General features: G+C 61.4%; 221 protein-coding genes, 3 tRNA genes, 1 pseudogene and 1 riboswitch (2 of these 226 cut by a window edge). Of the genes and pseudogenes, 132 read left to right on the top strand and 93 right to left on the bottom strand.

Features of this window, described 5'->3' with window-relative positions; genetic code table 11:
• On the bottom strand, positions 1 to 411 hold the 5' portion of the coding sequence (locus ASG68_RS04330; RefSeq protein ID WP_062582827.1) for an SRPBCC family protein. It extends 48 nt beyond the left edge of the window; only the first 411 of its 459 coding nucleotides appear in the window; it begins with the start codon at positions 409 to 411; the stop codon falls past the left edge of the window.
• Positions 412 to 712: 301 nt separating this feature from the next.
• Between ASG68_RS04330 and ASG68_RS04325 the strand changes: the two genes are divergently transcribed.
• The 5 genes from ASG68_RS04325 to ASG68_RS04305 all read left to right on the top strand — a co-directional run bounded on the left by ASG68_RS04325 (position 713) and on the right by ASG68_RS04305 (position 6,364).
• Entirely contained in the window at positions 713 to 1,687 is a 975-nt protein-coding gene (locus ASG68_RS04325) for a class I SAM-dependent methyltransferase (RefSeq protein ID WP_413813987.1), read from the top strand.
• A complete protein-coding gene (locus ASG68_RS04320) occupies positions 1,684 to 2,544 on the top strand; it encodes a TrmH family RNA methyltransferase (RefSeq protein WP_062582831.1) in 861 nt (286 codons plus the stop codon). Before ASG68_RS04325 ends, ASG68_RS04320 begins: the two co-directional genes overlap by 4 nt.
• Positions 2,541 to 3,032: a signal peptidase II gene (lspA, locus tag ASG68_RS04315; protein WP_062582834.1), complete on the top strand. Its 492-nt coding sequence runs from the start codon at positions 2,541 to 2,543 to the stop codon at positions 3,030 to 3,032. Before ASG68_RS04320 ends, lspA begins: the two co-directional genes overlap by 4 nt.
• 56 nt (positions 3,033 to 3,088) lie before the next feature.
• Complete coding sequence (locus ASG68_RS04310) at positions 3,089 to 5,392, top strand: PAS domain-containing hybrid sensor histidine kinase/response regulator (protein WP_062582836.1); 2,304 nt, start codon at positions 3,089 to 3,091, stop codon at positions 5,390 to 5,392.
• 93 nt (positions 5,393 to 5,485) lie between these two features.
• Positions 5,486 to 6,364: a GNAT family N-acetyltransferase gene (locus ASG68_RS04305; RefSeq protein ID WP_062582838.1), complete on the top strand. Its 879-nt coding sequence runs from the start codon at positions 5,486 to 5,488 to the stop codon at positions 6,362 to 6,364.
• 226 nt (positions 6,365 to 6,590) lie between these two features.
• Here the strand turns inward: ASG68_RS04305 and ASG68_RS04300 are convergent, their stop codons facing one another.
• Positions 6,591 to 8,867, bottom strand: a complete 2,277-nt coding sequence (locus tag ASG68_RS04300; protein ID WP_062582840.1) for an NADP-dependent malic enzyme — start codon at positions 8,865 to 8,867, stop codon at positions 6,591 to 6,593.
• Positions 8,868 to 8,969: 102 nt separating this feature from the next.
• Here ASG68_RS04300 and mutS point away from each other — a divergent pair, with 102 nt between their 5' ends.
• The 5 genes from mutS (at position 8,970) to ASG68_RS04275 (ending at position 18,118) form a co-directional block, all read left to right on the top strand.
• Positions 8,970 to 11,723 (top strand): DNA mismatch repair protein MutS, encoded by a 2,754-nt coding sequence (mutS, locus tag ASG68_RS04295; RefSeq protein ID WP_062582842.1) that lies wholly within the window; start codon positions 8,970 to 8,972, stop codon positions 11,721 to 11,723.
• A 127-nt stretch (positions 11,724 to 11,850) separates the two neighbouring features.
• Entirely contained in the window at positions 11,851 to 13,083 is a 1,233-nt protein-coding gene (locus ASG68_RS04290) for an RDD family protein (RefSeq protein WP_062609140.1), read from the top strand.
• A gap of 202 nt (positions 13,084 to 13,285) precedes the next feature.
• Complete coding sequence (locus ASG68_RS04285; RefSeq protein WP_062583659.1) at positions 13,286 to 16,132, top strand: [protein-PII] uridylyltransferase; 2,847 nt, start codon at positions 13,286 to 13,288, stop codon at positions 16,130 to 16,132.
• The gene (murJ, locus tag ASG68_RS04280) at positions 16,129 to 17,718 is read left to right on the top strand and encodes a murein biosynthesis integral membrane protein MurJ (RefSeq protein WP_062582846.1); all 1,590 of its coding nucleotides are present in this window, start codon (positions 16,129 to 16,131) and stop codon (positions 17,716 to 17,718) included. Before ASG68_RS04285 ends, murJ begins: the two co-directional genes overlap by 4 nt.
• 7 nt (positions 17,719 to 17,725) lie before the next feature.
• Positions 17,726 to 18,118 carry a VOC family protein gene (locus ASG68_RS04275; protein WP_062582850.1) on the top strand — a complete coding sequence of 131 codons (393 nt, stop codon included), beginning with the start codon at positions 17,726 to 17,728 and terminating at the stop codon, positions 18,116 to 18,118.
• A 4-nt stretch (positions 18,119 to 18,122) separates the two neighbouring features.
• On the opposite strand, the gene ASG68_RS04270 is transcribed toward ASG68_RS04275, so the two are convergent.
• Positions 18,123 to 18,551, bottom strand: coding sequence for a YcbK family protein (locus tag ASG68_RS04270; RefSeq protein ID WP_062582852.1), 429 nt, complete (start codon positions 18,549 to 18,551; stop codon positions 18,123 to 18,125).
• 414 nt (positions 18,552 to 18,965) lie between these two features.
• On the opposite strand from ASG68_RS04270, the gene trpS reads away from it, so the two are divergent.
• From trpS to trmB, 14 genes are all read left to right on the top strand, one after another.
• Positions 18,966 to 20,033, top strand: coding sequence for a tryptophan--tRNA ligase (trpS, locus tag ASG68_RS04265; protein WP_062583660.1), 1,068 nt, complete (start codon positions 18,966 to 18,968; stop codon positions 20,031 to 20,033).
• A 53-nt stretch (positions 20,034 to 20,086) separates the two neighbouring features.
• The gene (locus ASG68_RS04260) at positions 20,087 to 20,578 is read left to right on the top strand and encodes a universal stress protein (RefSeq protein ID WP_062582854.1); all 492 of its coding nucleotides are present in this window, start codon (positions 20,087 to 20,089) and stop codon (positions 20,576 to 20,578) included.
• A 141-nt stretch (positions 20,579 to 20,719) separates the two neighbouring features.
• A complete protein-coding gene (locus tag ASG68_RS04255) occupies positions 20,720 to 21,286 on the top strand; it encodes a NifU family protein (protein ID WP_062582856.1) in 567 nt (188 codons plus the stop codon).
• 47 nt (positions 21,287 to 21,333) lie between these two features.
• Positions 21,334 to 21,999 carry a tRNA (adenosine(37)-N6)-threonylcarbamoyltransferase complex dimerization subunit type 1 TsaB gene (gene tsaB / locus ASG68_RS04250; RefSeq protein WP_062582858.1) on the top strand — a complete coding sequence of 222 codons (666 nt, stop codon included), beginning with the start codon at positions 21,334 to 21,336 and terminating at the stop codon, positions 21,997 to 21,999.
• A gap of 1 nt (position 22,000) precedes the next feature.
• Complete coding sequence (rimI, locus tag ASG68_RS04245) at positions 22,001 to 22,495, top strand: ribosomal protein S18-alanine N-acetyltransferase (RefSeq protein ID WP_062582861.1); 495 nt, start codon at positions 22,001 to 22,003, stop codon at positions 22,493 to 22,495.
• Positions 22,496 to 22,617: 122 nt separating this feature from the next.
• Positions 22,618 to 23,406, top strand: coding sequence for a lysophospholipid acyltransferase family protein (locus ASG68_RS04240; protein WP_062583661.1), 789 nt, complete (start codon positions 22,618 to 22,620; stop codon positions 23,404 to 23,406).
• 48 nt (positions 23,407 to 23,454) lie between these two features.
• On the top strand, positions 23,455 to 24,855 hold the full coding sequence (miaB, locus tag ASG68_RS04235; protein WP_062582863.1) for a tRNA (N6-isopentenyl adenosine(37)-C2)-methylthiotransferase MiaB: 1,401 nt from the start codon (positions 23,455 to 23,457) through the stop codon (positions 24,853 to 24,855).
• 29 nt (positions 24,856 to 24,884) lie between these two features.
• The gene (locus ASG68_RS04230; protein WP_062582864.1) at positions 24,885 to 25,940 is read left to right on the top strand and encodes a PhoH family protein; all 1,056 of its coding nucleotides are present in this window, start codon (positions 24,885 to 24,887) and stop codon (positions 25,938 to 25,940) included.
• A gap of 20 nt (positions 25,941 to 25,960) precedes the next feature.
• Positions 25,961 to 26,467, top strand: coding sequence for an rRNA maturation RNase YbeY (ybeY, locus tag ASG68_RS04225; protein WP_062582866.1), 507 nt, complete (start codon positions 25,961 to 25,963; stop codon positions 26,465 to 26,467).
• 12 nt (positions 26,468 to 26,479) lie between these two features.
• Positions 26,480 to 27,637: a transporter associated domain-containing protein gene (locus ASG68_RS04220; protein WP_062582868.1), complete on the top strand. Its 1,158-nt coding sequence runs from the start codon at positions 26,480 to 26,482 to the stop codon at positions 27,635 to 27,637.
• A gap of 159 nt (positions 27,638 to 27,796) precedes the next feature.
• Positions 27,797 to 29,392, top strand: coding sequence for an apolipoprotein N-acyltransferase (gene lnt / locus ASG68_RS04215; RefSeq protein WP_062582870.1), 1,596 nt, complete (start codon positions 27,797 to 27,799; stop codon positions 29,390 to 29,392).
• Positions 29,393 to 29,546: 154 nt separating this feature from the next.
• Positions 29,547 to 29,969: a helix-turn-helix domain-containing protein gene (locus ASG68_RS04210; protein WP_062582872.1), complete on the top strand. Its 423-nt coding sequence runs from the start codon at positions 29,547 to 29,549 to the stop codon at positions 29,967 to 29,969.
• A 259-nt stretch (positions 29,970 to 30,228) separates the two neighbouring features.
• Positions 30,229 to 31,494 (top strand): methionine adenosyltransferase, encoded by a 1,266-nt coding sequence (gene metK, locus ASG68_RS04205; protein WP_062582874.1) that lies wholly within the window; start codon positions 30,229 to 30,231, stop codon positions 31,492 to 31,494.
• 118 nt (positions 31,495 to 31,612) lie between these two features.
• The gene (gene trmB / locus ASG68_RS04200; RefSeq protein WP_062582876.1) at positions 31,613 to 32,311 is read left to right on the top strand and encodes a tRNA (guanine(46)-N(7))-methyltransferase TrmB; all 699 of its coding nucleotides are present in this window, start codon (positions 31,613 to 31,615) and stop codon (positions 32,309 to 32,311) included.
• 135 nt (positions 32,312 to 32,446) lie between these two features.
• Here trmB and ASG68_RS04195 read toward each other — a convergent pair whose 3' ends face one another.
• Together ASG68_RS04195 and ASG68_RS04190 are read right to left on the bottom strand one after the other, a co-directional pair.
• Entirely contained in the window at positions 32,447 to 32,704 is a 258-nt protein-coding gene (locus tag ASG68_RS04195; protein WP_062582878.1) for a DUF1150 family protein, read from the bottom strand.
• Between the two features lie 140 nt (positions 32,705 to 32,844).
• On the bottom strand, positions 32,845 to 33,276 hold the full coding sequence (locus tag ASG68_RS04190) for an Hsp20 family protein (RefSeq protein WP_062582880.1): 432 nt from the start codon (positions 33,274 to 33,276) through the stop codon (positions 32,845 to 32,847).
• A gap of 153 nt (positions 33,277 to 33,429) precedes the next feature.
• Between ASG68_RS04190 and ASG68_RS04185 the strand changes: the two genes are divergently transcribed.
• Positions 33,430 to 34,374, top strand: a complete 945-nt coding sequence (locus ASG68_RS04185; protein ID WP_062582882.1) for a nucleoside hydrolase — start codon at positions 33,430 to 33,432, stop codon at positions 34,372 to 34,374.
• A gap of 72 nt (positions 34,375 to 34,446) precedes the next feature.
• Here ASG68_RS04185 and ASG68_RS31815 read toward each other — a convergent pair whose 3' ends face one another.
• The 4 genes from ASG68_RS31815 to ASG68_RS04165 form a co-directional block, all read right to left on the bottom strand.
• Positions 34,447 to 34,743, bottom strand: a complete 297-nt coding sequence (locus tag ASG68_RS31815) for a hypothetical protein (protein ID WP_062582884.1) — start codon at positions 34,741 to 34,743, stop codon at positions 34,447 to 34,449.
• 175 nt (positions 34,744 to 34,918) lie between these two features.
• The gene (locus tag ASG68_RS04175; RefSeq protein WP_062583662.1) at positions 34,919 to 37,288 is read right to left on the bottom strand and encodes a methyl-accepting chemotaxis protein; all 2,370 of its coding nucleotides are present in this window, start codon (positions 37,286 to 37,288) and stop codon (positions 34,919 to 34,921) included.
• A gap of 289 nt (positions 37,289 to 37,577) precedes the next feature.
• Positions 37,578 to 38,477 carry a ribokinase gene (locus ASG68_RS04170; protein ID WP_062582886.1) on the bottom strand — a complete coding sequence of 300 codons (900 nt, stop codon included), beginning with the start codon at positions 38,475 to 38,477 and terminating at the stop codon, positions 37,578 to 37,580.
• A gap of 50 nt (positions 38,478 to 38,527) precedes the next feature.
• Complete coding sequence (locus ASG68_RS04165; RefSeq protein WP_062582888.1) at positions 38,528 to 39,727, bottom strand: DNA recombination protein RmuC; 1,200 nt, start codon at positions 39,725 to 39,727, stop codon at positions 38,528 to 38,530.
• A gap of 144 nt (positions 39,728 to 39,871) precedes the next feature.
• On the opposite strand from ASG68_RS04165, the gene def reads away from it, so the two are divergent.
• From def to truA, 5 genes are all read left to right on the top strand, one after another.
• Positions 39,872 to 40,396: a peptide deformylase gene (gene def / locus ASG68_RS04160; protein ID WP_062582889.1), complete on the top strand. Its 525-nt coding sequence runs from the start codon at positions 39,872 to 39,874 to the stop codon at positions 40,394 to 40,396.
• 65 nt (positions 40,397 to 40,461) lie between these two features.
• Positions 40,462 to 40,722: a FitA-like ribbon-helix-helix domain-containing protein gene (locus tag ASG68_RS04155; protein ID WP_062582891.1), complete on the top strand. Its 261-nt coding sequence runs from the start codon at positions 40,462 to 40,464 to the stop codon at positions 40,720 to 40,722.
• Positions 40,719 to 41,138 (top strand): type II toxin-antitoxin system VapC family toxin, encoded by a 420-nt coding sequence (locus ASG68_RS04150; RefSeq protein WP_062582893.1) that lies wholly within the window; start codon positions 40,719 to 40,721, stop codon positions 41,136 to 41,138. The genes ASG68_RS04155 and ASG68_RS04150 overlap by 4 nt, the downstream gene beginning before the upstream one ends.
• A gap of 23 nt (positions 41,139 to 41,161) precedes the next feature.
• Positions 41,162 to 42,097 carry a methionyl-tRNA formyltransferase gene (fmt, locus tag ASG68_RS04145; protein ID WP_062582894.1) on the top strand — a complete coding sequence of 312 codons (936 nt, stop codon included), beginning with the start codon at positions 41,162 to 41,164 and terminating at the stop codon, positions 42,095 to 42,097.
• Positions 42,097 to 42,840 carry a tRNA pseudouridine(38-40) synthase TruA gene (truA, locus tag ASG68_RS04140; protein WP_062582896.1) on the top strand — a complete coding sequence of 248 codons (744 nt, stop codon included), beginning with the start codon at positions 42,097 to 42,099 and terminating at the stop codon, positions 42,838 to 42,840. Before fmt ends, truA begins: the two co-directional genes overlap by 1 nt.
• Here truA and ASG68_RS04135 read toward each other — a convergent pair.
• On the bottom strand, positions 42,834 to 43,448 hold the full coding sequence (locus tag ASG68_RS04135) for a hypothetical protein (protein ID WP_062582898.1): 615 nt from the start codon (positions 43,446 to 43,448) through the stop codon (positions 42,834 to 42,836). The two genes, truA and ASG68_RS04135, sit on opposite strands and share 7 nt — an antisense overlap.
• Complete coding sequence (dapE, locus tag ASG68_RS04130) at positions 43,435 to 44,628, bottom strand: succinyl-diaminopimelate desuccinylase (protein WP_062582900.1); 1,194 nt, start codon at positions 44,626 to 44,628, stop codon at positions 43,435 to 43,437. Before dapE ends, ASG68_RS04135 begins: the two co-directional genes overlap by 14 nt.
• A 189-nt stretch (positions 44,629 to 44,817) precedes the next feature.
• Between dapE and ASG68_RS04125 the strand changes: the two genes are divergently transcribed.
• Positions 44,818 to 45,807, top strand: a complete 990-nt coding sequence (locus ASG68_RS04125; RefSeq protein ID WP_062582902.1) for a potassium channel beta subunit family protein — start codon at positions 44,818 to 44,820, stop codon at positions 45,805 to 45,807.
• 350 nt (positions 45,808 to 46,157) lie between these two features.
• On the opposite strand, the gene ASG68_RS04120 is transcribed toward ASG68_RS04125, so the two are convergent.
• On the bottom strand, positions 46,158 to 46,895 hold the full coding sequence (locus ASG68_RS04120; RefSeq protein ID WP_062603449.1) for an SDR family oxidoreductase: 738 nt from the start codon (positions 46,893 to 46,895) through the stop codon (positions 46,158 to 46,160).
• A 116-nt stretch (positions 46,896 to 47,011) separates the two neighbouring features.
• Between ASG68_RS04120 and ASG68_RS04115 the strand changes: the two genes are divergently transcribed.
• Entirely contained in the window at positions 47,012 to 47,632 is a 621-nt protein-coding gene (locus ASG68_RS04115; protein ID WP_062603448.1) for a TetR/AcrR family transcriptional regulator, read from the top strand.
• Between the two features lie 84 nt (positions 47,633 to 47,716).
• Here ASG68_RS04115 and ASG68_RS04110 read toward each other — a convergent pair whose 3' ends face one another.
• Positions 47,717 to 48,445 (bottom strand): SDR family NAD(P)-dependent oxidoreductase, encoded by a 729-nt coding sequence (locus tag ASG68_RS04110; RefSeq protein ID WP_062582904.1) that lies wholly within the window; start codon positions 48,443 to 48,445, stop codon positions 47,717 to 47,719.
• A gap of 192 nt (positions 48,446 to 48,637) precedes the next feature.
• On the opposite strand from ASG68_RS04110, the gene ASG68_RS04105 reads away from it, so the two are divergent.
• The 3 genes from ASG68_RS04105 (at position 48,638) to ASG68_RS04095 (ending at position 51,975) form a co-directional block, all read left to right on the top strand.
• Positions 48,638 to 49,546: an AraC family transcriptional regulator gene (locus tag ASG68_RS04105; protein ID WP_062582906.1), complete on the top strand. Its 909-nt coding sequence runs from the start codon at positions 48,638 to 48,640 to the stop codon at positions 49,544 to 49,546.
• A gap of 118 nt (positions 49,547 to 49,664) precedes the next feature.
• Positions 49,665 to 50,711, top strand: coding sequence for an aldo/keto reductase (locus ASG68_RS04100; protein WP_062582909.1), 1,047 nt, complete (start codon positions 49,665 to 49,667; stop codon positions 50,709 to 50,711).
• A gap of 112 nt (positions 50,712 to 50,823) precedes the next feature.
• Positions 50,824 to 51,975: a GAF domain-containing sensor histidine kinase gene (locus tag ASG68_RS04095; protein ID WP_062609139.1), complete on the top strand. Its 1,152-nt coding sequence runs from the start codon at positions 50,824 to 50,826 to the stop codon at positions 51,973 to 51,975.
• A 3-nt stretch (positions 51,976 to 51,978) separates the two neighbouring features.
• Here ASG68_RS04095 and ASG68_RS04090 read toward each other — a convergent pair whose 3' ends face one another.
• Positions 51,979 to 52,344 carry a DUF805 domain-containing protein gene (locus tag ASG68_RS04090; protein ID WP_062582913.1) on the bottom strand — a complete coding sequence of 122 codons (366 nt, stop codon included), beginning with the start codon at positions 52,342 to 52,344 and terminating at the stop codon, positions 51,979 to 51,981.
• Positions 52,345 to 52,346: 2 nt separating this feature from the next.
• Complete coding sequence (gene dapD / locus ASG68_RS04085; RefSeq protein WP_062582915.1) at positions 52,347 to 53,204, bottom strand: 2,3,4,5-tetrahydropyridine-2,6-dicarboxylate N-succinyltransferase; 858 nt, start codon at positions 53,202 to 53,204, stop codon at positions 52,347 to 52,349.
• A gap of 207 nt (positions 53,205 to 53,411) precedes the next feature.
• Here dapD and ASG68_RS04080 point away from each other — a divergent pair, with 207 nt between their 5' ends.
• From ASG68_RS04080 to ASG68_RS04065, 4 genes are all read left to right on the top strand, one after another.
• The gene (locus ASG68_RS04080; protein ID WP_062582917.1) at positions 53,412 to 54,311 is read left to right on the top strand and encodes an LOG family protein; all 900 of its coding nucleotides are present in this window, start codon (positions 53,412 to 53,414) and stop codon (positions 54,309 to 54,311) included.
• Between the two features lie 92 nt (positions 54,312 to 54,403).
• Complete coding sequence (locus ASG68_RS04075; RefSeq protein ID WP_062582919.1) at positions 54,404 to 54,838, top strand: pyridoxamine 5'-phosphate oxidase family protein; 435 nt, start codon at positions 54,404 to 54,406, stop codon at positions 54,836 to 54,838.
• 72 nt (positions 54,839 to 54,910) lie between these two features.
• Positions 54,911 to 55,321: a hypothetical protein gene (locus ASG68_RS04070; RefSeq protein ID WP_210173826.1), complete on the top strand. Its 411-nt coding sequence runs from the start codon at positions 54,911 to 54,913 to the stop codon at positions 55,319 to 55,321.
• 53 nt (positions 55,322 to 55,374) lie between these two features.
• Positions 55,375 to 56,763, top strand: a complete 1,389-nt coding sequence (locus ASG68_RS04065; protein WP_062582923.1) for a PepSY-associated TM helix domain-containing protein — start codon at positions 55,375 to 55,377, stop codon at positions 56,761 to 56,763.
• Between the two features lie 93 nt (positions 56,764 to 56,856).
• On the opposite strand, the gene ASG68_RS32150 is transcribed toward ASG68_RS04065, so the two are convergent.
• A complete protein-coding gene (locus tag ASG68_RS32150; RefSeq protein ID WP_062582925.1) occupies positions 56,857 to 57,042 on the bottom strand; it encodes a hypothetical protein in 186 nt (61 codons plus the stop codon).
• Complete coding sequence (locus ASG68_RS32145; RefSeq protein ID WP_244484085.1) at positions 57,039 to 57,182, bottom strand: hypothetical protein; 144 nt, start codon at positions 57,180 to 57,182, stop codon at positions 57,039 to 57,041. The genes ASG68_RS32150 and ASG68_RS32145 overlap by 4 nt, the downstream gene beginning before the upstream one ends.
• Before the next feature lie 33 nt (positions 57,183 to 57,215).
• Between ASG68_RS32145 and ASG68_RS04055 the strand changes: the two genes are divergently transcribed.
• Positions 57,216 to 58,211: an RtcB family protein gene (locus tag ASG68_RS04055; RefSeq protein ID WP_062582927.1), complete on the top strand. Its 996-nt coding sequence runs from the start codon at positions 57,216 to 57,218 to the stop codon at positions 58,209 to 58,211.
• Between the two features lie 62 nt (positions 58,212 to 58,273).
• Here the strand turns inward: ASG68_RS04055 and ASG68_RS04050 are convergent, their stop codons facing one another.
• A complete protein-coding gene (locus ASG68_RS04050) occupies positions 58,274 to 58,795 on the bottom strand; it encodes an EF-hand domain-containing protein (RefSeq protein WP_062582929.1) in 522 nt (173 codons plus the stop codon).
• Positions 58,796 to 58,933: 138 nt separating this feature from the next.
• On the bottom strand, positions 58,934 to 59,641 hold the full coding sequence (locus ASG68_RS04045) for a pyrimidine 5'-nucleotidase (protein ID WP_082478474.1): 708 nt from the start codon (positions 59,639 to 59,641) through the stop codon (positions 58,934 to 58,936).
• A gap of 144 nt (positions 59,642 to 59,785) precedes the next feature.
• On the opposite strand from ASG68_RS04045, the gene ASG68_RS04040 reads away from it, so the two are divergent.
• Together ASG68_RS04040 and ASG68_RS04035 are read left to right on the top strand one after the other, a co-directional pair.
• The gene (locus ASG68_RS04040; RefSeq protein WP_062582931.1) at positions 59,786 to 60,691 is read left to right on the top strand and encodes a DMT family transporter; all 906 of its coding nucleotides are present in this window, start codon (positions 59,786 to 59,788) and stop codon (positions 60,689 to 60,691) included.
• A gap of 74 nt (positions 60,692 to 60,765) precedes the next feature.
• Positions 60,766 to 61,533: an isocitrate lyase/PEP mutase family protein gene (locus tag ASG68_RS04035; RefSeq protein ID WP_062582933.1), complete on the top strand. Its 768-nt coding sequence runs from the start codon at positions 60,766 to 60,768 to the stop codon at positions 61,531 to 61,533.
• A gap of 214 nt (positions 61,534 to 61,747) precedes the next feature.
• Here the strand turns inward: ASG68_RS04035 and argB are convergent, their stop codons facing one another.
• On the bottom strand, positions 61,748 to 62,635 hold the full coding sequence (gene argB, locus ASG68_RS04030) for an acetylglutamate kinase (RefSeq protein WP_062582936.1): 888 nt from the start codon (positions 62,633 to 62,635) through the stop codon (positions 61,748 to 61,750).
• A gap of 187 nt (positions 62,636 to 62,822) precedes the next feature.
• Between argB and ASG68_RS04025 the strand changes: the two genes are divergently transcribed.
• The 4 genes from ASG68_RS04025 to msrB all read left to right on the top strand — a co-directional run bounded on the left by ASG68_RS04025 (position 62,823) and on the right by msrB (position 65,596).
• Positions 62,823 to 63,362, top strand: coding sequence for a sigma-70 family RNA polymerase sigma factor (locus ASG68_RS04025; protein WP_062582937.1), 540 nt, complete (start codon positions 62,823 to 62,825; stop codon positions 63,360 to 63,362).
• Positions 63,359 to 64,087, top strand: a complete 729-nt coding sequence (locus tag ASG68_RS04020) for an anti-sigma factor domain-containing protein (RefSeq protein WP_062582938.1) — start codon at positions 63,359 to 63,361, stop codon at positions 64,085 to 64,087. The genes ASG68_RS04025 and ASG68_RS04020 overlap by 4 nt, the downstream gene beginning before the upstream one ends.
• A 240-nt stretch (positions 64,088 to 64,327) precedes the next feature.
• A complete protein-coding gene (locus ASG68_RS04015) occupies positions 64,328 to 64,885 on the top strand; it encodes a fasciclin domain-containing protein (RefSeq protein WP_062582939.1) in 558 nt (185 codons plus the stop codon).
• A gap of 219 nt (positions 64,886 to 65,104) precedes the next feature.
• The gene (msrB, locus tag ASG68_RS04010; protein WP_062582941.1) at positions 65,105 to 65,596 is read left to right on the top strand and encodes a peptide-methionine (R)-S-oxide reductase MsrB; all 492 of its coding nucleotides are present in this window, start codon (positions 65,105 to 65,107) and stop codon (positions 65,594 to 65,596) included.
• A gap of 13 nt (positions 65,597 to 65,609) precedes the next feature.
• Here msrB and ASG68_RS04005 read toward each other — a convergent pair whose 3' ends face one another.
• The 5 genes from ASG68_RS04005 to ASG68_RS03985 all read right to left on the bottom strand — a co-directional run bounded on the left by ASG68_RS04005 (position 65,610) and on the right by ASG68_RS03985 (position 69,777).
• A complete protein-coding gene (locus tag ASG68_RS04005; protein ID WP_062582944.1) occupies positions 65,610 to 66,398 on the bottom strand; it encodes a hypothetical protein in 789 nt (262 codons plus the stop codon).
• 83 nt (positions 66,399 to 66,481) lie between these two features.
• Entirely contained in the window at positions 66,482 to 67,021 is a 540-nt protein-coding gene (locus tag ASG68_RS04000) for a DUF1269 domain-containing protein (protein WP_062582945.1), read from the bottom strand.
• 103 nt (positions 67,022 to 67,124) lie between these two features.
• Positions 67,125 to 67,778: a ribosome biogenesis GTP-binding protein YihA/YsxC gene (yihA, locus tag ASG68_RS03995; protein ID WP_062582947.1), complete on the bottom strand. Its 654-nt coding sequence runs from the start codon at positions 67,776 to 67,778 to the stop codon at positions 67,125 to 67,127.
• 83 nt (positions 67,779 to 67,861) lie between these two features.
• Complete coding sequence (locus tag ASG68_RS03990; RefSeq protein ID WP_062582949.1) at positions 67,862 to 68,779, bottom strand: DMT family transporter; 918 nt, start codon at positions 68,777 to 68,779, stop codon at positions 67,862 to 67,864.
• A 128-nt stretch (positions 68,780 to 68,907) separates the two neighbouring features.
• Entirely contained in the window at positions 68,908 to 69,777 is an 870-nt protein-coding gene (locus ASG68_RS03985) for a LysR substrate-binding domain-containing protein (protein WP_062582951.1), read from the bottom strand.
• A 100-nt stretch (positions 69,778 to 69,877) separates the two neighbouring features.
• Between ASG68_RS03985 and ASG68_RS03980 the strand changes: the two genes are divergently transcribed.
• Positions 69,878 to 70,294 (top strand): tautomerase family protein, encoded by a 417-nt coding sequence (locus ASG68_RS03980; RefSeq protein WP_062582953.1) that lies wholly within the window; start codon positions 69,878 to 69,880, stop codon positions 70,292 to 70,294.
• A 69-nt stretch (positions 70,295 to 70,363) separates the two neighbouring features.
• Here the strand turns inward: ASG68_RS03980 and yidC are convergent, their stop codons facing one another.
• From yidC to rpmH, 3 genes are all read right to left on the bottom strand, one after another.
• Entirely contained in the window at positions 70,364 to 72,145 is a 1,782-nt protein-coding gene (gene yidC, locus ASG68_RS03975; RefSeq protein WP_062582955.1) for a membrane protein insertase YidC, read from the bottom strand.
• Positions 72,135 to 72,530, bottom strand: coding sequence for a ribonuclease P protein component (rnpA, locus tag ASG68_RS03970; protein ID WP_062582957.1), 396 nt, complete (start codon positions 72,528 to 72,530; stop codon positions 72,135 to 72,137). Before rnpA ends, yidC begins: the two co-directional genes overlap by 11 nt.
• Before the next feature lie 135 nt (positions 72,531 to 72,665).
• Positions 72,666 to 72,803 (bottom strand): 50S ribosomal protein L34, encoded by a 138-nt coding sequence (gene rpmH / locus ASG68_RS03965; protein ID WP_037104763.1) that lies wholly within the window; start codon positions 72,801 to 72,803, stop codon positions 72,666 to 72,668.
• A gap of 416 nt (positions 72,804 to 73,219) precedes the next feature.
• On the opposite strand from rpmH, the gene ASG68_RS03960 reads away from it, so the two are divergent.
• From ASG68_RS03960 to ASG68_RS03940, 5 genes are all read left to right on the top strand, one after another.
• Positions 73,220 to 75,235 (top strand): methyl-accepting chemotaxis protein, encoded by a 2,016-nt coding sequence (locus ASG68_RS03960; RefSeq protein WP_062582958.1) that lies wholly within the window; start codon positions 73,220 to 73,222, stop codon positions 75,233 to 75,235.
• Between the two features lie 178 nt (positions 75,236 to 75,413).
• A complete protein-coding gene (locus tag ASG68_RS03955; protein WP_082478469.1) occupies positions 75,414 to 76,220 on the top strand; it encodes a TVP38/TMEM64 family protein in 807 nt (268 codons plus the stop codon).
• Positions 76,204 to 77,649, top strand: coding sequence for a dihydrolipoyl dehydrogenase family protein (locus ASG68_RS03950; protein ID WP_062582960.1), 1,446 nt, complete (start codon positions 76,204 to 76,206; stop codon positions 77,647 to 77,649). The genes ASG68_RS03955 and ASG68_RS03950 overlap by 17 nt, the downstream gene beginning before the upstream one ends.
• Before the next feature lie 17 nt (positions 77,650 to 77,666).
• The gene (locus ASG68_RS03945; RefSeq protein WP_062582963.1) at positions 77,667 to 79,160 is read left to right on the top strand and encodes a sensor histidine kinase; all 1,494 of its coding nucleotides are present in this window, start codon (positions 77,667 to 77,669) and stop codon (positions 79,158 to 79,160) included.
• A 198-nt stretch (positions 79,161 to 79,358) separates the two neighbouring features.
• Positions 79,359 to 79,435, top strand: a tRNA-Arg gene (locus ASG68_RS03940).
• Positions 79,436 to 79,514: 79 nt separating this feature from the next.
• Here ASG68_RS03940 and ASG68_RS03935 read toward each other — a convergent pair.
• The gene (locus tag ASG68_RS03935; protein ID WP_062582965.1) at positions 79,515 to 79,934 is read right to left on the bottom strand and encodes a hypothetical protein; all 420 of its coding nucleotides are present in this window, start codon (positions 79,932 to 79,934) and stop codon (positions 79,515 to 79,517) included.
• A gap of 240 nt (positions 79,935 to 80,174) precedes the next feature.
• Between ASG68_RS03935 and ASG68_RS03930 the strand changes: the two genes are divergently transcribed.
• On the top strand, positions 80,175 to 80,687 hold the full coding sequence (locus ASG68_RS03930) for a transglutaminase-like cysteine peptidase (RefSeq protein ID WP_062582968.1): 513 nt from the start codon (positions 80,175 to 80,177) through the stop codon (positions 80,685 to 80,687).
• A 152-nt stretch (positions 80,688 to 80,839) separates the two neighbouring features.
• On the opposite strand, the gene ASG68_RS03925 is transcribed toward ASG68_RS03930, so the two are convergent.
• From ASG68_RS03925 to ASG68_RS03910, 4 genes are all read right to left on the bottom strand, one after another.
• Entirely contained in the window at positions 80,840 to 81,268 is a 429-nt protein-coding gene (locus ASG68_RS03925) for a DUF1810 domain-containing protein (RefSeq protein ID WP_062582970.1), read from the bottom strand.
• 54 nt (positions 81,269 to 81,322) lie between these two features.
• Positions 81,323 to 82,309 carry an aldo/keto reductase gene (locus tag ASG68_RS03920; protein ID WP_062582971.1) on the bottom strand — a complete coding sequence of 329 codons (987 nt, stop codon included), beginning with the start codon at positions 82,307 to 82,309 and terminating at the stop codon, positions 81,323 to 81,325.
• Between the two features lie 80 nt (positions 82,310 to 82,389).
• Positions 82,390 to 82,977 carry an IMPACT family protein gene (locus tag ASG68_RS03915; RefSeq protein ID WP_062582973.1) on the bottom strand — a complete coding sequence of 196 codons (588 nt, stop codon included), beginning with the start codon at positions 82,975 to 82,977 and terminating at the stop codon, positions 82,390 to 82,392.
• Between the two features lie 42 nt (positions 82,978 to 83,019).
• Positions 83,020 to 83,427 (bottom strand): MerR family DNA-binding protein, encoded by a 408-nt coding sequence (locus tag ASG68_RS03910; RefSeq protein ID WP_062582976.1) that lies wholly within the window; start codon positions 83,425 to 83,427, stop codon positions 83,020 to 83,022.
• A gap of 75 nt (positions 83,428 to 83,502) precedes the next feature.
• Here ASG68_RS03910 and ASG68_RS03905 point away from each other — a divergent pair, with 75 nt between their 5' ends.
• Positions 83,503 to 84,270 carry a MauE/DoxX family redox-associated membrane protein gene (locus ASG68_RS03905; protein ID WP_062582977.1) on the top strand — a complete coding sequence of 256 codons (768 nt, stop codon included), beginning with the start codon at positions 83,503 to 83,505 and terminating at the stop codon, positions 84,268 to 84,270.
• A gap of 196 nt (positions 84,271 to 84,466) precedes the next feature.
• On the opposite strand, the gene ASG68_RS03900 is transcribed toward ASG68_RS03905, so the two are convergent.
• Entirely contained in the window at positions 84,467 to 85,297 is an 831-nt protein-coding gene (locus ASG68_RS03900) for an SDR family oxidoreductase (protein ID WP_062609137.1), read from the bottom strand.
• 110 nt (positions 85,298 to 85,407) lie between these two features.
• On the opposite strand from ASG68_RS03900, the gene ASG68_RS03895 reads away from it, so the two are divergent.
• Together ASG68_RS03895 and ASG68_RS03890 are read left to right on the top strand one after the other, a co-directional pair.
• Positions 85,408 to 86,301, top strand: a complete 894-nt coding sequence (locus tag ASG68_RS03895; protein WP_062582981.1) for a LysR family transcriptional regulator — start codon at positions 85,408 to 85,410, stop codon at positions 86,299 to 86,301.
• 21 nt (positions 86,302 to 86,322) lie between these two features.
• Positions 86,323 to 86,877: a DUF6389 family protein gene (locus ASG68_RS03890; RefSeq protein WP_082478468.1), complete on the top strand. Its 555-nt coding sequence runs from the start codon at positions 86,323 to 86,325 to the stop codon at positions 86,875 to 86,877.
• A gap of 117 nt (positions 86,878 to 86,994) precedes the next feature.
• Here the strand turns inward: ASG68_RS03890 and putA are convergent, their stop codons facing one another.
• Both putA and ASG68_RS03880 read right to left on the bottom strand, forming a co-directional pair.
• Positions 86,995 to 90,690 (bottom strand): trifunctional transcriptional regulator/proline dehydrogenase/L-glutamate gamma-semialdehyde dehydrogenase, encoded by a 3,696-nt coding sequence (gene putA, locus ASG68_RS03885; protein WP_062582983.1) that lies wholly within the window; start codon positions 90,688 to 90,690, stop codon positions 86,995 to 86,997.
• A 186-nt stretch (positions 90,691 to 90,876) separates the two neighbouring features.
• A complete protein-coding gene (locus tag ASG68_RS03880; protein WP_062583666.1) occupies positions 90,877 to 91,191 on the bottom strand; it encodes a YkgJ family cysteine cluster protein in 315 nt (104 codons plus the stop codon).
• Between the two features lie 62 nt (positions 91,192 to 91,253).
• Between ASG68_RS03880 and ASG68_RS03875 the strand changes: the two genes are divergently transcribed.
• On the top strand, positions 91,254 to 91,871 hold the full coding sequence (locus ASG68_RS03875) for an MAPEG family protein (RefSeq protein WP_200943307.1): 618 nt from the start codon (positions 91,254 to 91,256) through the stop codon (positions 91,869 to 91,871).
• Positions 91,872 to 91,891: 20 nt separating this feature from the next.
• Here ASG68_RS03875 and ASG68_RS03870 read toward each other — a convergent pair whose 3' ends face one another.
• The 4 genes from ASG68_RS03870 to ASG68_RS03855 all read right to left on the bottom strand — a co-directional run bounded on the left by ASG68_RS03870 (position 91,892) and on the right by ASG68_RS03855 (position 94,438).
• Complete coding sequence (locus ASG68_RS03870; RefSeq protein WP_062582986.1) at positions 91,892 to 92,698, bottom strand: phosphodiesterase; 807 nt, start codon at positions 92,696 to 92,698, stop codon at positions 91,892 to 91,894.
• 96 nt (positions 92,699 to 92,794) lie between these two features.
• Positions 92,795 to 93,187: a hypothetical protein gene (locus ASG68_RS03865; protein WP_062582988.1), complete on the bottom strand. Its 393-nt coding sequence runs from the start codon at positions 93,185 to 93,187 to the stop codon at positions 92,795 to 92,797.
• A gap of 4 nt (positions 93,188 to 93,191) precedes the next feature.
• Positions 93,192 to 93,665 carry an acetyl-CoA carboxylase biotin carboxyl carrier protein gene (accB, locus tag ASG68_RS03860; RefSeq protein ID WP_062582990.1) on the bottom strand — a complete coding sequence of 158 codons (474 nt, stop codon included), beginning with the start codon at positions 93,663 to 93,665 and terminating at the stop codon, positions 93,192 to 93,194.
• On the bottom strand, positions 93,665 to 94,438 hold the full coding sequence (locus ASG68_RS03855; RefSeq protein ID WP_082478467.1) for a LamB/YcsF family protein: 774 nt from the start codon (positions 94,436 to 94,438) through the stop codon (positions 93,665 to 93,667). The genes accB and ASG68_RS03855 overlap by 1 nt, the downstream gene beginning before the upstream one ends.
• A gap of 179 nt (positions 94,439 to 94,617) precedes the next feature.
• Here ASG68_RS03855 and pxpB point away from each other — a divergent pair, with 179 nt between their 5' ends.
• The 3 genes from pxpB to ASG68_RS03840 are packed head-to-tail and all read left to right on the top strand — an operon-like array spanning position 94,618 to position 97,316.
• Complete coding sequence (gene pxpB / locus ASG68_RS03850; RefSeq protein WP_244484084.1) at positions 94,618 to 95,283, top strand: 5-oxoprolinase subunit PxpB; 666 nt, start codon at positions 94,618 to 94,620, stop codon at positions 95,281 to 95,283.
• On the top strand, positions 95,280 to 96,257 hold the full coding sequence (locus ASG68_RS03845) for a biotin-dependent carboxyltransferase family protein (protein WP_062582991.1): 978 nt from the start codon (positions 95,280 to 95,282) through the stop codon (positions 96,255 to 96,257). Before pxpB ends, ASG68_RS03845 begins: the two co-directional genes overlap by 4 nt.
• A gap of 24 nt (positions 96,258 to 96,281) precedes the next feature.
• The gene (locus ASG68_RS03840) at positions 96,282 to 97,316 is read left to right on the top strand and encodes a proline racemase family protein (protein ID WP_062582993.1); all 1,035 of its coding nucleotides are present in this window, start codon (positions 96,282 to 96,284) and stop codon (positions 97,314 to 97,316) included.
• An 874-nt stretch (positions 97,317 to 98,190) separates the two neighbouring features.
• Here ASG68_RS03840 and ASG68_RS32940 read toward each other — a convergent pair.
• Positions 98,191 to 99,081, bottom strand: a complete 891-nt coding sequence (locus ASG68_RS32940) for a tetratricopeptide repeat protein (protein WP_082478466.1) — start codon at positions 99,079 to 99,081, stop codon at positions 98,191 to 98,193.
• 218 nt (positions 99,082 to 99,299) lie between these two features.
• On the opposite strand from ASG68_RS32940, the gene ASG68_RS03830 reads away from it, so the two are divergent.
• Positions 99,300 to 99,923, top strand: coding sequence for a FecR domain-containing protein (locus ASG68_RS03830; RefSeq protein WP_062583669.1), 624 nt, complete (start codon positions 99,300 to 99,302; stop codon positions 99,921 to 99,923).
• A 9-nt stretch (positions 99,924 to 99,932) separates the two neighbouring features.
• On the opposite strand, the gene ASG68_RS03825 is transcribed toward ASG68_RS03830, so the two are convergent.
• Positions 99,933 to 101,789, bottom strand: a complete 1,857-nt coding sequence (locus ASG68_RS03825; protein WP_062582995.1) for a CHASE2 domain-containing protein — start codon at positions 101,787 to 101,789, stop codon at positions 99,933 to 99,935.
• A 4-nt stretch (positions 101,790 to 101,793) separates the two neighbouring features.
• Positions 101,794 to 102,498 carry a Crp/Fnr family transcriptional regulator gene (locus ASG68_RS03820; RefSeq protein WP_062582997.1) on the bottom strand — a complete coding sequence of 235 codons (705 nt, stop codon included), beginning with the start codon at positions 102,496 to 102,498 and terminating at the stop codon, positions 101,794 to 101,796.
• 292 nt (positions 102,499 to 102,790) lie between these two features.
• On the opposite strand from ASG68_RS03820, the gene ASG68_RS03815 reads away from it, so the two are divergent.
• Complete coding sequence (locus tag ASG68_RS03815; protein ID WP_062582999.1) at positions 102,791 to 103,174, top strand: DoxX family protein; 384 nt, start codon at positions 102,791 to 102,793, stop codon at positions 103,172 to 103,174.
• Between the two features lie 72 nt (positions 103,175 to 103,246).
• Here the strand turns inward: ASG68_RS03815 and ASG68_RS03810 are convergent, their stop codons facing one another.
• Positions 103,247 to 103,675, bottom strand: a complete 429-nt coding sequence (locus ASG68_RS03810; protein ID WP_062583001.1) for an RbsD/FucU family protein — start codon at positions 103,673 to 103,675, stop codon at positions 103,247 to 103,249.
• Positions 103,675 to 104,907, bottom strand: a complete 1,233-nt coding sequence (locus ASG68_RS03805; RefSeq protein ID WP_062583002.1) for an ROK family transcriptional regulator — start codon at positions 104,905 to 104,907, stop codon at positions 103,675 to 103,677. The genes ASG68_RS03810 and ASG68_RS03805 overlap by 1 nt, the downstream gene beginning before the upstream one ends.
• A 306-nt stretch (positions 104,908 to 105,213) precedes the next feature.
• On the opposite strand from ASG68_RS03805, the gene ASG68_RS03800 reads away from it, so the two are divergent.
• From ASG68_RS03800 to ASG68_RS03760, 9 genes are all read left to right on the top strand, one after another.
• Positions 105,214 to 106,239, top strand: a complete 1,026-nt coding sequence (locus tag ASG68_RS03800) for a sugar ABC transporter substrate-binding protein (protein ID WP_062583670.1) — start codon at positions 105,214 to 105,216, stop codon at positions 106,237 to 106,239.
• A 116-nt stretch (positions 106,240 to 106,355) separates the two neighbouring features.
• Entirely contained in the window at positions 106,356 to 107,414 is a 1,059-nt protein-coding gene (locus ASG68_RS03795) for an ABC transporter permease (RefSeq protein ID WP_062583004.1), read from the top strand.
• Entirely contained in the window at positions 107,414 to 108,187 is a 774-nt protein-coding gene (locus tag ASG68_RS03790) for an ATP-binding cassette domain-containing protein (RefSeq protein ID WP_062583006.1), read from the top strand. Before ASG68_RS03795 ends, ASG68_RS03790 begins: the two co-directional genes overlap by 1 nt.
• Positions 108,188 to 108,189: 2 nt before the next feature.
• Complete coding sequence (locus ASG68_RS03785; RefSeq protein ID WP_413813986.1) at positions 108,190 to 108,819, top strand: nucleoside triphosphate hydrolase; 630 nt, start codon at positions 108,190 to 108,192, stop codon at positions 108,817 to 108,819.
• A gap of 301 nt (positions 108,820 to 109,120) precedes the next feature.
• Positions 109,121 to 110,173, top strand: a complete 1,053-nt coding sequence (pyrC, locus tag ASG68_RS03780) for a dihydroorotase (RefSeq protein WP_062583010.1) — start codon at positions 109,121 to 109,123, stop codon at positions 110,171 to 110,173.
• Between the two features lie 208 nt (positions 110,174 to 110,381).
• The gene (locus ASG68_RS03775; protein WP_062583012.1) at positions 110,382 to 110,948 is read left to right on the top strand and encodes a glyoxalase superfamily protein; all 567 of its coding nucleotides are present in this window, start codon (positions 110,382 to 110,384) and stop codon (positions 110,946 to 110,948) included.
• A 149-nt stretch (positions 110,949 to 111,097) separates the two neighbouring features.
• Positions 111,098 to 111,796, top strand: a complete 699-nt coding sequence (locus ASG68_RS03770; RefSeq protein ID WP_062583013.1) for an orotate phosphoribosyltransferase — start codon at positions 111,098 to 111,100, stop codon at positions 111,794 to 111,796.
• A 74-nt stretch (positions 111,797 to 111,870) separates the two neighbouring features.
• Positions 111,871 to 112,797 (top strand): carbohydrate kinase family protein, encoded by a 927-nt coding sequence (locus ASG68_RS03765; RefSeq protein WP_062583015.1) that lies wholly within the window; start codon positions 111,871 to 111,873, stop codon positions 112,795 to 112,797.
• Positions 112,798 to 112,920: 123 nt separating this feature from the next.
• Positions 112,921 to 113,385 carry a DUF4304 domain-containing protein gene (locus ASG68_RS03760; RefSeq protein ID WP_062583017.1) on the top strand — a complete coding sequence of 155 codons (465 nt, stop codon included), beginning with the start codon at positions 112,921 to 112,923 and terminating at the stop codon, positions 113,383 to 113,385.
• Between the two features lie 56 nt (positions 113,386 to 113,441).
• On the opposite strand, the gene ASG68_RS03755 is transcribed toward ASG68_RS03760, so the two are convergent.
• The gene (locus ASG68_RS03755) at positions 113,442 to 114,488 is read right to left on the bottom strand and encodes a glycosyltransferase family 4 protein (RefSeq protein WP_062609135.1); all 1,047 of its coding nucleotides are present in this window, start codon (positions 114,486 to 114,488) and stop codon (positions 113,442 to 113,444) included.
• Between the two features lie 318 nt (positions 114,489 to 114,806).
• On the opposite strand from ASG68_RS03755, the gene ASG68_RS32710 reads away from it, so the two are divergent.
• The gene (locus tag ASG68_RS32710; RefSeq protein WP_062583021.1) at positions 114,807 to 116,576 is read left to right on the top strand and encodes a calcium-binding protein; all 1,770 of its coding nucleotides are present in this window, start codon (positions 114,807 to 114,809) and stop codon (positions 116,574 to 116,576) included.
• A 77-nt stretch (positions 116,577 to 116,653) separates the two neighbouring features.
• Here ASG68_RS32710 and ASG68_RS03745 read toward each other — a convergent pair whose 3' ends face one another.
• The 3 genes from ASG68_RS03745 to ASG68_RS03735 all read right to left on the bottom strand — a co-directional run bounded on the left by ASG68_RS03745 (position 116,654) and on the right by ASG68_RS03735 (position 120,813).
• Positions 116,654 to 116,896, bottom strand: a complete 243-nt coding sequence (locus ASG68_RS03745) for a DUF6894 family protein (RefSeq protein WP_062583023.1) — start codon at positions 116,894 to 116,896, stop codon at positions 116,654 to 116,656.
• Positions 116,897 to 117,040: 144 nt separating this feature from the next.
• On the bottom strand, positions 117,041 to 118,666 hold the full coding sequence (pgi, locus tag ASG68_RS03740) for a glucose-6-phosphate isomerase (protein WP_062583024.1): 1,626 nt from the start codon (positions 118,664 to 118,666) through the stop codon (positions 117,041 to 117,043).
• Between the two features lie 446 nt (positions 118,667 to 119,112).
• Positions 119,113 to 120,813, bottom strand: a complete 1,701-nt coding sequence (locus tag ASG68_RS03735; RefSeq protein ID WP_062583026.1) for a long-chain fatty acid--CoA ligase — start codon at positions 120,811 to 120,813, stop codon at positions 119,113 to 119,115.
• Positions 120,814 to 121,220: 407 nt separating this feature from the next.
• Between ASG68_RS03735 and ASG68_RS03730 the strand changes: the two genes are divergently transcribed.
• Entirely contained in the window at positions 121,221 to 122,426 is a 1,206-nt protein-coding gene (locus tag ASG68_RS03730) for an MFS transporter (RefSeq protein WP_062583029.1), read from the top strand.
• A 187-nt stretch (positions 122,427 to 122,613) separates the two neighbouring features.
• Positions 122,614 to 123,768, top strand: coding sequence for an AI-2E family transporter (locus ASG68_RS03725; protein ID WP_062583671.1), 1,155 nt, complete (start codon positions 122,614 to 122,616; stop codon positions 123,766 to 123,768).
• Here the strand turns inward: ASG68_RS03725 and ASG68_RS03720 are convergent.
• On the bottom strand, positions 123,761 to 124,495 hold the full coding sequence (locus ASG68_RS03720; RefSeq protein WP_162243594.1) for an MOSC domain-containing protein: 735 nt from the start codon (positions 124,493 to 124,495) through the stop codon (positions 123,761 to 123,763). The genes ASG68_RS03725 and ASG68_RS03720 overlap by 8 nt on opposite strands.
• 232 nt (positions 124,496 to 124,727) lie before the next feature.
• On the opposite strand from ASG68_RS03720, the gene ASG68_RS03715 reads away from it, so the two are divergent.
• Positions 124,728 to 125,555 carry a bifunctional allantoicase/(S)-ureidoglycine aminohydrolase gene (locus tag ASG68_RS03715; protein ID WP_062583672.1) on the top strand — a complete coding sequence of 276 codons (828 nt, stop codon included), beginning with the start codon at positions 124,728 to 124,730 and terminating at the stop codon, positions 125,553 to 125,555.
• 45 nt (positions 125,556 to 125,600) lie between these two features.
• On the opposite strand, the gene ASG68_RS03710 is transcribed toward ASG68_RS03715, so the two are convergent.
• Both ASG68_RS03710 and ASG68_RS31810 read right to left on the bottom strand, forming a co-directional pair.
• On the bottom strand, positions 125,601 to 125,789 hold the full coding sequence (locus tag ASG68_RS03710) for a hypothetical protein (RefSeq protein WP_062583032.1): 189 nt from the start codon (positions 125,787 to 125,789) through the stop codon (positions 125,601 to 125,603).
• 297 nt (positions 125,790 to 126,086) lie between these two features.
• On the bottom strand, positions 126,087 to 126,248 hold the full coding sequence (locus ASG68_RS31810; RefSeq protein WP_164491911.1) for a hypothetical protein: 162 nt from the start codon (positions 126,246 to 126,248) through the stop codon (positions 126,087 to 126,089).
• A gap of 349 nt (positions 126,249 to 126,597) precedes the next feature.
• On the opposite strand from ASG68_RS31810, the gene ASG68_RS03705 reads away from it, so the two are divergent.
• Positions 126,598 to 127,131: a DUF992 domain-containing protein gene (locus ASG68_RS03705; RefSeq protein ID WP_062583034.1), complete on the top strand. Its 534-nt coding sequence runs from the start codon at positions 126,598 to 126,600 to the stop codon at positions 127,129 to 127,131.
• A gap of 175 nt (positions 127,132 to 127,306) precedes the next feature.
• Positions 127,307 to 127,468: a hypothetical protein gene (locus tag ASG68_RS31090; protein WP_156373885.1), complete on the top strand. Its 162-nt coding sequence runs from the start codon at positions 127,307 to 127,309 to the stop codon at positions 127,466 to 127,468.
• A 122-nt stretch (positions 127,469 to 127,590) separates the two neighbouring features.
• Here the strand turns inward: ASG68_RS31090 and ASG68_RS03700 are convergent.
• Both ASG68_RS03700 and ASG68_RS03695 read right to left on the bottom strand, forming a co-directional pair.
• Positions 127,591 to 127,666, bottom strand: a tRNA-Thr gene (locus ASG68_RS03700).
• A 125-nt stretch (positions 127,667 to 127,791) separates the two neighbouring features.
• Complete coding sequence (locus tag ASG68_RS03695) at positions 127,792 to 128,751, bottom strand: NAD(P)H-dependent flavin oxidoreductase (protein WP_062583037.1); 960 nt, start codon at positions 128,749 to 128,751, stop codon at positions 127,792 to 127,794.
• A gap of 374 nt (positions 128,752 to 129,125) precedes the next feature.
• Between ASG68_RS03695 and ASG68_RS03690 the strand changes: the two genes are divergently transcribed.
• A complete protein-coding gene (locus tag ASG68_RS03690) occupies positions 129,126 to 130,274 on the top strand; it encodes a hypothetical protein (RefSeq protein WP_062583039.1) in 1,149 nt (382 codons plus the stop codon).
• A 27-nt stretch (positions 130,275 to 130,301) separates the two neighbouring features.
• Here the strand turns inward: ASG68_RS03690 and ppk2 are convergent, their stop codons facing one another.
• Positions 130,302 to 131,183 (bottom strand): polyphosphate kinase 2, encoded by an 882-nt coding sequence (gene ppk2, locus ASG68_RS03685; protein WP_062583040.1) that lies wholly within the window; start codon positions 131,181 to 131,183, stop codon positions 130,302 to 130,304.
• A gap of 144 nt (positions 131,184 to 131,327) precedes the next feature.
• Between ppk2 and phoR the strand changes: the two genes are divergently transcribed.
• The 7 genes from phoR (at position 131,328) to phoB (ending at position 139,119) form a co-directional block, all read left to right on the top strand.
• Positions 131,328 to 132,572 (top strand): phosphate regulon sensor histidine kinase PhoR, encoded by a 1,245-nt coding sequence (gene phoR, locus ASG68_RS03680; protein WP_062583042.1) that lies wholly within the window; start codon positions 131,328 to 131,330, stop codon positions 132,570 to 132,572.
• A gap of 194 nt (positions 132,573 to 132,766) precedes the next feature.
• Complete coding sequence (locus ASG68_RS03675; protein WP_062583045.1) at positions 132,767 to 133,801, top strand: substrate-binding domain-containing protein; 1,035 nt, start codon at positions 132,767 to 132,769, stop codon at positions 133,799 to 133,801.
• A gap of 101 nt (positions 133,802 to 133,902) precedes the next feature.
• On the top strand, positions 133,903 to 135,387 hold the full coding sequence (gene pstC / locus ASG68_RS03670; protein WP_062583046.1) for a phosphate ABC transporter permease subunit PstC: 1,485 nt from the start codon (positions 133,903 to 133,905) through the stop codon (positions 135,385 to 135,387).
• On the top strand, positions 135,384 to 136,706 hold the full coding sequence (gene pstA / locus ASG68_RS03665; RefSeq protein ID WP_062583048.1) for a phosphate ABC transporter permease PstA: 1,323 nt from the start codon (positions 135,384 to 135,386) through the stop codon (positions 136,704 to 136,706). The genes pstC and pstA overlap by 4 nt, the downstream gene beginning before the upstream one ends.
• A 12-nt stretch (positions 136,707 to 136,718) precedes the next feature.
• Positions 136,719 to 137,534 (top strand): phosphate ABC transporter ATP-binding protein PstB, encoded by an 816-nt coding sequence (gene pstB / locus ASG68_RS03660; RefSeq protein WP_062583673.1) that lies wholly within the window; start codon positions 136,719 to 136,721, stop codon positions 137,532 to 137,534.
• Positions 137,535 to 137,613: 79 nt separating this feature from the next.
• The gene (gene phoU / locus ASG68_RS03655) at positions 137,614 to 138,324 is read left to right on the top strand and encodes a phosphate signaling complex protein PhoU (RefSeq protein ID WP_413813981.1); all 711 of its coding nucleotides are present in this window, start codon (positions 137,614 to 137,616) and stop codon (positions 138,322 to 138,324) included.
• 111 nt (positions 138,325 to 138,435) lie between these two features.
• Positions 138,436 to 139,119, top strand: a complete 684-nt coding sequence (gene phoB / locus ASG68_RS03650; protein WP_062583052.1) for a phosphate regulon transcriptional regulator PhoB — start codon at positions 138,436 to 138,438, stop codon at positions 139,117 to 139,119.
• Between the two features lie 70 nt (positions 139,120 to 139,189).
• On the opposite strand, the gene ASG68_RS03645 is transcribed toward phoB, so the two are convergent.
• A complete protein-coding gene (locus ASG68_RS03645; protein WP_062583674.1) occupies positions 139,190 to 139,723 on the bottom strand; it encodes a GcrA family cell cycle regulator in 534 nt (177 codons plus the stop codon).
• 432 nt (positions 139,724 to 140,155) lie between these two features.
• Between ASG68_RS03645 and ASG68_RS03640 the strand changes: the two genes are divergently transcribed.
• The 3 genes from ASG68_RS03640 to ASG68_RS03630 all read left to right on the top strand — a co-directional run bounded on the left by ASG68_RS03640 (position 140,156) and on the right by ASG68_RS03630 (position 143,588).
• Complete coding sequence (locus tag ASG68_RS03640) at positions 140,156 to 141,355, top strand: aspartate aminotransferase family protein (RefSeq protein WP_062583054.1); 1,200 nt, start codon at positions 140,156 to 140,158, stop codon at positions 141,353 to 141,355.
• Positions 141,356 to 141,399: 44 nt separating this feature from the next.
• The gene (argF, locus tag ASG68_RS03635) at positions 141,400 to 142,317 is read left to right on the top strand and encodes an ornithine carbamoyltransferase (RefSeq protein WP_062583056.1); all 918 of its coding nucleotides are present in this window, start codon (positions 141,400 to 141,402) and stop codon (positions 142,315 to 142,317) included.
• Positions 142,318 to 142,592: 275 nt separating this feature from the next.
• Positions 142,593 to 143,588, top strand: a complete 996-nt coding sequence (locus ASG68_RS03630) for an Hsp33 family molecular chaperone (protein WP_062583058.1) — start codon at positions 142,593 to 142,595, stop codon at positions 143,586 to 143,588.
• A gap of 40 nt (positions 143,589 to 143,628) precedes the next feature.
• Here ASG68_RS03630 and apaG read toward each other — a convergent pair whose 3' ends face one another.
• A complete protein-coding gene (gene apaG, locus ASG68_RS03625; RefSeq protein ID WP_062583060.1) occupies positions 143,629 to 144,021 on the bottom strand; it encodes a Co2+/Mg2+ efflux protein ApaG in 393 nt (130 codons plus the stop codon).
• A gap of 95 nt (positions 144,022 to 144,116) precedes the next feature.
• Here apaG and ASG68_RS03620 point away from each other — a divergent pair, with 95 nt between their 5' ends.
• Entirely contained in the window at positions 144,117 to 144,737 is a 621-nt protein-coding gene (locus ASG68_RS03620; RefSeq protein WP_062583062.1) for a CDP-alcohol phosphatidyltransferase family protein, read from the top strand.
• 51 nt (positions 144,738 to 144,788) lie between these two features.
• On the opposite strand, the gene ASG68_RS03615 is transcribed toward ASG68_RS03620, so the two are convergent.
• The gene (locus ASG68_RS03615) at positions 144,789 to 145,973 is read right to left on the bottom strand and encodes an O-succinylhomoserine sulfhydrylase (protein WP_062583064.1); all 1,185 of its coding nucleotides are present in this window, start codon (positions 145,971 to 145,973) and stop codon (positions 144,789 to 144,791) included.
• 44 nt (positions 145,974 to 146,017) lie between these two features.
• Positions 146,018 to 146,096, bottom strand: a riboswitch (SAM riboswitch).
• Positions 146,097 to 146,203: 107 nt separating this feature from the next.
• Between ASG68_RS03615 and ASG68_RS03610 the strand changes: the two genes are divergently transcribed.
• The 3 genes from ASG68_RS03610 to ASG68_RS03600 all read left to right on the top strand — a co-directional run bounded on the left by ASG68_RS03610 (position 146,204) and on the right by ASG68_RS03600 (position 147,842).
• On the top strand, positions 146,204 to 147,301 hold the full coding sequence (locus tag ASG68_RS03610) for a 2'-deoxycytidine 5'-triphosphate deaminase (RefSeq protein WP_062583066.1): 1,098 nt from the start codon (positions 146,204 to 146,206) through the stop codon (positions 147,299 to 147,301).
• 85 nt (positions 147,302 to 147,386) lie between these two features.
• Positions 147,387 to 147,460, top strand: a tRNA-Gly gene (locus ASG68_RS03605).
• A 91-nt stretch (positions 147,461 to 147,551) separates the two neighbouring features.
• Positions 147,552 to 147,842, top strand: coding sequence for a hypothetical protein (locus ASG68_RS03600; RefSeq protein ID WP_062583068.1), 291 nt, complete (start codon positions 147,552 to 147,554; stop codon positions 147,840 to 147,842).
• Between the two features lie 8 nt (positions 147,843 to 147,850).
• Here ASG68_RS03600 and ASG68_RS03595 read toward each other — a convergent pair whose 3' ends face one another.
• On the bottom strand, positions 147,851 to 149,752 hold the full coding sequence (locus tag ASG68_RS03595; RefSeq protein WP_244484083.1) for a glycosyltransferase family 2 protein: 1,902 nt from the start codon (positions 149,750 to 149,752) through the stop codon (positions 147,851 to 147,853).
• A gap of 92 nt (positions 149,753 to 149,844) precedes the next feature.
• On the opposite strand from ASG68_RS03595, the gene ASG68_RS03590 reads away from it, so the two are divergent.
• Entirely contained in the window at positions 149,845 to 150,717 is an 873-nt protein-coding gene (locus ASG68_RS03590) for a transporter substrate-binding domain-containing protein (protein WP_062583071.1), read from the top strand.
• Here the strand turns inward: ASG68_RS03590 and ASG68_RS03585 are convergent.
• From ASG68_RS03585 to ASG68_RS03570, 4 genes are all read right to left on the bottom strand, one after another.
• Positions 150,711 to 151,547: a sterol desaturase family protein gene (locus ASG68_RS03585; RefSeq protein WP_062602700.1), complete on the bottom strand. Its 837-nt coding sequence runs from the start codon at positions 151,545 to 151,547 to the stop codon at positions 150,711 to 150,713. The two genes, ASG68_RS03590 and ASG68_RS03585, sit on opposite strands and share 7 nt — an antisense overlap.
• 72 nt (positions 151,548 to 151,619) lie before the next feature.
• Positions 151,620 to 152,030 carry a tellurite resistance TerB family protein gene (locus ASG68_RS03580; RefSeq protein WP_062583073.1) on the bottom strand — a complete coding sequence of 137 codons (411 nt, stop codon included), beginning with the start codon at positions 152,028 to 152,030 and terminating at the stop codon, positions 151,620 to 151,622.
• Positions 152,031 to 152,084: 54 nt separating this feature from the next.
• A complete protein-coding gene (locus ASG68_RS03575) occupies positions 152,085 to 153,062 on the bottom strand; it encodes a hypothetical protein (protein WP_062583075.1) in 978 nt (325 codons plus the stop codon).
• Between the two features lie 13 nt (positions 153,063 to 153,075).
• On the bottom strand, positions 153,076 to 153,744 hold the full coding sequence (locus ASG68_RS03570) for a helix-turn-helix transcriptional regulator (RefSeq protein ID WP_062583077.1): 669 nt from the start codon (positions 153,742 to 153,744) through the stop codon (positions 153,076 to 153,078).
• Between the two features lie 215 nt (positions 153,745 to 153,959).
• Here ASG68_RS03570 and ASG68_RS03565 point away from each other — a divergent pair, with 215 nt between their 5' ends.
• Both ASG68_RS03565 and ASG68_RS03560 read left to right on the top strand, forming a co-directional pair.
• Positions 153,960 to 155,045, top strand: coding sequence for a calcium:proton antiporter (locus ASG68_RS03565; protein ID WP_062583079.1), 1,086 nt, complete (start codon positions 153,960 to 153,962; stop codon positions 155,043 to 155,045).
• Positions 155,046 to 155,189: 144 nt separating this feature from the next.
• Positions 155,190 to 156,068, top strand: coding sequence for a DMT family transporter (locus tag ASG68_RS03560; protein WP_062583081.1), 879 nt, complete (start codon positions 155,190 to 155,192; stop codon positions 156,066 to 156,068).
• Here ASG68_RS03560 and mntR read toward each other — a convergent pair.
• Positions 156,065 to 156,514 (bottom strand): manganese-binding transcriptional regulator MntR, encoded by a 450-nt coding sequence (gene mntR / locus ASG68_RS03555; protein ID WP_062583083.1) that lies wholly within the window; start codon positions 156,512 to 156,514, stop codon positions 156,065 to 156,067. The two genes, ASG68_RS03560 and mntR, sit on opposite strands and share 4 nt — an antisense overlap.
• 204 nt (positions 156,515 to 156,718) lie before the next feature.
• Here mntR and ASG68_RS03550 point away from each other — a divergent pair, with 204 nt between their 5' ends.
• Both ASG68_RS03550 and ASG68_RS03545 read left to right on the top strand, forming a co-directional pair.
• Positions 156,719 to 158,077, top strand: coding sequence for an Nramp family divalent metal transporter (locus ASG68_RS03550; RefSeq protein ID WP_062583084.1), 1,359 nt, complete (start codon positions 156,719 to 156,721; stop codon positions 158,075 to 158,077).
• A 244-nt stretch (positions 158,078 to 158,321) separates the two neighbouring features.
• A complete protein-coding gene (locus ASG68_RS03545) occupies positions 158,322 to 159,368 on the top strand; it encodes a Tim44 domain-containing protein (RefSeq protein WP_062583086.1) in 1,047 nt (348 codons plus the stop codon).
• A gap of 53 nt (positions 159,369 to 159,421) precedes the next feature.
• Here the strand turns inward: ASG68_RS03545 and ASG68_RS03540 are convergent, their stop codons facing one another.
• From ASG68_RS03540 to ASG68_RS03525, 4 genes are all read right to left on the bottom strand, one after another.
• Entirely contained in the window at positions 159,422 to 159,781 is a 360-nt protein-coding gene (locus ASG68_RS03540; protein WP_062583088.1) for a hypothetical protein, read from the bottom strand.
• A gap of 715 nt (positions 159,782 to 160,496) precedes the next feature.
• Positions 160,497 to 160,787, bottom strand: a complete 291-nt coding sequence (locus ASG68_RS03535; protein ID WP_062583090.1) for a GIY-YIG nuclease family protein — start codon at positions 160,785 to 160,787, stop codon at positions 160,497 to 160,499.
• A gap of 273 nt (positions 160,788 to 161,060) precedes the next feature.
• Entirely contained in the window at positions 161,061 to 161,573 is a 513-nt protein-coding gene (locus ASG68_RS03530) for a DUF1801 domain-containing protein (protein ID WP_062583092.1), read from the bottom strand.
• A gap of 377 nt (positions 161,574 to 161,950) precedes the next feature.
• Positions 161,951 to 162,829, bottom strand: a complete 879-nt coding sequence (locus ASG68_RS03525) for an aldo/keto reductase family oxidoreductase (protein WP_062583093.1) — start codon at positions 162,827 to 162,829, stop codon at positions 161,951 to 161,953.
• Here ASG68_RS03525 and ASG68_RS32000 point away from each other — a divergent pair.
• Positions 162,828 to 163,079, top strand: a complete 252-nt coding sequence (locus ASG68_RS32000; protein WP_062583094.1) for a hypothetical protein — start codon at positions 162,828 to 162,830, stop codon at positions 163,077 to 163,079. The two genes, ASG68_RS03525 and ASG68_RS32000, sit on opposite strands and share 2 nt — an antisense overlap.
• A 146-nt stretch (positions 163,080 to 163,225) precedes the next feature.
• Here the strand turns inward: ASG68_RS32000 and ASG68_RS03515 are convergent, their stop codons facing one another.
• The 3 genes from ASG68_RS03515 to ASG68_RS03505 all read right to left on the bottom strand — a co-directional run bounded on the left by ASG68_RS03515 (position 163,226) and on the right by ASG68_RS03505 (position 168,788).
• Complete coding sequence (locus ASG68_RS03515) at positions 163,226 to 165,442, bottom strand: 3-hydroxyacyl-CoA dehydrogenase NAD-binding domain-containing protein (protein WP_062583095.1); 2,217 nt, start codon at positions 165,440 to 165,442, stop codon at positions 163,226 to 163,228.
• Between the two features lie 143 nt (positions 165,443 to 165,585).
• Entirely contained in the window at positions 165,586 to 166,794 is a 1,209-nt protein-coding gene (locus tag ASG68_RS03510) for an acetyl-CoA C-acetyltransferase (protein WP_062583096.1), read from the bottom strand.
• Positions 166,795 to 166,991: 197 nt separating this feature from the next.
• Positions 166,992 to 168,788, bottom strand: a complete 1,797-nt coding sequence (locus tag ASG68_RS03505) for an acyl-CoA dehydrogenase C-terminal domain-containing protein (protein WP_062583097.1) — start codon at positions 168,786 to 168,788, stop codon at positions 166,992 to 166,994.
• 375 nt (positions 168,789 to 169,163) lie between these two features.
• On the opposite strand from ASG68_RS03505, the gene ASG68_RS03500 reads away from it, so the two are divergent.
• The 3 genes from ASG68_RS03500 (at position 169,164) to ASG68_RS03490 (ending at position 175,333) form a co-directional block, all read left to right on the top strand.
• Positions 169,164 to 173,366: a peptidoglycan-binding protein gene (locus ASG68_RS03500; RefSeq protein ID WP_062583099.1), complete on the top strand. Its 4,203-nt coding sequence runs from the start codon at positions 169,164 to 169,166 to the stop codon at positions 173,364 to 173,366.
• Between the two features lie 252 nt (positions 173,367 to 173,618).
• A complete protein-coding gene (locus ASG68_RS03495) occupies positions 173,619 to 174,545 on the top strand; it encodes a sulfite exporter TauE/SafE family protein (RefSeq protein WP_062583100.1) in 927 nt (308 codons plus the stop codon).
• Positions 174,545 to 175,333 (top strand): TIGR02186 family protein, encoded by a 789-nt coding sequence (locus ASG68_RS03490; protein ID WP_062583101.1) that lies wholly within the window; start codon positions 174,545 to 174,547, stop codon positions 175,331 to 175,333. The genes ASG68_RS03495 and ASG68_RS03490 overlap by 1 nt, the downstream gene beginning before the upstream one ends.
• 57 nt (positions 175,334 to 175,390) lie before the next feature.
• Here the strand turns inward: ASG68_RS03490 and ASG68_RS03485 are convergent, their stop codons facing one another.
• Positions 175,391 to 177,223 (bottom strand): ABC transporter ATP-binding protein, encoded by a 1,833-nt coding sequence (locus tag ASG68_RS03485; RefSeq protein WP_062583107.1) that lies wholly within the window; start codon positions 177,221 to 177,223, stop codon positions 175,391 to 175,393.
• A gap of 244 nt (positions 177,224 to 177,467) precedes the next feature.
• On the opposite strand from ASG68_RS03485, the gene ASG68_RS03480 reads away from it, so the two are divergent.
• Positions 177,468 to 177,704 (top strand): Lrp/AsnC ligand binding domain-containing protein, encoded by a 237-nt coding sequence (locus tag ASG68_RS03480; protein ID WP_062583110.1) that lies wholly within the window; start codon positions 177,468 to 177,470, stop codon positions 177,702 to 177,704.
• Here ASG68_RS03480 and ASG68_RS03475 read toward each other — a convergent pair.
• From ASG68_RS03475 to ASG68_RS03460, 4 genes are all read right to left on the bottom strand, one after another.
• Positions 177,701 to 178,267 carry a dihydrofolate reductase family protein gene (locus ASG68_RS03475; RefSeq protein WP_062602589.1) on the bottom strand — a complete coding sequence of 189 codons (567 nt, stop codon included), beginning with the start codon at positions 178,265 to 178,267 and terminating at the stop codon, positions 177,701 to 177,703. The two genes, ASG68_RS03480 and ASG68_RS03475, sit on opposite strands and share 4 nt — an antisense overlap.
• Positions 178,268 to 178,356: 89 nt before the next feature.
• Positions 178,357 to 179,064, bottom strand: coding sequence for a DNA alkylation repair protein (locus ASG68_RS03470; RefSeq protein ID WP_062583113.1), 708 nt, complete (start codon positions 179,062 to 179,064; stop codon positions 178,357 to 178,359).
• 78 nt (positions 179,065 to 179,142) lie between these two features.
• On the bottom strand, positions 179,143 to 179,868 hold the full coding sequence (pdeM, locus tag ASG68_RS03465) for a ligase-associated DNA damage response endonuclease PdeM (RefSeq protein ID WP_062583676.1): 726 nt from the start codon (positions 179,866 to 179,868) through the stop codon (positions 179,143 to 179,145).
• Between the two features lie 17 nt (positions 179,869 to 179,885).
• Complete coding sequence (locus ASG68_RS03460; protein WP_062583677.1) at positions 179,886 to 182,387, bottom strand: ligase-associated DNA damage response DEXH box helicase; 2,502 nt, start codon at positions 182,385 to 182,387, stop codon at positions 179,886 to 179,888.
• A 212-nt stretch (positions 182,388 to 182,599) separates the two neighbouring features.
• Between ASG68_RS03460 and ASG68_RS03455 the strand changes: the two genes are divergently transcribed.
• On the top strand, positions 182,600 to 182,803 hold the full coding sequence (locus ASG68_RS03455) for a hypothetical protein (RefSeq protein WP_062583678.1): 204 nt from the start codon (positions 182,600 to 182,602) through the stop codon (positions 182,801 to 182,803).
• 18 nt (positions 182,804 to 182,821) lie between these two features.
• On the opposite strand, the gene ASG68_RS03450 is transcribed toward ASG68_RS03455, so the two are convergent.
• On the bottom strand, positions 182,822 to 183,271 hold the full coding sequence (locus ASG68_RS03450) for a VOC family protein (protein WP_062583115.1): 450 nt from the start codon (positions 183,269 to 183,271) through the stop codon (positions 182,822 to 182,824).
• Between the two features lie 70 nt (positions 183,272 to 183,341).
• Here ASG68_RS03450 and ASG68_RS03445 point away from each other — a divergent pair, with 70 nt between their 5' ends.
• Positions 183,342 to 183,917, top strand: coding sequence for a TetR-like C-terminal domain-containing protein (locus tag ASG68_RS03445; RefSeq protein WP_413813980.1), 576 nt, complete (start codon positions 183,342 to 183,344; stop codon positions 183,915 to 183,917).
• A 46-nt stretch (positions 183,918 to 183,963) separates the two neighbouring features.
• Here ASG68_RS03445 and ASG68_RS03440 read toward each other — a convergent pair whose 3' ends face one another.
• A complete protein-coding gene (locus ASG68_RS03440; RefSeq protein WP_062583680.1) occupies positions 183,964 to 184,182 on the bottom strand; it encodes a tautomerase family protein in 219 nt (72 codons plus the stop codon).
• A gap of 93 nt (positions 184,183 to 184,275) precedes the next feature.
• Here ASG68_RS03440 and ASG68_RS03435 point away from each other — a divergent pair, with 93 nt between their 5' ends.
• Positions 184,276 to 185,208, top strand: coding sequence for a LysR family transcriptional regulator (locus ASG68_RS03435; protein WP_062609134.1), 933 nt, complete (start codon positions 184,276 to 184,278; stop codon positions 185,206 to 185,208).
• Here ASG68_RS03435 and ASG68_RS03430 read toward each other — a convergent pair.
• Positions 185,193 to 185,834: a YitT family protein gene (locus tag ASG68_RS03430; RefSeq protein ID WP_062583681.1), complete on the bottom strand. Its 642-nt coding sequence runs from the start codon at positions 185,832 to 185,834 to the stop codon at positions 185,193 to 185,195. The two genes, ASG68_RS03435 and ASG68_RS03430, sit on opposite strands and share 16 nt — an antisense overlap.
• Positions 185,835 to 185,975: 141 nt before the next feature.
• Here ASG68_RS03430 and ASG68_RS03425 point away from each other — a divergent pair, with 141 nt between their 5' ends.
• Positions 185,976 to 186,479 (top strand): RrF2 family transcriptional regulator, encoded by a 504-nt coding sequence (locus tag ASG68_RS03425; protein ID WP_062609132.1) that lies wholly within the window; start codon positions 185,976 to 185,978, stop codon positions 186,477 to 186,479.
• A gap of 22 nt (positions 186,480 to 186,501) precedes the next feature.
• The gene (locus ASG68_RS03420; protein WP_062583121.1) at positions 186,502 to 186,963 is read left to right on the top strand and encodes a carboxymuconolactone decarboxylase family protein; all 462 of its coding nucleotides are present in this window, start codon (positions 186,502 to 186,504) and stop codon (positions 186,961 to 186,963) included.
• 201 nt (positions 186,964 to 187,164) lie between these two features.
• Here ASG68_RS03420 and ASG68_RS03415 read toward each other — a convergent pair whose 3' ends face one another.
• Positions 187,165 to 187,797: a YitT family protein gene (locus tag ASG68_RS03415; RefSeq protein WP_062583123.1), complete on the bottom strand. Its 633-nt coding sequence runs from the start codon at positions 187,795 to 187,797 to the stop codon at positions 187,165 to 187,167.
• 218 nt (positions 187,798 to 188,015) lie between these two features.
• Positions 188,016 to 188,954: a tetratricopeptide repeat protein gene (locus tag ASG68_RS03410; RefSeq protein ID WP_062583682.1), complete on the bottom strand. Its 939-nt coding sequence runs from the start codon at positions 188,952 to 188,954 to the stop codon at positions 188,016 to 188,018.
• A 172-nt stretch (positions 188,955 to 189,126) separates the two neighbouring features.
• Here ASG68_RS03410 and ASG68_RS03405 point away from each other — a divergent pair, with 172 nt between their 5' ends.
• From ASG68_RS03405 to ASG68_RS03395, 3 genes are read left to right on the top strand one after another with little or no spacing between them, the layout of a single operon-like run.
• Positions 189,127 to 189,393: a DUF6460 domain-containing protein gene (locus ASG68_RS03405; protein ID WP_062583125.1), complete on the top strand. Its 267-nt coding sequence runs from the start codon at positions 189,127 to 189,129 to the stop codon at positions 189,391 to 189,393.
• A gap of 1 nt (position 189,394) precedes the next feature.
• Positions 189,395 to 189,901: a CAP domain-containing protein gene (locus ASG68_RS03400; RefSeq protein WP_062583126.1), complete on the top strand. Its 507-nt coding sequence runs from the start codon at positions 189,395 to 189,397 to the stop codon at positions 189,899 to 189,901.
• A 36-nt stretch (positions 189,902 to 189,937) separates the two neighbouring features.
• Positions 189,938 to 191,305: an MATE family efflux transporter gene (locus ASG68_RS03395; protein ID WP_062583128.1), complete on the top strand. Its 1,368-nt coding sequence runs from the start codon at positions 189,938 to 189,940 to the stop codon at positions 191,303 to 191,305.
• Here the strand turns inward: ASG68_RS03395 and ASG68_RS03390 are convergent.
• Complete coding sequence (locus ASG68_RS03390) at positions 191,281 to 192,369, bottom strand: quinone-dependent dihydroorotate dehydrogenase (protein ID WP_062609130.1); 1,089 nt, start codon at positions 192,367 to 192,369, stop codon at positions 191,281 to 191,283. The two genes, ASG68_RS03395 and ASG68_RS03390, sit on opposite strands and share 25 nt — an antisense overlap.
• Positions 192,366 to 192,713 (bottom strand): DUF952 domain-containing protein, encoded by a 348-nt coding sequence (locus tag ASG68_RS03385; RefSeq protein WP_062583132.1) that lies wholly within the window; start codon positions 192,711 to 192,713, stop codon positions 192,366 to 192,368. Before ASG68_RS03385 ends, ASG68_RS03390 begins: the two co-directional genes overlap by 4 nt.
• A 114-nt stretch (positions 192,714 to 192,827) precedes the next feature.
• On the opposite strand from ASG68_RS03385, the gene ASG68_RS03380 reads away from it, so the two are divergent.
• Together ASG68_RS03380 and ASG68_RS03375 are read left to right on the top strand one after the other, a co-directional pair.
• Positions 192,828 to 193,265, top strand: a complete 438-nt coding sequence (locus ASG68_RS03380) for a hypothetical protein (protein ID WP_062583133.1) — start codon at positions 192,828 to 192,830, stop codon at positions 193,263 to 193,265.
• Between the two features lie 68 nt (positions 193,266 to 193,333).
• A complete protein-coding gene (locus ASG68_RS03375; RefSeq protein ID WP_062583136.1) occupies positions 193,334 to 193,981 on the top strand; it encodes a response regulator transcription factor in 648 nt (215 codons plus the stop codon).
• Positions 193,982 to 194,070: 89 nt separating this feature from the next.
• Here the strand turns inward: ASG68_RS03375 and ASG68_RS03370 are convergent.
• Positions 194,071 to 197,552, bottom strand: a pseudogene (locus tag ASG68_RS03370) (NahK/ErcS family hybrid sensor histidine kinase/response regulator).
• A 241-nt stretch (positions 197,553 to 197,793) separates the two neighbouring features.
• On the opposite strand from ASG68_RS03370, the gene mscL reads away from it, so the two are divergent.
• The 8 genes from mscL (at position 197,794) to ASG68_RS03335 (ending at position 204,653) form a co-directional block, all read left to right on the top strand.
• Positions 197,794 to 198,222, top strand: a complete 429-nt coding sequence (mscL, locus tag ASG68_RS03365) for a large conductance mechanosensitive channel protein MscL (RefSeq protein WP_062583137.1) — start codon at positions 197,794 to 197,796, stop codon at positions 198,220 to 198,222.
• Between the two features lie 157 nt (positions 198,223 to 198,379).
• Positions 198,380 to 199,546, top strand: coding sequence for a pyridoxal phosphate-dependent aminotransferase (locus tag ASG68_RS03360; RefSeq protein WP_062583139.1), 1,167 nt, complete (start codon positions 198,380 to 198,382; stop codon positions 199,544 to 199,546).
• 163 nt (positions 199,547 to 199,709) lie between these two features.
• A complete protein-coding gene (gene galE / locus ASG68_RS03355) occupies positions 199,710 to 200,744 on the top strand; it encodes a UDP-glucose 4-epimerase GalE (protein WP_062583140.1) in 1,035 nt (344 codons plus the stop codon).
• Positions 200,745 to 200,837: 93 nt separating this feature from the next.
• A complete protein-coding gene (locus ASG68_RS31085; protein ID WP_156373765.1) occupies positions 200,838 to 200,999 on the top strand; it encodes a hypothetical protein in 162 nt (53 codons plus the stop codon).
• Between the two features lie 12 nt (positions 201,000 to 201,011).
• On the top strand, positions 201,012 to 201,782 hold the full coding sequence (gene rfbF, locus ASG68_RS03350; RefSeq protein WP_062583142.1) for a glucose-1-phosphate cytidylyltransferase: 771 nt from the start codon (positions 201,012 to 201,014) through the stop codon (positions 201,780 to 201,782).
• Positions 201,782 to 202,867, top strand: coding sequence for a CDP-glucose 4,6-dehydratase (gene rfbG / locus ASG68_RS03345; protein ID WP_062583143.1), 1,086 nt, complete (start codon positions 201,782 to 201,784; stop codon positions 202,865 to 202,867). Before rfbF ends, rfbG begins: the two co-directional genes overlap by 1 nt.
• Positions 202,864 to 203,427, top strand: coding sequence for a dTDP-4-dehydrorhamnose 3,5-epimerase family protein (locus tag ASG68_RS03340; protein ID WP_062583146.1), 564 nt, complete (start codon positions 202,864 to 202,866; stop codon positions 203,425 to 203,427). Before rfbG ends, ASG68_RS03340 begins: the two co-directional genes overlap by 4 nt.
• A complete protein-coding gene (locus ASG68_RS03335) occupies positions 203,424 to 204,653 on the top strand; it encodes a class I SAM-dependent methyltransferase (RefSeq protein WP_062583148.1) in 1,230 nt (409 codons plus the stop codon). The genes ASG68_RS03340 and ASG68_RS03335 overlap by 4 nt, the downstream gene beginning before the upstream one ends.
• Before the next feature lie 83 nt (positions 204,654 to 204,736).
• On the opposite strand, the gene ASG68_RS03330 is transcribed toward ASG68_RS03335, so the two are convergent.
• Positions 204,737 to 205,042 carry a chorismate mutase family protein gene (locus ASG68_RS03330; protein ID WP_062583150.1) on the bottom strand — a complete coding sequence of 102 codons (306 nt, stop codon included), beginning with the start codon at positions 205,040 to 205,042 and terminating at the stop codon, positions 204,737 to 204,739.
• A gap of 111 nt (positions 205,043 to 205,153) precedes the next feature.
• On the opposite strand from ASG68_RS03330, the gene ASG68_RS03325 reads away from it, so the two are divergent.
• The 8 genes from ASG68_RS03325 to ASG68_RS03290 all read left to right on the top strand — a co-directional run bounded on the left by ASG68_RS03325 (position 205,154) and on the right by ASG68_RS03290 (position 212,667).
• Positions 205,154 to 206,434: a glycosyltransferase gene (locus ASG68_RS03325; protein ID WP_082478224.1), complete on the top strand. Its 1,281-nt coding sequence runs from the start codon at positions 205,154 to 205,156 to the stop codon at positions 206,432 to 206,434.
• Positions 206,435 to 206,550: 116 nt separating this feature from the next.
• Complete coding sequence (locus ASG68_RS03320; protein ID WP_062602703.1) at positions 206,551 to 207,411, top strand: phytanoyl-CoA dioxygenase family protein; 861 nt, start codon at positions 206,551 to 206,553, stop codon at positions 207,409 to 207,411.
• Entirely contained in the window at positions 207,408 to 208,571 is a 1,164-nt protein-coding gene (locus ASG68_RS03315; RefSeq protein WP_062583153.1) for a class I SAM-dependent methyltransferase, read from the top strand. The genes ASG68_RS03320 and ASG68_RS03315 overlap by 4 nt, the downstream gene beginning before the upstream one ends.
• A 110-nt stretch (positions 208,572 to 208,681) precedes the next feature.
• A complete protein-coding gene (locus ASG68_RS03310) occupies positions 208,682 to 209,395 on the top strand; it encodes a WbqC family protein (RefSeq protein ID WP_062583155.1) in 714 nt (237 codons plus the stop codon).
• Positions 209,392 to 210,117: a class I SAM-dependent methyltransferase gene (locus tag ASG68_RS03305; RefSeq protein WP_062583157.1), complete on the top strand. Its 726-nt coding sequence runs from the start codon at positions 209,392 to 209,394 to the stop codon at positions 210,115 to 210,117. Before ASG68_RS03310 ends, ASG68_RS03305 begins: the two co-directional genes overlap by 4 nt.
• Positions 210,114 to 210,989, top strand: a complete 876-nt coding sequence (locus ASG68_RS03300) for an NAD-dependent epimerase/dehydratase family protein (protein WP_062583159.1) — start codon at positions 210,114 to 210,116, stop codon at positions 210,987 to 210,989. Before ASG68_RS03305 ends, ASG68_RS03300 begins: the two co-directional genes overlap by 4 nt.
• Positions 210,986 to 211,981, top strand: a complete 996-nt coding sequence (locus tag ASG68_RS03295) for an ATP-grasp domain-containing protein (RefSeq protein ID WP_062583161.1) — start codon at positions 210,986 to 210,988, stop codon at positions 211,979 to 211,981. The genes ASG68_RS03300 and ASG68_RS03295 overlap by 4 nt, the downstream gene beginning before the upstream one ends.
• Positions 211,978 to 212,667: a metallophosphoesterase family protein gene (locus tag ASG68_RS03290; protein ID WP_062583163.1), complete on the top strand. Its 690-nt coding sequence runs from the start codon at positions 211,978 to 211,980 to the stop codon at positions 212,665 to 212,667. Before ASG68_RS03295 ends, ASG68_RS03290 begins: the two co-directional genes overlap by 4 nt.
• A gap of 260 nt (positions 212,668 to 212,927) precedes the next feature.
• Here ASG68_RS03290 and ASG68_RS03285 read toward each other — a convergent pair whose 3' ends face one another.
• Genes ASG68_RS03285 through ASG68_RS03275 form a run of 3 tightly spaced genes read right to left on the bottom strand, consistent with a single transcriptional unit; the run spans position 212,928 to position 216,002 of the window.
• Positions 212,928 to 213,692, bottom strand: a complete 765-nt coding sequence (locus ASG68_RS03285; RefSeq protein WP_062602591.1) for a cephalosporin hydroxylase family protein — start codon at positions 213,690 to 213,692, stop codon at positions 212,928 to 212,930.
• A gap of 19 nt (positions 213,693 to 213,711) precedes the next feature.
• Positions 213,712 to 214,878, bottom strand: a complete 1,167-nt coding sequence (locus tag ASG68_RS03280; RefSeq protein ID WP_062583167.1) for a DegT/DnrJ/EryC1/StrS family aminotransferase — start codon at positions 214,876 to 214,878, stop codon at positions 213,712 to 213,714.
• Positions 214,875 to 216,002, bottom strand: coding sequence for a hypothetical protein (locus ASG68_RS03275; RefSeq protein ID WP_062583170.1), 1,128 nt, complete (start codon positions 216,000 to 216,002; stop codon positions 214,875 to 214,877). The genes ASG68_RS03280 and ASG68_RS03275 overlap by 4 nt, the downstream gene beginning before the upstream one ends.
• A 467-nt stretch (positions 216,003 to 216,469) precedes the next feature.
• Here ASG68_RS03275 and ASG68_RS03270 point away from each other — a divergent pair, with 467 nt between their 5' ends.
• Positions 216,470 to 217,036 (top strand): transglutaminase-like cysteine peptidase, encoded by a 567-nt coding sequence (locus ASG68_RS03270; protein WP_062583172.1) that lies wholly within the window; start codon positions 216,470 to 216,472, stop codon positions 217,034 to 217,036.
• A gap of 115 nt (positions 217,037 to 217,151) precedes the next feature.
• Here the strand turns inward: ASG68_RS03270 and ASG68_RS03265 are convergent, their stop codons facing one another.
• The 5 genes from ASG68_RS03265 to ASG68_RS03245 form a co-directional block, all read right to left on the bottom strand.
• A complete protein-coding gene (locus ASG68_RS03265; protein ID WP_062583174.1) occupies positions 217,152 to 218,321 on the bottom strand; it encodes a M20 aminoacylase family protein in 1,170 nt (389 codons plus the stop codon).
• A 1-nt stretch (position 218,322) separates the two neighbouring features.
• Positions 218,323 to 219,123, bottom strand: a complete 801-nt coding sequence (locus ASG68_RS03260; protein ID WP_062583684.1) for an ABC transporter permease — start codon at positions 219,121 to 219,123, stop codon at positions 218,323 to 218,325.
• 50 nt (positions 219,124 to 219,173) lie between these two features.
• A complete protein-coding gene (locus ASG68_RS03255) occupies positions 219,174 to 219,902 on the bottom strand; it encodes an ABC transporter permease (protein WP_062583176.1) in 729 nt (242 codons plus the stop codon).
• Between the two features lie 165 nt (positions 219,903 to 220,067).
• A complete protein-coding gene (locus ASG68_RS03250; protein ID WP_062583178.1) occupies positions 220,068 to 220,850 on the bottom strand; it encodes a transporter substrate-binding domain-containing protein in 783 nt (260 codons plus the stop codon).
• A 36-nt stretch (positions 220,851 to 220,886) separates the two neighbouring features.
• Entirely contained in the window at positions 220,887 to 221,660 is a 774-nt protein-coding gene (locus tag ASG68_RS03245; RefSeq protein WP_062583685.1) for an ABC transporter ATP-binding protein, read from the bottom strand.
• A 211-nt stretch (positions 221,661 to 221,871) separates the two neighbouring features.
• Here ASG68_RS03245 and ASG68_RS03240 point away from each other — a divergent pair, with 211 nt between their 5' ends.
• The 3 genes in view from ASG68_RS03240 to ASG68_RS03230 are tightly spaced (at most 14 nt apart) and all read left to right on the top strand, a layout consistent with a single transcriptional unit that may run on beyond the window.
• Positions 221,872 to 222,750, top strand: a complete 879-nt coding sequence (locus ASG68_RS03240) for a dimethylarginine dimethylaminohydrolase family protein (protein ID WP_062583180.1) — start codon at positions 221,872 to 221,874, stop codon at positions 222,748 to 222,750.
• On the top strand, positions 222,747 to 223,406 hold the full coding sequence (locus ASG68_RS03235) for a TetR family transcriptional regulator C-terminal domain-containing protein (RefSeq protein WP_062583182.1): 660 nt from the start codon (positions 222,747 to 222,749) through the stop codon (positions 223,404 to 223,406). Before ASG68_RS03240 ends, ASG68_RS03235 begins: the two co-directional genes overlap by 4 nt.
• Positions 223,407 to 223,420: 14 nt before the next feature.
• Positions 223,421 to 223,577, top strand: partial view of a pyridoxal phosphate-dependent aminotransferase gene (locus tag ASG68_RS03230; RefSeq protein ID WP_062609128.1) — the 5' portion only. It continues 1,034 nt past the right edge of the window; only the first 157 of its 1,191 coding nucleotides appear in the window; its start codon is at positions 223,421 to 223,423; its stop codon lies beyond the right edge, outside the window.

Raw genomic sequence — 223,577 nt, 5'->3', positions numbered from 1 at the left:
GAAGAATTGCTGCGCCAGCTTCTTGGCGCTTGAACCGACCAGCCGTGAACCGAGCTGCGCCAGCTTGCCCCCGATCTCGGCCTTGGCTTCATAGGTGAGGATCGTTTCCGCACCATCCTCCTTCAGGACGACATCGGCGCCACCCTTGGCGAAGCCGGCAATGCCGCCCTTGCCTTCGCCGGTAATGGTGTAGCTCTCCGGAGCGTTGATGTTGGACAGGGTGACATTGCCGGAGAAGGACGCGGAAACCGGACCGATCTTGAGCTTGACGCTGGCGGTAAGCTCGGTCGGCGACGTCATCTCCAGCGACTGACAGCCGGGAATGCATTGCCTGAGAATGTCCGGGTCGTTCAGCGCTGCCCAGACGATCTCGCGAGGGGCCGCGATGCGTTCTTCGCCACTCATATCCATGATGATCCTCCCTGATCACACCGTCCCAAATGTATCGCAGATCGGAAACAGCTTTGCCAAGAGAAAGAGCGGTGCTATTTGCAGCCTTTAAAGACACGAAAATGACGGACAAAACGGCGTGAAAGACAAAGATCGACGGCCCAAGGGCAAAGCCGGACCGGCCGCATCATCACGCGGCGGGCAGGGACGCGCCGCCCAGCCGGCAAAATCGCGACCGCCGCAGGCAAAGCCGCAGTTCACCCGCAACAATGAGGGCCGCGCCGCACCCAAGCCTGCGCCGCAGAAGGTCGTGTCTGAAAAGATCGTTCTGGAAAAGGCCGATGCCATCGCGCCGCGCGCCGAGGTCCGTATCCGCACGGGTGCCAAGCCTGACGAACGCGTGCCGATCATTCTCGAAACGAAGGGTGCGCGCGACTATCACCTGATCGATAGCGGCGATGGGCTGAAGCTCGAACAATACGGCCCCTACCGGATCGTTCGCCCGGAAGCGCAAGCGCTCTGGCCGAAGACATTGCCGGCGCATGTCTGGGACAATGCGGACTCGGTCTTCACCGGCGATACCGACGAAGACGGCATGGGCCGCTGGCGCTTTCCGCGCCAGGCGCTCGGCGAAACCTGGCCGATGCAGATTCTCGATGCGGAGTTCTACGGCCGTTTCACCGCCTTTCGCCATGTCGGCGTGTTCCCCGAGCAGCTAGCGCATTGGAGCTGGATGAAGGATCAGATCGAGACGGCCGGGCGTCCGCTGAAAGTCCTGAACCTGTTCGGCTATACCGGCGTCGCCTCGCTGATCGCGGCCAAGGCCGGTGCCGAGGTCACCCATGTCGACGCCTCCAAGAAGGCGATCGGCTGGGCGCGGGAAAACCAGGCGCTCGGTCGGGCGGAACAGTTGCCGATCCGCTGGATCTGCGAAGATGCGATGAAGTTCATCCAGCGCGAGGAGCGCCGCAGCAGCCGCTACGACATCATCCTCACCGATCCGCCGAAATTTGGTCGCGGTCCCAATGGTGAGGTCTGGCAGCTGTTCGACCATCTCGCCCTGATGCTCGACATCTGCCGCGAGATCCTGTCGCCGGAGGCCCGGGGGCTGGTGCTGACCGCCTATTCGATCCGTGCCAGCTTCTATTCGATCCACGAATTGATGCGAGAGACCATGCGCGGACGCGGCGGCGCGGTCGAATCCGGCGAACTCATCTTGCGCGAAGGCGGCCTTGACGGCAACGAGCCGGGCCGCGCGCTTTCCACTTCTCTCTTCAGCCGTTGGGTGCCGAAATGAGCGACGATTACAGGGATCACGGCCCGCGCCGTGTCGGGCAGGTGAAGGAAGTCACCAGCCTGTCCAATCCGATCATCAAGGACATCAAGGCGCTGTCGAACAAGAAGGATCGCGACGAAAGCCGCTCCTTCATCGCCGAAGGCCTGAAACTGGTCATCGATGCGCTGGAACTCGGCTGGACGATCAAGACGCTGGTCTATGCCAAGGCCGCCAAGGGCAAGCCGCAGGTCGAGCAGGTCGCGCTGAAAACGGTCGCGGCCGGGGGGCTCGTGCTCGAAGTCAGCGAAAAGGTGCTGTCGAGCATCACCCGCCGCGACAATCCCCAGATGGTCGTCGGCGTCTTCGAACAGCGTTACCGCAATCTGCGTGATATCAAGCCGGCTGTCGGCGAGACCTATGTGGCGCTCGACCGCGTCCGCGATCCCGGCAACCTCGGCACGATTATCCGCACGGCCGATGCCTCCGGGGCATCCGGTGTCATCCTGATCGGTGAAACCACCGATCCCTTCTCGCTGGAAACCGTGCGCGCAACCATGGGCTCCGTCTTCGCCATGCCGGTGATCCGCGCGACCGTTGCAGATTTCATCAAATGGCAGAAGGCGGCGGGCGTTCAGGTCGTCGCCACACATCTGGCCGGCGCCGTCGATTATCGCATGATCGATTACCGCAAGAAGCCCGTCGTTCTGCTGATGGGCAACGAACAGGCCGGCCTGCCGGAGGAGCTTGCGAAGGAGGCGACCGCGCTTGCCCGCATTCCGCAACAGGGACGCGCGGATTCACTTAATCTTGCGATCGCCACAGGGATCATGCTGTTCGAAGTCCGCCGCCATCTGCTGACACTGGACGACAGGGCATGAGTGAAAAGACGGCACTATTTTCGCGGCCCGTGCCCATTGCCGTGTTCATCATTATTGCCATCCTGCTGGATCAGGCGATCAAGGTCGCCGTCGAACTGTGGCTGCCGATGGAGCAGGCGGTATCGGTCATGCCGATGCTGGCGCTGTACCGCACCTATAATTATGGCGTCGCCTTTTCCATGCTCTCGGGCATGGAAGGCTGGTTCATCGTCAGCATGCGGCTGGTCGTCGTCGCCTTCGTGCTCTGGCTCTGGCGCCGCACGCCGAAGGATCGCTTCTTCGCGCATCTCGGCTATGCGATGATCATCGCCGGCGCGCTCGGCAACCTCATTGACCGTCTGATTTTCGGATATGTCATCGACTATATCCTGTTTCACACGGCGACCTGGTCGTTTGCCGTCTTCAACCTCGCCGACAGTTTCATCACGGTCGGTGCCGGCTCGATCGTTCTGGACGAGCTTCTGCAGATGAAAAAGCGGGATCGCTAAAATTTTACGGACCGGCTGAAGCCATTCAAAACCCTTGCCGTGCTAGGGCTTGCGGCATGAGCGAGCTGTCAAACCTTCGAGAACGGATTGCATCCGAGTTCAACGCGCCCAAGCGTACGCTGAACGATCGGCGTATTGCGGAATCACAGTCGGCTGACGATCCGCATTCGCTGGAGCCGGAAGAAGGCTTCGAGGTGCCGAAAGAGCGATATCCGGCCCTGAAACCGGCTCTGGCCGGGGCGGGGCTTCTTTGCTCGGCCGCAATCCTAGGCACCGGTATCGATGCGGGTTTCTACCTCCTGTCTGGAGGACTGGCTGCTGCCGGTGTTGCTGGCGCTGGCCTGCTTCTCCGCGACTGGTATCGGTCGAATGTGAAGCCCGCCACCGCGCATGGCCATATCCACGAGGAACGGCTCAGCGACAGCCGTTGGGAGCGCAGCGAGACATCCCAGCTTCTCTCGACTGTCCATGACGCGCTCGGCGATATCGCCATCATCCGTGAACCCGGCGGCAAGATCGTCCAGGCCAATGCAGTCTTCTGCCGTCTCACCGGCTGGCTGAAGCCGGAAGGCATGAACTGCGAAGCGCTCGGTATCGAATTCGAGCCGACCGGCAATGCCAACCACTATAAGGTGCGAATTGCGACCGAGGCGGGCGCGAAAATCTTCGACTGGCATGACGTCATCGCCCGCGAGCCGGCAAGCGGCATCTTCATGCTGCACAGCATTGCCCGCGATATCACCGAGGAAAGCCGGATCGCTCGCGAAAGCGAGGAGGCGCGCCGCCGGGCCGAGCAGGCGAGCCAGGCAAAGTCGCGGCTTCTGGCGACGGTCAGTCACGATATCCGCACGCCCTTGTCCGGCATTCTTGGCATGAGCCATCTGATCAGCCAGACGCGGCTGACCAGCGAGCAGAAGAACTATCTCGCCGGCATGCGCCAGTCCGGCCACGCGCTGGTGCAGCTGGTCGATGACCTCCTTGATTTTTCGTCGATCGAAGCCGGCCGCTTCCAGTTGCGCCCGGCGCCCGAACCGTTGCGGGAAACCATCGAGAGCGTCGTCGAGATGCTGTCGCACCGCGCCCACGAGAAGGGTATCGAGATCGGTGCCACCGTGACGGCGGACGTTCCCGGCCTGATGGATTTCGACGCCGCCCGTTTGCGCCAGGTCCTGTTCAATGTGATCGGCAATGCCGTCAAGTTCACCCATGTCGGTGGCGTGCTGGTCAGAGCATGCGTCGAGCGGCAGGAGATTGTCGTTCGCGTCGAGGATACCGGCCCGGGCATGAATGCACAGGAGCAGGGCCGCGTCTTTGATGAATTCGAGCAGGCCGGTGGCAACGCCCAGCGCAATGGCGGTTCAGGTCTCGGCCTGGCGATCTCGCGGCGCATCATGGAGGAGGGCAACGGCTCGCTGACCGTTTCCAGCGTTCCCGGCAAGGGCAGTACATTCGAGATCCGTTTCCCGGCACAGGGGTGCGATCTCGCGGCTGCGGTGCGTGCCCGCAGCGGTGTTCTCGCCGGTTCCCGGGTGCTCGTCATGGCGCCCGCCGGCCCCGCTTCCAAGGCGCTGGCAGCGACGATCCACACGCTTGGCGGTGACTGCGAATGCGTCGAGACACTGGAAGATGCGCAGACAGCCGCTATCCGGGCCATGTCGACGGCAGCTCCGCTGACCGATATCGTCGTCGATCATCGCCATGCCGCACAATTTCGCCGGCTGCTCTCCCAGATGCCGAGCCTGGAAAATCGCAGGCTGCGTAAGACCTACCTTGTCAATCCGGAGGAGCGCAACGGCCGCCAGATCAACCAGATGGACGGTTACCATGCCTGGTTGATCCGTCCGCTGCGTGAAAAGTCGCTGGTCGAGGTTCTGCAGGGCCGCATGAAGGGAATGGAAGTGCGCGACGCCATCAATGACAACAGGCCGATGCTGCGCGAGGTGCCGGCCGTGCGCGAAAAACCGCAGCCGGGTGGCGTGCTTCTGGCAGAGGACGATCCGATCAATGCCTTCATGGTACGCTCGGTTCTGGAAAAGGCCGGCCATTCGGTTCGCGTCGTCGGCGACTTTACGGCACTTGGTGTCGCTCTGTTCGATGCGCCTGCTGAGGTACGCATTTCTCCCGAACTGATCGTCAGCGATCTCAACATGCCGGGCGGCGATGGGGTATCGATGCTGAAGCGTCTGCGTGAGGACGAGCGTCAGGCGGGAGGAAAACCCGTTCCCGTCATCGTTCTGACCTCCGATACGCAGGGGGAAACCCGTCTGCGACTGCTGGCGGCCGGAGCGAATGCCGTGCTGGCGAAACCGGCCGATCCGAAGGCGTTGACGGCCGAGATCGATCGCCTGCTGGAACGTTGACTACGGTGGTTTTCTTGTAGCCCCAATGTCACTATCCTGTCGCAGAAACATGGTTTAAGCCGCGGCAGGATCAAGCGACTAGGATGACGCGCGATGACAATCGAACCTTTGGATCTGGTCGTGGTGGCTGAGCAGCCGCAGACCCGCGTCCGGAGCGTCAATGCCCCGACGCATGACATACTCGGCCGTATCGGCAATCTGGAAACGCGCCTTGCCCGGACAGCGTCCGAGATCGACGCCGCGCAGGCCGTCCGCTACAAGGTCTTCGTCGAGGAAATGAAGGCGCAGATCCCGCAGGATGCCGAGCGGCGCAAGCGCGATACGGATGCCTGGGATCTCGTCTGCGACCACCTGCTAGTCCTCGACACGGCCATCGAAGGTGACCCGGAAGACCAGATCGTCGGAACCTATCGTCTGCTGCGCCAGGACGTTGCCGTGCGCACCGGCGGTTTCTATTCGGCATCCGAATTTTCGGTCGGCTCGCTGCTGGAGCGCCATCCGGACAAGAAATTCATGGAACTCGGCCGTTCCTGCGTCCTGCCGGAATATCGTACCAAGCGCACGGTTGAACTCCTGTGGCAGGGCAACTGGGCCTATGCACTGAAATATGGCGTCGATGCCATGTTCGGCTGTGGCTCCTTCCCGGGCGTCATTCCGGAAGAGCATGCGCTGGCGCTCTCCTTCCTGCATCACAACATGGTCGTTCGCGACGAATGGGATGTCTCGGCTCGTCCGGAGCTGTTTCGCACAATGGACCTGATGCCGTCGGAAGCAATCAACATGCGCAAGGCGCTCGCCGCCCTGCCGCCGCTGATCAAGGGCTATATGCGTCTCGGTGCGATGGTGGGCAAGGGTGCAGTCGTGGATTACGCTTTCCGCACCACCGACGTTCTGATCGTACTGCCGATCACCAACATTTCCGGCCGTTATCTCAACTATTACGGTGCGGACGCCGGCCGATTCGCCAGTTAATCGTTAAAAAAGCGTTATTGCGTCGCAAAATTTAATTGACGCAGTGCAGCATTTTTGGATACAATTTTGTTGTGAATGGAAATTTTTTGATCAGGCCTTTGTATTGCGTAAGAAGTATTCATTCTGAGTATATTTGATCAAGATCGACATATCGCATGAAAAAGCCCGCTCCGGTCCTCCCGGGCGGGCTTTTTTCGTTGTCGCTTGTGCGAAGCGAAAGGGTTTCTCAATTGTTCGCATTATGCGCGGCAAGTGCGGCCATGTTGACGATATCGGAATCCTTGGCGGACATCGAAACGATCTGCACCGGCTTGTCGAGGCCGACCAGAAGCGGGCCGATCACTGTCGATCCGCCGAGTTCCTGCAACATCTTCGTCGAGATCGAGGCCGAGTGAAACGCCGGCATGACGAGGACATTGGCGGTCCCGGACAGGCGGCAGAACGGATATTGCTCCATCACCTTCGGATTGAGGGCTACATCGGCGGCCATTTCGCCATCATACTCGAAATCGACGCGGCGCTTGTCGAGGATGTTGACTGCCTCGCGCACCCGCTCCGATCGCTCGCCGGAGGGATGGCCGAAGGTGGAATAGGCGAGCATCGCCACGCGAGGAACATAGCCGAGGCGGCGGGCGAGCCCGGCCGCCTCCTCTGCGATATCGGCGAGTTCATCGGCCGACGGCATGTCGTGGACGGCGGTATCGGCCACCAGAACGGTGCGGCCACGGCACAAGGCGAGCGAGACTCCGATCACCCGGTGGCCGGGTTTCGCATCGATGCAGCGGCGCACGTCTTCGAGCGCGGTCGAATAGTTGCGGGTGATGCCGGTCACCATGCCGTCCGCATCGCCCATCGCCACCATGCAGGCGGCGAAATGGTTGCGGTCATTGTTGATCAGGCGCTGGGCGTCACGGAAGAGGTAGCCATCCCGCTGCAGTCGCGCATAGAGGTAATCGGTATAGGCGCCCGTGCGCTTGGAAATGCGGGCATTGACCAGCTGGATACCGGGACGGTCGAGGTCGATGCCCTCGCGCTCCGCCGTTTCACGCATACGGTCCTCGCGGCCGAGCAGGAGCGCGGTGCCGAGCTCCTGGTTGGCATAGGCGACGGCAGAGCGCATCATCTGCACCTCTTCGCCCTCGGCAAAGACGATCCGCTTCGGCTGGCGGCGGACGCGTTCATAGATGCGCTGCAGCGTCGAGGCGATCGGATCTCGCCGAGCCGACAGCTGGCGACCGTAGACGGCGAGATCCGGGATCTGCTTGCGCGCAACGCCGCTTTCCATGGCGGCCTTGGCGACAGCGACCGGGATGGCCGAGATCAGGCGCGGGTCGAACGGCACCGGGATGATGTATTGCGGTCCGAAGCGCGGCCTGTTGCCCTGGTAGGCGGCGGCGACATCATCCGGCACGTCTTCCTTGGCGAGGCTTGCAAGCGCTTGTGCGGCTGCGATCTTCATTTCCTCGTTGATCGTCGTCGCATGCACGTCGAGCGCGCCGCGGAAGATATAGGGGAAGCCGAGAACGTTGTTGACCTGGTTCGGGTAGTCCGAGCGCCCGGTTGCCATGATCGCGTCGTCACGGATGCGGGCGACTTCTTCGGGTACGATTTCCGGATCGGGGTTCGCCATCGCGAAAATGATCGGCCGGTCCGCCATCGATCGGATCATGTCCTCGGTGAAGGCGCCCTTCTGAGACAGGCCGAACACCACGTCGGCGCCATTCATGGCTTCCGCCAGCGTCCGCCGGTCGGTCTTGACCGCATGGGCCGATTTCCACTGGTTCATGCCTTCGGTGCGGCCCTGGTAGATGACGCCCTTGGTATCGCACAGGATGACGTTGGCCGGGTTGAAGCCCATCGACTTGATGAGCTCGACGCAGGCGATGGCGGCAGCGCCCGCGCCATTGCAGACAAGTCTGGTCGTCTTGAAGTCGCGGCCGGTGAGCGCCAGCGCGTTGATCAGGCCGGCAGCGGCGATAATGGCGGTGCCGTGCTGGTCGTCATGGAAGACAGGGATGTCCATGATCTCGCGCAGCTTCTGCTCGATGATGAAACATTCCGGCGCCTTGATATCTTCCAGGTTGATGCCGCCGAAGGACGGGCCGAGGAAACGCACGCAGTTGATGAATTCATCGACATTCTCGGTATCGACTTCGAGGTCGATGGAATCGACATCGGCGAAGCGCTTGAACAGGACGGATTTGCCTTCCATCACCGGCTTGGAGGCCAGCGCGCCGAGATTGCCGAGGCCAAGAATGGCCGTGCCGTTGGAGATGACGGCCACCATGTTGCCGCGCGTCGTATAGTCATAAGCATTGGAGGGATCAGCGGCGATGGCCTTGACCGGTACGGCGACACCCGGCGAATAGGCCAACGACAGGTCGCGCTGCGTCGCCATTGGCTTGGTCGGGGAGATTTCCAGTTTTCCAGGGCGTCCCTGTGAATGGAAGTCCAGTGCTTCCTGATCCGTCACGCTGCGACTGGTCTTTTCATTTCCGGCCATGGAACCTCCAACCTTTTGTGGGCGACGGCTCTCCTCAGCCGCTTTGTTGTTGTCTTCTATAAACGCGCATGGATAGTGTGGCACCACTTTTCTGGGACCAGCATGACTTTTGTAACCGAGCCGCTCATCCGCAACTCCGAGGTTCTGTCCGCCGATCAACTGGCGTCGGAGGAGAGCCGCGCGACCGCGACGCCGATGATGGAGCAGTTCATCGAGATCAAGGCGAACAATCCGGATTCGCTCCTGTTCTACCGGATGGGCGATTTTTACGAACTGTTCTTCCAGGATGCGGTGGAAGCCTCGCGGGCGCTGGGCATCACGCTGACCCGGCGTGGCCAGCATCTCGGGCAGGACATCCCGATGTGCGGCGTGCCGGTCCATGCCGCCGACGATTATCTGCAGAAGCTGATCGGTCTCGGTTTTCGCGTGGCCGTTTGTGAGCAGGTCGAGGATCCGGCGGAGGCCAAGAAACGCGGCTCAAAGTCGGTCGTCAAGCGCGACGTTGTCCGGCTGGTGACGCCCGGCACGATCACCGAAGACAAGCTTCTCTCGCCGTCGGAATCCAATTATCTGATGGCGCTCGCCCGCATTCGCGGCGGCAGCGAACCGGCGATCGCGCTTGCCTGGATCGACATTTCCACCGGCGTCTTCCGGCTCGCGGAAACCACCGAAACGCGATTGCTGTCCGATATCCTGCGCATCGAGCCGCGCGAATTGATCCTCGCCGATACGGTGTTCCACGATCCGGACATGCGACCGGTCATTGACGTGCTCGGTCGTGTCGCCGTGCCGCAGCCGGCTGTTCTGTTCGATAGCGCGACGGCGGAAAATCGCGTCACCCGCTACTACGGCGTCAAGACGCTGGACGGTTTCGGCAGCTTTTCGCGGGCGGAACTGGCGGCCGCGTCGGCGGCCATTTCCTATGTCGAAAAGACCCAGCTGGCAGAGCGCCCGCCGCTTGGGGCGCCGGAGCGCGAAAGTGCCGCCTCGACCCTGTTCATCGATCCCGCCACACGCACCAATCTCGAACTGGTGAAGACGCAATCCGGCGATCGCAACGGCACGCTGCTGAAGGCGCTGGACCGCACGGTGACCGGCGGTGGTGCGCGGCTTCTGGCTGAGCGCCTGATGTCGCCGCTGACGGATCCCGAGCGCATCACCGCCCGCCTCGATTCTATCACTGCGCTTGCCGACCAGCCGGCCTTCTGCAGCGATCTGCGCTCGGCGCTGAAACATGTGCCCGACATGCCGCGCGCTCTTTCGCGCCTGTCGCTCGGACGCGGCGGCCCGCGCGATCTCGGCAGCATTCTGTTCGGCTGCCAAGCGGCGATCCAAGTCGCCGGTCTTCTTGGGAGCGGCAATCTTTCGGAGGAGCTTGGAGAGGCGTTGCAGTCCGTCCAAGCATTGCCGCAGGACATGGTGCGGCAGCTTGGCGAACTTCTGGGTGACGACCTGCCATTGCTCAAGCGCGACGGCGGTTTCCTGCGCGATGGCGCCAGCGCCGAACTCGATGAAATGCGGGCTCTGCGCGACCAGTCGCGCCGTGTCATTGCCGGCCTGCAGCTGAACTATGCCGAGGAAACCGGCATCAAGTCGCTGAAGATCAAGTACAACAACGTGCTTGGCTATTTCATTGAAGTGACGCAGGGCAATGCCGGTCCGATGACCGACAGTGCCGAAGCAAAGGCCCGCTTCATCCATCGCCAGACCATGGCGAACGCGATGCGCTTCACGACGACGGAACTCTCCGATCTCGAAACCAAGATCGCCAATGCCGCCGACCGGGCGCTAACGATTGAATTGGAAGCCTTCGATCGCCTATCCGCCATGGTGGTCGCCGAGGCCGAGGCAATCAAGTCGGCTGCGCTCGCGCTGGCCGTCGTCGATGTCTCGGCCGGTCTGGCAACGCTTGCCGAGGAGCAGGCCTATTGCCGGCCCCTGGTCGACCAGTCGAAGATGTTCGCCATCGATGGCGGCCGCCATCCCGTCGTCGAGCAGGCATTGCGCCGTCAGTCTGGCACGGCATTTGTCGCCAATGCCTGCGATCTCTCGCCCCATGACGGCGAGGGCGCCAGAGAAGGAGATGGGGCGATCTGGCTGCTCACCGGTCCCAACATGGGCGGTAAATCGACCTTTCTGCGCCAGAATGCGCTGATCGCGATCATGGCGCAGATGGGCTCGTTCGTGCCCGCCGCAACCGCCCATATCGGCATTGTCGACCGGCTGTTTTCCCGTGTCGGCGCCTCCGACGATCTGGCGCGCGGTCGCTCCACCTTCATGGTCGAGATGGTCGAGACCGCCGCGATTCTCAATCAGGCAACCGACCGGTCGCTGGTCATCCTCGACGAAATCGGCCGCGGCACCGCCACGTTCGACGGCTTGTCGATCGCCTGGGCTGCCGTCGAGCACCTGCACGAGGGCAATCGCTGCCGCGGCCTTTTCGCCACCCATTTCCACGAACTGACGGTGCTTTCGGAAAAGCTCGGTCGCCTGTCCAACGCCACGATGCGGGTGAAGGAATGGGACGGCGATGTCATCTTCCTGCATGAAGTCGGTCCGGGTGCTGCCGATCGTTCCTACGGCATCCAGGTCGCCCGTCTCGCCGGCCTGCCGGCCTCCGTCGTCGCCCGCGCCAAGGATGTGCTGGCCAAGCTGGAGGACGCCGACCGCAAGAACCCGGCCAGCCAGCTGATCGACGACCTGCCGCTGTTCCAGGTGGCGATCCGCCGCGAGGAACGCTTCAAGGCGGGTCCGTCGAAGGTCGAGGAAGCGTTGAAAAGCCTCAATCCCGACGACATGACGCCTCGCCAGGCAATGGATGCGCTGTACGCGCTGAAGAAGCAGCTGGCGGGTTGATGGTTGTCGTCGGAGACGGTGTTTTTCTCTTCGAAAACAATATGTTTTCGAGAGGCAGTGCGCTAATTCCCGGTTGAATATTTAGGGTTTGCTCCTGTAGGTTCTCATTGGGGATCTGGGGGCATGAATGATTGGCTGGTATTATAAACTAGGGAAGCAGCAGGCCGGGCCGGTTTCTTCCGAAGAGCTTGTCGAGTTGGCGAAAGCGGGGGCAGTGACGCAGGAGACCAAGCTGTGGCACGCCGGCATGACCAGTTGGACAAGAGCCGCCAGCGTCTCGAAATTGCAGTTGTCTTTTCCTGAAGCGCCAACGGATCAGCAACGAAACGTTCTCGATCCATCGCTTGCTGGGCCGTGGCCGCGGCTCTGGGCCAGATTGCTGGATGTCTATATTCTCACTGTTGTCATCGGCGGCGCCGTCGTCGTCCTTGCTGAATTTTATCTGCCGTCTCTGTTCTTCAAGCTTGTGAGTCTACCCTCTGTCGCTCTCGACGTCCTGTTTTTGCCGCTGGCCAGTGTCGCCACGGCATTGATGATGCGCGTGACTGGAACGACGATCGGCAAGGCACTTGTTGGCATCAAGGTTCAGAACCTTTCCGGTGCTAACACGTTGTTTTTTCTGCTGAGGCGTGAATTTAAGGTCTGGATATTCGGCCTGGGCTTCGGGATACCGTTGATCAATCTCCTCACAATGATCAACCAACATCAGCAGATGTCAAAGAAGGGATCGGCCGATTACGATCAAGGTGTCGCACGGGTAACCGGGGGTAGCTCGCAGACACGCAGCACGGTTGCAGCCATTGCCTTCGCAGCCGTTTTTGCTTCCGTGTGGTATCTTGGCACAGTGGAAGAGAGCGCGCAGCGCGATGTCAAAATCACGCAGGATTGGATCAATCCGGCTACGGGCGACAATACTTTCATCTCCAAAGCCTGGGTTTTCAAAGACTTGGAATCCGAGTTCGGTAGCGCCTTCTATTTTTCGTCGGATCAGCTGCTGGCTGAGATGGTACTGGGCTATGAGCCCTTGGATCAGGATGGGATTGATCCGTTGGCCTATGGAGAAGCGCTTCAGGAAGCGATCTCGGACGAGTTACGCGTGACCTCGGAATGGAAACCGGTCGAAGTCGCGGGCGTCAAGGCGATGCGAGCCGCGGCGGTTCACAAGACAGCGACGGACGTCAATGTCGAGATTACGGTGTCTATCATGGGCAAGAGCGCGTGGCGTCTTTTGGTGTATGTCAGCGGCCGGCCAACAGACAAATTCATCGAAGGTAAGGCGGCTGCACAGTCGTTGTTTTCGACGATCAAGGACATCAACGTCCCGACCGATCTACCCTGCGAGGGCGGCCGTTGCGTCTGACATGATCGTCCAGCCGCTGGATTGAGCCTGCTGCCCTCTTTAAATGATGGAACGCTTCTTCGACAGCCGCCTTGTGCGCTGCAGAAACCACTTGGCAATTGTTGATCGCTACAGTCTTGTCCATCCTCGGACAAAAGGTCTATAGCGCATGAACAGGAAGCGGCTCGCAGAGCACGCCGGACAGGAAGACGATCGGCATTTGATGGTCAGACACGAAACGTCATTTCCCGATATCCTCAATGTCGATGCGCTGAGAGCCAAGTGCAGTTTCATCGCTTCGGCCCATGCCGAACAGCGCGATCTGATGCGCCAAGCGCTGCTGGCGGCCTTCAAGCAGGCCAATCTCGCCGGCCGCGAAAAAGCCCGTGAACTGCTGATCGAAGATGGCGGCGGTCTGAAATGCGCGCAGCGAATTTCCTGGCTGCAGGACGAGTTGATCACCGTCCTGCATGATTTTGTCCTCAACGAGGTCTTCGACGCCGCCAATGCGCAACCCTGGACCCGGATCGCCGTGACGGCCGTCGGCGGTTATGGGCGCGGTACGCTGGCGCCGGGGTCGGATATCGATCTTCTGTTCCTGCTGCCGGTCAAGAAGGCAGTCTGGGCGGAGCCCGCCGTAGAGTTCATGCTCTATATCCTCTGGGATCTCGGCTTCAAGGTCGGCCATGCCACGCGCACGATCGAGGAATGCATCCGCCTGTCCCGCGAGGACATGACCATTCGCACGGCCATCCTCGAAACGCGGTTCATCTGCGGATCGCGGGATCTGGCGAATGAACTGGAAACACGGTTCGACAACGAGATCGTCAAGAATACCGGCCCGGATTTTATCGCCGCAAAGCTCGCCGAGCGTGACGAGCGCCACCGCAAGGCCGGCGACACGCGCTATCTGGTCGAGCCGAATGTCAAGGAAGGCAAGGGCGGCCTGCGCGACATCCACACGCTGTTCTGGATCGCCAAATACTATTACCGGGTCAAGGATTCCGCCGATCTGATCAAGCTCGGCGTTCTCTCGCGCCAGGAATATACGCTGTTCCAGAAGGCGGACGACTTTCTCTGGGCCGTGCGCTGCCACTTGCATTTCCTCACCGGCAAGGCGGAGGAACGGTTATCCTTCGACATCCAGCGCGAGATCGCGGAAGCGCTGGGCTATCACGATCACCCCGGCATGACCGCCGTCGAGCGCTTCATGAAGCACTATTTCCTGGTGGCGAAGAATGTCGGCGATCTGACCCGCATCTTCTGCGCGGCGCTGGAGGATCAGCAGGCCAAGAGCCTGCCGGGTTTCACCGCCGCCATCAGCCGCTTTACCCATCGCGTCCGCAAGATCGCCGGGACGCTGGAATTCGTCGATGACGGCGGCCGCATTGCGCTCGCAAGCCCGGATATCTTCAAGCGCGATCCGGTCAATCTCATCCGCATCTTCCATGTCGCCGATATCAACAAGCTGGAATTCCATCCGGCGGCACTGAAACAGGTGACGCGGTCCTTGAACCTGATCACGCCGTCTCTGCGCGACAACGAGGAGGCCAACCGTCTCTTCGTCTCGATTCTCACCTCGCGCCGCGATCCCGAACTGATCCTTCGCCGCATGAATGAGGCCGGCGTACTCGGCCGGTTCATTCCGGAATTCGGCAAGATCGTCTCGCTGATGCAGTTCAACATGTATCACCATTATACGGTGGACGAGCATCTGCTGCGCGCTGTCGACGTGCTCTCCCGCATCGATCAGGGCAAGGACGAGGAACTGCATCCGCTCGCCTTCAAGGTGATGCCGACCATCGATGACCGCACGGCCCTGTTCGTCGCCGTCTTCCTGCATGACGTCGCCAAGGGCCGTCCGGAGGATCATTCGACCGCCGGCGCCAAGGTGGCGCGCAAGCTCTGCCCGCGCTTCGGGCTGACGCCGAAGCAGACGGAAACGGTCGCCTGGCTGATCGAGGAGCATCTGACCATGTCGATGGTCGCGCAGACGCGCGATCTCAACGACCGCAAGACGATCATCGATTTCGCCGAGAAGGTGCAGTCGCTTGACCGGCTGAAGATGCTGCTGGTGCTCACGATCGCCGATATTCGCGCCGTTGGTCCCGGCGTGTGGAATGGCTGGAAGGGCCAGCTGTTGCGAACGCTCTACTACGAAACCGAACTGCTCCTGTCCGGTGGCTTCTCCGAAATGCCGCGCAAGGAGCGCGCCACCCACGCGGCCGACGTTCTGTTCCATGCGCTCGACGACTGGAGCCAGAAGGATCGCAAGACCTATACCAAGCTGCACTACCAGCCCTACCTGCTGTCCGTGCCGCTCGAGGATCAACTGCGCCATGCCCGCTTCATCCGCGAGGCCGACAAGACGGGCCGGGCGCTGGCAACCATGGTGCGCACGCATCAGTTCCATGCGATCACCGAAATTACTGTTCTGTCGCCCGACCATCCGCGCCTGCTGGCCGTCATCGCCGGTGCGTGTGCGGCGGCCGGCGCGAATATTGTCGATGCGCAGATCTTCACGACGTCCGATGGCCGGGCGCTCGATACGATCCTGATCAACCGCGAGTTCTCCGTCGATGACGACGAGATGCGCCGGGCGGCCAATATCGGCAAGATGATCGAGAACGTGCTGTCGGGCTCCAAGCGTCTGCCGGAAGTGATTGCCAGCCGCACCAAGCACCGCAAGCGCAACAAGGCATTCACAGTGCCGCCGGCTGTCAGCATCAACAACAACCTGTCGAACAAGTTCACTGTCATAGAGATCGAATGCCTCGATCGGACAGGTCTTTTGTCCGAAGTGACCGCCGTCCTCTCCGACCTGTCGCTCGACATTGCCTCGGCGCACATCACCACCTTCGGCGAAAAGGTCATCGACACATTCTATGTGACGGACCTCGTCGGCCAGAAGATCACCAACGAGGCGCGGCACGGCAACATCGTGGCGCGGCTGAAGGCTGTCATGTCGGACGAGGCGGATGAAATGCGCGACCGCATGCCGTCCGGCATGATCGCCCCGCAGCATACACGGTCGGTGACCGGCGCCCGGAAAACCAAGGCAGAATCATGAGCCTCGTCAGGAAATTCATGACCGTCGGCGGCGCCACGCTCGGCAGCCGCATCTTCGGTTTCGCCCGTGAAACGCTGATGGCGGCGGCACTTGGTACCGGCCCGATGGCCGACGTCTTCTATGCCGCCTTCCGTTTCCCGAACCTGTTTCGCCGGCTGTTTGCCGAAGGCGCCTTCAATGCCGCCTTCGTGCCGCTGTTTTCCAAGGAGATCGAGGCGAACGGCATCAATGGCGCCAAGCGGTTTTCCGAGGAAGTGTTCGGTGTCCTCTTCACCGTCCTGCTGCTGATCACCATAGCCATGGAACTGTCCATGCCGCTTCTGGTGCGGTTCGTCATCGCGCCGGGTTTTGCGGATGATGTCGACAAGTCCGCCCTGACGGTGAAGATGGCGATGGTCATGTTCCCCTATCTCATGTGCATGTCGCTGACGGCAATGATGAGCGGCATGCTCAATTCGCTGCATCATTTCTTCGCGGCCGCTGTGGCGCCGATCTTCCTCAATGTCGTGATGATCGGGGCGTTGCTTTATGCGCTCTACAACGGCGCCGATCCGCTGACGACAGCCTGGTATCTGTCCTGGGGCGTGCTGGTCGCCGGTATCCTGCAACTCGCCGTCGTCTATTTCGGCGTTCTGCACGCCGGCATGAGCATAGGGCTGAAATTCCCGCGCTTCACGCCCAACGTCAAACGGTTGCTGATCCTCGCCGTACCCGCCGCCATTACCGGCGGCATCACCCAGATCAACCAGCTGATCGGCCAGGCCATCGCCTCGGCGCAGGATGGCGCCATCTCCGCCCTGCAATATGCCGACCGCATCTACCAGTTGCCGCTCGGCGTGGTCGGCATCGCCGTCGGCGTCGTGCTGCTGCCGGAATTGTCGCGGGCACTGAAGGGCGGCAATCTGCGTGAGGCGGGCAATCTGCAGAACCATTCGATCGAATTCGTGCTGTTCCTGACGATCCCCGCCGCCTTCGCGCTCTGGATCCTGTCCGACGAGATCATCCGCGTGCTCTATGAGCGCGGTGCTTTCCATGCGCAGAATACCGTTGTTGTCGGCTCGATCCTGGCTATCTACGGCATCGGCCTGCCGGCCTTCGTGCTGATCAAGGCCCTGCAGCCAGGCTTCTACGCCCGCGAGGACACCAAGACACCGATGCGTTTTTCGGCGGTGTCGGTCGCCGCGAATTGTGCCCTGGCGATCACCCTGTTTCCCGTGCTCGGTGCGCCGGGCATCGCGGTCGCGGAGGCGACGGCCGGATGGATCAGCACTATCCTTCTGTTTGTAACGCTGCTGCGACGCGGGCATCTGGTGTGGGAATGGGCGCTGTTGCGCCGCACGGCCTTGCTCATTGTCGCGGCAGCGGTGATGGGCGGCGTGCTGCTTTATCTACGGGACGTCTTTGCGGCCTCGCTTGCCTCCGGTTCGCCGCTGCTGACGAAGCTCGGCGCGCTCAGCCTGCTGATTGCGGTGGCGATGGTCGTCTATTTCGCGGTTGCCTTCCTGATCGGCGGTGCCGATCTCGGCATGATCCGGCGCAACATGAAGCGCAAGGGACCGCCGACGCCTCCGCCCGTCGATCCTTGAGGGACACATGAAGCAGATCATTGCCCGCATCGCCCTTGTCGTTCCCGACTATGACGCTGCCATTGCCTTCTATCGCGATGTGCTGGGCTTCGACCTGCTCGAGGATACCGATCTGGGCGATGGCAAGCGCTGGGTGCTCGTCCGGCCCAAAGGGGCGACGGAAACGGCCCTGTTGCTGGCCAAGGCGGAAGGCGAAAGCCAGATCGCCGCGATCGGCAACCAGACCGGCGGACGCGTCGGCTTCTTCCTGTTCACTGACGATTTCGATCGGGATCATGCGGCCATGTCGGCCAGCGGCGTCCGCTTTCTCGAAGCGCCACGCCGGGAGGTCTATGGCACCGTCGCCGTCTTTGCCGATCCCTTCGGCAATACATGGGATCTGCTCCAGCCCGCGGGCTGATACCTCAGCAATCCACCCAGCGCCGTTTCGGGCCGATATCGACATGGATGATGCCGTTGCAATAGCGGCCGATACCGCCGATGCCGGGCGCCGAGAGTGCGGCGGCGAGGATCTTCCTTTCCGGTACGCCTGGCACGCGGATATCGGCAGCCTTGCAATAGCGATGCTGCGACCTGGCACGGCCGGAGCGGGGGCGATGGCCGGAGGTCACCACCGGCCGCTGACCGGTCTTGGCGGCGATATGGGCGAGGACGCCCTGCAGTTTCGGAGAAAAGCAGCCAGTCGAGACGGACACTGTCTGCACGGAATAGGCCGTGGTCCTCGAGTGGACCGGCAGCTTGACCTTGCGCTGAAAGGGATTCTTGGCGTCGGCGACAGACAGGGGCGAGAGGCTGACCAGGCAGGCCAGGAGCACACAGAGAAAATTACGCATTACAAGTCCTCGTCATGCAGCGCAGGTGGCGCATACATGCAAACGTCGTTGGCCCGACACGCGAGAGGGCCATGGCTTGATCGGGAGAGGTGCGGCGACAGGGCGGCGCCTCGTGATGATGGGTAAATTCATTCCAAATGAAGCGAGATTATGAAATTATTTGGCGCATATCGAGGTAATTCGTCCCGCAGTTTCGCCATCTTTATTAATTCACCCGATAATTTAGAGCATAAATTTCCGGATAGGTTGTGGCGCTGGTTTGCAGCCGGGTGTTGCCGTGTTTCCTCGGACGTCATCGTTTTCAGGGCGGGGAAGGCTATGGCGACGCTGCCCCTTGATCCCGACATCGGCTGCGTGCATAAGCCCGCAAACATCAATCAAACTGGGCCTTCCACAAGCCCGATCGAGGACAGAATGTCAGAATTCAAGCCGCTCGTTTTCTCCGGTGTCCAGCCGACGGGAAATCTGCATCTGGGCAATTATCTCGGCGCGATCCGCAAGTTCGTGGCGCTGCAGGACAACAACGACTGCATCTATTGCGTCGTCGATCTGCACGCGATCACCGCGCAGCTGGTGCATGAGGACATGCCCGGCCAGATCCGCTCGATCGCCGCCGCCTTCATCGCCTCGGGCATCGATCCGACGAAGCACATCGTCTTCAATCAGTCGGCCGTGCCGCAGCATGCCGAGCTTGCCTGGATCTTCAATTGCGTCGCCCGCATCGGCTGGATGGAACGCATGACCCAGTTCAAGGACAAGTCCGGCGGCAAGAATGCCGAGCAGATGTCGCTTGGCCTGCTCGCCTACCCGAGCCTGATGGCAGCCGACATTCTGGTCTACCGCGCCACGCATGTTCCTGTCGGAGACGACCAGAAGCAGCATCTGGAACTGGCCCGCGACATCGCCCAGAAGTTCAACATCGATTTCGGCGATCACATCCGCAAGACGGATTATGGCGTCGACATCAAGGTCGGCGAGGAGCCGGTGCATGCCTATTTTCCGATGGTCGAGCCGCTGATCGGCGGGGCCGCGCCCCGCGTCATGTCGCTGCGCGACGGCACCAAGAAGATGTCGAAGTCGGATGCCTCCGATCTCTCGCGCATCAATCTGATGGACGATGCCGAAACGATCGCCAAGAAAGTGCGCAAGGCCAAGACCGATCCGGATGCGCTACCGAGTGAAGTCGATGGCCTGAAGGGCCGGCCGGAAGCCGACAATCTCGTCGGCATCTATGCCGCTCTCTCGGACAAGACCAAGCAGGACGTTCTCAACGAGTTTGGCGGCCAGCAGTTCTCGGTCTTCAAGCCGGCGCTGGTCGACCTGTCGGTCAACGTTCTCGCGCCGATTTCCGGTGAAATGCGCCGCCTGATGGACGACACGACGCATATCGACGCGATCCTGCGGGATGGTGGCGAGCGTGCCCGGGCACGGGCGGAAGTGACGATGAAGCAGGTCCGGGACATCGTCGGCTTCCTGCAATAAATTGCCGCAAAAGAAACCTTGCAGCCAAAAATATCGGGTGTAAGAGTCCCGCCATGGTTTCAACACGACTCTCGAGAATGGAAGGTCACCGCCGTAAATTCATGGCGGTGATCGACGATACCCCGGAATGCAGCCGCGCCGTACACTATGCCGGAATGCGGGCCAAGAATTCCAGCGGCGGCCTGGTTCTGCTCTATGTTATCGCGGACGCCGACTTCCAGCAATGGCTGGGCGTCGAGGGCATCATGCGCGCGGAAGCCCGCGCCGAGGCTGAGGCGACGCTGGCGAAGATCGCCCAGACGGTGCGCGAAACCATCGGCATCGAGCCGGAAATGGTGATCCGCGAAGGCAGCGCCACCGAGCAGATCTACGGCCTGATCGAGGAAGACCGCGATATCGCCATCCTGGTTCTGGCCGCCGGTTCGGCCAAGGATGGGCCGGGGCCGCTGGTCTCATCGATCGCCGGCAAGACGGCGGCGTTTCCGATTCCGGTCACGGTTATTCCGGATCTGCTGACCGACGAGGAAATCGACGCGCTGAGCTGATGGCAGCGTCAATCGAATTCATCGTCGTTTGATGCAAACGGCCGTACGCTATCTTGAAGCGCCCCTTCAAACGGCTTATATTCTTTTGAATAATTCTAAACAGGCTGGTTGAGCGCGATCCCGGCCGACGCGGAGAAAGACATGTTCATCCAGACCGAAGCCACACCGAACCCCGCCACGCTGAAGTTCCTGCCGGGCAAGGTGGTGATGGAAAATGGCACGGCGGAATTCCGCGACGAGGAAGAAGCTGCTGCCGGTTCCGCTCTCGCATCGCGCCTGTTCGCCATACCCGGCGTGACCGGCGTCTATTTCGGCTATGATTTCATCACCGTGACCAAGGAAGCACAGGAGTGGCAGCACCTGAAGCCAGCGATCCTGGGCTCTATCATGGAGCATTTCATGTCCGGCCAGCCGGTCATGGCGGTGCAGACCCGCGCCGAGGAAAGCGATCAGGACGGCGAATTCTTTGAGGCCGGTGACGAGACCATCGTCGCCACGATCAAGGAATTGCTTGAAAGCCGCGTTCGCCCCGCTGTGGCACAGGATGGTGGCGACATCACCTTCAAGGGCTTCCGTGACGGCACGGTGTTCCTCAACATGAAGGGCGCATGCTCCGGCTGCCCGTCTTCGACCGCAACGCTGAAGCACGGCGTGCAGAACCTGCTGCACCATTTCATTCCCGAAGTGCAGGCGGTCGAGGCCGTCTGAGCGAGCGATCCAATCGTGCCTCGACTATCCCTTCAGATTGAAAATCCATGATCGTCCTGGCTATCGATACGGCCGGGACGGGTTGTTTCGCTGGTGTCTATGACGCCGGTGAGGATCGCCTGCTGGCATCGGCAGGCGCCGACATCGGCCGCGGCCATGCCGAACAACTGATGGCCTTCATCGATCAGGCGCTGGCGGACAGCGACCGCGCGCTTGCGGATGTCGATCGTATCGCCGTCACCATCGGCCCAGGCTCGTTTACCGGCATTCGCGTCGGTGTGGCTGCTGCGCGCGGCTTTGCGCTGGCGTTGGGTGTGCCGGCTGTCGGCGTTTCCGTGCTTGCGGCTCTCGCAGCTTCCGCCTGTCAGGTGCGTCCGGAACAGGCCGTGCTTGCCGCCATGGATGCCAAGCGGGACGAACTCTATTGCCAGGTCTTCGAGGCCGACGGTACGCCGCGCACAGACGCGCAGATCGTCGAGCTTGCGGATGCGCAGATCAGGTTTGCCGGGTTCGACGGGATCGTCTGCGGCTCGGCAACACGACACCTGATCGCAAAGCCGACGCCCGGCGTTTCACAAGCAGACGCCTGCGATATCGGTATCGTCGCCCGTCTCGGCGCGGCTGCCGATCCTGCACAGGGCAAGCCCAGCCCGCTCTATCTGCGCGGGCCGGATGTCAAATCCCAGGCCGGTTTCGCGGTGGCGCGAGCGTAAGATGTCGCTGACCGATTATTTCGTTCGCAAACCGGAATTCGACATTTTCCCCCTTGAGGCCGCCGATCTGCCACGGGCTGCGGCAATCCACAAATTGCGCTTCACGCACGCCTGGAGCGACGGCGAGTTGCATGCACTCCTCGTCCAGGATACGGTCTTCGGTTTCGTCGCCAGCCAGAGCAATGCCGCACGCCGGATCGTTGCTGGCTTCGTGCTGGCACGTGTCGCGGCCGGCGAGGCGGAAATCCTGACGATCGGTATCGATCCGAAATTTGCCCGGCTTGGCCTCGGTTGGCGGCTGATGCGGGCGGCGATCAGGCAGGCGCGGGATCAGGCGGCCGAAGCAGTTTTCCTGGAGGTCGATGAGACCAATCTCGCCGCCGTCGCGCTCTACCGGAAGCTTGGTTTCGCCAAGGTCGGCGAAAGACGCGCCTATTATCAGGACGTTAACGGCAAGAAAACCGGCGCCCTTGTCATGCGGCTTGATCTTGGTTAGGCCGTAGCGCCTGAACGAGGAAAGCTCTTGCTGCTCCAAGCCGACGAAATACGCATGGATGACGACCGTCGCGAGACGGCCTGCCACCCGTCGCTGCCGTGCCGGGCGAGGGGATTGGCCGCGTGATCAACTGGCTGCGCGTCACGCTCTGCATGATTGCCCTGATCGCCGCTACGCTCGTGCTGGCACCGATCCAGATCGTCCTGCTCTGGCTGGATGTCGCGCCCCGGCGCCGGCTGCCGCGTGTTTGGCATAGCATCGCCTGCCGTCTGGTCGGCATCCGGGTCCATGTCCACGGCAAGCCCGACCCACAGCGTCCGCTGATGCTCGTCTCCAACCATGCCAGCTGGAAGGACATTCTTGTCCTCGGCTCGATTGCCGATGTGGCCTTTGTCGCCAAGTCCGACGTGAAGGCCTGGCCGGTCTTCGGTCTGCTGGCGCGGCTGCAGAAGACGATCTTCATCGATCGCGATCACAAGCGCACCACCGGCAATCAGGTCAACGAGATCGGCCAGCGGCTGGCCGATGGCGAGATCGTCGTGCTGTTTCCCGAAGGCACGACCTCGGATGGCAATCGCTTGCTAGAGGTCAAGACCTCGCTGTTCGGCGCGGCTGCCGCTGCCGTGCCCTTGTCGCCGACCGGCGCCGTTCACGTCCAGCCGGTCGCCATCGCCTATACCGGCATTCACGGCATGCCGATGGGACGCTATCACCGGCCGGTCGCCGCCTGGCCCGGCGATATTCCGCTTGCCCCGCATCTCCTCGGTATCCTCTATGAGGGCGCTGTCGATGTCGATGTGATCTTCGGTGAGCAGATCACCTATACGGCGGAGAGCAACCGCAAGGTTGTCAGCCGTCAGGTGGAAAAGAGCATCCGCTCCATGCTGTCGCTGAAGCTGCGCGGGCGCTGACCCCTTGGGGGCTTCAATTTCGGGCCTCTTTGCTCTATGGAACGCGGCATGACACAGGAAACATCCGTTTTGACCGCCAAGCCAGACATGGCTCCCGACGTCGCGCCCATCCGCAAGGTTTTCGTGAAGACCTACGGCTGTCAGATGAACGTCTATGATTCCGACCGGATGACGGACGCGCTGGCAAAGGATGGGTATGTCTCGACCGACGTCATGGAAGATGCCGACCTGGTCCTGTTGAACACCTGTCATATCCGCGAAAAGGCGGCGGAAAAGGTCTATTCCGCGCTCGGCCGCCTGCGCGACCTGAAAAAGAAGAAGGCCGGCGAAGGCCGTGAGATGATGATCGGCGTCGCTGGCTGCGTCGCCCAGGCCGAAGGCGACGAAATCCTGCGCCGCGCGCCGGCCGTCGATCTCGTCATCGGCCCGCAGACATACCACCGGCTGCCGGAGGCGCTGAAGCGCGTCAAGCGCGGTGAACGCGTGCTGGAAACCGACTACGCCATCGAGGATAAGTTCGAGCACCTGCCGGCGCCCGACAAGGCAAAGACCAAGGCACGCGGCGTTACAGCTTTTCTGACGGTTCAGGAAGGCTGCGACAAGTTCTGCACCTTCTGTGTCGTGCCCTATACGCGCGGCTCCGAAGTCTCCCGCCCGGTCGCCCAGATCGTCGCCGAGGCGCAGAAGCTGGTCGACGGCGGTGTGCGCGAAATCACGCTGCTCGGCCAGAACGTCAATGCCTGGCACGGCACGGGTCCGGATGGTGCGAAGTGGGGGCTCGGCGAATTGCTGCACCGCCTGACCGCGATTGAGGGGCTTGCCCGCCTACGTTACACGACCAGCCATCCGCGCGACATGGATGACAGCCTGATCGAGGCGCATCGCGACCTGCCGCAACTGATGCCCTATCTGCATCTGCCGATCCAGTCTGGCTCCAACCGCATCCTGAAGGCGATGAACCGGCGCCATACCACGGCCGAATACATCGCGCTGATCGCCCTCATCAAGGCTGCCCGGCCGGATCTCGCGCTGTCGGGCGATTTCATCGTCGGCTTTCCCGGCGAGACCGACGAGGACTTCGAGGACACCCTGCGCCTCGTCGAGACCGTCGGTTATGCACAGGCATTTTCCTTCAAATATTCGACACGACCGGGAACGCCCGGCGCCGATCTGGAGGACCAGGTGCCGGAAGACGTCAAGGCCAAGCGCTTGGAAAGATTGCAGACTTTGCTGCTCAAGCAGCAGAACGAGTTCGCTCAAGCGTGCATCGGGAAGACGATCGACCTGCTTCTGGAAAAACCCGGCCGTATGCCTGGACAGCTGATCGGCCGCTCGCCCTGGCTGCAATCTGTGAATGTTGATGCAATGTCATCGCAAATCGGTGACATTATAAGGGTACGAATCACTGGTGCGGGCCCTAACAGTCTGTTTGCCGAGGTGGTAAGCTAGGGGACCGCCAGCTCAAGGAGCCTTACCGCTTGAACGGACACGAATTGGTTTCATCTTCGCCGCGCCAGTCGAAAACATCCGCGACAGACGTCAATCACTTCGTGCTTACTTTCGAGAATAATCGCTTCGCCAGCGAGCTTTTCGGCCAATTCGACCAGAACCTCAAATTGCTGGAACAGCGGTTGAAGATCGAAGCGCGTCCGCGCGGCAATTCCGTTGCGATCTCCGGTGACCTTCTGGCAACCAATCAGGCCCGCCGGGCACTCGATTTCCTCTACGGCCGCCTGCAGAACGGCGGCAGCGTCGAGGCATCGGATGTCGAGGGCGCCATTCGCATGGCCATGGCTGCCGATGACCAGCTGCAGTTGCCGACTATGGAAAAGAAAGCCAAACTGAACCTCGCCCAGATTTCAACCCGCAAGAAGACCATCTCCGCGCGCACACCGACGCAGGATGCCTACATGCGGGCACTGGAGCGCTCCGAGCTCGTCTTCGGCGTGGGCCCTGCCGGTACGGGCAAGACCTATCTGGCGGTTGCCCACGCAGCCCAGTTGCTTGAGCGCGGCGCCGTTGACCGCATTGTCCTGTCGCGTCCGGCCGTGGAAGCCGGCGAACGCCTCGGCTTCCTGCCCGGCGATATGAAGGACAAGGTCGATCCCTATCTGCGGCCGCTTTATGATGCGCTCTACGACATGATGCCCGGCGACAAGGTGGAGCGGGCGATCACGGCCGGCGTCATCGAAATCGCGCCGCTTGCCTTCATGCGTGGCCGCACGCTGGCCAATGCCGCTGTCATCTTGGACGAAGCACAGAACACCACCGCGATGCAGATGAAGATGTTCTTGACGCGTCTCGGCGAAAATGGCCGCATGATCGTCACCGGCGATCCGAGTCAGGTGGACTTGCCGCGTGGGGTCAAGTCGGGTCTCGTCGAAGCCCTGCAGATACTCAGGGGCGTCGAGGGCGTTTCCGTGGTCCGCTTCAAGGATGCCGATGTCGTGCGCCATCCGATGGTGGCCCGCATCGTCCGGGCCTATGAGGCCACGACCGCAGTCCATGACGAAAGCGAGCAGGGCGACCGCTGAGGCGGCCGCAAGCCCATCCGATGACCATGCTTGATATCCAGATCAGTATCGAGGGAGGCCCTTGGCCTTCCGAGGAGGACCTTCAGTCCCTGAGCGAACGCGTGCTCGGGTCGGCGGCCGATTTCCTGAAGCGCGAGGAAAAGCAACCGTTTCCGAAGGAAGCGCCTGAGGTCTCACTGGTCTTTACCGACGATGCCTCGATCCGGGCGATCAACGCCGAATGGCGCGCGCAGGACAAGCCGACCAACGTCCTGTCCTTTCCAGCCTTTCCGCTGACGCCGGGCAAGAAACCCGGACCGATGCTGGGCGATATCATTCTTGCGCATGAGACGCTGGTGCGCGAGGCTAAAGACCTCGGCAAGCCCTTCGACGAGCATCTCACCCATCTGCTGGTCCATGGATTTCTGCATCTTTTCGGGTATGATCACCTGGAAGACGACGAAGCGGAAAGAATGGAGAGCCTTGAGACTCGTATTTTAGCCGGTCTTGGGTTATCTGATCCCTATGGGGACAGCGATCCCGTTTGATAGTTTGGAACAATGAGCGATTTTAGAGCACAGCCGGCCGCGGTTGTTAGAGATGAGGCGGAAGCCTCCAGTCAGGACGAACCGGGCAGTAGTAGCGCCGGGCAGAAACCTGAAAGCGGTAAATCGGGCTCCTCCTTCTGGAGTCGCGCGGCCCGGATATGGCGCGCCAGCAGCGGTACGAGCCTGCGCGAGGATCTTGCAGATGCGCTGATGACAAGCGGAGCAGAGGCCGATACCGCCTTCACGCCCGCCGAGCGCGCTATGCTCAACAACATCCTCCGCTTCCGCGAAGTCCGCGTCGAGGACGTGATGGTACCGCGCGCCGATATCGAGGCGGTGGACATGAGCATCACCGTCGGCGAATTGATGGTGATCTTCGAGGAATCCGGCCGCTCCCGCATGCCGGTCTACAGCGAAAGCCTCGATGATCCCCGCGGCATGGTGCATATCCGCGATCTGCTTTCCTACGTTACAAAACAGGCACGCAACAAGCGTCGCAGCGGGAGCCGCACTCCTGCCGCCGCAACATCCGTTGAAAAAGCAGAAAAGCCGGCGCGGCAGCCGAAGGCTGTCTTCGATCTTGCCCGCATCGATCTCAACAAGACCGTGGAAGAGGCCGGCATCATCCGCCAGGTGCTTTTCGTGCCGCCGTCGATGCACGCATCCGATCTGATGCAGCGCATGCAGGCCGCCCGCATCCAGATGGCGCTCGTCATCGACGAATATGGTGGAACCGACGGTCTCGCCTCGCTGGAGGATATCGTCGAGATGGTCGTCGGCGATATCGAGGATGAGCATGACGATGAAGAGGTCATGTTCGCCAAGACATCGGAAGATGTGTTCGTCGCCGATGCGCGCGTGGAACTCGAAGAGATCGCGGCTGCGATCGGCCCGGATTTCGACGTGCGCCAGCAGTTGGAGGATGTCGATACGCTCGGCGGTCTCGTCTTCGCTTCGCTTGGCCGTATCCCTGCCCGGGGCGAAGTGGTGCAGGCCATTCCGGGTTTCGAGTTCCAGGTTCTCGACGCGGATCCGCGCCGCGTGAAGCGTGTCCGCATCGTCCGCAAGCGCCCGCCCGCGCGTCGCCGTCCGGTCAAGGGCGAAGAAGATCTGCCGGCCGAGGCCGCACAGCCCGGCACGTCTGAGCAAACCATGCGCGAAACTGGCTGACAGCCGATCGCCGGGCTCATCAAGCCGTTTCAAGGCACGACAAGCTGCCGCTTTTTTGGAAGACTGCCCACGCGTTGATTCGGATGGGTGGTCTTCGCGCTTTGGTGCTTGTCCGGCTTGCGGCTGGGCGGAAGACCCACGTTGAAATGGGGGAAGTGAATGGAGCGGCTTGCGGGCAGGATCATGCTGTTGTCGGGAGCCCGCCGGGCACTTGTCGCCTTCGTCGCCGGATTGGTCGCCGTTCTGGCCCTCCCGCCCTTCGGTATCTTCGCCGCGCCGTTCCTGTCTTTTCCGGTTCTGGTCTGGTTGATCGATGGCGCATCCGGCGATCCTGATCACGGTGCGATCCGGCGCAGCTTTCCGGCCTTTGCCATCGGCTGGTTCTTCGGCTTCGGCTATTTCCTCGGGGGGCTTTGGTGGCTTGGCAATGCGCTGCTGGTCGAGGCGGACGAGTTCGCCTGGGCCTTACCGCTTGCGGTGGTCGGCGTACCGGCCTTTCTTGCCTTCTTTCACGCCTTCGCCGTCCTTCTTGCACGCCTGCTCTGGTCGAACGGCCTCGGCCGGATCGCTGCCCTTGCCTTCGCGTTCGGCCTGTTCGAATGGCTGCGCGGCTTCGTCCTGACCGGGTTTCCGTGGAACGCGATCGGATATGCAGCCATGCCGATGCCGCTGATGATGCAGTCCGCCGCGGTCATCGGCCTTGCTGGCGTCACGGTGCTCTCAGTCTTCGTGTTCGCGGCCCCGGCCCTGATCGGGACGCGCAAGGGCATGGGACTGGGCCTGTCGGTCACCGTTCTGTTGATCGGCGCGCATTTTGGCTACGGCTTCTATCGCCTGTCGCAGGCCCCGCCACCGCCGGCCGATCCGGCCGTCACTGTTCGGCTCGTGCAGCCGATGATCGACCAGTCGAAGAAACTGGATGACGACGAGCGGGCTTCCGTTTTCGAGGAACACCTGAAGCTGACTCAAGAACCGGCGCTGGATGGTGCCAAGCGTCCCGATATCGTTGTCTGGCCGGAAACTGCCGTGCCGTTCATCATCACGGAAAATCCGGATGCTCTGCTGAGAATCGCTGACGTCTTGCAGGACGGACAGGTGCTGATCGCTGGTGCAGTGCGGGCCGAGGATGCGGGCGCTGGACAGCCGCCGCGCTATTACAATTCGATCTATGTCATCGATGACAAGGGCCAGATCATCAGTGCTTCGGACAAGGTGCACCTCGTTCCATTCGGTGAATACATGCCGATGGAAAACCTGCTGTATTCGGCAGGCCTGAACGCCATCGCCGCCTCCATGCCGGGCGGCTTTTCGGCGGCCGCGACGCGTTCGCTGCTGACTCTGCCGGGCGGTGCCGCGCTTTATCCGCTGATCTGCTACGAGGCGATATTTCCCAATGAAATCAGCGATGACGTGCAACGGACCAGCGCGCTGCTCAACCTGACAAACGACGCCTGGTTCGGAAATACGCCCGGTCCTTATCAGCATTTCCAGCAGGCGCGATTGCGGGCCGTCGAAAACGGATTGCCGCTGATCCGCGACGCCAATACCGGCATTTCCGCGATCGTTGATGCTCGCGGCGAAGTGGTCACCGGCTTTCCATTCGGGGCCAAGGGTTTTGTGGACACAATTTTGCCGGGAAAGCTCGCTTTGCCTATGAGCCCGGCGGAGCAGCAGCGCAACGGCATGCTGATCGCCGGTTTCCTGCTGGCGCTCGCGATTATTTCCCGCGTTAGTTTTATTTTGCGAGAGAATTGACCAAAAACCCCTAAAATTGCATAGTGGCTATCACCATAGATCTTCAACTATGTTCAGAGGGTTTCCGCCCGGCTACACAACGTGGCGTGTAGTCTGCTCTCGGCAAGTGTCCAGGTTATGGAAAAACTGCAACTTTGCTTATTAGGAAACCGTCATGACAGAAAACAAGAAGAAGCCGAACCCGATCGACATCCACGTCGGTAGCCGGATTCGTCTTCGCCGCACCATGCTGGGCATGAGCCAGGAAAAGCTCGGTGAGAGCCTCGGGATCACGTTCCAGCAGATCCAGAAATACGAGAAGGGTACAAACCGGGTTGGCGCGAGCCGCCTTCAGAACATTTCAGGCATCCTGAACGTTCCAGTCTCCTTCTTCTTCGAAGACGCGCCGGGCGATTCGGCATCCTCCGGCCCGACGGGCATGGCGGAAGCGTCGAGCTCGAACTACGTGGTCGATTTCCTGTCGTCCTCGGAAGGTCTTCAGCTCAACCGCGCATTCGTCAAGATTGGCGATCCCAAGGTGCGCCGCAAGCTCGTCGATCTCGTCAAGGCTCTCGCTGCGGAGGCTGAAGCCGAATAAGGCTGGCGCAAGCAGAAACTGAAAAAAAGCGGCCGGATAGTGCCGCTTTTTTTGTGCGCGAATGTGACGATTTTGTGAATGTGTCGTGGCGCCGACGGGGGGCTGTCTGTCGCGAAATACCGAAAAATGCATCAAAAAGCAGGAAAAACGTTCCTCTAACGCGGATATAAAGATATATTTATGTCCTTGTGTGCTTGTTTTTTGATGGCAATATCACTAACACGTTCCAAGCAGTTTTTTCTTTGAGGGGACTTCCCGCATGCGCACAAACTACCTGTTTACGAGTGAATCCGTAGCAGAAGGCCATCCCGACAAGGTCTGTGACCGAATCTCGGATGAAATCGTCGATCTTGTGTATCGTGAAGCTGCGAAAACGGGTGTCGACCCCTGGGGTGTTCGCATCGCTTGCGAAACGCTGGCGACCACCAACCGCGTCGTCATCGCCGGCGAGGTTCGCGTTCCCGACACGCTGCTGAAAAAGGACAAGGACGGCAACGTCGTCAAGGATGCGGCCGGCCATCCGGTTATCAACCCCGCCAAGTTCAAGTCGGCCGCCCGCAAGGCGATCCGCGAAATCGGCTACGAGCAGGCTGGCTTCCACTGGAAGACCGCGAAGATCGACGTGCTGCTGCATCCGCAGTCGGCCGACATCGCGCAGGGCGTCGATAATGCCGCAGACAAGCAGGGCGACGAAGGCGCAGGCGACCAGGGCATCATGTTCGGCTACGCCTGCCGCGAAACCGCCGACCTCATGCCGGCACCGATCTATTACTCGCACCGCATCCTCGCGCTGCTGGCGACCGCCCGCAAGACGGGAGAGGGCGACGCAGGACGGCTCGGCCCAGATGCCAAGAGCCAGGTGACCGTTCGTTACGTCGACGGCAAGCCGGCCGAGGTGACCTCCATCGTGCTGTCGACGCAGCATCTGGAAGAAAGCTGGGATTCGGCCAAGGTTCGCGCCGTGGTAGAGCCCTATATCCGCGAAGCGCTGCACGACATCGAGATCGCCAACGACTGCAACTGGTACATCAACCCGACCGGCAAGTTCGTCATTGGCGGCCCGGATGGTGATGCTGGCCTGACCGGCCGCAAGATCATTGTCGACACCTATGGTGGGGCTGCCCCGCACGGTGGCGGTGCATTCTCCGGCAAGGACACGACCAAGGTCGACCGTTCCGCCGCCTATGCTGCCCGTTATCTGGCCAAGAACGTGGTCGCGGCCGGGCTGTCCGACCGTTGCACGATCCAAATCTCCTACGCGATCGGCGTTGCCCAGCCGCTGTCGATCTATGTCGACCTGCATGGCACCGGCAAGGTCACCGAAGATCAGGTCGAAGGCGCGATCCGCAAGACCATGGACCTGTCACCATCAGGCATCCGTCGTCATCTGGATCTGAACAAGCCGATTTACGCCAAGACTTCGGCTTACGGCCATTTCGGCCGCAAGGCAGGCCGTGACGGCTCCTTCTCGTGGGAAAAACTTGATCTCGTCAAGCCGCTCAAGGATGCGCTGAAGGCCGCCTGAGCCTCCGGACGGCCAGAACATCTGGACGGCCAAAGCCTCTGGACGGACTGTTCGATAAGACTGTAAAGCGGATGTCTCCGGAAGGAGACGTCCGCTTTCATCGTGAAAGACCACTGCCATGACAGATCAGCACCGTAACCGCTCGACCGAAGCCTTCTTCGGACGCCGCAAGGGCAAGCCCTTGCGCACCCTGCAGGCCACCCATCTGGAGACGGTGCTGCCGGTGCTGCGATTGCCGCTCGGTTCGCCGGCGCCTTCGGATATCAAAGCGCTGTTCAGCCATCCCGTCGATCGCGTTCGGCTGGAAATCGGCTTCGGTGGCGGCGAGCATCTGATCCACCGCGCGGTCGAAAGTCCCACGACGGGCTTTATCGGCGTCGAGCCCTTCGTCAATTCCATGGCAAAGCTGGTTGGGCATATCGAGGAGAAGGGTGCTGAAAACATCCGCCTGCACGATGACGATGCGACGCAGGTGCTCGACTGGTTGCCGGACGCCTCGATCGACCAGATCGATCTGCTCTATCCGGATCCCTGGCCGAAGCGAAAGCACTGGAAACGCCGCTTCGTGTCGAAGGTCAATCTCGATCGTTTTGCCCGCGTGCTGAAGCCCGGCGGGACCTTCTGCTTTGCCTCGGATATCGACAGCTATGTGAACTGGACATTGTCGTTCTGCCGCGATCACGCCGCCTTCGAATGGACGGCGGAAAACGCGAGCGACTGGCTGACACCCTATCCCGGCTGGCCGAGCACGCGCTACGAGGCCAAGGCTCGACGGGAAGGGCGCAAATCCGCCTATCTGACGTTCCGGCGGCTCTGAACAAAAGCCGGAACGTTACGGTCAATTCGGGTTACAGCATGTCTCCTGAAAGTGGTCGCCGGTTTCAGGACAAAGACATGCGTTAAAACAAAGAACTAAAGCGCATTGAGCGAATCTGAAAGATCGCGACGCGCTTTAGTGCAGGCTGACGGTCCGCAGGTCGTCTTCGGCGGCTTTGAAGAAGGTGCTCGAACGGTTGTCGGTCAGTAGGATCGGCGTGCCATCGGCGCCGAAAAGGGCCCAGAGGTCGAGGCCGGGATCCATGTCGGGCGCTTCCGGGAAAACGCGCGACACCTCGTCGGAACGCATCTTGCGGATATAGCCAACTTCACCGGCGCCGAGATGGGCCAGGTCGTTTTTCGACAGATGCGAGCTGACGTGTTTCAATCCCATGAGTGTAACTCCGTGGCTTTACATAATCACCCGCCAGCGATGGCGCATGAAAATGTAACTCATTGATTTTTTTGCACGAAGTTTGAGCCTTGCGGACAAAGCCGACGCCTGATGCAGCCGGCATTGCTTTGCCGGTTATCCTACTCTGGGACCAAAATATTAATTTTCTTTACCATGCGGACAGGTTCGGGGCGGATGAGGTCGACGGAAAGCAATCCGTTCTTCAATTCGGCCTTTGAGACCTGCATTCCCTCAGCGAGAACGAACATGCGCTGGAACTGACGGGCCGCTATCCCACGGTGCAGATAGTCGCGTTCGCCCGTTTCGGCCTGCCGTCCGCGGATGATGAGCTGGTTTTCCTCTGTCGTGACATCGAGATCCTCCTCGCCGAAGCCGGCGACGGCGAGTGTGATTCGCAACCGCTCAGGCTCGCCCGATTTTTCGTCGCGGCGAATGCGTTCGATATTGTAGGGAGGATAGCCATCATTGCCCTTGGCGATCCGCTCAAGGGTCTTTTCCATGGCATCGAAACCGAGCAGCAACGGGCTCGTAAAGGGCGTAATCCGGGTCATCGTTAGTCCTTGGCTGTCAAGCGACCGTCGCACGGGCCCGCGAGGCAGCGTCCGCACGCCTCAATATGGTAGCTGTGCGTAGCGAGCGCAAGGCGCTTGCGCCGGAAGGGGAGGCAAATCATAGTCCGCTCGCTGATTTGCAAGGAGACCCGCATGGCTGCGCCGAAAAAGATTATCATCGACACCGATCCGGGGCAGGACGACGCCGCAGCGATCATGCTGGCGCTCGGCAGCCCGGACGAACTCGAGGTGCTCGGGATCACGGCGGTCGCCGGCAATGTCCCCGTTGCGCAGACATCGCGCAATATCCGTGTCGTCTGCGAACTCTCCAACCGTCGCGACGTCAAGGTCTATGCCGGTGCCGACCGGCCGCTGAAGCGTCAGCTGGTCACGGCCGAACACGTCCACGGCAAGACCGGCCTTGATGGTCCTGTGGTTGAGGAACCGACCATGCCGCTGCAGCCGCAGCACGCCGTTGATTTCATCATCGAGACACTGCTGGCGGAAGAACCAGGCACCGTGACGCTGTGCACGCTCGGCGCGCTCACCAATATCGCGCTGGCGCTCAACAAGGCGCCGGAGATCGCACCGCGCGTGCGGGAACTGGTGATGATGGGCGGCGGGTTCTTCGAAGGTGGTAACATCACGCCGGCTGCCGAATTCAACATCTATGTCGATCCCGACGCCGCCGAGATCGTCTTCAAGTCCGGCATCCCGATCGTGATGATGCCGCTTGACGTCACTCACCGGGTGCTCACCTACAAGGCACGCGTCGAGAAGATCAAGGCGATCGGTTCGCCTGCCGCCGTCGCCATGGCCGAGATGCTGGAATTCTTCGAGCGTTTCGATGTCGAGAAATACGGTACGGATGGCGGCCCGCTGCATGACCCCACCGTCATCGCTTACCTTCTGCGCCCCGAACTCTTCAAGGGCCGCGACTGCAATGTCGAGATCGAGACACAGTCGGAACTCACCGTCGGTATGACCGTCGTTGACTGGTGGCAGGTCACCAAGCGCAAGCACAATGCCAAGGTCATGCGCGAGATCGATGATCAGGGCTTCTTCGACCTTTTGACGGAACGTATCGGGCGTCTTTGAAACTAGACATGACAACGGCGCCACTGGGGCGCCGTTGCTTTATTCTCCTGGCCAAGTCCCCAATCCGTTTGGTTACGGGGTCGTGGTCTTGGTCGCGTCGGTGCTGGTTGCCGGCGTTTCGGTCGCTGGCTTGGTTTCTATGGTCGCTGGCTTGGTTTCTGTGGTTGCAGGCTTGGCGTCGGTTGACGGGGTTTCGACGGCCGGCACATTGACATTGACGTCAGTACCGCCGCCACTGCCACCGATGTTGATGACGCCTGTAAACATCAGCAAGCCGCCGATAACGACGACGGCCAGAATGACGGCAACCGCCCATCCGGTATTGCTGCTGCGGCCTGTGTTGATAACTGTGGGTCCACGATCAGTCATCTCGGGTTCCTCCGGGTTGATAACTAAACATGAAACGCAGACCAATGGGGGAAGTTCCGTGAAGAACCCAAATCGCTTCATCGAAGCCTGCGATTTTCCGCTGCCTTGATCGCGAACGCGAAACGGCGCCACAGGGGCGCCGTTTGCATCTTGATCAGTCCAAGGTGCTGAAACCTCAGAATTCTTCCCAGTTGTCCTGGGCCAGTGCCGTGTTGCCGGAGACCTGCGGTGCGGCCTTCTGCGCCGGGGGAACGTAGCGGGTCGGAGCGGCCTTTGCTGGCGCACTGTAGCTGGTCGCAGGGGCCTTGGCAGGCGCCCGCATGCTGGCCGCGGTGCTGCGCAACATGTCGACGGATGAGTGACCCTGGCGGGCGACCTGGAAGCGCGACACCAGCGTGCTCAGTGAGCGGGCTTCTTCGTTCAGCGCCATGCTGGCGGCGGTGGTTTCTTCCACCATCGCAGCATTCTGCTGGGTCACCTGGTCCATCTGGTTGACGGCGGTGTTGATCTCCTTCAGGCCGACTGCCTGCTCGGAGGCCGAGCTGGAAATCTGACGGATCAGGCCGTTGATCTGGACAACCTGGTCGGCGATCTTCTGCAGGGCACCACCGGCCCGGCCGACAAGATCGACGCCATCACGGACCTGGCCGGCCGAGGTGTTGATCAGGGTCTTGATCTCCTTGGCGGCGTTTGCCGAACGCTGGGCAAGTTCGCGGACTTCCTGGGCGACGACAGCGAAGCCCTTGCCGGCTTCTCCGGCGCGAGCAGCTTCGACGCCGGCGTTGAGAGCCAGCAGGTTGGTCTGGAAGGCGATTTCGTCGATGACGCCGATGATGCGGCTGACTTCACCGGACGACTGTTCGATGCCCTTCATCGCGGCGATCGCCTTCTGGACGACTTCGCCGGACTGTTCGGCATCGGTGCTCGCCGTCTCGACGGACTTTGCCGCGATCTTGGCGTTGTCGGCGCTGGCGTTGACCTGCGAGGTCAGTTCATCGAGGGCTGCCGCGGTTTCTTCCAGGCTTGCGGCCTGCTGTTCCGTGCGGTGCGACAGATCGTTGGCGGCGTTGCTGATTTCGCTGGTGCCGGTGCCGATGTTGACGACGGAGGTGTTCACCGTCTGGATGGTCTCTTCAAGACTTTCCATCGCCGAGTTGAAGTCGCTCTTCAGCTGCGCGTATTCGCCGGGGAAATTATCGGAGATGCGATAGGCAAGATCACCGGAAGAGAGATGCGACAGGCCCTTGGCGAGCTTGGCGACGATCTCACGCTGGGTGGCGTTCGACTGGGCGCGTTCGGCTTCCGATTCACTCCGCTGCTGTTCGGACTGATGACGCTCGTGGCGTGCTTCTGCTTCCAGGCGCTTGGTATCGGCGAGCTGGTGACGGAAGCCTTCCAGCGCCTTGGCAACGGAGCCGGTTTCGTCGGCGCGATCCTGACCGGCAACCGCCGTCGTGTAGACGCCGTTGCTCAGGTTGGCGACGTCGCTGACGAGGCCTGCAAGCGGTTTCTGGACGAAGCTGCGGACGGCGAGATAGAGGCCGAGCAGAACGGCGCCAAGCACAATCAGACCGCCGATGATCATCATGTAGGTCTGGTCGAGAACCGGAGCATTGATGGCACTCTGCGGCACATCGACGAGAACGACCCAGGTGGTGTTCACATCCGGCAGGGAGAACGGAAACACGACGCGTTCGAAGGTTTCGTTTCCATCATAGGTCAGGTCGTGGATCATGCCGGGCTGCGCGCTGGACAGCGCGTTCTTGACCACGTCGGCACCGATGCCGTCGTAATCCTTCATCAAAAGGTCCGGGATCGGGGCGACGAGCCATTTGCCTGTCTGGGACAGGAGCGTCACACGGCCGGTGCCGAAAGGGTGCATGTCCTTGACCTTGTTGGCGAGCGACGTCAGCGAGACGTCAACACCGCTGACACCGATCAGTTTGCCGTTAGAAATGACCGGATAGGCGATCGAGGACATGGAGTTGTTGTCACCGGTCGTGGTTTCCGCATAAGGCGATGACATGGCGCCCTTCAGGCTCTTCACTGCGAGCGAATACCATTCGGCCGGATAATCGGAATCGAAGGTCGAGAAGTCGATGCCCGTCTTGCCCTTGGTCCAGTAAGGGTTCAGCGTTCCGTCCTTGCTGGCGCCGAACTCCTTCTTGCCGGCATAGTCGGCGGACTTGCCGTCAAATGCGTTCGGTTCCTCCGCAAACCAGCTGCCGAACGCGAAAGCGTTCTTCTCGACATTGGCCTTCAGCATGTCAACGATGCCCTTGCGGTCGAGATAGCTGCCCTCGTGACCACGACCGATGACGCCGGCCGTCGAGCGCGCTGCGCCAGCCAGTTCGGCAATGTTGCTGGCGATGTCGGACGCAATCGCTCTTGCTTCCGTGCGGGCCTGATCCAGCACCAGCGTCTGCACGCGGTCCTGAGTCTGCGAGATCAATACGAAGTTGGACGCCAGCAAGACAAGTGCGATAGTGCCGCCGGTCACCGCTATAAGTTTGGTCGCCAAGGACTTGGCCTGGAACTTGAACATGAATGTCCCCGCATGAAAGAGGCCGCGGGTTTCGATGCCGCGGAATGACGCGATCTGTTGGTGGGAATGCTCCGTCATGGAGCGCCAGATGCCGACCGGCATCGAGAGGCCGCCTCTGATCCTGGGCAAGCAAGCCTGTGTAGCTGTTTGATACAGCGATATTTATTAAAATTAGACCAACGTCACAGACCGAATTCCGGCCTTTTCCGTGAAGGACTTACACGGAATGCAGCATTGACGACGCATCCTGTCTCAATTGCGCAAAGGCCGGTCAGGATGCCGTCATGGCTCAGATTTTGGCATCGACCTCAACGGCGAGCGGAATGGCCGGCTGGGCGCCGGGCTTGAGGCAGGCAAGCGAGCCGGCGACAGCGGCACGGCGCAGCGCCGCGTCGAAATCGAGGCCGGCATCAAGGCTGGCGGCAAGATAGCCGCAGAACGTATCGCCAGCGCCGACCGTGTCCACTGGTTCGATCTTCAGTCCCTTGGCACGGTGGAATGCACCGTTACGGATGGCGATGACGCCTTCCGCGCCCAACGTGACGATGATCGTCTGCTTCGTCTCGTCATGGAGCCGCTTCATCGCCTCCTGACGTTCATCGGCCGACAGGCCGTCCTGTCCGGCCAGAAGTTCGAATTCGGTTTCGTTGGCGACGACGATATCGGCCATGCGTCCGAGGCGGGCGGCATCGGCCGTCAGCGGCGCGATGTTCATGACCGAGGTGATGCCCTTCTGCCGGGCGGAAACCAGCGCCTGTTCCACGGCAGAGGCAGGGATCTCAAGCTGCAGCATCAGCGTATCGCCGGCAGCCATCGCATCGACTGCGGCCACCGCATCCTGCGCATTCACCGTGCCGTTGGCGCTGGCTACGACGACAATGACGTTCTCACCATCACCACCCACGAGGATATGCGCGGTGCCGGTCGGCTCGTCGGCAATCTTGGTGGCCGAAAGATCTGTGCCTGCTTCTTTCATGAGCGCCAAAGCGCCTTCAGCAAAACTATCGGAGCCGACGGCACCGGCCATGCGGACGGACGCGCCGGCCCGGGTCGCCGCAAGCGCCTGATTGGCGCCCTTGCCGCCGGCGGCCGTGGAGAAACCGGTGCCGGTAACGGTTTCGCCGGGTTTCGGCAGGCGCTCCGTGGTGGCGATCAGGTCCATGTTGATGGAACCAAAAACTGTGATCATTGGACGCGTCTCCCCGGCAGTCGATTTTTGCCGGACACTGCCCGAGACCGTCAGTCCTCGTCAACCACCCGAAGCTTCAATTGTCCCATGCGATTGTCGAAAGTCTTGGATTCCTGTGGTGGAGGCTGCGTGTTGCCGGCGGCCTCCAAGTCCAGCGCCTCGATCCTGCCGCCGCGCTTCTTTAATTTGTCGGACGAGATGAGGATGTCGTCGACATCCTTCTGCGTCGTGAGGAAATGACCGTGCAACTTGCGCACGCGATCGTCGAGGCGGGTGAGATCCTCCATCAGCCGGATGACCTCACCCTGGATCAGGTGGGCTTGCTCGCGCATGCGGGCATCGCGCAGGATTGCCTGAATGACTTGGATCGACAGCATCAGCAGGGAGGGGGAGACGATGACTATGCGCGACTTGTGCGCGCGCTGGACAATGCCTTCGAAATTCTCGTGAATCTCGGCAAAGATCGATTCGGAGGGTACGAAGAGGAAAGCCGTCTCCTGCGTCTCGCCGGGGATCAGGTATTTACCGGCAATATCACGGATATGCACTTCCATGTCCCGCCGGAACTGCTGGGCGGCCTGGCGTGCGGCTTCCGGATGCTCGGCGGCACGAATGGCATTCCAGCCTTCAAGCGGAAATTTCGCGTCGATCACCAGCGCCGGCTGCCCGTTCGGCATACGCACTGTACAATCCGGCCGCGCGCCGTTGGACAACGTTGTCTGGAAAGCATAGGCCCCCATCGGCAGGCCATCGGCGATGATCGTTTCCATGCGCGACTGCCCGAATGCACCGCGCGTCTGCTTGTTCGAGAGGATGTTCTGCAACCCGGCCATATCCTTCGCCAGCGACTGGATATTGGTCTGCGCGGTATCGATGACCGCCAGCCGTTCCTGCAGCCTGCGCAGGTTCTCGTGCGTCGCTTTCGTCTGTTCGGTGATCGAGGCGCCGATCCGATGGGTCATGCCGTCAATGCGCTGGTTGATCGACTGGTTCAACTCCGACTGGCGGGCGCCGAACACATCCGCCATCGCCGCAATGCGCCCCTGCATCTCTGTCTGCGCCGCCAGAAGCGCGTTCATTCTTTGCTCGGCATCAACAGCGGCCTCGCGTGCCCGGCGCCGGGCGAGCATTGCGGGGATACCGGCCAGAAGAAGGATGGCGACGGCAACGAACAGCATCATGCCCAGTGTCACGGGATAGCTGCCAAGAACGATGAGGGGCTGGTCGAAGGTGAGAATTGTCGGTTCCATCGACACAGACTAGGTGTTTTCATGTCTTTTGGCCAGATCAAAACAAGAACATTTCCGGGGTTGACGGTGTGAGTGCCTGCTTTTATTGCAAAAATCTTGGCGGAGAGAATTCCATCGGCCCGAAAGATCGGTTATGGGAGCCAGATGACCATCAAGCCGCTCATCATCCTTCCCGACCCCGTTCTGCGCCAGCTGTCGAAGCCGGTCGAGACCATCGACGCCGATGTCCGCCGCCTCGCCGACGACATGCTGGAAACCATGTACGATGCGCCGGGCATTGGCCTCGCCGCCATCCAGATCGGCGTTCCCCGCCAGATGCTGGTGATTGATGTCTCGAAGGAAGGCGAAGACAAGCAGCCGTTAGTCTTTATCAACCCGAAGATACTGGCTTCGTCGGATGAACGCTCTGTCTATGAGGAAGGCTGCCTGTCGATCCCCGACTATTATGCCGAGGTGGAACGGCCGGCGGAGATCACCGTCGAATATGTCGATCTTGATGGCAAGCAGTTGACGGCCAAGGCCGACGGCCTGCTCGCGACCTGCCTGCAACACGAGATCGATCACCTGAACGGCGTCCTGTTCATCGACCACATTTCCAAGCTGAAGCGCGAAATGGTGATCCGCAAGTTCGCTAAGGCCGCCAAGGTGCGCGGCTCCAAGGCGATCTGACGCTTCCGTTGAAAATTGGATGGCTCGGGACTATGATATCAGTGATATCATAGTGGAGGTTGCGCATGGGCGATCTGCTTCTTCGTGGCATCGACGATGCTTTGAAGGTTGAATTACAGGAAAGCGCGCGCCGCAATGGGCGTAGTCTCTCGGATGAGGCGATTGTTCAAATACGGTCGGCTCTTGAGAGAGAGCGGCATCGTGGTCAGACCGCCGGTCAGAGACTTCGCTCTATCGTGAATGAGCAGAGGTTCGAAGAAGACGAGTTGCGCGCCATTGATGAGTTTCGGAAGCAGCCTGATCGAGCACCTCCGGATTTCAAATGATCGTGTTGGATACGAACATTATATCCGAGTTGCAGGGAAGGCTGCATAGCGAGCGCATCCTTCGATGGTTGGATGCATACGATAGTGAAGTTGTTTTTCTGACTGCAATTGCGATGGCGGAAATCCATTATGGTATTGCCTTGTTAGATCGAGGGCACAGGCAAGACAGCCTTCGCAGAACGTTCTTACAAATCGAGAGCGAGTTTTCCGGAAGGATATTGAGCTTCTCGCAAACTGCAGCGGCACGCTACGGTACAATTTCCGCTTATCGACAGAAGGCGGGAAGGGCGATGGAAACCAAGGACGCCATGATCGCCGCGATCTGCTTGTCGCACGATGCGACACTGGCGACGCGGAATGTAAAAGACTTCGAGGGGCTTGATTTGAAGCTCGTAAACCCGTTTGAAGAGGCCTGATCAGGAACGGGAGGCCGAGCACCGTGTCGCTTCGCATCATTTTCATGGGAACGCCCGAATTTTCGGTGCCGACGCTGGCGGCGCTGGCGCAGGCCGGCCACAAGGTGGTTGCGGTCTATACCCAGCCGCCGCGGCCGGGCGGACGCCGTGGCCTCGACTTGCAGAAGTCGCCTGTGCACCAGGCGGCCGAACTGCTGGGCATTCCCGTTCTGACACCCGTCAACTTCAAGGATGCCGCCGACCGGCAGACCTTCCGCGATTTCGATGCCGATGTCGCCGTCGTCGTCGCCTATGGCCTGTTGCTGCCGGAGGAGATTCTCAACGGCACGCGGCTCGGCTGCTACAACGGTCATGCCTCTCTTCTGCCGCGCTGGCGGGGTGCCGCGCCGATCCAGCGGGCGATCATGGCCGGTGATCACGAGACCGGCATGATGGTGATGAAGATGGACAAGGGGCTCGATACCGGCGACGTCGCGTTGACCAAGGTTGTCGCCATCGGCCCAGACATGACGGCGGCCGAACTGCACGACCGGCTCATGCTCGTCGGTGCAGGGCTGATGAAGGAAGCGATGGACAAGCTCGATGGCGGCGATCTGCCGCTGACACCGCAGTCCGAGCAGGGCGTGATCTACGCCGCCAAGATCAGCAAGGCCGAGACGCGGATCGATTTTTCGAAGACCGCTGTCGAAGTCCACAATCACATTCGCGGCCTGTCGCCCTTTCCGGGCGCCTGGTTTGAACTGGAGATCGCCGGCAAGCCCGAGCGTGTCAAGGTCCTGTCCTCCAAGGTCGAGACTTCCGGTGGGGAAACCGGAACGGCGCTGTTCGGCGACCTGACGATTGCCTGCGGCGATGGTTCTGTGCGCCTGACACGGCTGCAGAAGGCCGGCGGCAAGGTGCTGGGTGCAGACGAATTCCGCCGGGGCACGCCCGTCCCTGCCGGCACAAGGCTCGCCTGATGCCGCGCTTTCGTATGACCATCGAATATGACGGCTCGAACTATGTCGGCTGGCAGCGGCAGGACAATGGGCCATCCGTCCAGGGCGCGGTCGAGAAGGCAATTCTGTCACTGATGCAGGAGCGTGTGGTGATCCGTGGTGCGGGACGCACCGATTCCGGCGTCCATGCCTGCGGGCAGGTGGCGCATGCGGATTTTTCCCGGCAGTGGAAGCCGGATACACTGCGCAACGCGCTGAACGCGCATCTGGGACAGGCGGGCGAGCAGGTGGCAATCCTCGAGACGGCGGAGGTGCCCGATGATTTCGACGCCCGCTTCTCCGCGCTCCGGCGGCATTATCTCTACCGCATCATTTCACGGCCCGCACCGCTGGCGCTGGAGGCACGACGCGCCTGGTGGGTGCCGAAGCCGATCGATCATGACGCGATGCACGCGGCGGCGCAGGTTCTGGTCGGGCGCCATGATTTCACGACCTTCCGCTCGACCCATTGCCAGGCCAACAGCCCAGTGCGCACGCTCGACCGGTTGGACGTCACCCGCAATGGCGATGTGATCGAGATGCGGGCGACGGCGCAGAGTTTCCTGCACAACCAGATCCGCTCCTTTGCCGGTACGCTGAAGCTGGTCGGTGACGGACGCTGGACGCCGGAGGATGTACGCAAGGCCTTGGAGGCACGGGACCGCAAGGCCTGTGGCCCGGTCGCGCCCCCGGACGGGCTTTATTTCATGCAGGTCGATTACTGAAGCGACGCTGCGTAGATCGGCATCAGCCCGAAAAACGACGGCAACGCCTCGCTCAGCATCAGCGATGGCAGGATCAGCAGTGCCGAGATCGCCGACGCCAGCAGCAACTGTTCACCGGTGATGGTTTTGATCAGCCGGAAGATCGCCGTGAAATTGGCGATCAGCAGCAGGAAGGACAGGAGATAGGCCAGCCCTTCGCTGCCTGGAATAACCAGCCTGATCGTCAGGGGCACGGCCATGGCATAGACGGTCGGGACTGACAGCCAGTTGGTGGTGATGATGATCGATGCCAGCAGGTCGGCATAGCCCAGTGGCTTGGCCAGGATCGCGATCAGGACAAGCGGCACGATCCAGATCGTGACATCGACGAGGAACAGCTTGACGATGAACGGCAATCCCGTTGCCGTGCCCTGTGGCATCTGCTCCAGATAGAACAAGCGCCACGCCGCCCAGCCGACGGCCATGGCGGGCAGGCACCAGAGGAAGGCTGCGAAGGAGCGCCAGACGCCGGAGGCGGAGATGTCGAGCCAGTCGAAGCCGCTCCGGTCGCCGAGGATCAGGAGCCAGAGGCCCTTGATGTAATATCCGATTTCCTCAATCTGCGGCATGACCGAACCAGCGGCTGATGAAGGTCTCGTAGATGTTGGTCAGCGTCTCCAGATCGGCGACGGCGACGCGCTCATCGACCATATGCATCGTCTGGCCGACCAGGCCGAACTCGACGACCGGGCAGTAATCCTTGATGAAGCGCGCATCGGAGGTGCCGCCGGTGGTCGAGAGCTTCGGCTCACGGCCCGTAACGGCCTCGACGGCGCCGGAGAGCGATGCGATCAGGGCATTGTTGCGGGTCAGGAAGACATGGCTCGGACGCTCGCTCCAGACGATATCGTATTTGACCGGCGCGCGGCCGGGGCGCAGCACGCCATCCGCCGCAGCGCTGTCGAGCCGCGCGATGATTTCCGCCTTCAAGCTATCGGCCTCCCAGGTATCGTTGAAGCGGATGTTGAAGCTGGCCGATGCCCTGGCGGGGATGACATTGACGGCCTTGTTGCCGACATCGATCGTCGTCACTTCGAGATTGGATGGCTGGAAACTTTCCGTGCCGCTATCGAAAGGCGGGTCCATCAGCGCCTGGGTCAGCGCCAGAATGCCGCGCACGGGGCTGTCGGCGAGATGTGGATAGGCCGCATGGCCCTGAACACCGTGCACGGTGACGGTGCCGGACAGCGAACCGCGACGGCCGATCTTGATCATGTCGCCGAGCGTGTCCGGATTGGTCGGTTCGCCAACCAGGCATGCGTCCCAGCGCTCGCCCTTTGCCGCTGCCCATTCCAGCAGCTTGATGGTGCCGTTGATGGCCGGGCCTTCCTCGTCGCCGGTGATGAGGAAGGAGATCGAGCCCCTGGGTGGGCCGTTCTTTTCGATATAGCGGGCGACGGCGGCGGCAAAGCAGGCGATGCCGCCCTTCATATCGACGGCGCCGCGCCCGTACATTTCGCCGCCGGCAATATCGGCCGAGAAGGGGCCGTGCGTCCAGGCGGCCTCGTCGCCCACCGGCACGACATCGGTATGGCCGGCAAACATCAGGTGCGGCCCGTCGGTGCCGATGCGGGCATAGAGGTTCTCGATATCCGGCGTGCCGTCCTCGGTCGCCATCACTCTTTGCGTGGCAAAGCCCAGCGGCTTCAGCATCGCCTCCAGCGCCGTCAAGGCACCGCCTTCGGCGGGGGTAACGGACGGGCAGCGAATGAGGGTGGAGAGATTGGCGACGGGATCGGTAGCGGTCATCAAACAAGGCCTGTTGTTGTGCGGGCTTGGTTTAGCCGATCCATGCCGGACTGTCACGGGGTGAGGTGGGTGGTGTTTGGGCGCGCGCGCATGCGGGAGCTTAGTCGCAGCCATCCTCCCCGACATTTGCAGCTGCGGTGTTCTTTCGATAATGAAACATCCAGCCATTAGCGGACCGGAGGAACAGTCATGGAATATCGTCGCCTTGGAAAATCGGGCCTGAAAGTCAGCGAATTTTCCTTCGGATCCTGGGTGACATTCGGCAAGCAGGTCGATGGCGGCGATGCCGTGAGCCTGATGGCGCACGCCTATGACAACGGCATCAATTTCTTCGACAATGCCGAAGGCTACGAGAGCGGCAATTCCGAAATCGTGATGGGGCAGGCGCTGAAAACCCTGGCCTGGAGCCGCGACAGTTTCATCGTCTCCAGCAAGGTGTTCTGGGGCGGCGAAAAGCCGACGCAGCGAGGCCTTTCCCGCAAGCATGTGACCGATGCGGCTCATGCCGCTCTGAAGCGTCTGCAGGTGGACTATCTCGATCTCTATTTCTGCCATCGTCCGGATATCGACACGCCGATCGAGGAAACGGTGCGCGCCATGCACGACCTCGTCGCCCAGGGCAAGGTTCTTTACTGGGGAACGTCGGAATGGTCGGCCCAGCAGCTGACCGAGGCCTATGCCGTGGCGCGCGATCTCCGGATCACGCCGCCGACGATGGAGCAGCCGCAATACAATCTCTTCGAGCGCCAGAAGGTCGAGGCCGATTATCTTCCGCTTTACGATCTGATGGGGCTGGGCACGACAATCTGGTCGCCACTGGCCTCGGGTATCCTCACCGGCAAATACAACAGGGATATGCCGAACGACAGCCGGCTGAACCTTCCCGGCTACGAATGGCTCAAGGAAAAATGGTCGAGTGAAGCAGGTCGTGCGCAGCTGGAAAAGGTCAGGGAACTGACGGCGCTGGCCGACGAGGTGGGCCTTTCAACGACCCATCTCGCCCTGCTCTGGTGCCTTTCGAACCGGAACGTATCGACCGTCATTCTCGGCGCTTCCCGCAAATCGCAGCTGGAAGACAATCTGGCGGCGCTCGATCACAAGGATAAACTGACGCCGGACGTTCTGGCACGCATCGAAAAGATCGTTGGCAACAAGCCTGCGGCTCCGCAGCGATTCTGACGAAACCTGCCTTGTGCCCGGATGGAGGGGCCGGGCAATTGCGCGGTCTCATACTGCCGACAAACCCGGAAGCCGTTTATTTGACGACAGCCAATTCCCACTCTCCGTCGTACTCGCCCTTGTGGCGGGTATCCAGCGACCCGACGTCCGTCGGGTCAAAAGACTCTATTCAGCTCAATGACTTGAGCTGACTGGATTCCTGTGACGAGCACGGGAATGACGGGGAGGATGTTCGCCGCTGAATGTCCCAAGCAGCCCCTCAAAGTCGTCAGAGATAGACTTTGTCGGCAATCTCACATCGGGGCAATTTACATGACCTCGCGATAGGCGAGAGAAGGGCAGAACAGATGTCAATTCCGCCCCCCATTCGCCTTGATGACCTGTCCGTTCACCCAGCCGCTATCCGGGCTTGCGAGGAATGACACGACCTCTGCGATATCCTCTGGCTGTCCCAGCCGGCCAAGCGGGATGTCGTTGGTGAGGCGCTGCAGCACCTCCGCCGAGCGTCCGGCCAGCAGGAGTTCGGTGGCGACCGGGCCGGGGGCGACGGCGTTGACGGTGATGGCGCGGCTGCCGAGTTCCTTGGCGAGTGTATGGGTCATGGCTTCGACGGCCGCCTTGGTCGCGGCGTAGAGACCGTTACCGGGGGAGTAATGGCCGATGATGCTGGTCGACAGGTTGATGATCCGGCCGCCATCGCGAATACGCCGGGCGCCTTCACGCATGCCGTTGAAGGTGCCGGTGAGATTGACCGCGATCAACCGCTGGAAATCCTCGTCGGAGAACTCAGCAAGCAGGCCGAACCTGCTGATTCCGGCATTGTTGACAAGCACATCGACCGGCCCGAGTTCCGCTTCGGTGCGCTCGAACAGGGAGGCGACGTCCTTCGCGTCGGAGACATCGGCGCGAACGGCGATCGCCCGGCCGCCTGCGGATTCGATGTCGGCGACGACCTTTTCCGCCTCACCGGCGTTCGAGGCATAGTTGACGACTGCCCGAAAGCCGTCGGCAGCAAGTTGGCGGGCAATGGCGGCGCCTATGCCTCTCGATGCGCCGGTGACGATTGCGGTTCTGGTGTTGTTGGGCATGTCATGGTCTCCATTGATTGATGGGACAGGTCGCCAGCCGCTGGCTCCCCTTGCATCCTGATCGATGCAGCGCAATATGAGCGATTATTCGCTTTTTGCTACTCGCGTTCCCGGCCATGATCGACAACCCCACGAAACCCCGCTCAATCCCGAGAAAAGCGCCGAAACAGGCGCGTTCGCAGGCAACGGTCGATGCGATCGTGGAGGCTGCGGCTCGCATTCTGGAGGAGCGTGGCCATGAGGGATTTTCCACCAATGCGGTGGCGGAGAAGGCAGGGGTCAGCGTCGGCTCGCTCTACCAGTATTTTCCGCGCAAGGATGCGTTGATCGGGGCGCTGATCCTGCGGGAGACCCGGGCACTGGTCGAAAGCGCGGAGGGCTCAGTCGGTGAGCCGACCGGCGAGGCGGCCGTGTCGGCGTTGATCAGTCCCTGTGTCGAGCAGCAATTGCGCCGGCCGGCGCTCGCACGCCTGCTGGATTTCGAGGAGGCGCGCCTGCCGCTCGATGCCGATACCGAGTTGGTCAAGGAACGGTTTTTCGAGCTGACGCGTCACATGCTGTTGCGCCCGGACCTGCCGCCGCAGGCGGATATCGAAACTGCCGCGCGCGACGTGGTGGCGATCATCAAGGGCATGGTCGATGCCGCGGGCGAACATGGCGACGGGGACCGGGCCGCGTTGTCGCTGCGGGTGAAGCGGGCCGTGCTTGGTTATCTCGGCACCGCGCCCCAGGCGTAAGACAAGAAAAATGCCGGAGGAGGGTTGTCCAAACCGGCATACGATCATCCATGTTCGACGGAGGCTGAAGACAGCCTCCGTCGGTTACCAGCCGCGCCAGCCGGTCGAGGCGACCAACTCGTTGCGGATGAAGGCGACATCGCCGGAGCGCGAGATGGCGCGGCTTCCCGGCAGACGGGCGCGATGGTGGAGCAGGCCCGACAGGTGACGTGCCGACGGCGCGGGGAGATCGTCATCGGAGAGATCCAGCATGTCGAACCGGGCCGGATCGATCGAGACGACGCGGATACCCTGATCAACGAAATCCTTGGCGAGGCCGAGCGTCAGCATGTCGATCGCGCCCTTGATGGTGGATTGCGTCTCTTCGTCCGGTGTCGCGGCGCAATGCTCGGGCGAGCTCATGTTGATGATGATGCCGCCCCGGCCGTTGAACTGGCGCGCCGCTTCCTGACACATCAGGAAGGTGCCGAAGACATTTACCGCAAAGGCACGGCCGGCATCATCCGAAGCGTCGACCGGCTCGGCTCTGAAAATGCCGGCATTGTTGACGACGATGTCGGGCGTGCCGAAAATCTCGACCGTGGCCCGGAAGATGCGGCGCACGTCCTGCGCCTTCGAGACGTCTCCCTGCACGGCGATGGCACGGCCACCCCGCCGGACGATGCCGGCGGCAACGCGCACTGCGCCCTCGCTGTCGGTGGCGTCGTTGAGCACGACGGCGGCACCTTCCGCCGCGAGGCGGGCAGCGATGCGGGCCGTCGGTCCATTGGCGGCGCCGCTGACGATAGCGATTTTTCCGGTCAATCTTGTCATGGGATCATCCTTGATTCTTCGGACTTCAGCCGTCCGATATCCCAAGCATGCGGCAGACAAGGCCCCATGCGTTACAGCGATCCTGCGAGATTTATATGTGATCCTGCAAATGTTGGGGTGGAGACATTTCACCCGGCGGCTTTCGATACTAGCTTGTCTTCAACGGAACACACAGCGATCCAGGGCAGAAACATGCAGACACAGACAGGCAATATTGAGAAAATCGCCGATCTCATTTCGCGCCACGTCGTGGGCGAAGGATCGCAGCAGACGATCATCGACAACCTGTTCATCGGCCGCCAGACATCGCCGACAGTAATGACCCATTCGGCCTATCGCCCGGTCTTCGCGCTGGTCGTCGGTGGCGAAAAGAGTATCAAACTCGGGCATGAAGTCTACAATTACGGGGCTGGCGACTGTCTTGTCGTGTCGGTCGACCTGCCTGTCAGCTCCAAAACGGTGGTCGCGAGCCCCGACAAGCCGCATCTCGGCCTTGCCATGGTGATCGACCCCGACAGGGTCCGCGAGGTGCTGCAGCGGATCGCGGTGCCGACAGTGGCGGCAACAGCCAATGGTACAAGGGGCTTGGCGGTCACCAAGGCGCCGCCGTCCCTTGTCGATGCGACGCTGCGCTATATCCAGCTCCTTGATACTCCAGACGACATTCCGGGCGTCGCGCCGCTGATCGAGCAGGAAATCCTCTATCGTCTGCTGACCGGCGTGCACGCACCGCGTCTGATCCAGATTGCTACGGCCGATACGCCCGGTAACCGCATCGCGAAAGCGATCGCCTGGCTGCGCGAAAACTATGCCCGAGCACTGCGGATCGAGGACCTCGCAGACCATGTCGGCATGAGCGTTTCCTCGCTGCACCATCATTTCAAGGGCGTCACCGCCATGACGCCGATGCAATACCAGAAGCAGCTCCGGCTCAACGAAGCGCGCCGGTTGTTGCTGGTCGAAAATCTCGATGTCGGCACGGCCGGGCATCGGGTCGGCTACCAAAGCCCCTCCCAGTTCGGGCTCGAATATACCCGGCTTTACGGTCTGTCTCCGTTGCGCGACCTCGCCGCGCTCAGAACGCAGGCGGCGGCCGAATAGAGCGCAGCACAGTTTACCCCGGGGACGCTGGCGAGACAGCGCTGGCGCCCCATATCACCGACCACCCAGCCCGCTTTGCCGGGCTTCCCGCCACACCTATGGATAAATGGAGCACACCATGCGTTACAATCAGCTTGGCAAGACTGGCCTGTTCGTTTCGGAAATCTGCCTCGGCACCATGACCTTCGGGCCGGCGAGCGAGGGCATGTGGGGTTCGATCGCCGACGTCGATCAGGACGCCGCCGACCGGATCGTCCGGCATTCGCTTGATGCTGGCGTCAATTTCATCGACACGGCCGATGTCTATTCCAACGGCATTTCCGAGGAGCTGCTCGGCCAGTCGCTGATCAATCTCGGCGTCGACCGCAAGGATGTCGTCATTGCCACCAAGGTCTATGGCCAGATGGGCGACGGGCCGAACGATCGCGGCGCCTCGCGCGGGCATATCATGGATTCGGTCGAGGCGAGCCTCGATCGCCTGCAGATGGATCATATCGACCTCTACCAGATCCACGCGACCGACCCAATCACGCCGATCGACGAGACGCTCCGGGCGCTTGACGATCTCGTCACCGGCGGGCTGGTTCGTTATATCGGCATCTCCAACTGGCAGGCCTGGCGCATCGCCAAGGCGCTGGGCATTTCCGAGCGCAAGGGCTTTGCCCAGTTCGACAGCCTGCAGGCCTATTACTCGATCGCCGGCCGTGATCTCGAGCGCGAGATCGTGCCGCTGCTGACCGAGGAGAAGATGGGCCTGATGGTCTGGTCGCCGCTCGCCGGCGGTCTCTTGTCGGGCAAGTACGGTCCGGGCGCGCCGGGCAATGGCGAGGGCCGCCGTGCCGCCTTCGACTTCCCGCCCGTCAATACCGATCGGGCCTGGGATTGCGTTGCCGCCATGCGTGAGGTTGCCGCCAAGCATGGTGCCAGCGTTGCCGAGGTGGCGCTCGCCTTTATCCTCGCCAAACCGTTCGTCACCAGCGTCATCGTCGGTGCCAAACGGGTTGAGCAGTTGGAGGAAAACCTGAAGGCGGTGGATCTGAAGCTGGATGCGGAGGATCTGGACAAGCTCAACGCTGTCAGTGCGCTGCCGGCGGAATATCCCGGCTGGATGCTGGAGCGTCAGGGCGCAGCCCGGCGGCCGAAGCCGTTCGTGCCTAAGGCGTAACACGGTAAATCGGCGGTCTTTCGACATCGTTGCGGGGAGCAGGCTTGCATGTTTGCCGCATTGCGCAGACAAGGAATAGTCTGCTCCCTCTTCGTCAGTCGAAAGTAACGCGTTGAACGACAATCCCCTTGCCGCCGTCGATGTCATTGCGCAGATCAGCGCCGTGCCGACGATCCTCGACGTTGTCTGTAAAACGACGGGCATGCGCTTTGCGGCCGTGGCGCGCGTGACGCAGGACCGGTGGATTTGCTGTGGCGTGCAGGACAATCTGTCGTTCGGGCTGGAGCCCGGCGGCGAGTTGAAGATCGAATCGACGATCTGCAACGAAATTCGCGATCACCGGCAGGCAGTCATCATCGACAATGTTGCCGAGGATCCGCATTACGCCACGCATCATACGCCGCAGATTTATGGGCTGCAAAGCTATATCTCGGTGCCGATCACGCTGGATGACGGCTCTTTCTTCGGCACGCTCTGCGCCATCGACACCGTGCCGCGCACGCTGAATACGCCGGAGATCGCCGGCATGTTCACGCTGTTCGCAAAGCTTATTGCCTTTCATCTCGAAGCTCATGATCGGACCGATCAGGAGCGGCAGGCAAGCGAATTGCGCGAGCAGTTCATCGCCGTCTTGGGCCACGACCTGCGCAATCCTCTGGCGTCGATCGATGCGGGAACACGGATGCTGCAGCGGACGGTTACCGACGACAAGGGCAAGTCTGTCATCGGCCTGATGCAGAAAAGTATTTCCCGTATGTCCGGCCTGATCGACAACGTGCTCGATTTCGCCCGCGGGCGGCTGGGCGGCGGGATACCGATCGAGCAGGCGGATGAAGTGCCGCTGCGGCCGGTGCTTGAACAGGTGGTCGCCGAATTGCGGATGGCCAATCCGGAGCGGCGGATCGACAGCGAACTGACGGACACGGTGGTGCGCTGCGACGAGGGCCGGATCGGCCAGCTTCTCTCCAATCTTCTTGCCAATGCGCTCACGCATGGCGATCCCGAAGGGCCGATTCAGGTTGTATCTTCGGTCGTCGAAGACCGGTTCGAACTGTCGGTGGCCAATGGCGGCGAGCCCATTCCTGAGCAGGTTGTCAAGGATATGTTCAAGCCATTCGTGCGGGCAGCTCATTCGTCCAGTGCGCAGGGGCTGGGTCTCGGGCTCTATATCTCGTCTGAAATCGCCAAGGCGCACAAGGGCAAACTGCAGGTGGTCTCGCCGCCAGAGGAAACGCGCTTCACCTTTTCTATGCCGCTGCGGTGAAGGTTACCGGCTGCGGCCGAGGGCATCCTCATCGGGAAGGCCGGGCCACAGGCACAACACGACGAACATCACGAAGCTGAGCACCGGGATGAACAGGCAGATGGCATACATGCCGGGATAGCCGACATCATGCAGCCGCTTGATCGTGAGCATGACGATCGACACGGTCGAGACGAGCCCGGCGGCGACGAGGGCCAGCGTCCAGAGCGCCAGCGAGATATCGTTGTCCTGGACCGCCAATATCCTGGCGCAGAAGAAACAGCCGACGACGATCCAGAACAGCCAGCCGAGAAAATAGGGCAGACGGCCAATGCGGCCGGAGGGGCTGAAGAACAGCCAGGATATGGTCTGTTGCCCCTCCGTCGCCATGATCAGTCTCGCAGCAGTTCGTTGATGCCGGTCTTGGAGCGGGTCTTTTCATCGACGCGCTTGACGATGACAGCGCAGTATAGGTTCGGAGCGACGATGCCGTTCGGCATGATCGCGCCGGAGCCCATCGAGCCGGCAACGACGACGGAATAGGGCGGCACTTCGCCATAGGTCACTTCGCCGGTGGCGCGATCGACGATCTTGGTCGACTTGCCGATGAACACGCCCATGCCGAGCACCGAGCCTTCGCGCACGATGCAGCCTTCGACGACTTCCGAGCGGGCGCCGATGAAGCAATTGTCCTCGATGATCGTCGGGCCGGCCTGCATCGGCTCCAGCACGCCGCCGATGCCGACGCCGCCGGAGAGGTGCACATGCTTGCCGATCTGGGCGCAGGAACCGACGGTTGCCCAGGTATCGACCATCGTGCCTTCACCGACATAGGCGCCGAGATTGACGAAGGACGGCATCAGGATGGCATTCGGGGCGATATAGGCGGAGCGACGAACGACGGCGTTCGGCACGGCACGGAAGCCGGCGTCGCGGAACTGGTTTTCACCCCAGCCTTCGAACTTCGATGGCACCTTGTCCCACCAGGTCGACTGGCCGGGACCGTTCTTGACGACTTCCATGTCGTTGAGGCGGAATGACAGGAGAACGGCCTTCTTCAGCCACTGATTGACCGTCCAGTTGCCGTCGGAGCCACGCTCGGCGACGCGCACCTTGCCGGCATCCAGAAGGTTCAGCGCGGCTTCCACCGCATCGCGGATCTCGCCTTTGGTCGAAAGGGTCACGGTGTCGCGATTGTCGAAAGCGGCGTCGATGGTCTTCGACAGGGCGGCGAGATCATGGGTCGTCATCGGAATTCCTTAAACTTCGGCGGATATCGTCAAATGCTCTAGTGCATGATCCCGAAAAATTGAAGTGGTTTTCGGTTGCGGTCTGCGGCGGATGAAGGTGTATGGCACGGAATGGCTGCGGGGTGATTTGATCCGTAGCGCCCGATGCATCGGAAGGAGCATCCGGCAGCGATGATTTGCTGCCGGTTTGCGGCAGGAAAGTGTGACATGGCAAGAATGAAGAAACGCAATCTGCGGCGCAAGGATGGGGTCTGGGACCCGCTGGTCGACAGCGAACAGGCAAAACACCGTGCGGCCGGCGTACCGCAAACGCCGCAATCGATGTCTCCCGCTTACCGTCTGGCCTATGCCGATGACGATTTCCTGGCGCGCGAGGAACTGCGCCCGGTGCGGCTGCAGCTCGAGCTCCTGAAGACGGAAATGATGCTGGCCGAGCGCGGCATCAAGTCGACGGTGGTGATGTTCGGTGGCGCCCGCATCCCCGAGCCGGGCGGGGACGCCTGGGCGGCGAAGAACGACATCCAGCGCAAGAACCTGACAGCAGCCTCGATCTATTACGAGGAGGCGCGGAAATTCGCCAAGCTCTGCTCGCTGCATTCGGCCCAGACGGGATACAAGGAATACGTGGTTACCACCGGCGGTGGGCCGGGCGTCATGGAAGCCGGCAATCGCGGTGCCGACGAGGTCGGGGCGCCGTCGATCGGGCTCAATATCGTGCTGCCGCACGAGCAGGCGCCGAACCGTTACGTGACGCCCGACCTGTCGTTCAACTTCCACTATTTCGCCATCCGCAAGATGCATTTCCTGCTGCGCGCCAAGGCCGTCACGGTTTTCCCGGGCGGGTTCGGCACGCTGGATGAATTGTTCGAGACGATCACGCTGATGCAGACCGGCCGCATGGCGCTTGTGCCGCTGATTCTGTTCGGCGAGAAATTCTGGCGCACCGTTGTGAATTTTGATGCACTCGCTGAGTTCGGGACGATCGCGCCCAACGATGTCGACCTGATCCAGTTCGTCGAAACGGCCGACGAGGCCTGGGAGATCATCTCGAAATTCTACGAGACGGTTGACCCGGCATCGGTGCCGATGGCATCTGGAAAAAGGTAAGCTACAGCTTACCTGAAGATTGCTGAAGCCGCGCCCGAACCAAACAGCGTCGGGCGCGTTCTCCTGTTCATTCGCCAACACGGGAGAAAATCATGTCGCAGAGAAGCCTTTCCGAAGTTGCCAAGAAGATGCGCGATATCGATATTGCCATGCTGTCAACCCATACCGATGGTGGCGCCATCGCCGCACGGCCGATGAGCAACAATGGCGACGTCGAGTATGACGGCGATTCCTATTACTTCACCTGGGAAAAGTCGCGCATGGTCGATGACATCAGGAAAAATTCGAAGGTGGGCCTGTCCTTCCAGGGCAAAAAGGCCTTTTCGGTCGCCGTCGAAGGCGAAGCTGACGTGATCAAGGACAAGGAAGCCTTCAAGGAACACTGGACGCCGGATCTCGACGACTGGTTCAAGGACGGCATCGACACCAAGGGCGTGGTGATGATCAAGGTCAGCGCCGTGCGAGCCCATTATTGGGACGGCGAGGACGAAGGTGAGGTCAAGCTGCCGTCCGGCAAGCGCCACTGACACCGCCAGCGAAGGTGTCTATTGGCTATCCGTCGCAGTGACAGGCGGTCCTGTCTGTGGCAATGAGCCGGAATGAGAACCCTGCGGCTTGTCCTGAATGATAGAATGTCGGCTGGCGCCATTGCGGCGCTGGTCGGTTTTCTGCTGTTGGCGCAGGGTCTGTTCGGCGGCCTTGCGCAGGGAACGATGGCGAGTGCTGCTGTCGATCCGTTTAACATTCTCTGCATCGCGCATGAGACGGATGCCGCACAGAAACAGGGTCCCGGTGATCCGGTTCACGGCGTGCACGATCTCTGCGCGACGCTCTGCCAGTTCGCGGCGAGCGTCACGCCCGTCTTGCCCAGCCATGTGGCGGGCATCCTTTCTCCCGTCCAGCAGGCGGGCAAGCCGCAACCGGCCCGAGAGATCCTCCCCGCAGCCGTCCCGCGTGGCAATTTTGCCGAAGCGCGGGCGCCCCCCATTCTTCTCCGCATGACACCTTGAAGTCCTGTCGCGCATCCGTCGCGGCTGCCTCTTTTGCTTATCTGGAGAAAACCATGTCCGATTTCACGATCGGTCGCGCGAACGCTGCCGTACCGGCGCGTTCCTCGATCGACCTCTACCGCGCCGTCTGGCGCTGGCATTTCTATGCGGGACTGCTGGTCCTGCCCTTCCTTATCTCGCTGGCGGTAACCGGCGCGCTGTATCTCTTCCGCGACGAACTGGACGCGATCATCCATTCCTACCTGAAACAGGTTGAGATCCGCGACGATGCGGCGAGAGTGGCGCCGTCGGCGATGGTGGCTGCGGCGCTGGCCGCCTATCCCGGCACCGTCGCCAAATATACCGATGCGGCAACAGCGGATAGTTCGGCCGAGATCACCGTCAGCACGGAAACATCCGGCAAGCTCGCCGTCTATGTGAACCCCTACGACGGCAAGGTGCTGGGCGCGCTGCCCGATCGCGGAACGGTCATGTGGACGATTCGTTACCTGCACAGCCTGAAATATTTCGGCTCCTACGCCCGCGCATTGATCGAGATCGCCGCCGGCTGGTCGATCCTTTTGGTCGCCACCGGCATCTATCTCTGGTGGCCACGCAGCCAGACCGGCGGCGTGATCAGCATTCGCGGTACGCCGAAACGGCGGGTGTTCTGGCGCGATACGCATGCGGTCAGTGGCATCTTCGTTGGTTTCTTCATCGTTTTCCTCGCCGTGACCGGCATGCCTTGGTCGGGCGTCTGGGGCGAAAAGGTCAATGAGTGGGCGAACGGCAACAATTTCGGTTATCCCGCCGGCGTTTATGTCGGCGTGCCGATGTCGCAGCAACGGCTGGATACGATCGCCAAGACGTCATGGTCGCTCGAGCAGGCGCAGGTGCCGCAATCATCGACAGGTGGTGACGGCAAGGCCATGAGCCTCGATGCGGCGGTGGCAACGTTGGAAACGCTGGGCCTGGCGCGCGGTTTCGCGGTCAACATCCCCGCGACGCCGGATGGCGTCTATACTGGTTCCGTCTATCCCGATGACGTGTCGCAGCAGCGGGTCGTGCATCTCGACCAGTATACCGGCAAGCCGCTGATCGACATGCACTATGCGGATTACGGTCCCATGGGCAAGGCGCTGGAATGGGGTATCAGCGTGCATATGGGTCAGGAATTCGGGCTGGCGAACCAGCTGGTGCTGATGGCGGTCTGCCTCGCCATCGTCCTGCTCGCGGTCTCGGCCGGCATCATGTGGTGGAAGCGGCGGCCCAAGGACTCGCTCGGCGTGCCGCCCATGCCGTCGGACCGGCGGGTGTTTCGCGGCCTGATCGTGCCCTTGGCCATTGGCGGCGTGGTCTTTCCGCTCGTCGGCCTGTCCTTCGTCGTGATGCTGACGCTGGACTGGCTCTATCCGCTGTTCCGCCGCGCCATCCGCTTCGCGCCACCAGCGGCGGGTGCGTGATGGAAGACGGTGCCTGACGACGCCTGGCGTTCGGGTGGGTGAAATTGATTGGTTTTTGTGCTACGGTGCTCAAGCCTCACAACCGTGAGGACATCATCCGCGACCGTGCCGGCATGGCAGTATCGGGATTTCTTGCCAGCATTGGAACCGCACATGAGCCGCCCGACCGTCAGCCAGCTTGCTCCGCACGCTGCCAGTGAACCTCCGCTCCGCACCAATAAACTGCCGTTCGGCCAGTTCATCGAGGCGGAAAGCGATGATGAGATCGTCAACGTTCATGCGGTGATCCAGCATATGGACGTGCTGTTGCGCGTCCCGACCATTGTCACGGCTGCGGTCATGCCCGATGCCTGTCCCTCCGGATCAACCCCGGGTACGATCCCTGTCGCGGTGTTGTCGCCGCCAGGGACGCCATCCATCCCGGCTTCCATTCGGCCGACATCTGCTGCTCGATGGCCGTCACCTTCTTCAAGCGCAACGATCCGGTTTCCGACATGCTTGATGACGCGATGGCATCGACGCATTTCGGCCCGGGGACGCGGTCGGCCAGCGAAGTCGGGAAGAACAAGGAGCTTGCGACACTGATCGGCAAGTTCGCGAGGAACTATTTCCTGAAGGGGCTGGAAAAGCACGCCGAGCAACATTTCCTGACGCAGGGCGACGGAAATCACTTCCTCTATATCGGGGAAACCGAATCGGACCACTGGCGCGCCCTCGTTACCCATCACGGTTCGCGCGGTCTTGGCGCCCAGGTCTACAAGAGAGGGCTGGCCGCCGCTCAGAAGCACACGGCGATTCACGCGCCGAAGGTGCCGATGCACAATGCCTGGATCGATGCCAACAGCGACATTGGTGCGCAGTATTGGGAGGCGCTGCAACTGGTCCGCGAATGGACCAAGCTCAATCACTTCGCGATCCACCGCAAGATCGCGCTGCGGCTTGGCAATGCAATCAGCGGCCAATTCTGGAACGAGCACAATTTCGTGTTTCAGCGCGATGGCCTCTTCTATCACGGCAAGGGCGCGACCCCGTCGTTTCAAGGCTTCTCGCCTGATGACACCGGCCTCACCCTGATCCCGCTGAACATGGCCCAGCCGGTTCTGATCGCCGCCGACCGTCCCGACGCGCTTGGCTTCGCACCGCATGGCGCCGGTCGAAACTTGTCCCGTAACGCGCACTTGCGTCGTCTGGTGGAAGAATTCCGGGCCGAGGCCAGTGGGCTCAGCCCGGATAACATTGCCGCGATTGTCGGCCGGGAGACAAAGGGTCTCGATATCCGGTTCTTCACCGGCAAGCCCGATATCTCGGAATTGCCGAGTGCCTACAAGAATGCCGAGCAGGTGGCGAGCCAGATTGAAAAGCACAAGCTGGCCCATATCACCGAACGCATCATGCCGCTCGGCTCGATCATGGCCGGCGAGATGAACTGGAACCGCGCTGGCCGCTGACTCTTTGCCAGCGCGGGGGATCGTTCTTTCACTGACCGTCACATCACGGACGGCAGATACGCTCAGATCTTCTTGGTGAAATCCGATGCGTCGATGAAGCCGTCGCCGTTGGTGTCGCGGCGCTTGAACATCTTGCCGGCCTGTTCGGTCACCTCGGCGAGGCTCAGCGTACCGTTGTTGTCGGTATCGGCATGCTTGAACATCCTGGGCCGCATTCCGGGCATCATTGCCGGGCGCATGTCCTTCAGCTTTTCCATCGCGGCGGTCTTTTCATCGCCGGTCTTGTCCTTTGCGGCGCGCCATTCCTTGCGGGCTTCGCGGAAGGCCTCGCGCTTGGCCTTGATCTCATCGCGTGAGACCTGGCCATCGCCATTGGTATCGAACGCCTTGAATGCGTCGGAAGCCCGCGCTTGGGCTTCCTCCAGCGAAATCTTCTTGTCGCCGTTGGTATCGAGGCGCTTGATCATGAACTCGGCGCGCTGTTCCGGCGTCGGCTTCTGCCGGGCGGCGAATGTGGGGGCGACGAGGCTGGTGAGAGCGACGCTGGTGGCGACGACGCCGAGGATGAGAGTGTTCTTGCGCATGTCGGATCCTTTCAGTGATCGTTGTCCCTGAATGAAAGGATAAACGGGATTGCTCCCCGCGCCAGTTACATTTTTGTAATACAACCAATTGATACAAAAGGGATTTTTATGTGTCCGAAATGTGTTTGAAGATGGCTGTCAGGATATCAGCCGGGTCAGGAAACCTGTCAGGTCCTCGGTGATGAAATCGACATCGTTGTTGTCGTCGCTGGTCTTTTCCCAGGCTTCGGCAAACTCGTATTCGAAATTCTGCGGCACCAGCAGCACGGTCTTCATGCCCAGCGCTTTCGGCACGACCAGATTGCGCGGCAGGTCCTCGAACATCGCGGCACGCTTCGTATCGACGCGGTGCAGGCTCATGAACTTGTCATAGGTATCGCCGGCGGGCTTGGGCACGTAATCGGCGGCGACGATGTCGAAGATGTCGTCGAAATGCTCGAGGATGCCGAGCGCCCGGGCAGTCATTTCCGCATGCGGGACGCTGCCATTGGTGAAGATGAACTTGCGGCCGGGCAGGGCCTTGATCACCTCACCAAGGGCTGGATTGGCCGGCACGACGGTGTAATCGATCGCATGCGCTTTTTCGAGGAAGTCGTTGGGGTCAATGCCGTGATGGATCATCAGGCCCTGCAGCGTCGTGCCGTGATCGCGGTAATACTGCTTCTGCAGCGCCTTGGCATCGACCGGGTCCATCTGCAGCAGGTTGGCGACAAAGGCCGTCATGTTGCGGTCGATCTGCGAGAACAGATTGACGTGATGCGGATAGAGCGTGTTGTCGAGATCGAACACCCAATCGGTGATATCAGCGAAATCGGCTTTGGTCGGCAGGCGGTCGAGCTTTGTCATGGCCGCCTTATGCCATGGGCCGTGGCCGACGCAAAAGGGAAATGCGGCACCGACAGTGATTTCCGCATCACGCTTCAAACAATTTGCGCCAACCGTCACGCCGGCGTGATGGATTCGCGCGCGGCGCCATGATAGCGGCAAGGCATGGAAGCCTGGATCGCCATCACCATCACCGCCGCCTTCATGCAGAACCTGCGCTCGGCCTTGCAGAAGCATCTGCAGGGCTCGCTCGGGACGACCGGCGCGAGCTTCGTGCGCTTCGGCTTCGGCTTTCCGCTGGCCATCGCCTATGTGCTCGGCCTGCATTACATCGCCGACTATGCCTTTCCGGCGTTGAACGGCACTTTCGCCTTCTGGGCTGTGCTGGGTGGTCTCGCTCAAATCTTCGCGACGATCCTGCTGGTCTATCTATTTTCACTGCGCAATTTCGCCGTCGGCACGGCCTATTCCAAGACCGAGCCGGTGCAGGCGGCGATCTTCGGCCTGATCCTGCTCGGCGAACGGCTGACGCCGGGTGCGGTCGCGGCGATCATCGTTGGCGTGATCGGCGTGATGATGATCTCGGTGGCGCGCATGCCGCTTTCCTGGCGCAACCTCTTGGCGGCGCTGACGGGCAGGACGGCAATGATCGGCATCGCGTCCGGCGCGGTCTTCGGTATCTCCGCCGTCGCTTACCGTTCGGCCTCGCTGTCGCTCGACGGACCGAACCCGGTGATGCAGGCAGCCGTAACGCTTGCCTGCGTCACGACGTTCCAGACCGTCTTCATGCTGGTCTGGATGATCATCAAGGACAAGAGCGAGATCGGCCGAGTGGCACGCTCCTGGCGCTCCTCGGCGCTGGTCGGTTTCGCCGGCGTCACCGGATCGGCCTGCTGGTTCACGGCGATGACGCTGCAGCAGGTTGCCTATGTGCGCGCGCTTGGCCAGATCGAACTGGTCTTCACCTTCATGGCCTCGATCTTCCTGTTCCGCGAGCGCATCAACCGCATGGAGACGGCCGGGTGCCTGCTCATTGTCGCGGGTATTTTGCTGCTCTTGATGTGGAAATAGAACCTCCATCCGGTCTGGCGTCCGGCATACCGTTCATGGCATGAACGTCGGGCAGCATTTTCGGAGGAAAAGTGATGACCCAGATCGACAAGGCAAAGGCGTTCAAGGCACTGCATCGCAAGGGCGATCCGGTGGTGCTCTACAATATCTGGGATGCCGGTACGGCAAAGGTGGTCGCGGAATCCGGCGCCAAGGCGCTTGCGACGGGAAGTTGGTCGGTCGCGGCTGCCAATGGTTACGGCGACGGGCAGAAAATTCCGATGGGCCTGCTCATCGATGTCGCCCGCTCCATCGTCGTCGCGACGGATTTGCCGGTGTCGATCGATTTCGAAGGCGCCTATTCCGACAAGGCAGATGAAGCGGCGCGGAACGTAGCGCAGATCGTCGATATCGGTGCAGTCGGCATCAATTTTGAGGACCAGGTGGTCGGCGCCAGCGGATTGTACTCGATCGAGGCGCAGGCGGCGCGCATCAAGGCCATCAGGGCCATGGCGGACGAGAAGGGTATTCCCTTTTACATCAATGCCCGCACCGATCTGTTTCTGAAGGTTTCGGACGATGCCGACCATCCGCAGCTTGTGGACGAGGCGATCGAACGCGCGGCAGCCTATGCCGAGGCGGGAGCGGACGGTTTCTTCGTTCCCTGGCTGTCGAATCCGGATTTGATCAGTCAGATCTGCGACGCCGTTTCCCTGCCGGTCAATGTCATGATGCGACCGGGCATGGAGGTAAAAGCGATGGCTGGTCTGGGTGTCGCGCGCATCAGCTATGGACCGGGACCGTACCGTGCAATGATCGAATGGCTGAAGGGGCAGGCGGGCGCAGTTTACGGGGCCGGCTGAGGGCGTCGCAGGGTGACACGCCATCGCCACTTTCTGCCGTGAGGCCGGGCACGATCCCAACCTCCTTCACCCGCTCTCTCACCGCGCGGACGCGCGGTGGCTGGATGCCTGTGACGAGCACAGGCATGACGGAAATTTAAAGGGCCGTGAATAGCTTTTGCATCCCGTTCAGCGCCGTATGGTTTCAGTAAATGGGACTGGAATGGTGTTCCGATCAAGGAACGATCAGCGTTCCTGCACCATGCTCGGTGAAGATCTCAAGCAGCACCGAATGGGCAGTCTTGCCGTTAAGGATGACGACACCTTCGACGCCACGGGCGAGTGCTTCGATGCAGGTCTCGACCTTGGGGATCATGCCGCCCGAGATCGTGCCGTCCTTGATCAGGGCATGCGCCTCGGCGACGGACAGTTCCTTGATCAGTTCACCGTTCTTGTCGAGGACGCCCGGAACGTCCGTGAGGAACAGCAGGCGCGTGGCGTTCAGCGCGCCGGCAATGGCGCCTGCGAACGTGTCGGCATTGATGTTGTAGGTATGACCGTCGCGGCCGGGCGCCACGGGCGCGATGACGGGGATCATCTCGGAGCGGGCGAGCAGGTCGAGCAACGTGCGATCGACCTCGACGATCTCGCCGACGAAACCGAGATCGAGAACACGCTCGATATTGCTGTCGGGATCCTTGATGGTCTTCTTGGCCTTTTCGGCGAAGACCATGTTACCGTCCTTGCCGCAAAGGCCGATCGCCCATTCGCCGGTCTGGTTGATCAGGGCGACGATTTCCTTGTTGATCGAGCCGGCCAGAACCATCTCGACGATCTCGACCGTCTTTTCGTCGGTGACGCGCAGGCCGCCTTCGAATTTCGATTCGATGCCCATCTTGGTCAGCATCGCGCCAATCTGCGGGCCGCCGCCATGGACGACGATCGGGTTGACGCCGGACTGCTTGAGGAGGGCGATATCCGCTGCAAAAGCCTTGCCAAGCTCGGGATTGCCCATGGCATGGCCGCCATATTTGACGACGATCGTCTTGTTCTCGTAGCGCTGCATGTAGGGCAGCGCCTTTGCGAGAAGGTTGGCCTGGATTTCGCTTTCGGATGCGGACATGGAAGATACCTCTGAAATAGCCGGCTGCTGTTTAGCGCAAGTTTTCGGCGGAGGGAATGATCCGGTCGAAAGATAAAGGTGATGTGACAGCGTGCGAAGTGGTGCCGGGTTTATCTTGGTGGCCACCCTTTTTATCCCCGGAATTGTGCTCTATGGTCGCGCCGACGGACGAGGACCGGAAGCATTCATGGCCACAGACGACATCTCAAAGCTGATCGGCCGGGTCTCGCTCAAGGACCGGGCGGCGTTCTCGGAACTGTATCGGCTGACCAGCCCGAAACTTTTCGCCATCTGCGTTCGTATCCTGCGTGATAGAACAGAGGCGGAAGAAGCCTTGCAGGAAATCTACATCAAGATCTGGCAGCGGGCCGATCGGTACGCAAGCGGTGAGACGAATCCGATGTCCTGGCTGTCGGCGATCGCGCGCAACCATGCGATCGATCATCTTCGCGCGCGAAAGCCTGTGGCAAACACGATTGACGAAGCCTATGATCTGGCGGATTCTGCGCCCGATCCCGAAAGGACCGCCATCAACACGGCGGAAGGCCGCCGGATCGACAATTGCATGAACGAACTCGAAGCTGATCGCGCCGATGCGGTGCGCAAGGCCTATGTCGAGGGATTGAGCTACCAGGAGCTTGCCGAAATGTTCGGCACGCCCCTGAACACGATGCGGACATGGCTGCGCCGCAGCCTTTTGAAACTCAGAGAGTGCATGGAGCGATGACCACACAGAACCCCGAAAGCGGAGATTCCCGTCGCGACCAGGTCATCGCGGGCGAATATGTGCTGGGCGTTCTCTCCGCCGACGACCGGCGCAAGGTCGAGGCGCGCATGGTACTGGATCGTGCCTTCGCCGCCATGGTCGATCACTGGCAGAGCAATCTCACCTCGTTCGACGATACCTACGAGCCGATCGTGCCGCCGCCGAAGGTTCTGGCGACTGTCGAGCGCCGGTTGTTCGCCGAACAATCGACGGCTGCTGCCGTTTCCGCACCGACCGGATTCTGGAATTCACTGGCGGTCTGGCGCATGCTGACGCTCGCGTCCGTCGCGGCTCTTGTCACGGTCGCGACCTTTTCATCCGGAGTGCTCACGCCGCAAAACCAGACGAGGCCGCTGGTGGCGGAGCTTGCCGGCGAAGGTAGCGCGACGATCAATCTGCTGGCGCAGTACGATGCCGGCAGCGGTGCGTTGAAGGTAACGCCGGTCGCGGCCAAGCAGGCGGAAGCGAAGTCGCTGGAACTCTGGCTGATCGAAGGCGATAATCCCGCCAAGTCACTCGGCATCCTGCCGCAGACGGGCGAGGGCGAAATCGTGATTCCGCAGGAATTGCGCTCGAAATTCGGCGAGGGTGTCACGCTTGCCGTCAGCGTTGAGCCGTTTGGCGGCTCGCCAACGGGCAGCGCGACCGGGCCTGTAGTTGCTGTCGGCAAGACACGTCTGCCATAAGGTTTTAGCTCATTTCGTAAGTATTTACTTACTCAATGCTGCGCATCTTTTTGCGCGGCATTTTTCATCGTGAGCCGATAATCGAAATAATCTCAGATATTTGGGAAAATCGAAAATTTCCTGAAACTCTTTTTGAAAGCCTCCCGTTCCTTGTTCTGTCCTCTGCGCAGGGAACACGAATTCCAGAAAAACGGGAGAGCCCGCATCGCGGGACAAAGAGATCAACAGGAAGGAATAGACATGTTCAAGTCCATGCTGCGCACGGTCACCGTCGCTTCGATTCTGGCTGCCGGCACGATTGCCGCCCATGCCGAAAATCCGATGGTCGGCGGCGCGCCGATGTACGACAATAAGACCATCGTCGAAAACGCCGTCAACTCGAAGGATCACACGACGCTGGTCGCCGCCGTCAAGGCTGCCGGCCTGGTCGAAACGCTGTCGGGCGCCGGCCCGTTCACCGTCTTCGCGCCGACCAACGATGCCTTCGCGGCTCTTCCCGCCGGCACGGTCGATACGTTGCTGAAGCCGGAAAACAAGGAAATGCTGACCAAGGTGCTGACCTGCCATGTGGTTGCGGCCAATGCCATGTCCGACGCCATTTCCAAGATGGTCGCCGACGATGGCGGCACGCATGATGTGAAGACGGTTGGCGGTTGCGTCCTCAAGGCCAAGGCCGATGGCGGCAAGATCACGCTGACCGACGAAACCGGCGGAGTCGCCAATGTCACGATCGCCGACGTCAAGCAGTCGAACGGTGTGATCCATGTGATCGACAAGGTGCTGCTGCCGAAGTCCTGATCGCCTGACCCTTGGGAGCCGGATGCCACTTGGCATTTTCGGCTCCGGGCCGGGGACTGATGGTCTCCGGCCTGAAGGCCACCGGATGTTACTCTCCGGTGGCCTTTTTCAGTGATTGCTCACGCGGGATTGATCGGCAATTGTTTTGTCGTCCGCGCAGGACAATATTAGCTTGGTGTCAACGAAGCGCCTTCGACGCTCACTGCACGGGAGATTACCATGACAAGCCGCCGCTTTTTTCTCATCTCCGGCACCGCGTTGGTTACGGCGGCGATGTTTCGCGGTTTCACATCGACATCCTTCGCGGAGGAGGCATTCGAAGTGACGAAGACGGACGCGGAATGGAAGGCGATGCTGACGGAGGAGCAGTACCAGATCCTGCGCCACGAGGACACCGAGCGTCCCTTTACCAGCGCACTTAACACCGAGAAGCGGAAGGGAATCTTCCATTGCGCAGGCTGCGACCTGCCAGTCTACTCGTCCGACGCCAAATATGATAGCGGCACCGGCTGGCCGAGTTTCTGGGAATCGCTGCCGAACGCCGTCGGCAAGCGAGAGGATACGTCGTTTTTCATGGTACGGACGGAATGTCATTGCCGCCGCTGCGGCGGTCATTTCGGCCATATTTTCGACGATGGCCCTCAACCGACCGGTATGCGCCACTGCATCAACGGCATGGCGATGACGTTCAAGCCTGCCACCGCTGCCTGAAGCGGCTGACCCTTCAGTCGATTTTGGCTGTAGCAGGTACGGTGAGCGGGGCGGATGGCATGAGCGTCTTGCTCACGCCATGCACAGCCAGCGAAACCACGCTCGCCGCCATGAAGACGAGATTGGTGTTACCGGTGGGCAGCCATACGGCCAGGACCAGGCAAAAGGCCGCGAAAGCGAACCGCCCCAGCACCATGCCGCGCAGCATCGAGATGACGAATTCCGGTCCTGACGCCCGGTGAGACGATGCCGACAGGACGATGCCAAGCAGCGGGAAGACGGCCAGAAGCCCGCTCCAGCGCGGTCCCGCCACCGAAGCGAGCGATGTGACAGCAAGTGTCAGGATCGCACCGGCCAGCATGCGGGTCGCGATGTCGCTGCGACGGAGTGCCTTGCCGATCGCGGCAAAACGGCTGCGCGGCAGGAACATCTGCGAAAAGAGCGTCGCTCCCAGCCCGCAGAGGAGGGCGATGGGGGTCGATACCGGCAGCATGGAAAGCCCCAGCGCAACGAAGCCCCAGACGATGAGAGCCACCGTGACCGAGACGACCCAACCATGGAAACGGCAGGTCCAGCCATAGGCGAAATTGAAGGCTTCCGAGCCAGCGATCGCCGACATCGAAAGGGTCGCTGCGATGCTGCCGAAATGCGGTCCCTGTTCCAGGGTGAGGAGATAGAGGATCGGACCCGCCACCACCGGCAGCGCTGAAAGCCATCCCGCAATCGAAGGTCCCCATCTCTTGCCCGCCAGCGAGACGGCAAGGAGGACGGCAGGAACGAGGGTGAGTTTCAGGAAGAGCATGAGGGGACTGTCGCCGGAAGGGTTCTACCCCTTACCGGTCGCACGGATGGCGATCAAGTGCCGCCCCTCCAGATCTCGTCGTGTCAGAACGTGCCTGGTGTCGGTGACTCCGGCTGGGTACCGGACAAGGCTTCCTGCAGCTTGGTTTCCTGTTCCGGCGACAGCGAAGTTTTCAGCACCTTGCCCCGCAGGCCCGAAAATTCCGCCAGAACCTTTTCCGGCTGGACCTTGCGCACGAGGATGAACAGGGCCGAGGAATTGTTGGGAATGGTCTGGCCGAGCGACTTGATGAACTCGTCATCGATGCCGTAGTCGGCGAGCGAACCGGACAGGGCACCAGTGCCCGCGCCGATCGCACCGCCGATGGCGAAGCCCGCCAGCGGATTGAGGAACAGAAGGCCGACCAGCCCGCCCCAGATCGAGCCGCTGAGCAGGCCGGAGGTGGCGCCGATGGCTGTCAGGTTCAGGCTCTGCTTGAGCTGCACCTTGCCGCTCTCGTCGCGGATGACGACGACGGCATCTTCCAGGTCGATCAGATATTCCTTTTTCAGCGCCCCCAGCTTCAGAAGGACCTTGTCGGCTTCCTCGACTGTATCAAAACCCACGACAATCAGATCGGACATGGTGGTGTCTCCTTGAAGATGCGACAGATCGAAGGTCGCCGAAGGGCCACCCCGTGCATGTAGATAGAGCACATTTCATGTCAGAGTAGTATGACAGGCAACGTCAGGACGAAATGGCGACCTTGATCGCGTCGCGCAGTTCTTCAATGCCGAGACCTTTTTCGGACGAGGTCGACAGCACTTCCGGAAAGGCGGCGGGCCGCTTGCGGATTTTCTCCAGCGTCTCGGCGATCAGCTTCGGGACGGCGGGTTCCTTGATCTTGTCGGTCTTGGTCAGGACGATCTGGTAGGACACCGCGGCCTTGTCGAGTAGGTCCAGCACCTCATCGTCGTTCTTCTTGATGCCGTGGCGGCTATCGATCAGCACGTAGACACGCTTCAGGGTCGAGCGGCCGCGCAGATAGTCGAAGACCAGCTTGGTCCAGGCATCGACATGTTCCTTCGGGGCCTGGGCATAGCCGTAGCCGGGCATATCGACGAGTGCCATCGGCGGCATGTCGCCGGCGTCGCCGGAATAGCCGTCCGGCACGAAGTAATTGAGTTCCTGGGTACGCCCCGGCGTGTTGGACGTGCGGGCAAGGCCCTTCTGGCCGACAAGCCCGTTGATCAGCGACGACTTGCCGACATTGGAGCGGCCGGCGAAGGCGATCTCCTGCGGCCCTTCCGGAGGCAGGAATTTCATCGAGGGCACGCCGCGAATGAAAATCCATGGCCGCCCAAAAAGGGGCTTGTCGTCCTGCGGCTTGGCGTCTGTCATGGCGGTCCCGTCCTTCGTTTGTCAGAGGACTTCGGGGTTTTGCGCCGTCCTGTCAAGGAAACTTGCGATGATCACGCATTTCCTCAGCGGACCGCGCGCCGCTGCCGCCACAATTCGACGCTGAGATAGGAGAGAAGCGCGACCAGCACGACCGTGCCGCCGATGACGGTATTGGCGCTCGGGACCTCACCATGGATCAGCGCCACCCAGAGCGGACCGAGCACCGTCTCGGCCGTACCGAGAAGGGCGGCGAGTGCCGAGGGAATCAGCCGGGCACCGGTGACGAACAGGGCCAGGCCGAGGCCGAAATTGAGGGCACCGAAGGTCACGAGGATGCCGAGTTCCGGCAGCGTCACGGCAAAGCCGGATGCCATGATGGCGGCAAGCGTACCGGCGACGATGGTGCCGAAACAGGTGGCCGGCGTCATGCGGACATGGGCGTAACGGCGGGTGATGATGGTCGCCAGCGCGAAGACGAAGGCGATGAGGATGGCCAGCGCATCACCGATCCACGATCCGCCGCCGCTGAGCGAATCCGAGACCATGATCGCCACCCCGCCGATGACCGCCGCGATCGCAATCCAGGTGAGCATGGAAATACGCTCGCGAAACACCAGCCAGCTGATCAGCGCCGCGATAAGCGGCACGCCGGCCTGAATGAGGACCACATTGGCAACAGTCGTATAGGCGAGCGCGAGAATGAACGAGGTCGAGGCCGTGGCGAAGCAGAGGCCAACGGCGATGCCGGGAAGGCCCATGCTGCGAAACAGCCGGACCGTGCCACGCGGCCCGTCACGCAGCAGCATGAAGCCGATCAGGAACAGGGCGGCAAACAGCGAGCGCCAGAAGACCACAGTCCAGCTGTCGCTGATGTCGAGGAACCGCGCCAGCGTGCCGCCGAAGCTCCAGGCGATCGCCGAGCCGAGCACGAGCATGATGCCCTGCGGAGAACTCTGTTGACCCATGCTGGGGGCTTGCGGCATGGCGGCGGGTTGCGACATGGCGGATATCCGGTTTCGGTCAGGGCAATGTAGGGACGATTCTCGACGCGGGCGCCGGGATTCGCGACAAACGTCTGTCGCAAATTTCTCGCGCTTTAGCTTAGCTGCGCCGTTTCGGGAAGATGTTTCTATGCACCCACGATTGCTTCCAGGAGCAGCGTTCGCAATCGTACCACCGCCGGGCTCTTGTCGTCGGTACCGCCATGTAGGGCGAGTTCGATGGTGCCGAGGGCCGGCAAGCCGCAGGCAAGGGGATCGAGGATGCGCAGATGCGACGGAATGCCCTCCGGCGTCCGCAGCGTCACGCCGAGACCGGCCGTCACCGCAGCCCAGAGACCGGCGAGGCTGGGACTGGCGAAGGCGTGCCGCCAGGCGATCTTGTCCCGTTCAAGCGCTTCGACACCGGCAGAGCGGAAGGCACATGGATTGTCGAAGGCGATGAGCGGTAGCGGTTCGCTCTCGTCGCGCCGAAAACCTTCAGAGCCGATCCAGACGACGGGACGCCGGGCAACGATCTTCGCCTGCGGATTTCCCATAGCTCCCCATGTCAGCGCAAGATCGAGATCACCCCGCGTTACCGCCTCAGTCAGTGCAGAGCCGCGATCGACGCGTGCCTCGACGCGGACTTTCGGATGGGTCTTCGCAAAGCGCCCGAGCAGACCCGGAAACCAGGTCTCGGCGAAATCCTGTGGCAGACCGATGCGCACCCAGCCCTGCAATTCCTTCAGGCCGGACAGGGCGGCATGGGCTTCGTCATTGAGGTCGAGAATGCGGCGTGCATAGCCGATCAGGAGTTCGCCGGCCTCGGTCAGCGCCAGTCCGCGCCCCTGCTTCTGAAACAGTGTCTGGCCGGTCTGCTCCTCCAGCTTTCGCAGTTGCAGACTGATCGCCGAGGGCGAGCGGCCGAGCCGGTCGGCAGCCTTGGCGAAGCTGCCGAGATCGACGCCCGTGACAAAGGTGCGCAACACGTCCATGTCGATATTGACCACGGAAACCATTCTGTTTTTCAAAACATTCAGTTTTAAAGATCCAATTTTTCAAAATAAATGTGCGGCAGTATTCTGATCTCGTCAACAGGCAGAAGAAAGGAATTCAGTCATGCCCTTCGTTCACATCAAGGTCGCCGGCGCCACCGTCGGAGCTGAGGAAATCCGGCAATTGCAGCGGCAGGCGACAGGCTTCATGGTCGATATCATGCGCAAGCGGCCGGAAGTGACGGCAGTCCTCGTCGATGTCGCCGAGCCCGGACACTGGTCGGTCGGCGGGGAGACTGTGCCGGTCGCCGCCAATCTCGACGTCAAGGTAACGCGCGGCACCAACACGCACGAGGAAAAGGCCCAGTTCGTCGCCGCCGTGGCCGACATGTTCAGGCGCATCCTCGGGCCGGACCTGCCGATCGCGACTTATGTTGTCGTTGACGAGGTCGAGGCGGATGCCTGGGGCTATGACGGCGTGACGCAGGAAGAGCGGCGTCTGTTGCGCGCTCAGGCTGCAGCCGTATCCCGAGCCGCCTGAACCTTACACCTGAAACGACAAAGGCCCCGGAGACGATCCGGGGCCTTGTGCTTTTGCGTACCTGTCCGGCTATTTCGCCGGTTTGGGTTTTCTGGAGAACAATCCCTTGAGATTGTCGAACAGTTCGATCTTGGCGCCATGGCGCTTCATGATGAAGGCCTGCTGCATGATCGACAGCGTGTTGTTCCAGGCCCAGTAGATGACGAGGCCGGCCGGGAAGCTTGCCAGCATGAACGTGAAGACCAGCGGCATCCAGGTGAACAGCATTGCCTGTGTCGGATCCGGCGGGGTCGGGTTCATGCGCATCTGGAGGAACATGGTGATGCCCATGACCAGCGGCCAGACGCCGATCATCAGCGCATGCGGAACAGCGAACGGCAGAAGGCCGAACAGGTTGAACAGCGAGGTCGGATCCGGCGCGGATAGATCCTGGATCCAGCCAAAGAACGGTGCGTGACGCATTTCGATGGTGACATAGATCACCTTGTAGAGGGCGAAGAACACTGGAATCTGGAAGAGGATCGGCCAGCAGCCGGCGATCGGATTGATCTTCTCTTCCTTGTAGAGCGCCATCATGCCCTGCTGCAGTGCCATGCGGTCGTCGCCGTGCTTCTTCTTCAGTTCTTCCATCTTCGGCTGAACCTTCTTCATGTTCGCCATCGAAGCGTACTGCTTGGAAGCGAGCGGGAAGAAGAGGCCCTTGACGACGATGGTGGTCGCGAGAATGGCGATACCGAAATTGCCGAAGTAGCGGAAGAAGAAGTCCATCAGTTTGAACATCGGCTTGGTGATGAAGTAGAACCAGCCCCAGTCGATCAGCAGGTCGAACTGCGGAATGGAGTAGGACTTCTCATAACCATCGACCAGCGGCACCTGCTTGGCGCCGGCGAAAACAAGGGTTTTCAGGTCGACCGACTGGCCGGGCGCGATTGTCACTGCATCCTGCTTGTAATCCGCCTGGAAACGCGGGCGGCCATCGGTGAAGTGCTCATACTTCGATTCGTAAGCCGTCGCCTGCGGCGGTACGATGGCAGCTGCCCAATACTTGTCGGTGATGCCGAGCCAACCGGACGTTGCCTTCTCGTGCTTGACCGGAACGTCGTTCTCCACCTTGCCATAGGCAATTTCATTGAGGCCATGCTCGCCGATCACACCGATGAAACCTTCGTGCAGAACGTAAACGCTCGGGGTTGTCGGCTTGTTGAAGCGCGTGACGCGACCATAGGCAGAGAGCGAAACCGGTGCTGCGGCGCCATTGGCGATCTTGTCGGTGATCTGGAACATGAAATGATCATCGATCGAGATCGTACGGTCGAAGATGATGCCCTTGTCGTTGGTGAAGGTCAGCACGACGGGGGTCGCTGTCGTCAGCTTGTCGCCGCTCTTGACGGACCATACGGTTGACGGTCCGGGAACAGCGCCGGTCTCGGCATTGCCGATATAGCCGATTTCGGTGAAGTAGCCGTCCTGCGTGTCGGAGGGGCTGAACAGCGTGATCAACGGGCTCTTGTCGTCAACGGTCTCGTGGTATTCCTTGAGCTTCAGGTCGTCGAAGCGCGCGCCTGTCAGGTTGATGGAGCCGGCAAGTGCTGCGGTGTCGATGGTGACACGCGCCGATTTTGCAACGGCCTGATCGCGGGTCTCGACAGCGCCCGGAACCGCTCCGTTCGCCGGCTGGGCGGTCGTCGCGGCATCATCCGTTGCCGGCTTGGCCGCCTGCATCTGGGCCTGCTGGGCTTCCGCGGCGATGCGGTCCTTCTCCAGCTTCGGGTTGACATAGAGAAATTGCCAGCCAATCAGAATGAGTACCGACAGGGCGATCGCCACGAAATAGTTGCGGTTATTTTGCATCATTCTTTCCTGGAGCGGCCAGCGGCCGTGAATGTTTTTGCTTGTTTTCGATGCGCTCGCCAAGGACCTTGCGGATCCGTTCGAAGGGAGCGTTCAAAACGTCGCGTCGGGCGACAATCACATAGTCATGTCCGGGCTTCATTGCAATTCCGGCGGAAAGCCGCACGGCTTCCTTCAGGCGCCGGCGCATCCGGTTGCGCTCGACAGCATTGCCGTGCTTCTTGGTGACGGTGAAGCCGACACGCGCAGCGGTGTCCGGTTCGCCGCGATCGAGAACTTCGAGAAGGACCAGCGGACCCTTCCGCTGCTCTCCCTTGCGCACAGCAAGAAACTGCGGCCGGCTTTTCAGCCGCCCGACAGTCGATTTATGCTTGGGTGATGTCATTCGCCCGCGCTCCTTGTTGGAGCAGGAGCATCCACCGCCCCGGAGGACAGTTGAAGGATGCTCCGGCGCCGCGAGGTTGCGCGTATAGGTTTCGCGAGGTTAACTGCGCGAAGACGCGGCACGCGCCAGACGGCCTTAAGCCGACAGACGCTTGCGGCCACGTGCCCGGCGGGCAACGATAACCTTGCGGCCACCCTTGGTGGCGATACGTGCACGGAAGCCGTGACGGCGCTTGCGAACAAGCTTGGACGGTTGGTAGGTACGCTTCGTCATTTATTTTAATACCGCGGTGTGCGGCCCTTCTTAGGTTTGCTTCTTAGCAAGGGAGCGTTACGTTCCGGCCACGACTTCGCGCGAGGGCAAGGTTCCTTGTCCGGACGTGGGGCGGCTTATAAGTGCAAAGGCCCGCGAAAGTCAATTGCTGCCGTGGAAAAGCTGGATTTGGCGCGGTTCGGAGGTTTTTCCGGCACGAACATGGGCTCAATCCTGGCCGTGATAAGCCGTTTGGCGGCCTCGAAATTAGCAGATGTTAATGTGGAAGCATAAACAGAGTCCTAACAAGGATTCGCTAGATTTCGACAGGTCCTCGCAGAGCTTCGTTAACCATCGCTGACATAGTGTCGCCCGATATTGTACGAGCAAGTTGCCTGCCTTTCCCGCGGTCAGGCTGCTCAAAGGAGACACTAACCATGAAAATTCGAGGCAAGATTTATCTCATCGTCGCTGTCATGAGCATGATTGCTCTGGTGGTGACCGGCATCGCACTGACGGTCATTACCCAATACAACAACAAGCTCGCCCAGTTCGACAATGCCTCGGATCGTGCCTACAACGGCGAACACCTCAATCGCCTGGTGACCGCCGTCGTCATGGAAGCGCGCGGGATCTACGCGGCTCCGACCGTTGAAAAGTCCAAGGGTTTCGCCGAAGGTATTACGAAGAACCTCGGCAAGATCGATGCGCTGCTGACAGAGTGGCGTCCGCTCGTCCCGGTCGAACAGTTGCCGGCCTTCGACGCGGTGGTAAAGCGCGCGGCCGAATTCCGTACTTTCCGCACGGAGACGGCGCGCCTCAGCCAGGAAGTCTCGCCCCAGGCTGCCAACGAGCAGGGCAACAACGAACTCAATCGCGCCAACCGCAAGGCCTTCCAGGCCGAGATCGACGCCATCGTCGAAACCGACCGCGCCGCGCTCGATCAGATCCAGCAGGAAGTCAATTCGATCGAGCTGCAGATGATCTGGCTCGTTCTGCTGACCGCAGGTGTCGGCCTTGTCGTCGGGACCGGCGTTGCCGTCTATATCGGCACCAAGCTCAGCCAGCCGATCCTGCAGCTGACGGATACGATGAAACATCTGGCCGATGGCGATCTCGATGCCGACGTGCCGTTTGCCGGCCGCAAGGACGAAATCGGCGAAATGGCGGGTGCCGTCGAAGTCTTCAAGCGCAACGGCCTTGCCGTGCGCGAGTTGAACGCCCAGGAAAGCGGCCTGCGCCAGAAGAGCGCCGACCTGCAGTCGAGCATCGCTGTCGTCGTTTCCGCAGCCGTTGCCGGAGATTTCACCCAGCGCATCGAAAAGGATTACGACAACGCCGACCTCAACCGTTTTGCGGCCAGCGTCAACGAACTCGTGAGCAGCGTCAACAGCGGCATCAACGAGACGCGCCGCGTTATCGCCAGCCTCGCTGTCGGCGACCTGACGCAGAACATGTCCGGCAACTTCCAGGGCGCTTTCGCCGAGCTGCAGCAGAACGTCAACGACTCGCTGTCGACGCTGCAGAACACGATGCGCGAAGTCCGCACCACCACGGACTCGATCAACGGCAATTCGAGCGAACTGCGCTCGGCCGCCGACGACCTGTCGAAGCGGACGGAGCAGCAGGCTGCCGCGCTTGAGGAAACCTCGGCCGCTCTCGAGCAAATCACGGTTGCCGTCCGCAACTCGACCGACCGTGCCCAGGAAGCGACCGTCATGGTCACCGAGGCCAAGCAGAGCGCGGCTCAGTCCGGCGAAGTCGTTCGAAACGCCGTCGATGCGATGGGCCGCATCGAACAGGCATCCAGCGAAATCGGCCAGATCACCAATGTCATCGACGAGATCGCCTTCCAGACCAACCTTCTGGCGCTGAATGCAGGCGTCGAAGCAGCGCGCGCCGGTGACGCCGGCAAGGGGTTTGCCGTCGTCGCGCAGGAAGTCCGTGAACTCGCCCAGCGTGCAGCAAGCGCCGCCAAGGACATCAAGAGCCTGATCGCCAAGTCCGGTTCCGAGGTCGCGACGGGCGTCAAGCTGGTGCAGGAAACCGGCCTCGTTCTCGGCGAGATCGAGACACGGGTCCTGAAGATCAACGACCATATCCACTCAATCGCGCTTGCGGCGCGCGAGCAGTCGACGGGCCTGAGCGAAGTCAGCACCGCCGTCAACCAGATGGACCAGGTGACCCAGCAGAACGCCGCCATGGTGGAAGAGGCCAACGCCGCGACCCACAAGCTGTCCGGCGAAACCGACAGCCTGGCGCGCCTGGTCTCGCACTTCAAGCTGGACGACGGGGCAGCGCCGCGCCGCGCCGCAGTTGCGCCGGTTCGCGAGACCACCCGTCCGGTTGCCTCGCCGGCCCGCAAGATCATGGGCACTGTTGCCCGTGCCTTCGGTGGCGGTGGAGCGGCAGCAAGCGCAGCCGTTTCCAAGGACAACTGGGAAGAATTCTGATCCCTGTTAAGGTAAGCAAATCCGAACAAAAGCCCGCGACGATCGAGGATCGTCGCGGGCTTTCACGTTTTTGTTCTTCGATCACGGCGACGTTTTTAATCGCGATCATTCGTTATTGGTTCGTGCAGATCTTTCCTTCTAATGATGCTCCTCACCGAACGAATGTGACGACCAGCGCATGAAACAGCAGGATATCGACAGGGAAGATCATGGGACCGCGGCCGGGGCGCAAGGCCTGCCGCCGGCGTCGCATTCCCTTGCCTTTCGCGTGACGCCGCTTCTTCTGCTGATCTCAGGCCTTGGCATCGCCTATGGGCTCGGCCTGCATAGATATGTCTCGCTCGACTGGCTCGTCGATCAGCGGCAAGTCCTGCATGATTTTGTTTCCGCCTATCCTCTTCGCGCAGCGGCGCTGTTTTTCGTCGTTTATATCGCTGTGGTCGCACTCTCCATTCCGGCCGCGTCGGTTCTGACGATCTTTGCCGGATTCCTGTTCGGGTGGCTCGCCGGCGGCCTCCTCGTTGTCGTGGCGGCGACGGTCGGGTCATGTCTGCTCTTCGCCGCGGCCCACACCGCGTTCGGGGATATCCTGAGACAGAGAGCCGGGCCGTTCCTCGGCCGTTTTGCCGAGGGTTTTTCGAAAAACGCCTTCAGCTATCTGCTGGTGTTGCGGCTCGCACCGATCTTTCCGTTTTTCGTCGTCAATATCGCGCCGGCCTTCTTCGCCGTCAGCCTGCGGACATTCGCGGCCGCCACATTGGTCGGCATCATCCCCGGAACCTTCGTTTATGCCTGGCTCGGCCGGGGTTGTGAGCGGATCATCGAAGATGCGGCGACCAGGGACAAGCCGCTGATGCTCTCCGATTTTCTCGTGCCGGAAATGACATTTTCCCTGATGGCGCTTGCCATCATTGCCGCGCTGCCGCTGATCGTGCAATTTGTACGGGAGAAAAAGCGATCGGCTGCCCATGGCGGAAGAAACTGACATCACGGCCAAGACTCTCACTCCCGACATTTGCGTGATCGGCGCTGGTTCTGCTGGCCTTTCGGTCGCGGCCGGCGCTGCTGCGTTCGGTGTGCCGGTGGTGCTGATCGAGCGCGACCGCATGGGCGGCGATTGCCTGAACCATGGCTGTGTTCCTTCCAAAGCGTTGATTGCGGCAGCAAAGCACGCGCATGCCGTTCGCCAGGCCGCCGCCTTCGGTGTTGGTGCGGGTGAACCGGTCATCGATTTCGAGAAGGTGCAGGCGCATGTCCAAGGCGTGATCGCCGCAATCGCGCCGAACGATTCGGTCGAGCGCTTCACCGCCCTGGGCGTGCAGGTCATCAAGGGCGAGGCGCGGTTTGTCGATGGCGATACGGTCGCCGTCGGTGATGTGACGATCCGAGCTCGCCGGTTCGTCATCGCGACCGGATCGAGCACCATCCTGCCGCCGATCCCCGGGCTCGCCGAAATCGACTACCTCACCAATGAAAGCCTGTTCGACCTGAAGCAACTGCCAGAGCACTTGCTGATCATCGGGGGCGGCCCGGTCGGGCTGGAAATGGCGCAGGCACACCGGCGGCTTGGGGCTGCAGTGACTGTTATTGACGTGCGTGACGCGCTTGCCGGAGACGATCCGGAACTGGTGCGCATTGTCATCGACAAGTTGCGCGACGAGGGCATTACCCTGTTTGAAAACACCCATGTGCTCGCGGCCGGCCAGACAGCGCATGGCATCTGGCTGCAATGCGAGAACGGCGAGGGCGCCCATATGGTTGAAGGCAGCGCCGTGCTGCTGGCCGCCGGACGTCGCGGCAACACCGTCGGTCTTGAGCTGCAGGCGGCCGGTATCCGTGAAACCGCGCGGGGGCTCGCCGTTGACACGAGGATGCGGACTGACAACCGGCGGGTTTATGCGATCGGTGACGTGGCGGGCGGACCGCAGTTCACCCATATGGCCAATTATCACGCGTCGCTGGTGCTGCGCGAAATCCTGTTTCGCCTACCGGTGCATGAAAACCGGGACATCTTGCCGCGCACACTTTTCACTGAACCGGAAATGGCATCCGTTGGGCTGACGGAGGAGGAGGCGCGCAGGCGTTATGACCATGTCAAGGTGCTGCGATGGCCGTATTCGGAAAATGACCGCGCCCAGGCCGAGCGCGCCACATCCGGCCTGATCAAGATCGTTGTCGGACGGCGCGGCAGGATTCTCGGGGTCGGCATCGTCGGTGCCGGTGCAGCCGAGATGATCAACATGTGGTCGATGGTGATTGCCAACGGCCAGCGACTGCGGCATATCCGCAATGTCATCGCGCCCTATCCGACGATGTCGGAGATTGGAAAGCGCGCCGTCATCGCCTATTATACGCCGATGACGCGAAAGCCGTTTGTCCGGGCGATCATCCGGTTTCTACGGCGTTTCGGGTAGGGCGACGGAACAGCGACATGGCAGCAGACACAACAGAAACCGCGGCAGCGCGTCCGGCTCCGATCCCCTCGTCTCCGGCGAAGGCCGGCTTCTTTCGTGGCCTGTCCGGCAAGCTGCTGCTGCTGACCGTCGTTTTCGTGATGCTGGCCGAAGTGCTGATCTTCGTGCCGTCGGTTGCCAATATGCGTATCCGTTGGCTGGAGGACAGGCTGAACACGGCCGCCGCTGCCGGCGTGGTTGTGGATGGCCTGCAGGGCGTGGAACTGCCGCGCCCGGTGCAGGAAGAAACCCTGATGGCGACCGGCACCAAGGCGATCGTACTCCGGCGCAAGGACGAATCGCGGCTGATCGCGGCCTTGGACATGCCGCCGGAGATCGATGCGCAATATGATGTCGCGGCGATGACGCCGCTCGTCGCTATTCGCGATGCCTTCGATACGCTGCTGTTCGGTGGCGACAAGATCGTGCGGATTTATGGTCCGGTTGGCGACAGTGCCGCCGTGATCGAGGTCGTCATGTCTGACAAGAGCCTGCGCAAGGCGATGCTGATCTATTCCCGCAACGTCTTCTTCCTGTCGATCGCCATTTCGTTGTTTACCGCCATGCTGATCTTCCTCGCCATCAACCGGCTGATGATCGTGCCGATCCGCAGGATGACCGGCAACATGCAGGAATTCTCTGCCGAACCTTCTGACCCCGGCCGTGTGCTTGAACCGGCGCCGGGGCGCGACGAACTGTCGATCGCCGGCCAGCACTTGGCCGCGATGCAGCAACAGTTGCAGAAGACCCTGAAACAGCAGAAGAATCTTGCCGATCTCGGCCTTGCCGTTTCCAAGATCAACCATGATATGCGCAATATCCTGTCCTCGGCGCAGTTGATCTCCGATCGCCTCGCCGATGTCGATGACCCCATCGTCAAGCGTTTTGCGCCGACACTCCTGCGCACCATCGACCGCGCGGTCGGCTACACGACCGAAGTCCTGTCCTATGGCCGTACCACCGAGCCAGAACCGCATCGCCGCTTCCTGCGCTTGCGGCCGCTGGTCAGCGACGTCGGCGACATGCTGGCGATCGACCCCAATGCAGGCATCGAGTTCCATGTGCAGATTCCCGACGACCTGCAGGTCGATGCCGACAGTGAACAGCTGTTCCGCGTCGTCCATAACATCTGTCGGAATGCGGTGCAGGCATTGATGAACGATGGCGGCGACGGATTGCCGCGTGTCGTCAGCGTCTCGGCCATGCGCACCGGCAGCGTCGTCAGTATCTCCGTCGATGACACAGGGCCCGGCATGGCGCCGAAGGCCCGCGAAAACCTGTTTGCCGCCTTCCGCGGCTCCGCGAGATCAGGCGGAACCGGCCTTGGCCTGGCGATCGCCCGCGAACTTGTCCTGGCCCATGGCGGCACGATCGCGCTCGTGGAGAAGGCCACGCCGGGCACGCTCTTTCGCATCGAGCTTCCCGACCGTCCCGTCCCGCTCGACGCGTTCCGCTCCAAGGCGCGCCACTGACATCAGCTCTGGAAGCAGGGCCGGTGTTGCAGAGAAGACTGAGTGTGGAAAGCTTTGTGAAAGGAATAATTATATAAAATCAATATGATAAATTGTAGTTCCGAACAAAACGGAATTTTTTTGCCCAAATGCGCTTGCAATCCCCGATGGGACGTTTTAGAGGATCGCCACGCAAGCGGTTCACCGCCGCAGCAACACGCACCCGTAGCTCAGCTGGATAGAGCACCAGACTACGAATCTGGGGGTCAGGAGTTCGAATCTCTTCGGGTGCGCCATTTTCTTTCCGATCCATTGATCGTCTTCGATTAGTCTAGCGTTTTGACGTAGTCAGTCGGTGTCTTGCAGACCGGCTGTTTAGTCGGTTTCAATATCGACTTCCTCTACCTCCACATCTTCTTCCTGCTCCTCCTGTTGCATGTTGCCGAGGACGGCGATGCAGAGTGCGATGGCGGCGTTTGCAGCGGTGATATAGGGACCCTTGCCCATCCGGGCCGAGCCGCCCGCATCGTCCCAACTGAGTCCCCCGGACTGCTCCGGCAGGGCTGTTTGCGCAAAAGTGTAGGCGTCGTTCATCAGCTTCGTATAAAAGGGCAGCCGTGTTTCCTTGTTGGCCGGAGTGTGCCACACGGCTGCGCTGGTTTGCCTTTGTGATGCGGGATGGATCTCTACCCTGACACTCCGCGTATAACCGATGAGCAGGCCGATCTCACCGTCGAGGCCTCGGCTCGGCTGCTTCAGGGACGTTAGGCGTTTGATCAGCTCGGCATGTTTCATCGTCGGCTTTCGGTGTTAGGCGAATTGGACGTCTATCGCATCACGGGCATTTTCCATGGACATCGGAGCAAATAGGGCTTTTCGCCTTTCGGCAAGGGGCAATGCGGCGGGCGGCATGGATTGCCTGCCGTATTCGAGTTTTCGCAGGCTCCGACCGGTTTGGCCTCGCAGCCACCAGCTTGACGATCGCTCCCTGCGGCAGGATAGTGTCTGTGCGAACGTTTTTGCGAAGAGGTCTCCATGAGGCGCCGTTTTCACACGATCGTTCACGCTACGGCTGTGGGTCTCGCGTTTGCGACAGCGCCGATCGCAATCAATTCTGACATGCCCGCTCTGTCGAGGCGGCCTCTCATTCCTATTGCCTATTCGCTCTATTGCCTCGACCATCTCGATGAATGCCGGGAAAGCCCGCCAGCCCGCATCGAATATACCAGCGAAGTAAGCGGCTTGCTGCAGCGGGTCAATCGCGACGTCAACCGCGCGATCCAGCCTGTTGAAGAGAGAAGCGATGTCTGGTCGCTGGAGCCGGAAGCGGGCGATTGCGACGATTACGTGATGACGAAACGCAGCAGGCTGATCAAGGCCGGCATTCCCTTGGGTGCGCTGCGCGTCGCGGTGGTGCTCACTCCATCCGGAGCGGGCCATGCGGTCCTGATCGTCAACACGTCGGATGGCGACCTCGTGCTCGACAATATCCGCAAGACCATTGTCCGGCGCGAAGAGGCAGCCTACCATATTCTCAGCCTGACGTGACATGCGGCGTGCCACGGCATGAGCGAGCCGGTACCAGGGAGAAAACCATGAAACCCTTCCGATACGGCGTCGTTTATGCCCTGACCGTTGGCGGCATCGTGACGATCGCGATGATCATCGCCGTCGTTCTTTTTACCAGGATGTAGCAGGCTCTAACGGCGCTGAAGAAGGTCCAGCGTTCTCCGGTCGGGTTCGCCATCGAAAAAGCGCGCGATCGCAGCGCGAAAGGGTGACGGGTCCGTTGCCACCGCTTCAAACAAGGTCATGGAGGAGCGGAACTTAAGGTCGTCCGGATTGCCGAAGATAGAATGGGCCGACTGGCCGGCATGGGCGGCGACGGTTTGCGTGCATTCCACCAGTCTCGCGCCAAGCAGCGGATGGGCGAGATAGGCCGCCGCTTCCTCTCGTCCCGAGATGGCGAAATGCTGCGCCATGAGCGATGAGCCGAGGCCGACAAGTTGCGGGAAGATGAACCACATCCAATGGGTCATTTTCCGGCCATGGGCGAGCTCCGACAGGACCGTGTCATAGATCCCCGCCTGCGCCTCGACGAAACGTTCGAGATGGTAGGGATCCTGCATCGATGGACCTCGTCGCTGGAAGGCCGCGCCGTCTGTCGGCGCGGCGCTGTTCTGCTACCACTTCTGGTGAACGTGCACCTTGATCAGCCGCTCATAGACATCGGCCAGTTGCGAAAGCGCGTCAGCCGACAGCGGTGCAAGGTCGCTTGCCGCGGCATTGGCCTGAGCCTGCGCTTCGTTGCGGGCACCGGGGATGACGACGGATACGGCACTGCGCTGCAGGATCCAGGCGAGCGCGAACTGGGCCATGGTGGCACCTTCCGGCACCAGCGGCCGCACCTGTTCCACGGCTTCCAGCGCAACATCGAGCGGCACGCCGGCGAAGGTTTCGCCGACATCGAAGAATTCGCCGTTGCGATTGAACTTGCGGTGATCGTCATCGGCAAACCTGGTGTCTGCGGTGATCTTGCCTGACAGCAGGCCGGAGGCCAGCGGCACGCGGACGATGATGCCGACATTCTTCTTCTGCGCCTGTTCGAAGAACAGGTCGTGCGGGCGCTGGCGGAATATGTTGTAGATGATCTGGATCGTCGCGACGCCCGGATATTCGATCGCCTTCAGCGCTTCCTCGACGGTGGAGACCGAAACGCCGTAATTGCGGATCTTGCCCTTGACGACGAGATCGTCCAGCGCGCCGAACATCTCCGGACGGTAGAAGACCTCCGTCGGCGGGCAATGAAGCTGGACGAGATCGAGCGTTTCGACGCCGAGATTGGCAAGGCTGCGGTCGATGAAGGCCTCGATATTGGAGCCGGTATAGCCATCGGCCACATGCGGGTTGAGCCGGCGGCCGGCCTTGGTGGCGACGAAGGGTTTTTCGCCGCCGCGCTCCTTCAGCACGGAGGCAATGATCTTTTCCGAGCGGCCATCGCCATAGACATCGGCGGTATCGATGAAGGTGACGCCGGCATCGAGCGCGGCGTTCAGTGCCCGCTTGCCATCGTCCTCCGACACATCGCCCCAGGCGCCGCCGATCTGCCATGCGCCGAAGCCGATTTCGGAAATGGTGGCGCCTGTGCGCCCCAGGGTTCTGTTTTTCATGGGTAGGTTCCTCGCCTGTTATGTCCGGTGGAATTGTATTTAGCCGGGCTTTCTAAGCCGATTGTGACAAAGCTGAAAGTCTATTCGTCATCAAAGCGCATCTCCGCGCGACCCCGCGTCAGATCGCGAACCATGGCCCGGACCGTCTCACGCAGCGGCTTGGCCATTTGCACGTCGAGAATTGCGCCGGTGCCGGTAAAATTCTCCGCCGAGATGATGACACCATTCGAAGCCAGCCGTGCCTTGACGATGGCAAGGTCGGAAAAGTCGCAGGCGATGGTCGCACCGTCGGTCTCGATCACCTCGGTCTTCTCGGCCGCCCGCAGCCCCATCGCCGCCGTCCCACCATAGGCGCGGATCAGCCCGCCGCTGCCCAGCAGGATGCCGCCGAACCAGCGGATGACGACGACGGCGACATGATCCAGCCCCTGGCCATCGATTGCCTGCAGGATCGGTTTGCCGGCAGTGCCGCTCGGCTCGCCGTCATCGTTGAAGCGATAGACCTGACCGATGCGCCAGGCCCAGCAATTGTGGTTTGCCGCCGGATCGGAATGGGCGGCAATGAAATCCTTCGCCTCCTGCTCATCGGACACGGGGCCGTAGATCGCGATGAAGCGGCTCTTCTTGATGTCCTGGCTGAAGGTTTCGGTGGCGCAAAGGGTCAACATGTTGCGCTGATGTAGCCGAGCGGCAGCGTCCCGGCAATTGCTTCAATCACCATCGAAAGCGGTCAGGATCGGGCATGGCCCGGCTTTCCCATGGGCGCAGTCGTGGGCCAGCCGGTGCAGGGCCTTTCGCGCGGCCTGAAGCTCGGCGATCTTCTCATCGAGCGCCACGATGCGCTGGTTGGCAAGGGCGCGCGCCCGTGCCCGGTCCTCGGTGGCGTCGAGGTCGATCAGTTCGCCGATCTGCTCCAGCGTGAAGCCAGCGGCCTGTGCCGAGCGGATGAAACGCAGGCGGCGGATATCGGCTTCGCCATAGCGGCGGACATTGCCGCGCAAGCCACCGCCACCCTCCCGCTCCGGCAGTTCCAACAGGCCGCGTCGCTGGTAATAACGAACGGTCTCCACGCCCACGCCACCTTCGCGCGCCAGCTTTGCAATTGTCATGGTCGACATTCTTGACTCCGTACTATGGTACGGAACCTATATGGGGTGCAGTCACGCAATACCCAACCCCTGAAAGATTGCATCATGTTGAAATCAGCAAGCCGAAAGGCCGTTCTCTACCGGATGGTGATGCCCAAGCACACCTGCCCCTATGGGCTGAAGGCTAAGGATCTTCTGGAACGCGAGGGCTACGAAGTCGAAGACCATTGGCTGAAGACGCGCGAGGAAACCGATGCATTCAAGGCAGAGCATCAGGTGAAAACGACGCCACAAGTTTTCATCGATGGTAGCCGCGTTGGAGGCTATGACGATACGCGGCGCTTCTTCGGCAAGACGGTGCGTGATCCGAAAGCGGTGACCTACCGCCCGGTTCTGGCTGTCTTCGCGATCGCCGCCCTGATGGCGCTGGCGACGAGCTATGCCAGCTTCGGCACGGTCCTGACCATCCGGGCCGCGGAATGGTTCATCGCCTTCTCGATGGCGATCCTGGCCATGCTGAAGCTGCAAGATATCGAGAGCTTTTCGACGATGTTCCTGAACTATGACCTGCTGGCCAAGCGCTGGGTGCGCTACGGCTACGTCTATCCGTTCGCCGAGGCCGGCGCCGGTATCCTGATGATCGCCGGCGCCCTGAACTGGATTTCCATCCCCGTCGCGCTGTTCATCGGCACGATTGGTGCAGTCTCCGTCTTCAAGGCCGTCTATATCGACAAGCGAGAGCTGAAATGCGCCTGTGTCGGCGGCGGCAGCAACGTGCCGCTCGGTTTCATCTCGCTGACGGAAAACCTGATGATGATCGCCATGGCGGTATGGATGCTGGTGATGTCGGTGTCGGCGGGGCATATGGGATGAGACTCGTGTCAAGGCTATTGCGCGTATGGTAGTCCTCTCCCCAAACCCCTCCCCACAAGGGGGAGGGGCTTAGCCTGCCGCCCTGTCCGTGGTCGGAAACGGGCCTCTCCCCCCTTGTGGGGGAGATGGCCGACAGGCCAGAGAGGGATTTTTTCTTACGTAACGGGCTCGTCCCCTGACGCCTTAAACGATCAACTCAACCATCGACATCCACCGCAAGCGTGATGTGCTTCTCAACCTCCAGTTCGGCCAGCCGGCTTTCCAGCGCCGCCCGGATCGAGGCATAGCTGCCGCTACCGAGCGCCAGCCGTTTCGGCGCGACCGGACGGTCGGCGGCCTCTATCATCGCCATGCTCATCTTGACCGGGTCGCCATTGGCGACGAACGCGCCCGACGTGACGGCTCGGCGAATTTCGCCGGCAGGCGTATCGTCATAGACGGCCATCGGCGGCGGGCTGACGATGCCCTTGGCGAAGTCGGTGCGGGACGGGCCGGGCTCGACCAGGGTGAACTGGATGCCGAAAGGCGCCACCTCCAGTGACACTGCCTCGACGAAGCCATCGATTGCCCATTTGCTCGTGTGGTAGAGGCTGAAATTCGGATAGACGATCTGCCCGCCTTCGGACGAGACCTGCAGGATACGTCCGCCACCCTGGGCGCGCAGATGTGGCAGGGCGGCGCGGATCACCTGGATCGAGCCGATTACATTGGTGTCGAGCTGGTGCCGGATCTGTTCGTCGGTTGCTTCCTCGGCGGCGCCGAACAGGCCGTAGCCGGCATTGCTGACGATGACGTCGATGCGCCCGAAAAACGCGAAGGCCTCGTCGATGGCCCGGCGAACTGCCGCCGTGTCGGTAACATCAAGCTGCGCCACGTGCAGGCTGTCGCCATGCGCCGCCTTCAGGTTGTCGAGCGCCTTCACCTTGCGCAACGTGGCAAACACGCGGTCGCCGCGCGCCAGAAGCTTTTCGGTCATGATCCGGCCGAAGCCGGATGAGGTGCCGGTGATGAACCAGGTCTTTTGCATCGTAGTCTCCTCTGTGTTCGCCGCGATCTGCAGCGTCGATAAGGAGAAGATAAGCGAATCAATTCATGTTACTATCGGCGCAATATTGGATGTGTTGGTGAAAATAACCCATGAATAGCAAGCCCGCCCTCGGCGATCTCACCGCCTTTGCCGCCATTGTCCGCCATGCCAGCTTCCGCAAGGCGGCGGATGAACTCGGCCTGTCGCCCTCGACGCTCAGCCATATGATGCGGACGCTGGAGGCGAACATGGGCGTGCGCCTTCTGCATCGAACCACCCGCAGCGTGTCGCCCACCGAGGCTGGAGACCGGCTGGTGACGCGGCTGCAGCCGGTGCTGCGCGATCTCGACCGGGCGCTGGAGGAGGTGGAGGTGTTCCGTGATCGCCCCAGCGGAACGCTGCGCATCAACACCAGCGAGATCGCCGGCCGCGTCCTGATGAAGACCGTCGTCCCGGCCTTCCTCGCACGGTTTCCGGACATGGTCTTGGATATGGTCACGGAAGGCCGTCTGGTCGATATCGTCGCCGAGGGCTTCGACGCTGGCGTGCGGCTGGGCGAGGCGGTGCCGCAGGACATGATCGCCGTGCGCTTCGGCGGCAAGGCGCGGTTCATCACCGTCGCCTCTCCCAATTATCTCGCTCACCACAATGCACCGCAGACACCGGATGACCTGAAACACCACACCTGCATCCGCTTCCGCATGCCAAGCGGCAAGCTGTTCCGCTGGGAGTTCGAAAAACACGGGCAGGAACTGAACATCGACGTCTCCGGCGCGCTGATGCTCGACCATCTCGACCTGATGTGCGAGGCGGCGGCGCAGGGGCTGGGCATCGCCTATGTCTCGGACAAGGCGGCCGAGGCCTATCTCCGCGAGGGCCGGCTCGTCACCGTCCTCAACGACTGGTGCCCGGCGATCCCCGGCCTGTTCCTCTACTATCCCGGCCACCGGCATGTGCCGCCGGGGCTCAGGGCGTTCATCGATGTGATGAGGGGGGTGGGGTGAAGGCTTGAGATCGTCTTGCAGATGACGAGGGTTCGCGAAATCATATCGGTTAGCGCGAGACGTCGTTATACTGCGATAAAAGAAAAAATGGCGCCCGTGCGTTGGTCTACCAAAAACGAGATCCGTCAAATGTTAACAGAAGAAAAATACAATACTCTGCTTCAGAGCATCTTAATGGTCCATACTCAGCCCGCGTTATCGCAACTGAATGCCATCAAGCAATCACTTCCAAAACAAGCGCGGCAATTTGAGATCGGGATTCATCCGGGACAAGATGGAGAGGGTTTCTTTGATGTTGTCGTCCATTTGGATGGGCCTGACCTTTATGTGCTCAACAAGGCAATACAGCCCTACCGCGTCTTATTCTCGGTTAAATGTATTGATGGTCGGATGCAGCCAGATGTTCCCATGTTTGATCCTGGTGAAACCTTGTTCTGCGTGAACGACGTTATTGTGGATGTCTGCATGACGTGGGTAGAAAAGCTCTGGTCGCAAAGCGGGGGTGTCGGCCTGCCTGGCTATGTGTTTGGGGAAGAAGGCTACGGAACTATATCGCGTAAACCGCTGCTTCCATAAGTCCTGCCCCAATGTGCTCACAGTGTCTTCAGAATGATAATCTTTGGCAGCCTTGGCCGCTTGCGGTCATTTAATCAGATGAGGGAGGGCGTTGCCTCCCCTCACGGAAAATTTTCCTCACCCAATAGACATCAAGCTCGCATTCCCCCCGGCAGCCGCCGTGTTGACGCTGGTGGAAACTTCCTCCAACAGCCAGTTGAGGCAATAGGCGTCCGGGTTTCGCTCGAGTTCTGCCGAGGATGCAGCCTGGACGAGGACGAGCGGGCCGGGCAGGGCGGCGATCTTTTTGTTGGCGGCGCGAACGCGGCTTGCCTCCCCTTCGATCAGCGCGCCGGCGAAGGGCACGTCCATGCGCCAGTCGGCGGTATAGGAGACGCGGGCGGCAACAGTTGCCGGCAGGGTCGAGAGCGCTTCCTTGAGGCCGGACGTGGTGTCGACCACGGCGGTGTTGCCGGTTGCGAAGACGGCCGCCAGCTGGCGGTAGAGACCGTCGGCCGTTTCCGGTGCGAGCAGGATGCGGCCGCGCGGATGCAGGGCATAGATGTTGCGCTCGCCGACGGGGCCGTCGAGCTCCGTCGTCAGGCCGAGGGCCGACTGGCTGCCGGTTTCGCGGGCTTCCACCGCCTGCGCCTTCAGTCCCTTGCTGTCCAGCCAGCGGGCGAAATCGAGCAGGACCGGATCGGTATGCACCGAGGCGTGCTGCGGCGGCACCGGCGGCGTGGTAACGAGACGGCCGAGATAGAGCGGGCCGCCGGCCTTCGGGCCTGTCCCCGAGAGACCGCGTCCGCCGAACGGCTGCACGCCGACGACGGCGCCGATGATGTTGCGGTTCACATAGAGATTGCCGGCCTTCACCCGCGAGGTGACATGCGCGATCGTCTCGTCGAGGCGCGTATGCAGGCCGAAGGTGAGACCGTAACCGGTGGCGTTGATATCGTCGATCAGCCGGTCGAGATCGTCGCGCTCGTAGCGCAGGACATGCAGGACCGGACCGAAGACCTCGCGCTTCAGATCGGAAAGCTGCTTCAGCTCGATGATCGTCGGCGGCACGAAGGTACCCTCAGCCGTGGCCGGCGACAGGGCGATCTGCTCGACCTTGGCGCCGATGCCGCGCATGGCCTCGATATGCTTTTCGATGATGCCTTTGGCTTCCGCCGTGATCACCGGCCCGACATCGACGGCGAGGCGATCGGTGCGGCCGATATCGAGTTCGTGCAGCGCACCCTTCAGCATGGTCAGAACGCGGTCGGCGACATCGTCCTGCAGGCACAGAACGCGCAGCGCCGAGCAGCGCTGGCCGGCGCTGTCGAAGGCCGACGCGATGACATCGCCGACGACCTGTTCGGCAAGGGCCGAGCTGTCAACAATCATGGCGTTCTGGCCACCGGTTTCGGCGATCAACGGGATCGGCTTGCCGGATGGCGACAGGCGATCGGCGAGCTGCGCCTGGATCAGGCGAGCGACCTCGGTCGAGCCGGTGAACATCACGCCGGCAATGTTCGGCGCGCCGACAAGGGCAGCACCGACGCGCCCATCACCCGGCAGCAGTTGCAGCGCTTCCGGCGGAATGCCAGCCTCGTGCAGGATGCGCACACCTTCGGCGGCAATCAGCGGGGTCTCTTCGGCGGGCTTGGCCAGCACCGGATTGCCGGCGACGAGGGCGGCCGTGATCTGGCCGGCAAAGATCGCCAGCGGAAAATTCCACGGGCTGATGCAGACGATCGGACCGAGCGCTTGGTGGGCAGGGCCAAACGTACGGGTCGCCTGTTCGGCATAGTAGCGCAGGAAATCGATGGCTTCTCGAACTTCGGCAATGGCGTTCGGCAGCGACTTGCCGGCCTCACGGACGATCAGGCCGAGCAGCGTCGGCATGCGGGCCTGCATCAGGTCGGCGGCGCGCACCAGGCATTGGGCGCGCTCGGCGGGCGCGACAGTGCTCCACTTTGCACCCTCGGCCAGCGCGATCTCGACTGCGCGGCGGGCATCGTCCTCGGCGGTCTCGACGACGGAACCGACGACATCGCGGTGATCGCCGGGGTTCAGCACCGGGCGCGCTTCGCCGCGCAGCTTTTCGGCGCAGAGATGCGGCGCCGCCGTCCAGTCGATGGCAGCGCTCGCCTTCAGCGCATCCGAGAGCATCGACAACGAATTTTCGTTGGAGAGGTCCAGGCCCGCCGAATTGCTGCGGCCGGCATAGAGATCGACCGGCAGCTTGATCCGGTCGTGCTGCGCGCCCATGACCAGCATGGACCGTACGGCATCGACCGGGTCGGCGATCAGCTCGTCGATGGAGACGGCCGGATCGGCGATGCGGTTGACGAAGGAGGAATTGGCGCCGTTTTCCAAGAGGCGGCGGACGAGATAGGCGAGCAGTGTCTCATGGGTTCCAACAGGCGCATAGATGCGGCAGGGACGGTCGAGATTGGCCTTGCCGACCACCTCGTCATAGAGCGGTTCGCCCATGCCGTGCAGGCACTGGAACTCGTATTTGCCGACCTTGAAATCGGAGCCGGCCATTTCGTAGATCGTCGCCAGCGACTGGGCATTGTGGGTGGCGAACTGCGGGAAGATGACATCGGTCGCATCCAGCAGCTTGCGGGCGCAGGCGATGTAGGAAATGTCGGTGTAGATCTTGCGGGTATAGACCGGGAAACCATCGAGGCCGTCGACTTGGGCGCGCTTGATCTCGGCATCCCAATAGGCGCCCTTGACGAGGCGCACCATCATCCGGTGACCGGAGCGACGGGCGAGGTCGATGATGAAATCGAGCACGAAGGGGCAGCGCTTGCCATAGGCCTGGACGACGAAGCCCATGCCGTTCCAGCCGGACAAAGCGGGGTCGAGGCGCAGGGCTTCGAGGAGATCCAGCGACAGTTCCAGCCGGTCGGCTTCCTCGGCATCGATGTTGAGACCGATATCGTAGCTCTTGGCAATCAGCGCCAGCGCCTTCACCTTCGGCAACAATTCGCTCATGACGCGGGCCGACTGGGCGCGGACATAACGCGGATGCAGGGCCGACAGCTTGATCGAGATGCCGGGGCCTTCATGGATGCCGCGGCCGGCGGAAGCCTTGCCGATCGCGTGGATGGCGTTCTCGTAGTCCGCATAATAGCGCTTGGCGTCGGCGGCCGTCGTCGCGGCTTCGCCCAGCATGTCGTAGGAATAGCGGAAACCCCGGGCTTCCAGCGGCTTGGAGCGCTTGATCGCCTCGTCGATCGTCTCGCCGGTGACGAACTGCTCGCCCATCATGCGCATGGCCATGTCGACGCCGCGCCGGATCACCGGTTCGCCGGCGCGGGCGATCAGGCGGGTCAAGGCGGCGGAGAGGCTGCGGTCGTTGACGGTGGAGGTCAGCTTGCCGGTGACGACGAGGCCCCAGGTGGCGGCATTGACGAACAGCGACTTGCCGCCGCCGATATGGGACTTCCAGTCTCCCTCGGAAATCTTGTCGCGGATCAGCGCATCGCGGGTCGCGGTGTCTGGAATGCGCAGCAGCGCTTCGGCCAGGCACATCAGCGCCACGCCTTCCTGGCTCGACAGCGAATATTCATGCACCAGCCCCTCGACGCCCGAGCCCTTGTGCTTGGCACGCAGTGCGGTGATCAGCTTGCGGGCGGTCGTCTGGGCGCGCGAACGGACGTCTTCAGGCAGGGTGGCGGCGGCAACCAGTGGCGGCAGGCATTCGGTTTCCGGCCGGCGATAGGCGGCGGTGATCGCTTGGCGCAGCGGCGTTTGCTCGGCAATCGGTGGGGCAAAATGGTCGAAGGCAGCGGGCGCGGTCTCGGTGGTCTGTTGCAGGTGCGGCTGGCTCATCGAATCATCCCTCTTCGAAACTGTCGGGCGCGCGGACGAGGCCCGGATATGATGGGCGCAAATTAGGTCAGAGGTCGCCGGATGACCATCCGGTAAAATAACGGTTCGTCCGGATGTTTCACCGAAAACAGTTGCGCTTGCCGCGAGAGATGCGGCGATCGAGAAATCACGCCGGACGATCGGAGGTCAGAGCATGACCTTTTGCGACAGTGCATGGCGCGCCATCAGGCATTCGTCATCCCCCGGCATGCAGGTGCGACAGACGATCGGCCGGACCACGTAGATCTTGCAGCCGACATGGACGCCGAGCGTGCCGTCCAGTGCCGAACAGCGATTGTCCGCGCAACGCATGCCGCCCAGATCGGCCGAAACAAACTCCGCCGGGATTTTCTCCAATTCCTCGTCCGTTTCCAGCGAAAAACGCGGCCAGTCCTCGGAATAGCTGCAGCATGCGCCACAACTCTGGCAATCGAAATCTTCTGTGGGAACGGCAATGGTCATGGGCAGGAAGGGTAGCGGAAATTGCGGGGGAACGGAATGGCTGACGTCACCATGGTAACGCATTGACGAGCCTTGAACGAGCTCAACCGTCTTGTTACGACTGGATCTCGTCACAACGATACGAAGACCCAGTGTTGATGCTCACTGAAAAACAGCGCGGAGTGTTCTGGGGCATGATGGGTGGCTTGGCTTCTGCCTTGCTCGCTGTGTCAGTCTCGATCGTTTTTGCGCCTGGCGCGCTCCTTCCGGAAAGTACCGACGCCGTCTCGGCAATTGTTCATACGCTTCAATGGGACGTCCTGGTGGTGGTGTGGCTTGCCGCATCCATAGCCGCTCTTGCGCGCCATCGGTTCTTCACGCCTTCGGATATCGATGGCAGCGGGCTTTCCGAAGGGACGTCCACCGCCAAGGTGCTCCAGTCGGTTCTCCAGAATTCCCTGGAGCAGGTGGTTCTCGCGCTTGCGACCCATCTCATCTGGGCAGCCGTTATGCCGTGGCGCTGGCAGGCTGCGGTCCCGGTGGCTGCCATCCTGTTTTTTGCCGGCCGCATGCTCTTTTGGCGCGGCTATGCGCGCGGCGCTCCAGCACGCGCCCTCGGCTTCGCGCTCACATTTTACCCTACGGTCGTGATGCTTTTCCTGATCCTCGTGAATCGCGTCTGGACGTTTTTTACCGGTTGATTGTCGGGCCCTGGGCCGCCTCACGCCACCGCCGCTTCCCTGACCGCAATCTCGTAATCCTCCGTGTGCACCAAAACGCCGGTGTCCGTCAGGACGACGATGCCATAGGCGGCGGGTTCGTCGACAGAGAGGGAGGCGTCGGGCGAATGGAAGGGCATGGGCTGCTGGTGGACCGGGCTCTTGAAAACCGAGAACGGAATGCCGCGGCTGGAACCGGAAATCGTCCGATGGACATGGCCGGCAAAGATGTGGAGGACGTTGCCGTAGCGTTTCACCAGGTCGTAAAATTCCACCTCGTTGACCAGACGGATCATGTCCATGCCGGTAAAGCCCGTCGCATGCGGTGGGTGGTGCATGAACAGCATGACGGGCTTCTCCCCCGCGCTTTCCAGTTGCTCGTCGAGCCAGCCCAGCCGGGCATCGCAAAGCAGGCCGGCATGGCTGTTGGGATAGGAATAGGGCGGCGCAAACAGCGTGTCGAGGAGAAGCACCCGGCAGTCGGGGAAATCGATGGCCTGCTGGACGAAGCCATTTTCGTCGGTTGGACAGGTCTTGAACGTCTCCAGAAAGACGTCGCGCCGGTCATGGTTGCCGATGGTAATGGCAATCGGCGGCACGAAACGGTCAAGCAACCCCTTCAGGCGTTCGTAGGAAGCCCGGTCGGCCCTGTGTGTCAGGTCCCCCATGAAGATCACCCGGTCCGCATCGGCATGGTAGCGGTTGACATGATCGATCCCGGCGGCCAGCCGCTGAAACGGATCAAGCCCGATGATCGACTTGCCCTCTGGCACCATATGCAGGTCGGTGAAGACGATCAGCTTTGTCATGTGGGGAAATCCGGTTGAGAAAGGAAGGGCTAATGAACGTCCCAAGGCTGTCGGTACAACCTTGCCGGGTCAAGCAACATAATTGGGAGAATGGGATCAGGGCGTGATTTCGAACAGCGCGTCGTCATAGCCGACGCCAGCGCCGTTCTCGACCAATGTCCGAAGAAGCAGACAATCCTGTTTCGCGACGACGGCGCGCAAGGTCAGGCCCGTGCGGATATAGGCAACGACATCGCCGGCGGCCGCACGGCGCGGCAAGGGATTGGATGTTGATTCTGTCGCTGGATGAGTAAGCAATAGGTTACCCACTGCAGGCGAGCGCAGCACATCCGGCCCGACGGTTCCGGCCGGCTGCGGTTCGGCGGCTTCGATATTGCTCTCGCTGCCGAGCGTGAGATGAAGCTCGGTAGAACCGTGCTCATAGTCGAAGACAGCAATGCCATGCCGTTCCATCAGCGTGATGATGCGCCCGATATCCTCGCTCGTCATGGCGTCAGGCGCTCCGGGCAATGGTGAATAGCGGCACGCCTGCCGCCACTGCTGCGCCGTCCTCAAGATGGATGGCGGTGATGGTTCCGGCGCAATCGGCCTCCACCGGGTTCATCATCTTCATCGCCTCGATGATCGCGAGCTTGCGGCCGTCCTCGACGGTGTCACCGACCTGAACGAAGGGCAGCTCGCCGGGCAGCGGCGAGCGGTAGAATGTGCCGGGCAGGCCGGCGACAACGACGTGGTCCTTCGACTTGACCGATGAGGCAGACGCCGGCGCGCTTGCGTTTCCATCCGTTGCGGAAGCCGATGCGGCGCTTGACGCCTGTGCCCTGGCGGGTTGCGTGGCGGTTTTCGACAGGCGGATGCGCATGCCGTTTTCGCTGACTTCCAGCTCGTTGACATCGGAGCTTTCGAGAAGCCGCATCAGTCGTTCGATAAGGTCGAGATCCATGATTTCTTCGCTTTCGCCCGGCATCAGGACAGGAAGTTCTTCACCGCGATGCCATCGGCCTCAAGGCCTTGGCGAACGGTCGCGGCGATGGTGACGGCGGCGGGTGTGTCGCTGTGGACGCAAATCGAATCGATCGGTGTCGCGATGCTTTTGCCGGTGATGGTTTCGATCGCACCGGCGCGCACCATGCGGATGACGCGGGCGGCGGCCTCGGCGGGATCGTGGATGACGGAGCCGGCGATCTTGCGATCGACGAGATAGCCTTCCTCGGTATAGGCACGGTCGGCAAAGATTTCCGAGGCCGTTTTCAGACCCATCTCGTTCGCCTGCCGCTGCTGGTGACCGAGCGCAATCACCAAGCAAATCAGCGAGGAATCGACTGCCTTGATGGCGCGGTTAACGGCCATCGCCACCTCGGCATTCTGCTGGGTGAGATTGCCGAGCGCGCCATGGGCCTTCACATGGGTGATCGGGTGTCCGGCATAGGCTGACATCGCCTGTGCCGCGCCGATCTGATAGGCGACGAGGCGCTCGATCTCGCCGGGCGTGAAGGGAATATTGCGGCGGCCGAAGCCCCAGAGATCGGGAAAGCCGGGATGCGCGCCGACCGCCACGCCGCGTTCCCTGGCCAGCGCAAAGGTCGTCGCCATGATCTCCGGATCGCCGCCGTGGAAGCCACAGGCAATGTTGGCAGAGGTAACGATCTTCAGGATCGCATCGTCATCGCCCATCCGGTAGGCGCCGAAGCCTTCGGCCATGTCGGAATTGAGGTCGATGCTCAAGGGTTTGGTGTTCAACGGTTTTCCAGTTTTTGCAGGAATGATTTGCCCCGATCCTAGCCGATATGCCGGGTGCTGGGAATAATGCCGGTCTGCTTCCAACCACGGAATCCGTGCTACTGATGCGGCAGCGGCTAGGCAAACCAGAAAAGCTGATATATCACGATGGCGTCGAAATTCTCGTAGCGGAAATCCCTTTGACCGAGATTGTCTCTCCCAGATTGAGCATGGAAGGCGCCGGCGCGATCCTCCTCGATGCGGCCGGTGCGGTGTTTTCCGATGCCGTCCAAGCGCGAATCTGGGCGGTTGCCGCTGCCATGGCGGCGCTGGATGGCGTTGCCGAGACGGTTCCCGGCATGAACAACCTGATGATCGTGTTCGATCCGCTGGCGCTGGCACCGGTGAAGGCTGAAAAGCAGTTGCTGGAGGCATGGCTCACGGTGGTGCCGGATGCCGTGGCAGGCCGCGATGTCGATATCCCCGTCGTCTATGGCGGCGAGACGGGTGAGGATCTGGTTTCGCTGGCAAATCACGCAGGTCTGAGTGTCGAAGAGGTGGTTCGCCGCCATTCCGATGCCGTCTATTCCGTTGCTGCTGTGGGGGCCATGCCGGGCTTCGTCTATCTGTCGGGGCTCGATCCACAACTCGCCATGCCGCGCCGGGCGGTGCCGCGCATGAAGGTTGAGATCGGCTCGGTGATCATCGGTGGTGCGCAGGCCGGCATCATGCCCTGCACGGCACCTTCCGGCTGGCACATTATCGGCCGGACGGAGGTTCCCCTGTTCGATCCGCTGCGCGATCCGCCTGCCGCCTGCCGCCCCGGTGACCGCATCCGCTTTCGCGTCGTCGAGGTGAAGGCATGATCGAAATCCTCTCCACCGGCGCGGTCAATTCCGTGCAGGATCTCGGCCGCACCGGCTATCTCGACGCCGGCGTCGGTCGCTCCGGCGCCATGGATTTGCCTGCACTCGAAGTGGCCAACCTGCTTGCTGGTAACGATCGGCATGCGGCCGGCATCGAGATTGCTCTGTTTCCATTCCGGTTGCGGTTCGAACGCGATACGGTTTTTGCGTTTGCCGGTGCCGATTGCCCGGCACGGATTGGCGACCGTGAGGTGCCGGGCTGGTGGGCGATGAATGCCGTGGCAGGCGACGTTCTGACGCTCGGCCTGCCGCGTTCCGGCGCCCGTGCGGTCCTGGCGTTCCAGGGTGGCATCGATGTTCCGCTCGTGCTCGGTTCGCGGGCCACCGATTTGAAGAGTGCCTTCGGTGGACTGGAGGGGCGTGGCCTCAATCGCGGCGACCGGCTGTCGCTGGTGGATGGGCCGCGCAAGCGGTTGAAGATGGAAGCGGGTTTCGGCGCCGACCCCACCGGGCTGCGCGGGCCTGCTATCGGCAAGGATGATCCGGTCGTCATGCGCGTCCTGCCCAGTGCGGAATATGATACGTTTACAGCGGAAGCGATCGACCATTTCACGCAGGCGGAGTGGTCGATTACCAATGACGCCAATCGCATGGGCTATCGCCTCAGCGGCCCCGACCTGCAGCTGACGCGCAAGCTGGAACTGTTCTCGCACGGCATCATGCCCGGCACGGTGCAGGTGCCGCCGAACGGCCAGCCGATCATCCAGCTTGCGGAAGCCAATACCTGCGGCGGCTATCCTAAAATCGCGAATGTGATCGAGGCGGACCTGTGGAAGCTGGCGCAGGCGCCGGTCGGCGCACGGCTGCGGTTTGAAATGACTGATCGCGATACGGCCGTCGCGGCGCTGGCGAAGGAGCGGGCGTTCATGACCGACCTTGCCGCCGCCGCAAGCCTGATGCGCGGCTGGATGTAATTCCTTGAAATCCGGAGTGAAACGATGAGATGGAAACGCACGATCCAGTTGCTGGATGTTCATTGCGAAGGTGAAATCGGCAAGGTCGCGATCGGCGGCGTGCCGAAGATCCCGGGCAATACGATCGCCGAACAGTTGAACCATATCAACACGGTCGATGACAGCCTGCGCCGGTTTCTCTGCCTCGAGCCGCGTGCCGCCTCGATCGGCTCGGTCAACCTGCTGCTGCCGGCCAAGCGTCCCGAGGCGGATTTCGGTTTCGTCATCCTGCAGGCGGATCAGGCGCATGCCAGTTCCGGCTCCAACTCGATCTGCGTGACTACGGCGCTGCTCGAATCCGGCATGGTCGAAATGAAGGAGCCGGAAACGGTTGTGATGCTCGACACTGCCGCCGGCCTCGTCAAGGCGACGGCGACCTGCCGGGATGGACGCTGCGAGCGGGTGAAGCTCACCATGGTGCCGTCTTTCGTGCATGAGCTGGATGTCGAGGTCGAGACGCCCGAATGGGGCCGGATCAAGATGGATATCTGCTATGGCGGCATTTTCTATGCGCTGGTCGATGTCGCGCAGATCGGCACCACCATCGACAAGGCGAATGCCCGCGCGATCGTCGAGGCCGGGATGAAGCTGAAGGATCTGGTCAACCGCACCATCCCGGTCGTCCATCCGGAAATCCCCGAGATCAAGGGCGTGGCCTATGTAATGTTCCGCGATACGGAGGCCGACGGCACGGTACGCACCTGCACGACGATGTGGCCGGGCCGCGTCGATCGCTCGCCCTGCGGCACCGGCAGTTCGGCCAATCTCGCAACCTTGCATGCGCGCGGGCTGGCCAAGGTGGGCGACACCTTCAAGTCGCGCTCGATCATCGGCTCCGAGTTCGAGGTGGGTCTCGAAAGCGTCACCGAAGTCGCCGGCCGTCCCGCCATCATCCCGACCATCTCCGGGCGCGGCTGGACCTTCGGTCTGCATCAGGTGTCACTTGATCCGACCGATCCGCTCGCGGAGGGGTTTGCGATCACGGACACTTGGGGGCCGCAAGCTGGGGAGATCAGGTGAGGGGCTGATATTGATTTCCTCTCAATGGAAGGGTGGTCGCATGTGGGAAAGACCCCTCCCCAACCCCTCCCCACAAGGGGGAGGGGCTTAAACTGCCGCTCTGCCCGTCTTCTGGAGCGCGAGTTCGGCGGCTGGGTCTCTCCCCCCTTGTGGGGGAGATGGCCGGCAGGCCAGAGGGGGTCTTTGCTCCGCATGCAATAGATTTGCCCTCAAAGAATGGATTGCAACACCATCAGCCACGCCCGGAAATCCGTCGTGGTTTGGTCAATTCCATTCTCCTTGGCCGGGGCGCTGGAAAGTGCCGCTGACGAAGTAATTATATATGACGCCTTCCAGCGCCCCGTTCAGTGTTGGTCGACGGGCAACTTCGGTTTCTCTGCCAGAACGGCACCCCTTTCGGGGGACCACGTCTGTTGTGTGCCTCACAGGCACGCCCCGATCGTGTTTCAAACGGGAGGGAAACCACTTTCTGCCAATCCACCGGACAAGGGCTTACGTCTGTCCCCATCCGGCACCGGCCCCGCCTCACTGCCACGCCTGGCAGCGTATCCTTTGGCGGAACGGGATGATGATGGCACGGGTTTGCGAGGCGGGGATTTCGTCGTTCGGCCGAGATCCCCTCACCAACAAAATCTAACACTTAGCTAAAGCTAAGATGTTGATTTTGTGTCCTCTCCCACTGGGGGAGAGGTAAAACTGCCGTGACCTCTCGGCTTGAGATGATCCCCGGTTTGGCGAGGTGTTGACTGCTAGTGAGAGGATTGCTTCTTGGTCCACTGCCGACTCCCTCTCTTGCAATTTCTAACACTTAGCTTGAAGCTAAAAGTTGAAATTGCTTTCTCCCCCACCGAGGGGGAGAAAGGCGGCCGCAATCTCACTTGATACGGCTCGTTTTCGCCAGAACCATGCTGGCCTGTTCGCTCGGTTCGATGCTGGCCGTCGTCGCGGTATCGACCGGCTGCGGTGCGATCTTGTCCTGGGCAAAGGCGTCGCCCTTTTTCGCGGCCATGGCGAACATGGAAAGGGCGGCTTCCGGGTCGGGGCTCATGCCTTCGCCGCTTTCCAGCATCAGGCCGAGATTGACCATGGCATCGACATTGCCGCGATCGGCGGCGAGCTTGTAGAATTCGGCGGCCTTGCGGTTGTCTTCCGGGATCAGCGTGCCCTCGTCGAGAAGAACAGCCAGATTGAAGGCGCCGAGGCCATCCTTGGCGGCGGATGCGCGGGCGAACCATTGGGCAGCGAGCGCGCCGTTCACCTCGGTGCCGACGCCATCGCGATAGGCAACGCCGACATTGTAGGCGGCGAGGATGTTGCCGGCCGCCGCGGCCTTCTGGTAAAGCGCGAATTCCTTCTCGTGGTCGCCACGCTCGCCGATCATGACGGCATAGTTCACCATCGCGAGCGCATGGTCGCCTTCGACCGCCTCTTCGAGCATCGCCATGGATTGCGCCCGCTGGCCGGCGGCATCGAGCACGCGGGCGAGTTGAAAGGTCTGGCGGGGACCGCTTCCCTGGTTATAGGCTTCGCGGCAAGCCGAAAGAGCGACGCCGATGCGCAGATCCTCGGTCGCAACGGGCCGAAAGGACATGTTGCGTTGCAGGTCGTGTTCGCTGCCTGTCTCCGCATCGCACTGGTCGGCGGGGAGCAGCGGCGAGGCGGCGTGCGCGGAGGGAATGGCGATCGCCGCGATCGACAGCAGGCTCACGGCGGTGAGCAGGATCGCGTTGACTGCCGAAATTCGCTTGCTGGTTCCGTTTTTCATGGCGTTCTCCTTTGTGTTTGTGCCAACCTATGGGCTGAGCCGGCCGGCGGCTGTTCCGTGGGAAACAGCATCTGGAGAGGCCGGGGCGGATAACGGAATTACGCCGGTCAAAGCGGCATTCTGGACGGGTACTGCGGAAGCGGGCTTTGGTCTCAGGAGTGTTTCGGGAAGCCGGGTTGTTAAAAGGAGCAAGGACAATGACGCGAGAGTTCAATCTGCTGCGGCAAGGTCTGATCGGACGCCGGACCTTCATGGCCGGTTGTGTGGTGGCTGCCGGAGGCTTTGCAGCCATTCCGTCGCGGGCCAGCACAGTTATCGGCAAGGCCTCGGACATACGGGGCGAGGTCGACCTGAAACGGGCTGAGAAGAAGGAAGGCCTGTCCGCCGGCGGCGACATCATGAACAATGATTACGTGGTGACCGGCAGCGAAAGCTTTGCCGATCTGGCGCTGGAAGGCGATACCCGTATCCTGCTGGGCAGCAAGACGGAATTGCTGCTCGACAGCTTCATCGCCAGCCAGGGCGGCACGATGGAGCTCGGTATGGGCCAGATGGTGTTCGACCGGCCGGAAGGCCTGCCGAAGATCGACCTGGCGCTGCGCACCACCTTCGGCATGATCGGCGTGCGCGGCACGAAATTCTTCGCCGGCCCCAATCGCGGCGTCTTCGCGGTGTTTGTCGAACACGGCCAGGTGTCGGTCGAGGGCGGCGGCGTCCAGCGGCTGGTCGGCGCCGGTGAAGGCATCGAGATTGCCAAGCCGGGTGACGCCCCGACCGAGACAGTCAAGTGGAAAGAGGCCCGGATCGTCGAGGCCTATGCCAGCGTCGGCCTCAAGCGCTGATTGATATTCTCAGGCTTCAGTGGTGAAGAGTTCCATCTCGCCGAAGCCGCGGATTTCGTGCATGCCGACAGAGCGCAGCTTGCGGCCGCTCTGGACGGACGCTTCCGGGCCGACGCAGATCGCCGTGCCGAGGAATTTGTTGGCCTCCTGAAGCCGCGCCGCCAGATTGATGGCGTCGCCGTGTGCCGTGTAATCCAGCTTGCCGCCGGCTCCAACCTCGCCGAGCACGGCGATGCCCGTCTCGATGCCGATGCGGGTGCGGCCGAAGCCATGTTCGACGAAACCCGGCCGCCGGCGCATTTCCTCCGTCAGGACGCGGATGGCCTCGGCGCAATCGATCGCCTTGTTGACGTGGTCTTCCAGATCCTCAGGCGCATTGAAGAAGGCGTGCACGGCGTCGCCCACCACCTTGTCCACCATGCCGCCATGGGTGGCCACGAGGCCGTTGACCTCGGCGTAATAGATATCGAGCAGGGTCACCAGATCGCGCGGCGACAGCTTTTGCGATAACGTCGAGAAGCCCTCGATATCGGTGAACAGCGCCGTGACGGGCCGCTCCTCGCCGGCGACACGGTCGTCATCGGGATTGTCGATATAGCGGGCCACGACGGATTGCGGCAGATATTGCGAGAACTTGCTGCGGGCGGCCGATTCCGCCCGGCGGACGCGGGCAAATTGCAGCGTGCTGGTAATGACGAGGACGAAGACCAGCGCCGCGCTGATCGAGACGGCATCGAGCAGCAGGGCAGAGGAGGCATAGATTGCCGTCGCCGCGCCGATGGTCGCCGAGATTGCCAGCAGGCCGAGCGCAACCGAGGTCACCGGTCTGAGGCGGGTCGCGACAAGCGCCACCAGCAGCCCGCCGATCAGCGCGATCGCCGCCTCGAACATTGGCAGGCGCGCGTCGCGACGGGGGATGAAGCCGGTGAGGACCGCGTTAGCGATATCGGCATGGATCTGCACGGATGGCTCCAGCGGCATTGAGGCCGTTGGGCGCAGGCCGCCGAGATTGGGCATGCTGCTGCCGATGAAGACCGTCTTGTCCTTGAAACGGGAATCCGGCGTTTCGCCGCTCAGCACGTCGCCGGCCGAAACCGTGCGTGCATCCAGCGCTGCGATCGGGCTTGCGGCAAACCGCATGCTGCCGTCTTCATCGAGTTCGATCACGCGGGTTTCCAGCTTCAGCCAGGCGGGCTCACCGCCAAGAATCGGTGTGCGGGCGCCGGTGGCGAGACGCGCGGCCTCAATGCCCAGCGTCGGATAGGCGTCGTTGCCGATGATCGTATAGGCTTGGACGCGGCGAATGCGGGCATCCTCGTCGCCGACGAGAAACGCGGCGGCGGCAGACCGCGACGCGTCCTGCAGGAAGCGGCAGGATGCCTCCGCGCCATCGATGAACCAGAGATCAGGAATGGCGACCGGCCTGCGGACCGCGACCGGCGGAACAGGGGAGGGATGTTCGACTCCGCCTTCGGCGATCAGGAAGCCGAGGATGACGGGAACGGCGGAAATGCCTTTGGTGAGCGCGGCATTCGCGGCTTCGGATGGATCGCAGGCCGTGCTGAAGATGAAATCGATCGCGACCGCCTTTGCGCCAGCCTTCGACAGCCGGGTCAGCAGTTCGGCCGTCTCGTTCCGGCTCCAGTTTTTCTCCGCCGTCTGCTGAACCGCCTTGCGATCGACGTCGATGACGACGATCTGATCGGATTGAGGCGCAGGCGCCCATTGGGTTAGAGTATCGAAGAACTGTTCGCGCTGGGTTTCCACCGCGTCACTGGCATAGAAGAACAGCAGGAGCGCGCTCAGGATGCTGGCCGCTATTCCGGCGAACAGCGGCTTGATCCGGCTCAGGCGAAGGCTTTTCAAGACCTCATTCCTCTTCCGGTTCCGCAATCTTCTGCAGCCGGCCGATATGGCAGGTGATGACGCCATCGGCCCGCTTGATCGCCCCGCTTTCCTCCAGCGCAAGGATGGCGCGGTTCACCTTCGGGCGGCTGGCGCCGAGAATGCCGGCAATGTCGGACTGGCTGAGCGTCAGGCGCAGATTGGCGCTTTCCGGCAGTTCGTTGCCGTGGATCTGCCTCAGGGTTGCCAGGAAGAAGCGTGCGACACGCGCGTTCAGGTCATAGAGCGCGATTGTTTCCAGCCGGTCCGTCGTGTCGCGCAGTTGCGAGCAGAGATAGCGGATGATCGATTCGGCGGCGTTGGGCGTGTGGGTGATGAAATCGAGAAAGGCCTTCTTGCCGATGACATAGCCCTCGGTCGCCGTGATCGCGGTGGCATCAGCCGAACGTGGCTGGTTGTCGAGGATCGCCATCTCCCCGAACAGGGCGCCGGCCTCGATGTGCCGCAACAGGAGTTCGCGTCCCTGTGGCGTGATCAGCGTGAGCTTGATGCGGCCGGACAGGACGGCAATCATGTAATTGCCCTCGTCACCGCGCTGGAAGATGACGGTTCCGGCAGTCCATTTGCGGTAGGTGGCAAGTGCGGCGATCGCTGCAACGGTTTCCTTGTCGAACTCCTCGAAGATCGGAAAGGAACGCCAGAAGGCAGGACTCTTGTTGACCTCACTCATACTTCACCCCCGTGCACACACTAATTCTGCCGCGCAGAAATTCTTCTCGCAGTCTTTGCGGTGTTGCAACAGAAAACACCGCTGATACCCGGTTAAACGCTGGATCGATTGCGATTGCGCGCGAGACTCATCCCTCGCGTTCCGAGCTTTCGCCGTAAAGTGCGCTCTATTGACGATCTAGCCCAGCTGTTTTGTTATTGTGAACAATCTGTTTCGTGCCCGCGGTCTGGATGAATTTGGATTTGCTGATAAATCTAGCGTCAACAACGAACCCAAACCGGAGTTTTTCCCAATGCAGCAGAACGTCGTCGTCCTCGTCGGACGCATTCTCCTCTCTATCCTCTTCATCACCGCCGGCTACGGCAAGCTGACCGCGCTCGGCGGCACCGCCGGCTATTTCGGCAGTATGGGCCTGCCGCTGCCGATGGTCACCGCCATCATCGTCACCGCAGTCGAACTGCTCGGCGGTATCGCGATCCTCATCGGTCTCTTCACCCGTCCGGTCGCCTATCTCCTGGCGCTCTTCTGCGTCGCCACCGCCTTCGTCGGTCATGGTGACTTCTCGGTTGCCGGCAACGACATCCACTTCATGAAGAACCTCGCCATCGCCGGTGGCTTCCTGGTTCTCGCCACCTTCGGCGCCGGTGCCCTCTCGGTTGACGCAAAGCGCGCCTGATCGCTGGTGAACAGACATGACAAAGCCCGCCGATGGAAACGTTGGCGGGCTTTTCCGTGTCTGCGGTGAAGCTCAGGGGTAGATGACGCCCTTGCGCAGGATGACATTGCCATAGAGCCTCGGCTCGCTCGTCTGCACGACGGTGTGCGCTGCCCTGACGCGCGGATAGAAATCAGGGCCGAGCAGCGGAACGACGGTGCGGTCTGGTTCATGCCGAGCGCAGCAGCTGACGATATCCTTGTGGACTGGATCCAGCGCGTCACGGTCCTGCTTCACCGTGGCGCGAAAGATCGCTTCCGGCACGAAATCGTCGATCGGCATGACGCTGAGAATGGCGTCGAGAACGGGGATGAGATGATGGCCGTCCATGCGGATCAGCCGCCGGCCATGTTCCAGGCCCGGATAGTTCCCATCCACAAGGGCGATCTCGTCGCCATGGCCCATGGCGCGCAGTGTTGCAAGGAGCTCCGGGCTCAGAAGCGGGTTCAGACCTTTCAGCATCAGGCTGTCTCCTTGAAGAGAACGTTGGTGTCGATGAGATAGCGGGAAAACAGCGGCAGGCTGGCCCCGCCGATGGCGCGCGCTTGGGCGCCGACCGCGCCCTCGATGATCTCGGGCAGGATGACGCCTTCGAGGTCGAGGTCGCCGGCAGCCTTGCGGATGGCGGCAACGATGCGCTCGCGCACCCAGCCGGGAAAGCCGCCATCGATCACGGCAGCGCCGAAATCGATGATCGAGGCGGACGAAACGATCGCTTGGGCAAGGGCTGCGGCCGTCAGTTGGATCCAGGTCTCCAGCGGCTCGCCGAAATCGATCCATTCATCGGCCGAATACCACAGCGGTTTGGGGTCGATGCCCTTGTCGCGCAGGAGATTTTCGAGGACGAAGATCGAGGCGATCTTCAGGAGCTGCTGCGGTTTGCCATTCCTGTCGGAGACCTGCAGCGGCCCGACGGCCCCCGCCGTTCCGGTGCGCCCGGAAAACAGCGAGGAATTGAGCACGATGCCGCCGCCGATGAAGGATCCGATGTAGAAATAGATGAAGTCCGGATAGCTGGAGCCGACGCCGAAGATGAGTTCGGCACCGCAGGCGCTGGTTGCATCGTTTTGCAAAAGAACCGGGTGATGCGTTCGCGCCGCCACCTCTTCGCGCAGGTCGAAGCCGCGCCAGGCGTTCATCTTTTCTGTTGGTGCGCCGGTTTCCCCAGCCCAGCTCCAGAGCTGGAATGGCGTCGCTATGCCGACGCCGGCAATCCGGCTTTTCTGTTCCTCCGTCAGCATTTTTTCGAGTTTCGGGATGCCTTCGGTGATGAAGGCGAGGATTTCCTCCGGCATCGGATAGGCGTGGATCTGGTGCAGTTGCAGGCGGATATTGCCAACGAAATCCATGAGAACGAGGTCGCAACTGCGCCGGCCGATCTTGACGCCGTAGGAATAGACCGCATCCGGATTGAGCCGCATCGGGATCGACGGCTGGCCGACCTTGCCGCGCACAGGCTCGCCCCGCATCAGCAGGTCGTCCTTTTCCAGCGCCCGCATGATGACGGTAACCGTCTGGGCCGAGAGGCCGGAGCGGCGGGCGATGTCGGCCTTGGATAGGCTGCCGTGACGGCGCACCAGCGACATGACCAACCGTTCGTTGTAGGCGCGCACCCGCGTCAGGTTTGCGCCGCCGGCGGGATCGATCACGTCCGGCGCCGTCGATGCACTGCCGGCATCGGCTTGTGATGTCATTCCCCGGTTCCTCCACCGGTGCGATCCACTGCCCGGATTGGGGTTCCGGGTCGTTTGGCGGATCGCGCCTTCATTGCCATTTTCTTATATGTGCACTGCACCAATAGATGGCGAATGCACATTCTCTGCGCAGAGAATGCCACATTACAATAATAATTCAATTTGATTTATTTATTGACAGGGTCTGTTTTTGGTGTTTGTTTTATGCCCGGAAGCGCCAACCGCGGCGGAGGAAAGTGTTGCGGTGGGCGAGGCCTGACGGGGCTGGGAAAACCGGCTCCAGTGTTCAATCCTTGGGAGGATTTCATGAAGAAGACTATTGTTTCCGCCGCTCTCGGCGCGCTGGCGCTTGGCGTCGTTTTCGCCGCTCCGGCACAGGCCGCCGACGTTTCGGCTTGCCTGATCACCAAGACCGATACCAACCCCTTCTTCGTCAAGATGAAGGAAGGCGCTGAAGCCAAGGCAAAGGAACTGGGCGTTGATCTCAAGTCCTACGCCGGCAAGGTCGACGGTGACCATGACAGCCAGGTTGCCGCGATCGAGTCCTGCATTGCCGATGGCGCGAAGGGTATCCTGATCGCCGCTTCCGACACGAAGGCGATTGTCGAGCAGGTCAAGAAGGCACAGGATGCCGGCCTGCTGGTCATCGCACTCGACACGCCGCTGGATCCGGGCACGGCCGCTGACGCGACCTTCGCCACCGACAACCTGCAGGCCGGCAAGCTGATCGGCGCCTGGGCCGCTGCAACGCTCGGCGACAAGGCCAAGGATGCCAAGATCGGCTTCCTCGATCTCGTTCCCTCGCAGCCGACCGTTGACGTGCTTCGCGACCAGGGCTTCATGATCGGTTTCGGCATCGACCCGAAGGACCCGAACAAGATCGGCGACGAGGATGATCCGCGCATCGTCGGCCACGACGTGACGAACGGCAACGAAGAAGGTGGCCGTACCGCCATGGAAAACCTTCTCCAGAAGGATCCGGACATCAACGTTATTCACACGATCAACGAACCGGCTGCGGTCGGCGCCTATGAAGCGCTGAAGGCTGTCGGCAAGGAAAAGGACGTTCTGATCGTGTCGGTCGACGGCGGTTGCCCGGGTGTCAAGTCGGTCGCCGAAGGCGTCATCGGCGCCACCTCGCAGCAGTATCCGCTGCTGATGGCATCTCTCGGCATCGAGGCCATCGCTGCCTATGCCAAGGACGGCACCAAGCCGAAGCCGACGGAAGGCAAGGACTTCTTCGATACCGGCGTGGCGCTGGTCACCGACAAGCCGGCAGCTGGCGTCGAGTCGATCGACGTGAAGACCGGCACGGACAAGTGCTGGGGTTGATACCCCTGAACATTAGGTTCACTATCTCACGTGAAGGGCGGTCTCGGCCGCCCTTTTTCAAACCGGCATAACCGGCACCATAGGCCGGGACGGTTTCCGACCCTTGGGAGGGATTTATGGCCAGCATCCAGGAATTCGAGAAGGTACTCGACAAGAGCGACACATCGGTCGCCACTTTCGAGCACCAGTCGATGATCCATCGCGTTCAGCATTTTCTTCATTCGAAACCGGCCGCGACGCCGGCCATCGTTCTCATTCTCTCGATTATCGTTTTCGGCGTGCTGAAGGGCGAACGTTTCTTCACGGCAGGCACGCTGACGTTGATCCTGCAGCAGATCGCCGTCGTCGGCATCCTCGGCGCCGGCCAGACGCTTGTTATCCTGATTGCCGGTATCGATCTGTCGATCGGCGTGATCATGGTTCTGTCCGCCGTCGTCATGGGCAATTGTGCCGTGACCTACGGCCTGCCGGCCTTGCTCGCGGTTCCGCTTGGCATGTTGACCGGCGCGGTCTGTGGTCTCCTCAACGGCTTTCTCGTTGCCAAGGTGAAGCTGCCCCCGTTCATCGTGACGCTCGGCACCTGGTACATCATCATGGCGACGAATTTCATCTATTCGGCGAATGAGACGATCCGCCGGGCCGACATCGAGACCTCGGCGCCGCTGCTCGGTCTGTTCGGCACGAGCTTCAAGATCGGGTCGGCCGTGTTCACGCTCGGCGTCATCGTCATGGTCGTGCTTGTTCTGGCACTCTGGTACGCGCTCAACCATACGGCTTGGGGACGGCATCTCTATGCGGTGGGCGACGATCCGGAAGCAGCCAAGCTCTCCGGTATCCGCGTCGATCGCGTCATGCTTGGAACCTATACGCTGGCCGGGCTGATCGCGGCGCTTGCCGCCTGGGTCTCGATCGGCCGAAACGGTTCGATCTCGCCTTCATGGGCCGTCACCGACTATAACCTCCAGGCCATCACTGCGGCCGTGATCGGCGGTATCTCGCTCTTCGGCGGACGCGGTTCGATCCTTGGCACGCTGATCGGCGCCATGATCGTCGGCGTGGTGTCGATGGGCCTCAACATGCTCGGCGCGGACCCGCAATGGAAAGTCGGCCTGACCGGCGTCCTCATCATCTCGGCGGTCGCGATCGACCAGTGGATCAGAAAGGTGGCAGGCTGATGGAACCGCTCCTCACCGCACGTGGCATCGTCAAGCGTTACGGTCGTGTCACCGCGCTCGACAATTCCGATTTCGACCTCTATCCCGGCGAAATCCTCGCCGTGATCGGCGACAACGGCGCCGGCAAATCCTCGCTGATCAAGGCGATCTCTGGGGCCATCCGGCCCGACGAAGGGGAGATTCGCCTCGACGGCAATGTCGTGCAGTTCTCCAATCCGATGGAGGCCCGCGCGGCCGGCATCGAGACCGTCTACCAGAACCTGGCGCTTTCGCCGGCCCTGTCGATCGCCGACAACATGTTCCTCGGACGAGAGATCCGTCGTCAGGGACCGCTCGGATCGATCTTCCGCATGCTCGACCGGCCGAAAATGGAAAAGATCGCCCGTGACAAGCTCTCCGAGCTTGGCCTGATGACGATCCAGAACATCAACCAGGCGGTGGAAACGCTGTCCGGTGGCCAGCGCCAGGGTGTTGCCGTGGCCCGCGCCGCCGCCTTCGGCTCCAAGGTCATCATTCTCGACGAACCGACGGCAGCACTCGGGGTGAAGGAGAGCCGCAAGGTTCTCGAACTCATCCTCGACGTTCGTTCGCGCGGCCTGCCGATCGTGCTGATCTCGCACAACATGCCGCATGTCTTCGAAGTGGCCGATCGCATCCATATCCACCGGCTCGGCAAGCGCCTCTGCGTGATCAATCCGAAGGATTACTCGATGTCGGACGCGGTTGCCTTCATGACCGGCGCGAAAGTGCCGACAGAGGCCGTCGCCGCATGAGCATGACGCTTGCCGCGATTGCGGATCGGGTCGTCGAAAGGGCGGGGCAGTCGTCCCGCTTCATCGTCGCCATTGCCGGCCCTCCCGGGGCCGGCAAATCCACCCTTGCCGATGCGCTCCAGGACGAATTGACCCGGCGCGGTGAAAAATCCGCCGTCCTGCCGATGGACGGCTTTCACATGGACAACGGCATTCTGGAGGAGCGCGGCCTTTTGAAGCGCAAGGGCGCGCCGGAAACCTTCGATGTCCGTGCCTTCTTCGATATCATCTCGGCCGTGCGCCGTGCGGACGAGGAAGTGCTGGTACCGGTCTTCGACCGTTCACGCGAAATCGCCATCGCCTCGGCCCGCTTGGTTTCTCCGGAAACCCGCATCATCCTGGCGGAGGGGAACTACCTGCTTCTCGACGAGGCGCCCTGGTCCCGGCTCGACGGCATGTTCGACCTGACGATCTTCGTCGGTCCATCCTACGAGGTGCTGGAAGAGCGGCTGCGCCAACGCTGGATTCACTATGGGCTCGATGCGGCTGGTATCGAATGGAAGCTCTACGGCAACGACCTGCCGAACGGCAAACGCATCATCGACAATTCACGGCCTGCGGATATCGCGATCGAGATTTTTGAAACGAACTGATCGCGGCGATCCTTTGTTGTTTCAGGTGAGCGAATGATGCTATCGGAGGGCCGAACACGGCTGGGCACGATGCCTATTTCTTCAGTCATTCCTGCGCTTGTCACAGGAATCCAGCCACTGCGCGTCTGCGCGGTGAGACGAGTCCTTTGACCCGACGGGTCGCTGGATCCCCGCCACAGGGGCGAGGATGACGGAGAGTGGAGGTTGGATCGAGCGAACCTGAGACGTCTTGCTGTTTCAGATTCGCCGACATGCCGGAGCTTGTGTTTCCGAACGTCCATGCTTGCCTGGAGATATCCGCATGAGCCCACAGCCGGTCACCGAACTGACGATCCGCCGTCCTGACGACTGGCACCTGCATTTGCGCGATGGCGAGATGCTGAAGGGCGTGATCGGTGATACCAGCCGGCATTTTGCCCGCGCCATCATCATGCCCAATCTTGTGCCGCCGGTCGTCACGACCGCCGATGCAACGGCCTATCGCGAGCGCATCATGGCGGCGCTGCCGAAGGGCGACCGGTTCGAGCCGCTGATGACGCTCTATCTCACCGAGGGCACGAACCCTGATGATGTCGAGGCGGGCCACACGAGCGGCCTGATCAAGGCAGTAAAGCTCTATCCGGCCGGCGCGACCACCAATTCGCATGGCGGCGTGCGCAATTTCGAGAATGCCATGCCGGTACTGGAGCGTATGGCCAAGATCGGCCTGCCGCTCTGCGTCCACGGCGAAGTGACGACGCCGGATGTCGATATCTTCGACCGCGAGGCGGTGTTCATCGAGACGGTGCTCGATCCGTTGCGCGCGCGCCTGCCGGAACTCAAGGTGACGATGGAGCATGTCACGACGAAGGACGGCATCGATTACATCAAGTCCGCCAAGAGCAACCTTGCCGGCTCGATCACCACCCATCACCTGATCATCAACCGCAATGCCATCCTGGTCGGCGGCATTCGGCCGCATTATTACTGCCTGCCGGTCGCCAAGCGCGAGGTTCATCGCCTGGCACTGCGCGCCGCCGCCACATCCGGCAATGCGCGCTTCTTCCTCGGCACCGACAGCGCGCCGCATGTCGATCCCTTGAAGGAATGCGCCTGCGGCTGCGCCGGCATCTATACCTCGATCAACACGATGAGCTGCCTTGCCCATGTGTTCGAGCAGGAGAATGCGCTCGACAAGCTGGAAGCCTTCGCCTCGCTGAACGGCCCGGCCTGGTACGGTCTGCCTGTCAACGAGGAAACGATGACGCTGCGCAAGCAGGCGGACGCGCTGTCCTTCCCCCCGAAGATCGAAACGGGGGCCGGAACCGTGACCGTGTTCGACCCGATGTTCCCGCTGCATTGGGCGGTGGTTTGAGGGCTTCGCGTAACCGGGCTTGATCGCGGCAAAATCTTCCCCTATCCATGGGCTTGGCCGGATGCGGCCAGCCGCCCCGCAGCGCCTCGGCGCGAATGGTGAATGCATCCACTCCAGCCTTTCTCATCCTTGCCCATGGCGTCGATGGCGAACGGGTCAGCAGAGCGGGCACTGATCGTCCTGTTTGCCGCGAGATGGAGGATGAACCATGCGCGATTTTCGCGATGCGAAGCTCATGGCAAAGGTGCTGAAACAGGCCCTTGCCGATCAAAACACCACCCTTTCCCACAGCCAGGCCCTCGAGATCGTCGCCGCCCAGTTCGGCTATGACCATTGGAATATCCTGTCGGCAAAAATCGACGCGGCGGAGAAGGGAAAAACGACAGGCGACGGTGCCGTCGGTATCCAGCCGCCGATCCCGATCTTCCGCATTTTCGACGTCGACAAGGCGATGGAATTCTATTGCGGCTTCCTCGGCTTCACGCTGGATTGGGAACACCGCTTCGGCGACAATTTTCCGCTCTATTGTCAGGTCTCGCGTGAAGGCATGCTCCTGCATCTGAGCGAACACGCAGGCGACGCCAGCCCCGGCGCCCGGGCGTTTGTGCGTGTCGGGGATGCGGCGGCGCTGCAATCGGAGCTGGCTGCCAAGGACTACCGCTATATGAAGCCCGGGTTGAACAAGGCGCCCTGGGGGTTGGAAGTGGCGGTCACGGATCCCTTCAGCAACCGGATTACGTTTTGCCAGCAGCAGGGTGAAAATCAGGCGGATTGAATGGCAGCAGCCTTTCGCTGATCAAGGAGTCCGCTCCCTCTTCGTCCCGCTGGGGAGAAGAGGGAGATCGGTCCGCCACCTCTGGCATTAGAAGGGCTGACCTGCTATGCGGCGAGGGATAAAATTCCCGACAGCGCAGGAGACCGCCGATGATCCAGACATCCTTTCCAGACAAGGCCGTCATGGCCGAATTGGTGGCCAAGATGCTCTGGGAAATCAAGGCGGTGCATTTTAGCGCCGACAAACCGTACAAGCTGGCGTCGGGCATGGCGAGCCCGGTCTATATCGATTGCCGCAAGCTGATTTCCTATCCGCGCATCCGCTCGACGGTGATGGATTTTGCCGCCGCCACGGTGCTGCGCGAGGCGGGTTTCGAACAGTTCGACGTGATTGCCGGCGGCGAGACGGCGGGCATTCCATTTGCGGCGATGCTGGCCGAGCGCCTGTCGCTGCCGATGATCTATGTGCGCAAGGCGCCGAAGGGACATGGCCGCAACGCGCAGATCGAGGGCCATATGCCGGAAGGCGCGCGCGTCCTGGTGATCGAGGACCTGACGACGGCCGGCGGCTCGATGTTCAAGTTCATCGACGCGATCCGCGCGGCGGGCGGCGTGGTCGATCATGGCATCGCGCTGTTCTATTACGACATCTTCCCGCAGGCGCGCGGCGAGATGAAGGACAAGGGCGTGACTCTGCTCAATATCGCCACTTGGCGCAACGTTCTGGCTGTCGCCCGCGAGCAGAAGCTGTTCGATGAAAAGACGCTGTCGGAGGTCGAAGCCTTCCTCAATGCGCCGCTCGAATGGTCCGGCCGCAATGGCGGCGTGAGCGCGCTGGCGACGGCGTGAAAAGGATGCTGGAATTTCCCGGCAACTTAGATTAAATCGATTGAAATAAGATCATCGAAGGGGAGGACGTCGTCTTGATCATCTGCTGTGGAGAAGCCCTGATCGACATGCTGCCGCGCCAGACGACGGCGGGCGAAACGGCGTTCGCCCCCTATTCGGGCGGCGCGATCTTCAACACTGCGATCGCGCTCGGCCGGCTCGGCATCCCCACCGGCTTCTTTACCGGCCTATCCGACGACATGTTCGGCGACATGCTGCGCGAAACGCTGAAATCCAGCAATGTCGATTTCGCCCCCTGCGCTACCCTGTCGCTGCATACGACGGTCGCCTTCGTAAAGCTGGTCAATGGTTCCGCGACCTATGCCTTCTTCGACGAGAACACTGCCGGCCGGATGATCACGAAGGACCATCTGCCGGCGCTGGGCGATTTCTGCGAAGCGCTGCATTTCGGCGCCATCAGCCTGATCCCCGAACCGTGCGGCTCGACTTACGAAGCGCTGATGACGCGCGAGCATGAAAAGCGGGTGATTTCGTTCGATCCAAATATCCGCCCCGGCTTCATCAAGGATGCGGCATCTCACAAGGCGCGCATGCTGCGAATGGCGGCGATGTCCGATATCGTCAAGTTCTCGGACGAGGACCTCGACTGGTTCGGCGAAGAGGGTACGCATGACGAACTGGTGGCCAAGTGGCTGCAGCGTGGCCCGAAGCTCGTCGTCATCACCAAGGGCGCCGATGGCGCCGATGGCTATACCGCGCGCGGCAAGGTCTCGGTCGGCGGCGAAAAGGTGACGGTTGTCGATACGGTCGGTGCCGGCGACACCTTCGATGCCGGCATTCTCGCCTCGCTAAAGATGAACAACCTGCTGACCAAGGCGCAGGTGGCGACGCTCAACGAAGAGGCCGTGCGCGATGCGTTGACGCTGGGCGCCAAGGCGGCGGCGGTGACCGTGTCGCGGGCAGGGGCGAACCCGCCGTGGAGCTATGAGATCGGGTTGTAAGGCGCGGCTCATTCGGCTTTGTCGTTACAGCCTACGTTTCCGGAGCGCTCAACGACTGGCTGTCATGCCTGTGACTTAGACTGGCACGGCGTGAGGCTTTGCAATACAAATCCGAGGGCGTCGATGAGCGAAGGCAACGCCGATCCAGGTCCGATTCAGACGCCGCCCCGCTGGGCGCCGGCAGACCTGCCGCAGATTCGGGCGCGCGTGAAGAAGAGCATGACGACCGACATCAATGGCCTCTTACTGCCCAAAGGCTTCCGGCGCGAAGACAGCCGCTGGCTACGGCAGGGCGTTTTCTTCGAGGTCTATTTCGAATTTCAGAAGAGCCAATACGGCTTCAGTTGCTATTTCAACATCGGTCGCGTCAGTCGCCTTGGCGATCAACAGCATTGGCGGATGAACAGTTTCCTTCCGACGGTCGAGCTCAAGAACGAATATGATGCCCACTATTACGTGGACCTCGATGGTGACAGCCCCCGCCGGCGCGAAATCATCCGGCAGTTGAACGAGATCGGTCTGCCCATGCTTGAGCGACTGGCGAGCTGGCGCGGTCTGTTGACGAGCTTGCCGCCCGGCAGCAATTGACAGCGGGTACCTTTTCCCGGGCCACTTTGCGCCGTGACGACGACCTTGCCGAGTGGCTACACGGTTTGTCCGATGCGACGCCCTCGTCGCGCGAACGCATTGCTCGGAACCCCATCGAGATTGGACAGAAACTGCCGGGCGCATTCACCCCAGCTGAAGGTCAGCGCCTTTCGCCGGGCATCTTCGCGTGACAGTTTCAGAGCATCGAGCGCCGCCTGGCGCAGGTCGTTTGACAGGACGCCGCCGCCATCGCCGAGGATGTCGTTCGGCGCCGTGACGGGAAAGGCGGCGACCGGGCAGCCGCTCGCGAGCGCTTCCAGGATGACAAGACCGAACGTATCGACCCGGCTCGGAAAGACGAATACATCGGCCGAGGCATAGATGGTGGCCAGTTCCGCGCCCATGCGCTTGCCGAGGAAATGGACGTCCGGATAGCGCTGCCGCAGCGTGGCGAGATCCGGTCCATCACCGACGACGACCTTGCTGCCCGGCAAATCGAGGTCGAGAAAGGCAGGCAGGTTCTTTTCCACGGCAACGCGGCCGACGTTCAGGAAGATGGGGCGGGGAAGGGACAGATCCTGCCGGAGCGCCGGATCGAACAGCGTGGCATCGATGCCGCGTGTCCAGCGCTTGATGTTGTGAAAGCCGCGTGCCGCCATCTCGGTGCCGAGCGAGGCGGTGGCGACCATCATGCCATTGCCGGAATTGTGGAACTGGCGCAGCCACCAGTAGCTCCAGCTTTCGGGGATCGGCAGGCGGGCGCTGACGAATTCGGGAAAGCGGGTGTGATAGCTGGTCGTGAAGGGTAGTTTCCGCCGCAGGCAGACGGCGCGCGCCACGAGACCCAGCGGTCCCTCCGTTGCGATATGAATGTAATCCGGCTCTACGGCATCAATCGCATCAGCAACATGCCGGCGCATGGGAGGCGCAAGCCGGATATCGGGATAGAACGGCAGCGGAAAGGTGGCGAAGCGCTCCGGCGTCAAGAAATGAACGGTGACGCCCTGCTCCTTCAGCGATCGAGCGAGTTCGTCGAGCGTGCGCACGACCCCGTTGACCTGCGGGTGCCAGGCATCGGTAACAACGAGAATGGTCTTTTCCATGGGGGCCTCAGCGTGGCTTGGCCGCATGCCATCTTTCGCACTCGGCGCGAATCGGAGTGGTGCCTGCGACCGGGCTCTTTAAGCACGCTCTGATGACAGAGCGATGATCGCTTTGCGGGGCGTTGCCGGCCGGCGTCCTGCCCTGAAACCGTTTGCGCAATGCGACGCTCAGTGTTTGAGACTATTGGGCAAGGAGAAGGTGTATGCTGGGTATCCCATACTATATTTTCGCGCAATTTGACTATTAGTTTATGAAAACCTAAAATAAAAGTTAGGATGAGCTAAAATAATAGTAAAATCTGTCTTGGGAGCACGATCATGGAATTCGAACTGACGGAGAACAGCTATTTCGAGAACATGCTGCTGGATACGGTCTCTGGTTATACAATCCTGAACATGAATTCGTTCATTCTCGGAGGGTCCCTTTTCGCGAATCTGTTTGATTTCAGCGGCCTGACCAGTATCCAGAACGGCAGCAACATCGATCTGTTTGACGGTGACGACACCTATATCGGCCATGTCGGCATCGACAGGGTATCGGGCGGGGCTGGCACTGACAGTCTGTCGGGTGGAGATGGCAACGACATCCTGAACGGTGGTGAGGGTAATGACACGCTTCTGGGTGGAGCGGGCGACGACACGCTTCTGGGTGGAGCGGGGGTCGATATACTTCGCGGCGGGAACGGCAACGACACGTTCGATGGCGGTGACGGCAACGACACGTTCTACCTGGATGGAGGGGGGCGGCTGGGTCGGAATGTGGGCGATGACGTCTTCTTGGGCGGTGCCGGCTACGACACGGTCCGGATCATCGGCGGCGTGCTGGTAACGGACCTAACGCTCGACGCGGCCGCTGGTGTGGAAGTCCTGACTTTCAGTAGCAGCGATAGCGACAGTTTTGTCAATGTGTTGCAAGGGACCGGCGCCGCGAACCGGTTCGACCTCAGCGGCCTTACCGGCCTCGGCAACACGATTGTATGGCATTGGCCGGGCGATGGTCCGGGCGACCCGGGCTGGGAAGAGATCGAGGTAATCCCGATAAGAATGGGTGCCGGAAACGATACGTATATCGGCTATAGCGGCAGTGACTCGGTGGAGGGCGGAAGCGGCAAGGATACGCTGTCGGGCGGAGACGGACATGATCACCTCACTGGCGGGGAAGGGAGCGATACGCTCGACGGAGGTGCAGGTAACGATCGGTTTTATGTCGGGATCGACTACGGCGAGTTTGCCGGCAGTGATATCTATATTGGTGGAGCCGGCCAGGATGAATTTGTGGTCGTCGATCACGCATCCGTCGAGACCCTGCTCCTCGATACTGCGGCCAGCGTGGAAACCATTCATGTCGGTACCTATGCCTTGTATGGTACGGGCAGGGAAAATCTGTTTGATATCAGTGGTGTGACGAGTGTGACGGGATCCGCCAGGTTCAGTCTGGGCAAGGCAAACGATGTCTTCATAGGTCATGCCGGTACGGATAACGTCCTTGGCGGGAGCGGCAATGACAGGCTGGAAGGGGGCGGTGGAAACGACCAACTGCAGGGGGATGCCGGCGGTGACGAGCTTCTCGGCGGAGATGGAAATGATGCGCTTCTGGGGGGGCTTGACAATGACACGCTTGACGGCGGTCTCGGCAATGACGATCTCAAGGGCGAAGCCGGCAATGATGGTCTTTATGGCCGGCGCGGCGACGATCTCCTCAACGGCGGCGATGGCAATGACAGGCTGATTGGGGGTATCGGTGCGGATACGCTGACCGGCGGCACGGGCGCGGACCACTTCACCTTCCGGATGATCGAGGACACCACTGTGTCTTCGTCCGGCCGCGACATCATCCTCGATTTCGCCCGAACCCAGGGAGACAAGATCGACCTGAGTGCCATCGATGCCGATCTGACGACCACGGGCGATCAGGCCTTCACACTTATCGGTTCCGCGGCCTTCAGCAATGCCGCAGGTGAACTGCGCTACCAGTTCCAGGGTCTGCAAGCATTTGTTTCAGGTGATATCGATGGCGACGGGGCGGCCGATTTCACGGTTGTTCTCGACCGCACGCTCACCATGCTGGCGACGGATTTCGTGCTCTGACCTGACGGTGAGCACTACCTGGAACATCGACGAACAAGCGGCCGCCCACCCGTGGGTGTGGCCGCCATGGTGCGGAATTACCGGCCCATCAGCGCGCGTTGTTCGAGGCCGCGTCCCGCTGAAGCAGTGAGGATGGCGAGGAGAGCGCCTTCGTCGGTGCGGATATGCACCGAAAGCGAGCGATAATCGGCATCGCGGCCGATCCGGTCGGCGATGCGCTGGCCGTAGTATACGGCGGAGCCGACGTCGAAATGATCGACACCTTCATCATCGACGACCTGTTCGTCGCCGAAGTGCAAATCGAAGAAATAGTGCTCCACCGTGCTGCCCCGGAACCCCGCGTCGCCGGAAGGTTTCCCGGCTTGAAGACGTGAGGGAAGAGATAGCGCATTGTGTTCGAATACAGGCTGAATTGTGCGTTCAGCCTGCATTCATCCATGTCACTCGCGGAGGGAAACCGCAGTTTACTTCTTGGCCTTGAGCAGGGCCGAAACGAGGCCGGCGGTCGATGAATCATGGCCTTCGGCGCTTTCCTTGCCTTCAACAACGGGCAGCAGGCCGGTCGCCAGTTCCTTGCCGAGTTCGACGCCCCACTGGTCGAACGAGTTGATGTTGAACAGGGCGCCTTCGACGAAGACGCGATGTTCGTAGAGTGCGATCAGGCGGCCGAAGGTGAATGGCGTCATCTTGTCGTAGACGAAGGTCAGCGACGGGCGATTGCCGTTGAAGACGCGGTGCGGCGCGATCCGCTCGATGAAGTCTTTGGCGAGGCCCTTCGAGGCCATCTGCGTCTTTGCCTCTTCCAGCGTGCGGCCCTTCATCAGGGCTTCCGACTGCGCCAGGCAATTGGCGATCAGCAGTTCATGCTGGTGGCGCAGGTTCGGTTCATGGCCGTTGGCTGATATCATGAACTCGGCGGGGATGATGCTCGTGCCCTGATGGATCAGCTGGTAGAAGGCGTGCTGGCCGTTGGTGCCGGGTTCGCCCCAGACGACCGGGCCGGAATTACCCTCGACCGCGGTGCCATCCAGCGTCACGCCCTTGCCGTTCGATTCCATATCCAATTGCTGCAGGTAGGCGGGGAAGCGCGACAGGCGCTGATCATACGGCAGGATAGCGCGGGTGGCATACCCCAGAACGTTGCGATGATAGAAGCCGAGCAGACCGAGCATCATCGGAATGTTCTCGCGCAGCGGCGCCGTGCGGAAATGATTGTCGATGGCATGGGCGCCGGCCAGGAATTCGCCGAAATTCTCCTTGCCGATGGCGATCATTAGCGGCAGGCCTATGGCCGACCAGATCGAATAGCGTCCGCCGACCCAATCCCAGAAACCGAAGATCCGGTCGCTGTCGATGCCGAAGGCGGCAACCTTGTCCAGCGCGGTGGAAACGGCGCAGAAATGGCTGCCGACGGCCTTTTCGCCGAGCTTGTCGGCGATGAAGGCGCGCGCGGTCGCCGCGTTCGTCATGGTCTCGATGGTGGTAAAGGTCTTCGAGGCGACGATAAACAGCGAGGTTTCGGCGTCGAGCAGCTTCAGCGTGTCGGCGATATGGGCGCCGTCGATGTTGGAAACGAAATGGAGGCGCGGGCCGTCATGCTCGGGTGCGAGCGCCAGTGTGGCCATGACCGGGCCAAGATCGGAGCCGCCGATGCCGATGTTGACGACGTCGGTAATCTTCTTGCCGGTGGCGCCCTTCAACGCGCCGGAGCGGATGCCGTCGGAAAAGCCACCCATGGCGTCCAGCACGGCGTTGACATCCGGCATCACGTCCTTGCCATCGACCAGCACGGGCGTGTTGGAACGGTTACGCAGCGCAGTGTGCAGGACGGCGCGGCCTTCGGTGATGTTGATGATATCGCCGGCAAACATGGCGTCGCGCTTTTCAGCGACCTGCGCCGCCTTGGCGATGGCCTCGAGCCCGTCGATGATCTTGTCGTTAACAGCACATTTCGAATAGTCGAACAGCATGTCGTCGAGCGTGATGCTGAACGTCGAGAACCGTTTGGGATCGCTGGCGAAAGCGGCCCTCAGATCGGTTGCATTGGTATCGGCAACAGTGGATTTCAGCTGGTCGACAAGAGCGGTCATCGCAGGGTTCCTTGCTTTGCGGAAGGGTCGCGATAGCTAGTCGCTTTGGCCCCTGCAAATCAAGCCTTTCCTGTCCGCAAAGGCGAAAAAGCCTGCGCTTTTAAATGGATTTAAATCCCGCCCGCCCAAGCAGTTGCATCAGCGTTCGCTTACAGTAGATTTGGCGCATTCAGGGGCAGAAGCAGCAGCGCCATGCCAGCCGGCGCATCCGGGCGAATGGGCGTCCCGGACTGTAGCAGGGCACAGCCTTACCCTTGAAAGTGGAGGTGAGCTATGTGGTTTCGACCATTTGGCATCACGTTTAGCATAAGAAAAACCCGCACGAGCTGGTCAATCGCCGTGCGGGTTCAATTCTTAAGATAAACAAAGGTGGCTGGAGTTCGCGCTCCAGTCACCACTCCGCTAAAATAGAGATTATGCGGTGTTCTGACAAGTCACACAGACTTTCAGCCGCGAAGATCCTTGCGCAGGATCTTGCCGACATTCGACTTCGGCAATTCGGTGCGGAACTCGACGAATCTGGGCCGCTTGTAGTTGGTCAGATTGGCGACGCAATGCGCCTTGACGTCGGCCTCCGTCAGGTTCGGGTCCTTCTTGACAACGAAGAGCTTCACCGCTTCACCCGAATGCTCGTCGGGAACGCCGATGGCGGCGCATTCGAGGATGCCGGCAAGGGTCATCGCCACTTCCTCGATCTCGTTCGGGAAGACGTTGAAGCCGGAGACGAGGATCATGTCCTTCTTGCGATCGACAATCTTCACCAGCCCCTGCGGGTTCATGAAGCCGATGTCACCGGAGCGGAAGAAGCCATCAGGAGAGATGGCGCGGGCCGTCTCATCCGGCCGCTGCCAGTAGCCGGCCATAACCTGCGGGCCGCGAATGCAGATTTCGCCGATATCGCCGAGCGGCAGGTTATGGCCATCCTCGTCGCGAATCTCGACATCCGTGGAAGGCAGCGGCAAGCCGATCGTACCGGTAAACTCTCCTTCGTCCAGACGGTTGGCAGTGGCGACCGGGGATGTCTCGGACAGGCCATAGCCCTCCTTGATCGGCGATCCCGTCATCTTCTCCCAACGCTCCGCCACAGGGCGCTGCACGGCCATGCCACCGCCGAAGGTGAGCGCCAGATCGCTGAAATCGAGCTTCTGGAATTCGGCATTGTTCATCAGCGCGTTGAACAGCGTGTTGAGGCCGGGGAAGATGTTGATCTTGTATTTGGCGATTTCCTTGACGAAGGCCGGAATGTCGCGCGGGTTCGGGATCAGGATATTTTCCCCGCCGGTGCTCAGGCCCATCAGTGCGTTCACCGTCAGGGCGAAGATGTGATAGAGCGGCAGCGCGCAAAGGAAGACCAGATGCTCGGGGCGCTTCCGGTTGATGAAGGCGGTTTCCAGCCAAAGCCCCATCTGCGCCATGTTCGACAGAAGATTGGAATGGGTCAGCGTCGCGCCCTTCGAGACGCCGGTCGTGCCGCCTGTATATTGCAGGAAGGCGACGTCAGTCGGTTTGACATCGACGGATTTGAGCGTCTGCCGCCCGCCATTGGCGAGAACGGTTTTGAACGACAGGTGTCCGGGCAGCGACCAGACCGGAACCAGTTTCTTCACCTTGCGCACGACGATATTGACGATCAGCCCTTTGACGCCGAGCAGGTCGCCCATCGTGGTGACGACGATATGCTTGAGGCTCGTCCTGGCCGCAACCTGCTCGACCGTATGGGCGAAGTTTTCGAGTACGAAGATCGCCTTCGCGCCGGCATCCTTCAACTGATGCTCGAGTTCGCGCGGCGTGTAGAGCGGGTTGACGTTCACGACGGTATAGCCGGCACGCAGGATACCGAAGACGATCACCGGGTTCTGCAGGATGTTGGGCATCATCACCGCCACGCGGTCGCCCTTGGCGAGACCTGCCGATTGCAGCCAGGCACCAATCTTTCGGCTCTGGGCGTCGAGATCGGCAAATGTCAGCGTCTTGCCCATGCAGGTGAAGGCCGCGCGGCTGGCATATTTCTGGCACGACTGGGCAAAGAGATCGCCGATCGAATTGTAGGGCAGGGGAGCGATTTCTGCCGGCATGCCTGCTGGATAGGATTGAAGCCACGGCTTGCTCGCATGGGCTCCGGGTGTCTGAATGTTGGTATCCGGCATGTCTCTCTCCCTCATGCTGCCTGTCTTGGAAGCTTGCAAGCGTCGTGCATCCGCTCGCTTCGCCTCATTTTATTCGCGCATCCTATCCAAAGCCTTTCGGCTATCGAAGCTATGCATATCGCGAAACAATCCCTCCAGATTCTTCCGTCGATTCAAGATGAGGCTTTTGCCATGCCCCATCAAGCTCATTCGCAACTATATAACTTTAACGTAAACGTCAATTAAAAGTCCAAATCGATAGCAGCGACGGCCAGATTTCTCGGGATGGTGGCGCAGCAATTGCTTTGCGCGCCGGGGCAAAACGGTATATTGCAGTGCAATAGGCCGGCTCGTTCCTCCCAAGCCCTTCCGGCCCTCCTTTTCAAGACCAAACAATTTGCGCCGCAAGGCTGCCGATGGATCATTCTATGGCTGATAACGTCCTTTCCCCCGCTCCGGTCGCCCGTTGGGGTGGTCTCTCAAGTGCCGAATTTGCTCTCGCCGTCGGCGGCTTCGGAATTGGTACCGGCGAGTTCGCCATCATGGGGCTGCTGCCGCAGGTCGCCGACGATATGGCTGTCTCCGTTCCCTATGCCGGTCACGTGATCAGCGCCTATGCACTCGGCGTCGTTGTCGGTGCACCGCTTCTGGCTGTGCTCGCTGCAAAGTCGTCGCGTCACAATGTTTTGCTGTTGCTGATGAGCCTGTTTGCGATCGGCAATCTCGCCAGCGCGGTAGCCGGCAGCTTCAATCTTCTGGTGGCGGCGCGTTTTCTCGCCGGTCTTCCGCACGGTGCCTTTTTCGGCGTCGCGGCGCTGGTCGCGGCCAATATGGCCGCCCCGCACCAGAAGGCGCGCGCCATCGGCCGCGTCATGATGGGTCTGACGGTCGCAACACTGCTCGGAACGCCGCTTGCCGCCTGGTTCGGTCAGGCGCTCGGCTGGCGTGCCGCCTTCGGTATCGTTGGAGCGATCAGCATGCTCACCGTCGTGCTGACATGGTTCTATGTGCCGCGTGACCGCACCAATCCGGCAGCCTCGCCCTTGACGGAACTCGGTGCGCTCGGCAAGGCGCAGGTCTGGCTGACGCTCGGCATCTGCGCCATCGGCTGCGGCGGCATGTTCGCTGTTTTCAGCTACATCACTCCTGCCTTGACGGAAGTGGCTGGCGTCTCGCTCGGCACGGTGCCCGTGATGCTCTCCGTCTTCGGCGCCGGCATGATCCTCGGCAATATCGTCGGCTCGCGGCTGGCAGACTGGTCGCTGATGTCGTCGATCGGCATTGCCCTCGTCTTCAATCTCGTCGCCTATGTCATGTTCTATTTCACCATGAACACGCCATGGATGGCTGTCATCAACGTGCTCCTGATCGGCGGCGGTTTCGCCGTTGTTCCCGGCGTCCAGATGCGTTTGATCAATGTGTCCGGAGAAGCACAGACGCTGGCTGCGGCGCTCAGCCATTCCGCCTTCAATCTGGCGAACGCGCTCGGTGCCTGGCTTGGCGGCCTGTCGATCGCTGCAGGCTATGGCTGGACATCGACGGGTCTGGTCGGCGCGATGATGTCGGTTGCCGGGATTGGCATTTTCCTGTCGTCCGTCTTCCTCGACCGGTCGCGGGCCGTGCGCGCCGCCTGATATCTTCAGGCAGGCCACCTGCTCTTGAAGCCTTTTCTTACCGTGAAATGCGGTTGTCATTCCCTTGTGTTGACGATGCGGTCATACTTACGTAGGCGCATGTTTCGCCACAGGGCGGCAACAAATGGAAACACGCTGGTGCGGGGCGGCTTTTGCTGTCATCCTGCGCCCGCGGGAGGAGATGTTTTTGCAGTTGAGCAATCGAGAACGGGAAGAGTTGCCGCAGGAACCGCGGCTTTTCGGTCGTCCTGCCTATGAGCGTTCGGCGCTCGTCGGGCCGATTTCTGCTGCGCGCTGGTTGCTCGTTTTCGTCCTGCTTGCCGGTGTCTACTTCTTCCATGGTTTCCTCGTACCAGTGCTTGCGGCGCTGGTCATCGGTTTCGCCAGTTGGCCGATCTACCGGCGCATGCTGGCCGCCATCGGCGGCAATCGCACGCTGGGCGCGACGATCGCCATCGTTGCTGTCATTTCCTTCATCGTCGCACCGATTTCGCTCGCAGCCGTCTATGCGGTTGATGAGGTCCGCAGCTGGGTTGTCTGGACGATCGAGACGAATGCCACTGGCGCCGTCGTGCCCGCCTGGCTGACGCAGATCCCGGTCGCTGGAATCTGGTTAGGCGAACAATGGGCGAAATATATCGGCCATCCCGGCGCGCTGGGCGAACTCGTCCAGCTCGTCAGCGGCTCCAATATCGGCAATATCTATCGCGGCGTGCTCGTTGTCGGCGCATCCGCCTTTCAGTCCTTGCTGACGCTGCTGTTCATGCTGATCACCCTTTTCTTCGTCTACCGTGACGGCGAGAGGCTGGTGGAACAGCTCGACAAGCTCGGCGAACGCATCCTGCCGATGCGCTGGGAGCGCGTCTCGCGCATCGTGCCGCTGACTATTAGCTCGACTGTCACCGGCATGGGCGTCATCGCTATCGGGGAAGGCATCGTTCTCGGCATCGCCTACTGGATGGCCGGGGTTCCGTCGCCCGTCACGCTCGGCATCATCACCGGCATCATGGCGCTGGTCCCGGGCGGCGCGCCGCTCTGCTTCACGCTGGTATCCGTCTATCTGGTCGCCAGTGGCTCGGTCTTTGCCGGTGTGGCGCTGTTTGCATGGGGTACGATCGAGCTGTTTATTGTCGACAAGACCTTGCGGCCCCGTCTCGTCGGCGGCCCGATCAAGCTGCCCTTCCTGCCCACGTTCTTCGGGTTGGTGGGCGGCGTGAAGACCATGGGGTTCCTCGGCCTCTTCGTCGGGCCGGTTCTGATGGCGCTGCTGGTATCCATCTGGCGCGAATGGCTGCGCGAGGTTACCTCGCAGCCGGTGCCTCCCGGCCGGATCATCAAGTAAGACTGACCGGATCGCCCTGGTGGATTTCCGCAGCCTCGATAACGGTTGCCAAGACGCCGAAACCGCCGCCACCATGGCGCGCGATCGCGTGCATCACCTCCTTGGCAAAGGGCAGGTCGCCCTGCGCAAGCGCCGTGAAACTGCAGCGTTCGCAGGGTTCGTTGATCGCAACCACGGCATTGCCGATCCGCAACGTCCTGCCGATCAGTTGCCGATCGGGAAAGCCCGGCTCATTCTCTTCCATATCGACAACGATATTCGGGCGGAACCGCCTGACATCGACCATGGATTGTGGTGGCAGCAAATCCGCCAGCGCCCGCAGGGAAGCGGTCGTCAGGATGTGAAGATGCCCGCGATCATAGCGCGGCGCCAGTTGTGTCACCGTCGCGGTCCCGGACGTGTGCGACAGTGGACGGAAGCTGACAGGGAACCCCGCGCGAGTGGAGGCGGCAGCATCGGCGAGATCGGAAGGAGCTGGCAGCCAGGCGGCACCATCGATATTGATCTCCAAGCCGTTGTCACCGACGCGGGCCAGCATGTCCGGTACGAACCGCCAGCGCCGTTCGCTCTCTGGTGCCGCCACGTTCCCGTCGGCGTCTGCCAGACCCCAGCCGCGATCGCATGCGACGCCGTGGGAGTCCAACTGCACACTGCTGATCCGTTCACCTCGCAATGAGCTCACCGGATATCGCCAGAGTTCAAGGACCGTGCCCCACCGTTCCGCCATGAAAACCTGCCCTGCTGTTTCGTGGTTCCAACATTGGTGGTGTTCGTCAGCGAACACAACAGGCATCCGATGGGAAACAAACGGCCGATTTCCTCGCAATAGGCGAAACTGAATCCGGAAACGCAAGGGAATTGCCGCGTGATCTGCGCGCCGGGTTGCGCTAATGATTTCTCAAGGCCGCGCGGCAATTCCGCCGCCGCGAGGCAAATTATTCGAAAATCCGGGAATGCAGATGAACCGCACCTATTACGCTCCAACGGGCGGCAACCCGCCGCAGACGCAGTTGCTGACCGACCGCGCCGTCTTCACCGAAGCCTATGCCGTCATCCCGAAGGGCGTGATGATGGACATCGTTACCAGCTTCCTGCCATTCTGGGACAAGACACGTCTGTGGATCCTGTCGCGGCCGCTTTCCGGCTTCGCAGAGACCTTCTCGCAATACATCATGGAAGTGGCACCCGGTGGCGGCAGTGACCGGCCGGAGCTTGATGCGGGCGCCGAGGGCGTGCTGTTCATCGTCGAAGGCCAATTGACGGTGACAATGGACGGTGAGACCCATCAGATGACCCCGGGCGGCTATGCCTTCATTCCGCCGGCGAGCAACTGGTCCGTGCGCAACACCAGCAAAGAGACGGTCCGCTTCCACTGGATCCGCAAGGCCTACGAAGCTGTCGACGGCCTAGACCATCCGACACCGCTCTTCCTTAACGAAGCCGATATCGCCCCGTCACCGATGGCCGGTACGGAAGGGAAGTGGGCGACGACCCGGTTCGTCGATCCCAACGACCTGCGCCACGACATGCATGTGACCATTGTCACTTTCGAGCCGGGCGCCATCATCCCCTTCGCCGAAACCCATGTCATGGAACACGGGCTCTACGTGCTGGAAGGCAAGGCGGTCTACCGGCTCAATCAGGACTGGGTGGAGGTCGAGGCGGGCGATTACATGTGGCTGCGCGCCTTCTGCCCGCAGGCCTGCTATGCCGGCGGTCCGGGCAAATTCCGCTATTTGCTCTACAAGGACGTCAATCGTCACATGAAGCTGAAGCCGCGCGCCTGAGCGCTGCTTCAACATGGTCTCGCTGTCTGCCGTGCCGGAGCTGCCTCAGGCGAAGCCGGCGGGCAACTGTGCGACCGTCCGGTCGCTGCCATAATCGCGCTGATGGGCGATGTGGCCGCGCAGGCGGCGCGGCGCTGTCTTGATCTCGATTTCGGAAAGGTCGAAAATGCCGTCGGCAAAGGTGCCGGTGTCGGTCGTTTCTTCGCGTCTGGTATTGAGCAGATTGAAGATCATCGAAGGTCCTCCCGTTTTCGCATCAACGGCGCAACCGCCGCATCTGTTCCGCTGATAGGCCAGAAATAGTTAAAAAATTAACCATGTTTTGGCGGGCGCCGAGCGCATTGACATGCGTCTTTTCGGGCGGAAATCCAGCGCTGTCGGGTGTTACACCGATGCGATCATCATAGCGCGGATTGATGACAGTTTTTGACGGGGAAGCGACACGTGGCCTCGTTTTTGCGATCGAAGCCGAATGATAATGCCTGCCGTCTCAAACAGGCAGGCACGATATGGCGAACGAGGGATGGATGCCTAGTTCAGCGGGTAGGACGAGATTTCGTCGCGCAGGATCCGGAAGGCTTCGTCGAGCGCATCGACGAGAATGTCGGTCAGCTTGTCGCCATTGTCATCCTGCAGGAACAGGGCAATGGCCGCTTCTTGGGAGTTGGGGGCGTATTCCACGGTGTTCGACATATCATTGTCCTTTCACGATCCGGCATCATGCCGGTGAGGGGACAGGCTAGGGTGAATCGCTTGCCCGTGGCTGGAGGCCATGCCACGGGACGAATCCATGTGTTGCGGATAGGCCGCCGCGCAGGCGATAGGCCGTGGACCGGCATGGCCGCCGGATGCAGTGCCTTCGAAATGTCCCAATGGCAGTTGAACTGTGGAACGGTCTGCTTCTCCGCGCGTTTTGGGTGGGGCAGCCACCGGGTCAGGGGCGTTGGTCGGAAGCTTCCGTTACATCGTCCACTCCCCGCCGGTCAATGTGTCGGTGGACCACCGACCGCATGCACGGTCACGGTTTTAAAAGGAAAATGACATGAAGAATATGTGTGCTCTGGCATTCACCGCGGCCTCGCTGCTGGCAGGCGGATCGTCGGCCGTCATGGCTGCCGATCCGGTCGAGGGCGCTCCGGCGCCGGCCTATGAAGAATCCGACGTTCGCGGTGGCGTGAAGATCGGCTACCTGACCTGCGAAATCGGCGGCGGTGTGGGCTATGTGCTTGGCTCGGCCAGGGAAGCGGATTGCACCTTCCGTTCGACGGTGGGCGCCGAACGCACGGATCATTATAGTGGCGCGATCCGCAAGATGGGCGTCGATCTGGGCTTCACCACGAAGAGCAAGCTGGTCTGGGCGGTGCTCGCGCCGACCGCTGGATATCATCAGGGCTCGCTGAGCGGCCTTTATCAGGGCGCCAGTGCTGAAGCGACCGTCGGTGCCGGTATCGGCGCCAATGTCTTGGTTGGCGGTACGTCCGGTTCGATCCACCTCCAGACCATCAGTGTCACTGGCCAGATCGGCCTCAACGTCGCGGCCGGCGGCGCGTCGATGACGCTGACTTCTGTCAACTGACACAGCCCAGCCCTTCCGCCTCGGTGGCGGAGGGGCTGCCTCCCCATGACGCTTCCACGGGCAGGAATTGTGACCGCCTTTTCGCGCGCGGCACTGAATTTTTTATTTCAGCAAAACGTATGGAACTTTTGACGGGCATCGGTGTTCAGCCGAAACCGAAACAGGAGTTTGTCCCATGCTTGAGAAGCTCTCCTATGTCGCATTCGGATTTCTTGTCGCCGTTAGTTTCATGGTCATCGGATCGCTGGTCGACGGATCGCCAACCAGTCTCGCGAAGACCGGGCGGCTGACCGGCACTGTTGCGCCGCCTGATTTTCTGGTGGAACGATTCGGGTAATTGCTGCCCGAAGCCTGGACGCAAAATGAAGTCGCTTGGATTGGTTGGATCAGTCCCGAGACGGTTTGGTGCGACCACGCTTGGGGTGCGGAGACCATGAAAAGCAAGCTGTGGTGAAGAAATGGTGCCGCTTACGTGACTCGAACACGTGACCCCGTCATTACGAATGACGTGCTCTACCAACTGAGCTAAAGCGGCCCGCATCCGTTCCGCATTGGCTGCAGAACGATGTGTGAGGGGCTGATACCTGCAAACCGACGGGATTTCAAGCCATCAGTTTTCAGTTTGGGAAAAAAGCGCGGGACAATTCCCAGTGCCTTGTTTTACAGGGCCAGCCGCTGGCGGGCATCTGCATATTCTCCCGCGAGCCGATTGACCAATGCCGCGACCGGGGCGATCTCGGTGACGGCGCCGATGCCCTGACCGCAGCCCCAGATATCCTTCCATGCCTTGGCGCCGGTTGTCGCCGTTTCGAAATCCATCTTCGAGGGATCGGCTTCCGGCAGGTTTTCCGGGTCCATGCCGGCGGCGACGATCGACGGCTTCAGGTAATTGCCGTGGATGCCGGTGAAATAGTTGGAATAGACGATATCGCCGGCGCTGCTATCAACGATCATCTGCTTGTAGGCGTCGCTAGCGCGAGCCTCCGTCGTGGCGATGAAAGGCGAGCCGATATAGGCCATGTCTGCCCCCATCGCCTGGGCCGCAAGGATAGCACCACCGGTGGAGATCGCTCCCGAAAGCAGAAGCGGCCCGTCGAACCAGGTGCGGATTTCCTGGATCAGCGCGAAGGGCGACAGTGTGCCGGCATGGCCGCCAGCCCCGGTTGCGACCGCGATCAGGCCGTCGGCACCCTTGCGGATGGCCGAATTGGCGTGCCTGTTGTTGATGACATCGTGCAGCACGATACCGCCATAGGAGTGGATCGCCGCATTGACCTCGGGCACGGCGCCGAGCGATGAAATGACGATCGGCACCTTGTATTTGACGCAAAGCATCAGATCATGCTCGAGCCGCTTGTTGGACTTGTGGACGATCTGGTTGACGGCGAAGGGTGCGGCAGGTTTGCCGGGGTTACGGCTGTTGTGGGCGGCAAGCTCTTCGGTGATTTCGGCCAGCCATTCGTCCAGCTGTGCTTCCGGCCGGGCGTTGAGCGCCGGAAAGGAGCCGACGACCCCGGCCTTGCATTGGGCAAGCGTCAGCGCCGGGTGGGAAATGATGAAAAGCGGCGCGGCGACGACCGGCAGCCGGGTGGTGCCTTTGAGAAGGGCTGGCAAGGACAAGTGTTCGCTCCCGGGTAATTATTTGACGTTTCCGTAAACGTAAGAATACTAGCAGTGACTTTCTGTTTTGCAAAGGCGTTTCGCGTCACCGGGAACTGTGTTGCGCGCTGAAACCGCCGGGTTTTCCCCTGCCTTGGCCGTCAGTTTGGCGTGCGAGGCTTGCAGATCGCTGCTCCAACCGTTACCGAATTGTTAATACATCCAAAAGCCTGCCGGATTTTCCCGATAATCCAGGGGGCAAATCATCAAGCCGGACCTTGCCTTCGGGTGTGGTGCCGGGAAAAAATTTGATAGCATGTCTGCCCCTGCGGGCGATTGGCCGTGTGTGACATGCTCTGGCGGGCGCTTGGATGCCCGCCCCGGAAGGACAAAGTGTGAGCGGACTGGAAACTGCCATCAGACATGCGCTGGAACGGTCCGACCGGACGAGTTCCGAAACTCGCGCGCGCATCTACCAGTCGGCTCGCAACGCGCTGGAAGCAGGCCTGCGCAAGCAGGATGTTCACGACCCGGAGGTCATCGCGCAGCAGCGTCATAGACTCGAAGCCATCATTCACGGGATTGAACAGGAAGAACGCAACGCGCTGAAGGCGCAAGCGGCTGTCGTTTCCCCGGTGCGACGCGATGAAGTCGCCCCGGCGCCTTCCGTGGAAATCGATGACGGCGCCCATCTTCCACCGGAAGGGCGTGCCGATGTTTCGGACAGCGGGATCGACCCGGTCGTCGATGACGGCTTGGCAGGCTTGCGTCCGGAGCGCCGGGCCAACGCCCGCACGGACGAAGCTGCCCCGGTCGCTGCCGAGCCACAGGCCGGCAAGCGCGTCAAGGCCGCCAAGGCGGCACCAGCGGCAAAGCCGCGCCGGCGCAAGCGCGGAAGCTTCCTCTCCTTCGTCATGGTCGTCACCACCTTGGGCGCTGCGTTCCTGGGGGCGGTCTGGTGGGTGGATACGAGCGGACTTCTGAAGACACCCGCCGAGCGCGATACCAGCGTCGCCAATCCGCCATCAACGATACAGTCGGAGGATTTTGACGGCGGGGCGGGGCTGCAGACGCTCGGAAGCCAGTCCGGCTTTACCGGCGACTGGATCGATGTGTTCACGCCGGCCGAGATGGCCAAGGTTTCCGTGGAGGGGCGTGCGGCCGCCGATCCGGTTAGCGACGAAGGTGGCCAGCGCGTGCGCATCACGTCCTCTTCGGCGGATCAGGACGGCAATGTGCGGATCGAGATTCCGACGGCCATTCTCGAGCAGATTTCCGGTAAGACCTCCACCGTGGCCCTGAGTGTGCAAGCGGATTCCGGCAAGCAGACCCAGTTCTCGGTAGAATGCGATTTCGCCTCGCTCGGCGATTGCGGTCGTCATCGCTTCACGGTGAACGAGGAGAAGAGCGACATGTTGTTCAAGGTGACGTTTGATCGCAGCCTGGCGCCGAGTTCGCCCGGCCATATCCTGATCAACAGCGACGTGACGGGCGCCGGCAACAGCCTCAGCCTCTATGCCGTGCGGATCCTGCCAGGACAGTAATCCCGGCTGAACCCACCCGGCGGGCCGTTACTTTAGGAAGTCAGGACCAAAACCAAGGATCTTGTCATCGATCTGGCCGATCGCGCCCTTGTCCTTGCCGTCATAATCGAGCGCCGTCAGGATGTGGCGGATGAGGTCCAGCCGCGCTCGCCGCTTGTCGTTGGCGCGGACCACCGTCCAGGGCGCATGCTCGGAATGGGTTTCCTTCAGCATGAGGTCGCGCGCATCGGTATAGAGATCCCACTTCGTCAGGGCTGCGATGTCCATGGGGGACAGCTTCCACACTTTCAGCGGATCGTGGCGCCGATCGTGGAAGCGCTTCAGCTGCATCTCGCGACCGATATCCAGCCAGAACTTGAACAGGTGGATGCCGTCGGCGGTGATCAGCTTCTCGAAACGTGGCGTCTGCTTGAGAAAATGCTTCTGCTGTTCCGGCGTGCAGAAGCCCATAACGGGCTCGACGCCGCCGCGATTGTACCAGGAGCGGTCGAACATCACGAATTCGCCGGCCGTCGGAAAATGCGCGACATAACGCTGATAGTACCACTGGCCGCGTTCTGTCTCCGTCGGCTTGGTCAATGCCACGACCCGAGAGGAGCGGGGGTTCATATAGGCCCGTGTGTCATGGATCGCTCCACCCTTGCCGGCGGCGTCCCGCCCTTCGAAAATTGCCACCACGCGCTGGCCTGTCGCCTGCAGCCAGAACTGCAGTTTGACGAGTTCGATCTGCAGTTTTTCGAGGGTCTGGTCGTAGCTGTCCCCGTCGAGCTTCTTGTCATAGGGGTAGTTTCCCGAGTTCAGCGCGGCCTTGTCGATCCAGGACGGAAGTTCGGGATTATCGACATCGAAAACCCGTGGCTTGCCGTTGACGACGAGTTCAACCGGCTTGTTTCCTGCAGTCTCCGTCATGGCATGTCCTTGCTGAATGCTTTTCGATGGGTGCCGATTTCACGGGGAGGAGGCCATAATTGCATTGCGAATTCAAGCATCCCGTGAAAATCATGTCATGAATCTCCGGTATCAACGGCTGATTGTACACCCGCGCGAGAAACTATCTTGGAAGATACAAAAACAGTCTGGGAGCATCTGAAGGAGCGGGCCAATTCCGAGAAATGGCATATCGGCCTGTCGGCTGTTGCAGCCGGTGCAGCCCTTCTTCTCGGCCTTCACGCCATCGCAGTGCTGCTCCTCTGGCTGGTCTGGCTGGCCGCTTTGTTGCGCCGTTCCGCGGATCCTCGCCCGCCACTTCCCGAGGTTGTCGCAGTGCCGCCGGAGGCCGACAACCTCGACGTACTGGCCAGTGTCTTCAACGCTCTGGACGCGCCGATCATCGTCGTGACGGCCGGTGAAACCGTCCTGCTGCAGAACCAGGCGGCGGAAAAGGCGTTCGGCACCATCCCGCCCAACAGTGATCTGTCGGCGCGTGTTCGCTCGCCGGGCATCCTGGACATGGTGCGCGAGACGATAATCACCGGCAAGGCCAATCAGATCGAGCATTCCGAGCGCTTCCCGTCCGAAGCGGTCTATATCGTCCGCGTGGCACCCGCCGAAATTCGCCTCCCGACTGATCAGCGGCTTTATGTGCTTTCCTATCGTGACATCTCGCAGGCGCGCCGCATCGACCGGATGCGCTCCGACTTCGTCGCCAATGCCAGCCACGAGTTGCGCACGCCGCTCGCCTCCTTGCGCGGTTTCATCGAAACCCTGCAGGGGCCGGCGCGCAACGATGCCAAGGCGCACGAGAAATTCCTCGGCATCATGCACGAGCAGGCGACGCGGATGAGCCGCCTTGTGGACGATCTCCTGTCCCTGTCGCGGCTGGAGTTGAAGTCCCACATCGCCCCGGACGAGGCAATCAATCTCGCGCCCTTGCTCGGCCATGTACGCGATGCGCTGTTGCCGCTGGCTGAGGATCTGGATGTCAAGGTGACATTGGTCGTGCCCGATCAGCCAGTCATCGTTCAGGGCGATCGCGACGAACTGACCGAAGTGTTCGAGAACCTGATCGAAAATGCCTGCAAATATGGCCAGGAGGGCAAGAAGGTCGAGGTTGTGCTTTCGGGCGGCGGCGACCAGCCGACCGAGGTGTCGGTCCGCGATCACGGCCCGGGTATCCCGGCCGAGCATGTTCCCCGCATTACCGAACGTTTCTATAGGGTTAACGTCGAAGCCAGCCGGTCCAAGAAAGGCACGGGCCTGGGGCTGGCCATCGTCAAGCATATCCTGACACGACACAGGGCCCGGCTGCTGGTGCAATCGGAGGTCGGCAAGGGTACGGTGTTTACGGTAAGGTTTTGACATAAACCTGGCGCCATGAAAGCCATTTTCGAAAAATATCAAGTATTTTCAATCGCTTGATCTGTCACAAATGTTTCTTGAATTTGACATAAAAGGTGTGGGCATCGGGCGCTAACTAGGGCGGCCGGTCGACACGGCGAAAGCGAGCGCTGATGAAAAGCGCACCCACACAAGCCCATTCTGGGAGAATTCTGATGAAGTCTTTGAAACTCACTGTCGCAGCACTGGTTGCTTCCGCCGCTTTTGCTGGCGTAGCCGTTGCTCGTGACCAGATCCAGGTCGCAGGTTCCTCGACCGTTCTGCCTTATGCCAAGATCGTTGCCGAAACGTTCGGCGAAACCTTCCCCGACTTCAAGACCCCGGTCGTTGAATCCGGCGGCACGGGTGCCGGCCTGAAGGAATTCTGCAAGGGAGTTGGCCCGGACACGATCGACATCGCCAACGCTTCGCGCAAGATCAAGGACTCGGAGCTGGAAACCTGCAAAGCAGCTGGCGTTACCGAAGTTCAGGAAGTCAAGATCGGTTATGACGGCATCGTCTTCGCAACCGACTCCGGCAATGCTGACCTGAAGCTGGTTCCGCAGGACCTCTACCTCGCTCTGGCCGCTGAAGTCGTCGTTGACGGCAAGCTCGTTGCCAACCCCTACAAGAAGTGGTCGGAAGTTAACAAGGACCTGCCGGACGTTGAAATCGCCGCTTACATCCCGGGCGAAAAGCACGGCACGCGCGAAGTCTTCGACGAGAAGATGCTCGCTCACGGCTGCAAGGACTCCGGCGCTGCCGACGTGATCAAGACCCTGATCACCGACGAAAAGGAAGCCGCCAAGAAGTGCATCGCCGTTCGCAAGGACGGTCTGGCGATCGACATCGACGGCGATTACACCGAAACGCTCGCTCGTATCGCTTCCAACAAGAACGGCATCGGCGTCTTCGGCCTGTCCTTCTATGAAAACAACGCTGACAAGCTGAAGGTCGCAACCGTCAACGGCATCGTACCGTCGACCGAAACGATCGCTTCCGGCGAATATCCGGTTTCGCGCCCGCTGTTCTTCTACGTCAAGAAGGCTCACCTCGGCGTTATCCCGGGCCTGAAGGAATATGTTGAGTTCTTCCTCGACGACCAGATGGTCGGTCCGGACAGCCCGCTGGCCGCTTACGGCCTGGTTCCGGCTCCGGATGCTGAGCGTGAAGCTGACCGCAAGGCGTTCACCGACGGCAACATGCTGTAATAGCAGTCTCCCAAGACGCGGCACGGCAGTTTTGCCGTGCCGTACCTCCCGAGATCGGATTTGCCGGCTTTCAATGATTGACAGGCCGGGGGGACATATCGATGAGCACTTCACTTATACTTTTGGTCATTTTGATCGTTGGTCTTGCTGCATATTTTGCCGGCCGCGCTAGGGCGATGGCCAGTTCCAATGGCAAGCTGTCCGCACTCCATTCGCTTCCAGGGTATCACGGCGTCTATGTCGCCATCTGGTCGGTTCTTCCTGCGGCTGTTATCCTCGCCCTCTGGCTGATTGCCAGCCCCTTTTTCGTTGAAAACGCGACAAGGAACTCCTTGCCGGAGGACGTCCGCAACCAGGGTGGCGCGACGACCGAGCTGATGCTTGGCCAGGTCATGCAGGTCGCCAACGGTCTGCGACTGCTCAACGCCGACGAAATGGCCGCCGTCACAGGTGATCCGGCCGTTCTGCGCGATACGCTAGCCGCCAAGGGCGTGCCCATGGCAAATGCCGGTGAGGCCTATATGGTCACGTCGGCGAAAACCTATAATTCGATGAAGGACACCAGCCGCTGGGCGATGAGCGCCGTCGTGCTGTTGATCGCCATTGCCGGCGCCGTCTTTGCCATCCGCGGTATCACCGCGCCGTTCCGGGCCCGAAACCGCGTCGAACGCGTCATGCTCGGAGCCTTGCTTCTGGCCTCGTCCATCGCGATCCTGACGACCGTCGGTATCGTCGGCTCGATGCTTTCGGAAGCGATCCGCTTCTTCCAGTCTGTTTCTCCCAGCGCCTTCTTCTTCGGCACGGTCTGGGATCCGCGCTTCTCGGCTGCCGGCAGCGGCGGCACGGAAGGTCAGTTCGGCCTGTTGCCGCTTCTGGCCGGCACGCTTTATATCGCCTTCGTCGCCATGCTCTTTGCCGTTCCGGTTGGTCTCTTCGCCGCCATATACATGGCCGAATATGCCAAGCCTGCGGTTCGGGGCATCGCCAAGCCGCTGCTTGAAATCCTCGCCGGCATCCCGACCATCGTCTACGGCTTTTTCGCCCTGATCACGGTCGGTCCGTTCCTGCGCGACATGTCGGCCCAACTCAATGGACTGGTCACCGGCAATTACGTCAACTTCATCCAGGCACAGAGCGTTCTGACCGCTGGTCTCGTCATGGGCATCATGCTGATCCCGTTCGTCTCGTCGCTATCGGATGACATCATCACTCAGGTGCCGCGGTCGCTTCGCGACGGCTCGCTCGGTCTCGGCGCGACCCGCTCGGAAACGATCAAACGCGTCATTCTGCCGGCAGCGCTTCCGGGCATCGTCGGCGCGCTCCTGCTGACCGCCTCGCGTGCTGTCGGTGAAACCATGATCGTGGTGCTTGCCGCCGGTGTTGCGGCCCGCATGCAGCTCAATCCATTCGAAGCGATGACGACGGTGACCGTCAAGATCGTCAACCAGCTGACCGGCGACCTTGAGTTCAACTCGCCGCAGACACTGGTGGCCTTCGCGCTCGGGATCACCCTGTTCGCCATCACGCTCTGCCTCAACATCTATGCACTCTACATCGTGCGCAAATATCGGGAACAGTACGAATGACCGACGTTACATCCTCCGTACAGTCCACGTTTCAGCGCCCCGCTCAGGCAAGACGCGATATCGGCATCAAGAAGCGCTATGCAGCCGAACGCCGTTTCCAGGCCTATGGCTTCACTGCTATCCTGATCGGTCTGTTCTTCCTGTTCGTGCTTTTGTGGACCGTCGTTTCCAAAGGCTATACCGCCTTCCAGCAGACGACGATCACCCTGCCGATTGAGTTTTCGGAAAAGATCATCGATCCGAAGAACGAACGGGCGACAAATCCTGCCAAGCTAATGTCGGCGAACTATCCGCTTCTGGTGCGTGACGCCCTCGTCAAGGCGCTTGCCATCGACCCCGCCGACAAGGCGCAGGTCAAGAAGGCCACCGAAATGGTCTCGGCCAGTGCACGCACGCAACTGCGTGACATCGTGGTTGCCAATCCGGCAATCATCGGCACGACCGCCAATGTCTCCCTTTTGGCGGAAGGCAATATCGATAGCGCCAACAAGGGTCAGATCGACCTGACGGTTGCCGAGGCAAACCGCAAGGTCAACGATCAGCAGATCAAATGGATGGGGACCCTGTCCGAGAGCGGAGCTCTGGCGAAGCAGTTCAACACCGGCCTGTTCACCTATGGTGCATCGAGCCGTCCGGAAGCTGCCGGTATCGGCGTCGCGGCGCTCGGCTCGTTCTACATGATGCTGATCGTGCTCGTGCTGGCCCTGCCGATCGGTGTCTGCGCGTCGATCTACCTGGAAGAGTTCGCACCGAAGAACCGGCTGACGGACCTGATCGAGGTGAACATCAACAACCTCGCCGCCGTTCCGTCGATCGTCTACGGTCTGCTGGGTCTGTCGATCTTTATCAACTTCGCCGGCATGCCGCGCTCGGCCGCGCTGGTCGGTGGCCTGGTTTTGACGCTGATGACGCTTCCAACGATCATCATCGCCACCCGCGCGGCGCTGAAGGCGGTTCCCCCGTCCATCCGCTCGGCCGCCCTTGGCCTCGGTGCCTCGAAGATGCAGACCATCTTCCACCACGTTCTGCCGCTCGCGATGCCGGGCGTTCTCACCGGCACGATCATTGGCCTGGCGCATGCGCTCGGCGAAACCGCGCCGCTTCTCCTGATCGGCATGGTCGCCTTCGTGGTCGACTATCCGGGTTCGCCGATGGAACCATCCACGGCGCTGCCGGTGCAGATCTACATGTGGGCCAACGAAGCCGAACGTGCATTTGTCGAACGGACGTCGGGTGCGATCATGATCCTCTTGATCTTCCTCGTCGTCATGAACCTGGGCGCAATCCTGTTGCGGCGTCGCTTTGAGCGTCGCTGGTAGTGAGGTATGAACATGAACATGATGTCAGAAGCAGCAGTTGAAAAGGCGCTGGACCAGAAAATGAATACCGTTCCCTTGAAGATGATCGGCAAGGACGTCTCGGTCTATTACGGCGAGAAGCGCGCACTCTACGACGTGAACCTCGATGTTCGCGAAAACACCGTGACCGCGCTGATCGGCCCGTCCGGCTGCGGCAAGTCCACCTTCCTGCGGACGCTGAACCGCATGAACGACACGATCGATAGTTGCCGCGTCACCGGCAAGATCACGCTTGATGGCGGCGATATCTACGATCCGAATATCGACGTCGTGGAACTGCGTGCCCGCGTCGGCATGGTCTTCCAGAAGCCGAACCCGTTCCCGAAGTCGATCTACGAGAACGTCACCTATGGTCCGAAAATCCACGGTCTCGCCCGCACCAAGGCCGATCTCGACCAGATCGTCGAACAGAGCCTTCAGAAGGCCGGCCTCTGGAACGAAGTGAAGGATCGCCTGCATGAATCCGGCACCGGCCTTTCCGGTGGTCAGCAGCAGCGCTTGTGCATCGCGCGTGCTGTTGCTGTCAGCCCGGAAGTCATCCTGATGGACGAGCCGTGCTCGGCTCTGGACCCGATCGCGACCGCCAAGGTCGAGGAACTGATCCACGAATTGCGGACGAACTTCACGATCGTCATTGTGACCCACTCGATGCAGCAGGCTGCTCGTGTTTCGCAGCGTACCGCCATGTTCCACCTCGGCAATCTCGTCGAGGAAAACGACACCGACAAGATGTTCACGAACCCGGATGACCAGCGCACCCAGGACTACATCATGGGCCGCTTCGGCTGAGGATGCGTCCTGTCGCCTGCCCGGATCAGGGCAGGCGCCGTTTTCCAAATCTGGATTGTGATCGCGAGGAAAAACAATCATGTCTACGCACATTGTTTCCGTCTATGACGAAGATCTGAAATACCTGACTCGGCGCATCTCCGAAATGGGTGGCCTTGCCGAGCAGATGGTGGCCGAATCCGTGCGCGCTTTGGTCAATTCTGACCTGGCGCTTGCCCAGAAGGTCATCTCCGACGACGCTATTCTCGATGATGCCGAACGCCAGATCGGCGAAAAGGCGATCGTCACAATCGCCAAGCGCCAGCCGATGGCGGCTGACCTGCGCGAAATCATGGGATCAATCCGCATTGCGGCCGACCTGGAGCGCGTCGGCGATCTCGGCAAGAACACCGCCAAGCGCGTCATCGCCGTTGCCAGTTCTACCCTCCCGCGTCAGTTGGCCCGTGGTCTCGAACATCTGGCCGAGCTTGCCCTCGTTCAGCTCAAGGAAGTGCTCGATGTCTACGCGTCGCGTTCGCCTGAAAAGGCCAACAGCATCCGCGAACGTGATAGCGAGATCGATGCGATCTATACCTCGCTGTTCCGCGAACTCCTGACCTACATGATGGAGGATCCGCGCAACATCACGCCGTGCACGCATCTCCTGTTCTGCGCCAAGAACATCGAGCGGATCGGCGACCACGCGACCAACATCGCCGAGACGATCTTCTACATGACGACCGGTGCCCAGCCTGCTGGTGAGCGTCCCAAGGACGATTCGGCCAACACTGTCGGCGCGGTCGGCAACTGATCGCGTGACGAAAATAGGTAAGTAAGTTCTTACATAAAATGCGCGAGCGGCCGCTGGAGCCGCTCGGCTGCCTGAGGTCCGGCGGACCGGGCGCCAAGGAGCTCATAGACTATGCTGCCAAGAATTGCCGTTGTTGAAGATGAAGAGGCGCTGAGCGTTCTTCTGCGTTACAACCTTGAGGCTGAAGGGTTTGAAGTCGATACGATCAACCGTGGCGACGAAGCCGAAATGCGCCTGCAGGAGCGTCTGCCCGACCTTCTGATCCTCGACTGGATGCTGCCGGGTGTCTCCGGTATCGAGCTATGCCGTCGCCTGCGCCAGCGCTCCGAGACCGAGCGTCTGCCTATCATCATGCTGACGGCGCGCGGCGAGGAAAGCGAGCGTGTTCGCGGTCTCGCAACCGGTGCCGACGATTATGTCGTCAAACCGTTCTCGACACCGGAACTGATGGCGCGCGTCAAGGCGATGCTGCGTCGCGCCAAGCCGGAAGTTCTCTCCACCCTGCTGAAGTGCGGCGATATCGAACTCGACCGCGAAACCCATCGCGTCCATCGCAAGACCCGCGAAGTGCGTCTGGGGCCGACCGAGTTCCGCCTGCTGGAATTCTTCATGGCCTCGCCGGGACGCGTGTTCTCGCGCTCCCAGCTTCTGGATGGCGTCTGGGGCCACGATATCTATGTCGACGAGCGTACCGTCGACGTCCATGTCGGCCGCCTGCGCAAGGCGCTGAATTTCTCCAACATGCAGGACGTGATCCGCACCGTGCGCGGCGCCGGCTATTCGCTGGAAAGCTGATCAGTTATATTTGACCAGACATGAAAAAGGGGCCTTCATGGCCCCTTTTTTAATGCTTGTGCGTTGGCTCTTACCGTGCCCGGCGGCGCTCTGCGGACGGCTGGTAGGCCAGCTTCGCATGGAACGTGCAGTAGGGCGATGTGTCCGGAGAGTCGTTACCGCAGAAGTGGAACTCTTCCTTCATGGGATCGCCGATCGGCCACTTGCAGGTGCGGTCGGTGAGCTGCGTCAGACCCAGGCGACGCGACATCGGAACGACGACGTTGCTGGCCGGTGCCTGTTCGAGTTCCTCCATCGTATCGATCTCGATCTCTTCCTTCATCACGGCGCCGCCGGCCGTCCGCGTTGCAGCGCGGGGCGTGGCGATGCGCGACGAAGCGAAGGTGTTCTGCGTGCGCGGTGCTGCCGGCGCCGGACGCTTGGCTCGCGCCGTCGTTGTCGTCGCGCCGCCGGCCTTGGCGCGGCCAGGCAGGCAGAGGCGGTGCACCTTCCCGATAACGGCATTGCGGCTGACGCCGCCAAGCTGAGCGGCGATCTGGCTTGCGCTCAGACCTTCGGACCACAACTTCTTGAGTTTTTCGACCCGCTCGTCAGTCCAGTTCATGGTCATGTCTCCATTCACAGCGTTAGTGATGGTCGAATCCTCCACCGAACCCCGGAGGCGATCCGAGGTTGAAACGCGATAACACTTTTGGTGACTAGGTCCGCCGCCGCGTTCTAGTAATTGTTTATTAACGTAGAGCCCGGGGGACTCCGTGACAAGAGTCCCGTGAATCACGCCGAATCGATTTTCGAGTTTTCCCCAACTTGCTTGCAGCGCGTGGTATTTTTGCAAGAGTGCGGCGTAAAAAAATCGCAGGCCTTTCGGAGTGCGCGAATGGCCGCAGATCATGGCGTTTTGTTGACATTGCAGTGCGAAATGAAGATAGTGCCGTCGCCGCCGCAAGGCGGCATTTTGATTTTTCAGGGCTGGCCCAGCCCGGTGTAAACACGTGATCCAGGCAGTCACGCCGTGATGATTGAGGAGACTTGCGCCATGGCCGAAGCCACGCCGCTTTACGACACATATGCCCGCGCACCTCTCCGGTTCGAGCGCGGCGAAGGCGTCTGGCTGATCGCTGAGGACGGTACCCGCTATCTGGATTTCGCCGCAGGCGTCGCAGTCAATTCGCTTGGCCATGCGCATCCGCATCTGGTGTCGGCGTTGAAGGAGCAGGCCGAGAAGGTCTGGCACCTGTCCAACCTCTATGAAGTCCCCGGCCAGGAAAGCCTCGGCCGCCGGCTGACGGACGCGACCTTCGCCGACAAGGTGTTTTTCACCAACTCGGGTGCCGAAGCTCTGGAATGCGCGATCAAGACGGCGCGGCGCTATCATTTCGCCAAGGGGCATCCGGAAAAATTCCATATTATTACCTTCGAGGGCGCTTTCCACGGCCGCACGCTGGCAACGATCGCCGCCGGCGGCCAGGCGAAATATCTCGAAGGTTTCGGCCCGAAGGCTCCCGGTTTCTACCAGGTGCCTTTCGGTGACATGCAGGCCCTGAAGGCCGCCATCACCGAGGAAACGGCCGCGATCCTGATCGAGCCGATCCAGGGCGAGGGCGGCATCCGCACCGTTCCGAAGGAATTCCTGCAGGAACTGCGTACGCTCTGCGACGAATTCGGCCTGCTCCTGATCTTCGACGAGGTTCAGTGCGGCGTCGGCCGTACCGGCAAGCTGTTTGCCCATGAATGGTCGGGTATCACCCCGGACATCATGGCGGTGGCCAAGGGGATCGGCGGCGGCTTCCCGCTTGGCGCGTGCCTTGCAACCGAGGAAGCGGCTGCCGGCATGGTCGCCGGCACGCATGGATCGACCTATGGCGGCAATCCGCTCGCCATGGCTGTCGGCAATGCCGTCCTGGATGTCGTACTGGCGGATGATTTCCTGCCGCATGTCCGCGATGTGGCCTTGGTCTTCCGTCAAGGGCTTGCCTCGCTTGCCGACCGGTTCCCCGATGTGATCGAGGAAATCCGTGGCGACGGCTTGATGCTTGGCATCAAGGCCAAGGTGCCGTCGGCAGACCTGTTGAAGGCCATCCGGGCGGAGCGCCTGCTGGCTGTCCCGGCCGGTGAAAATGTTATTCGCCTGCTACCGCCGCTCACCACGACGGCGGAAGAGGCCCGCGAGGGTCTCGCTCGCATCGAGCGGGCGGCCGAGCATCTGACGGCGGAACGACGACAGGCTTCGGCCTGAACGACGTTCCCCGCATGCTCGAATAATGACAGGACCTGAATAGAATGGCCGATACAAGACACTTCCTCGACCTCTCCGCAATGACGTCGAATGACCTGAGAACCATCATCGACGACGCCCGCGTCCGCAAGGCCGCCACCAAGGCCGGTACGGCCGAAAAGCCGCTGGCCGGCAAGATGCTGGCGATGATCTTTGAAAAGCCTTCGACCCGCACCCGCGTCTCTTTCGACGTCGGCATGCGCCAGCTCGGCGGCGAGACGCTGTTTCTCTCCGGCACCGAAATGCAGCTCGGCCGCGCCGAAACCATCGGCGACACCGCCAAGGTCTTGTCGCGTTACGTCGATGCCATCATGATCCGCACCACCGATCATAGCCGCCTGCTGGAACTGGCCGAACACGCAACCGTGCCGGTCATCAACGGCCTGACGGACACGACGCATCCCTGCCAGATCATGGCCGATATCATGACTTTCGAAGAACACAGTGGTCCGGTGAAGGGCAAGACGATCGCCTGGACCGGCGATGGCAACAACGTGCTGCATTCCTTCGTCGAGGGCTCGGCCCGTTTCGGCTACCAGATGAACATGGCCGTTCCGCTTGGTTCCGAGCCGGACGACAAAATCCTCAACTGGGCGCGCAACAATGGCGGCAATATCAAGCTTTACCACGAGGCCGAGCAGGCCGTTGATGGCGCCGATTGCGTCGTGACCGACACCTGGGTCTCCATGAACCAGGAACATCGCGCGCGCGGCCACAACGTCTTCCAGCCCTTCCAGGTGAACGAGGCCTTGATGAAGCGCGCCAACAAGGATGCACTGTTCATGCACTGCCTGCCGGCCCATCGCGGCGAAGAGGTGACGGACGAAGTGATAGACGGCAAGCAGTCGGTTGTCTTCGACGAAGCCGAAAACCGCCTGCACGCCCAGAAGTCCGTGCTCGCCTGGTGCCTCGGCGCGCTCTAAGCAGGCGCGATCGCCCGACTTGAAAACGGTCGGGCGGCACACGATCTATGGACCAGAAAGATGACCGGCGCCGAATACGCGACCGGTCATCGTCGTTGATGACACCAACCATCCGTTCGCTTCGGTGCTGAAGCGACAAGACCGGCCGCCGCTTTTTCCAGACATGCTCTGGACAAACCGTGACGGTACGGGATCAATGGACACATCGGACATCGCGTCGCCGCGGGGCTCGGCTCCTCAGGCGTATCGGTGATCGAATGCTAAGGAGCAAGATGATGACGGAAACCATGCCGGGCCTCGGCGAATTCGATTTTGCCGGTGATGACCACGTCGTACCGTTTCAGGTTGAAGGCCTTGATGTGCGCGGCCGCGCCGTCCAGCTCGGCCCGATGCTGGACGCCATTCTCGAACGTCACAACTATCCGCTGCCGGTCGCCCGTCTCGTCGCCGAAACGGTCGTACTGACGGTTCTGCTTGGTACCTCGCTGAAATTCGAAGGCAAGCTGATCGTTCAGACCAAGAGCGATGGTCCTGTCGATCTGGTCGTCGCGGATTTCGCGACGCCTGATCGTGTGCGCGCCTATGCCCGTTACAATGAGGAAGCGTTGGCGACGGCCCAGAAGAACGGCCAGACCCAGCCGTTGCAGTTGCTGGGCGAGGGCGTGCTTGCCTTCACTATCGATCAGGGCGCCCATATGCAGCGCTATCAGGGCATCGTGCCGCTGGATGGCGCAAGCCTTGAGGAGATCGCCGGGGTCTATTTCCGACAGTCGGAACAGATCCCGACCAAGGTGCGCCTCGGCGTTGCCGAATTGCTCGACCGCGATGAAAACGGCAAGCCGCGTCACCGCTGGCGCGCCGGCGGCATGGTCGCGCAGTTTCTGCCCGATGCGCCCGAGCGCATGCGCCAGCGAGATTTACATGGCGGTGATGGCGACACGACGAATGCGGATGGCGATTTTGAGGTCGACGACCTGTGGGATGAAGCCAGCGTCATGGTCCAGACCATCGATGCGGACGAACTGACCGACCCGACCGTCGGCACGGAACGCCTGCTCTACAGGCTGTTCCACGAGCGCGGCGTCAAGGTCTATCCGCCGCAGGCCGTCTACGACAAGTGCAGCTGTTCGCGCGAAAAGCTGCGCGACGTGCTGGCGAGCCTCAGCCAGGAAGACATCGATCATTCGATGGAAGATGGGAAGGTTTCAGTCACTTGCGAATTCTGCTCGACGACCTATCGGTTCGAAGCAACCGAAATCCGGCCGCAGTGATCTTGCGGCCCTTGGAGCGCTTTGTCCTAGATTAAGCGCTCTAATTCAACGTCCGGGTCTGGCCCGGCGAGTCCAGCGAAAAGGCGGGGATGTCGACGTTGAAGGCCTCGCCTTCCGTCGTTTCCATGGAATAGTGACCGAACATGACGCCCGATGGCGTATCGAGCGGGCAGCCCGAGGAATATTCGTAGGTGTCACCGGGGTTGAGAACCGGTTGCTCGCCGATCACGCCCGGTCCGTTGACCTCATCAACCTGGCCGTTTTCATCGGTGATGTTCCAGTAGCGCGTCATCAGCCGTACGGTCTTGCCGGAAAGGTTGGAGATCAGGATACGGTAACCCCAGACATAGCGGCTGTCATCCGGATCGGATTGCTCCTCCAGATAGTATGGCTCGACCGTTACCTCGATATCGCGAGTGAGCGCGCGGTACATATGCAAACCCTTTTCAAGTCTATAGGCGATATTCTACAGCAAGATGGTTTCGTCAAGAATAACGGACAGGGTAAACTGTAAGGATAGGAAACAGCATGCTCGACGGGCATATCAGGCAGCGGCTGGACCCTTGGCTTGACCGTGGAGGGCATTTTCTGGCCAGCCGCGGCGTCAGTGCCAATGCCGTTACCGTCACCGGTTTCCTGCTCGGGCTCGCTGCTGCCTTCGCCATTATCATCGACGAACTGATGCTGGCTTTTATTCTGATCGGTGCTAGTCGTCTCTGCGACGGTCTGGATGGCGCGGTGGCGCGCGCCACGGCAAAGACCGATTTCGGCGGCTTTCTCGATATCGCCCTCGATTTCGCCTTTTACGGTCTCATTCCCTTCGCCTTCATCCTGTCGGACCCGTACGAGAACGGAGCGGCCGGCGGCCTGCTGCTTCTCGCCTTCTACATCAACGGCGCGAGCTTCCTAGCCTTTGCCGTCATGGCCGAGAAACGGGGGCTAACGACGGAGGTGCGCGGGGCGAAATCGCTCTATTTCACCACTGGCCTTGCCGAAGCGACCGAGACCATCGCCGTCTTCCTCGCCTTCTGCCTGTTCCCGCACTGGTTCTCCGAGATTGCCGTCCTGTTCGCGCTTGTCTGCTTCTACACGACGCTGTCGCGGCTGATGCTGGCCCGTGCCAGTTTCAGGGACAGTGTTCAGGCATAGAAAAACGCCCGCATCCGGAAGGACACGAGCGTTTCAGGCAGTTCCGAAAGATCAGGCCTGGACGGACTTGAGCGCCCGGGCGAAATCGTCGATCAGGTCGTCACCGTCCTCGATGCCGGCCGAGAAGCGAACAGTGCCGGGCGAGATGCCGAGTTCGGTGCGGGCCTCTTCGGAGAGGTTCTTGTGCGTCGTGGTCGCCGGATGGGTGATCAGGCTCTTCGAATCGCCTAGATTGTTGGAGATCAGCACGGTCTCGAGCGCGTTCTGCAGCTTGAAGGCCGCTTCCTTGCCACCCTTCAGTTCGAAGCAGACCAGCGTCGAGCCGCCTTTCATCTGCCGGGCGATGATATCGGCCTGCGGATGGTCCTTGCGGCCGGGATAGATGACCTTGGCGACCTGGCTCTGCTCGGCGAGGAAGTCTGCCACGCGCGACGCGTTCTCGCTCTGCTGGCGCACGCGCAGCGGCAGGGTCTCGATGCCCTTCAGCAGCGTCCAGGCATTGAACGGCGACAAAGCCGGGCCGGTGTGGCGGAAATAGTCGTGCAGATGCTCGTTGATCCATTCCTTGTCGGAAAGGATGACGCCGCCGAGGCAGCGGCCCTGTCCGTCGATATGCTTGGTCGCGGAATAGACGACGACATGGGCACCCAGTTCCAGCGGCTTCTGAAGGAGCGGCGTCGCGAAGACATTGTCGACGACGACCTTGGCGCCGATTGCATTGGCGATCTTGGCAACGCCGGCAATGTCGACAACTTCCAGCGTCGGGTTGGTCGGGCTTTCGAGGAAGAACACCTTGGTGTTCGGCTTGACCGCCTTTTCCCAGTTTTCGAGGAAACGCCCATCGATCAGCGTGCATTCAATGCCGTATTTCGGGGCGAGCGTTTCCACCACCCAGCGGCAGGAGCCGAACAAGGCACGGGCGGCGACGATATGATCGCCGGCCTTCAGCTGGCAGAGGATGGCGGCGGAGACGGCGGCCATGCCGGATGCCGTGGCGCGCGCATCCTCGGCGCCTTCCAGCATGCACATGCGCTGCTCGAACATGTCGTTGGTCGGACTGCCGTAGCGCGCATAGATGAAGCCGTCGGTCTCGCCCTTGAAGCGCGCTTCTGCGGCTTCCGAGGTGTCGTAGACGAAGCCCTGCGTCATGAAGATGGCTTCGGAGGTTTCACCATGATTGGAACGGGTCGTGCCGCCATGAACGAGCTGTGTCGCGGGGCGCCAGGTTTTGCTCATTATCGTCTCTTTCAACACAAAAAAACCGGCCGCGAAAAAGCAAGCCGGTTTCAAACCCGGCCTTTTTAGCTACTTGTTTAACGTGGCTGCAAGCCGACCGGCCAAATCACCACGGGATAAGTCAGTATTTACTGATTGGCCGCGCTTGCGTCAATTCCCGCGAACGAGAAGATATGTCACAGGGACAATTTGGGTTATGACGTGCCGGTGCCGGCAAAGAGGACGATGAAATGACGAGGGCTACGGGCATTCTGGCCGATCGCGCCATTGCGGCGCTGTTTGACGAAGGACGGCTGAAAAGCGAAGCCAAGCTGGATATCGACCAGATTCAGCCGGCAAGCCTCGACCTTCGACTGGGTTCGAAAGCCTTCCGCGTCCGCGCCAGCTTCATGCCCGGTCCCGGTCATCTGGTCGCTGACAAGCTCGACCGGCTGAAACTGCATGTCATCGACCTGTCGGAAGGCGCGGTGCTGGAGACCGGCTGCGTCTACATTGTGCCGCTGATGGAAAGCCTCGATCTGCCGGTCGGCATGTCGGCCTCGGCCAATCCAAAAAGCTCGACTGGCCGCCTCGACATCTTCACCCGCGTGATCACAGACCGCGCCCAGGAATTCGACAAGATTCCCGCCGGCTATTCCGGTCCGCTCTATCTGGAAATCAGCCCGCGCACCTTCCCGGTGATCGTCCGGCGCGGCTCGCGCCTGTCGCAGATACGTTTCCGCATCGGCCATGCGCTTCTCACCGAAACCGAAGTGATGGCGCTGCATGAGAGCGACGTGCTGGTCGCCAGCGAGACGCCGAATGTTTCGGGCGCCGGCATCGCGCTGTCGATTGATCTCAAGGGCACCGGCGATGATGGCCTGATCGGTTATCGCGGTAAGCACCACACCGCCGTCGTCGATGTCGACAAGAAGGCCGAGCATGGCATCTATGATTTCTGGGAGCCGCTCTACAGCCGAGGCCGTGACGAACTGATCCTCGATCCCGATGAATTCTACATCCTTGTCTCGCGTGAAGCCGTGCATGTGCCGCCGCTCTATGCTGCCGAGATGACGCCGTTCGATCCGCTGGTCGGGGAATTCCGCGTTCACTATGCCGGCTTCTTCGATCCCGGTTTCGGCCATGTCTCGGCCGGCGGCAAGGGCAGCCGCGCGGTGCTCGAAGTCCGCAGCCACGAGGTTCCCTTCATCCTCGAACACGGCCAGATCGTCGGCCGTCTGGTCTACGAGCATATGATGGAGCGGCCGGAGGGGTTGTACGGCGTCGGGCTCGGTTCGAACTATCAGGCGCAGGGCTTGAAGCTGTCCAAGCATTTCCGTTCGGAATAGCCGGCAATAGCATCATTGTCGGTTCGGTTTTCTCCGATTCCTGCCTTGACAGGCAGCAGTGCTTGGTGAAAACCTGCCTCGCGTTGCGGGTATGATGTAGTGGTAGCTTGTCAGCTTCCCAAGCTGATCGTGCGGGTTCGATTCCCGCTACCCGCTCCACTTGGTTTCTCAGTGTTTGCGCGATTTTCAATCGCCCGTTTGCGGCGGTTTTGACAGGCAGTTTGACTCAAACGGAAAACCTTGCCTCGCCATGTCCATGGAAAGTTCCGAATATCGCCAGCGTCTCCGGGAGGAGCAGGAGCAACTCAAGAATTTACTCGCCAACGAGTTCAAGTTCTTCAGTGCGACCAACGAATTTCGTGACGGCATGCTTCCCGGTATCATTTCGCTAATGCGGCGTTATGACAGTATCGAACGGGTCCTCAAGCGCTATCAGGCCGATGATGCCCGTCCGGCTGCAGAGCCGCACATGGTCATCGACAGGCCGCCCGTCGAAGGCGATACGCTGCATTTCACCGGCGACCCTGTCACGGGCGACTAAAGGTCGTTTCATGCCGGTTCCTCGGCGCCAACCGCGGCGTGCGGGGTCTTGTTCCAAGAGAATGGGCTCGTCCGCAATTCCATCAGGGCACGCCAGGCCGCAAGCGACATGATCAACCAATAGGCCGGCACGAAGCCCCAGCGCCAGCCGACCGCTCGTTTCTCGCGCTTTGTCATCCGGTTGAATCCCAACGCGATGAAGACAGCGTAGCTGCCGAAAATATTCACCACATCGCAGATGAAAAGCCAGAAGGTCAGCCAGCCATCGACATGGGTTCCGTCCTGAACCATCAGCCATCCGAGATAGACCAGAAAACCGAGAATGACGGGATGACAGAGCGATGACAAAAGCATGCCGGCGATCAGCACTTGGAAGACGATAAAGGCTGCCCAGCCCATTTCCCGGCGCAATTGCGCGGGCCTGCGCATCAGCACCAGCCATGTCTGCAGCCAGCCCTTGAACCAGCGGGTCCGCTGCCCGAGCCAGACCGGGAAGGTGATCGGTGCCTCCTCGAAGGTCGGCTTGTAGATCACCTGCGAGCGATAGCCGAGGCGGTGCAGGCGAAGTCCGAGATCCGCGTCTTCGGTCATGTTGTACGGGTCCCAGCCGCCGATCTGCTTGAGTTCGGCGGTGCGGAAATGGTTCGATGTCCCGCCGAGCGGCAGCGGCAAGCCGGTCAGCGACAGCATCGGCAGCAGGCCTCGAAACAGGCCGGCATATTCCAGTGCAAACAGAGCGCTCAGCCAGGATTGGCGGGCGTTGGTGATGATAAGCGGCGCCTGCAGGCAGATGACCTGCCGGGAAGCAGCGCAGAAGGCTGCATAGGCTTCGTGCAACTGGCCCGGATGCGGCCGGTCCTCGGCATCGTAGACAGTGACGAAGTCACCCCGGACGCCCGGCAGGGCATAGCTCAGTGCCTTCGGCTTGGTGCGCGGCAGATGGACGGGCACACGGACGATCTCGTATTCCGGCGCCAACCGTATGGCTTCGAGCGCGGCGATCGTCTCGAGATCGTCCTCCTCGCAGACAAGCTTGATATCCAGCCGCGAGCGTGGCCAGTCGAGCTTGTCGAGGGCGCCGACCAGTTGGGCGGCGACGCTCTTTTCCTTGTAGAGCGCCACGAGCACCGAATAGACCGGCAGCGGGCCGGCCGGCGGGGCCTGCGCGACGGGATGTGGTGCCCCCTCCTGCATGAAGGCGCAACCGAGCGCATAGAAGCGGACAAGGAAATTGGCGAGATAGAACAGCGTCAGCACGATATGCAGCAGCATCAGACTGATCATCGGCAAGCCCATCGCCATGGCCAGCAAGGTGCTGACCAAGATGCCGGCATAGAAGCCCTGCTTACCCCAGAAGGTAATCCGGGCGCTGTGAAGCGGTGTCGTCTCGAACAGCGCCTGTGTGGTAGCCGATACGCGACGCAGCCGCCCCGCCTGCCAGACGGCCCTGCGCACGGCTGACGGTGTCGAGGCAGCCAGCGATTGCCTGAGCAGCGGTGTCCGCTGCAACAGACTGGCAACGTCGCTGAGCCGCGCCAGCGAAGGGACAATGATGGTGACCGGTGGCCGGGAAGGATGATGAACGCGCAGGGTTTCCGGCCGGAGAAGCTGGATGTCCAGGCCCGCAATATCCTGGACGCGCGCCGGATCGATCTGCGGCATGAAATCGAGGCCGAGCATTTCGGCGAGCGCTTCGAAATAGATGGTTTCGTCTATATCTCCGGAGGCGAGCAGTTCTGCCTCGACGGTGGTGCCGTGGCTTTGCGCCGACAGCATGGCCCGGGCGATCAGGGGCTTGCCGATGCCCATTTTCAGAAGCAGCCGGCCTTCCTCCTTCAACGCAGGCGCGAATCCAGCCGCGACGGCGGCGGGTGTCGAGGACGCGGCCGTTGGTTCATTTGCGGTAGCCATTCCGGAATTGTCCGGATATTCTCCGAGACGCATAAAATCCCCGTTGCCGCTCGCGCGGCAATATCCCCTTACCTGACCCCGGGAATATCATAATGACACGCGCTTTCCGTGCATCCCTAAAATTTTATGGGATTTTCGCGTTGTGCGTGCTTCTGGTTGCGCCTTTTTCGGCCATGTCGCACGCTGAGGATGGCGTTCACGACATGCCGCTGCTCTTCGATGCGCGAGAGCGGATCGCCAAGCCGGATTTGAGCGGTCTGGCGCGGCTGCGGTTTTTGACGACGGTCGACTTCCCACCGTTCAATTTCATCGACCAGTCGGGCCGCCTGTCGGGTTTTCATGTCGACCTTGTTCGGGAAATCTGCCGCGAACTCGACATTGCCGCCAAGTGCCAGATCCAGGCGGTGACCTTTGCCGAACTGCAACCGGCACTGGAAGACGGCCAGGGTGAGGCTGTCGTTGCCGGGTTGGGGATCAGCCCGGAACTGCGCCAGCGTTTCGCCTTCTCGCGTGTCTTCATGAAACTGCCGGCCCGGTTCGCGGCCAATCGGCAGGCAATGGGCAATGCGCTGTCTGTCGCTGCGATCGGCAACAGGCCCATCGGCGTCGTCACAGGCACGACGCATGAGGCCATGGCGAAGGCTTTTTTTCCGAAATTGACAATGATGTCCTTCCCGACCCGGGATGCAATGCTTTTGGCGCTCAAGCAGGGAAAGATGGCGGCGGTCTTTTCGGACGGCATGCAATTGTCGTTCTGGACGGCGGGCAGCGAGGCGGGCAATTGCTGTGTTCTGCTCGACGGGGCTTATTTCTCGCAGCGGTTCCTCGGCGAAGGCCTGGCGATCATGAACCGCAAAGGCGACCCGGCGCTGACCCAGGCGATCGACCATGCGCTTCTTGAGCTTTCGCGCAAGGGCCGGCTCAACGAAATCTACCTGCGTTATTTCCCTGCCGGCATCTATTGAAGCCGGTCCGTGTCTCGCGGCCGGAACGGCAGCAGCAGCGACCAAACCAGGCGTTGCGGCAACGGGTTCCGGTATGAGTCAAGACCGATGCGCATATCCTCCGGCGCCTGCCGCGACTGCGCACGATAGGTGGCGAAGAGGCGGTCCCAAAGGGAGAGATTGAAGCCGTAATTGCTGTCCGTTTCGTCGGGCTGCGACGAATGATGGACGCTGTGCATGTCGGGTGTGACGACCAGCCGGCGCAACATGTGATCCAGCCGGGCCGGCAGCTTTATATTTGCATGGTTGAACATCGCTGCGCCATTCAGGACGATCTCGAAGATCAGGACGCTGACGGCAGGCGCGCCGATCAGGAGAATGACGGCCGACTTCCACAGCATCGACAACAGGATTTCCAGCGGATGGAAGCGCAGTGCCGTCGTCAGGTCGAGACCGGTATCGCTGTGATGCACCCGATGGATGCGCCACAGGACGGGGACCTTGTGCGACAGCAGATGCTCCAGCCACACTGTAAAATCGAGGATGACGAAGGCCAGCGCGCCGGCGATGAGCGGCGGTAGCCCTACTATCGGCAGTAAACCGTATCCGTGAATCTCTCCCCATAAAGCCACGCCTGTCGCCGCCGCTGGAAAGACGATGCGAAGCATGAGCGACGAGAGGACAAGAATCGAGAGATTGGTGAACCAGCGGCGCGCCTTCAGTGCACGCATCAGTTCCGGGCGCTCCAGCCGCGGATGCAGCAATTCCAGGAGCGCGAGCGCCAGAAAGATGGTCGCGAAACAAAACAGCCGCCAGACGGGTTCGCTGATCCCGAATATCTCAACCGCCATGCCAACCTCCTGCCGCCGCATTCACCTTAATGCGGCCGGCTTTTCCGAGGACGCACATTGACGTGAGGTAGCCTATTTGCGGAAGCGGGCCATGGCGCCACGTTCGATCGCGGCGCAGGTGAGCTTGTCCAAGCCCAGACGGTCGCGCAACAGCTGCAACAGGCGGATTTCCTCCTGGCGGATGGAAAGGTCGGCCGAAGCGATTTCGACCGCCAACGCGTAGGCGGTGTCGTAGAGGCGTGTCGGCAGAGCTTCACGCACCACTTCGAGCGTGATGTCCAGACCTTCCGGCCCTCCGAGAAGGGCGGCGCATTCACGGGCGGTGTGGGTCAGGTGCTCGTCATCGAACCCGTCGAAGACCGGCAGGAAGCTGGTCAGCCGGCCAATGCGCTCCAGTTCGTCGTCGGTCATGATGGTATCAACCGCTGACATCATCACCATGACATAGATGAGGGCTTCGTGATGGCTGAGGGTCGTGGGCATGGGATATCCGTCGTTGCTGCAGGCGGTTTGACAGGTATGGGCAAAGAGGACGGCTTACAAGCCCTGCTCTGCGGGAACCGTGTCCGCGGGTATGTCGCCGGGGATGAGCGTCTCGTCGACAGGTGCCGATGCCGCGCTGAAATCCCGCGGATCGTCCCCATAGAAGCCAAGTCGGGACTTTCGAGCAGTGTCCACCTTGCCCGCAAGTGGTGATCCCGCAGACGCCTCCGCCCAGCCGTTCTCCGCCAGCCACGCGGCCGGATCGAGGTTGCCGATGGTGCAGTCAGCCGTCACGGTGCCCTGCCAGCCTTTTTTTGGAACGATGCACAGAAGGGCGCGGGCGCGAAGAAAATTGCGGAAGGCGGTTCGTGCCACCGCGCCGCAGGGCCAGGATTTCGCGCCATCGCCACAGCTCCGCTCCGCGTCCTGCGGCGCGAGGCCCTCCAGTTGCAATTGCCTGTCGCCGAAGCGGATCAGACCGGCCGACAGGGCGATGGGATGGCGCAGCACGACCGGGACGGGCTCCGGCTTGGCAACCGGATTCGACAGTGACTTGCGCGCCTCGATCCGCTCCAGCGGCTGTGTCGTGACGTCCTCGGGCAGGCCGAACTGTTCGGGAGCGATGCCGCGCACAACCTTGTTCTGCGGTGCGATCATCCCGCTTTCATCGGATTGAGGCGACGCGGAGCCGGAAGGGTCGGGGTCGGAAAGCGCGGGATTGGATTTGGTCGGATCGTCGAGTGGCGCGCCGCCCTCGACCTTGCCGCCGTCCATCTGGCCTGCACCGATCGGTTCTCCATCCGTGGACGCGCCGTCAGCCTTCCCGTCATCCGCCCCGGGGACCGGAACATCCGTACTCATGTCGTCTCCGCCAAGGTCCGGAACATCGCTCATATCCGGTGTCTCGAGCGTGAAATCCGGCGTATCCGCTGCCTGCCGCCCCTGAATGGTGGATGCGCCGCTCATCAGCAGGGCGATCGTCAGGGCAATGCCGAGAAGGCCGCCGCCGGCGGTGAGCAGATGCTTCTTCATCAGGAAAACTGTCCTATTGGCTGGCCCAGATGATGCGGGCGATCCATTCGACATCGCTCAACTCGAAACTTCGGTTCGGATGGTCGGGATTGAGCGAGAGCAGTTCGATGCTGCGCGCGGTCTGACGGACCAGTATCTTGGCCATGACCTCGCCTTCGATCGTCTTGACCACGACGCGGTCGCCACGCCGGATCTGGGCGCCGGGCTCTACAATCAGCACGTCGCCGTCCCGATAGAGCGGCAGCATGCTGTCGCCCTGGATTTCCAACGCATAGACGCCCGCCTTGGCGCCGGGGGCGGCCGGAAATTCGACCACGTCCCAGCCTTGTCCCGCCGGAAATCCGCCGTCGTCGAAAAAGCCGCCGGCGCCGGCCTGGGCAAAGCCCAGCAGCGGGATCGAGCCACTCTGCGGCGGAAAGGCGCCCTCCGGCAGGGCGCCACCCGCAGCCGGCCCCGGGCGCAGGAACTCCATGAACTGGGTGATGGTAGAGCCGGTGGCGTCGAGAACCTTGGCGATCGATTCCGTCGAAGGCCAGCGTTCGCGGCCGTCGGCGGAGTGGCGCTTGGATTTGTTGAACGAGGTCGGATCGAGCCCGGCCCGGCGGGCAAGGCCCGAAGGGGATAGCTGATGACGTTCGGCGAGCGCGTCGATCGCGCTCCAGATACGGTCATGGGAAAACATCGTTGCATATCCTGCGGGCGGTGAAGCGCGACGCTTTCGGTTGGCTGGTCCGGCTTCTGTCTCGGTCAGGAAGATTAGCGAAAATGCGGGTTGGAGTAAAGCGAAAGAGGAAAATAATCCTCATATCTGCCCCTGAGCCATGGCTCTGATTGAAATGTCCGGCCCTCCACCTATACTTGGTTGAAATCCCCTTCCGCCAAGCGCGAGGCGCCTGTTTGTCTTCCATCGTGAAATCCGAATTTCTGCTCGGCGCTGCCGTTCTCGCTGCCGCTTTCGGCATGATGTTCGAGCATGCGCTGCTGGGGATGGGGCAGGTGGCGGCGCTTGCCGGTGCCGCGGCCCTCGTTGTCGCCATCGTACTTGCCTCGATGCGCGTTGCCCATCATGCCGAGGTACTGGCCGCCAAGGTTGGTGACCCCTACGGCACGATGATCCTGACGCTGTCGGCCGTGCTGGTCGAGGTGATCATCCTGGCGATCATGATGAGTGGCGAGGATATCTCGCCGACGCTGGTGCGCGACACGATCTATTCCGCGGTCATGCTGGATATCAACGGTATTCTGGGGCTTGCGGCGCTGCTCGGCGGTCTCAAGCATGGCGAGCAGCCGTATAACGACGATTCCAGCCGCACCTATAGCGTCATGATCCTGACGGCGATGGGCATTTCGATGGTTGTGCCCGAATTCGTGCCGGCAGCGAAGTGGCATGTCTATTCCGGCTTCACCATCCTCGCCATGGTGACGCTCTATGCGGTCTTCCTGAAGATGCAGGTCGGCGCGCACAGCTACTTCTTCAGCTACAGCTATCCGAAGCGGGAAGGCGCGCAAAAACGGACCCTGGCAGAAGAGCCGGTTGCCTTGTCTGTCGCGATCCTCATCGCTGGTGTCGTCATCATCGGTGTGCTGGCGGAGGTGATGTCCGGCCTGCTGACGGTCGGCCTGAAGGGCAGTGGCGCGCCGCCGGTCATGGCCGCTCTCGTCGTCGCGGCCATTTCCGCCTCGCCCGAAATCATGACAGCGATGCGGGCAGCCCTTGCCAACCGGATGCAGGCCGTCGTCAACATCGCGCTCGGGGCTTCGCTGTCGACCGTCATCCTCACCGTGCCGGTGATGGAAGCGATCGCGCTTTATACCGGTCAGCCGTTCATCATGGCGATGACGCCGGTGCAGACAGTGATGGTGGCAATCACATTGATCGCCGCCGCTATCAACCTCAACGATGGCGAGACCAACGCGATCGAGGGCATGACCCATTTCGTGCTGTTCGCTACCTTCATCATGCTGTCGTTGATCGGAGTTTAGCAACGGTCTCGCAAACGGATGGCGCGGCCAAAAAGCGGGGTCGGGGCACCCCCATTTTTCGCCACAGGTCGAAGCCTTTTCCGCCGCCGCGTGCCGCGCTATCACGGGCCATGCCGACGTTGCGTCGTGCACTTGGAGACTTCCGTGAATCCCTCCGTCCTTTCCGGCGTTCTGCTGACGATCTTTTCCTATTTCCTGTTTTCCCTGCAGGATGCTGCGGTCAAATGGCTGGTGGTGGCCCTGCCGGTCTGGCAGATCCTGTTCGTGCGCAGCGTGACGATCTTCTCGATCTGCCTCACGGTCGGCGGCAAATCGCTGGTCGGCCGCGCCTGGCGTTCGCCGGTCCTGAAGCCGATGTTCATACGGAATGTCCTGCTGCTGGCCGCCTGGCTGTCCTATTACACAGCAGCGCGCGATCTGGGGCTCGCCGAACTGACGACGCTTTATTATGCCTCGCCGATCCTCATCACTATCCTTGCCGTGCCGATCCTCAAGGAGCATGTGCCGCCGCTGCGCTGGATCGCGGTGCTTGTCGGCTTCGTCGGTGTAATGATCGCCACCGATCCGTTCGGCACCGGCATGAAGATCAGCCTGCCGGTCTGGCTGGCGCTGCAGGCCGCCGTGTTCTGGGCGATCTCGACCGTGCTTTTGCGCAAGACGGCGCTGCAGGAGGTAACGCTGGTGCAGATGACGATTTCCAGCGGCTTCTTCATCCTGTTCACCGGCATCGCCGTTGCCGTCGATTACGTGCCGCCGAGCCTCACCGATGTCGCGCTGATGGCAGGAACCGGACTGGTCGCCGGCATCGGTCAATATGCCTTGTTCGAGGGCATGCGGCGGGCGCCGGTCTCGGTTTTGGCGCCGTTCGAATATTCGTCGCTGATTTGGGCTTTCGGGCTCGGCTTTCTGATCTGGGGCGATATTCCGGCATCGCAGGTGTTCATCGGTGCCGGCCTGATCTTTGCCGCCGGCATGATCATCATTCTCGGTGAACGGTTCGGACGCCGGCTGCGGGCCGGCTAGGTCTTGCGCTGAATGAAGCGGCGGAAGGCTTCCAGTGTTTCGCTGCTGACGTGATGCTCGATGCCCTCGGCATCGATGCGCGCTGTTTCCGGGCTGACGCCGAGGCAGCGCAGGAAGGCTTCCACCGTCTGGTGTCTTGCGCGGCTTTCCAGCGCCACCTTCTGGCCGGCCTCTGTCAGGAAAACGCCGCGATAGGGTTTGCGCGAGACGAGACCTTCGGCCGCCAGCCGCGCCAGCATCTTGGCGACGGTGGGCTGGGCGACGCCGAGACGGGCAGCGATATCCACCTGACGCGCCTCATTGCCATCCTCGATCAGATCGGCGATCAACTCGACATAATCCTCCACCAGCGCACCGCGACGGGCTTCGCGGGTCTGCCGGAAGCCCTCGGAATGAATGTCCGCGTCTGGAAGCGGATCGGTGCGTGGAACGGGGCGTTTCGGCAAAAGGTATGATCCTCGCGGTTCATCTTAACGGCTTTTGCGATTTCATAGCACGGGCTTGAATTTTTCATAACGGTTTATCCCGCCATCCACTGCGCAGACGGCCCCAAGAAAAAGCCTTATCGATACAATATAGCCTATTGCATAATGTTGGGCCTTGGCATAGCTTTCGAGTGCCCAAGACCGTTCCGCATCCGGAGACCGTGCATGTCCGATTCGCAAGCCGCCCTTCCACCGCAGCAGAGCTGGACCTTCGCCAGCCCCAAGGAAGACCCCAGACCAAGCCTTCCCGAAGTCAATGCCAGCATTGCGGTGCCTTCCGGAGGGCTCTGGTTCCGTCGGTTGCTCGCCTTCATGGGGCCGGGTTACATGGTCTCGGTCGGCTACATGGACCCGGGCAACTGGGCGACGGATATCGCCGGTGGATCGCAGTTCGGCTATACGCTGCTCACGGTCATTCTGCTCTCCAACCTGATGGCGATCCTCTTGCAGGCACTGGCCGCCCGGCTTGGCATCGCCACCGGCCGCGACCTGGCACAGGCCTGCCGCGATACCTATTCGCGCCCCGTCAACTTTCTGCTCTGGCTTGCCTGCGAGGCGGCGATCATCGCCTGCGATCTGGCTGAAGTCATCGGCACGGCGATCGCGCTGCAGCTTCTGTTCGGCATTCCGCTGATCGGCGGCGCGCTGATCACGGCGGCCGATGCCTTCCTGTTGCTGCTCCTGATGAACAAAGGCTTCCGCTATCTCGAGGCCTTCGTCATCGCGCTTTTGATCGTCATCGCCGGCTGCTTCATCATCCAGATCGCTGCCGCCGCCCCGCCGGTTGCGGCTGTTCTCTCGGGCTTCCTGCCGTCGTCGGAGGTGGTTACCAACCCGGCCATGCTCTACATCGCCATCGGCATCATCGGCGCCACCGTCATGCCGCATAACCTCTATCTGCATTCGTCCATCGTCCAGACCCGTGCCTACAAGCGCACTGACGAGGGCAAGCGCGATGCGATCAAGTGGGCGACGACGGACAGCACGATCGCGCTGATGCTGGCTCTGTTCATCAATGCCTCCATCCTGATCATCGCGGCTTCCGTCTTCCACGCCAATGGCCGCACCGACGTGGCCGAGATCGGCCAGGCTTACGAGCTCCTGTCGCCGCTGCTGGGCCTCGGCATCGCCTCCACCCTGTTCGCCGTGGCGCTGCTGGCGTCGGGCCTCAACTCGACGGTGACGGCAACGCTGGCGGGCCAGATCGTCATGGAGGGGTTTCTCCGGCTGCGCATCCCGCAATGGGCGCGCCGCCTGATCACCCGCGGCATCGCCATCATCCCAGTCGTCGTCGTCACCTGGCTCTATGGCGAAAAGGGAACGGCGGAGCTTCTGGTGTTCAGCCAGGTCATCCTGTCGATGCAGCTGCCCTTCGCGGTCATCCCGCTGGTGCGCTTCGTCTCGGATAAAAAGAAGATGGGCACCTTCGTCATCCCGAAATATGTCGCCGCCATCGCCTGGCTCGTCGCCTCGATCATCGTCGTGCTCAATCTGAAGCTCCTGTACGACACCTTCATCGGCTGAACCGGTGACATCCAGAAAAGACAAAGGCGGCGGGTTTGCCGCCTTTTTCGTTTGCGGATTATCGCCTAAAACAGAGCGGCGGGGATGACTTGCAGGCCCTGTTTTTACGGTCAGCATCGGGTTTCCGGTGGCCGCTTTACGGTGAACTGCGGCGCAAAAGCCTTCAATTCACACCCCGATGCCCCATATGTCTTGCACGAGGTGCGCTTTGCGTGCCCGCGAGGAAACAACAGGATTGGGTTTGATGTTCAGGTTTGGACGGGTTCTCGCAACCGTTGCGGTTGCTTCGATGGTGATGCTGACGGTGGTGGATCTGGCCGAGGCTCGTCGCTCCGGCAGCGGCTTCGGCAGCCGCGGCAGCCGCACCTTTTCCGCGCCGCCGGTCACCCGCACGGCGCCGGCTGACGCGACGCCGATCAACCGGACGATGACGCCCCAGACGAACCAGGGCCAGACGGGTGCGCAGCAGAACATGGGTCAGGCGGCTCGGCCCAGCGCCCAGCAGCAGCGTCCGGGCGGCTTGTTCGGCGGCTTTGCCGGCTCCATGCTCGGCGGTCTGGCGCTCGGCGGCCTGATCGGCATGATGATGGGCAATGGCTTCGGCGGCATGGCCGGCATGCTCGGCATGATCCTGCAGATGGCGCTGATCGCCGGTGCCGTGATGCTCGCGTTGCGCTTTTTCCGTGGCCGCCAGCAGCCGGCCGCCGCCGGCTACTCGCCGCGTGAGGCGACGGGCTATGCGGGCGCTTCGCCGATGCAGGGCTTTGGCACGCAGGGTCAAGGCTCCGGCCAGGGTCTGGGCATGCCGTCGTTCAAGATCCCGCAGATCGGTGGCGGTGGGCGCGTGGAGCCAACACGCCAGACCAGCCAGTCGACCGACGAGATCGGTGTCGGCGAGGATGACCTGAACCAGTTCGAGACCATACTGAAGCAGGTACAGGCGGCCTATGCGGCTGAGGACTACGGCACGCTGCGCAAGCTGACGACGCCGGAAGCCATGTCGTGGCTCGCCGAGGAACTCAGCGAAAACGCCACAAAGGGCCTGAAGAACGAGGTCAGCGACGTGCAATTGGTGCAGGGCGACGTGGCCGAAGCCTGGAACGAAAATGGCGACGACTATGCGACGGTTGCGATGCGCTACGAGAGCATCGACGTCACCCGCGACCGCGCCACCGGCCGCGTCGTCGAGGGCGATCCGGACCAGCCGACCGAAGCTGTCGAGCTCTGGACCTTCCTGCGCAAGCCCGGCGGCGGCTGGCAGGTCTCTGCCATCCAGGGCATGGCGGCCTGACGCCAGGCCTATTCCGGCCAATCGATCGGCCGCCGGTTTGACCGGCGGCTTTTTCATGTGGTCGGGTCATCCTCCGGCACGCCCCAGAGCCTGGCGAGTTCCTTCAGCGTTGCTGCCTGGCGATGGGCGCCATCGTGAATGCAGGGCGGGAATAATTTGTGGTAGCCGGGGGTTCTCGACTGCATCTCGGACAGGAAACCGCGACAGGCCTTTGCGCGCCGGCAGGACGGGAGCGTGCAGGTCTTCCAGTACCCGAGTGAACTGGCGGGAATCTGCATGATTTTCTGCTCCTCGCGCTGCTGCTGGCGTTCCGGCAGCCTTCGGTATTCGCCCCAGGTGAAGCCGGGCAAATAGAGCTCGGCGTCCTGCTCCTCCTGGTAGCGCTGTTCTTCTTCCTTCGTCCTGATCTTCATCCTGTTTCCTTTGCGCATGCGCTTGCGGTCACGCGGCCGGTCGGCCCGTGTTCGACATTGCTGGAGAGCCCACACGCATGCGGAACCTCATGTGAATTTAGTTTGTGGCTCCGCATGCGCGTGGCCTTCGGTGTCTTCTCGGGGCGCCCAGCCCCTACAGGTGATTGCCTCGCCTCGCTGCATGGCCTGGTTTCCGCTTGTCCTTTCGGGACAGGCTCGCCACTTGCACGGCTCAACCGAACCGGAACCTGGCGGCCCGGGGGAGGCTTGATAGGCGGGAAACCCCGCCACGGCTTTCACCTCCCTGATCCCTGCCGCACGTTACGGCTCAAACCAGGGCACCGTCCCCCACCTGCCCGCGACCGTCTCGCGAAACACTCCGGCGGTGGAGACAGGGCCAGTATGGGGCAGGGGTGGGAGGCGGGGATGAACGGGGATGAGATTTTTTGGAGAGGCGTATTTGGAGGTGGTTGACTGGCGGCTGTCGGCTCCTAATTCCACCGTCATGCCTGTGCTTGTCACAGGCATCCAGCTACCGCGCCTCCGCGCGGTGAGAAAGCTTCGCATCTGTTGAGAGAGTCTTCCACGCGATGGACATCGCGTGACTGGATTCCTGTGACAAGCACAGGAATGACGGAGAAAACGGGGTACCTTGCGGCGGAACTTGAGTGAGAGGCTGGTGTCGGCCAAGCCAGTTACCACCATTAGCCACACCTCAAAGCCCATGGAGATAGTGCGCGATATCCTCCCAATCCGGATTCATCGTCTCGATCAGATTGAGTTTCCATTGGCGCGGCCATTTCTTGATGGTCTTTTCGCGTGTGATTGCCGTCGTCACCAGATCGTATTCCTCGAACCAAACAAGCGTCTTGACGCCATAGCGGCTTGTGAAACCGGGCGTCAGTTCGTTCTGGTGCTCGAATAAGCGGTCGGGCAGGTCGGTTGTGACACCGGTGTAGAGCGTGCCATTACGCTTCGAGGCGAGGATGTAGACGTAGCCCTTCATGGTACGAGGGTGAGGGATTGGTAGCGGGGTGGCAGGAGGGGTAAGGGTAAGGAGTGCCGCGTCTCGCTCGGGTGTCATTTTTGGGGGGCTGTCGGGTCTCAACTCTCCGTCATGCCTGTGCTTGTCACAGGCATCCAGCCACCGCGCGTCGGCGCGGTGAGAAAGCTTCGCATCTGCGGAGAGAGTCTTTCACGCGACAGACATCGCGTGACTGAATTCCGGTGACGAGCAAAGGAATGACGGAGGAGAGGATGGCCTTTTCCAAGTGGCCCTTCACATCTTCTCCCCCGGCATCTGGCTGGCCTGCTGCATCCAGTCGATAAACTGTGCCTCGTCGAACACGCCGTCCTCGTGGATATGCAGATACCGTGCATGTTCGGTTTTCGATGCGACCGGCGGCATCGGGGTCAGGGATGTGCCACGGAAGAAGGCGAGCTTGATGTATTTATCGAAGCAGTGGATGCCGAGGAACCAGGTCTGGCCGTCCATACCGTAGAGCGGCGAGTTCCATTTGACGGCCTTTTGCACGTCGGGGACGGTCTGCGTCACGAGCGTGTCGAGGCGATGGCCGATGGCGCTTTTCCAGCCTGGCATGGCGGCGATATAGGCCTGGACCGGGGCGTCGCCGTGGCCTTTCGCGATCTGGGGATTGCCGCCGGAGAGCAGGGCGGGGCCGGTTAATGGGGCGTCCGGTTTCGCAGCGTCCTGTTTAGTGGCCGGTTTGGTTTTGGCAGGCTTGGCCTTGGCGCCGGATGCCTTGGCTTGTTCTGATGTTTTGCCCGTCATGGTGCGTTCTCCGCCTGGTGCGGAATCATAACCGATGGAAGAGGATGAGGCGAGAGGATGGGGCGGCAAAGGGGAGGGCGCATATGGAAAGGCCCCTCCCCAACCCCTCCCCACAGGGGGGAGGGGCTTAACCTGCGGCCACGCCTTGTGGCCAGCCAAGACGAATTCAACTCGCTGAGCCCTTTGTCTTGGAAGCGGTTTCTTCTTGCCGGGTTGCTGTGATTGGATTGCGAAGGGTATGGCATCGTAGCCCCTCGTCCTTGTGGGGAGGGGTTGGGGAGGGGACTTTGCTATATGCGAAAGCGCCTATCTCTTAGGAGAGCCGGGCAAAAGGCCATCGCGCGGCTTTCCGCGGCCGCGCGATGGCCGGTTCGACGTCAGGCGGCCTTGGCGGCGGCGATGGCGTCGAGATCGCGGATGGCGTCTGCCGGCAAGGCGAGATCGGCGACGGCGAGGTTTTCCCGCAGGTGGGCGCGTGAGGATGTGCCGGGGATCAGCAGGATGTTGGGCGAACGCTGCAGCAGCCAGGCAAGCGCCACCTGCAACGGCGTTGCGTCGAGACGCGCGGCGACATCCGAGAGCGTCGAGGATTGCAGCGGCGAGAAGCCGCCGAGCGGGAAGAAGGGAACGTAAGCCGTGCCTTCCGCAGCCAGCTGTTCGATGAAGGCGTCGTCGTCGCGATGGGCGAGATTGTACTGGTTCTGGACGCAGACGATCTCGGTGATCTTGCGGCCATCGGCCACCTGTTTCGGGGTGACGTTGGACAGGCCGACATGCTTGACGAGGCCCTGGCGCTGCAGGTCTGCGAGCACGCTCAGCGGCTCTTCCAGCGAGCCTTCGGCCGGGCCGTGGACATCGAACATGGCGCGCAGGTTGACGACTTCGATGACGTCGAGGCCGAGGTTTTTCAGATTGTCGTGGATCGCCTGCGTCAGCGCTTCCTTCGAGAAGGCCGGGTTCCAGGAGGCATCCGCGCCACGCGTCGCGCCGATCTTGGTGACGATGACGAGGTCGTCGCGATAGGGGTGCAGCGCTTCCCGGATGATTTGGTTGGTGACATGGGGGCCATAAAAATCGCTGGTGTCGATGTGGTCAACGCCACTTTCAATGGCCTCGCGCAGCACGGCGACGGCTTCCGCGCGATCCTTCGGCGGGCCGAAGACGCCCTTGCCGGCAAGCTGCATGGCGCCGTAGCCAAGGCGCTTGACCGTACGGTCGCCGAGGGTGAACGTGCCGGATTTTTCAAGACTGGACATGATGATGCTCCGTTGCTGGGACATCTGTCAGATAGGGCATTTTGGCTGGGCGAGAATAGTGGATAGTCGGTACAGGCTGTTTGGTTTTTTGGACAATGGGGCGGCGAAGGAATCAAATTGTCCGGCGGTGTTTCAGATTGAGAACGATGCCTTTGGGAGGGCGGGCCAGAACAATCTCATCGTCATTCCTGTGCTCGTCACAGGAATCCAGTCGCCCAAGTCTTTGGGCGAAGAGAGTCTTTTGACCTGACGGACGTCAGGTCGCTGGATCCCCGCCACGAGGGCGAGGATGAGGGAGAGTGGTGTGATCGCCCAGACAAACAATGAGTTTAAGCCTTGCCGACAAGCCAGTCAGGCCGGTGAGGGTCTGACTGGCTATCGTTGATTCAGGCTCGCTCACGCCGCCTTCGCGGCCGCGCCATAGGGGTCGAAGCGGCCGTAGAAGGTTTCGTTCTTGGCGGCCATGTCCTTCAGCAGCGGCGTCGGCTGGAAATGGGCGCCGTAGGTGGCGGCGAGCTTTTCGCAGAGTGCCACGAAGGTCTTGACGCCCATGCCGTCGATATAGCTCAGCGTACCGCCGGTATAGGGGGCGAAGCCGAAGCCGAGGATGGAGCCGACATCGGCTTCGCGCGGATCGGTGACGATGCCTTCTTCCACGGTGCGGGCGGCTTCGAGCGCGATGGTGACGAGGAAGCGCTGCTTGATCGTTTCGACGTCGAACGTGTCGGCGGTCTTCTGCGGGAAGAGGTCTTTCAGGCCCGGCCACAGGAATTTCTTGGCGGGCTTTGCCGGATATTCGTAGAAACCCTTGCCGTTCTTGCGGCCGCGGCGGTCGAGGTCATCGACCAGCTTGTTGATCAGCGTCATGTGCCGCGGATCGACGGAGGCTTCACCGAGATCGGCGATCGAGGCTTTCAGGATCTTCTGGGAAAGGTCGATCGCCACTTCGTCGTTCAGCGACAGCGGGCCGACCGGCATGCCGGCCATCTTGGCGGCATTCTCGATCATGGCCGCCGGCACGCCTTCGATCAGCATGTCATAGGCTTCGTGGATGTAGCGGAAGACGCAACGGTTGACGTAGAAGCCGCGCGTGTCGTTGACGACGATCGGCGTCTTCTTGATCGCGGCGACGAAATCGAGCGCGGTGGCGAGCGCCACGTCGCCGGTTTCCTTGCCGAAGATGACTTCCGTCAGCATCATCTTCTCGACCGGCGAGAAGAAGTGGATGCCGATGAACTGGGCCGGGCGCCTGGAATTCTTGGCAAGGCCGGTGATCGGCAGGGTCGAGGTGTTGGAGGCGAAGATGGCGTCTTCTCCCAGCACGGCTTCGACCTTCTCGATCACATCCTTCTTGACCTGGCGATCCTCGAACACGGCCTCGACGACGAGCTTCACGTCCTTCAGGTCGTTGTAATCGGCGGAGGGTGTGATGAGCGCCAGCAGGGCCTCGCCCTGTTCCGGTGTCATCCGGCCCTTGCCGATCGCGTCCTTCACCAGGCCTTCCGAATGGGTCTTGCCCTTGGTGGCGGCTTCGATGTCGCGGTCGATCAGGGTGACAGCGATGCCGGCGGCGGCGGAGACATAGGCGATCGAGGCACCCATGAAGCCGGCGCCGACGACGCCGACGGCCTTGAGGTCCGCTTTCGGTACGCCGGCCGGGCGGCGGGCGCCCTTGCCGAGTTCCTGCATCGAGATGAACAGCGAGCGGATCATCGAGAAGGCTTCGGTGGTCTGCAGGATCTCGGTGAAGTAACGCTGCTCGATCTTCAGGCCGGTATCGAAGGGAACCTGCAGGCCTTCATAGACGCATTTCAGGATCGCGAGACCGCCCGGATAGTTGCCTGCGGTTTCGCGGCGCAGGATGGCGGATGCGGCCGGCCAGAGTTGTGCCGCAGCCGGCGTCCAGATGCCGCCGCCGGGAACCTTGTAACCCTTCTCGTCCCAAGGCTGGACGGGCTTCAGGCCATTTTTGATCATGGCTTTCGCGGCATTGATCAGTTCTGCTGGATCGACAACCTCGTGCACCAGGCCCATGGCCTTGGCGCGCTGCGGGGTGAGCGAGGAGCCGGTGGTCATCATCTGCAGGGCGTCCTGCGCGTTGGTCAGGCGCGGAACGCGCTGCGTGCCGCCGGCGCCGGGGAAGATGCCGACCTTGACCTCGGGCAGGGCGATCTTGACCGATTTCGAATTGGCGGCAACACGGCCGTGGCAGGCGAGCGACAATTCGAACGCGCCGCCCATGCAGGTGCCGTTGATGGCCGAGACCCACGGCTTGCCGGAGGTTTCAAGCTTGCGGTAGAGGCCGGTCATCTTGCCGGTGAGATCGAACAGCTTTTGCGCGGCGTTTTCCGGGTCGAGCTTCTTCTGTTCCTGCTGGAACGTGAACATGCCCTTGATCATCGACAGATCGGCGCCTCCGGAGAAGGTGGACTTGCCGGAGGTGAAGACGACGCCCTTGACAGCGGCATCCGCGACGGTCTGGTCGATGATGGCGTCGAGTTCGGTCATCACCTCGGCGGTGATGACGTTCATGGACTTGTCCGGCATGTTCCAGGTGACCAGCGTTATGCCGTCTTCGTCGGTTTCGATGGTGAAATTGGTGTAGGTGGTCATGGTGGGATTTCCTCTTCCCTGAAATTCTGTTCCGGCGGTTTCCGTATCCTCCTCTCCGTCATCCTCGGGCTTGACCCGAGGATCCATGCCTCGGGGCCGTGGATGGTCGGGTCAGGCCCGACCATGACGGAGGACTGGGAGGACTAAACCCGCTCGATGATCGTCGCCGTGCCCATGCCGGCGCCGATGCACAGCGTGACGAGCGCGGTCTGGAGGCCGCGGCGTTCCAGTTCGTCGAGCACGGTGCCGAGGATCATCGCGCCGGTGGCGCCGAGCGGGTGGCCCATGGCGATGGCGCCGCCGTTGACGTTGATCTTGTCGTGCGGGATGTCGAAGGCCTGCATGTAGCGCAGGACGACGGCGGCGAAGGCCTCGTTGAGTTCGAACAGGTCGATATCGGCGATCGACATGCCGGCGCGCTTCAGCAGCTTTTCGGTGACATCGACCGGGCCGGTCAGCATCAGCGCCGGATCGGAGCCGATATTGGCGAAATGTTTGATGCGGGCACGTGGCTTGACGCCCATCGCTTCACCACCGGCCTTCGAGCCGAGCAGAACGCCGGCCGAACCGTCGACGATGCCGGAGGAGTTGCCGGCATGGTGGACGTAGTTGATGCGCTCGATTTCCGGATGCGCCTGGATGCCGACGGCGTCGAAGCCGCCCATTTCGCCGGGCATCTGGAAGGACGGGTTGAGCGAGGCGAGGTTCTGCATCGTCGTCGTGGGACGCATATGCTCGTCCTTGGCGAGAATGACGATGCCATTCTGGTCCTTCACCGGGATCACTGACTTGTCGAAATAGCCGTTGTCCCAGGAATGGCCGGCGCGCTTCTGGCTCTCTACGGCATAGGCATCGACGTCATCGCGGGAGAAGCCGTATTTGGTGGCGATCAGGTCGGCGGACACACCCTGCGGCATGAAGTAACCGGGAAAGTTGACGGACGGGTCCATGTACCAGGCGCCACCGGACATGCCCATGCCGACGCGCGACATCGACTCGACACCGCCGGCGATGACGATGTCGTCGGCGCCTTGCGCAATCTTGCCGGCGGCGAAGTTGATGGCATCGAGACCGGAGGCGCAGAAGCGTGAGATCTGCATGCCCGGCGCCTTGTTGGAATAGCCGGCCTCGAAGGCGGCAGCCTTGGGAATGACGGCGCCGGCTTCGAAGACCGGATCGACGCAGCCCATGATGATGTCATCGACGGTGGACGTATCCAACCCGTTGCGGTCGCGCAGTGCTTCCAGCACCTTGGCGGCGAGGCGCGGCGTCGGCACTTCATGCAGTGCCCCATCCTTCTTGCCCCGGCCGCGCGGCGTGCGCACGTGGTCGTAAATGAAGACTTCGGTCATGATTGTTTTCTCCCTGTCGGCAGTTCAACCTGCCAAAATCTATGTGTCCACTGTCACCGGCGGCATGCGCCGGGTCAACCCTCCCCCTTGTGGGTAGGGTCGGAGCGAAGCGGAGGGGAGGGGTTCTTTTTTGAGAAAGAAAGGCCCCTCCCCAACCCTCCCCACAAGGGGGAGGGAGCACCTTGGTGCAAGCTCAATCAGAACGCAGCCGCGTCGAGTGCCATCAGCGTGTCGGCGCCGGTTTCGATGCGGGCTTTGCGGAGTGCGGTTTCCGGCATGATGCGTTCCATGAAGAATTTCGCGGTGACGAGCTTGTTCTTCAGGTAGGCCTCGCGCTCGCCGGCGCCTTCGGCCAGCTTTTCTTCCGCCGTCTTGGCGATCTTCGCCCACATGTAGCCGAGTACGACGAGGCCGAAGAGGTGCATGTAGTCGGTCGAGCCGGCACCGGCATTGTCCGGCTTGGCCATGGCATTGCCCATGAACCACATGGTAGCCGCCTGCAGGTCATTCAGGCCTTTTTTCAGACCCTTGGTATAGGTGACCAGCTTTTCGTCCGAACGGTTTTCCTCGCAGAAATCGCCGATTTCCTTGAACAAAGCTGTGATCGCCCGGCCGCCGTTCAGCGCCAGCTTGCGGCCGACGAGGTCGAGTGCCTGGATGCCGTTGGCACCTTCGTAGATCATGGCGATACGGGCATCGCGGACATACTGGCTCATGCCATGTTCTTCGATATAGCCGTGACCGCCGAACAGCTGCTGGGCCATGACGGCGTGGTCGAAGCCCTTGTCGGTAAGCACGCCCTTGAGGATCGGGGTCATCAGGCCGAGAATGTCGTCGGAGGTCTGGCGGTCATTATCGTTGTCGCCGCGATGGGCGATGTCGGACTTCAGTGCCGTCCACAGCGTGAAGGCGCGGCCGGCCTCGTTGAAGGCCTTGATGGTCATCAGCACGCGGCGAACATCGGGATGGACGATGATCGGATCGGCTTGTCTGTCCGGAGCCTTGACGCCGGAGAGCGCGCGGCCCTGGATACGGTCGCGGGCGTAGTTCGCTGCGTTCTGATAGGCGATCTCGGAGATCGACAGGCCCTGCAGGCCGACGCCGAGGCGGGCCTCGTTCATCATGACGAACATGGCGTTGAGGCCCTTGTTCTCCACGCCGATGAGATAGCCGACCGCTTCGTCATAGTTCATGACGCAGGTCGAATTGCCGTGGATACCCATCTTGTGCTCGATCGCGCCGCAGGAAACGGTGTTGCGGGCGCCGACGGAGCCATCGGCCTCGACATGGAACTTCGGCACGATGAACAGGGAAATGCCCTTCACGCCCTCCGGTGCGCCCTCGATGCGGGCCAGCACCAGATGGATGATATTGTCCGACATGTCGTGTTCGCCGGCGGAGATGAAGATCTTCTGGCCGGAAATCTTGTAGGAGCCATCGCCCTGCGGCACGGCCTTGGAGCGGAGCAGGCCGAGGTCGGTGCCGCAATGCGGCTCGGTCAGGTTCATCGTGCCAGTCCAGTCGCCGGTCACCATCTTCGGCAGATAGGTTTCCTTCTGCGCGTCGGTGCCGTGGACGAGGATAGCGGCGATCGCGCCCTGCGTCAGGCCCGGATACATGGTCAGCGCCATGTTGGCCGACGACATGTATTCGCCAACGGCAGTGTGCAGCGTATAGGGTAGACCCTGGCCTCCGAATTCCTCCGGCACGGCAAGGCCGAGCCAACCGCCCTGGCGGTAGAGGTCGAAGGCCTGCTTGTATCCCTTTGGGGTCGTTACTGTCGCATCGTCGTTGCGCTTGCAGCCTTCCTGGTCGCCGGAGAGATTGACCGGGAACAGCGCTTCTTCGGCGAGTTTCGCCGCTTCGCCGACGATCGCCTCGATCATGTCGGGTGTCGCATCGGCAAAACCGGGCAGGTTATTGTAGCGCTCGATGCCGAGAACGTCGTTGAGAATGAAAAGCGTGTCTTCTACCGGAGCCTTATAGCTGGGCATGTTTCCTGTTCCTCACCTGTAACCCTGTCATGGGTGCGCCATGTCATTTTCATCATGCTACAAAACTTTGACGTTTGCGTAAACGTCAAAGTTGGTCGATCGTGAAACTTTGATCGATGGCCGGCCAAAAGCCGGAACAGTGATGTGAAAGCCTGCCGAACCGCAGCATGCGCGCAAATCGTTAAAAAATTTTCAGTCAGGTTAACGGCTTGTTTACCACGTTTCGTGAAAGTGCGTGTTGAGATGGTCACAGCTGCAACAGTTCTGTCTTCGCGTCATTGCAGCTTTGTCCGGATCGGTACCGGATCGGAAGGCGGGGGTTTGCCTTTCTGAGATCCAGAGTCCGATCAAGGCCGATGGAAGAGGCGAAGAACGATGAACGGATCGCGATCAAACACTCCACGCTCGGGCAATCCGGGCTCTGGCGCCTATGGCGACAGGTCGTCCCTCGATGCGCTGAACCGCACGATCGAAGGGCTGGAAGCGCGCATCGAAGGATTGATGGGAACCGGCGGGCGCGAACAGCAGCGCGGCCGGGATGTGCTGGAGCGCGAAATGCCCGCGCCACGCCTCGACCCGGTCTCCGAAATCATGCAGCGCCAGCGTACGCTGAATGCCAGCCGCGAGCGCGATGCGATCCGCGAACGGGTGCAGCCGCGTCAGGAAGCACGCTACGAAGAACGCCGCCCGGTGCAGGCTCCGGTCCTGCCGAAGCGCGAGATGCCGCTTCCCGAACGGCCGCTGAGCGAGCGGCTGCGCAGCGAGGTCTATCGCAGCGAGCCTTTCCCAAGCGAGCCCGCGCGTCGCGAACCTGTCCGCCAGGAACCGATTCGTCAGGAAAACCTCCGCCAGGAGAATTACCGGCAGGAAATGCCACGCCAGGATTATGTACGTCAGGAAGCGGTTCGCCGCGAGCCTCTGCGTTCCGAGCAGTTCCGCAGCGAACCGCAGCGTCCGGACCCGGCCATGGCCGAGATCGCCCAGTCGCTGGTTGGCTTGCGGCAGGAACTCAAGAAGGACATCGCCGACGGCCTTGCGCGCGAAATGGAAACGCTTCGCGCCGAAATCCGCGGCATCACGGCGGACGCAGGTCAGGACCAGGCTCTGGCCGAAGACATGCGCGGCGATCTGCAGCGTCTGGCCGACAGCATCAACCAGCTTGGCAAGCAGGCTTCGCCTGCCCAGACGGATGAACTGAAGCACGAATTCGACGACCTGCGCAGCATGATCGAGGGCCTTGCCCGCGAGGACAGCGTGCGCCGCATGGAAACCCGCTGGACCGGCGTCGAAGACCGTCTGAACGTGTTCGACACCAACCGCGACGATGAACTGGTGGCGCTGGCCTACCGCCTCGACGAGATCAAGTCGCAGATCGGCACGATGAACAACGGCCCGGCGCTGCATGCGCTGGAGGACAAGCTGGTTTCGGTGGCGCAGGCGATCGAATTGATCGGCCGTCACATGCAGCCGGACGACCACCGGATGGCATCGCAATTTTCCGACCTCGACGCCCGTCTGGACGAGATCAGCCGCGCGATCGTTGCCAGCGGCCGCACGGCCGCGCCCGACAGCCCTGCCGTCACCCGCGTCGAGGGTCGCCTTGCCGACCTGTCGCGCCAGATCGACAACCTGTCGGCTGCACCGAACACGTCTGGTGTCGATCGCATGGAAGGTCACCTCGCAGACCTGTCGCGCCGGATCGACCGTCTTGCCGCAGCACCGGATACGTCCGGCGTCGATCGTGTCGAACATCATCTGGTCGATCTCTCCCGCCGGATCGATGTCCTGTCGCGTCCCACGGACAATGGCCTGTCCGCACGCATCGAGGCGCTAACGGCCCGTGTGGAGGAGTTGGCGAACGAAGAGGCGGCCGTTCGCCTCGAAGAGCGCATCGAACAGCTGTCGATGATGATGGAGCGGTCGCAGAAGGCGTCGGTCCAGCCGGACCTGACGGGCTATCTGAGCGACATTTCACGCAAGATCGATGCGCTCGACCAGGGCGCCGTCAACGATGCGCTCGCCGAACGTCTCGACGACCTCGCCCGCCGGATCGATTCGCTCGATGCGGCGCCGGTCTCCTTTGCCGGCAACGACCGCTTCACCCGGCTTGAGGACCAGCTGACGGATATCGCCATCCGTCTTGAGGAAACCCATGCCGCGCCGCAGGATGACAGCGAAATCCTGCGCAGCCTGCAGGACCAGATCGCCAACCTGTCGAGCCTTGTCAGCCAGCCGCGCGAGATCGTTGCGCCGGCTGCCGTTCCCGCCGAGTTTGAAGGCCGGATGACGGCGCTCGAGGAATATCTGGCGACCAGCGACGAATATATCATCGAGGCCGCCCGCCAGGCGGCCGAAGCGGTGATGGAAGCCTATTCGAAGAACGGCGGTATCGGTCAGGCCGCGTCCGGCGGTACAGACATGGCGGCAATCTCTGCCTTGGCGGATGATCTCAAGGTGCTCGAGAATCTCAGCCGCTCCAGCGAGGACCGCACGGCCCGCACATTCGAGGCGCTGCACGAAACGCTTGTCCATATCGCCGAGAAGCTGGAACGGCTGGAAGAGCGCGGTGTGGCCCAGGAAGCGCCGCGCCCCTTCGGCCTTCGGGATTATCAGGAGCAGCGCCAGCCGGAAATGCCGAAGGCGACACAACCTGTCTTCAACGACCACGAGGACCCCTTCGCCGAAGTCCAGATAGGACGCCGCTACGAAGATCTGAAGCGCGACATGCATGCGATGGCCGCCGAGGCCGAGTCGGCTGTTGCCTTGCATCCCGAAGTGGCTGACGTCGCGGAAGCTCTGGTTGTTTCGGAGCCTGCAATCGTCGAAAAGGCTGATGCAAAGTCCGTGACGGCACCTGCCAAGACCAGCCTGCTGGCTGGCCTTGCCAAGCGGTTTTCCGGCAAGCGCGCTGAACCCGTGCGCGCTGTCGAGCGGCAGCTTGTCGATCCGACACCGCCGATGGATGCGTCCGAAACAATCGAGCCCGACGTCGCCAACCAGCTCCTCGAGCCGGGCTCCGGCGTGCCGGACGTCAAGAAAATCCTCGAACGCGTCCGCGCCGGCCAGAACGCGCGCGCCGCACAGCCGAGCGAAGGTGACAAGGCGGATTTCATCGCGGCTGCCCGTCGTGCCGCGCAACTCGCCGTTGAGGAAGTCGATACCCTGAACCGCGGCAAGACCAGCTCTACCCCGTCGTCGATCGGCGGTGCTTTTGCCCGTCATCGCCGCCCGATCCTGATGGCCGTGGGCGCCGTGCTCCTGGCAATCATGTCCTATCCGCTGGTCAACACGCTGATTCGTGGCGATCGCGCGCCGGTCGAGGCGCCGGTGGCCGTGATCGAGCAGCCGGTTGCCAAGGATGTGCCCGCCACCGCCGATGTTGCACCAGTGACCCCGGCTGAAGACAATGCCGAGGACACCAAGGTCGAGCCGCTGAGCACGTTGCAGCCACATGCTGGAGAAGACGCAGCCGGCGAGGATGCGGTCGGGCAGGATGGTGGCATGGACGACGGCGGGCAGCCGGCGACGGCTGAGCCGCAGATGAGCCAGCCCGAAACTCAGACGCCGGAACAGACCGTGCCGCAGGCGGAGCCGGTCAAGCCGGCGACCGATGGCGCCTCGCAGATGCTTGCGCCCGCCGGATCGGATACGGCCGCAAGTCTCGATGCGCAGAATGCGGATGCTGCCAAGACTGATGCGGCCGCACCGGTTGCTGCCGCTGACATTGCCGTGCCGGCCGAAGTCAAGCCGGAGGCCCTGGCCGAGGCCGCTAAGAAGGGTGACCCGGCTGCACTGTTCGAAATCGGCGTGATCTACACGGAAGGCCGTGGCGTCAAGGCCGATCTCGCCGAAGCCGCCAAGTGGTACCAGCGCTCGGCTGATGCCGGCGTCATTCCGGCACAGTATCGGCTGGCAAGCCTCTATGAAAAGGGCAGCGGCGTCGCCCGCGACGTATCCAAGGCGCGCGCGCTCTATCAGGAAGCCGCTGAAAAGGGCAATGCCAGTGCCATGCACAATCTTGCTGTCATGCTGGCCAGCGGCGGCGCTTCGTCGCCGGACTTCGCCGCTGCCGGACAATGGTTCGGCAAGGCCGCCGAGCATGGCGTCCGTGACAGCCAGTTCAACCTGGCGATCCTCTATGCGCGCGGCAACGGGGTGAAGCAGGATCTGGAAGAATCCTACAAGTGGTTTGCGGTCGCGGCCCGCGACGGTGACGCAGACGCTGCCCAGAAGCGCGACGAAGTCAGCAAGGTTCTGAAGCCAGAACAGTTGAAGAGCGCAAAGGCCAAGTTCGACGCCTGGAAAGTGACCCCGGTCGATCCGGCCGCCAACGCGGTCGACGTTCCGGATGCCTGGGTCGGCAAGGGTGTGAAAACCGCTTCCGTTGATATGAAGAAGGCGCTTCGCAACATCCAGGCGATCCTCAACAACAACGGCTTCAATGCCGGCAAGCCGGATGGCGAGATGGGTCAGAAGACCGTTTCGGCGATCAAGGCCTTCCAGAAATCGATCGGCCAGGAGCCGACCGGCCAGATCACCGATGCGCTGGTCAAGGAACTCCTGAAGCGGAACGGCTGAACATGACGTCTGCGGCCCTATTGATGCCGCAGACCGACCGCACAAAGAGAGCGGCGAGGGGGTAGACTACAGCCTTGCAGAAGGTTGACTGGCCTTATCCCCGAGCGCGTGACGGAATGACATTGAAATCGCAATTTTCATAATTGGTTTTCAGGCCCTTCCACTCCTTAAGATTTTCCGGTGGTGAATCACTTGCCAGCCTGACGTTTTCCGCCCGCTTTGCGGGCTATTGGCATATTTAGAGGTACGGCCGTGACAGTGTATCTGCCCATCGCAGAGTTGTCGGTGAACATACTCATCATCCTGGGTATGGGCGCGGCCGTCGGGTTCCTGTCCGGCATGTTCGGCGTCGGTGGTGGCTTCCTGATCACACCGCTGCTGATCTTCTACAATATCCCGCCGGTCGTCGCGGTTGCCACCGGCGCCAACCAGGTCGTCGCGTCGTCGATCTCCGGTGCCATCACACATTTCAGGCGCGGTACGATCGATATCAAGCTGGGAACGGTACTGCTCTGCGGCGGTCTCGCCGGGGCCACTGTCGGCATTTGGATTTTTTCGCTGCTGCGCCGTATCGGCCAGCTCGACCTCGTCATTTCGCTGGCCTATGTGCTGCTGCTCGGTACTGTCGGCTCGCTGATGCTGTGGGAGAGCATCAATGCGCTGCGGCGCGCTCGCCGCAACGAGACGGTGACTTTGAAGAGGCCCGGCCATCACAACTGGGTGCACCGGCTGCCGCTGAAGATGCGGTTCAAGAAATCCAAGATCTATCTCAGCGTCATCCCGATCGCCGCCCTCGGCTTCTGCATCGGCATCCTGACCTCGGTCATGGGTGTCGGCGGCGGCTTCATCATGGTTCCGGCGATGATCTACCTCTTGCGCATCCCGACCAACGTCGTCGTGGGAACCTCGCTGTTCCAGATCATCTTCGTCTCCGCCTATACCGTCATCGTCCAGGCAACGGCGAACTATACGGTCGATATCGTTCTGGCCTTCGTTCTAATGATCGCCGGTGTCGTCGGCGCCCAATATGGCGTGCGTGTGGGCCAGCGGCTGCGTGGCGAACAATTGCGCGCTCTTCTGGCGCTGCTGGTGCTTGCCGTCGGCCTGAGACTGGCGATCGAACTCGTGATTCCGCCGAAGGAAGTCTATTCCGTCGTATCTGCGGGGCTCGGCTTCTGATGCGAACCTGGATACGCGCCCTGCTGCTGGCTGCTGCCTTTGCCCTGCCGATGGCCGTGCAGGCGGAGCCGATCGATTTTACCGAAAAGCTGGATATCGGCATCTCCACCGACCAGATCGCGATTACCTCCGACTTTCGCGGCGCGGACCTGACGATCTTCGGCGCCATCGACGGCTTCGATCCGAACGTGCTTGCTCAGGGCAAGTACAACATCGTCGTCGCGCTCGAAGGACCGAAGGAAAATACGACGGTGCGCAAGAAGGAGCGCGTCTTCGGCATCTGGATCAACACCAGTTCCATGACCTTCGAACTGGTGCCGGAATCCTATTCCCTGTCGAGCACACGCGATATCGAAACCATCGCGCCGCCCGGCGACATGACGAACATGGGCATCGGTGTCGCGCATATTCCGCTGATCCCGATCGGTTTTATCGGCGATGGCAGCAACCTGACGGAATTCCGCGATGCCTTCCGGCGTCTGCGTGAGACCACGGGCGTCTACCAGCGCGATCCCGGCGGTGTGCAGTTCATCAGTTCCAGCCTGTTCAAGGCCTCGCTGCGCTTGCCGGCCGACGTTCCCAATGGATCGCATATCGTGCGCGCCTATCTGTTCCGCGACGGTATTTTCGTGGCGGCAAAGGCGCTGGAGCTGCAGGTGGTCAAGACTGGCCTGGAACAGGCGATCACCCGCGCCGCGCACGAATCGCCCTTCCTCTACGGTATTGTTGCCGTCCTGCTCGCCGTCATCACCGGCTGGCTGGCCAGTATCATCTTCCGCCGGGATTGAGCTTCGCTTTCGAGAGACTGCCGGGTGTGGTGAGCACACCCGACAGGTCTTCTGGATCTATGCGTCATCCGCACCGAGAAAGCCGCCGGACTGGCGGGACCAGAGTGTCGCGTAGATGCCATTCCGCTCCATCAGTTCGGCATGGGTGCCATCCTCGGCGATGCGGCCCTGATCGAGAACGACGATCCTATCCATGCGGGCGATGGTCGACAGGCGATGCGCGATGGCGATCACCGTCTTGCCGTCCATCACCTGATGCAATGTCTGCTGGATCGCCGCCTCGACCTCCGAATCCAGCGCTGACGTCGCTTCATCCAGAATGAGGATCGGCGCGTCCTTGAGGATGGCGCGGGCGAGTGCGATCCGCTGGCGCTGGCCGCCCGACAGCGAAATGCCGCGTTCGCCGACATTGGCGGCATAACCGGTGCGCCCATGCTGATCGCGCAGAGCCGGGATAAACCCGGCAGCTTCGGCCTTTTCCGCCGCCGCCTCAAGCAGATCCTGCGGCATGTCGGGGCGGCCATAGGCGATGTTGTCACGGATGGAGCGGTGCAGCAGCGAGGCATCCTGCATGACCATGCCGATCTGGCGGCGCAGACTTTCCTGCGTGACCGAACGAATGTCCTGTCCGTCGATCCTGATGGTGCCGCATTCCGGATCGAAGAAGCGCAGCAGCAGGTTGACCAGTGTCGACTTGCCGGTGCCGGAACGGCCGACGAGCCCAACCTTTTCTCCTGCAGCGATGGACAATGACACGCGGTCGAGACCGCCATCGTCCTTGCCGTAGTGATGGCTGACGGTATCGAAGCGGATGGCGCCGCCGCGCAGGGTCAGCTGCCCCGCGTCGGGTGCATCGACGATGTCCAGTGGCTGGGCGACAGTCTTCAGCGATTGCCGCATCGTGCCGAGATAGCCGAACAGCGATGAAACGGCATCGAGCATCCATTCGGCCATGGCGGTGATGCGGAAGCTGAGGGTCAGCGAGGCGGCGATGAGACCGAGCGGTGCTGCCCCGGATTGCCAGAGCGCGAGCGAATAGCCGACCAGCCCGACGATCAGCGCGCTGCCGAGGAACAGCATGCCGGAATTGATCGTCACTTCCAGGCGCTGGACCTCGACCGCCGCATCCCGGGCCTCGCGAAAGTGTTCGTCACCCTCCGCATCGCTGCGGTTGCTGGCAAACATCTTGAACGTATCGATGTTGGCATAGGTATCCACCATCATGCCCGTGAGCGCCGAAAAGGCCTCCTGATAGCGTTCCGATGCATCGCGGATGCGCGGGATGGAATAGGCCATCAGCCCGACATAACAGCCCGCCCAGACGATGAGCGGGATGGTCAGCCAAGGGTCGATCGAGGCCATCAGCCAGACGGAGCCGACGATATAGACGGCGACGAAGGAGAGTGTGTGCTGGACGCTGTAGGCGACGCCGACGGCGGCCGCGCCGAGATCGCGGACCTGGGACGCAACCCGACCAGCGAGATCGCCCCGGAACCAGCCGACGGATTGCCCAAGCACATGGCGGTGCGCACGCCAACGGACGAGGGATTCCGCATTCGGCCGGAAGGCGATGTCATCCAGGCTTTCCCGCAGCCATCCGGCGAGCGGACGCGCCATAAGCACCATGGCCGCGGCCAGCAACAGTTCATGTCCGTGCTGCGCCCAGAAAGAGGCGGGCGGCGTGGCAGCCAGCGCATCAACCAGCCGGCTGGCATAACCGATGAGCCAGACCTCGATCGAGGCGCCGATCACCGTCAGAAGCAGGCTCAGCGCCGTGACGTGGCGGAACGGCCAGAGCGTTTGAACCAGAAACCGCCAGGGACGGTCGGGTGGCGTGGTTTGGTCATGGGGTTGAAATGGATCGATGAAGCTTGCGAAGCGACGAAACATGTGTGCCCTCCTGGGGCCGAAAGATAGTCATTTGATGGATGGACCAAACAGGCAGCCCGATCCCGGCACCGCTTGTTCAGCTGCGTGATGTGCCGGAAGTTCTCATCAAACGATTTCCTTCTTCAGTCGCTTGGCCGGTCTTATAGCCGAGGAACCGGAAAATGTCCAATCGGTGCGATGCGTGCAGTTTGCCTCGCAGGCAAAACAGGCTATCTCCTGAGAAAAATATCAGGAGACCCGTGCCATGAAGCCGATTTTCGTCCAGCTGCAATGCGCCCCCGGCAAGACCTACGAGGTCGCCGACGTGATCTACAAGAAGGAAATCGTTTCGGAGATGTATTCGACCAGCGGCGATTTCGACCTGCTGATCAAGGTCTATGTCGATGAGGAGCAGGATATCGGCAAGTTCATCAACGACAATATCGCTACCGTGCCGGGCATCAACCGGTCGCTGACGACATTGACGTTCAACGCGTTTTAGGCTGCTTCGGTAGTCTCGATAGCATAGGTGAGGACGACCGAGCCGCCGGCTGTTGTCATCGAGCTTTGCAGCCTGAGCGCTGTTGTATCGCGGCCCGGCCTGAAGAACGGGGTGCCGCGGCCGAGCAGGACCGGCGCGACGCCGATCATGATTTCATCCACGAGGCCGGCCTTGAGCAGGCTGTCGCAGAGTTCGGCGCTGCCGAAGATGCGGATCGGTTTCGTCGCCGTTTGCTTCAGCCGACGAAGGTCGCCGATGATGTCGGCTGTGACGGTCGTGTTTTTCCAGTCGCTGGCGGTGATGGTGCGTGAGGCGACAAGCTTCGGCGTGTCGTTCATGAAGGTGGTGATATCCTCATCCTCTTCCGCCGTCGTCCAGTAGGCCTTCATGCCCTCGTATGTGATGCGGCCGAACACGAGCGCCTCTGTCGCCGTGCCCCAATCCTTCGATAAAATGGAAAGCTCGGGCCCCCAGGCGCGTTCGTGAAATTGGATATCCCATTTCTTTTCGCCTTCGAAATAGCCATCCAGCGTCACGAGATTCCAGATGCACAGCTTGGCCATGGTCGTTTCTCCCAAGAAACACCAACCCAGCATCGTCAACCTGATTGCAAATTGCAAGCAGTTTTGTAAAGACTTTGTCAATTGACCCGTTAACCAGGTCCCTTTGCGCGGAAGACGGCCTTCTCCTGGGGCGACAGTTTCTCGGTTGCCATCCGCAGAGCGGTTGCGGACAGGCTGCTCCGGTTTTCCGCCAGGAAGGTTTTCAACCGGGCGCGGTCGGCCTCGCCGGCGGTGCGGATCCAGGAGCCGATCGCCTTCTGCACCATGTCGTGCGGATCGGCCGCCAGTTGGGCACAGATCAAAAACGTATCGTCAAGGTCGCCCTTGCGGATAAAATAATAGGTTGCAACGATCGCCGTCCTTCGCCGCCACGGGTCCGATGACGCAGCCAGCGCGTAGAGCGGGTCTCTCGGCTTGTCGTCTAGATACTGGCCAACGACATGTGGCGCGGCGCGATCAACCAGATCCCAGTTGTTCAGCCGATCGTGGCGATCGAGATAAAGTTGATAGAGTGCGGCAAGCGGATTGGCGGGCTTTTTCTGGCGAGCCTGGAAATCCATGACGGCGGCGGCGGCCATCCGGACCTCGTAGAACGGGCTATCGAGCAAAAGGTGGATTTCGGAGATCGGCAGGGTGGCATGGGCCTTGGCGACGGGAAAGACCTTGCCGATACCAACGCCGAGCACCTGCGTTTCGCCGAGACCGTCGTAAAAGAAGCGGGCAACATCGGCCACCGCATCGTCCGAACGGATGGCATGCAAGGCTGCTTCCACGCTTGCGGCTGTCATGCGGCTCATTCAGCCCTCCTATCGCACAGGCGGGCGTTATTCTGCCAAGGTCGGGCAGGTGCGGCAAGTTTGTGGAGGCGGTACCGGTCAGCCCAGCAAATTGGAAAACCGTACCGAATAAATCCTGTCCCGTCCCAGCATGTGGGCGACGAGGCTGGTGCGGTCGAACAGGCCGTGCATGGCCTTGTGACGCAGGTCGAGGCCGCCGGTGGTGACGCCGAAGGCGGGCATGATCAGGCGGCGGCTGTCGGTGGCGAAACAGGCGCGGCGAACGCGTTTTTCACGGCGGGTCACGGTGGCGGCGGGATGCAGGTGGCCGGCGATCTCGCCGGCGGTCGCATCCTTTGCAGGCTCGTGACGGAAGATCAGGCCGGCATAACGGAGTTCGTCGGCGGATGTGCCGGGCAGGCCGACGGTGCCGTCAGGGTCATGATTGCCGTTGATCCAGATCCATTCGCGCCCGCGCGCCATCGTCTCGATCATGCCGCGGAACTGGTCCGGCATCAAAGCGGAGCCGACACGGTCGTGGAAATTGTCGCCGAGGCTGATGACGGTCTTTGGGTCGTGGCGGGCAATGACGGCTTCGAGGATGCGAAGCGTCGCCAGCGTGTCATAGGGCGGCAGCATCATGCCCCGGCGGGCAAAGGCCGAGCCTTTTTCCAGATGCAGGTCGGAGACGACGAGGATATCGAGATCCGGCAGGTAGAGCCCGCCCAGCGGATCGCAGATCGCGGCGACGCCATTGATGGCGATGCGGGCAGACAGGGCCGGATTGTCCGGCAGGGCAGAAATGGCATGGGCAATGCGATGCATGATCTTCCGGCGCGACGTCATAGATGGTGTTCGCCGGTCACATCCTCGAACAGCTCGTCGGCGGCTTCGGCAAGCAGGAAATCCTGCGCGTCGCCATTGACCGACTCCTTGCCGATTTCCAGCATGACCGGCACGGCCAGCGGCGAAATGCGATCGAGCGGACGATGGGTGATGTGACCCTTGATTCGCGCCAGCATATCGCCAAGCCGCTCGATTTCCAAAAGTCCGGTCGAAGCGTCGTTGCGGGTGGCCTCAAGCAGGATGTGATCCGGCTCGTGGCTGCGCAGCACGTCATAGATAAGATCGGCCGAGACGGTGACCTGCCGGCCGCTCTTTTCCTTGCCGGGATGGCGCTGGTCGATCAGGCCGGCGATGACAGCGCAATTTCGAAATGTGCGCTTCAAGAGGAAGCTTTCGTTCAGCCAGGCTTCGAGGTCGTCACCCAGCATGTCCTCGTCGAACAGGTCGGAAAGGCGCGGCCGGCCGTTGCGGAAGGCGACGCCGAGATCCTCCAGTCCCCAGATCGCCAGCGAATAATCGGTGGCGACGAAGCCGAGGGGTTTTAGCCCGGCGCGGTCGAGACGGCGGGTCAGCAGCATGCCGAGCGTCTGGTGCGCCAGCCTGCCCTCGAAGGCATAGATCACCATGTAATGGCGGCTGCCGCGCGGGAAGGTCTCGATCAACAGCTCGTCTTCCTTCGGCAGCATCGACAGGTCGGCCTGCAGCGACAGCCAGTCGCGCACCTGATCGGGCAGGGCCTTGTGGCGGGCGGGATCGGCGAGCATCTTGCGAACCTGCTGGGCAAGATAGGTCGAGAGCGGAAACTTGCCGCCATTGTAGGAGGGAACCTTCGGGTCGAGCTTGTAGCCTTGGCTCACCAGGCACTCGCTTTCACGGATGCCTTCGAAACGCAGCACCTTGCCGGAGAACAGGAAGGTATCGCCGGGCGACAGCATCTCGATGAAATATTCCTCGACCTTGCCCAGCACCATGCCGCCGCGCCCCAGCGAGCCGCGGGCATTGTGCTTCACTAGGCGAACGTTGAGCATTGGCGATTCGATGATCGTGCCGATGTTGAGACGGTATTGCTGGGCAATCTGCGGGTTGGACACGCGCCAGCGACCCTCCGGGGTCTTGCGGATCTTTGCGTAGCGCTCGTAGGAGCGCAGCGCATAGCCGCCGGTGGCGACGAAATCGATGATGCGCTCGAAGGTCTCCCAGGGGAGCGCCGCATAGGGTGAGGCGCTGGTGATTTCGGCGTAAAGCTCCAGCGGATCGAAGGGCTCGGCGCAGGCCATGCCGAGCACATGCTGGGCCAGCACATCAAGCGCGCCCTTGCCCACCGGCGGAGTGTCCTGCGCCCCGAGATAATTGGCGTCGAGCGCTGCCTGACATTCCATCACCTCGAAGCGATTGGCCGGCACAAGGATGGCGCGGCTCGGTTCGTCCATGCGGTGGTTGGCGCGGCCGATGCGCTGGGCAAGGCGGGAGGCTCCTTTCGGCGCGCCGACATGGATGACCATGTCGACATCGCCCCAGTCAATGCCGAGATCGAGCGTCGAGGTGGCGACGACGGCGCGCAGACGGTTCTCCGCCATCGCCGCCTCGACCTTGCGCCGCTGGCCGACATCGAGCGAACCGTGATGCAGCGCGATCGGAAGATTGTCGTCATTGATGGTCCAGAGTTCCTGGAAAACACGCTCGGCCTGGCTGCGGGTGTTGACGAAGAGCAGGGTCGTTTTCGTCTCGCCGATCGCGCGGTAGATATCGCCGATCGCGTAGTTGGCCGAATGGCCGGCCCAGGGCACGCGCTCTTCGGTCGAGAGGATGGAAATGTTGGGCTTGGCACCACCGGTCACCGTGATCAGGCCGGCATGGTGGTTCTCGCCTTCCCTCTGCGGCGCCAGCCAGCGCTGCAGGTCCATCGGGGCGGCGACGGTGGCGGACAGGCCGATCGCCTGCATGCGGGGTGCGAGGCGCCGCAGCCGGGCAAGGCCGAGCGACAGGAGATGGCCGCGCTTGGAGGTGACGAGCGAATGCAACTCGTCGAGAACGACATATTTCAGATCCTTGAAGAAGCGTTCGGCTTCGCCATTGGCCAGCAGCAGCGCGACCTGTTCCGGTGTCGTCAGCAATATATCCGGCGGATTGATCTTCTGGCGCTGGCGCTTCGAGGCGGGCGTGTCGCCGGTGCGGTTCTCGATGCGGATCGGAAGACCCATGTCGCCAACCGGTTTCATCAGGTTGCGCTCGATATCGACGGCCAGCGCCTTGAGCGGCGAGATGTAGAGCGTGTGGATGCCGGTGAAGGCGGAGCCCGGCGGAATCTTGCCGCGCTCCGTCAGCGAGACGAGCGAGGGCAGGAAGCCCGCCAATGTCTTGCCGGCGCCAGTCGGCGCGATCAGCAACATGCTTTCGCCGCCCTGCACGCGCGACAGAAGCTCCAACTGATGGGCGCGCGGCTGCCAGCCCTTTTCCGCGAACCAGCGCAGGAAGGGCGGGGGCAGGAGAAGCGACATCTCCGGGCGCGTGGCGGAATCGATCTGGTTCACGCGAACAAATGTAGATCAAACCTGCGCAAATTGAAGAGCATGATCAATGGACGGCGAACGGACGGGCGAGAATTCCCTGCTGAGATGAAAAAATCAAAAAACCGGGAACCTCTTCGGGTGCCGCGCATTGATGGATTCATGCAAAATTTTCGAGGGTGAAATCGCAAAAGGAGGCCATCATGCCGTTGTCAGCGTCCGATGAACACGTCATTCCGCCGGATGAACATATTCTGACCGTCCAGGAAGCACTGGAACCCCTGTTCCAGAAACTGGAGCATGATGCAGAGACGAAACTTGTGGAGGCTGCGGTTCATGCCGGATGGTCGCCGTATGAAGCGCTGCACGCGATCGACGAGTTGAAGAAGCAGGACGTGGCTTCCTGAGGCGCGCCTTATTTGCGTTTACGTCGATGCAGCAGCGTTCCATCGCTGTTGCATCTCCTCTGGCGTGACCTGTTCAATGGTCTGCGACAGCATCCATCGGTGGCCATATGGATCCAGCACCTGCGCGACGCGCTCCCCGAAGCTCTGGTCGGCCGCCGCTCGCAGCATGGTTGCTCCGGCCGACAGGGCCTGCGCAACCATGGTATCCGTGGAAACTACGTCCAGATGAAACGTGACCGGCGATCCGCCGATCGTATCGGGAGAGAGCGCGCCGAAATCCGGATATTCATCTGCCAGCATCATCAGCGTCTCTCCGAACCTCAACTCGGCGTGGCCGATGCGCCCATCGGTCGGGTCGGTCATGCGAAAGATTTCTTCCGCGCCAAAAGCCTGCTTGTAGAAGTCGATGGCTTGCGCCGCATGTTTCACGACAAAATAGGCACTGACTTTCCGTGCGAGACTCGACATGGAACCCCTCTCCTTGACTGGATCTGACAATAACGTTACGTATCGTAAAGATATTAGTCAAGAGGGTTGCATGACGGCGAGAAAAAGAGGGCGGCCGCAAAGCGAGGAGGCGCAAAGACGCGTGCTGCACGCTGCCCACGAAATCCTGATGACGGAAGGGTTCGGACGGCTGACGATCGAGGCGGTCGCGGCGCGATCCGGTGTCGGCAAGCCGACGATCTATCGATCCTGGGCCAATGCGCAGGAACTGGCCATGGCCGCTTTGCTGGTCACATCACCGGCTGAAACCCAGGTCGACGGGGCAACCGCGCAGGCGGCCCTCGGCGCCCAGATGCGCGCGCTGGTGACCGCGTTTGCCACAACGAGAGGACGGCAGATCACCATGGCACTGGCGGCAGCCGACCCGGAAAGCGAATTCACCAAGGCGTTTCGCAATCAGGTCATCCTATCGAGCCGGGCCGCCGGTCGCGATATTCTGGAACAGGCGGCGGCACGGGGCGAGATCGCACCGCCACCCGATCTGGAGGCTTTGCTCGATATGATCTACGGCCCCGTGTTTTTCAGATTGCTGGTCGGGCACCAGCGGGTATCGCCGGAATTCGGCGATACCATCGTCAACATTGCCCTTCGAGCCGTTGCGCCTTAGCCGGAATGATCGTCTTTACGGTTACAGAAGAACCAAGCTCGTGGCTCTATCTTCCGCCTGATTTCGCCTGCATCTTGGCGATGGTCAGCGTCTCGTCGGCGCGGCCCCAACCACCATCGACGACTTCATCGACCAGCACCATCGTGTACGGGCGCACACCTTCCCCGAAATAGCCGACGAACAGGTCGGTGGTCTTGTGGATGATCTCTTCCTTCTGCTCGGCGGTCACGGTGCCCTGCGGGAATTTGTAGTTTGCGAATGGCATGGTCGGCTCCTTTTGGTTTGTGAGGATGACCAAACCTAGCCGTCAGTTCGACATACTTGAAATCGATCGTCGATATATGCATTCATCCATGCCATGGATTTACATGGCATCGACCTGAACTTGCTCGTCGCCTTCGACGCCCTGATGGCGGAACGTAGCGTGACCAAGGCGGGCGTCCGCATCGGCCGAACCCAGCCGGCCATGAGCGCTGCCCTGTCGCGGTTGCGGGCGCTGTTGAAGGATGAGCTTTTCATTCGTGGTCCGAACGGATTGCAGCCGACGGCGCGGGCGCTTGACCTGTCGGAACCGCTTGGCCGTGCTCTCGCCGAGATCCAGCGGACGCTGGATTTCACCCAGGCTTTCGAGCCGTCGGTCTCGACGGTCACCTTCACGCTCGGTCTGTCTGATCATCCAACCTTCGTGCTCCTGCCGCGCCTGATCGAGGCCCTGAACCGGCTGGCGCCGAATGTGTCGCTCCGGGTGCGCCATTTCAGCGCCCGCAACGATGCGATCACCATGCTGGATGCCGGCGAGGCGGATGTAGTGATCGGCGTGCCGGCGACGCCAACCGGGCGCATCCTGACGGCACCGCTGTTCGAGGAACGGTTCGTTTCCATCGTTCGGCGCGGTCATCCTGCCGCCGATCGGCCGCTCGACCTTGAGGCCTTTCTCGACCTGCCGCATCTGCTGGTCTCGCCGGAAAACGATCGTTTCGGCCATGTCGATGTGGTGCTGGCCAAACGCGGACTGGCGCGGCACCTCGCACTGACGCTGCCCAATATGTATGCCGCGCCGCTCCTGATCGCCCGTTCGGATATGATTGCCACGGTCATGGCCGGCGTGGTGGTGGCATCGGGACAAGCGCCCGATCTCGCGATCCTCGAGCCGCCGATCGAGCTGGCGCCGGTGCCGTTCATCCTGCACTGGCACCGCCGCAACGACCTTCATCCGGCACAGCGCTGGCTACGGGAGTGTATTGCGGGGCTTTATCCGGCGGAGACTGGACAAGCTCACATCGCGATGTAGCGGTCCTTGCGGTGGTTGATGGCGAGCGTCAGGTTCATGACAACGGCGCCGACGACCGAGCAGGCGATGATGAAGGGGCTGGCGAGGAAGAAGGAACAGGCGACAATGGTCCCGTCGAAGGCGAGTTGCACGAAGCCGGCGCGCCAGCCGAAACGATCCTGCAGATAGAGCGCCAGGATGCCGACGCCGCCGAGGCTGGCGCGGTGGCGAAAGAGCGCGAGCAGACCGGCACCGATGACCAGGCCACCGAACAGCGCCCCGATCAGCGGATCGACATGGGTGAGGTCGAGCGCGCGGGGCAGGACTTCCGACATGCCCGAAGTCAGCGCCACGGCTGCGAATGTCTTCAACGTGAAGGCGAGGCCCATGCGGCGGAAGGCCAGGTAATAGAACGGCAGGTTGACGGCGAAGAAGCAGGCGCCGAAACTGAAGCCGGTCGCATAATGGACCAGGAAAGCAATGCCGGGCGTGCCGCCCGTCAGCAGTCCGGCGCTTGACAGGAGCGTGATGCCGAGCACGGCGAGCATGCTGCCGGAGAGGACACCCTGCGCATCGTCGACCAGCGAATGCCGTTCAGCGCTCGATGCCATCAGTGCTGCAAAGGCGGATTTGGCGGGTATCACCATCATTGTCGTCATTCTCCTTGGCCGATCCGGTCCCTTCTATCGCCCCGTTTCCGGAACGCAAGCAGAGGTCCGAAAATTGCCACTTGACGACGGCGATAATCATGGATAAAAAATATCCACGATAGAAACGGAGGCAAGCCGATGAAAATGGGCGAAGGGGTGGAGCAGGCCATTCACAGCGTTGCGATGCTGTCGGGCCTTTCGGAAGGCAGCGTTCTGTCGGCCGCCGCGATCGCCGAGTTTCACGGTGTCTCGACGAGCTATCTTCTCAAGCATCTGCAGGCGCTGTCTGGCGCCGGCATTCTCGAAACGGTCCCCGGTCCGAAGGGCGGGTATCGTCTGGCGAAGAAGTCGGCCGACATCACGCTGCTCGACGTCGTTCTGGCCGTCGAAGGGCCGGCACCCGCTTTCCGCTGCGGCGAAATCCGCCAAAGGGGGCCGAACCCGGTGCCGGACCGTTATTTCACCAAGCCCTGCAACATCTCGGCCACGATGCTGCGGGCGGAGCGGGTTTACCGGGCCGAACTTGCCAAGACCACGATCGCCGATCTCGGCGTTCAGCTTGCGGAAATCGACGATGGCCCGATCGCCGCCCGCAACTGCGCCTTTCTCGAAATCCATGAACGCAAAGCAACGGCTCGCTGAGCCCCAACCAAGGAGAACTGACATGCATCCTCGTCTCGACATGACCAAGGCATCCCCGGACGCTTTCAAGGCCGTTCTCGCGCTTGAAAACTACGTGCAGGCATCCGGCCTGGAGCGCCGCTTCATTCACCTGATCAAGCTGCGGGCCTCGCAGATCAACGGCTGCGCCTACTGCGTCGACATGCATGTCAAGGAATCGCGCCATGACGGCTTGAGCGAACAGTGGATCAACCTGATGTGCGTCTGGCGCGAATCCCCGGTTTACGATGCTCGCGAACGCGCTCTGCTCGGCTGGGTCGACGCGGTGACGAACCTCGCGCAGACCGGCGCGCCGGATGACGCCTATGAAACGCTGGCGGCGCATTTCTCGGCTGAGGAAATCGCCAAGATCACAGTCGCGATCGGCACGATCAATGTCTGGAACCGTATCGCTGTATCGTTCCGCTCGCAGCATCCCATCGACAAGGTCGCGAAGGCCGCCTGAGACAAGCTTAAAACGAAACGAGAGCGGGAAGGGGCTACCTTTTCCGCTCTCTTTTCATTCGGGCTTTCGAAAGTTGGATGAGGGGGCAGCCGGTGCCGCCCTTGGCAGTGGCGCGGCGCAGTCTTTTACAAGACCACGCCCTTGGCCCCCTCATCACCCCGCTTTGCGCGCGACGTCTCCTCCGCCAAGGGGACGTGCGGTCTACAAAGCGATATAGCGGTCGGCGCGATGGTTGATGGTCAGGAACAGATTGAAGACCACTGCACCGAGAACGGAATAAAACACGACCGAAGGCGTGGTGACGAAGAAGGCGGCTGCGAGCACGCAGAGGTCGATGGCGAGCTGCACGAGGCCGGCGCGGATGCCAAAGCGCTCTTGCATGTAGATGCCGAGAATGCCGACGCCGCCGAGGCTGGCGCGATGGCGATAGAGCGCGAGCAGGCCGAAGCCGAGCAGCAGGCCGCCGAGAAGGGCCGCCCAGGCCGGGTGGATTTCCGAAATCTGGAAGACCTGGCCCTGCACATTTGTCAGAACTGACGTGATGCTGATGGCGATGAACGTCTTGATCGTGAAGGCCATGCCCAGTTGCTTCCACGACAGATAGAAGAACGGCACGTTGAGCAGAAAGAAGGCGAGGCCGAAATTGATGCCCAGCGCATAATGCAGCAGGAAGGCGACGCCGGCCGTGCTGCCGGTCAGAAGGCCGGCGCTTGCCAGCACATAGAGACCGAGCGCAGCGACCAGGCTGCCGGAGAAAATACCCTGCACGTCCTCGATCGGCGTGTGGCGCGTCGCGTTGGTATTCCAGAAGCCAAGTGCGCTAATGATGCTCATGTGACGATCTCCAATGGCAAACGGACAGGCATTCCGGACATGCCCGAATGGCAGGCCCGAACAACAGGAAACGGAAGGAATGAAGGTGCATGGACGGCCGCGATCTCTCGACTGCGCCGCCTGTGTGCGATGCAGCATTTATCGCGATTTCCGCTGTCACGATCAAGTGAAATATGTAAGCAATGCTGACCTATTTCAACTTCGCAAGAAAAATGCGCTTAGGCCGTTTTTTGCGTAAGGAACAGCATGCCGGAGAGCGGTTTGCCGCCATCATTGCGAATGACGGTCTCGCGTTCCGCCAGCACCGCCAGCCCGAAATCGGCGCAACGCCGTCGGATGTAGCCGCGCGAATGGGCGTAGCGCAGCGATTGGCGCAGGACGACGTCACCATCCTCCCCGGCATCCTCGGTCGAAAAGGCGAAGATGCCGCCGGGCGCCAGCAGTTCGCTGATCAGCACGAAGATGCTGTCGAGATTGCCAAGATAGAGGAAGACATCAGTGGCGCTCACGAGGCTGGCGCGGTGGCTGGCTTTGCCATCGAAAAGGCCCGAAGTCTCCGGTGGAAGGAAAAGATCGGCCTGACCGAGATGATCGTAGACGTCTTTCTCGGCCGCCTTGGCCAGCATGTTGGTCGAGAGATCGTAGCCTTCGAGATAGTCCGTACGGGCACGGACGCGCTCACCGAACAGGCCGGTGCCGCAACCGAGATCGACCAGATGCTTGATACGTGTTTTGCCGATCCGCTCCTCCAGCAGTGCCGTCAGCGTTTCCGGAACGTTGTAGCCGAGCTTGTCGACGAGCGAGATATCGAAGCGGTCTGCATAATCGTCAAACAGGCGCTCGACATGATGGCTCGGCGGTTGGCCACCTTCCGGCGCGCTACCGAGAAAGGCGAGTTTCAGCGATGCGCCGAAGATGTCCTCGGGGTTCAGCTCCAGAACTTTATGAAGCGCTTCGACCGCCGCCTCCTTGCGGCCCGATTTCTCCTCATAGTCGGCAAGGCGGAACCAGCCGGCCGCCCAGTCGGGAACAAGTTCCAGCGCCTGGCGCATCAGGTCGGCCGCATCCGCATGGTCCCCTTCGGTGGCCAGCATATGCGCATATTCGGTGCGGCGATCGGCAAGCAGATTGCCGGAGGAGAGTTGGGTGGAAGAGATGGTGTTGTGCCTTGTTCCCGCGAATATCAACCGCTTTTCGCGTGTGACCGGTCAAATGGCAAGCTTTGAAAGGCCGGCGCGGTGATCCGGCGAGGTGCTCTCGCCAATCCTTGCAGCTTGCGGCAGGCCTCTGCGCGTCTTATGTCAGGCGAAACAGGAGAATCATGACGTCATGGCCGATGGAGTGAACAGGTTTCTGGGCGATTCGCCCCTGCGCGTGCTGGTCAAGCTGCTGGTGGTCTCGATCATCGTCGGATTCGTCATGGCTGTTTTCGGCTGGACTCCCTATGGCATCCTCTACACGATCCGGGACTTCGTCCTCGACCTCTGGCATTCGGGCTTCGCGGCCCTCGGAAAGGTCGGCGATTACCTGCTGCTCGGCGCGGCCGTGGTGATCCCGGTCTTCATCATCCTGCGCATCCTCAGCTACCGGCGGTAACATGCACGACCACACTTTCCTCGCCTCGCGGCGCACTCTCCTGCGCGCGGGCGCTCTCCTTTCGCTCGGCCTGCTTGCCGCCTGTGGCACGCCGAAAGTCACTGCCCCGAGCGGCGGCGGCAGCGACCAGACTGATGCGACGCTCGGCTATGTCAACGCGTTGAGGAAGCAGAAGGGACTGCAGCCGTTGGTGCGCGACCCGGCGGCGGCGCAGGCCGCGCTTTCCCAGGCCGGCCGCATGGCCAAGGCCGGGAAGATGTCGCACCTGATCGGCATGGGCGACAGCTTCCTCGATCGCATGAAGGGTGGCGGCGTTTCCCTGCCGGCGGCGGAAAACATCGCCTCGGGCCAGGACAGCGCCGAAAAGGCCTACACCGCCTGGTACAATTCGCCCAAGCATCTGGAAAACATGCTCGGGCCGAACTATCGCGGCCTCGGTGTCGCGGTGATGCGGAATCCGGCTTCCGGAAACCGGCCCTATTGGGCCATGGTGCTGTCGACCAGCTGATCCGATTCTCGGAAATGGCTGGCCTGAGGGCAAGGCATGGACACGACGCGGGCATCCGATATCGCCGACAATGTGGATGGGGCAGGGCCTTTCCTCGTTACAAACCGGCTGATTCTGTCGATCGCCGTGCCGATGACGCTGGGTTTCCTGACGACGCCGCTGCTTGGCCTTGTCGATACCGCCGTCATTGGCCGCCTGGGTCAGGCGACGCTGCTGGCCGGCCTCGCGGTCGGCGCAATCATCTTCGACCTGATTTTCACGACCTTCAATTTCCTGCGCGCTGCGACGACCGGCCTGGTGGCACAGGCCTTCGGGCGGGGTGACAAGACGGAGGAGCAGGCGGTCTTCTGGCGCTCGCTGATCATCGCGCTTGTCTGCGGCGGCGCGCTCATTCTGGTCTCGCCGCTGCTCTTGTCGTTCGGCCTCTGGCTGCTCGCGCCGGGGCCGGAGATCGAGGCGGTGACACGCACCTACTTCAACTGTCGCATCCTTGCGGGGCCAGCCTCGCTTGCCAACTATGCCATTCTCGGTTTCGTGCTGGGACGCGGGCAGGGGACGACCGGGCTATTGCTGCAGACCCTGATCAACGGCATCAACATCGTCCTTTCGATCACGCTCGGCCTTTATCTCGGCTGGGGCGTCATGGGCGTGGCGCTGGCGACGGTGACGGGCGAAGTGGTCGGCGCGATCGTCGGCTTCGCGCTGGTGTGCGCGCGCTTCGACCGGTCCGTGGCACCGAGTTGGGCGACGGTATTTTCGGCTGAAAAGCTGAAGCCGCTGTTCGGGCTGAACCGCGACATCATGATCCGCTCTTTCGTGCTTCTCGCCGCCTTCATGTTGATGACGCGGATCGGCACCTCGTTCGGCCCGGTGACGCTCGCCGCCAATTCCGTGCTGATGAGCATCTTCCTCGTGGCGGGCTATTATCTCGACGGGCTGGCCAATGCCGCTGAACAGCTGACGGGCCGGGCGATCGGCGCGCGATTCCGTCCTGCCTTCGACCGCGCCTTGCGGATGACGGCGACATGGTCGCTGGCGCTTGCGGGCATGACCACTGTTGCCTTTCTCCTCTTCGGCAACCGGTTGGTGGATGTGTTGACGACGGCGGCGGACGTGCGGGCGGAGGCTTACATCTACATGCCCTGGGCGGCGATCACAGCGCTGACGGGCGCGCTCGCCTTCCTGATGGATGGTGTGTTCATCGGCGCCACATGGTCGCGCGACATGCGCAACATGATGCTCTTGGCCTTTGCCGGTTATGCGCTGGCGCTCTGTCTTCTCGTGCCGGTCTTCGGCAATCACGGCCTGTGGGCGGGGCTCAACCTGTTCCTGCTGTTTCGCGGCAGCTTCCTTCTGGCGCTGGTGCCGCGACGCTCGGCTCAGACGTTCCGGGCCGCCCAATAGTCGGTGCGTGTGCCGCGGATCTCGGCGATCGAGCCGAGCTTTTCGCGGTCGCAGAGCTGCGACAGGCCGCGCACGATCCGGCCGGCCAGCGCCGGGCCTTCGTAGATCATGCAGGAATAGAGCTGGACGAGATTGGCACCAGCACGGATCTTTTCCGCGGCTGTTTCGGCGGAAGAGATGCCGCCGACGCCGATGATCGGCAGGTCTGGTCCGACACGCTTGCGCATCTTTGCCAGTACGGCGGTGGATTTTTCGAACAGTGGCTTGCCGGAAAGGCCGCCGCTTTCCTTTGCCTGGCGCTGGTCCTTCAACCCGTCGCGCGACAGGGTGGTGTTGGAAACGATGAGGCCATCGAGATCATGCGCAAGTGCCTCGGCGGCGATGTCGTCCATGCCTTCCTCGGTGAGATCCGGTGCGATCTTCAGAAAGACGGGCACGCGATTGCCGGTCTTTGCCGCTTCCGCATCGCGGGCTGCAAGCACCGCCGAAAGCAGCGCCGAAAGGCTTTCCCGCGCCTGCAAGTCGCGCAAGCCGGGTGTGTTCGGCGAAGAGATATTGGCGGTGAAGTAGCGGGCGACATCGTAGAAGGTGCGTATACCAACGACATAGTCGGCAATACGGTCGGAACTGTCCTTGTTGGCACCGATATTGACGCCGATCATGGCAGAGCGCGAGCAGCTACGAAGGCGCTGCAAGGCAGCCTGGTGTCCCTCGTTGTTGAAACCGAGCCGGTTGATGACGGCGTCGTCCTCGACAAGGCGGAAGATGCGCGGCTTGTCATTGCCAGCCTGGGCATTCGGCGTCACGGTGCCGATCTCGGTGAAGCCGAAGCCGAGGCGCAACAGCGCTTCCGGCACCTCGGCATTCTTGTCGTATCCGGCGGCCATGCCGATCGGATTGGCAAAGGACAGGCCGGCGACCGTCTGGGCGAGGCGCCTGTCGGCAGGGGCGGCGCAGGATGGGACGAGCCCGGTTTTCAGGCCCTTGATCGACAGCCCATGGGCGGCTTCCGGATCGAACAGGAACAGGCTGCGGCGGGCAACAGACTGGAAGAGATCGATCATCGGTCAAGCTCCGGAAAGATATGGACGCCGGTGGCATCAAGCGGCAGCGGTTTTTCCCAGACGACGGCGTCGAGGGACAAGGTGCCATAGAGATGGGGGAAGAGCGCGCCGCCGCGCGAGACTTCGTAAACCAGGGCATTGCCGAGCCTGTCGCCATCGACCGCGACCAGCAGCAGGCCATCCTGTCCGGCAAAATGGCGGGCGGCGGTTTCGATCGCCTGTTCGGCAGTGGAGAAGTGGATATAGCCATCGGTCACGTCGATCGCGGCACCCTTGAATTCTCCATGGCGTCGGGCATCTTGCCATAGAGTTGCCGGAACGATTTTGTAGATGATGCTGGGCATGCCGCCGTTTCCTGGAGCGTGGACATTCTGTTTTGCGGAATTGCCGCAAACTTCTGCGAAAGTCCACCTTCAAGCGGGACAAGGCCCGGATTTTTGGCGATCAAGGAGAATGCCATGACGAGGATGCTGATGCCGGTGGTTGCCCTTGGCGGCCTGTTGAGTGCCTTCGCGGCCATGGCCCAAGAGCCGGCGCCGGGGCGTTATGCCATGCAGAAGACCGACAGCGGCATCACGCGGCTGGATACGCAGACCGGCGAGATGTCGCTTTGCCAGGAAAAAGACGGCGAGATCATCTGCAGGATGGCCGCCGACGAGCGCAGCGCCTTCGAGCTCGAGCTGGATTTGTTGACCAAACGCGTCGAAACCTTGGAAAAAGCCGCCGCAAACGCGCCGAGCGGGCTCAAACCACGGCTGCCGAGCAAGGAAGAGATTGACCAGACGATGAGCGTCATGGAAAGAATGATGCGCAGTTTCATGGGAATTGTGAAGGATCTGGAGGACGAGGAAAAGTCGCCGTCGAACAAGACGGACGAAACGCCTCAGAAGACCTGACCGGATCCGCACGCGCGGCAGGGAAATTGGAGGATTTGCCTGTCACGAAGCTCTTGGGAGGGAGCGTCATGACGACAGGTTTGACCATCATCATCGCGGACGACCACCCGCTGTTTCGTGGCGCGATGCGCCAGGCGCTCGCCGGCATGCCCGGCAATCCGACCATCATCGAGGCGGGCGATTTCACCTCTGCGCGGCAGGCAGCCATCGATAACGTTTCGGTCGATCTGATGCTGCTGGATCTGACCATGCCGGGTGTCAGCGGACTGTCGGGCCTGATCGCGCTTCGGGCCGAATTCCAGAGCCTGCCGGTGATGATCGTATCCGCCCACGACGATCCGGCGACGATCCAGCGGGCGCTCGAACTCGGTGCCTCCGGCTTCTTGTCCAAATCCGCCGGGATCGACGAAATCCGCCAGGGGATCGATACCGTCATGGCCGGCGACATCTTCACGCCGCCCGGCTTCGTGCGCGGCATGGAGCATGAGCCGGAAGTCGCAGCCCTCCTGCAGCGCCTGCAGACGCTGACGCCGCAACAATCCCGCGTGCTCGGCATGCTCGCCGAAGGCCTGCTGAACAAGCAGATCGCCTATGAACTCGGCGTCTCCGAGGCAACCATCAAGGCGCATGTATCGGCCATTCTGCTCAAGCTCAATGTCGATAGCCGTACGCAGGCGGTCATTCAACTCGGGAAGATTGCGGCTGTTGCGGCTTGATCATCCACGGCATTTGACCCGGGGCTCAGCGATTGATGCGGAGTAGTAACCTCCCGTCGGGTGTATGTCCCATTCAGCCTAGACTACTGTCACTCCGCCGCCGCCTTCATCGAGACCGACAGCTGGGTCAGCCAGGCCCGCATCGAGGCCGGGCGGACGGGTTTGTTTTGGAGCGCGATGCCGTCGCGTTCGGCAGCGCCCCGGACCTCTGGAGAGCGGTCGGCGGTAACAAGCAGGGAGGGGATTTCGGCGCTGAAATGCAGGCGGATGGCGCGGATGACATCAATGCCGGTGCCTTCGTCGAGATGGTAATCGGCGATGATTGCATCCGGGCGCCGGTCGGTGCCGGTCAATCCCTGCTGCCATTCCGAAAGCGATGGCGCGGTCGATACGGTGCAGCCCCAGCCTTCGAGCAGGAGCTTCATGCCTTCGAGGATCAGCGGCTCGTTGTCGATGCACAGGACGCGCAGGCCGTGCAGTGGTTCGGCGGTGCGGGCAGGCGCGGCGGGAGTGGTTCTGACGCCTGAGCCGGCATTGCGGTCGATCGGCATGGTTACGCGGAAGCGTGTACCCTTGCCAGGCTTCGACTGCAGGTCGACCTGGTGATTGAGAACGCGGGAAATGCGATCGACGATCGACAGGCCGAGCCCGAGGCCTGACGCCGTCTTGGCGCCTTCGTCGAGACGGGCGAATTCCTTGAAGACGGTGCGGAATTTCGAGGCGGGAATGCCGATACCGGAATCCAGCACCTGAATGATCGCGTTGCCGCCCTCGCGGCGAACACCGACAAGCACCTTGCCCTCGAGCGTATATTTGATGGCGTTGGACACGAGGTTCTGTACCAGACGGCGCAGCAAGTTGGGATCGGTGCGCACCGTCAGTGAGGTCGGCATGACCGTCAGTTCGAGGTTGGCGGCGCGGGCGACGGGTGCGAAATCGGTTTCGATGCGGCGCAGCAGATCGTTGAGCGGCACGGATTGCAGTCGCGGCTTCATCGCCCCGGTGTCGAGCCTTGAAATATCGAGCACGGCGCCAAGGATCGTTTCGACCGATTCCAGCGAGGAATCGATATTCTGTACGAGCGCGCTGTTTTCGGAATCGCCGAGGCGTTCGACCAGTGATGAGGAATAGAGCCGGGCGGCGTTCAGCGGCTGCAGGATGTCATGGCCGGCGGCGGCGAAGAAACGTGTCTTGCCGATATTCGCTTCCTCGGCGGCCGCGCGGGCTTCGGCGACCTGCTTGTTGACACGGGTGAGTTCGCCGGTGCGCTCGGCGACGCGCAGTTCCAACGTTTCGTTCGCCTGCTTGAGCGCCATGTCGGCGGCGACGCGCTGGGTGATGTCGGTATAGGTGGTGACGATGCCCTTGTCGGGCATGGCATTGGTACGCACTTCGATGATGCGGCTGCCACCGGAAAGCTCCAGCAGGAACGGCTTGTCGAGCGTCAGGAAGTTGGCGATCAGCGCCTTGGCGTCTTCCTTGCGGATATCCCCCCGCTTCGTCAGCAAGGCGACGATCTCGGCCAGCGGGAAGCCGACCTGGCCGGCGCTCTCCGGCAGGTCCAGCAGCTGCCGGAAGCGGCGGTTCCAGATGATCAGGTTGTTGGAACTGTCGAAGACGGCGATGCCCTGATCCATCTGGGACAACGCCGTCTGCAGCATGTCCTGATTGTATTGCAGCGCCTCGGATGCTTGGTCGAGCAGCCAAGCTGTATCAGACGACGTGTCGTCTGCAGGACGAGGCGGGCGGACGACGAGCCGATGGCGCTGCCGAGCAGTTGTTCGGAGAAATGGATCAGGCCCATATCCGCCGGCTGCTGGTTTTCCAGCCAGCGGCCGGACTGGCGTTCATAGGTCTGGAACGATCGCTCCATGCGTTCCTCGCCGAGATAGCGGGCAATGGTGGTCTTCAGGTCCAGCACGGTGATCTTGGTCTTGCGGCCGCGAAAGGCCTTTTCGGTACGCGACTTGCGGCGGATGAAGACGCCGGCCTGCACCCGCTCCAGCGGTTTTGGCGCCCGGGTGAGGGAGCCGACGACATAGGCGATGATATTGGCCAGCAGGCTGAGCGCGGTGGCGTTGACCAGCGGGTCGGTAGCGCTTTCCGAAAAGGCACCGGTGAAGGGAAAGAGGAAGCTGAGCACTGCCGTCGCGACATGGGAATTGTCCGGCCCGCCGAGGCTTGGCAGGAACAGAAGGTAGGCCCAGACGAAGAAGCCGAGCGTCATGCCGGCAATGGCACCGCGCGCATTGGCCTGGCGCCAGACAAGGCCGCCGAACAAAGCAGGCGCCATCTGCGAGATCGCGGCAAAGGACAGCAGGCCGAGCGAGGCGAGGCCGGCGCTCATGTCGGCCGAGCGATAGTACCCGTAACCGAGCAGCAGTACCGCGAAGATGGCGGTGCGCCGGACATTCAGCAGCGTACCGGCGACATCGTTGAAGCCGCCGCGCCCCATGAGGTTACGCCGCAGGAAGATGGGCATGACGATGTCGTTGGAGATCATGATCGACAGTGCCACCGAGGCGACGATGACCATGGCGGTGGCGGCAGAAAAGCCGCCGATAAAAGTGATCAAAGTCAGGATCGGCATGTCGGCGGCAAGCGGCAGCCGCAGCAGGTAGAGATCCGCCTCGCCGCTACCGGCGAATGTCAGCACGCCGCCGATGGCGACGGGGAGCACGAAGAGATTGATGGCGACCAGATAGACCGGAAACAGGATGCCGGCTGTGCGCAGGTCCTTTTCCGTCCGGTTTTCGACGACGGTAACATGGAACTGCCGGGGCAGCATGATGATGGCGAAGGCGGAGAGCACGACCAGCAGGATCCAGCGCGACATCGGTGTCTGGTATTGCAGGGCGGTCATCACCTGTTCGTTGGCGAGCGCCTTTGCCCAGAGATCGGCAGGGCCATCGAACAGGAAGAAGACCACGTAAAGGCCGACGGTCACAAGAGCCAGCAGCTTGACGACGGATTCCATGGCAATGGCCAGGATCAGGCCATCCTGGTGCTCGGTTGCATCGGTGTGGCGGGTACCGAAGACGATGGCGAAGCAGGCAAGAAAGAGTGTGACGAGAAGTGGCAGGTCGATATAGTTCTGACCGGCGCCGATCCCGTAGCCGCTGGTGTCGACCATGGCGGAAACAGAACTGGAAACGGCTTTCAGCTGGAGTGCGATGTAGGGAATCGCGCCCACCAGCGAGATCAGCGCGACGATCGCGGCCACCGCCGGGTTCTTGCCGTAGCGCGCGGCAACGAAATCGGCGACGGATGTCAGCTTTTCCGCCTTGGCAAGCGAGATGATGCGGCGGATGACCGGCAGGCCGATGGTGAACATCAGGATCGGGCCGATATAGATGCCGGTGAATTCCAGTCCACGCTCGGCGGCAAGGCCGACGCCTCCGAAATAGGTCCACGAGGTGCAATAGATGGCAAGGCTCAGGGCATAGACCAGCGGCCTGCCCTTTCCGGCAGCGGCGGTTTTCCGCGCCTTGCGATCACCATAACTCGCCACCGCAAACAGCAGCAGCAGATAGGCAAAGGCGGCCGCGAAAATGATCGAGCCCGACAGCATGTGTCCTCCTGGTCCTCGGTGCAAAGCATAGGACAAGACGGAGATGAAGAAAATCGGCGTCGGCTAAGCCTTAAGTCAAAGAACCGACAGTTCTTTTCCTGCCATCGGAATTCGACTTCGAGCCAGCTATTTTTCGGCTTGTGATTTACATGAAGCCGAATTCGGTTAGCATCCGGGCGGCATTCGGCTGCGTAGAACGGACGGGTGCGGCTCATTTCGATAATGGATTAAGGAGAGAGTAATGCTGAACGAATTCAAGGCGTTTATTGCCAGGGGCAACGTCGTTGACCTTGCCGTCGGTATCATCATCGGCGGCGCTTTCACGCTGATCGTCAATTCGCTGGTCAATGACATTATCATGCCGCTCGTCGGCGCCATTATCGGAAGCATCGACTTCTCCAATTTCTTTGTTCCCCTGTCCAGCAAGGTAACCGCGACATCGCTGGCTGCGGCGCGCGAACAGGGGGCGGTTTTCGCCTACGGCAACTTCCTGACCGTCGTCCTGAATTTCCTCATCCTTGCCTGGATCATTTTCTGGCTGGTCAAGGCCGTCAACAGGATGCGCGTGACCTTGGAAAAGCAGAAGGAAGCCGAGCCAGCCGCCCCGCCGCCGGCAGACGTACAGCTCCTCACCGAAATTCGTGATCTGCTGAAGACGCAGCGCGTCTGAGCGTCCTTAGATCCATCACGAAATTCGATTGATCCGTCAGCGAATATCGCGTGATCGTGATGTGAAAAACCGCTAGAAGCGGCGCTCTGGTATTTAAAGTTTCGCATAACCCCGGACGTTTTTTCGACTTACGGGGTTATGCGCGAGGAGCCCGTCGATGACCATCCTGTCCAGCCTCAGTCCTCGTTCGCTCGCCGCCCCGGAAAGCGGAATCGTCGAACTGGTGAATTATGCGCGTGGACGGGACGGGTTGATCCCGCTCTGGGTGGGTGAAGGCGACCTGCCGACGCCGGATTTCATCTCGAAAGCGGCGCAGGCCTCGCTTGCGGCCGGCGAAACCTTCTACACCTGGCAACGCGGGGTTCCGCCGCTGCGTGAAGCGCTTTCGCGCTATTACCAGCGCCATTTCCACAAGACGCTATCCCCGGACAATTTCTACGTGACTGGTTCCGGCATGCAGGCGATCAAGCTGGCGATCGAGGCGGTGACATCGCCCGGTGACGACATGGTGTTCCTGTCGCCGGCCTGGCCGAACTTCGCCGCCAGCGCGGAACTGTCGGGTGTGAAAGCGATTGCCGTGCCACTGGAATTCATCGATGGCAAATGGCAACTGGACATCGACAAGCTAGAGGCTGCGATCACGCCGAAGACCCGGGCACTGTTCGTCAACACGCCCTCCAATCCGACCGGCTGGACCGCGACGCATGACGATCTCAGGGCGATCCTCGCGCTCGTCCGCAAGCATGGCCTGTGGATCATGGCCGACGAAATCTATGCGCTCTATTATTACAACGGCCCCCGCGCGCCGTCCTTCCTCGATATCATGGAGGAGGACGAGCGCATCCTGTTCGTCAATTCCTTCTCGAAAAACTGGTCGATGACGGGCTGGCGCGCTGGCTGGATCGTCGCGCCACCGGCGATCGGACAAGTATTGGAAAATCTCATCCAGTATTCGACCTCCGGCGTGGCGCAGTTCATTCAGGCCGGCGCCACCGTTGCGCTTGATGAGGGCGATGCGTTCGTCGCCGAAAACGTCGCCAAGGCGACGCTGTCGCGCGACCTGTTCTGCGACGCGCTGATCGCCACCAACCGTGTCGAAACGCTGAAACCCGATGGTGCGATCTATGCCTTCCTGAAAATCGACGGGGTAACCGATGCCCGCCGTGCCGCACTCGACATCGTCGATCGGACCGGTGTCGGCCTCGCGCCCGGAACGGCCTTCGGCGCGGGCGGCTCGCTGTTCATGCGTGCCTGCTTCCTGCGTGACCCCGGCCAGATCCGGACGGCGGCCGAACGCTTGTCGGCCTATATTGCCGGTCTCTGACAACGACGAATATCCGATAAAATTTTATCGAATATTCCAATGATGCAATAACTATACATATGATAATACTTTGATTCCTATCGCCTGAACGGTCGATAGTGAAGGTTCGGAAAGATTTTTTGGCTTTGATGCTTCCTGTCGAAACGGACAAGGAAGTAAGTGCATGACTGTGCTTGTAACAGGTGGCGCTGGATATATCGGAAGTCATATGGTCTGGGCGTTGATCGATGCCGGCCACGACGTCGTGGTGCTGGATCGACTGTCGACAGGTTTCCGTTGGGCCTTGGCGCCGGAAGCTCGCTTCTATCTCGGCGATGTCGCCGACAGGATCGTCCTGCACCGCATTTTCCGCGAAAACCAGATTGAAGCGATCGTGCACTTTGCCGGCTCCATCATCGTGCCGGAATCGGTCGCCGATCCACTGTCCTACTATGAGAACAATACCGTCAAGACGCGCGAACTGATCGCCGCAGCCATCGAGGCCGGTATCAAGCATTTCGTGTTTTCGTCGACTGCTGCCGTCTACGGCACGCCAGACAATCCGCTACCCGTTCGCGAGACGTCAGCGCCGCATCCGGAAAGCCCGTATGGCATGTCGAAGCTTATGTCGGAGATCATGCTGCGCGATGCGGCCACGGCCCATGATTTCCGTTATGTCGCCTTGCGCTATTTCAACGTTGCGGGCGCAGATTCACGGGGCCGCACCGGGCAGTCGACGATCGGCGCGACGCATCTGATCAAAGCGGCCTGCGAAGCCGCACTCGGCAAGCGCCACAAGGTGGATGTCTACGGAACCGATTATCCGACGGTCGATGGGACCGGCGTGCGCGACTACATCCATGTCTCCGATCTTGTTGCGGCGCACATGAAGGCACTCGAATATCTGCGCGACGGTGGAGAACCGCTGGTTGCCAACTGCGGCTATGGCGAAGGCTATTCCGTCCTGCAGGTCCTGCAGGCTGTCAAGCGGGTACACGGCCGAGATTTCGCGGTCAACTATTCGGAACGGCGCCCGGGGGATGCCGCCATCATCGTCGCAGACCCGACCGTCGCCCGCATGAAACTGGACTGGACGCCGGCATTCGATGATCTCGACCTGATCATCGGCTCAGCGCTCGATTGGGAACGTCATCTCGCTCGCAAGAATAGCTACGACGACAAGGAAGTCCCGCGTCGGTTTATGGCGCTGCGGCGTTGATCTGAAAGCGCGGAGCTTGCCGTCGCACCAGTTTGACGACAGCTTCAAGCTCTAGGGTGCCAGTCAGGATAGACTGACTGGACCTGGAGCATCATGGATTTTCCGCGCCTCAAGAACCGTATGACCGCAAGGCCGCTGGCCGTGCGGCTGACGACGGCGCGCAAGCCCGGCCCCAATCCGCGACGGACCGGTATCCATCCCATTTCCCTCCGCCATGTGACCGCCGCCCTTGCCGGCGATCACCGTCGCATCTAGCCGGAGGATGACATGAAAGCGGTCATTCTCGCCGGCGGCCTCGGTTCGCGCATCGCGGAAGAAACCCATCTTCGCCCCAAGCCGATGATCGAGATCGGCGGTCGCCCGATCCTCTGGCACATCATGAAGCTCTATTACGCCCACGGCGTGCGCGACTTCATCATCTGCTGTGGCTTCAAGGGCTACATGATCAAGGAATATTTCGCCAATTACGGCCTGCACATGTCGGACATTACCTTCGATCTGGCAGAAAACTCGATCGAGTTCCATCGGCAGAGCGCCGAGAACTGGCGGGTGACGCTGATCGATACCGGCGAAAACTCGATGACCGGCGGCCGTCTCAAGCGCGTGTCCTCGTACCTGAAGAACGAGGAAGCATTCTGCTTCACCTATGGCGACGGCGTCAGCAATGTCGATATCGGTGCGACGATCGCCTTCCACAGGAGCCATGGCAAGCAGGCGACGGTGACCGCCGTTCGGCCGCCGGCACGATACGGCGCGCTACAGTTGGACGGCAACGAGGTGCAAGGCTTTATCGAAAAGCCGGAAGGCGAAGGCGGCTTCATCAATGGCGGCTTCTTCGTGCTGTCTCCCCGCGTGATCGATCGGATCGAGGCGGATCATTCGAGCTGGGAAGGCGAGCCGCTGATGGGGCTCGCCAAGGACGGCGAACTGCAGGCCTATCTCCACGAGGGCTTCTGGCAACCGATGGATACGCTGCGCGACAAGAACCATCTCGAAACCCTTTGGCAAAGCGGCGCTCCGCCGTGGAAAAGCTGGTGATGCCTATGACAAACGAATTCTGGCGCGGAAAACGAGTTCTGGTCACCGGACATACCGGCTTCAAAGGCAGCTGGTTGACGCTCTGGCTGCGCGAACTCGGCGCCGATGTTTCGGGCCTTTCGCTGGCGCCGCAGACCGATCCGTCGCTTTTCATGCTGCTGGGCGGCGATACGTCCGGACCGGGTATCATCGATATCCGTGACCGCGATGCCGTCAACAATCATGTACTGCGCACCAAGCCGCAGGTGGTTTTCCACCTGGCCGCACAGGCGCTGGTGCGCGCTGGTTACCGCAGCCCGGCGGAAACCTACGACATCAACGTCCTCGGCACGGCCAACCTGCTCGATGCGCTGCGTATGTCGGAGGACGTGCGTTCGATCGTCGTGGTGACGACGGACAAGGTCTATCACAATGCCGAAACCGGTCTCGCCTTCATGGAGACCGATCCGCTCGGCGGCCACGATCCCTACAGTGCCAGCAAGGCGGCAGCGGAAATCGTCGCGGCAAGCTATCGTTCCTCCTTCTTCGCGGCGCGCCAGATCGGCCTTGCCACGGCGCGTGCCGGCAATGTCATCGGTGGCGGCGACTGGGCGGAAGACCGGCTGATTCCGGATGCCGTGCGGGCCTGGCAGAGCGGCGAGACGCTGCAGGTGCGCCGTCCGCGCGCCGTGCGCCCCTGGCAGCACGTGCTGGAGCCGCTCGGCGGTTACATGGTTCTGGCCGAGCGTCTCTGGCAGATGCCGGAGGGCATCGAGAGCTACAATTTCGGACCCGATCACGGCGAAGCGGCCTCGGTTGGCGCGGTGCTGAAGATGGCCGAGCGTCATTTCGGCGGTGGCGCGATGCTGCTGGGCGACGGAACCGACGGTCCGCACGAGGCAGGCTATCTGGTCCTCGACAGCAACAAGGCGAAGGCCGAGCTCGGCTATCGTCCACGCTGGCGGCTGTCGGAGACGGTCAAGCGGACGATGGAATGGTATCGCGCCCAATGCGACGGGCAGGCGGCGCTGGAACTCTGCCTTGCCGATATCCGTGACTTTGCCGGCCTGTCGATTGCGGCCGAGCCCTTGAGGGCGGCTGGATGAGCGGGCGCTTCACGGCGCACGAAACGCCGCTTCGCGGGCTGTTCGTGATCGAGCGCAAGACCATGTCGGACGACCGGGGCTTCCTGTCCCGGCTTTTCTGTGCCGAGGATCTGGCAGCCTTCGGCTGGCAGGGAAGTATCGCCCAATTGAACGAGACGGGAACGCGGCAGCGGGGGACCGTACGCGGCATGCATTTCCAGCGTCCGCCGCATGCCGAGATCAAGCTTGTCACCTGCACGCGCGGCCGTATCCTCGATGTCGCCGTCGATATCCGCAAGGAATCTCCGACCTTCCTCCAGCATTTCGCAATCGAGCTTTCGGAGGACAATGGCAAGTCCCTGCTGATCCCGAAGGGTTTCGCCCACGGCTTCCAGGCGCTGACCGATGATGTCCGGATGATCTACGCGCATTCGCAGGCTTATGCCGAGGAAGTAGAAGGCGGTCTTAACCCGCAGGATCCCTCGCTTGCTATCGACTGGCCTCTGCCGGTGATCAACCTGTCGCCGCGCGATGCGGGCCATCCGCTGCTGGCACAGGATTATCGTGGAGTTGCCGCATGAAATGCCGCCACTGCGGATCGACGCATATGGTGCCGTTCCTTGATCTCGGAACCGCGCCGCCGTCCAATTCCTATGTCCGGACCGATGAACGGCATATGCCGGAACTCTGGTATCCGCTGGTCATCCGTACCTGCGCGGAATGCCGGCTGGTGCAGACCGAAGATTTCGCCGATCGCGAGACCTTCTTCTCGTCGAGCTATGCCTATTTCAGCTCGTTCTCGACCTCCTGGCTGAAACATGCCGAACGATATGTCGCTGACATGCAGACCCGGTTCGGCCTGACATCATCTTCCATGATCGTGGAGATCGCTGCCAACGATGGCTATCTCCTGCAATATGCCAAGGCGCGCGGCATCGGCTGCCTGGGCATCGAGCCGACGGCGAGCACGGCGGCTGCGGCGCGTGAAAAGGGCATCGAGATCATCGAGGAGTTCTTCGGCGCGGAACTGGGCGAAAAGCTGGCGGCGGAGGGGCGTTCGGCTGACCTGATGGCCGCCAACAACGTGCTTGCCCATGTGCCGGATATCAACGATTTCGTTGCCGGCTTCGCCCGTCTGCTGAAGGCCAACGGTGTCGCGGCCTTCGAGTTTCCGCATCTGCTCAACATGGTGCGAGAGGCACAGTTCGATACGGCCTATCACGAACACTATTCGTATCTGTCGCTGACGGCGGTGAAGCGCGTGTTCGAGGCCAACGGGCTGTCTGTCTTTGACGTCGAGACCACGCCCTGGCATGGCGGCAGCCTGCGGGTGTTCGCGCAGCGCAGCGATACGGGGACGCATGCCGTCACCCCAGCCGTGGCCGAGACACTTGCCGCCGAACAGGCTGCCGGCATGCTCGAAGATGCCTTCTACACGAATTTTCAGGATGCGGCGCAGACCGTGCGGGACGGCTTCCTGAGCTTCCTGATCGAGAGCCGTCGGGCGGGCCTGAAGGTCGCCGCCTACGGCGCGGCCGCCAAGGGCAACACGCTGCTGAACTTCGCCGGCGTCAAGCCGGATCTCCTGCCATTCGTCGTCGACAAGAACCCGGCCAAGCAGGGGCTTCTGCTTCCCGGCAGCCGTATCCCGGTTGTCACCGAGGACATTCTCAAAGCCGAAAAACCGGAAAGGGTGGTCATACTGCCATGGAACCTTCAGGCCGAAATCAAACAGCAGCTTTCGTATATCAGCGATTGGGGTGGCAAGTTCGTAACGGCGGTGCCGATGCTGACGGTGCATCCGTAGCCGAGGTTACCCTGCCGGAAGCCGCGCTCGAAAAGCCGGTCAAGAAATCGGACGCAGCGAGCGTCAAGATCGGCTGACGCCGACTATCGACCGCTGTCGCCGAGGACTTCGAGTTCGTGCTCGATCGAGTGCTGGACGAGGCGCGCCCAGATATCCTCGTAGAAGTCGGGATTCAGTCCGGCCTTCTCGGCATTCTTGCGTGCATTGCGTCGCACCTGATCGACCCGGGTCGGGATGTCGGCCTTTAGCCCGGCATCTTTCTTGATCTCCGCCGCGCGCCCGATATAGCCCCAGCGCTCCTTGAACAGGGCGATCAAGGCTTGGTCGATCCGGTCGATCTCAGCGCGGATGTCTGCCATCGATGTGCAGTCTGCCGGGCTTTTCTGCATGCGGGTCTCCGAAGTCATTCAATGCGATCCATGCTGCATCGCAAGACCGCTCGTGTCGCTGCTTAGCAAGCAAGCCCTCTCCTGAAAAGCTGAAAACCGGTGCCGTGGACGATGGGTCGCGGGCAAGCTTCGCGAAAGCCCTCGTGTCTAGTGTTCGGCAAACGGAGAAATTTCATGTTCGCCCAGCCGAAACTGACGATTTGTGTGCCCTCACGGAACCGCCAGCGCTATTTCCAGGAAACGATCAGAAGCCAGCTGATGAACCTGCGTACAGACGTGGAGTTCGTGTTCGCCGACAATTCCGATGACGCCTCGATCATGAACAGCTTCATGGAAGATGTGATCGCCGATCCGCGCGTGAAATATTTGCCGTCCACCGGTCGCATCCTGCCGATGGTGGAAAACTGGGATCGCTGCGTTGAGGCCGCGACCGGCGAGTTCATCTGCATGATCGGTGATGACGATTATGTCGATGTCGATGTGATCGACTTGCTCATCCGTTCGCAGCAGGAGCACAAGACCGTCGATGTGTTGGTCTGGAGCCGCCTGACCTATAACTGGCCGGGCAACCGTCCGAACCATTGCAATGTTTCCGTGCCTCTGAAGACCGGTGTGCACCGCGTGTCGCGCGCGGTTGCCTATCAGGAATTCTTTTCCTGGAGAGGCGGCAAGGCGACACCGAACATGAGCTTTTGCTTCTATCACAGCGCGGTTTCCAAGCGGGTGATGGACAAGATCAAGGCGAAGTTCGGCGGCAAGTATTGCGAATATCCGGTCGTCGATTTCGAGAATGCCTGCAAGGTACTCGTTACGGCAGAGCACATGTTCTACTCGGAGCGCCCTTTCTCCGTTCTTGGCTCATGCGCGGACAGCAACTCTGCCAAGCTCAAAATTACTGAAAAGATCAACGAGATGCATGCGGCCTTCATGGTTGAGACCGGCCGCAACATTGACGAAGATCCGCACATGAAGAATTTTCCCTTCCCGTCGATCCTCGGTCTTGCCGCCTGCATTGCGCAGACTCAGCATTGGTTCCTCACGACCTATGGCTACAGCCCCATCAAGGGCTGGGAAGCGAATTTCGCGGAAGCCTGCGGTATCAATTGCGGCATAATGGGCAATGTCGAGGCCTATGAGGGCATGATCGCGGGATATCGTGCCGCCTTTACTCGCTGGCATGGGGGCAAATATCTGAAGAACTTCAAGCCGGTCGATTATGTCGAGCCGGCCGGTGCCAAGTTTTTCACCGGCGTCGCCAACGACTTCCTCTTGATCGACGAAGAGATCGCGGGCGTCCAGACGCCGGCGGAACTCTATCACCTGGTCGATCAGATGATTGCGCCGGTGAAGGATCTTGAACTGAAATTCAACGAGCATTTCAAGGCTGCGTAGGCAGACGAGGACCCGGCGAGGCTCGCATGGCGGACTGCTCGAAAGAGCTGCGTGCCTCGCCGGCACTTTCCCCGCACCGCGCGTCGGAATTGCGACATCGAAAGGATGTGAACAGCATGATTCAGAATGAGGTGATCATCCCCGCTTCGGTAAGGGACGACTTCGCGGCCAAGGGTTATGCGATACTGCCGCAATTCTACGACGCGCAACGCGACGTGGCGCCGATTCAGGAAGGTATTCGGGTCATCCTCGAGCTGCTCTGCGCCAAATATGACGTGGATGCGCCGACGGATACAGCCTGGAACGCGATGACGCTGGCCTATCCGGCGCTGATCGCCAAGAACCGTGCCTGGGGCGGCGAGGTCTATGATGCAGTCAAGCAGATCCCGGCCTTCATGCTGCTCGTCACCAAGGCCGTCAACCAGACGGTTTTCCAGCATCTGCATCCGGAGTCCATTCCGGGCATAGCCGCCGGCGGATATGGCATCCGTATCGACAATCCTGGCGAGGAGAAGTTCCGCGCCCAGTGGCATCAGGAATTCCCGGGTCAGCTGCGCAGCCTCGACGGCGTCGTCTTCTGGACGCCACTGCTGCCGGTGACGCCAGACATGGGCCCCGTTCAGATCGCCGCGGGCTCGCATGCCGAAGGCCTGATTCCGGTCTATCGCGATGACGCGGGCCTCGGCAAGAAAGGCGCCTATGCGCTGTTCATGGACGGCTGCGAGGAGCGCCTGGCGAAATACGAGGTCGTCGCGCCATTGACCAATCCGGGTGACTTGATCCTCATGGACTTCCTGACCATGCATCAGGGCGGACACAATGTCTCGAAGATGCCGCGCTGGAGCATCCAGTTCCGCTATTTCAACTTCGCCGATCCGCTCGGAGTCCGCATCGGCTGGTGCGGCTCGTTCGCTGCCGGCGTCGATTTTTCCAAGGTTCTGCCGGAACTGGTGACCGACGGGGAGACGTCTATATGACGACGACCACATGCCGGGTTTGCGCGACGCCGATCGCCAAGGCTTCCTACGAGGCTTCCGCCCCGGCGCTGACCTCGATGATGGCCTTCATCGATATTCCGACGCTCGCCTATGTCTGTGACGAATGCGGTCACGCGCAATGCGCCGACCTGCCGGATATCGACACGTTCTACGATACGACCTACCGTATCTCGCTGGAATCGGACGATCACGACCAGATCTTCGCCGTTGCCGCGGATGGCACGCCGATCTACCGCACGGACCATCAGGCCGCGATCGGGTTGAAGCTGATGGATTTGCCGCAGGGTGCCTCGATCCTCGATTACGGCGCGGGAAAAGCCGACACGCTGCGCAAGATGTGCCGCGCGCGTGCTGATCTTCACCCGCATGTCTTCGACGTCAGCCGCGACTATGTGGCGGCATGGAACGGATGGGTGAAGCCGGAGGATCAGGCGAGCTATACCGTTCCGGATAGCTGGACCGGACGCTTCCAGGCAATCATCAGCCATTTCGTCATCGAGCATGTGGCCGAACCTGTCGCGTTCCTGAAAACGCTGCGCGCACTGCTGGCGCCGGGCGGAAAGCTTCTTCTCTCCATGCCCGATGTCGCAGCCAATCCCGGCGACATGACGGTGGCTGATCATCTCAATCATTTCAGTATCGCCTCCTTGAAAAGCGCGCTGGCGCTTTCCGGCCTCAAGCTCGAAACCGTCGATAGCGCCGCCTTCCCAGGCGCCTTCTTCATCGTCGCGGGCCGGCTGGAAGAGACCGCAGCGGAAGCGGTCGACCGGCAGGAAGTTGCCGATGCCGCCTACAAGGCCAAGGAAATCTGCGCCTTCTGGAGGGATGCAACCGTTCGGCTCGACGGTGCGGCCAAGCAGTTTTCGGGCAAGCGTGGGGCGATCTACGGTTCCGGCTTTTACGGCAGCTGGATTTGCAGCCGCATCGAGGCCGATGTCGATTTCCGCGTCTTCCTCGATCAGAATCCGAAACTTCAGGGATCGGTTCATTTCAACCGTCCAGTCCTGTCACCGGCGAAGCTGGAAGACGACGTCGATGTCGTTTTCGTCGGGCTTAATCCGTTGAAAGCGCGCGCGGCCATTGCCGGCCAGGCGGCACTGCATCGTCCGGGGCTTGAACTCGTCTGGATCGACGGCTGAGGCAGGCGTTACAGCCAGCCTCGCGAAAGGCTTTGGCGATAGTTTGACCCGGTCACATTGCCCGGACAGCCGTCGTCACGGGCGGAAGGTCGGGACTGCTTGAACGGATCATGAGCCGGAATATCGTTATCTCACAGTCGATGTATTTCCCCTGGGTGGGTCTGCTGGAGCAGATTCGGCTGGCGGATGTCTTCGTGCATTATGATGACGTGCAATATTCCAAGGGAAGTTTCAGCAACCGCGTCCAGGTGAAGGGTGTCAACGGTGTGAGCTGGATGACACTACCGCTGCGCGACTATCATTTCGGCCAGAGGATTGACGAAGTGATGCTCGACGACCGCACCGACTGGCGCAGCCGGCATCGCGAAATCCTGCGGCAGGCCTATCGCAAGGCAGCGTTCCGTGACGAGATGCTCGGCGTTGTCGACCGCGTCTTCGCGCAGGATGCCCATACGGTCGCCGATATCTCGCGCCTCTCCATGCTGGAACTCGCAGCCTATTTCGGTCTCAGCCCGAGGTTCCTCTCTTCCGAGAACCTGCCCGTTCCCGGCGCGAGCAGCGAGCGGGTCTGCGATATCGTCGAGCATCTGGAAGGCACGGTCTACATTACCGGCCACGGCGCCCGGCGTTACCTGAACCACGGCCTGTTCGAGGAAAAGGGCATTTCCGTCGAATACATGCGCTATGAGCGCACCCCCTATCCGCAATTGCACGGCGACTTCACCCCTTTCGTCACCGCATTGGACCTGATCGCCAATTGCGGTGTTGAAGGCGCTGCCATGATCAATTCGGGAACGATCGGTTGGAAGGAATTCACCCAATGACGACAGAAAATCTGGATGCAGTCACATCCGAGTATCGTCCGAATGCCGCAACGGCCATCGAAAACGATCTCATCCTCAACTGGTACCCGGAGCGCATCATTCGCCGTTTCGGCAAGGTCGGTTCGATTCTCGAACTCGGGATCGGTCACGGCTACACGCCGGGCCTGTTCAACGCCGCCTGCGATCGCCATGTGATCATCGAGGGTTCGCAGCTGGTCATCGACCTGTTCAAGGAAAAAAGCCCGGATTTCGCTGGCGAGGTCGTGTTCTCCTATTTTGAGGATTTCGAGACCGCAGAGCGCTTCGACGTCATCGTTATGGGCTTCATCCTCGAACACGTGGATGATCCCGGAATGCTGCTGGAGCGTTTCAAGAAATTCCTGAAACCAGGCGGACGCATTTTCGTCGCCGTTCCCAACGCCAAGTCGATGAACCGGCGTCTCGGCGTCGAGCTCGGCAAGATCGACGACATCTACAGCCTCAACGCCAACGACCACGCGTTGGGTCACAAGCGGCAGTATTGCCGCGACACGCTGAAGCAGGAAATGCAGGATCACGGTTATGCGGTGAGCCTCGAAGAGGGCATCTACCTGAAGCCACTGCCACTGGCTGTCCTGAAGACTCTGCCGGACTTCCAGGAAAACCTCGATGCCATGCTGCGGGTCGGCATCGACTTCCCCGATCTCTGCGTCGCCCTGTTGATGGAAGCCACGCTACAATGAAAACCGCCGCCGTCATCGGCGCGCGCTCCATGCTCGGCAGCCAGCTGGTCAAGCGGCTGCATGAGCGGGGTATCGCGACGGTGACCATCGGGCGCTCCGCATCCGACGATATTGTCTTCGACCTGACGGATGCCGCTGCCTCGATACCCGAACTCATCAATGCTGACGTGGTTTTCCACTGCGCCGCGAGCTTCGCCGGTGACAGCGATGACGGATTTCGCCAGAATTTCGCGGCCAATGCAGCCAGCGCCTTCTCTGTTGCCGGGCTAGTGCGCGATCTCAAGGCGACCGCGCTCATCTATGCCGGATCGGCCTCGTCCGACAGCACACTGGACCCCGGCAATTTCACGTCCTATGGCCTGAGCAAGGGCATTGCCGAGCAGGTTTTCGACTGGTCGCTGCAACGTCAGAAAGTCCGGTTCTGCAGCCTGCGTTTCTCCCAGCTGTTCGATGTCGAAGGTCGCTGCTGCGACCATCAGGCCTGGTTTGGCCGGATTATCGCCTATGCATCGCGCGGTGAGGATATCCGCATGCCACGATCGGATGGCGTCCGTAATTTCCTGCATGTGCACGATGCGGCTGACCTGATGATCCGGGCGGCAAAAAGCCAGGTAAAGGGTGTAATCGATATTGCACATCCCGAGTCGCTGACGATCGAGGAGATCGCCGATCTCGCTTTTGAGGTTTTCGGGCAGGGCGGCCGCTCCGTCATCGTGCCGGAGAAGACGCCGTTTCGGCCGATCCATTTTCCGAGCGGGATTGAAGCCTTCGCCGCGCTCGATCTTCATCCTGCCATCGGCATGCGCGATGGTATCGCGATGATCCGTGATGCCGGAACCGCGACCGCCTTCGGACCCATGGACCTGACATGATGATGCAAGCAACGAAGAGACCCGGAGACGCGATCACTGTCGTCGTGACGGCGGTCGGTGCGTTGATCGGCCAGGGGATCATCCGGTCGTTGAAGCTGTCGGGCCTTGATGTTCGCGTCATTGGCGTCGACCGCGATCCGAACGGCATCGGCCCCTATTGGTGCGACGCGTTTTTCGCCAAGCCGGCCATCGATGAGGGTTCAGACGCCTATCTCGATTTCTGGAAGGATCTGCTGCGTGACGAGGCTGTCGATCTCGTCCTGCCGGGGCTTGAACTCGATGTCCTGTTCTTCAGCCGCAATCGTGCGGCCTTCCCGGATCTTCATGCGCGCATCGTCCTCAACGATCCCGCCGTCATCGAGTTGGCGCAGGACAAATGGGATTTCGGCGTTGAACTCGAACGGCTCGGCCTGCCGGCCATTCCCGCGCGTCTGGGTGCCGGCTTTGCGGATTGCGTGCATGATCTCGGCCTGCCGCTTCTGCTCAAGCCACGGCAGGGTAACGGTTCGCGTGGCATCGCAGTCTTGAAGGACGAGGACGATTTCAACTACTGGAGCCGCAAGAGCAAAGACGACTTCCTGATCCAGAAATTCATCGGCAGCGACGAGCACGAATTCACCGTTGGCGCGTTTGGTTTCGGCGATGGCACGGCCCTGCCGCCGATCATCTTCCGCCGCAAACTCTCGGTTGCCGGCAATACCCAATATGCCGAGGTGGTGGATCATCCCGTGCTGGCGGAGACCGTCGCGAAGCTCGCTTCGATCTTCAAGCCCGTTGGCCCGACCAATTACCAGTTCCGCATGGATGGTGACACGCCCTACCTGCTGGAGATCAATCCGCGTTTTTCCAGCAGCACGTCGCTGCGGGCCGCCTTCGGCTATAACGAGGCCGTCATGTCGGTTGAATACTATCTCTTGGGCCGGAAGCCTTCTGCACCAGACGTTCGTCCGGGCCGTGGCTGGCGCTACTATGAAGACTATGTGGTGACATGATCGCAATCATCTCGGACATCCACGGCAATCTTCCGGCGCTGAAGGCGGTGCTGGAGAAGATTGACGCGCTTGGCTGCGAGCGGGTCCTCTCGCTCGGTGATGTCGTTGGCTATTACGCCCAGCCTGGCGAATGCGTCGATCTCCTGCGCGCGCGCGGTATCGTCAATATTCTCGGCAATCACGACCATTACATTGTCAGCGGCGAGGGCTGCCCGCGTTCCAAGCTGGTTTCCGATATCACCGAATATCAGCGTGGCATCATTTCGCTCGAGCAGGTGGAGTGGCTCGCGCAGTCCAAATCCCATATCATCGACGGAACAACCTATTTCACCCATGGCGGTTGGCGCGATCACGTCGACCAGTATCTCTACCAGATCTCCGACGAGGACCTGCCGGAGGGGGCGGAAACCTTCTTTGCCGGCCATACGCATGTGCAGGTTCGGCTCGATGTCAACGGCCGGACATTCTGCAATCCCGGCGCTGTCGGCCAGCCCCGCGATGGCGACAGTCGTGCGGCATTTGCCACGTTCGAGGACGGGGTGATCGAATTGCGGCGGGTCGATTACGACATCGATGAGACAGCCTTCCACATGCAGGCTGCAGGCTTTCCGGCGCGGTGTTATGAGAACCTCTATATCGGCGCGCAGATCGGTGGCCGGATCGACAAGGTCACGCTGGCGGAGTGAGGGCTTCGTTCTGACCGAAATCCAGGCGGAGGCACCCCCCTCTGTCGGCTACGCCGACATCTCCCCCTCAAGGCGGGAGATGAGCCGCAAGCCTCGTGCTCACCTTATTGGGATGCGTTTAGGGGAAGGTTGATCTCCCCCCTTGAGGGGGAGATGTCACGGAGTGACAGAGGGGGGTGAACCTCCTCAATCTCGCGGTCGATTAGCGATCTCCCGAGGAGCCAACGGAAAAGACTGCTCGCAGAGAACTCAAAAAATTCTTAACCAGCGTCCGGCAAACGAACACAATATCCACCAGGCGAGGAAGCCAACACGAGCTTGCCGTTGATGACGGGATCGACGTGGAAGCGGTCGGTTTCCTTGAGATAGTCGTTGAGCGCGCTCAGCGGCTCGTCGCCGGCGAACCAGGCTTTCGAGCGCTTCTTCGGGGCCTGTTCTGCGGTCCAATGGGCGGCGGCGGTGTCGGCGACGACGAGATAGCAGCCTTCCGTGACCAACGGACCGTAGGCGCGGCATTCGGCGAGAACATGCTTGTACGAATGGTCGCTGTCGAGCACGACCATGACGCGGGCGCCCTCTGGAATCAGGGCACGGACTGCATCCAGCGTGCTGTCGTCCACCGAGCCGCCCTCGATCAGGGCGATCCGGCTTGCCATCGGATGCGTTTCGATCGCTTCGCGGTTATGGGCGCGGATATCGATGTCGACCCCGATGATCTTACCCTTGTCATTGCCGGTCATGGCGAGCAGCGAGGCCATGAAGATCATCGAGCCGCCGCGCGCAACGCCGGTTTCGATGATGATGTCGGGGCGGGTGTTCCAGATGACTTCCTGCGTTGCCATGATATCGGCGGGCAACTGAATGATCGGAACGCCCATCCAGCTCCAGAGATAGGAATAGTCGTAGGTATCGAGCGCCAGCATGGTGTCGATCGATTGCTTGAAGACCTTTTCGTCCTTGCCCAGCGCCAGGCACATCGCTTCCTTGTGGGCTTCGAATTCCTGGCGGTCGTCTTTGGTGGTCATGGAATGGTACGCCTTTGTTTCAAGCGGATTTGGCCAGGCGCTGTTCGCCAGGCAGGGCAGCCGCAGAACGGCTGTCGATCAGGCCGATGACGACATCGGCCACACGGGCAATCTCGTCTTCTGCCATGTCATGATAGCTGGGCAGGTTGATGGCCCGCTCCGGAATGTCCCAGGCATGCCGGTTGCCGCGCTTTTCCTCGAACATCGGCAGGCTGCTCAACGGATGGAAGAACACGCGCGCGTCGATATTGGCGTCGTTGAAGGCCTGCTGCAGCATTTCACGCGTTATGCCGAGATCGCGATCGAACACCACGGTCGGCATCCATGCGCCGTTGACGGTGCCGGGCGCTTCCGGATTGAGGCTGATGCTCTGGTAGGACTTGAGTTTTTCGCTGTAGCTTTGAAGAATCTCGCGTTTGCGGGCGATCAGGCCTTCGATGCGTTCCAGTTGGCCACAGCCGAGGGCTGCCTGGATGTTCGACATCTTGTACTTGAAGCCGACATCATCGGGCCAGAACTGCTTCTTCTGGCTGCGGGCGCGGCCGTGATTGCTCAGCGTCAGGACCTTTTCGAACAGGGCGCTGTCTCTGGTGACGAACATGCCACCTTCGCCTGTTGTCAGCGTCTTGGTGCCGTGAAACGAGAAGGTACCGAAGATGCCCATGGAACCGGCGCGGCGGCCATGCCACTCGGAGCCGATCGCTTCGGCGGCGTCCTCGATGACGGGAATGGAGTGGCGGCGGCCGATCTCCAGGAGACGGTCCATGTCGCAGAGATTGCCGTAGATATGGGTGGCGATGATTGCCTTGGTTCTGGGGGTAATGTGACGCTCGACATCATCGGGGTCGATGCACCAGCTGTCGGGCCGGACATCGACGAAAACTGGAGCGGCGCCGAGATGGACGACAGGCGCCGCCGTCGCGATCCAGTTGGTGTCGGCGAGGATGACCTCGTCGCCTTCGCCGATACCGAGTGCCGCGAGGCCCATATGCATGGCGCCGGTGCAACTCGACGTCGCGATGGCGTGGCCAACGCCGAGATGACGACGAAAGCCGTCCTCGAAGCGGACGATATAGTCGTAGCAGCGCTCGCCCCAGCCGTTCGCGGCGGCATCCGTGGCATAGGCCACTTCCAGCTCAGTGATCGAGGGCTTGGTGTAGGAGATGCGTGCTGGCGTCGCGGTCATGCTGAGGCTTTTGTATCGTCGCGCATGACGCCGCCGCAGATCAGTCCGACGGGTGCCAGCATCAGCCTGACGGTGTTGTAGAACTCGCCGGCATCCTGCGCGCCGCCGAGGAAGCGGTCGACCAGCAGAGCCTTGCCGTGCAGGCCGCGGCGCGTGTCGTGCGCGCGGACGGGGTGGAATTCCGGACGGAAATACGGGGCGAGATGTCCACCTTCGAATTCGCGTAGCGCCGCGAAATAGGCGTTGCCCTTGGCCGTGAAGGCCTCGCGGCTGGCCTCCATCATGCATTCGATCGTCAGCGCACGCACGAAGGCTTCGCTATTGCCGGACCAGGGCGAGCCGAGTTCGCGCAGCACGTGGAACTGCACCTCCGCCACCGCGCCGGCGATGCCGAGGCCTGAATGGAAGGGGAAATTCCAGGGATGGCGCGGCGCTTCCGGCGCATAGGCCGAGGTACTGATCGCCGACATCGGCCGGGAGCAGAAAGCGAGTTCGTTGGCGAAGAGAACGACTTTCGCCGCCCACTCATATTGCGGCAGCGGTGTCGACCAATCCTGTGCCTCGGGCAGATCCAACAGGGCATCGATGAGGGAGCGGCGAATGGCGGCGTGATAAAGACCGAAAGGCATCTTCGGAACGCTCAGGCTGTTTTCCCAGCAGAAGAAAGCCTTGAGCATCGCGGTCTTGTCGAAGGTCTCGATCTGGTAGCCGGCGGGGATGGCGACGGAGCCCGCCTTGCCGCGTTCGGCATGACGATCGATCTGGAACGCGTTCCAGGCCAATGCATCGACATTCGGAGACGAGGCCTCAAGGAAAGCGACCATGACGGCGAGGTCACTTTCGATCATGTCGCCGGGCATGACCAGCGTCACCCAGTTGCCCGTGGTGGCGGTGACGGCCTGGCGCCAGAGAGCCTGACGGCTGATGCCCGCTTCTGCATCGGTGACGCGAATGCGGGCATCACCGGCCACGAGGCTGAGAAGCGCCTCGGACATGACCACGTCTGCGGGCCGGGCAATGACGATCTCGAAATCGGCGGTCCTGTTTTCCATCAGCGCGGCGATCAGCGACAGGGCATCCTGCGCTTTGGTTTCCAGCGGAATGCAGATCGAGAGTTGTGTCATGGCTAGCCTCGCGACGTCAGCAGGATTAGCGCAAGCCGTGGGCACGGCGGCAAATCCGGAATTGGTCACGTCAGCAGACAAGTAACTTCCGCATGGAGGAGGGTGCGGTCCTGTCTCCTGCCTGAAGCCATTGCCTGCTGACGTGTGCCTTAGAGGTAACGTGGGAAACTTGAGCGAGGCTTTGCAAGGGCGGACAGGTCCGGTAGCCGCCGACAGTTTGCCTTTTCATCAACTTGTCGGCTCTTTTGAACCTGATTTTCTTAAAAATGCGGATTGTGTAAAATTCTACGCATCCATTTAAGCGGCCCGCAAACTGTGGCGGCTATGGTCATCTCATCGGAGAACGGAACCAGCCAGACGGTTTCGCAGCATGACGCTTTCCCCGCAGCCGGAATGAATCCGGCGCTCTTAGACTCGACGCTGTCCGGACAGGGGCAGACGGACGGGATAGAAACAGGGACAGGGTCATGCTGAAGAGAATTTTCGTTGCGATCGCAATGTCGATCGGTATTGCTGCCACTGCCGCTCTGCCTTCGCAGGCCATGAGCATCTCATCTGCCGCCCGCTCCATCAGCGCGACCGTGCCGGTCCGCAATGTCGAGCTCAGCGAGCGCACCAAGCTTTCCTACCAGCTCTTCTGCCTGCAATATGGCAATGAGTGCCGCACTTCGAACCGCAACGTCATCGCCTATACCAACAAGGTGCGCACGGTGCTGGCCTCGGTCAACCGCAGCGTCAACCGCGTCATGCCGGCGATCCGCGCCCAGCGCGAGTTCCTGTCGCTGAACCAGCTTCCGGGCACGAGCGACGAATATGCGATGATGAAGCGCAGCCAGCTGATCCGTGCCGGCCTTCCGGCAGGCGCGATGCGGGTCGCCAGCGTGACCTCGCCGGAAGGCCGCAGCCATTCGGTCCTCGTGGTCACCACCTCGAACGGCGAGTTCGTGCTGGACCACCGCCAGGCACCGGTCCTGAAGCGCCGCGACACCGGCTACAGCTTTGCTGCACTCAGCACCGTCCGCTTCTTCGACTGAAACGTTCCAGGATCGATGTCGCCCGAAACGGGCGACCGAAGCCAAAGTTTACTGACGACTGTCCCAACTTGCCGCAGGAAATTGTCCCTTCCTGCGGCCTTTTTCTGTTCCGAAATTACTTTCGAGCGAGATAGGCTTCCGCCAGCTCCGTCCAGAAGGCGGCACCGATCGGCAGTAGATCGTCGTTGAAATTGTAGCCGGGATGATGCAGCGACTTTTCGTTTCCGGTGACGCTGGTGCCGAGGAAGAAATAGGTGCCGGGCCGTTCCTGCAGCATGAAGGCAAAATCCTCGCTGCCCATGAAGGGGCGTTCGAGATCGACGACCTTGTCCTTGCCGGCAAAACGGATGGCGAGCTCGCGGACGAAATCCGTCTCGGCCTTGTGGTTGATGGTGGCGTCATAACTGCGCTGGTAATCGACCGTTGCCGTCATGCCGAAACTTGCCGCCTGGTTTTCGGCAATCAGCCGGATGCGGCGCTCCAGTTCGTCGCGGACCTTCGGGTCGAAGGAACGGATGCCGACGACAATCTCGGCGCGTTCGGGAATGATGTTGCTGGCCGAGCCGCTGTGGAACGAGCCGACAGTGATGACGGTCGGGGCCATCGGATGGATATTGCGCGAGACGATCGATTGCAGAGCCATGACGATCGAGGCGCCGCAGACGATGGGGTCGGCGGTTTCCTGCGGCTCGGCGCCGTGGCCGCCCAGTCCATGCACAGTGATCTTCGCCTCATCGACCGCCGCCATGATCGGGCCTTCGCGCAGTGCGAACTGGCCGAACGGCAGGCCGGGTTCGTTGTGGAGCGCGAAAACGGCGTCGCAGGGGAATTTCTCGAACAGTCCCTCATCCATCATGATCTTGGCGCCGCCAAAATTCTCCTCGGCCGGCTGGAAGATCAGGTGGACGGTGCCGTCGAAATTCTTCCGCTCGGCAATGGCGCGGGCGGCGCCCAGAAGCATGGTCGTGTGGCCGTCATGGCCGCAGGCATGCATCAAGCCGGGTGTCTTCGATGCATAGTCGAGCCCGGTCTCCTCGAAGATCGGCAGGGCGTCCATGTCGGCGCGTATGCCGATCGAACGCTCGCTCGTGCCGTTCTTCAGAGTCGCGACGAGACCGGTCTTGGCGAGGCCACGGGTGACGGTGTAGCCGAGGCCTTCGAGGCAGGTGGCGACGAAATCCGAAGTGCGGAATTCCTCGAGCCCCAGCTCCGGATGGGCATGCAGGTCATGGCGGATCGCGACCAGTTCCGGCATGGAATTGGTCAGGTTGATGTTCATTGTCATGTCAGGCACCACGCGTTGGAATGCGATTTTCAAGATAACGGAAGGCCATGACAAGAATACCGGTCAGGCACATGTAAATGAGCGCCAGCAGCAGCAGCGGCTCATAGGTTATGTAGGTGTCCTGCCGGACCTTGGAGATGACCGCATAGACATCGATCACTGTGATGGTCGCGACCAGTGGGGTGGCCTTCAGCTGCAGTACGGTTTCGCCGTTGAGCGTCGGCAGCGCACGGTGGATGGCGCGCGGCAGCCAGATACGGCGGAACATGGTCCAGCGGCTCATGCCATAGGCGCGGGCGGCCTCAAGTTCACCGGCCGGCACGCCGGCAAAGGCCCCGCGCATGACCTCGCCCTCGTAGGCCGCAAACGAGATCGTCAGTGCCGCAACGCCATAGGGCCAGGATTCGCGAAGATAGGGCCAGAGGAAGGATTGGCGAATAGCCGGAAACTGCGGGAAGAGTGAGCCCAAGCCGTAATAGAGAAGCCAGAGTTGCAGCAGCAGCGGCGTGCCGCGAATGATCGTGCAGAAGGTCTTGGCCAGCGCCTTGAGCGGCCAGGGCCCGGTGACCTGCACGAGGCCAAGCGGCACGGCCAAGACAAAGCCGAGGATCGCGGTGCTGAACAGCATCGCGAGCGTAACGATAATGCCATGGCCGAGCTTGGGCAGATATTGCGGAATCCAGTCCCAGCGCATGAACCAGGCGATGCAGAAGACGAGCACCGCGGCGATCAGGATGAGGACGATCCGGTGCGGCCTGAAGAAACTGTCCGCCGTGGGCAGGTCTTCCGGCAGGATCGCCATCGCATGGGTGGTGACATCCGGGGGCGTGGTGTCGGGGAGCGGAACGCCGGTCATGACTGCTCCACGAAACCGCGCCGGGCGCGACGCTCGATGATCTTGATGACGAAATCGGAGACCAGAGTCAGCGCCAGGTAGAGCGCTCCGGCGGCGCAGAAAAACAAGAGATAGGCCTTGGTCGCTCCGGCCGCCTGGCGGGTAACCAGCGTCAGTTCGGAAAAGCCGACGACGGCCAGCAGGGCAGTGTCCTTGGTGGCGATCAGCCAGAGATTGGAAAGGCCGGGAATGGCATAGGGCAGCATGGCGGGCAGCGTGATACGGGTCATGACCTTGGTCGGCGACATGCCATAGGCACGCGCGGCCTCGATCTGCCCGGCCGGCACGGCCTTGATGGCGCCGCGCAGCACTTCGGTGGAATAGGCACCTTGGACGATCCCGATGACGAAGATGCCGGCGGCGAGCCCACTGATATCCACTTCGCTGAATCCGAACAGCCCGAGCAGGTGGTTCAGCAGATCGGTGCCCGCGTAATAGAGCAGCAGGATGAGAACAAGCTCTGGCACCGCGCGCACGATCGTCGTGTAGCACTCCATCAGGTCGCGTGTGATCGGCCCGCCATAAAGCTTGCCGACCGCGCCGCCGATGCCGAGCACCAGCCCGAACGTATAGCCGCCGATGGCGATCACGATCGAATTCATGAGGCCCTTGAGCAGCACGCCGCCCCAGCCGGGCGGCTCGAGCGCCAGCAGGCTCCAGTTGATGAGGGATGCGGGATCAGCCATGGACGTTCAGCTTGCTCTTGAGTTTGCCCCTCACCCTAACCCTCTCCCCGCATGCGGGGAGAGGGGACGATCGAGGTTGCCGCTTGTCCTTCTCCCCGTCAAAACGGGGAGAAGGTGCCCGATAGGGCGGATGAGGGGCGAAGCCGCCACCTCATCGGTTGGCAATCATTCCCCGTAGATGTTGAAGTCGAAATACTTCTTCGAGAAGGTGTCGTAGGTGCCGTTCTCGCGGATCGCCTTGATGGCGGCGTTGAGCTTGCCCTTCAGCTCGTCTTCGCCCTTGCGCAGGCCGATGCCGACGCCGGCGCCGAGGATGGCCGGATCGTCCTTGACGTTGCCCTTCAGGTCACAGCAGGCCTTGCCCTGGTCCGTGGCGAGGAAGGCGCCAAGCGCGATCGCGTCGGCCTGCACGGCATCGAGGCGGCCGGCGGCGAGGTCGTTGTTGGCTTCGTCCTGCGTCTGGTATTCCTTCACGGTCGCGCCATTCTCGCCGAAATACTTGTTGGCGTAATCCTGGTGGACGGTGGAGACCTGAACGCCGATGGTCTTGCCCTTGAGGCCTTCAGGTGTTGCTTCGAAGGAAACATCCTTCGGGCCGATGACACCGGTCGGCGTGTTGTAATACTTGTCGGAGAAGTCGATGGTCTTCAGGCGTTCCTCGGTGATCGACATGGAGCCGATGATGATGTCGATCTTCTTGGAAGTCAGCGCCGGAATGATGCCGTCCCAGGCGACAGGGGTGATCACGCATTCGAGCTTGGCCTCGGCGCAGATCGCCTTCTGGAACTCCACTTCCCAGCCTTCCCAGTTGCCCGACGCATCCGGCGAGGTAAATGGCGGATAGGGCTCTGCGGCAAAGCCGACCTTGATCGGATCGGCAGAGGCGGCGCCTGCGGCGGCGATGCCGAGAGCGAGTGACAGGGCAATGGTCTTGAGCGTCTTTTTCATGCTGTTTCCCTTTTTTGGTTTTTGCAGTTTTTGATCTCAGTGAATCGAGCTGATGAACCTTTTCAGCTTTTCGGATTTCGGGGATCCGAAGATCTCGTCCGGCGGCCCCTGTTCCTCGATGACGCCGTCGGCCAGGAAGACGATGTGATTGGCGACGTTGCGCGCGAACTTCATCTCGTGGGTCACGAGGATCATCGTGCGCTTCTCCTTTGCGAGATCGCCAATGACGGTCAGCACTTCGCCGACGAGCTGTGGATCGAGCGCCGAGGTTGGCTCGTCGAACAGCATGACCAGCGGCTGGATCGCCAAGGCCCGGGCGATCGCCGCACGCTGCTGCTGCCCACCGGACAGGAAGGCCGGATAGGCGTCGCGCTTCTCGAACAGACCGACACGGCGCAGCAGCGCCTCCGCCGTCTCGATCGCCTCGGCCTTCGACTTGCCGAGCACGTGGACAGGAACCTCGATGACATTCTGGAGGATGGTCATGTGTTGCCAGAGGTTGAAGCTCTGGAACACCATGCCGAGCTGTGTGCGCAGGCGTTCGACCTGCTTGCGATCGGCGGGCATCTGGCCGCCGCGCCCGTCCTTCTTCATGGCGATCGTCTCGCCATGGATCGTGACCGTGCCGGCTGTGGGCAGTTCCAGCATGTTGATGCAGCGCAGGAAGGTCGATTTGCCGGAGCCGGAGCCGCCGATGATGGCGATCACGTCTCCCTGGTTGGCGGTCAACGAAACGCCCTTGAGCACTTCCAGCGGCCCGAAGCGTTTGTGGAGTTGTGAGACCGCAATTGCCTGGGCAGGTATCGTCATGAATGATCTGCCCGCAAGAGGCAGGATGCCGGTTTCGAACGCATGAAAACAGTTCCCCTGGTTTTCTTTTCGTGCGGCATTTTTGCCTGTCACGCTGTTCCATGAAAGCCATCGTGGCACTTGTGCAGAAATTATTCAACCGTATAATAACGCCAACGCTGCTTTTTCTGGCAGCCCTTCCACATGATCAAATTTCCGACAGGAGTAGACGATGACGGCTTATGGTTCGCAGGAGATGTCGGCCAATCTGGTGCGTGTGCTGATGCGTCGGCCGGGCGCAAGCCTGGCCTCGGCCGATCCTGCGCAGTGGCATTACGGCCCGACATTCGATGGCGAAAAGGCCGTGCGGCAGTACACGGAATTTGCAAGCCTCGTGGAAAAGTCCGGTGCGGAAATCCTCTGGCTGGAAGACAAGGGCGATGGCCTTGCCGACGCCATGTTCACCCATGATCCGTCGCTGATGTCCAACCATGGCGCTATCATCCTGCGCATGGGCAAGCCGCTGCGCGAAAAGGAAACGGCGCTGCACGAGGCCGCCTACAAGAAGGCCGGTATTCCGATTCTCGGGCGCATCGTCTCGCCCGGCACGGTGGAGGGCGGCGATTGCATCTGGCTCGATGCCGAGACGCTGATCGTCGGCCGCGGCGTGCGGACCAACGAAGAAGGCATTTCGCAGCTGACCGAAATGCTCAGCCCCCACGGTATCGACGTGCTCGGTTACGACCTGCCGCTCTGGCAGGGCGAGGAAGCCTGCCTGCATCTGATGTCGGTGATGAGCCCGCTGTCGCGCGATCTGGCGCTGGTTTTCGCGCCGCTGCTGCCGGCCTCCTTCTACCAGCTCCTGAAGGAATGGGGCATCACCATGATCGAGGCGCCGGCGGATGAGTTCCATGCCAGCAACGGCCTCAGCCTCAATGTCCTGCCGGTTCGCCCGAAAGAGGTGATCATGGTTGCGGGCTTCCCCAAGACCAAGGCGGCGATGGAAGGGGCCGGCTGCAAGGTTGAGGTCTTCGAGGCTGACGCGCTGTGCATTGCCTGCGAAGGTGGCCCGACCTGCCTGACGCGGCCGGTGTTGCGACGGGCCGCATGAACCGCCGGACGTTCCATCGCGCGCCGGAGGGAGAGCGGCGGCAGGAACTGATCGAGGCGACGCTCGACACGATCGCTGAGCTTGGACTGAAGGGCGCGACGGTCCGCCAGATCGCCATCCGCGCCGGGGTCACGGCAGGCCTTGTCCGGCATTATTTCGATTCGAAGGATCAGATGGTGGCCGAGGCCTATCGCTCGGTGCTGGCAAGCTTTGCGGCCAAGGCCGGGGATATCGGGGGCGACCCGCAAACGCGGCTGCGCCGGTTCATCACTCTGAACCTCACCGCGCCGGTTGCGAACGGCCGCAGCCTGTCGCTCTGGGCCTCTTTCATCAGCCAGGTTCGGGTCGACCCGGAACTGGCCGCGATCCACCGGGAAGGATATCTCGGGTTTCGCAACGATCTTCAGGGGCTGATCGGCGATTTCCTGCGCTCGCAGGATCGTCCGGACAGCGAAACGGAATGCCGCCGCCATGCGATCGCCATCAACGGCATGATAGACGGATTGTGGCTGGAAGGCTGCCTTGCGGGTGAGCTTTTCGAGGAAACCGAACTGGTTTCCATCGCCCTGTCCTCGATCGAGGCGCTGCTGGGCCTTTCGCTCGGCAATGACGAAACTCCCGGCGAGGCACATGGCCGCGCCGCCGAAACTGTCTGATACCAGGAGACACCATGCGCTATTCATCGATCACCGACCGCCTGGCGGATCTCGGCTCCGAAAAATGGGCCTTGCATATCCGCGCGCGCCAGATGCAGAGCGAAGGCACAGATGTCATCCAGCTGACAATCGGCGAGCCCGACATTCCTGCCGATCCGTCGCTGCTGGCCG

The organism is Rhizobium sp. Leaf453 (assembly GCF_001425605.1).
Classification (GTDB): domain Bacteria; phylum Pseudomonadota; class Alphaproteobacteria; order Rhizobiales; family Rhizobiaceae; genus Pararhizobium.
The sequence above is the reverse complement of the archived record's forward strand: the minus strand, read 5'-3'. Positions and strand labels throughout refer to the sequence as shown.

Bases quoted from the DNA above. Each gene is read 5' to 3' on its own strand.
- ASG68_RS04320 (WP_062582831.1), top strand. From the start codon at position 1,684: ATGAGCGACGATTACAGGGATCACGGCCCGCGCCGTGTCGGGCAGGTG.
- lspA (WP_062582834.1), top strand. From the start codon at position 2,541: ATGAGTGAAAAGACGGCACTATTTTCGCGGCCCGTGCCCATTGCCGTG.
- ASG68_RS04310 (WP_062582836.1), top strand. From the start codon at position 3,089: ATGAGCGAGCTGTCAAACCTTCGAGAACGGATTGCATCCGAGTTCAAC.
- ASG68_RS04305 (WP_062582838.1), top strand. From the start codon at position 5,486: ATGACAATCGAACCTTTGGATCTGGTCGTGGTGGCTGAGCAGCCGCAG.
- ASG68_RS04300 (WP_062582840.1), bottom strand. From the start codon at position 8,867: ATGGCCGGAAATGAAAAGACCAGTCGCAGCGTGACGGATCAGGAAGCA.
- mutS (WP_062582842.1), top strand. From the start codon at position 8,970: ATGACTTTTGTAACCGAGCCGCTCATCCGCAACTCCGAGGTTCTGTCC.
- ASG68_RS04290 (WP_062609140.1), top strand. From the start codon at position 11,851: ATGATTGGCTGGTATTATAAACTAGGGAAGCAGCAGGCCGGGCCGGTT.
- ASG68_RS04285 (WP_062583659.1), top strand. From the start codon at position 13,286: ATGGTCAGACACGAAACGTCATTTCCCGATATCCTCAATGTCGATGCG.
- murJ (WP_062582846.1), top strand. From the start codon at position 16,129: ATGAGCCTCGTCAGGAAATTCATGACCGTCGGCGGCGCCACGCTCGGC.
- ASG68_RS04275 (WP_062582850.1), top strand. From the start codon at position 17,726: ATGAAGCAGATCATTGCCCGCATCGCCCTTGTCGTTCCCGACTATGAC.
- ASG68_RS04270 (WP_062582852.1), bottom strand. From the start codon at position 18,551: ATGCGTAATTTTCTCTGTGTGCTCCTGGCCTGCCTGGTCAGCCTCTCG.
- trpS (WP_062583660.1), top strand. From the start codon at position 18,966: ATGTCAGAATTCAAGCCGCTCGTTTTCTCCGGTGTCCAGCCGACGGGA.
- ASG68_RS04260 (WP_062582854.1), top strand. From the start codon at position 20,087: ATGGTTTCAACACGACTCTCGAGAATGGAAGGTCACCGCCGTAAATTC.
- ASG68_RS04255 (WP_062582856.1), top strand. From the start codon at position 20,720: ATGTTCATCCAGACCGAAGCCACACCGAACCCCGCCACGCTGAAGTTC.
- tsaB (WP_062582858.1), top strand. From the start codon at position 21,334: ATGATCGTCCTGGCTATCGATACGGCCGGGACGGGTTGTTTCGCTGGT.
- rimI (WP_062582861.1), top strand. From the start codon at position 22,001: ATGTCGCTGACCGATTATTTCGTTCGCAAACCGGAATTCGACATTTTC.
- miaB (WP_062582863.1), top strand. From the start codon at position 23,455: ATGACACAGGAAACATCCGTTTTGACCGCCAAGCCAGACATGGCTCCC.
- ybeY (WP_062582866.1), top strand. From the start codon at position 25,961: ATGACCATGCTTGATATCCAGATCAGTATCGAGGGAGGCCCTTGGCCT.
- ASG68_RS04220 (WP_062582868.1), top strand. From the start codon at position 26,480: ATGAGCGATTTTAGAGCACAGCCGGCCGCGGTTGTTAGAGATGAGGCG.
- lnt (WP_062582870.1), top strand. From the start codon at position 27,797: ATGGAGCGGCTTGCGGGCAGGATCATGCTGTTGTCGGGAGCCCGCCGG.
- ASG68_RS04210 (WP_062582872.1), top strand. From the start codon at position 29,547: ATGACAGAAAACAAGAAGAAGCCGAACCCGATCGACATCCACGTCGGT.
- metK (WP_062582874.1), top strand. From the start codon at position 30,229: ATGCGCACAAACTACCTGTTTACGAGTGAATCCGTAGCAGAAGGCCAT.
- trmB (WP_062582876.1), top strand. From the start codon at position 31,613: ATGACAGATCAGCACCGTAACCGCTCGACCGAAGCCTTCTTCGGACGC.
- ASG68_RS04195 (WP_062582878.1), bottom strand. From the start codon at position 32,704: ATGGGATTGAAACACGTCAGCTCGCATCTGTCGAAAAACGACCTGGCC.
- ASG68_RS04190 (WP_062582880.1), bottom strand. From the start codon at position 33,276: ATGACCCGGATTACGCCCTTTACGAGCCCGTTGCTGCTCGGTTTCGAT.
- ASG68_RS04185 (WP_062582882.1), top strand. From the start codon at position 33,430: ATGGCTGCGCCGAAAAAGATTATCATCGACACCGATCCGGGGCAGGAC.
- ASG68_RS31815 (WP_062582884.1), bottom strand. From the start codon at position 34,743: ATGACTGATCGTGGACCCACAGTTATCAACACAGGCCGCAGCAGCAAT.
- ASG68_RS04175 (WP_062583662.1), bottom strand. From the start codon at position 37,288: ATGTTCAAGTTCCAGGCCAAGTCCTTGGCGACCAAACTTATAGCGGTG.
- ASG68_RS04170 (WP_062582886.1), bottom strand. From the start codon at position 38,477: ATGATCACAGTTTTTGGTTCCATCAACATGGACCTGATCGCCACCACG.
- ASG68_RS04165 (WP_062582888.1), bottom strand. From the start codon at position 39,727: ATGGAACCGACAATTCTCACCTTCGACCAGCCCCTCATCGTTCTTGGC.
- def (WP_062582889.1), top strand. From the start codon at position 39,872: ATGACCATCAAGCCGCTCATCATCCTTCCCGACCCCGTTCTGCGCCAG.
- ASG68_RS04155 (WP_062582891.1), top strand. From the start codon at position 40,462: ATGGGCGATCTGCTTCTTCGTGGCATCGACGATGCTTTGAAGGTTGAA.
- ASG68_RS04150 (WP_062582893.1), top strand. From the start codon at position 40,719: ATGATCGTGTTGGATACGAACATTATATCCGAGTTGCAGGGAAGGCTG.
- truA (WP_062582896.1), top strand. From the start codon at position 42,097: ATGCCGCGCTTTCGTATGACCATCGAATATGACGGCTCGAACTATGTC.
- ASG68_RS04135 (WP_062582898.1), bottom strand. From the start codon at position 43,448: ATGCCGCAGATTGAGGAAATCGGATATTACATCAAGGGCCTCTGGCTC.
- dapE (WP_062582900.1), bottom strand. From the start codon at position 44,628: ATGACCGCTACCGATCCCGTCGCCAATCTCTCCACCCTCATTCGCTGC.
- ASG68_RS04125 (WP_062582902.1), top strand. From the start codon at position 44,818: ATGGAATATCGTCGCCTTGGAAAATCGGGCCTGAAAGTCAGCGAATTT.
- ASG68_RS04120 (WP_062603449.1), bottom strand. From the start codon at position 46,895: ATGCCCAACAACACCAGAACCGCAATCGTCACCGGCGCATCGAGAGGC.
- ASG68_RS04115 (WP_062603448.1), top strand. From the start codon at position 47,012: ATGATCGACAACCCCACGAAACCCCGCTCAATCCCGAGAAAAGCGCCG.
- ASG68_RS04110 (WP_062582904.1), bottom strand. From the start codon at position 48,445: ATGACAAGATTGACCGGAAAAATCGCTATCGTCAGCGGCGCCGCCAAT.
- ASG68_RS04105 (WP_062582906.1), top strand. From the start codon at position 48,638: ATGCAGACACAGACAGGCAATATTGAGAAAATCGCCGATCTCATTTCG.
- ASG68_RS04100 (WP_062582909.1), top strand. From the start codon at position 49,665: ATGCGTTACAATCAGCTTGGCAAGACTGGCCTGTTCGTTTCGGAAATC.
- ASG68_RS04090 (WP_062582913.1), bottom strand. From the start codon at position 52,344: ATGGCGACGGAGGGGCAACAGACCATATCCTGGCTGTTCTTCAGCCCC.
- dapD (WP_062582915.1), bottom strand. From the start codon at position 53,204: ATGACGACCCATGATCTCGCCGCCCTGTCGAAGACCATCGACGCCGCT.
- ASG68_RS04080 (WP_062582917.1), top strand. From the start codon at position 53,412: ATGGCAAGAATGAAGAAACGCAATCTGCGGCGCAAGGATGGGGTCTGG.
- ASG68_RS04075 (WP_062582919.1), top strand. From the start codon at position 54,404: ATGTCGCAGAGAAGCCTTTCCGAAGTTGCCAAGAAGATGCGCGATATC.
- ASG68_RS04070 (WP_210173826.1), top strand. From the start codon at position 54,911: ATGAGAACCCTGCGGCTTGTCCTGAATGATAGAATGTCGGCTGGCGCC.
- ASG68_RS04065 (WP_062582923.1), top strand. From the start codon at position 55,375: ATGTCCGATTTCACGATCGGTCGCGCGAACGCTGCCGTACCGGCGCGT.
- ASG68_RS32150 (WP_062582925.1), bottom strand. From the start codon at position 57,042: ATGAACGTTGACGATCTCATCATCGCTTTCCGCCTCGATGAACTGGCC.
- ASG68_RS32145 (WP_244484085.1), bottom strand. From the start codon at position 57,182: ATGGATGGCGTCCCTGGCGGCGACAACACCGCGACAGGGATCGTACCC.
- ASG68_RS04055 (WP_062582927.1), top strand. From the start codon at position 57,216: ATGGCCGTCACCTTCTTCAAGCGCAACGATCCGGTTTCCGACATGCTT.
- ASG68_RS04050 (WP_062582929.1), bottom strand. From the start codon at position 58,795: ATGCGCAAGAACACTCTCATCCTCGGCGTCGTCGCCACCAGCGTCGCT.
- ASG68_RS04045 (WP_082478474.1), bottom strand. From the start codon at position 59,641: ATGACAAAGCTCGACCGCCTGCCGACCAAAGCCGATTTCGCTGATATC.
- ASG68_RS04040 (WP_062582931.1), top strand. From the start codon at position 59,786: ATGGAAGCCTGGATCGCCATCACCATCACCGCCGCCTTCATGCAGAAC.
- ASG68_RS04035 (WP_062582933.1), top strand. From the start codon at position 60,766: ATGACCCAGATCGACAAGGCAAAGGCGTTCAAGGCACTGCATCGCAAG.
- argB (WP_062582936.1), bottom strand. From the start codon at position 62,635: ATGTCCGCATCCGAAAGCGAAATCCAGGCCAACCTTCTCGCAAAGGCG.
- ASG68_RS04025 (WP_062582937.1), top strand. From the start codon at position 62,823: ATGGCCACAGACGACATCTCAAAGCTGATCGGCCGGGTCTCGCTCAAG.
- ASG68_RS04020 (WP_062582938.1), top strand. From the start codon at position 63,359: ATGACCACACAGAACCCCGAAAGCGGAGATTCCCGTCGCGACCAGGTC.
- ASG68_RS04015 (WP_062582939.1), top strand. From the start codon at position 64,328: ATGTTCAAGTCCATGCTGCGCACGGTCACCGTCGCTTCGATTCTGGCT.
- msrB (WP_062582941.1), top strand. From the start codon at position 65,105: ATGACAAGCCGCCGCTTTTTTCTCATCTCCGGCACCGCGTTGGTTACG.
- ASG68_RS04005 (WP_062582944.1), bottom strand. From the start codon at position 66,398: ATGCTCTTCCTGAAACTCACCCTCGTTCCTGCCGTCCTCCTTGCCGTC.
- ASG68_RS04000 (WP_062582945.1), bottom strand. From the start codon at position 67,021: ATGTCCGATCTGATTGTCGTGGGTTTTGATACAGTCGAGGAAGCCGAC.
- yihA (WP_062582947.1), bottom strand. From the start codon at position 67,778: ATGACAGACGCCAAGCCGCAGGACGACAAGCCCCTTTTTGGGCGGCCA.
- ASG68_RS03990 (WP_062582949.1), bottom strand. From the start codon at position 68,779: ATGTCGCAACCCGCCGCCATGCCGCAAGCCCCCAGCATGGGTCAACAG.
- ASG68_RS03985 (WP_062582951.1), bottom strand. From the start codon at position 69,777: ATGGTTTCCGTGGTCAATATCGACATGGACGTGTTGCGCACCTTTGTC.
- ASG68_RS03980 (WP_062582953.1), top strand. From the start codon at position 69,878: ATGCCCTTCGTTCACATCAAGGTCGCCGGCGCCACCGTCGGAGCTGAG.
- yidC (WP_062582955.1), bottom strand. From the start codon at position 72,145: ATGCAAAATAACCGCAACTATTTCGTGGCGATCGCCCTGTCGGTACTC.
- rnpA (WP_062582957.1), bottom strand. From the start codon at position 72,530: ATGACATCACCCAAGCATAAATCGACTGTCGGGCGGCTGAAAAGCCGG.
- rpmH (WP_037104763.1), bottom strand. From the start codon at position 72,803: ATGACGAAGCGTACCTACCAACCGTCCAAGCTTGTTCGCAAGCGCCGT.
- ASG68_RS03960 (WP_062582958.1), top strand. From the start codon at position 73,220: ATGAAAATTCGAGGCAAGATTTATCTCATCGTCGCTGTCATGAGCATG.
- ASG68_RS03955 (WP_082478469.1), top strand. From the start codon at position 75,414: ATGAAACAGCAGGATATCGACAGGGAAGATCATGGGACCGCGGCCGGG.
- ASG68_RS03950 (WP_062582960.1), top strand. From the start codon at position 76,204: ATGGCGGAAGAAACTGACATCACGGCCAAGACTCTCACTCCCGACATT.
- ASG68_RS03945 (WP_062582963.1), top strand. From the start codon at position 77,667: ATGGCAGCAGACACAACAGAAACCGCGGCAGCGCGTCCGGCTCCGATC.
- ASG68_RS03935 (WP_062582965.1), bottom strand. From the start codon at position 79,934: ATGAAACATGCCGAGCTGATCAAACGCCTAACGTCCCTGAAGCAGCCG.
- ASG68_RS03930 (WP_062582968.1), top strand. From the start codon at position 80,175: ATGAGGCGCCGTTTTCACACGATCGTTCACGCTACGGCTGTGGGTCTC.
- ASG68_RS03925 (WP_062582970.1), bottom strand. From the start codon at position 81,268: ATGCAGGATCCCTACCATCTCGAACGTTTCGTCGAGGCGCAGGCGGGG.
- ASG68_RS03920 (WP_062582971.1), bottom strand. From the start codon at position 82,309: ATGAAAAACAGAACCCTGGGGCGCACAGGCGCCACCATTTCCGAAATC.
- ASG68_RS03915 (WP_062582973.1), bottom strand. From the start codon at position 82,977: ATGTTGACCCTTTGCGCCACCGAAACCTTCAGCCAGGACATCAAGAAG.
- ASG68_RS03910 (WP_062582976.1), bottom strand. From the start codon at position 83,427: ATGTCGACCATGACAATTGCAAAGCTGGCGCGCGAAGGTGGCGTGGGC.
- ASG68_RS03905 (WP_062582977.1), top strand. From the start codon at position 83,503: ATGTTGAAATCAGCAAGCCGAAAGGCCGTTCTCTACCGGATGGTGATG.
- ASG68_RS03900 (WP_062609137.1), bottom strand. From the start codon at position 85,297: ATGCAAAAGACCTGGTTCATCACCGGCACCTCATCCGGCTTCGGCCGG.
- ASG68_RS03895 (WP_062582981.1), top strand. From the start codon at position 85,408: ATGAATAGCAAGCCCGCCCTCGGCGATCTCACCGCCTTTGCCGCCATT.
- ASG68_RS03890 (WP_082478468.1), top strand. From the start codon at position 86,323: ATGACGAGGGTTCGCGAAATCATATCGGTTAGCGCGAGACGTCGTTAT.
- putA (WP_062582983.1), bottom strand. From the start codon at position 90,690: ATGAGCCAGCCGCACCTGCAACAGACCACCGAGACCGCGCCCGCTGCC.
- ASG68_RS03880 (WP_062583666.1), bottom strand. From the start codon at position 91,191: ATGACCATTGCCGTTCCCACAGAAGATTTCGATTGCCAGAGTTGTGGC.
- ASG68_RS03870 (WP_062582986.1), bottom strand. From the start codon at position 92,698: ATGACAAAGCTGATCGTCTTCACCGACCTGCATATGGTGCCAGAGGGC.
- ASG68_RS03865 (WP_062582988.1), bottom strand. From the start codon at position 93,187: ATGACGAGCGAGGATATCGGGCGCATCATCACGCTGATGGAACGGCAT.
- accB (WP_062582990.1), bottom strand. From the start codon at position 93,665: ATGCCGGGCGAAAGCGAAGAAATCATGGATCTCGACCTTATCGAACGA.
- ASG68_RS03845 (WP_062582991.1), top strand. From the start codon at position 95,280: ATGATCGAAATCCTCTCCACCGGCGCGGTCAATTCCGTGCAGGATCTC.
- ASG68_RS03840 (WP_062582993.1), top strand. From the start codon at position 96,282: ATGAGATGGAAACGCACGATCCAGTTGCTGGATGTTCATTGCGAAGGT.
- ASG68_RS32940 (WP_082478466.1), bottom strand. From the start codon at position 99,081: ATGAAAAACGGAACCAGCAAGCGAATTTCGGCAGTCAACGCGATCCTG.
- ASG68_RS03820 (WP_062582997.1), bottom strand. From the start codon at position 102,498: ATGAGTGAGGTCAACAAGAGTCCTGCCTTCTGGCGTTCCTTTCCGATC.
- ASG68_RS03815 (WP_062582999.1), top strand. From the start codon at position 102,791: ATGCAGCAGAACGTCGTCGTCCTCGTCGGACGCATTCTCCTCTCTATC.
- ASG68_RS03810 (WP_062583001.1), bottom strand. From the start codon at position 103,675: ATGCTGAAAGGTCTGAACCCGCTTCTGAGCCCGGAGCTCCTTGCAACA.
- ASG68_RS03805 (WP_062583002.1), bottom strand. From the start codon at position 104,907: ATGACATCACAAGCCGATGCCGGCAGTGCATCGACGGCGCCGGACGTG.
- ASG68_RS03800 (WP_062583670.1), top strand. From the start codon at position 105,214: ATGAAGAAGACTATTGTTTCCGCCGCTCTCGGCGCGCTGGCGCTTGGC.
- ASG68_RS03795 (WP_062583004.1), top strand. From the start codon at position 106,356: ATGGCCAGCATCCAGGAATTCGAGAAGGTACTCGACAAGAGCGACACA.
- ASG68_RS03790 (WP_062583006.1), top strand. From the start codon at position 107,414: ATGGAACCGCTCCTCACCGCACGTGGCATCGTCAAGCGTTACGGTCGT.
- ASG68_RS03785 (WP_413813986.1), top strand. From the start codon at position 108,190: ATGACGCTTGCCGCGATTGCGGATCGGGTCGTCGAAAGGGCGGGGCAG.
- pyrC (WP_062583010.1), top strand. From the start codon at position 109,121: ATGAGCCCACAGCCGGTCACCGAACTGACGATCCGCCGTCCTGACGAC.
- ASG68_RS03775 (WP_062583012.1), top strand. From the start codon at position 110,382: ATGCGCGATTTTCGCGATGCGAAGCTCATGGCAAAGGTGCTGAAACAG.
- ASG68_RS03770 (WP_062583013.1), top strand. From the start codon at position 111,098: ATGATCCAGACATCCTTTCCAGACAAGGCCGTCATGGCCGAATTGGTG.
- ASG68_RS03760 (WP_062583017.1), top strand. From the start codon at position 112,921: ATGAGCGAAGGCAACGCCGATCCAGGTCCGATTCAGACGCCGCCCCGC.
- ASG68_RS03755 (WP_062609135.1), bottom strand. From the start codon at position 114,488: ATGGAAAAGACCATTCTCGTTGTTACCGATGCCTGGCACCCGCAGGTC.
- ASG68_RS32710 (WP_062583021.1), top strand. From the start codon at position 114,807: ATGGAATTCGAACTGACGGAGAACAGCTATTTCGAGAACATGCTGCTG.
- pgi (WP_062583024.1), bottom strand. From the start codon at position 118,666: ATGACCGCTCTTGTCGACCAGCTGAAATCCACTGTTGCCGATACCAAT.
- ASG68_RS03735 (WP_062583026.1), bottom strand. From the start codon at position 120,813: ATGCCGGATACCAACATTCAGACACCCGGAGCCCATGCGAGCAAGCCG.
- ASG68_RS03730 (WP_062583029.1), top strand. From the start codon at position 121,221: ATGGCTGATAACGTCCTTTCCCCCGCTCCGGTCGCCCGTTGGGGTGGT.
- ASG68_RS03720 (WP_162243594.1), bottom strand. From the start codon at position 124,495: ATGGCGGAACGGTGGGGCACGGTCCTTGAACTCTGGCGATATCCGGTG.
- ASG68_RS03715 (WP_062583672.1), top strand. From the start codon at position 124,728: ATGAACCGCACCTATTACGCTCCAACGGGCGGCAACCCGCCGCAGACG.
- ASG68_RS03710 (WP_062583032.1), bottom strand. From the start codon at position 125,789: ATGATCTTCAATCTGCTCAATACCAGACGCGAAGAAACGACCGACACC.
- ASG68_RS31810 (WP_164491911.1), bottom strand. From the start codon at position 126,248: ATGTCGAACACCGTGGAATACGCCCCCAACTCCCAAGAAGCGGCCATT.
- ASG68_RS03705 (WP_062583034.1), top strand. From the start codon at position 126,598: ATGAAGAATATGTGTGCTCTGGCATTCACCGCGGCCTCGCTGCTGGCA.
- ASG68_RS31090 (WP_156373885.1), top strand. From the start codon at position 127,307: ATGCTTGAGAAGCTCTCCTATGTCGCATTCGGATTTCTTGTCGCCGTT.
- ppk2 (WP_062583040.1), bottom strand. From the start codon at position 131,183: ATGACGGAGACTGCAGGAAACAAGCCGGTTGAACTCGTCGTCAACGGC.
- ASG68_RS03675 (WP_062583045.1), top strand. From the start codon at position 132,767: ATGAAGTCTTTGAAACTCACTGTCGCAGCACTGGTTGCTTCCGCCGCT.
- pstC (WP_062583046.1), top strand. From the start codon at position 133,903: ATGAGCACTTCACTTATACTTTTGGTCATTTTGATCGTTGGTCTTGCT.
- pstA (WP_062583048.1), top strand. From the start codon at position 135,384: ATGACCGACGTTACATCCTCCGTACAGTCCACGTTTCAGCGCCCCGCT.
- pstB (WP_062583673.1), top strand. From the start codon at position 136,719: ATGAACATGATGTCAGAAGCAGCAGTTGAAAAGGCGCTGGACCAGAAA.
- phoU (WP_413813981.1), top strand. From the start codon at position 137,614: ATGTCTACGCACATTGTTTCCGTCTATGACGAAGATCTGAAATACCTG.
- phoB (WP_062583052.1), top strand. From the start codon at position 138,436: ATGCTGCCAAGAATTGCCGTTGTTGAAGATGAAGAGGCGCTGAGCGTT.
- ASG68_RS03645 (WP_062583674.1), bottom strand. From the start codon at position 139,723: ATGAACTGGACTGACGAGCGGGTCGAAAAACTCAAGAAGTTGTGGTCC.
- ASG68_RS03640 (WP_062583054.1), top strand. From the start codon at position 140,156: ATGGCCGAAGCCACGCCGCTTTACGACACATATGCCCGCGCACCTCTC.
- argF (WP_062583056.1), top strand. From the start codon at position 141,400: ATGGCCGATACAAGACACTTCCTCGACCTCTCCGCAATGACGTCGAAT.
- ASG68_RS03630 (WP_062583058.1), top strand. From the start codon at position 142,593: ATGACGGAAACCATGCCGGGCCTCGGCGAATTCGATTTTGCCGGTGAT.
- apaG (WP_062583060.1), bottom strand. From the start codon at position 144,021: ATGTACCGCGCGCTCACTCGCGATATCGAGGTAACGGTCGAGCCATAC.
- ASG68_RS03620 (WP_062583062.1), top strand. From the start codon at position 144,117: ATGCTCGACGGGCATATCAGGCAGCGGCTGGACCCTTGGCTTGACCGT.
- ASG68_RS03615 (WP_062583064.1), bottom strand. From the start codon at position 145,973: ATGAGCAAAACCTGGCGCCCCGCGACACAGCTCGTTCATGGCGGCACG.
- ASG68_RS03610 (WP_062583066.1), top strand. From the start codon at position 146,204: ATGACGAGGGCTACGGGCATTCTGGCCGATCGCGCCATTGCGGCGCTG.
- ASG68_RS03600 (WP_062583068.1), top strand. From the start codon at position 147,552: ATGTCCATGGAAAGTTCCGAATATCGCCAGCGTCTCCGGGAGGAGCAG.
- ASG68_RS03595 (WP_244484083.1), bottom strand. From the start codon at position 149,752: ATGGCTACCGCAAATGAACCAACGGCCGCGTCCTCGACACCCGCCGCC.
- ASG68_RS03590 (WP_062583071.1), top strand. From the start codon at position 149,845: ATGACACGCGCTTTCCGTGCATCCCTAAAATTTTATGGGATTTTCGCG.
- ASG68_RS03585 (WP_062602700.1), bottom strand. From the start codon at position 151,547: ATGGCGGTTGAGATATTCGGGATCAGCGAACCCGTCTGGCGGCTGTTT.
- ASG68_RS03580 (WP_062583073.1), bottom strand. From the start codon at position 152,030: ATGCCCACGACCCTCAGCCATCACGAAGCCCTCATCTATGTCATGGTG.
- ASG68_RS03575 (WP_062583075.1), bottom strand. From the start codon at position 153,062: ATGAAGAAGCATCTGCTCACCGCCGGCGGCGGCCTTCTCGGCATTGCC.
- ASG68_RS03570 (WP_062583077.1), bottom strand. From the start codon at position 153,744: ATGTTTTCCCATGACCGTATCTGGAGCGCGATCGACGCGCTCGCCGAA.
- ASG68_RS03550 (WP_062583084.1), top strand. From the start codon at position 156,719: ATGTCCGATTCGCAAGCCGCCCTTCCACCGCAGCAGAGCTGGACCTTC.
- ASG68_RS03545 (WP_062583086.1), top strand. From the start codon at position 158,322: ATGTTCAGGTTTGGACGGGTTCTCGCAACCGTTGCGGTTGCTTCGATG.
- ASG68_RS03540 (WP_062583088.1), bottom strand. From the start codon at position 159,781: ATGAAGATCAGGACGAAGGAAGAAGAACAGCGCTACCAGGAGGAGCAG.
- ASG68_RS03535 (WP_062583090.1), bottom strand. From the start codon at position 160,787: ATGAAGGGCTACGTCTACATCCTCGCCTCGAAGCGTAATGGCACGCTC.
- ASG68_RS03530 (WP_062583092.1), bottom strand. From the start codon at position 161,573: ATGACGGGCAAAACATCAGAACAAGCCAAGGCATCCGGCGCCAAGGCC.
- ASG68_RS32000 (WP_062583094.1), top strand. From the start codon at position 162,828: ATGATGATGCTCCGTTGCTGGGACATCTGTCAGATAGGGCATTTTGGC.
- ASG68_RS03525 (WP_062583093.1), bottom strand. From the start codon at position 162,829: ATGTCCAGTCTTGAAAAATCCGGCACGTTCACCCTCGGCGACCGTACG.
- ASG68_RS03515 (WP_062583095.1), bottom strand. From the start codon at position 165,442: ATGACCACCTACACCAATTTCACCATCGAAACCGACGAAGACGGCATA.
- ASG68_RS03510 (WP_062583096.1), bottom strand. From the start codon at position 166,794: ATGACCGAAGTCTTCATTTACGACCACGTGCGCACGCCGCGCGGCCGG.
- ASG68_RS03505 (WP_062583097.1), bottom strand. From the start codon at position 168,788: ATGCCCAGCTATAAGGCTCCGGTAGAAGACACGCTTTTCATTCTCAAC.
- ASG68_RS03500 (WP_062583099.1), top strand. From the start codon at position 169,164: ATGAACGGATCGCGATCAAACACTCCACGCTCGGGCAATCCGGGCTCT.
- ASG68_RS03490 (WP_062583101.1), top strand. From the start codon at position 174,545: ATGCGAACCTGGATACGCGCCCTGCTGCTGGCTGCTGCCTTTGCCCTG.
- ASG68_RS03485 (WP_062583107.1), bottom strand. From the start codon at position 177,223: ATGTTTCGTCGCTTCGCAAGCTTCATCGATCCATTTCAACCCCATGAC.
- ASG68_RS03480 (WP_062583110.1), top strand. From the start codon at position 177,468: ATGAAGCCGATTTTCGTCCAGCTGCAATGCGCCCCCGGCAAGACCTAC.
- ASG68_RS03475 (WP_062602589.1), bottom strand. From the start codon at position 178,267: ATGGCCAAGCTGTGCATCTGGAATCTCGTGACGCTGGATGGCTATTTC.
- ASG68_RS03470 (WP_062583113.1), bottom strand. From the start codon at position 179,064: ATGAGCCGCATGACAGCCGCAAGCGTGGAAGCAGCCTTGCATGCCATC.
- pdeM (WP_062583676.1), bottom strand. From the start codon at position 179,868: ATGCATCGCATTGCCCATGCCATTTCTGCCCTGCCGGACAATCCGGCC.
- ASG68_RS03460 (WP_062583677.1), bottom strand. From the start codon at position 182,387: ATGTCGCTTCTCCTGCCCCCGCCCTTCCTGCGCTGGTTCGCGGAAAAG.
- ASG68_RS03455 (WP_062583678.1), top strand. From the start codon at position 182,600: ATGCCGTTGTCAGCGTCCGATGAACACGTCATTCCGCCGGATGAACAT.
- ASG68_RS03450 (WP_062583115.1), bottom strand. From the start codon at position 183,271: ATGTCGAGTCTCGCACGGAAAGTCAGTGCCTATTTTGTCGTGAAACAT.
- ASG68_RS03445 (WP_413813980.1), top strand. From the start codon at position 183,342: ATGACGGCGAGAAAAAGAGGGCGGCCGCAAAGCGAGGAGGCGCAAAGA.
- ASG68_RS03440 (WP_062583680.1), bottom strand. From the start codon at position 184,182: ATGCCATTCGCAAACTACAAATTCCCGCAGGGCACCGTGACCGCCGAG.
- ASG68_RS03435 (WP_062609134.1), top strand. From the start codon at position 184,276: ATGGATTTACATGGCATCGACCTGAACTTGCTCGTCGCCTTCGACGCC.
- ASG68_RS03430 (WP_062583681.1), bottom strand. From the start codon at position 185,834: ATGGTGATACCCGCCAAATCCGCCTTTGCAGCACTGATGGCATCGAGC.
- ASG68_RS03425 (WP_062609132.1), top strand. From the start codon at position 185,976: ATGAAAATGGGCGAAGGGGTGGAGCAGGCCATTCACAGCGTTGCGATG.
- ASG68_RS03420 (WP_062583121.1), top strand. From the start codon at position 186,502: ATGCATCCTCGTCTCGACATGACCAAGGCATCCCCGGACGCTTTCAAG.
- ASG68_RS03415 (WP_062583123.1), bottom strand. From the start codon at position 187,797: ATGAGCATCATTAGCGCACTTGGCTTCTGGAATACCAACGCGACGCGC.
- ASG68_RS03405 (WP_062583125.1), top strand. From the start codon at position 189,127: ATGGCCGATGGAGTGAACAGGTTTCTGGGCGATTCGCCCCTGCGCGTG.
- ASG68_RS03400 (WP_062583126.1), top strand. From the start codon at position 189,395: ATGCACGACCACACTTTCCTCGCCTCGCGGCGCACTCTCCTGCGCGCG.
- ASG68_RS03395 (WP_062583128.1), top strand. From the start codon at position 189,938: ATGGACACGACGCGGGCATCCGATATCGCCGACAATGTGGATGGGGCA.
- ASG68_RS03390 (WP_062609130.1), bottom strand. From the start codon at position 192,369: ATGATCGATCTCTTCCAGTCTGTTGCCCGCCGCAGCCTGTTCCTGTTC.
- ASG68_RS03385 (WP_062583132.1), bottom strand. From the start codon at position 192,713: ATGCCCAGCATCATCTACAAAATCGTTCCGGCAACTCTATGGCAAGAT.
- ASG68_RS03380 (WP_062583133.1), top strand. From the start codon at position 192,828: ATGACGAGGATGCTGATGCCGGTGGTTGCCCTTGGCGGCCTGTTGAGT.
- ASG68_RS03375 (WP_062583136.1), top strand. From the start codon at position 193,334: ATGACGACAGGTTTGACCATCATCATCGCGGACGACCACCCGCTGTTT.
- mscL (WP_062583137.1), top strand. From the start codon at position 197,794: ATGCTGAACGAATTCAAGGCGTTTATTGCCAGGGGCAACGTCGTTGAC.
- ASG68_RS03360 (WP_062583139.1), top strand. From the start codon at position 198,380: ATGACCATCCTGTCCAGCCTCAGTCCTCGTTCGCTCGCCGCCCCGGAA.
- galE (WP_062583140.1), top strand. From the start codon at position 199,710: ATGACTGTGCTTGTAACAGGTGGCGCTGGATATATCGGAAGTCATATG.
- ASG68_RS31085 (WP_156373765.1), top strand. From the start codon at position 200,838: ATGGATTTTCCGCGCCTCAAGAACCGTATGACCGCAAGGCCGCTGGCC.
- rfbF (WP_062583142.1), top strand. From the start codon at position 201,012: ATGAAAGCGGTCATTCTCGCCGGCGGCCTCGGTTCGCGCATCGCGGAA.
- rfbG (WP_062583143.1), top strand. From the start codon at position 201,782: ATGCCTATGACAAACGAATTCTGGCGCGGAAAACGAGTTCTGGTCACC.
- ASG68_RS03340 (WP_062583146.1), top strand. From the start codon at position 202,864: ATGAGCGGGCGCTTCACGGCGCACGAAACGCCGCTTCGCGGGCTGTTC.
- ASG68_RS03335 (WP_062583148.1), top strand. From the start codon at position 203,424: ATGAAATGCCGCCACTGCGGATCGACGCATATGGTGCCGTTCCTTGAT.
- ASG68_RS03330 (WP_062583150.1), bottom strand. From the start codon at position 205,042: ATGCAGAAAAGCCCGGCAGACTGCACATCGATGGCAGACATCCGCGCT.
- ASG68_RS03325 (WP_082478224.1), top strand. From the start codon at position 205,154: ATGGGTCGCGGGCAAGCTTCGCGAAAGCCCTCGTGTCTAGTGTTCGGC.
- ASG68_RS03320 (WP_062602703.1), top strand. From the start codon at position 206,551: ATGATTCAGAATGAGGTGATCATCCCCGCTTCGGTAAGGGACGACTTC.
- ASG68_RS03315 (WP_062583153.1), top strand. From the start codon at position 207,408: ATGACGACGACCACATGCCGGGTTTGCGCGACGCCGATCGCCAAGGCT.
- ASG68_RS03310 (WP_062583155.1), top strand. From the start codon at position 208,682: ATGAGCCGGAATATCGTTATCTCACAGTCGATGTATTTCCCCTGGGTG.
- ASG68_RS03305 (WP_062583157.1), top strand. From the start codon at position 209,392: ATGACGACAGAAAATCTGGATGCAGTCACATCCGAGTATCGTCCGAAT.
- ASG68_RS03300 (WP_062583159.1), top strand. From the start codon at position 210,114: ATGAAAACCGCCGCCGTCATCGGCGCGCGCTCCATGCTCGGCAGCCAG.
- ASG68_RS03295 (WP_062583161.1), top strand. From the start codon at position 210,986: ATGATGATGCAAGCAACGAAGAGACCCGGAGACGCGATCACTGTCGTC.
- ASG68_RS03290 (WP_062583163.1), top strand. From the start codon at position 211,978: ATGATCGCAATCATCTCGGACATCCACGGCAATCTTCCGGCGCTGAAG.
- ASG68_RS03285 (WP_062602591.1), bottom strand. From the start codon at position 213,692: ATGACCACCAAAGACGACCGCCAGGAATTCGAAGCCCACAAGGAAGCG.
- ASG68_RS03280 (WP_062583167.1), bottom strand. From the start codon at position 214,878: ATGACCGCGACGCCAGCACGCATCTCCTACACCAAGCCCTCGATCACT.
- ASG68_RS03275 (WP_062583170.1), bottom strand. From the start codon at position 216,002: ATGACACAACTCTCGATCTGCATTCCGCTGGAAACCAAAGCGCAGGAT.
- ASG68_RS03270 (WP_062583172.1), top strand. From the start codon at position 216,470: ATGCTGAAGAGAATTTTCGTTGCGATCGCAATGTCGATCGGTATTGCT.
- ASG68_RS03265 (WP_062583174.1), bottom strand. From the start codon at position 218,321: ATGACAATGAACATCAACCTGACCAATTCCATGCCGGAACTGGTCGCG.
- ASG68_RS03260 (WP_062583684.1), bottom strand. From the start codon at position 219,123: ATGGCGATCCTGCCGGAAGACCTGCCCACGGCGGACAGTTTCTTCAGG.
- ASG68_RS03255 (WP_062583176.1), bottom strand. From the start codon at position 219,902: ATGGCTGATCCCGCATCCCTCATCAACTGGAGCCTGCTGGCGCTCGAG.
- ASG68_RS03250 (WP_062583178.1), bottom strand. From the start codon at position 220,850: ATGAAAAAGACGCTCAAGACCATTGCCCTGTCACTCGCTCTCGGCATC.
- ASG68_RS03245 (WP_062583685.1), bottom strand. From the start codon at position 221,660: ATGACGATACCTGCCCAGGCAATTGCGGTCTCACAACTCCACAAACGC.
- ASG68_RS03240 (WP_062583180.1), top strand. From the start codon at position 221,872: ATGACGGCTTATGGTTCGCAGGAGATGTCGGCCAATCTGGTGCGTGTG.
- ASG68_RS03235 (WP_062583182.1), top strand. From the start codon at position 222,747: ATGAACCGCCGGACGTTCCATCGCGCGCCGGAGGGAGAGCGGCGGCAG.